We start from the raw sequence: 230,686 nt of genomic DNA, 5'->3' as shown, positions 1-230,686 counted from the left end.
ACCATATGTCCATTATCAAATGGATGCTGTAACATATATGACGGAGGTAATTTTATACGATTTACATCATATATTTTTTTGTACGCATCTGGAGCTTGACGTGGATCATGTGGTGCATGAAATGCTAAATACATCAAAAAAGGCTGTTCTTTATCGTATTGTGAAATAAATTGTGATGCGCTTTTAGCAAAAATTTCCGAAGTATGGGGCCCTATATCCTCTGTACCAAAAGGTCCTTTTTTATCTTGATCATTCAATGATCTTCTAATTACTTTTCCTTCTTTATCATATACTAAAAGGTAAGCATCATCTTTACTAAACTTTCCTTCCTTATCCCAATCCCACAAAGGCATTCTAAAATGATCTGTTAGGTATAAACCACGTCCCATAATCTTATCACCAGAATCAAATGAACGTACTAAAGAATTATTATCTTGATGCCACTTGCCTACTATATGAGTATAATAGCCCGCTTTTTTAAAAGTTTCCCCAATAGTAGTATGAGATTTTGGAATAACATGCCCTTGTCCTTCTAGCTGAAAAAGGTTTCTTCCTGATAATAACATCGCTCTACTAGGTACACAGGTAGCACCAGAAAAAGCTCCCATCAAATAAGTGTTAGAAAAAGAGATACCATCTTTTACCAAGCTATCCATATTAGGAGTTTCGACTTCTTGATTTCCCAAAGCATGCACCCCTGTGTATCGATGATCATCAGTATATATAATCAAAACGTTAGGTTTTTCTTCAGAAGCTGTAGAAGTATTTTGTGCAATAGTTGCATAGAACGAAAGAAAAAACAATAGTTTGGTTATCGATTGTAAGTACCTTAAGTTTTTCTTCTTCATTTTATTTTATTTTCAAAGTATCATTAGTGCTGGTTACTACATCTTGTAAAACAATAGATTTTCTTTCGTCTTTTGTTTTTATATCAAATTGTACTCCCGACATATTAAGATCTTCTATATGTCGACCATAAATCCCATAGGCAGGTAGTACTTCAAAAAAACTATATTCAGGATATTTGTCAATTTGTTCACTAACTTCTTTTAAATCTGAAATAAGTCCTTTACCTGGGAGTGTAATTGCTATATTTTCAAGTGTTACTTTTCCTATTTTATGATCAGGAGTTCCTGTCATAAAAATACCAGTAGGCGGTGAAATTCTTGATTCTTTTATATTTCTGGTGGTAGCAATCACATTTTTAATAGAAATTTTACTTATTGAACCTACGGTTTGTTTATCTGCATTTCTATAGGTACGCAGACGTTCTCCTAATCTAATAAAAATGGGCATATCCACATTGTTCATGTTTATATTTTCGATTTGGATATCATGAATATTAGCTCCATCTACACTTAGAATTTTAATTCCTCCTCCTCTAGTATCATTAATTTGACAATCATTTATCTCGATATTATAAAAATCTCCCATAGATTCTGTACCAAATTTTAAAGCTCCCCATTCACTTTTTAGATTACAATTTTGAACTTTTATATGATGCGTAGGCAATGGGCTGGTTGTCTTAAAACAAACAGCATCATCTCCTGTATCAATTGTACAGTTTTTTATTTCAACATTAAAACTCGAATCCAGATCAATCCCATCGTTATTTTGATTTGCATGGCTATAGATAGATACATTATCAACTATTATATCATGAGACTGATAAAAATGACATGTCCAAGCTGCCGGTTGTCGCAATCTTATATCCTTTATCTTTACATTAGAGGAATTCACGAACCGCAGTAAAAAAGGGCGATTTATTCCAAATTTCTTATCGTTAGGATTGATTTTTAATTCTTTCTTTTTAGCCACGATATTTTCATAAGTAAATGCCGCCCCGTTTCCGTCTATTATGCCATCACCAATAATACTAACATCGGATAGTCTTATACCACCAATAAGGCAATTTCCTCGTTCCTGTCCGGTAGCATCGACAAAAGTATCTATACTTTGGTAATCTAAAGGATTTGAACTTCCTAACAATGTTGCATTCTGTTCAATTTGTAGAGTTACTTTATCTTTTAGTAAAATGGTTCCCGAAATATATATACCATCTTTAATTACTACAGTTCCTCCTCCATTTTTATGACATGCATCAATTGCTTTTTGTATAAATACGGTATTTATCTTCAAGCTATCTCCAACGGCTCCATAATCTCGAACATCAAAATCACCTGATTTTGATGAACAAGAAAGCATCATCAAAATAATCGCCAATACTAAAACTCTTGTATACATTTTCATTAGTTTTTTATTATTTCTTTTTCTGAAACACGTTTTCTATTTGTAAAAATATTGTGCACTTCAGCATCAATAACATCATTAAAAATAATAGGAGATCGCTTATCATTAGATACCGTTTTTAAGTGAATATTTTCAAGATATAATCCTTTTACATGTCGTGCATAGACTCCATAAGATGGCAATGTTCCTACTAAATGAAATTCGGGCCACCAGCCATCTAGCACATCTAATGTATATTCTTTGATATCATTCTTCTGGGCATCTTTTTCTGTACCGCCACCGCTAACAGTCATCTGTATATCTTTAAGTATAATATTTTCGATGTAATGCCCTGTTATACCTGTTATGAATAATGCTGAATTTTTATCTATTTGACTATTATCTATCACCATATTTTTAAAAATAAAATTATGCATAGCTTTCATAGGGTACATTTCTTCAGGAGCGTCTACACACGCTTTTTGCTGCGCAAAAGTCATAAAAATAGGTCTGGGAACATTTTTCATAATTAAGTTTGAGAATACCATATTTTTCATTTCTCCACCTTCGTTCATTTGTATTTTTAAACCTGAATCATCGATATTACTAAACGTACAATTACTTACTGTTACCGATTCAAAGTTTCCTCTAGAAAGAAGACCAATCCTCATACCTGCCCATTTACTTTCAAAAGTGCAATTTGTGACTACTATATTTTTGCAAGGAATATTAGGTTGTGATGCTTGTAAACAGATAGAATCATCACTAGTATTAAATGAACTATTTGAAACTCTTACGTTTGAGCAACCGTCAAAATCTAATCCATCACCATTATGATTTACTCGGCTATGAATCTTAATTCCATCTACATTGATCTCATTGCAATATAAAAACGCTGAAGTCCAAGCTGCAGGGTTTATAATTGTTACATCTCTTAAATGAATATCTTTACTATTCATTAATCGAATTAACATTGGTCTCCCTGTTTTATTATTAAAATTATTTGGATGCCCGTTGCCATCTATAGTTCCGTACCCCTCTATAGCGATAGATTTTACTTCATTTGCATAAATTAAGCATCGATCCATATGTGGTTCGTTTTTATACATGTTTTTATGTGTCTTATCAGAATAATCTTCAATATTAGGGCTCCCTAATAAAACAGCACCATTTTCAATATGAAGCGTTATAAAATCTTTTAAAAATATGGTTCCGATCACAACTTTTTTGCCAGCAGGAATTATCACTTTACCTCCTCCATTTTTTGCAGCAGTATCTATTGCTAATTGAACTGCCTTAGTGTCTTTTGTAACCCCATCCCCTTTTGCACCATAGTCTAATACATTATAATCTTTTGCTATTAGGGATACATGTAAACTTACTAGCAGTGCTGTTAATATGATTATTCTCATCTCGTTGTTTTCTTTGTTTCAATAACTTAGAACATTATCATTAATTAGTTCTTCTAATTTGAATCTCTTTATTTAATTAAACCATTTGGTCATCACTTCTTTAATTATTTTTGATCGATTTTTGTAGAATACTTTGCAATCTTTCTTCTTCAAGTAATACATTCTCTGCATGTGGATCTAACCAACCAGGAGCAATGTTTTTGGCATCCCATTTCTTATATTCTAACTCTAAATTTGCTATTATCTCTGGATTCTCATCAGAAATATCATGTCGTTCATAACTATCTTTTTCTAAGTCAAATAACAAAGTCTTCTTTTTGTATGCACTTTTATATAACTTAAAATTCCCTTTTCTAACTGCATATTCAAAACCACCTACAGATCGCCAAAACAATATCTCATGCGGATTAGTTTTCTTTTTTTCTAAAATATAGGGTAGTAAGCTCGTACCGTCTAATTGTTTTTCGTTTGAGACATCCAGTTGCGCCGCTTCTAAGAACGTAGGAAACAAATCAAGAGAACTAATTGGTTTTTTATATTTTTGATTAGGTTCTAGTTTCTCTGGCCATGTTATAAAAAATGGCACTTTGATCCCTCCTTCAAATAGCATTCCCTTATGCCCGCGATTTGGTCTGTTATCGGCATTTAAACGTCCTCCATTATCACTTAAAAAAACAACGATAGTATTCTCTTTAATTCCGTTTGCCACTAAGGTAGAATCAATTCTTCCTACACCTACATCTACAGCATTTACCATAGCTGCATATACATTTCTATTTCCGTATTCTATATGCTTAGTATTTTTTAAATATTTTGCTGTTGCGTGGTCGGGAGTATGAGGTGCATTGTACGCAAGATAAATAAAGAAAGGGTTTTTGTCTTTTTTAGTAATAAAATCAATAGCTTCATCTGTAAAATCATCGGTTAGATATGATAATTCTTCTTCTGGAACTTTTTTACCATTACGATAAATTGTGTTTAAAGCACCTTTTGAAATTCCCCAATAGTTCATCCCTCCTCCTGGGAAACCAAACCAATGATCAAATCCTTGCGATGTAGGATGTAAATCAGGATGATCTCCTACGTGCCATTTTCCGATAGCACTTGTTCTGTATCCATTTTCTTTTAAAGCTTCTGAAATCATTTTTTCTGAAAGAGGTGTACCAACTGAAGCATCATTATTTCCTTCATATGGCATATTACAATCATGCCCAAAACGAGCTTGATAACGTCCAGTTAGTAAACCAGCTCTTGAAGGACTACAATACGGATGAGATACATATCCGTTAGAAAAAACAACTCCTTCTGCAGCAAGTCTGTCCAAGTTTGATGTTGGAATATCAGTTCCTCCATTAAAGCCAACATCAGCCCAGCCTTGATCATCTGTAAGAATTAAAATAATATTAGGCTTATTGTTGTTTGTTTGTTCAAGTTTCTCTACCGAAACTTCTTTTTTACAACCATATAGTATTAATATAAGAAGTATAAACAGGTATTTTTTATTCTTCATTTTCTTGTTGTATTTAATGTTGAAATTATTTTTCCTTCCTAAAATAATGACATAAGTAGGGTCTTGAACTTTGATTTAAATTTTACCTATTTTTCTATAGGTTTTAAAATCACAAACAGAATCTGATAAAAAAATATAATATTGTACATAGTCTACTTCGCCTATAATTTCCTTATCATCTAAAAACCTACAATCCAAATAGCTAATACATTTCTCATTACTATTTTTTTATGTTTTTATATTTTATTTCGGATTGACTATCATGAGTATATCTGACCACTTTATGAGATCCTGATCCACGAGCATTTTTTATCTCTGCTTTCCAGGCTTCTTTTAATTTTTTCAAAACAATTTTGTGTTCTTCTTCATCAATTAAATTATGAAGCTCTTGGGGGTCATTTTTTAAATGATATAATTCTTCAAAAACAGGTTGCTCTCCTTTTAAGGGGGATTCTATAAAGTTGCGATAAATAGGAATATCTCTATCATTCACTTTATACAACATTTTATTAATATCAATCCCTAGTTCTTTAGCTATTTCAATTTTTTTATTGGCAGGAAAAGTATTGTTATCATAGTATCTTATATATTTCCACTCTTTATTTTGTACTGCTTCACATCTGGGGTTACCAAATTGAGTAGACCATAAATTTTCTGTAAATACATATTCTCTAACCTCTTTTTTATCTCCCCGAATCAAATTAGAAATATCTTTTCCTTGAAAAGACTCTGGAATTTCTATTCCTGCCATAGCCAACATGGTTGGAGCAATATCTATAGTTTGCACAAGGGCATTAGTTCTTCTTCCTTTATTCTTATTTTTTAATGATGGTTGAACCACAAGCAAAGGTACATGTGTTGTTTTTTCGTAACATAAAGCTTTACCTCCTATACCTTGTTCTCCCATAAACAATCCATGATCTGAAGTAAAAACAAGTACTGTATTATCATCTAATTTTAAGTCTTTAAGCTTTTTTACTAGATGACCAATCAGGCGATCAATACCTGTCATGGCCTGAAGTTGTCGAATATATCTCTCTTTTAAATCTTCAGGGTTATCTACATAATCATATCCTGTTTGCCTGTTTTCTACTTTATATAGATCTGATGGTAGTTTTGGTGTTTTAATATCTTTTTTTGCAATATAATTTTGGGGTAAAGGAATCTCTACATCTCTATAAAGGGTTTTATATATATCGTCATCGGTATCTTTTAACTTCATCGTACTGGTGCTTGCACCATGGGGCAAATTAAAGTTAATAGATAGTAAAAATGGTTTATTTTCTGGTCTACTATCTAAGAAATGAACGGCTCCTTCTAACTTTCTTTTATTTATGTCTAAAAAATCTATAACTCCTTCTGCAATAATTTCATTTTGGGTATCTGATTGTGCTTTATGAAAAATCTTGTGTCTATCTTTCGGATAAAACGACAAATGTCCATGACCGGCATACCAATAGTCAAAACTCTTCTCCATCACTCCACTTTGATATCCTCCATTACCAACAGGTGCATGATTTTTGCCTATCCAACCGGTATAATAACCTGCATTTTTCATGATTACAGGGTATGAATTTTCCCATGCTTCTTCAGAAACACTAGTCCCAGAATTAAAATTCACAGCATGTTTTCTTTCATATTGACTTAATAAAATAGAGATTCTACTAGGTGTACAAATGGCACTAGTAACATGCGCATTATCAAACAAGACGCCCTCATTTGCCAAAAGATCTAAATTAGGAGTTTCTACAATAGGATTTCCAGTACACCCCATGTAACCATAGGGTTGATCATCGGTTAAAATAAAAATGAAATTTGGGGATTTTTGTTGACCTAATACACTAAAAATTGTACTATTAACAAGTATTAGATAAATTAGCAAATCGATTTTTGTCTTTACGTATGTCATGTTGTAATATTAAGAACATCTTATTTAGTTTTGACAATAATAGTATTTGATTCTAAACCATCAGAAGTAGCTTCAATTTTAATTTCTCCGGCTTTTTTTGTTGATTTTACAACTACTAAACATAGACCACTAAAAGTATCTCTATAATTTGCTTGAAAAGAAGTTATGGCTGTTTGATCACCATTTCCCACTGCAACAAGAGTGCCTTCTCCTGTAACTTTAAAATTTACTTTATTTGTAGCCGTAGGGCAAAGGGCATCAAATTTATCTTGTATTTTAACCGTAATAAAAGATAAATCTTTTCCATCGGCATTAATTTCATTTCTATCGGCTAACAATTCCACTTTTGCAGGAGATTGCGCTGTTTTAATTTCTTTTTCGGCAACAGCCTTACCATTTTTATATCCTATTACTTTTATACTGCCAGGATGATAAGGTACGTTCCATGATAAACGATATTTAGAGGTATACATTCCCTTTTTAAAATCATGAAATTCTGCAGGAATATCTGTTGTATCTACTCCCTTTACTTTTCTTCCTAATGATTTACCATTTACGATTAACTCTACCTCATCACAATTGGTGTATGCATATACAGGTATAGTTTTTCCTTCTTTACCTTCCCAATTCCAGTGTGGTAAAACGTGTACCATAGGTTCTGCTGTCCATTGACTTTGATACAAATAATATCTGTCTTTAGGAAAACCAGCTAAATCTACAGGAGCAAAATAAGATGATCGAGATGGCCAGTCCAAAGTCCATCGCCCGTGCGTACTATTATCTTTTCCTGCATATGGTGTTGGCTCTCCTAAGTAATCAAAACCTGTCCACATAAATTCACCTAAAGAAAATGGGTTTTGTTCTTGTGCATCGAATTCTGCATCTGGGGGATAAGCCCATGGTGGACCAACAATTGCATCATAACTAGAAACATGATGTGTTTCTTTTTGAAATTCTGCTTCGATAGGGTGATGATATACTCCTCGACTACTAGTCAAAGATGATGTTTCTGAACCATAAAGAATGATATCAGGGTTTTGTTCTTTTATTTCCTTATAACTTAATGGCCAATAGTTCATTCCAACCACATCTACTTGATATGCAAGTTTATTTACAAAAGGAGCTGGATAATAATTAAACCCAATAGTAGTAGGTCTTGTCGGGTCTTGGTCATGACAAATATCATTAAGGTGTTTTGTCAATTTCCAACCATCCTTTTCACTTTGCTCTAGTATTTCATTTCCTATACTCCACATAATTACAGATGGGTGATTATGATCTCTTCGGATCATATCTCTTAAATCTTTTTCATGCCACTTATCAAAATGTTTATTATATCCATTTGGAACTTTTCCTTTTTTCCATTCGTCAAAAGCCTCAACAATTACAACAATCCCCAGTCGATCACAAACTTGTAATAGTTCTGGAGAAGGAGGATTATGACTCGTTCTTAAGGCATTCACTCCCATACTTTGCATAATTTGCATCTGACGTTCTTTTGCTCTGTAATTAATGGCCGTTCCTAAAGGTCCTTGATCATGATGCATACAAACACCATTAAGTTCAACTTTATTTCCATTTAGAATAAACCCATCATTGGCATCAAAACTTATAGTTCTAATACCAAATTCACTAGTAAATACATCTACTTCTTGACCATTAACTAAAACTTTGCTTATCGCAGTGTATAGTGTTGGTGATTTAATATCCCATCTCTCAGGATTTATAACTTTGATAGATTGTTCTACATTCTTTTCTGAAGATTCATTTATGGTTAAAGGCACAGAAACAGCACCGACAATTTTTCCATTTTTATCTTTTAGCGTAGTCTCAAGAACTACTTCTGCTGTAGAGGAATTTGCATTTTTAATTGTTGTTTCTACGTTAACCGTAGCTTGTTGATCCGTTACTTTAGGAGTGGTTATATATGTCCCCCACTGAGGGATATGAATTGCATTATTTAGTTTTAAGCGTACATTTCTATAAATACCTGCACCGGGATACCATCTTGAAGATAAATCTTCTGGAGATAATTGCACAGCAATAACATTATCTCCTCCGAAATTAATATAAGGCGTTAAATCAAATTCGAATCCTATATACCCAAATGGCCTTTCACCAATATACGTGCCATTAAGCCAAACTTTGCTGTTATTCATTGCACCATCAAACTCTATTGAAATCTGTTTATTCTGATGAGATTTATCTATATTAAAATGTTTCCGATACCAACCCACGCCATGAACTGGCAGTCCACCTGTTCTTAAATCACTTCCTTTTTTAAAAGGTCCTTCGATTGCCCAATCATGTGGTAGTGTTAGTTTTCGCCAATTAGAATCATCTAATGTTACATTTTCTCCACTATCAACACTCCCTTTAAAAAAGAGCCAATCTTCATTAAAATCCTGATCAGGTATGGGCGGTGTTTTTGTTTCTTCTGTATTAGAACAAGACATAACTACAAGAGAAACAAGTAGTATTATTGAAATTTTGATTGATCGTTTGACTGTATTCATAGACGTTTTAATTTATAAACAATGAACTAAGGCTTAGTAATACGCTCTTAAAGTTTGAACAGAAGAATTAGTTTGTCTTATTTTTTATTTTTTCTAATACTGTTTTTAATTCGGTTACCTTTTCCGCATACTCACTTGCTAAATTATTTTTTTCTGAAGGATCGTTTTCTAAATCATATAATTGAGGTTCATAAGTATGCCCTCCTTCTATATTTTTGGCTTTTTCAATAAAGTCTGGTATTGCCTTATTTAAAGGAAACGGTGCTATATACTTCCAGTTTTCTTTCCTTAGTGATAAAGTATAAGATTCTTCTAATAAATAGTCTCTACCTTTTTGTTCTTTTGCGGATAACATGATTGGTAGCATGTTTTCACTATCAATAGCCGTATTTTTTGCGATTGGTTGTTTGATTAAATTTGCTAATGAAGCATAAATATCGACTTGACTCCAAATTGCATTACTAACTCCCGGAGCAATTTTACCTTTCCAAAAAGTTATAGTGGGCATTCTTGTTCCTGCTTCATAAGCACTGTATTTACCACCTCTATAAATCCCAGAAGGCTTATGATTCCCTAATTTTTCTTCAGCCAGATCTTCATACCCATCATTTAAAACAGGACCATTATCACTTGTAAAAATTACCAATGTATTCTCTAATAAATTTTGTTTTTCTAGTGCTTTCATTACTTTCCCAGTCATCCAATCCATCTGAACAATGGCATCTCCTCTTGGTCCCATGCTACTTTTACCTTGAAATCTTTCATGCGGTAATCTAGGTACATGAATATCATGAAATGAAAAGAACAAAAAGAATGGATCATCCTTAGACTGATCTATAAAATCAATAGCCTTATCTGTTAAAATATCCGGAAAGTCTTCATCTTTCCAAAGTGCAGAAGTACCTCCATCCATAAAACCAATTCTACTAATACCGTTTACAATGGTTCCGCTATGTTGATTATCCGCATTTTGACGTAATAACTCAGGATGATCAATCCCATTAGGCATTTTTCCAAATTTGGACACATAACTAACTTCTATGGGATCATTTTTATCTAAATGATTAATAACATGATGATTTTCTACATATACAGAAGGAACTCTATCTCCTGTAGACGGTATTAAAAAGCTATAGTCGAAACCTATTTCTAAAGGACCAGGCTTTATTTCTTTATTCCAATCCACATCACCATTTCCTAAACCTAGGTGCCATTTTCCAACTACTCCTGTTCTATAACCTCCCTTTTTAAGCATATCAGGCAAAGTCTCTATACTTGGATCAATAATTAATGGTGCGTCGCCTTTTAAAACCGCCGCATTGTTCCTAAATGCATAATTACCAGTTAGCAATGAATATCTTGAAGGGGTGCATGTTGCAGAACTACTGTGGGCATCTGTAAATTTAATACCTTCGTTTGCCAACCTATCTACATTAGGTGTTTGCACTCCTGTGGCTCCATACGAGCTCAAATCTCCATACCCTAAATCATCTACATAAAAAACAACAATATTTGGTTTAGGTGTGACCGCCTGTACTGTCTTATCTTCCTTTTTTTTTGAATCACATGAAACGAATAAAATAAGTAACCCCAACAGTAACGTATTAACTAGTTTTTTTGTCATAATTAAGCTTGGATTTATGTTACACAAAGATTCAAAATATAGCCGATATCTTTAAATTTTACTATACACCTTTTGGTTCAAAAACGAGAATAAATGGTTTTAAAACCATGCAATAAACACCACTATAAACTGAACGCATCAAAAAAGCTGCAAATCATAAAAATTCTTTATACTCTACTGATCAGTAATCAATTCAAAGCTTTTTATTACAATACCCTCTAAAAATATCACTCAAATAATAAACACATATGTTATACTAAAAAATACAATTGAATCTTTCTAAACTCTATAATTAGGTAGTTTTAACTTTATAAATCATTGAAACATAAAAATGAGAAAAAAAATACGCAATTCGCTATTCATATCGCTTATAACCTTTAGTATAGCTGTAGCACAGGATTTAACCATTCCGCCAAAAAACTATGTCGATTCTATAAAAATAGAAAATGCAATAACCCGTATCAATGACTTATACCCCCTTTCTGATCAAAATAATACAACAAAATGGGAATTACTTAAACAATACTCTGATGAATTTGCAAGTGATCAATTAAACGAGAAAAAATGGTATCCAAACAATCCGAAATGGAAAGGTCGTCCACCGACATATTTTCATGGATCTAATGTTTCTCTCGAAAACGATGAACTTGTAATTCGAGTTAATAAACATAAAAAAGAAAAATTACCAGAAGGTTTTACTCATACTACAGGTTTTATTAAAAGTAAAAATAAATTCTTGTATGGTTATTTTGAAGCAGAATGTAAACTTATGGATGCACCTTGGGTATCTGGTTTTTGGATGACAAATGTTAGTAAAGATTGGTGGACAGAAATTGATATTTGTGAAAATGCTCCTGGTTTAGCATACAATAGACATGATCTTAATTCTAACATACATGTATTTAGAGCCCCTAAAGACAAAGGAGATGTTAAAAAACATTTTTCAAGAACAAAAAAGTTTTATTTCCCTAAAGAACTACAGCAAGATTATCACGTATGGGGATTAGAATGGACAGAAGAATACATTAGATTTTATATTGATGGGATACTTTTCCGCGAAGCGAGAAACACACACTGGCACCAGCCCTTAGAAGTTAACTTTAATTGTGAATCTAATAAATGGTTTGGGGCACTACCCGATGATAATCGTTTAGATGGTGAGTTTCATATAAAGTATTTCAGAGCATGGAAAAAAGCCCAATAACACTTATGATAAAGCATATCGTTTTCCTCTTTGCCATTACGGTTTCTGTTTCTGCTCAACAAAAAAAGTTACCGCAAGGGTACCCCAATACAGATAGAACCAAAACGAACTTAAATAACGGCTGGAAATTTCATCTAGGCAATATAAAGGGTGATCCTGAAACTATTGGTTTTAAAGATTCTAATTGGACTAAAGTATCCATACCACACACCTTAAAATTAGTATCTTATGAATTAGATAGTATTAGTGAGGGTTGGGAACAGAAAAAGTATCTTCGAGAATATGGTTGGTATAGAAAAACAGTAACCATAGCAGAGAACTCCAACAAAAAAGTTTTTCTTGAGTTTGAAGGTGTTCACAATGCTACTGAGTTGTGGGTAAACGGTAAAAAAGTTGGTAATCACAACATAAATGGATACATCCCTTTTCATTTTGATATTACTGATCATGTAAAATTTGGGCAAGACAATCTCATTGTTATAAAAGCCGACAATCGATTTGATAAAACTATTGCTCCAGATCCACATAGAACCGATTACGTGAAATTTGGAGGATTATATAGAGATTTATATTTAGTCACCACCAACAAAGTACATGTAACTTATAATTGGGACAAATTTGATGCAGGAGTCCATATTACGACACCTACTGTAAACAAAAAAAATGGTACAGTATCTATTAAAACTTCTGTTACTAATCAAAATAACACCTCTAAAAACTGTAAGATCATAACAAAAATTATAAATGCAGAAGGTTATGTATTAAAAAAAATAATCCAACAAATAACAATAGCTGCAAATGCTAATCATACGTTTAGACAAACTACTAGTATTACTGATGATGATTTTCATACCTGGTCGCCAGATACACCTTATTTGTATAGAGTTAACTCTGTAATCTACGAAAACAACAAACCTGTTGATTTTGTTGAAAATAATTTTGGTTTTAGGACTTTTAAATTGGTTGAAGGTAAAGGGTTTGTTTTAAATGGTGAACCTATTTTTCTTATAGGTGTAAATAGACATCAAAACTATCCTAATATTGGTGATGCTGTACCAAATTCATTTCACTATAACGAAGCTTTACAATACAAAAAAGCAGGAATGAACATCATTAGACTATCGCATTACACTCAAGATGATGAATTTCTCAAAGCATGTGATGAATTAGGGTTATTAGTATATGAAGAGCCCCCCACTTGGATAGAGTGGGGAGATAAACTATGGTTTTCTAAACTAGAGTCTGCAACCAGAACTATGATTAGAAACCATAGAAATCACCCATCAATTGTATTTTGGGGTGCTGGTATAAATCATAGAGGTCCAGTACCCCAAATGCAACATGTTACCAAAGAAGAAGACCCTTTTAGATTAACAGCATCTGCCTCAAGCCCATGGAATGGCATCATAAATTCAGGTATAACAGATGTTTATGCTACTATGGACTATAATAGAACACAATTTGCCGAAAGTGATTTTGAAATGGTTATGGAGCATGGTAGTTCTCCAAACGCAGAATCCAATCAATTTCATATTTCTAGATATAAAGGAAGTAAAAAAAATATTGCTGCTATTGCTTGGCTAGGAGCAGATTATAATCATTTACAAAAAAATGATAATCAGTTTACTAGAGATTTCATGACAAACTATGCGGTATTAAGTGCTTATCGCGTACCCAAACCAGTATATTATTGGTACCAATCAGAGTTAGTACCAACCCCAATAGTGCATATTGCTGATGAAACAGCTTCTAAAAATGGTAAAATAAGAGTATATAGTAACACTCAAGAAGTTGCTCTGTATCACAATGAAAAACTAATAGGTAAACAAACACCAGATAATGACATTACAAAAGTTAACCTTAATCACCCCTCATTTACCTTTCTTTTTGATTGGAAGGAAGGAGAGCTTAGAGCAGAAGGAATAAATCACGGTATAAAAACTGTAGAACACACTAGACATAAAGAAGACACGCCTCATCATATTTCTTTACATTTTAATATTGAAGATAAACCCTTTTATGCCGGTGGTTCTGATTTAAGACTTGTACATGCATCTATACTTGATAAAAACGGAGAAATTGTTACTTCTGCTACTAATGCTGTTCAATTTAGTATCACTGGTGAAGGAGTCATAGTCGATAATGGGACAGCCAATATAAATCCTGCAACTTTGTTTAATGGAGTTGCCTCAATATACATTCGAACAACAGAAACTCCTGGTAATATTACCGTAACAGCAAAATCAAAAGGATTAAAAAGTGAAAATATAGCTATAGTAAGCAGTAAATTCAATACCGATGAAATACAAAAAAATGCCAGACCGATTTTTGATTACCCTATAATCAAAGTAGACATCGGTGGAAACGAACAATTAGTAGAGCATGAATGGAGTGCTTGGACAGGAACAAACTCTGAAAATCATACTTTAAAAAACAATGCTTACAAAAATCTAACATTCAAAATTAGTTCTAACGACGCTATACAATGGCATAAAAATAGTGCAGTAACTGGTGAATTAGGTTTTGTATCTGCCGATGGTTTATATACTGAAAAAGGAGAACTCAAATTAGAAATAGTACATCTAGAAAAAGGAGAGTATTATTTAGAAACATATCATCATTTGGCAAAAAGAAATCATAAGCCTAATAACACTATAGAAGTCGTGATAAATGATGCCCTTGGACAGTTGGCTAAACCAGCCGATGATCATGTTGTAAATTTTCAACATACAACTACTACAGGAGAACGAAAACCGCTGCATGTAAAATCACTTTTAACCTCTGATGGAACCAATCCAATAACCATAGTTTTCAAAAAAAAGAAAGAAAACCAAGAATTATGGCTTAATGGATTTGTTTTAAAAAGAAAATAATATTTAGAATGAAACATTTTTTCACATCTATAACACTACTTTTCTTATTAAGCTGCAAAGCTTCTAATACGAACAATAAGGTTATTATAATTGCTCATGATGATAAGAATATTACTTATGAGGGACGTATCGGTAAAAGTGAAACCAAACAGGCTTCAGAACTGTATTGGTCGGGAACTTCTCTGAAAGTAAATTTTAATGGAATCTCTGCAAAAGCCATTCTAGAAGATCAAAATGGTACTAATTACTATAATATTATAATCGACAACCAAAAAATTGATGTTCTGAAATTAAAAAAAGGGAAGCACACTTATATATTGGCTGATAACCTTTCTTCAGGACAACACTCTATAGAATTAACTAAAAGAAATGAATGGACCTACGGCACTACTTTATTTTATGGTTTTGAAATTTTTGGATCAAAAGTAGTACCTCCTAATGAAAAAAAACCTCTTTCTATAGAATTTTATGGTGACTCTATAACCACAGGACATGGTAATGAAGATTACTCTGGAGAGGATAAACCAGATGGTAATGTAACTAACAATTACATGACGTATGCGGCGATGACTGCAAGAACGATAAATGCAGAATATACTTGCATTGCAAGAGGAGGAATAGGGATTATGGTTAGTTGGTTTAATATGATTATGCCCGAAATGTATGATCGCTTAAATCCTAATGACGCAACTAGCAAGTGGGACTTTAAAAAACACCCAGATATTGTAGTTGTCAATTTATTTCAAAACGACTCTTGGATCGTAAATCACCCAGAGCACGAAGAGTTTAAGAGACGATTTGGGAAACAAAAACCATCAGAAAAAACGATTATAAATGACTATCAATCGTTTATTAAAAAAATTAGAACACACTATCCTAAAGCCAGTATCGTATGCCTACTTGGTAATATGGATGTAACAAAAGAAAAATCAAAATGGCCAAGCTATGTTACCTCTGCTATCGATCAGTTAAAGGACAACAATATTTTTACTTGTTTTGTTCCTTTTAAGAATACCAAAGGACATCCTAAAGTAGAAGAACATCAAATCATTGCTAAAAAACTTACTACAATAATAAAATCAGATATAATTAAGAAATGAAACCATTATTATTTACGTTCGCATTCTTTTTATCAATAATTGCCTTAGCACAAAATGATAAGGTAGTTTTTATTAAAGAAGTACCTATAAAAATGCCAAGTACTACCTCATATAATTTTTATATAGGATATGAAGTTAGTCAAGATAGTGATATTGCAATAGATTTTTCAGGAGGACCATCAAAGTTTTGGGCTGGTAAAACCACTCCTGTATCTAAAGGAAAAGGACTTGTACCAATAGATTTACCAACAAAAGACAATCCTCCAAATGGAACAGGTTATAAACTTGTCGTCTCTGTAAGAGAAAGAAATGGCGGGTGGCAAACTACTAAATTTGCCTCGATCATTGATAATATCGAAATCGTTAAAAAAACAACCCCTGTTCTTGATGACGCATCTTTTTCCCCTTTAACTCCGACTAAATTCTCTGATATTGGGGTATATAATTTTGATATCCAATATAAAGCTAGTCAACAAAGAAACATTGTTGTAGCTATATATGACCAAGGAAAATGGGTTGCCGCTAGCAAGGCAATTTCTGTAGAAAAAGGAAGTGGTACAGAAAGAATTCAAATTAAAACCAATCCTTTGCCAGAAGGAAATAAATATAGGTTCATTCTTTATTATGGGTCAGATGAAGATTTCCCAAATACATATTTAGTAAGTAAAGAAATGAGTGGTATTCTTATTTCAAAACCAGAGAAAGTTATTACACTTTCTTCTTTAAGAAAACGCAGTATCAGGCTTTCTATTAATAAAGATTCAGATATTCTAACCATTCCAGGTGATCTTACATATAAATTCATTAAAATTATTGCGATGAATGGTGCTATTGTAAAAGAAAGCCAAGACTCAAACTCAGTTCAGATATCCGATCTTCCAAAAGGAGGATACTTTGCAATCACTAATAAAGACGAATCTTATCAGTTTATAAAATTTTAATATAATGTATAGTAAAATAACAGTTATTCTATTTTTTTCATTTGTATCACTAGCATCTTTTTCTCAAGAGGCTAAAGTGACTATTGACTTAAGCATGCAAAAATTTATTGGTGCAGAAAGTGAACTTAAGAGAGAGAAATATTTTAATATTCATAGTTCCTTCTCTAGTTGGGATTTAGCATCACATGCTGATGTCCTTTTTGATCAATTAGATATAAATTTTGGTAGAACCTTTGGTGGCCCTTCTCCTTTTCAGAAATCTAAAACACAAGTTCCAAAACCATCAGAAGCCAAAGCTAGAGGAATTAACACTGCTAAGCATTGGAAAAACGCGCCATTATTCAAAAAATATAAAACAAATGATCTCATTATTACTGATCATCCCGCTAATGCTTTTCAACTTAATATGGACTACGAGAAAATAGCTGCATATAATGTTGAATATTTAAAAAATGCTTTCCCTATAATGCCTAAGTATTATGAAGTTATGAATGAGCCATTTGTTCATTCAAAAGATTATGTAAAAACGTGGGCAGAAACAGATGCAGTTATTTTAGAAATGACAAAATTGCATAAAGTAATTGCAGATAAAATACATGCTGAAATCCCAGATATAATGGTTGGGGGTTATTCTTCTGCTTGGCCTGAAGTAGATAGAAAAAACTTTGATCACTGGAACACTAGAATGAAATCATTTATGGATACCGCCGGAGAAAGTATGAAGTTCTTTGCTACACATTTATATGATGGTAGAAATGTAACCGGTAACTACAATTATAGATCCGGAAGTAATTCTGAAGCTATCTTAGATTTAATCGAAACCTATAGTTATAAAAAATGGGGTATAGTTAAACCTCATTTAATTTCTGAATATGGATATACTTCTAAAGGGCTACTAGGAAAACCTCATTCTCCAGAATTAAATGGTGTTTGTTTAAAATCATATAATAATATTTTAATGTCATTATTGGATAAACCTGACAGATTATTAAAATCGATTCCGTTTATTGTAGGTGAAGGTAACTGGTTCTATAAAGACAAGAAAAAAAATCCAGATGGACATCCTTATCCATGGGTGATTGTAAAGAAAAATAAAGATGGAGTTAAAGAATTTACTGACCTTAAAAAATTCTATGAATTATGGAAAGGAGTTTCTGGCAAAAGAGTAGATGTTATTTCTAGCAATCCGGATATACAAGTAAACGCTTTTATACAAGAAAAAAAAGCGTATATAGCCTTAAACAATTTACATGACAAAGCATTAAACACAACGTTAGCTTTTTTAAGAAAAAGTAAAGAATATATTCAAAGCAGTACCCTTAGAAGATTATACACTACCGATGCTGGAATACCAAAATTGGTTTATTTTACAGATTATGATTTCACGAAAGACATCGTTCTAAAATCAGGAGAAACTGTCATTCTTGAATGCAACCTTACAGAAACACCCTTAAAATCAAAAATCACAGAAAATAATTACTACTCCAAAACGTATTTACAAAAAGTAGAAGCCAAAAAGACTATACAATTTACTATTGATAATGTCACAACAGGAAAAAAAGGAAGAGCCGCAATAAAAATGGGTATTGGACGAGCACATGATCTAAGCAAAAAACCACAGATAGTTATTAATGGTAAGCCAGTTGAAGTACCCGAGAATTGGGCAGGTTATGATCAAAAGAGTAGAGAACAGTTTTTTGGTGTAATCAATATTCCTTTTGATATACGTCATACCATTAAGGGAGAAAATAAAATTGATATCACATTTCCAGATACAGGTGGACATGTAAGTTCAGTTATTCTTAACATAGAAAAGATCGAATAAAATTTATATAGAGTCAAAAATTAATAAGATACTTATGATAAGTATCTTATTAATTTTTGACTCCCTTGTAAATACCGTCTGGAGCTTCTTTAAGTTTTATTTTAAACGCAAATGCGTATTTTGAAGAAGGTTTCGTTTTAGGAAGTGTTATCATCAAGCCTGTTTCATCCCTTTTCCATAAGATATCTTCTGTAGATCCTAAGAGACTAACTTTTTCTATTTGATCTGCAATACTTGTAAGTGTTGTAGAAAATGATTTGATTAAGATATCCGAAGTAGGCCAATCCATTACAAAAGCATAAATAGCATTTTCTTTGGTTGTAAATCGTATATCTTTCTCGGTCATTGCCTTAGTATTATATTCTGTATGATCACCGGTCTTAGATCGGTTTGTACCTTCTCCATACAGTATCCATGGTCTTGATGCATAAATTGCCTCTCCGTTCACATTTAACCATTGTCCTATCTCTAACAATACTTGCTTCTGATCTTCTGGAATTGTACCATCCGACTTTGGGCCTACATTAAGTAATAGGTTTCCATTCTTGCTAACAATATCCACAAATTCGTCGATAAGTTCTCCAGCTGGTTTTGTTTGCCAATCCTTAACATAAGACCATGAATTTCTACCAATAGAAGTATCCGTTTGCCACGGTAAGTCTCGAATCCTATCAAGCTTACCTCTCTCCAAATCCAATACCGCTGCCCCATCAGGGATAGGTTCCCATCCTATTTTTTTATAGTTCAAAACCACTCCTTTATTCCATTGATCTGCAAGATTATAATACTCGGATAAAATTTTAAGTCTATTTTCTTCGTATTCAGGAGCACAAAAGCCAAAATCAAACCACATCAAGTCTAGTTTATATTTTTCTATCATATCCATACTTCTACGATAAAAAAGATCTAAAAACTCTTTGGTTGGTGCGGCTAAATAATTATGGGGTTTAATATAAAGATCCTGATATTCTGGATCGGTGGTGTCGTAATCTTTTTCATATTTCCACCATTTATATCCAAATGCCAAATGAGAGGAGCTACCGACTTTTAATCCTTTTTTACGAGCTGCAATTGCCAACTCACCAAGCACATCTCTTTTGGGTCCCATTTGTAAAGAATTCCATCTGGTGTGTGACGCATTATACATTGCAAACCCATCACAGTGTTCTCCTACAGGAACGATATACTTTGCGCCCGCTTGTTTAAAAAGTGAAATCCAATCATCAGGATTAAACTTTTTTGCTTTGAACATAGGGATAAAATCTTTGTAACCAAATGTTTTAGGATCCCCATATGTCTTTTTGTGGTGTACATAGGTTGGATTTGTTTCTTTAGATTCATTTCCTGTTATATGATTTGTCTTTTTTTTACGGTACATATGATAACCATACCATTCATTACCATATTCAGGTACACTATATACTCCCCAATGAATAAATATACCCAGTTTGGCATCCTTAAACCATTCTGGACACTCATATTGACCTAACGATTCCCAATTAGGCTCATATTTTTTATGCGTTTGCGCATATATATCATCAAAAAAGGAAAACAATATAAAAAATGCGAAACAGTAACAATATAGTTTCATTAGTATATTAAATTATAATGTAAAAAACTATCGGAAAAAGATACTTTAATACGAGGCTAATCAATATCACTTCTTACAATTTCCCGATAGTCTATTGGCTAAATCAACACATGGTACACTACCATTTTATTGTGTTTTAAACTCAAAAACAGATGATTTTGTTGAATTACCATGTTTATCTGTCGTCTCTACTTGCCAATAATATATAGTATTAGCTTCTAAGGCAACGTTACTTACATCTGATCTGTTTTGAGTCGAAATCAACTTAACTGGTGGATTAATAACATCCATATACACTTTAAACTCTTCAATATCATTATCAGCATCACTCCCTCGCCATTTTAAATCAGTATTTGTAGTATTAAGAGTAAGTCCCATTTTAGGGCTTATCAACTCGGCTGGAAATGGTGCATAATTTTCTACACCAGGTCCTGCATTATAAAGTTTCCATACTTCGCTAGTACCTGTTTGCATAGTACTATTTGATTTTGAAATTACTTTCCAAGAATAAGGTTTACCTCGTAACAATGTTATATCTAATAAAGTCTTATCTGTATCAAAAGTTTCTGTTGTATTAGTTTCCAAATTCGTTAAAGAGACTGTATACTTATTAGCAAACTCAGCTGCATTCCACTCAAAAGGGACTTTACTTTCTGTATCCGAAAGGATTTCTCCTTGATTACACTCTGCATCTTTTAAAGGAAAAACCAACGAAGCTGCCTTGGGTGCTTCTCCATTTCCATCTCCTCCTCCATCATCACTATTACTGCATCCTAATACCAATAATAGAGTTGAAATTATTAAAACTGACTTTATAGTATTTTTCATTTTCTTTTTTTTCTTTTTTTCGGGGAATATCATCTTCTAGTTCTTTATCAATTGTTCGTATTTAATTTCATTTGAAGTACTTATTTTGATAAAATAACTACCCATCGTGAGATTGGATACATCAATAGTTATATTTGAACTATCGTCTTTTTGTTTTCCTTGTAAAATACGTTTTCCTCTATAAGAAAAAAGTTCCCATTTAAGGTTTTTTGAACTTTCCCTAGGTACAGTTATGTTTAACACATCATGCATAGGGTTTGGAAACATTTTAATAAACTCTTCTATATTGATACTCTCTTTATGAACCCCTTGACAATCTTTATCTGTGGTCACAATCAATTCATTTTTACCACTCTGAAGCTTTAGAGTCACTTCATTTCTATCGGTCATTATAATCTCATCATTAAGAACAATTCTATATAGTTCTCCCCCTTTAAGATCTAAAGAAATTTCTCTTTTAGAACTGTCTACTCTTGAAAATACTGCTAAGTCTTCCGGTTCATTTATAACTATAGAAAAGCATTGTTTATACTCTGGTTGTGTACCTATTGTAACACAGACCGTGTACTCACCTTGCGAGAGATTATCAAAAGTGATATTGTCTGTAAAATCACTTGTCATATTGTTTTCTTGAATAGTTGCTGTATATGTATAATTTGCCGTAGCTTCAATCGATATACTACCATTATCACTATTCTTACAACTTTCACCTGTACTTAAAACTTTAAAATTATCTGTTGGCAATGTAAAAATGGTACACCCGTTAACATCTACAGTATCACCAATGGGTGTATCTGGGCATAAATCATTAGCATCACTAACTCCATCTTTATCACTATCATCTACAGGTGTAACTTCACACGTTTCACCGGGTAGTCCATAACATCCTTGTCCTGTAGGACCTTTTTTAGGATCCCAATCTATACCAGCTGTCCAATCAGTACCGCCAAATTCATAGGCACCTATATCTGGATTTGCACCTGCAAAGCCATCTGTAATACCCGTAATTTCTCTACCTTGATCAATAGGAGCAGAACCAGAGTTCAATCTAAAATCCCCATCTGAACTATTAGCATAGGTGCCTGAAGCAACTACCAGATTATTTTGTTTATCTGATTGAGGTTCCCAAGTACCATTGTCTCCAAGGTTATTCCAGACTTTAACATTAGAAAAAGCGGTACCCGCTTTATGCCAGGCTCCCATTTCACCAGATTTATTATTATAAAACGTATTGTTAAATATATCTATATCAACAGCATCCCAATTCATTTGTACTCCAGTCCATTCTGTATTCCAAATAACATTATGATGCACAGAAAATCCTTTTGGATCATTATCAAGATATACACCAGCCGCCTTTTTAAGTTTACCTCTTCCTTCGGCATCATGAAACCAGTTATGATGTATTTCATTACCTGATTGATTACCTACAGTGTAAAACAAACCACAATCATCTGCAAGCAGGTTACTACGAGAAACATCATTAAAGGCGATTTCGCATCGTTGACCATTATAATTAATAGCATCTCTACCACCATTAAAAATAGTGTTATTTAATATTTTATAATCACTACCACCACGTGCAATTAATGGAGCATCATATGAAGCTAAATAACCAAAATCATGAATGTAATTATTTTTCAACTCATTAAAAGTTCCACCAAGACGCATCCCTGTAGCCGCACCAAAAGCAATCTCACATTGTTCTATAACATTTCTAGTTCCATTAACCTCTACACTTGCCTTACCGGTACTAAATCCACTAAAAATACCTTGAGTATGATAACCATAAAAAGAAGAAACTCTATACAGTTTATTATTATTAGAATTGGTTCTTAATTCTATTGCTCCACCTAATACCGCTAAATCTCTTACTTCTATATAACTTCTGCCATTTAAGTCAATCGCTAATCTTCTTCTTCTCATTTTTACCGATCCGTCTGCAGGTGCTACTCCACCTGGTAATTGCACAAACAATTCTTTGGTTGTACTATCATACCACCATTCGTTTTGGTAATCCAATGCACCTTTTACACCTTCTAGATAAAAATCTCCTTCATCTGCTGGAGGGTGAAATGTGTATATCCACTTAAGGCCATTATTTTTAGTAATATTAAAATTAACACGACCACCAGAACTACTTGTAATAAATTCTTTCCAAGCTAACCAACCAGATCCTGGTCTATCTCCATAAAAGAAAAGTGAACCTCCGGTCCAATCTATATTGGGGATTTCTGTTGAAGTCAAAAAACCATTTCCGCCATTAAAAGTAGCATCAGAACCGTCACTTCCACCATCATTACGTTTTGAATCAAGTGTAAAAGGTAAACCATCAATATTATTTGGCCATCTCGCCAAATCTAATGCCGTGTCATCATGAAGAACAAAATTTTCTTGACCTAACGAATTAAATCCAATTGTCGTTTTATAAACAGCTCCTGAATCATTTACCCAACCACTTAATGCCTCCATTGCAGTTATAATAACTTTTTCTCCAGGATAAGATCTAAAAACAATAGGGTTTCCGGCTGTACCAGAATTAGCTGGTCGCAATGTTTCTTCATAGGTACCTTGTCTAATAAAGATAACATCACCGGCAACAGCTACACTAGCAGCTTTACCAATTGTTTCAAAAGGGTTTTCTTTCGTTCCAGCATTTGAGTCATCACCCGTCTTTGAAACATAAATTTCTTTAGCAACAGATGTAAATGACAACAATACAGCACTTAAAAGTAGGAGCGTTTTTTGGGGTAATTTCATAGTAATTATTTTTAATAAATTTAACATATTTTTAATAAACATGTTACAACTTATGTTTTTAATGGCGCAACATATGTTCAATTCTAACGAAGCAATTATCAATTAATTTTACTTAGGTTGATAAATTATAACGGTCATATTTAAAATTAATTTGTTGTTTTTATTTTCCCATTGTAAAAAAAACAAAACATCCTATTTACATGTGTATCAAAGGGCAATTCTTTATTGTATTTTTAAAATAACCATTTGTTGCACCATTTAAAACATTAGTCATTTTAGATCCTTTGTAAAAGCATCAAATTTGCTCATATAAATGTTACCCCGTTTATGTTTCATATTATAACTAATAACATATGACTTGCAAAAAACAGCTCTTTCTTCTAGTATGTATAATGGTAATACTAGCAGCATGTGGACCAGAAAAAAATAAAGATAAAGCTCAAGAATCTCGTATTAAAACTTCTGTTGATACTATACCAACAAAATATGAACCCAATTGGGAATCCATAAAATCAAAATATAAAGATCCCGAATGGTTTAATGATCAAAAATTCGGAATTTTTATTCATTGGGGGGCCTACAGTGTACCTGCTTATGGTTCTGAATGGTATCCAAGACAAATGTATATGGACAGTGCTAATTTTAGTGCTAGTTTAGAACATTACAGTAAAGGAGCAACTAAAGAATTTAAGCATCATAAAGAAAAATGGGGTGATCACAAAAAATTTGGTTACAAAGATTTTATTCCTATGTTTAAAGGTGAAAAATTTGATGCAAAAGAATGGATCTCTTTGTTTAAAAAAGCGGGAGCCAAATATGTTATTCCTGTTGCCGATCATCATGATGGATTTGCTATGTACAAATCCAACACTACTCGTTGGAACGCTGCTGATATGGGGCCTAAAAGAGACGTTTTAGGAGAACTATTTAAAGAAGGTCGTGATAACGGGATGATTATGGGAACTTCTTCTCATTTTGCGTTTAACTGGTCTTTCTTTAATAAAAAAGATCATTTTGATACTGTAGATCCAGAATATGCAGATTTATATAGTTCTAAAGGTAAAGATTTAAATGAGCCTGTTTCTGAAAAATTTAAAGAAAGATGGTGGCTAAGAATTAAAGATATTATAGATAATTATCAACCAGAAATCTTGTGGTTAGATTTTTATGTTGATATTCCAGATTTTAAAGAATATAGACCAAAGCTTGCCGCTTACTATTATAATAAAGGACTTGAGTGGAACAAAGAAGTTGTTTTACAAGACAAAAACTTTAGCCATGAGGCATTTCCTGAAGGAACCGTTATATATGATCTTGAAAGAGGAAAACTACCCGGTATTAGAAAACTACCTTGGCAAACAGATACTTCTATAGGTAAAAACTCTTGGAGTCATGTTACCAATTGGGAATCAAAGACAGCAAATCAACTTATCGATGACTTAGTGGATATTGTTAGTAAAAATGGAAACTTATTACTTAATGTGGGTCCTAAATCTGATGGTACAATTCCTCAAGATCAAAAAGATATTTTATTAGAAATAGGAACTTGGTTAGAAACTAATGGTGATGCTATATATAATACTAAATATTGGAAAACATTTGGTGAAGGACCTACAGGAGTCGAAAAAGGACATCATTCTGAAAAGAACAATAAAGAATTTACAGGTCAAGATATTAGATTTACACATAAAGACAATAAATTATACGCTATCCTTATGGCTTGGCCAGAAAACAATGTTGTTAATATTAAATCTTTATCCAAAAATGCAGAGCATGCTAAAAGTATAACAATAAAAGACATTAAACTTTTAGGAAGCGAAGACGCAAAACTTGTATGGTCACAGGACGATACTGCTTTAAAAGTAAATTTACCTGGCAAAAAAGTGGGAAATCATGCTCACGTGTTAGAAATCAACTTATAAAAAGAAAAGATACGCACAACTTATGAAATATATTGTTTGCGAACAACCTGGAGAGTTTATCTTAAAAGAAAAACCTAGTCCTACACGTAAAAGCAATGAAGCTTTATTAAAAGTAAAAAAAGTAGGAATATGTGGTACAGATCTACATGCATATTCTGGTAATCAAGCTTTTTTTAAATACCCTAGAATTTTAGGCCATGAACTAGCAACAGAAGTACTAGAAATTGGTGAAAATCCAAGAGGCATTAAAGCGGGAGATAAAGTGGTAATTATGCCTTATGTAAGTTGTGGTACATGCATTGCTTGTCGCAATGGTAAAACTAATTGCTGCACAAATATCGAAGTATTAGGTGTTCATACTGATGGAGGTATGCAAGAAGAAATAACAGTAAGAACAGATTTATTACTACCTGCAAATCAACTATCTCATGATGAAATGGCTATCGTAGAACCTTTAGCAATTGGAGCACATGCTATACGCAGAGCGAATTTACAACCTGACGAAGTTGTTGTTGTAGTAGGGTGTGGCCCAATCGGTATTGGAATTATCAAATTAGCGCAAATAGCAGGAGCTAAAGTGATTGCTCTGGATATGAATGATGGGCGCTTAGAATATGCTAAAAATGAAATCGGAGCTGATTATACGGTGAATGTTACAAACAATCCTGAACAAAAGATTTCCGAAATCACAAATGGTGATATGGCTACTGTTGTATTTGATGCAACAGGTCATAAAAAAGCATTAGAAACGGGTCCTGATTATATGGCGCATGGTGGCCGATACGTATTAGTAGGACTTTCTAAAGGCGAACTCGTATTTACCCATCCCAAAATTCATGCTAAAGAAACAACATTAATGTGTAGTCGTAATGCTACATTAGAGGATTTTGAACATGTTATACATGTATTGCAGAAATTCCCAACTACTTCGTTTATTACTCATAATGTTCCTTTTACCGAAATGATCACAAATTTTGATAGCTGGACAAAACCCGAAACAGGAGTCATTAAAGCAACTGTTGATTTCTAAACTATCAGTATGCATAAAGTAGTAACATTTGGTGAAATATTAATGCGGATGTCTCCTCCTAACAACCTTATGTTCGATCAAACGAGCGGCTTTGATGCATCATTTGGTGGTGGAGAATTTAACGTAGCAGCATCGCTTTCAAATTTTGGAATGGATACTGAATTCGTTACGGCTTTACCTAATAATTCGATTGCAGATTGCGCTATTAATACTATCAAGCGTTTTGGTGTCGGATATAAAAATATAATACGTCAAGGAGATCGAATAGGAATTTATTTTTTAGAAAACGGTATTGCAAATCGAAATAGCAAAGTAGTTTATGATCGTAAATATTCATCAATTTCTGAAATTAACAAAGAAGATATTGATTGGAAAAACGTCTTAAAAGATGCTACATGGTTTCATTGGAGTGGCATCACCCCTGCTCTATCAGAAACTGCAGCACAATCATGTCTAAAAGCTATTGAAATTGCCGACGAACTTGGAATCCCTATCTCTACGGATTTAAACTATAGAAGCAAACTTTGGAAATATGGGAAACACCCAAAAGAAGTTATGCCAAAATTGCTATCTTATAGTACTATAATCTTAGCTGACATTGATACCACTATGTTCATGTTAGGTAAGGAAAAAGTCAATCCAGATTACTCAAAAGATTTTCAAATAAAAGAATATTTTAATGAGATTCAGACACTACTTCCTAAAGCTCATACCATAGCTATGACCATTAGAAATATTGAAAATGCATCTCATCATAACATAGGAGGACTCCTTTATAAAAACAAACAATTATACAGAGCTAAGACACAAAAGGTTACTCCAATATTAGATCGTGTAGGTTCGGGAGATGCATTCATGGGTGGGTTGTTATATGGAGTACTAAACTTTTCTGATAACTATCAAAAAACTATATCCTTTGCTACTGCGGCGTGTGTTCTTAAACATAGCATTTTTGGAGATATTAATCGTGTCACTGTAGAAGAAGTAATGGCATTTATTGAAAATAATGGATCTGCAAAAGTAGATCGATAATCGTTAAATAATTTTTTAAAATACTAATGGCTCAATATACAAGAATCGAGGTAGCTAATACGATGAAAGAATCAGGGATAGTTCCTTTATTTTATCATGAAGATATAGAACTAGGAAAAAATATTCTAAAAGCATGTTACGATGGTGGTGCCCGTTTATTAGAGTTTACTGCAAGAGGAGACTTTGCCCATGAAGTTTTTGCTGCACTTACAAAATACGCTATATCAGATTTGCCAGGAATGATTATGGGAGTAGGGTCATTAACAGATGCCGCTTCGGCATCACTATATATTTCTTTAGGAGCTAATTTTATTGTAACCCCTGTTTTTAGAGAAGATATCGCAATCGTCTGTAATAGAAGAAAGATTCTTTGGTCTCCTGGATGTGGTACATTATCAGAAATAGCAAAAGCAGAAGAACTAGGATGCGAAATTGTAAAACTTTTTCCTGGGAATATCTATGGACCTAAGTTTGTTAAAGGAATCAAAGGGCCGCAACCTTGGACTAACATTATGCCTACAGGAGGAGTTACTACCGAAGAAAGTAACTTAAAAGAATGGTTCGATGCTGGAGTAACTTGTGTAGGATTGGGCTCTCAATTAATAAGTAAAGAAATACTCACTAATAAAGATTATAAAGGTTTAGAATCAATAGTAAAAAAAACTATAGAAACCGTAAAAAAGGTAAGAACATAGTTATATGACACAAAAATATAACCAAATAGACCCAAAAGATAATATCATTGTCGCAATAGATACGTTGCCCAAAAACACTTTTATTGATGTTGCTGGTAAAACGTTTACACTTATACAAGATATTAAACAAAAACATAAATTTGCTTTGCATGATTTTGCTATTGGCGATGAAGTTATCATGTATGGTGTTTTGGTTGGCAAAGCAGTCTTATCCATCAAACAAGGAGAGGCTATTACCATAGAAAATGTAAAGCACGCTTCTGCTTCTTTTAATGCAAATCAAGAAAAATTTAGTTGGACCGCTCCTGATATCTCTAAATTTCAAAATAGAACTTTTAACGGGTTTCACAGAGTCGATGGAAGTGTTGGAACACGTAATTATTGGTTAGTAATACCACTTACTTTCTGTGAAAATAGAAATTTAGATGTTTTAGAAGGAGCTCTTTTAGATGTACTTGGATATCAAACAAAAAAAGATTTTTCTGTTAATACTCAAGCTCTTATTGAAAAATACAATTCAGGTGCTACAGAAGAAGAACTTTTTGCCACCAATATCATAAACTCTCAAGAAGAAATTTATAAAAATCGATTATTTCCAAATGTTGATGGTATTAAATTTTTAAAACACGATGGGGGATGTGGAGGAATTCGTCAAGATTCTGAAACACTATGTCATTTATTAGCTGGGTATATCACTAATTCAAATGTAGCCGGAGCAACTATTTTTAGTTTGGGATGCCAAAATGCTCAGATAGAAATGTTACAAGAAGCCATAGAAGCCCGTGATGCTAATTTTTCTAAACCAATTCACTATCTGGAACAGCAACAAAGTCAAAGTGAACGTCACTTAATTGAAGAAGCCGTAAAGCATACTTTTATTGGACTAACTCAAGCAAATAAAATAGAACGAAAACCAGCCCCTATTAGCAAACTAATTTTAGGTTTGGAATGTGGCGGATCTGATGGTTTTTCGGGTATATCTGCAAATCCGGCATTAGGATACGCTTCAGATTTATTAACTGCTTCCGGAGGAACACCAGTATTATCTGAATTTCCGGAGCTTAATGGAGTAGAACAAGAATTAATTAATAGATGTGAGCAAAAAGAAGATGCCGAAAAATTTGCTGATATTATGAAAACATATGCTGAAAAAGCAATTGCTGTAGGTTCTGGATTTGAAAATAACCCTTCACCAGGAAATATCAAAGACGGATTGATAACAGATGCTATGAAGTCTGCAGGAGCCGCTAAAAAGGGTGGTACTTCTCCTGTAACATCTGTGTTAGATTATACCGAGAAAGTTGTAAAACCAGGTCTTAATTTATTATGCACCCCAGGAAACGATGTCGAAAGTACAACGGGACTTGCTGGTAGTGGTTGTAACATCATTGTTTTTACAACTGGTTTAGGAACCCCAACTGGAAACCCTATCGCACCGGTGTTAAAAATGTCGAGCAATACGTCGCTTTCAGAAAAGATGAATGATCTTATAGATATTAATGCCGGTACTATAATAAGTGGAGAAGATACTGTAGAATCTATGGGAGAAAAAGTATTAGAACATATCATTCAGGTTGCAAACGGTGATATAAATGCAAAAGCAGATCTAAAAGGGCAAAATGATTTCATTCCTTGGAAAAGAGGAATATCCTTATAGATAAAAGAAATAAAAATGATGCAATTAAACAGAACTACATCAAATACAGCTAAAAAATCACCAGAACGTATTATGCAATTTGGTGGCGGAAACTTTCTTCGGGCATTCGTAGATTGGATGTTTGACATCCTTAATAAACAAACAGATTTTGATGGAAGCATTGTAGTCATTAAACCAACACAACGCGGAGATTATATAGAACTAAAAGAGCAAGAAGGCCTATTTCATGTCGCTTTAGATGGTGTACGCAAAGGTAGTTTAGTTTCTGAAGTAACTCTGGTAGAATCCATTAGTCGTGTTATACAACCCTATACGCAATGGGAAGAATATTTAGAGCTGGCTCAAAATCCAGATATGCGTTTTATTATTTCTAATACTACTGAAGCTGGAATTAAATTTTCTGTTTCAGATACTATAGAAAAAAAACCACCTCATGAGTTTCCAGCTAAATTAACTATTTGGCTACATCACAGATTTCAACATTTTAATGGTCAAAAAGATAAAGGCTGCATTATACTCCCTTGTGAACTTATTGAACAGAATGGTGACGTCCTCAAATCTACCATTCTTCAATATGCTTCACATTGGGAGTTAGGAACAGAATTTATTCATTGGATAGAAGAAGCCAACTATTTCTGTAATACTCTCGTAGACCGAATTGTTTCTGGATATCCCGACGAGCGATCAAAAGAAATTTTAAAAGAAATAGGATATTACGATTCTTTGTTAGTTGCTGGTGAAGATTATCATAGCTGGATAATCCAAGGAGAAGATATCGTGCAAACCGAATTGCCATTTTCTAAAACAAATCTCAATGTACAATTTGTTGAAGATAGTACGGATTATAGAGAAATGAAGGTTCGTATTCTTAATGGGGCACATACAGCAATGGTGCCTATTGGATATCTATCTGGGTTAAGAACCGTTAAAGAAGTAATGGATGATACGTTAGTAAGCACTTTTATTAATGATCTCCTTTCTCAAGAAATTGGTCCTACTCTTAAAAACTTTCCTAAAGATGTAGTTGATGAGTTTATTCATGAAACACTCGATAGGTTTAGAAACCCAACTCTAAAACATTTCTTAATAAGTATCTCTCTTAATAGTACTTCTAAATTTGTAGCTCGATTGTTACCTACTTTAAAAGACTGTATTAAAAATAACAGACAATTACCTAAACGTATTGTATTTGCTTTGTCTTCTTTATTTAGGTTTTACCAAGGAACATATAATAATGAAAATATTGCTTTAAATGATAATCCTGAGGCCCTAGAATCTTTTAGTAAACATTGGAAATCACATCAAAATGAAAGCATTACATACCTGCAAATGGTATCTTATTTGTTAAGAGACACAACTATTTGGGGTGAAAATCTTGACACTATTAATGGCCTATCAGAAGCTATTACAGAAAATTTAAGAGCAATTGAAAAACACGGTATAGCAACAGTTATAAAACAAATTACTGATCACAAATCTTTAGTATGAAAATAGATTCGCATCAACATTTTTGGCAATATCATCCAGTAAAACATAGCTGGATTAACGATGATATGAAGGTACTACAACAAGACTATTTACCTTCGGATTTGAAAAAAGTTTATCAGGAAAACGCGATAGATGGATGTGTTGCCGTGCAAGCCGATCAATCAGAGATAGAAACAGATTTCTTGATAGATTTAGCTAACGAAAACAAATTTATCAAAGGTATTGTGGGTTGGATAGATTTACGAGCAGAAAATCTTGAAGAACGTTTACAACACTATTCTAAATTTGACATCATAAAAGGATTTAGACATGTTGTTCAGGATGAACCCGATCCAAATTTCATTATAGGAGATTCTTTTAAAAAAGGTATAGCGCTCTTACCTCAATATAATTTCACATATGATATTTTAATATTTCCTCATCAACTTAGGGCTTCTTTGAAACTCATAGAAGAATTTCCTGAACATAAGTTTGTTATTGATCATATTGCAAAACCATCGATAAAAAATGGTGACATTAAAGAGTGGGAAACACTAATTCGTGAAATAGCCAAACACAGGAATGTGTATTGTAAAGTATCAGGGATGGTTACAGAAGCCGATTGGGCTCATTGGAAATACGATAATTTTGTTCCTTATCTAGATGTTGTGTTTGATGCATTTAGTACAAAAAGAATCATGTATGGTTCAGATTGGCCTGTATGTTTGCTTGGGGGGAATTATTCTTCTATTAAAAGTATTATCGAAGAGTATATTAAAAATTTAAGTGCAGAACAACAAGAAGAAATCATGGGTGGAAATGCGATAAAATTTTATCAACTTTCTTAATCCTAAAAAAAATATAATTATGGATTTAAAACTAAAAGATAAAGTAGTAGTCGTTACAGGTGCGGCAGGTATTCAAGGCAGTATTGGTGAAACCATTGTGCAATCTCTTGCTAACGAAGGAGCTATACCCGTTATTGTGTGCCGTAATGATCGTGGATACGGCTATGAGAAAGAATTACAGGATAGAGGAATTGATGGTATTTTTGTAAAGACAGATTTATCCGATGCCAGCCAAATAGAATCCGCTGCAAAAAGAATAGGAGAAAAATATGGTCGTATTGATGCATTAATTAACAATGTAGGAGTTAATGATGGAGCTGGTTTAGACGCAAGTATAGATGACTTTATGTACTCCCTAAAATTAAACATGGTAAGCTTTTTTGCCATGACCAAATTTTGCCTGCCCTATATTAAAAAAGTAAAAGGAAATATTCTTAATATAGGATCAAAAGTAGCCTTAACTGGTCAAGGAGGAACATCTGGATATGCAGCATCAAAAGGTGGTGTATTAGGATTAACTCGTGAATGGGCAGTAGATTTGATTAAAGATGATATTAGATCCAATGCTATAATCATTGCAGAAAGTTGGACTCCAGCCTATGACAATTGGATTAAAACACTAGAAAACGGAGAAGAAAAATTACAATCTATTGTGAAAAAAATTCCTCTTGGTAATCGCATGACTACACCAGAAGAAATTGCCGATGCTTGTTTATTTACGATATCAGAAAAATCATCTCACACTACAGGTCAATTTATTACTATCGATGGTGGATATGTACATTTAGATAGATCCCTGTTAACAGAATAAAATATATACATACGCAAACTCATATTCACATTATTAATTCTAACTCTAGATTATGGAAAATACAAAAAAAGCTCCTTTAGTAAGTAAAGAACTCTTACTTCCCTTTATAGTGATCACATCACTTTTTGCGTTATGGGGTTTTGCAAACGATGTTACCAATCCAATGGTTACCGCATTTAAAAAAGTAATGCCAGAGTTAAGTTGGTTTCAAGCTTATTTAGTTCAATTTGCCTTTTACTTTGGTTATGGTTGCATGGCTATACCCGCTGCTCTATTTATACGTTGGAAAAGCTATAAATCAGGAATCATATTAGGTCTTGTATTATATGCTTTTGGTGCTTTTATGTTTTATCCAGCATCTTCTTTAGAAAGTTATGAATTCTTTTTATTATCACTATATATAATTACTTGTGGCTTAGCTTTATTAGAAACTACTTCAAATCCATTAATTCTATCCCTGGGTGCCAAAGAAACGGCAACTCAACGATTAAATTTAGCACAATCTTTTAATCCTATTGGATCTATAGCAGGTATGATGGTTGCACAATTTGTTGTACTTGGTCAAATTAAATCAGCTGACTATAATGATGAAACGTATGCTGCTCTTGATGCTACTGCTAAAGCCGCTATAAAAACAGAAGATTTAGGCATTATCAGTTATCCTTATCTAGGAATCGGTATCGTAGTTTTGGTCATTTTGGTTATAATAATAGCTACAAAAATTCCAACGGTACAAGAAAATATAACATTGACATTTAAAGAGTCGCTTCGTAAAATATTTGCTAGAAAAGCTTTCTTTCCTGGTGTTATAGCACAAATGTTCTATGTAGGGGCGCAAATCATGTGTTGGACTGCTATTTATCAATATGTGCAATATATTAATGAAACAGGAAGCGCGGGAAGAGAGCTCAATGCTACCTACATGAATATGATTGCCATGGGAATATTCCTCGCTGGACGATTTTTAGGAACTATTTTACTTAGTAAAATTAAGGCTCCAAGATTACTTTCATTATTTGCAGCTCTTGCAATTGCGTGTTGTATTGGTGCGATTATAATGCCTGGAATGCCAGGACTAATTTCTTTAATTTGTATTTCATTATTTATGTCGATTATGTTTCCTACCATATACGGAATTGCATTAAAAGATATGGGAGATGAAGCCAAATTAGGTTCTGCTTTTCTAGTAATGGCTATTGTTGGGGGAGCAATTTTTCCTCCTATTCAGGGACTTATTATAGATATCGGTGGGGATAAATTAGCAGACACCACCATTTTAGGAGTTCCCGAAGTTAAATTCTCTTTTATTATGCCAATGATCTGTGTGGCAGTTGTAGGGTTATATGGGTTATATGTATCTAAACTAAATAAATCATCTAATCAATAATAAACGTTATGAAAACACAAAGATTTTGTTTGTCTTGTGATCTTAAAGACAATCCAAAACTTATTGAAGAATATAAAGAGTATCATGCTGCTGGTAATGCATGGCCAGAAATTACTAAAAGTATTAAAGACGCTGGCATTATAGATATGCAGATTTACTTAACCGGTAATCGTATGTTTATGATTATGGAAGTAGATGAGACATTTGATCCCGAGAAAAAAGCCAAAATGGATGCCGATAATCCTAAAGTACAAGAATGGGAACAACTTATGTGGAAATACCAACAAGGATTGCCTTGGGCAAAAGATGGTGAGAAATGGATCATGATGGAGAAAGTCTTTCAATTATAAGAAAAAGAGATTTCAATACTATATAATTAGAAAAGCCTGAGATTAATCTCAGGCTTTTTTATACCCTATTATTCTTATCAGTAATTAGCAATCAATTCTTTATAAAGATGATTTTACTTTTATTGATTATTAATCATTCCAATGTTGATCAATAACCTTTTGGATATGAGGGTAGTTAACATCTGTCTCATTTAAATCCTTACGCATATTTAACAATTGATTTTTCAAATCTGCAATTACCTCAGCATATTTATCGTCTTTATAAGCATTATTCATTTCTTTAGGATCTTTTTTTAGATCATAAAATTCCCAAGCTACAGGTGTATGCCTAGTAAAATCATTACCCCAACTCTTTTTATTCCACTCTGCATTGGGATTATCTGTATCTACCCAATATTTTCCATAATAAAAAATTAACTTATACGCTTTAGTGCGAATACCAAAATGTGCGGGATTACCATGTCGGTGTGCCAAGTGCATCCAATATCTATAATATGTTGCCTTTTGCCAATCTTTTGGTTCTTCACCAGTCTCTAATATAGTTTTAAAGCTTTTTCCTTGCATATATTTTGGTTGTTCTCCTCCAGCCATTGTAATAAGTGTAGGAGCAAAATCGGTGTTATTGATAATTGCATCAGTCCGACTATTAGCTTTGATTGATTTGGGGTATCGTACAAAAAAAGGCATTCTCATTGATTCATCGTACATCCACCTTTTATCTATATAATCATGCTCTCCTAGCATAAATCCTTGATCACCTGTATAAACGATTATTGTGTTATCTAATATCCCTTCTTCTTCTAAATAATCTAATAAGCGTTTTACATTATCATCTACGCCTTTTACACATCTTAAATATTTTTTCAGATAGTCCTGATACACTGTACTGGTATATTCTTTTTCTTCTTTTGTATTATTAAATCTTGTGTGTTTGGTAATGGGAATCTCTTGAGCTACTCCATACTTTTTATAGATTTCTTTTTCAGGGTAAATATTCATAGCCTGATTTCTTATGATATTTCTTCTAGAAACCGAAGATGCTATCACTCGAGTTAAAGAATCATTTTTACCTCTTGTAGCAATAGATCCGTGATTATCATTTTCATATAGACTTCTAGGTTCTGGTATAAATGTATCTTTTAAGTATTCATTATATCTGGGTGCATTTTCAAAATCATCATGCGGAGCTTTAAAGTGATGCATTAAAAAGAATGGTTTACTAGGGTCTCTTTTCTTTTTTAACCAATCTAAAGTACTATCTGTTATGATATCAGAGGAGTGTCCTTTAGTTTTTACTACATTCTGTGGCCATGGTTTATCCCCTTGTATTCTAAAGTCTGGATTGAAATATTTTCCTTGAACAGGTAATACTTTATAGTAGTCGAATGCGGCTGGTTCTTCATGTAAATGCCATTTCCCAACAATTGCAGTCTGATATCCCAGCTTTTTCATCTCTTTGGGTAGATATTGTTTCTCTTGAGGTAATACACCTTCTAGATCAATCACTCCACTTGTTTGTGCCCTTTGTCCTGTAATAATAGCAGCTCTACTAGGTACACAAATAGAATTATTAACGAAACAATTATCAAATATCATCCCTTCTTTTGCCATTTTATCTAGTGTAGGTGTTGGGTTTAAGTCCGCTAATCTACTACCATAAACCCCAAATGCTTGCGTGGTATGATCATCTGCCATAATATAAATAATATTTGGCTTTTGTTTTTTAATAACGGTTTTACTTTTAGGTTCTGTTTTACACGAAATAAACCCTATTCCTACAAATAAGGTTACGGCAAAAAAATTAATAAGTTTATACATAATTATTGATCTATAGAAGTCTCTATCAAATATCCTAAAATATAATACTACTCTTCCTAAAAAGATGATTTATAGTATAGCACAAATGGTTAAAAAATCATTCTTCTTCTAGTAATACTTTAGACATAGTTTCTGCAATTACCATATTTCCAAAAGAATTTGGGTGTATTGGGTCTTTGCCATATGCTTTATCAATATTTTGTATTAAAGGAGTATTTATATCAATTCTTGTTAATATTGCTGGATGTTCAATTTCTAAAACTATTTTTTTAAATTCTTTAATTACTTCATCATTATAGTTTTCATAGGGGTTTTTATAGCCATAATTTCCAGTTGAAATCATTTCTCTACCATGCTTAATAGCTGTCTTGAGAGCTAATGGTGGAGGAGTTATTAAAACAACATCTATTTCATGTCCTTTCATTATATCTAGAAATTGTGTTAATCCGTTTCTAAATCTCTGAAATAACTCTTCTGATGGTAATCCATAAATCCCACAATTCATACCGTAGCAAAATGTCACTACATCAGGTTTAGGAGTTTGTTTTAATAAACTATCTATTCTATCAAATAAAAACGGTCTTGGTCCTGGATGATCGTTTTCTGTAAGTCCAGTAATAGTTTCGCTATTCTTTCCCCAATTTAAGAAGGTAATCTTATTGCTTTTATTCTTATCTGCATACTTTTGAAGGTATTCAACATAGCCTTGTTTACTTCCGTAGGTTATACTATCTCCTATACACGCTACAATGGTATTATCTTCTAATACATATCCCGTTTGATTCTTGCAACTAATTATAATCAAAGTAATACAGAACAATGCTATTTTTACTACTATTTTCATGGGTATTTTGGCTTATTATTTTTAGAATTATAGAAAAAACATTTTTAGATCTTAAATTAATTATCGTTACAATTACCTTCTATTAAAAGGTGATATCAACCTCTGGTATCCCATCGGTACTTACAATAACTTTTCCAGGTTTATTAGAGTTATTTTTTTTCAAAATGATGATTGCTTTACCGTTATAAAGTTTTCTAAAAGAAGCTACGAAGGGTTCAAGACTTCGATTATTACCGTTTGCCACACCCAATAATTCGGCATTTTCAATCTTAAAATTTATCTTATGATTTGCTGTTGGTATAAAGTTCGCATCTTTATCCAAGGCTTTTACTTCTATATATGTAATTTCGGTATTATCAGTTACTTCAAGTTCTAACGAGCTAATATCACCAACTGTATTTAATGTTTCTTGAGTTATCATTTTTCCTGAATTGTATCCCACAACTTTTACATTACCAGGTTGATATACCACTTCCCAAGTTAACATTTTGGTACTATTTAAATCGTTTGTTTTTCTTCCTTGAGAAACTTCATTAACAAAAAGCTCTACTTCTTGCGTATTTGAGAACACATTTAGATGCATTTTTTCTCCTTCATGTCCTTGCCAATTCCAATGAGGAAATAAGTGAATCATTGGACTACTTGTCCATTGTGATTGATAATAATAATATCCATCCTTAGGAAACCCCGCTAAATCTACAACACCAAAACTAGACGATCTCGCAGGCCAAGAATAGGGAATAGTTTCTCCGAGATAATCCCATCCTGTCCAAATAAACTCTCCCATAACGAAAGGTCTATTTTTAACATCTATCCATGCTTTCATGCCCTGTTCATACGCTTTTCTATTCTTCAGAAATTTTTGAGTATCTGTATGCGATATAGGCAAATCTAATTGCAAAGAAGATTCCACGCTTTTAAAAGGGTAATATTCGCCTCTATTTGCAATCATTTGGGCCGAAGTATGTTCGGTTACAATCATTTTTCGATTAGGAAAATCACGATGTTCTTTATCATAATTTTCGCCTTTTGCATAATTATAGCCTGGAATATCTATTTGAGCCACCGCTGGTTCGTGTGGCCAATCACCCCAACCGTATCCATTTACCCCACATGTTGCAGGTCGGTTATCATATTGATGAACTATATCCATAAGCCTTTTAGCAATGGCAACTCCAGATTCATCTCGCATTTGATCAATCTCATTGCCAATACTCCACATAAAAATACTGGGATGATTTCGATCTCTAAGTATAAAATCTTTTAAGTCTTTATTAGCCCATTCTTTAAATAAATGCGCATAATATTTAACTGGAATTCTTACTTTATTTCCTTTTTCTCTAAATGTCTGGGGTTTCTTTACCACTTCCCACTCATCAAACGCCTCATTCATAACAAGCATTCCCATTTCATCACAGGTATCTAAAAACTCTGAATCAAAGGGATTATGTGCGGTTCGAACCGCATTTGCTCCCATTTCTTTCAAAATACGAATTTGTCTCTCATAACTTGTTTTTCTAGCAGCTGCTCCTAATGGTCCCGCATCATGATGTAAACAAACTCCTTTTATTTTTATCGGATCATCATTTAGTACAAAACCTTTATCAACAGTATATTCCATTTTACGAATACCAACCCTAACAGAATCCTTATCTACACTTTTTTCTTTTTCAAAAAGCTCTAATCTAATATTATAAAGATCAGGATCATTTATATGCCACAAAAGGGGCTTTTTAATTTCTAAATCTAAATCTAAGGCATACTTTTTACCTCCTTGTACAGCTATATATTTTTGATCTTGAATTATCTCTTTTCCCCTAGTATCCAAAACCGAAACTCTAAGTTCAAGTTTTCTAGTTTTATCATCTACGTTAACAACCTCTGACTTAACATTAAGAGTTGCACTTTGTTTTGATACTTTTGGCGTGGTAACGTACGTAGCCCATGTGGGAATATAAATAGAGTTTTTAACCTTTAAAAAAACATCACGATAAATTCCATTACCAGAATACCATCTAGATCCAGGTTGTTCTGAATTATCTAATTTTACAGTAAGAATGTTTTTTGATGTTCTATCTATAAATTTGGTGATCTCGTATTCAAACGCACTATAACCAGAAGGTCTTTTCCCTAAATAATGTGCATTAAACCATACTTCGGCATTTCGATATGCTCCTTCAAAATGAACAAATACTTTTTGATCTGTTCCAATATCTGATATATCTAAATGTTTTCTGTAATATGAAATCCCTGTAGGGAGCCAAGCACCTCTTGAGAAGGAAGGGTTTTGTTTAGAAAAAGGTTTTGAAATACTCCAATCATGTGGTAACTCTACTGTAGTCCAAGTACTATCATCAAAATTAATTTCCTTTGCATTGGGTACATCTTTTTGTATAAATTTCCATCCATCATTGATTTTCCATGTTTTAGCAGTATGAATTCTTGTGTCTTTACAACTGATAAAACAAGTAACTATCAGAAAACAACTTAGCATCTTTAAGTAGGAATTCATAAGTATAATTTTAGTAATCAAAGGATAATTTTGTATGCATAAATCACTATTGCATACAAGAAACATATTATCTCTTAAAAAATTAAACTATTTATTTAATTTTCTACTTAAACTTATGAATTTGTTTTCGTTAATCTTTCTTATACAAAATATTAGTACATTTTTAAAAACTAGAGTTATTTTATAACGTATTTAAATTTCTTTAACTATAAATTTACAGTAACTTCAGAATTATTTTGAGTTCGATAAGCTTGCACATCTTCTTTTGTGATATTCGTATTCCAAACGTACAATTTTTCTAATTTCGGAAATTTATTTAATAGTTCTAATGAGGATTTAGAAACCTTAGTTCCAAAAAGATTTAGTGCTGTTAGTTTTTTCAATTCTGGGCACAAGGATATTCCTTTATCCGTAATCGGGTTTTTTTCTAGTTTTAACAACTGTAAATTCTCAAAACCATCGAAAATACTTAAATCATTATCCGAGATATTATTATCACCTACAGAAAGCCAAATAATATTCTTTTTTAAAGGCTTAAGAAGTTCTAATTTTATTTTTACGTCAGTAATATTCTCTTGATTAATTGTACCCGCCGGTAAAATAACATCAAATAGATTTGAATCAGCAACTAATTCTCGTATTTTAAAACCTGCATCTATTAAGGTTTTTATATCTGTTTCTGAAGGCGAAGGAACATTTGCCAAAGCCATACTTTCTTTAGTACTTGCATCTAAACCTAACATCTCGGTAGCTGCAAGTTTTATTTCTTCACTTGATTCTATATTACCGAATTTAATTTCAAAATCGCCTTGACCTGTATTAACCCAATATTCAATAATTGCAATTTCTTCTTTGGTCAGTGGTGTTTTACCTTCTGGAGGCATAAATTCATCATGATGAGTATCTAACAACACCCGTCTAATCATTTCAGAAGCGCCAGCATCACCTGCAACGAACGCAGCACCTGATTTACCTCCTTTTAGTATGGCTTCTTTACTTGCAAAAGACAATTGCCCTTTCTTTTTAGACGCATTATGACAACTTGCACATTTATCCTGTAAAATTGGATTTACTAGATGATTAAAAACCTGAGCTTCTTCAATACTTGTTACGGCAACTAATTTTTCTTTCTGTTCCTTTCCAAAAGGTAAATAAGCAGTTAAATAATCAGATCCGTGGGTTAAATTCCCTCCGTAATGCCCTGTAATACTTAACAGCACAACTATCAATGCAAGTGTCGCTATATATGCTTTACCTTTTTCTAATACTTCTACTTTTAATTTTCGGCTACTAATTAGCCATGCCCCAAAAGCAATAACGGTTGTTGCAATTCCAAACCAAAAATGAGTATCTAAAGCACCTTGATCATAATCCCCACTAAGGGATAACATATATCCCAAAACACAAGCCACTAATGCACTAATTGCTCCTAAAAATAATGATAATGGTATAGCTAATTTGATTTTATCATCTTTTTGCCAGCGTCCATAAACTTCCAGAATAAAGGCAAAAAACAAAAAACCAATAGGTAAATGCACTACTAAAGGATGAAATCGTCCAAAAAACAATACAATATCTGATACTTCATTCATAAATTCTAATTCCTACGATTATACTCTTTCTAATTTAATTGGAGGTGTTCTATGGGCATTCCATTGACAGATATACAAACTTTTATCTTCATCAACGAATACATCATGGCCATGATTAAAAGTCGGCTTTTTAGCTTGATACATTTGTTGAAGTTTTCCATCTTTATAAACAGGCTCTTCACCTCCGGGATTTGACACTACCTTATTATTTTCATCCAAAATGGTTACAAACCCGGTATCACGTACCCAATTCTTACCTTCTCTAGTGGTAGACCAACATACACCTGCATAAATATTACCTTCATCTAATACTGGTCGACATACAAAAGCTCCTGGCATATGTACTGTTTTTATATATTTTCCATCTAAAGTGAACCATTTAAAAGAATGTTCATTTCTTGAAGTACAAACCACAACGGGATTATTTTTATCTCGGTAATCAATCGCAACACCATGTGTTTGGTTTAAATTATGAGCAGGATTTTCATTCTTCATCCCTCCGAACTTTCTTATAAACTCGCCTTTATGATTAAACTGAAGTACATAATTGGATCCATACCCATCGGCAATATATACATCGCCATTTGGAGCAACACATGTTTCTGTGGGCATATATTTCATATCATGAGTATACACGCCTATTGTTCTAGGATCCGGAAAAGTAAATATTAGTTTTCCGTCGGTTTTAGTTTTATGTACTACACCTCCTTGTTCAAACCAGACTCCCTCTTTATCCTGTCCCCATCCTGAATCACATATATACAACACATCTTCTCCTCCTTCATCATGCAAGGTTAATCCATGTCCGCCAGGATAACGAGTCCCCCAGGTGTCTAATAATTTACCCGATTTGTCAAAAACAAACATATTGTTAGCAGTATGATCCCCAATCATGAGTAAACGCCCTTTAGAGTCCATTTGCATCTCATGACAATTGAAAATAGGGTTTTGACTCACACTCATTTTTGCCCAATCTCTATGCACTTTATATTTAAAATCTCCATGACCAATTATTTGATTATCGTCTGGAGCAATTCCTTTTAAAATATTAAACCCGAAGGAAGATGTTGCAGATAATGCTGTACCTGCAAGCATAGTATTTTTAATAAAGTTTCTTCTAGAGCTCATTTGTTATTGATTTTTTTATACAATTTGTATTGATTGTTTCTTAAGGGCTTGATATAACTTGATATCGTTTTATAATACGGTTACTTTACTTATGATAAAATATCCTTTACAACATGACCATGAACATCTGTTAATCGAAAACGACGTCCTTGATGCTTATAAATTAATCGTTCATGATCTATCCCAAATAAGTGTAGCAGTGTTGCTTGAAAATCATGCGTATGCACTGGATCTTTAACCACATTATAACTAAAATCATCTGTTTCTCCATATGTGAAACCTGGCTTTACTCCTGCTCCAGCCATAAACATTGTAAACGCTTTTGGGTGATGATCTCGACCATAATCAGAAGCTGTTAATTTTCCTTGAGAATATACAGTTCTTCCAAATTCACCGCCCCAAATGATCAATGTATCTTCAAACATTCCTCGTTGTTTAAGATCTTTAATTAATGCTGCATTAGCTTGGTCTGTCTTTTTAGAATTCATTTTCACACCTCCTGGACACCCAAGATGTTGATCCCATCCTTGATGATAAAGCTGTACAAATTTCACATCTTTTTCTAATAGTTTTCGTCCCAACAGGCAATTTGCAGCATAAGTCCCTGGATCACGACTATCTTCACCATACATTTCAAAAATATAATCAGGTTCATCACTCATATCGGTTACTTCAGGAACAGACGTTTGCATTCTAAATGCCATTTCGTATTGTGACATACGTGCATTAATTTCTGGATCACCGTAAGAATCGTTTTGAATACTATTAAGCTTTCCTAAATAATCTAGCATATTACGACGATCATGCCCGTCATAATTCTCTGGATCAGAAAGGTATAAAACTGGGTCTTTACCACTACGAAATTGTACGCCTTGATGTTCTGTAGGCAAAAATCCATTACCCCATAATCGTGAATACAATGGTTGTCCTCCTCCATTTTTGGAAACCAGAGAAATAAAAGTTGGCAAATTATCATTATCAGAACCTAATCCATAACTTAACCATGAACCTATCGATGGTCTGCCTGGTTGTTGACTTCCTGTTTGAAAAAAAGTTATTGCCGGATCATGATTAATAGCATCTGTTTGCATTGATTTAATAAAACAGATATCATCTACAACTTCGGATAAATATGGCATTGCATCACTTACCCAAGCGCGAGATTCACCATACTGTTTAAATTCTATAGTAGATGCGGCAATAGGAAATGTAGTTTGATCTGCACTCATTCCTGTTAGTCGTTGTCCTTGACGAACCGATTCTGGGAGATCTTGCCCAAACAAATCCTTAAGTTTGGGTTTATAATCAAATAGTTCTAATTGTGAAGGTCCCCCACTTTGAAATAAATAGATAGCTCTTTTAGCTTTTGGCATATGATGCGGTAAACCAAGACCATTTCTACTAAACATTTCCAGATCAGGTTTCACATTATTCTTAACATTACTCCATGCCTTATCAGCATTTAATAATCCACCAAGTGCGATCGCACCTAAACCTAAAGATGTTTTAGTTAAAAACTCTCTACGGTCAAACATCTTTTCTACCTTTTGAAGATCTTTATTATTTGACCTTAATTTATCATGATGATCACACATACTTTATCTTTTTGTTATTGTAGCATCCGAATTCATAATGGTACTCGCTACTATTGCATTTGCGGCTATTAAAGCCTTATCGTCATTGTCTTCTAATCTAAATTCACCAGAGTTTAACCAACCTTTCATTTTTGTATCATCAGAAACAAATTTCTTGTATTCTGTATTCTTAAGATCCAATAAAACTTTTAATTCTTTTTGAGTTGGATTTCTTCCTGTTAAGCTTCTAAACACATATTGAATTCCTTTTTGGGCATCTGCAGTATCTGCCATTTTTTTACCCAAAACTCTTGCTGATTCGATATAAGTAGGATCATTAAGTAATACCAATGCCTGCAATGGTGTATTTGTTTCCTGTCTACGAATAGTACATACATCTCGAGCTGGTGCATCAAAGGTTGCCAGAGTAGGGTGCGGCACTGAACGTTTCCAGATAGTATACATACTACGTCTATACAATTTTTCTCCTGTATCTGCTTTATAGGTCATTCCGTTTACCTTCCATAATCCAGGTGGTTGATAAGGATGTACACTTTCCCCTCCTATTTCTTCACTTAATAAACCACTTGCTGCTAAAGCGTTATCTCGTAGCATTTCTCCGGTCATTCGTTTAGCTGGACCATGCGCTAATAATCTGTTTTCTGGGTCAAGATCTCTTAATTCTTGTGATGCTCTCGAATCTTGTCTATACGTAGCAGACATTACCAGCATTTTATTAAAAGCTTTCATGTCCCATCCATTTTCCATAAAATTAGCCGCCAAATAGTCTAATAATTGTGGGTGACTAGGCAGTTCACCTTGATTTCCAAAATCTTCAGAAGTCTTTACCAAACCTATTCCAAAAAAGTGTTGCCACATGCGGTTTACCGCTACACGTGATGTTAATGGGTGTTCTTTTTTGAATAACCATTTTGCAAAACCTAATCTATTTTTAGGTGTATCTTCTGACATTGGTGGTAAAAATTCTGGAGTACTAGGAAATACCTCCTCTGCTCTTGCATCATATACACCCCTCTCAAGAACATAAGCCTGTATTGGTTCTGATTCTTTCATAATCATTACTTCTTTAATTGGCTCTATACTATCTACATATGCTTTTCGTACTTCTGTAAGTTTTGCATATTTTTCTTTTACTGACGAAGCATTCAAGGTGTAATATTGTTGTAGTAATAGTTTTTCTGAAGATTCTAAAGCCTCTGGAGATTTTGCAAGTAGCGTATGTACTTCTTTGTTTTCTGCTAACTGCAACATTTCGATACCTGAAAGTTCTCTGTTATATACTCTAATATCATCCATGATACCGTCTGGAATCCCTTTACCTCGTAATCGAGCTCCAAATTGAAGTGCTGGTTCTTTTTTTCGGCCAAATAAGATGTTCTTATATAAATTATCAACAATAACTTCGGTTTCTAACTCTTTACCATTCATATACACCTTATATCCTGCAGCTTTACTAGATCCATCATATGTAACTGCAAAATGCGTCCAAATATCTTTAGGAATTTCAATTTTAGTATGCTCTTTAATTGCATTGTCCGGACCTGTATGCGCCATTAAAATTTCTAATTTATTATCGACAATTTTAAGGTGATATCCTCGCCACGCATGTAGAATAGCTCCATCACTTTTATGAAATATATTTCCATCGGTAACTTCTTCAGGTATTTTTGCCCATACCCCAACGGTAAAAGGTTCATGACGACCAAAAACTCCTACTTCTTTTAAGTCTAACCAAGTATCACCATTAAATTTTATACCTTTCCCTTTTCTTGCTGTTACTAAATCTATAGGTTGTCCCTCTGTATACTCACGCTTCATTGTACCCTTTTGTGATGTTCGTATACTGTTTACTAGTGAAGTGTTGTTTAAATCATATGAACCTACTAAGCCTTTGTTTGATAATTTTATACCTGCATAACTTTTACTAGCTATCCATTGATGGCTTTTTGGCATCAACTCTTGAGTCGTCTTGGCAACCTCAGTTTCGTTCTCTTTTACTAAGTTTGCCATATATTCTAACATCTTTTCTTCTTCTTCTGTTGTCCAAAGCATTGTTGGTGTTGGCAAGGCATCGTTCCAAGAAATTTGACCAGATTCATTGATGTTATTAAAGAATGTAGTCATTTCATAGTAATTTTTCTGCGAAACTGGATCATATTTATGATCATGACATTTTGCGCATGCTACCGTAAGTCCCATTAACGCCTGTCCTGTAGTTGTTGCTCTATCACCAGCATATTCTATAAGAAATTCTTCATTAACAATACCTCCCTCCATATTTTGTGGATGAATTCGATTAAAAGCGGTCGCTAGTTTCATTTCTTTTGTTGGATTATCTAAAAGGTCTCCCGCAAGTTGCCATGTAATAAACTGATCATAAGGTTGATTTTTATTAAAGGCATCTATAACCCAATCTCGCCATGGAGACATATCGCGGTACCGATCAACACTATATCCATGTGTATCCGCAAATCGTGCTACATCCATCCATTCCAGAGCCATTTGTTCTCCATAACGTTCTGAAGCTAATAATCGATCTACCTGTTTTTCGTAGGCATTTGCACTAGAGTCATTCAAAAAATCATCTATTTCTTTTACCGTCGGAGGCATACCGGTCAAATCAAAAGATAAACGTCGTAAGAGTATTTCTTTATCAGCCTCTTTTGTAAATGATAATTGATGTTTTTCTAATTTAGAAAGCACATAATTATCAATAGGATTACGAACCAATTCTTTTGCTTTTACTTTAGGTGGATCTGTTTTTTCTATAGGAATAAATGCCCAATGATCTTTATATTCTGCTCCATCTTCTATCCATTTTATTAAAATAGCTTTTTCTTTTGCTGTAAGAGTTAAATGTGACTCAGGTGTAGGCATTATTATTTTAGGATCTTCTGAAATAATCCTATAAAACATTTCTGATTTTTTTAGACTCCCAGGATCAATGGCATACTTACCAGGTGACTCAGGGAGTTCAGAAAAAGCGGTCTCTGCACTATGCAATTGTAATCCTGCAGATATTTTTGCTTTATCTGGACCATGACACAAATAACATTTATCTGATAAAATAGGTTTTACATCTTGATTGAAATCTAATTTATCAGGTAATTCTTTATATTCTAAAGCTATCGTTTCTGGTATATCCGGTCCCCCACAAGAAAAAACAATTGTTAAAATTGCTATTAATAAAATCCCTCTAAATACTAACATCTACATTAAAATTAATTGTATAACCAAATGTAGTAGGTAATTTAATGAAAACTCTTGTTCAAAAAAGACCATAAAATGTACATTTCCGACCTATTCAACCAAATAAACCTTTTTTTTTATTACAAAAACGACTTTTACTTAAAAATTCTTCTATTTTTATATGATTTAAAAGATCTTATTAATGCATAAAGTATTACAATCTTTACAACTTTCACTACTCAATATTGGGTATGCACATTTAGATTCTCACTGGAATTATGATAATGTTATTAGTCCATTTACCAGAATGTACTATATCACTAAAGGTTCTGCAAAAGTATATCATAACGGAAAAGAGTTTTCTTTAAAACCTGGATATATGTACTTAATCCCCAGTTATACATATAGTAGATATAAATGCGATGAATATCATGAACAATACTACATTAGTTTCTTTGAAGAAATAAAAAATGGATTGTCTATTTTTAATTTAAAATCTTTCATTTATGAAATTGAAAGTACTCCATCTGATCTCGAATATTTTAAACGTTTATTAGAAATTAACCCAAATCGAGCTCTAATAGATGATGACCCAGAGGTATATGACAACAGACCTACATTATTACACTTCAAAAGAAAAAATGAAAAATTATCTGCTGCATTTTTTCTTGAAACACGAGGTTTCCTTAATATACTTTTATCTAGGTTTATAGAAGATACATCTGATAGTACCGTAAGAACAAATTCTGGCTATAATTTAAGTCAGGTTTTGAATTATATTGGTGAAAATTTACATCGAGAACTTACTATTTCTGAACTTGCATCCTATTGCCACCTGAGTACAGATTATTTTTCGAGAATCTTTAAAGACAAATTTGGTATGCGGCCAAATATATATATGCAATCTAAGAGAGTAGAAAGAGCTCAATTACTCTTACTAACCACCAACTATTCGCTACAACAAATAGCAGAAAAGGTAGGGTTAGAAAATTTATCATATTTCTCAAGAGTCTTTAAAAAACATGCTGGTAAGACTCCAGGAAATTTTAGGCGAGAACAAATGAAAGTCTAAAAACAAATTTTTTCAATAGTATACTATAAATTAAAAAAAAATGTCGAATAAACACATCATTTTTATAGGTATTATAATATCTATAGTTGCATGTAATCAGAAAACAAAAAATAATATTCATACAGAGGAATGGATATCTTTATTTAATGGTACAGATCTTAATGATTGGGATATTAAAATCTCTGGTTATGAATTAAATCATAATTATAAAGAGACTTTTATTGTTCAAGATAGTATGATTAGAGTGCAGTATGATAATTATGAAACTTTTGACAACTCTTTTGGGCATTTATATTATAAAACACCTTTTTCCTATTATAAATTAAGTTTTGATTATCGATTTACTGGTGAACAATTACAAGGCGGAGTACATTGGAATATAAGAAACAGTGGCGTTATGTTACATTCGCAATCTGCTATGAGCAATGAACTCAACCAAGACTTCCCAGTCTCTATAGAATTACAAACATTAGGAGGTTTAAATAAAGGGAAACGAACAACAGCTAATGTTTGTACTCCTGGTACAGCGGTAGAAATAGATGGGATAGTTGATTATACCCATTGTATCAATTCTTCATCAAAAACCTATCATGGGGATCAATGGGTTCATATAGATGCTATCATAATGGGCGGTGAATATATGGAGTTTAAAGTAAATGGCGATATGGTCTTAAGATTTGAAAAGCCACAAATTACAGGAGGTAAATATAGTGCCGAGAGCAAAGAAACTAATTTAGGTAACTTTGGAATAGAAAGAGATTTAGATTATTGGTTATCAAAAGCAGGGACCATTTTAACCGATGGTTATATTGCACTTCAAGCAGAAAGTCATCCTATAGATTTTAAAAATATTAAACTTCTAAATTTATGTGGGTGTATGGATCCTAAAGCAACAAATTATAAAAGTTACTATATAAAAAACCTTCCTAAGACCTGTACGTATTAAGGTATTATTACGGTAGCTGATATACACTATCAATAGCTATAAGTTCTAGATTAAGATTTGTTCTTTCTTTACCCGTAACACGAAACAATGCTGTAAAAGTATCAGAATCTTTGAGGTATTCTTTAGTAAACAGTTTTGCTTTGTTTTGATTACAAAACAATTCGACCGTAGCAATAACCCCCATATCATGATCAGAAAAAAACAAAAATTGTTCGGTATCATCTGCTCCTTTTAATCGTGATACAATAGCATATTCTGATGCTGTTCCTTCTACATCGAGATTAAAAATTGTGTCCTTACTCTTTGCTATATTTTTATATCTTAATTTTCGATCTTGAATATAAAAAAAGGCATTTCTCTCATTAAAATACTGAATAAACTTATTGTTATTTTTTGTGGGCCCGATGTAAATAGAATTATGTTCCTTAATATCATTATAAGTTGACTTTGTAGAAAACCTTATCGAAAAGTCTTTATTTCTAGAATTAAATAGTCTCGTTAAACGATAGACTGCAATAGATCCCATTTCAGTAATGTATGAGTAATTCGCCGGAAAAACATTATTCTTAAAATCAGGATTTTCCTTTTGAAATCCATAGAAGTCATCTAATGAATTGATTTGATAATCTCTATTCCACCCTATTCGTCCAGTTTTAGTTTCTGCCATAAATCCAAAAAAATCTCCCACAATTAATGTCGTCTCTTTTTTATTGGTAAAAAAAGAGTTCCATAATATAGTAGGAGGTGTATACAACATTTTAGCAATCACAAAACCCAAAATAACAAGCAAAAAAATCGCTGCAAAGCTTGATACTCTATACAATTTTTTATAATCCTTTAAATTAGACTTACTAGTATTATTTTGAATAAAAGAAGTATAGTACTGGCCTTTATCGATTATAACTTTCCATTTTACATCTTTTCCTTCATTTTCATAATATTTTTCTAATTTTTTTCTAAGGTTATAGATATTTACTCTAATACTAGAAGAATTGTTTTGATCCAGAAACTGTTTTCCAAAAATTTCTAGTCCTATTGTAGTCTCTTTTAATTGTTTCTTAGCTATTGTAGACTTCACTAAAAAACTAAGCAAATTCTTACTAGTTGGAGATTTAGAAAATACTCTACTCTCAAGAATATCATCTAATAGTATTATTTTTTCTTCATCTGAAAGCACACTCATTTCTAACACAATTTAGTCTACAAAACATCTTTATTTAACCGTTACAACTACCGTTAACCAAAGGTTAAATATAATGATTATTGCATCTTTTAAGTACTTTTCTTGAATAGTTAGCAAGTTTATTCTAAAAGTCATAAAAATATAATGACAACTTTATTTACTTATTCTGATTAGGTTAAAAACAAATTTTTCAATGAAACTACAAATGACCAAGAAAATTAATAGCACTTTAATTGTTTTTATTTTGTTTACTTATTTCTTGAGTAACGCACAAAAAATCGACTCTAATCTTCAAAGAGATATTACTCCTATATCTATACAAAAACAAATGCAAAGGGTTGCCGATTGGCAAATTGATCATTTTAGAGAAACATATAGTGGCAGAGATAAACCTCACCATATTGCAGATTGGACTAATGGAGCTTTATATGTGGGAATGACAAAATTTGCTAAAATGGCAAAAGACGATCGCTACTGGCAATGGTTAAATACTATTGGTAAAAAGCAAAAATGGCAGCTACACCAAAGAAAATATATGGCTGATGACCATGTTGTAGGACAAACTTTTCTAGAATTATTTAGAAAATTTAAAGACACTACAATGATTACACCCACTAAAGAGCGTCTTGACTGGATCATGCAAAACCCAAGTCAACAACCAATTACTTTAGATAACTATAAACATTTAGAACGCTGGACTTGGTGTGACGCACTATTTATGGGACCTCCAGTATGGGCAAAACTATCTAAAATTACAGGGGATCAAAAATATACCGATTGGATGCTCAAAGAATATGAGGTTACAAAACAACATCTCTTTGATAAGGATGAACATTTATTTTTTAGAGATAATAGTTTTATAGATCAACTAGATCATGGCAACAAAATCTTTTGGTCTCGAGGAAACGGATGGGTATTTGGAGGACTAACATTACTAATGGATGAATACGAACCAGGTTCAGAACCTTACGAATATTTTAAAGACATCTATTTAAAAATGGCTAAGAAGCTTATTAAAATTCAAACTCCGCAAGGGCATTGGTCGATGAGTTTACTTAATCAAAAGTATTACCCAACACCTGAGACTAGCGGTACTTCATTTTTTACTTTTGGATTAGCTTGGGGAGTAAATCATGGATTATTAGACCGTAAAGTTTATGAACCGCATATTAAAAAAGCTTGGAATGCTCTTAACAATCATATCACAGCAGATGGTATGTTAGGTTATGTTCAACCCATAGGAGCAGGGCCAGATAAATCTTTTAAAGATCAAACAGAAGTGTATGGTACTGGAGCTTTTCTAGCAGCAGGTTCCGAAGTTTATACCATGTATGGAGGACAACGAATATATCAAATTTCAAAACCCGATTACAAAAAAAGCCCAAAAACAGGAATGACAAGAGAGCATTGGCTAGACATGGCACAATATATACTCGAAGGAGCCTTTTCATATGTTCATGATATTGATGACCCTTTAAAATTTCCAAAATTAGGGAAAGTCTCATATCCCAGGGGAGATTGGCAAATACCAGTAGAAAAGCTAGAAGGGTTATGCAGAACACTTTTTGTAGCCGCCCCTTTATTAAAAGAAAATCCTGATTTAACCATAAACAATATTAAAATTGCGGACTATTATCGTCATAATATTCTCAATTTAATTAACGAAAGTCACCCTTCATTTATAAAAGATAAAGATAAAGACTGGCCAGGACAAACCTTAGTAGAGTTTGGGGCATTAGCAATTTCTTTTTTTACAATACCAGAAGTAGTTTGGGATCCTCTTTCTCAAAAGCAAAAAGACATTTTAGCACGAAAAATGATCAGTTACGGAGACGGTGCTACGGTACCTTCTAACTGGAAGTTTTTCAACATTTTTGTTCTAAGTTTTTTTAAAAGTCAAGGGTATGATGTTAATGAAAAATTACTGGTCGATTATTTAAATAAAAGTTTAGATCACTATCGCGATGATGGTTGGTATAATGATAATCCAGCCTATGATTATTACAGCATGTGGGCATTCCAAATGTATGCCGCATATTGGTCTGAAGTATTCGGAAATGAACACTACCCAGAAATTGCTAAAAAATTTAAATCCAATTTTCTTGATATAAAGGACACCTACCCCTATATGTTTAGTAAAAATGGAGAAATGATTATGTGGGGCCGTAGTATCAGCTATCGAATTGCGTCTATAAGCCCATTTCCGTTTCTAGGTTTTTATCCCGAAGAAACAAAAGATATCAACTGGGGCTGGACGAGACGTATCTCATCTGGTGTTTTATCTCAATTCTTACAACATCCAGAATTTTTAAAAGACAATATTCCAACCTTAGGTTTTTATGGGCAATTTGATCCTGCTAATCAATACTATAGCTGCCGCGGAAGCGTGTTTTGGATGGGTAAAGCTTTTCTTAGCCTATTGCTAACAAAAGATAACGAGTTTTGGAATGCTACAGAAAATGATGGCGCTTGGGAAGATGAATTAGTAAAAGACAAAGTACACAACAAGTTTTTTGAAACTTCTAAAATTATGCTTACCAACTATGCCGATATCGGGGCTTCAGAAATCCGAGCTTGGTGTGATGTACCCATTACCGGAGTCAAAGAACCCTTCCGCGGAAGTGAAAATTACAATAAGCTATCTTACAATAGTGCTTTTCCATGGCAAGCCGATGATCCTAATGGTATCGTCTCAATGAATTATATGTTTAAAACCGGTGTCGATACCATACCTTATGAACCCGGTAGATTATACACCTTCAAAAAATTCAAAGATGGTATTTATTATCGAGATTTAAAATCAGAAATTATTAAAGATGTTACTATTAATCTTGCCGATATACCTCTAAAAAATGGAATTTTACGTGTTGATAGAATCAATGCTAAAAAACCCTTGGATTTAATCTTGGGGCATTACAGTCTCCCCCATATTAACGGATATATAAACACTTCTGTCCAAAAAATAAATAATAAAGAGGTTCACATTATTGATAATGGCATATATCAACTTGCATTAATACCAGTAAAAGGTTGGGAAAGTATTACTTCAAAAACTACTTCTGATTTACATCCAGAAGCCAAGAAAAGTACCGTACTCAATATTAGTACAAGCTACACACCTAACCAGAAAAACAATGAACTTATAACTGCAATGCTATGGAAAAAATCTGGAAAACCTTTTACAAAAAAGGAATTATCAATAGCAGACGACATCCAAATCAAAAAGAAGATAAGGACATTAAGTTTCGAATAACTAACGACACACAAACTCTAAATTGAATATCATGAAAAACAACAATTTATTGCTCCTATTTTGTTTATTATTAACATACGTAGGATTTGCTCAAGATTACGATTTTGTAGTCTCTCAAGATGGCGCATGGACTTGGTATAATGATGAACGAGCTGCCTTTAAAAATGATCGTTTATACACCTCATATGTTAAAAGAAATGGAAAAGTTGCACTTTCTGTAAATAATATTAAAACTGGTGCAACAATAGGAAGTGAAACAATTCTAAGTACATGGACACAAAAAGATGATCATAATAATGCTGCTATACTGCTTCGACAAGATGAAAAAATAATGGCATTTTATAGCCCGCATATTCGTGAAAAGGAAAATTACTATAGAACCTCTCTTGTAAATCATCCTTCTAAACAAAGTGATTGGAGTAATCAAATCTCGCAAATAACCACAAATGATTCAGACAATAAAGGAGCAACTTATAATAATGCTTTTCAGTTAAGTGCAGAAAATGGTAAAATATACAATTTTATGCGTACGAATAACTTTAATCCAAATTGGAAAGAGTATACGGCCAATGGAACCCCGCTTCGAAATGGAAAAGATATTATTTTATTTAAAAATGGAAATGGAAGCGTTCGCCCTTATGTAAAATATACATCTAATGCTATAAATCGAATTGATTTTTTCTTTACCGATGGTCATCCTAGAAATGCTAATAATAGTTTATATCATTGCTACTATCAAACTAATTCGAATGGAAATCAAGGTAGTATTTATCAAACTGATGGTACATTCATAGCTACCTTACAAAGTGTAATTAATGGAACACCTATCGATGTATCAAAAGTAAACAAACTATATACTTTTGGATCTGATGGCACTAATGCCAGAGCATGGACCCATAGCATTAATTACGATACTAACGGAAGACCTGTTGTAACCTACTCAAAACAAATCAATATTAATTCTATTACCTATCATTATGCACGGTGGACAGGTAGTCAATGGAATAATTATTTTGTTTCTGACGCAGGAAAAGGTTTGTACAATGGCGAGGACGATTATACAGGTATTATTACCTCCAACCCCTATAATACGAACGAAATATTTATGTCGTCTAATCGCAATCCTATTACAGGAATTGAAAATAATCGATATGAAATCTATTCTGCTACTACAGTTAATGGAGGTAATAGTTGGAACTGGACAGCCATAACAACAAACTCTACGAAAGATAATTTACGCCCTTTTATTCCCAAAGGAATAACCAATACAAATGATAGAGTTGCTCTATGGTTTTATGGTGATTATATTACATATGAAAACTATAATACAAAGATTGTAGGAGAATTTATTAATAGAAATAATACCAATCCTCCTTCAACGACTATTACTTATGGTGTAGACATTAATACTGCATCTAGCGCTACACAAAATGGTTATAAAAAATTAATGGCCACTATTGGTTCAACGGCTATCGATGATGGGGTAAACTTTACACTGTTTGGTAATACTACAGATTCGAGAAATAGATCGGGAGCTCCTAATAATCTTTTAAGTGATTTTGCTTTTAATAACCCTGAAATAAATGATGGCATGATAGGAGTTAGTGTTTCAGGTTTACCAGAAGGTAGTTACAAAATCAATAGTTATCATTTTGATCAAAACTACCCAGTTACTGTTAGCGTAACCATAAAAGAACAAGGAGGAGCGCCTATTAAAACAGTTACAGTAAGTAGTGCATCTCCATCTGAATTCGAAATCACCGCACAAGCAGGAAAAGTATACGAAATTATTGCCAAAGAGGATAATATTAGTAACCGTACACGATTTAATGGTCTTTCTTTAACAAAAATTAATCCCGTACCTCCATCAAATAGTCCAATCGCCAAAATCGATATTGACACCGATTTAAAAAACACTAAACCCGGATATACTAGTTTAATAGGAACACCAAATAACTCTACGATTATCAATGGTGCTTCTTATCAATTATTTGGTTTTTCGAATCAACCTAGTACGACTACTGGAGGTGGACAAATTCTAAATGATTTTGCTGCAAATACAGGAAGTGTTGCAGCTACTCCTGCCATAGGGGTTAGAATAAAAAACTTAGAAGCTGGCACATATACTGTAAAAAGCTGGCATTATGATGCTGCTGTTTCAAGTAGTAATGTAAAAATTCAAATTAGAGATGCTGGATTTGGTAATCCATTAACCACTTTAAAAACTGGGATAAGTCTTGGAAGTACTAGTGCAACTACATATCAGATTACTATTGAAGCTGGTAAAGATTATGATTTAATCATTCGTAGTGATCAAGGTACAGAATCAAGATTAAATGGACTGGAACTTACATCAAGTACTACATCAAAAGTTACCCCAATAAAAACAACGTTTTTCGATGATATAAGGATACATCCCAACCCATTCACAGACAAAGTAATCATACAGTTAAATCCTAAAGTCATATATCAAAAAGCTATTTTATTTGATGTTATGGGACGAAAAGTGATCGAAAAATCAATAGATAATAAAAGTAATAGACTTGAACTAAATACACGTACAGCACCCGGAACATATCTTTTGGCAGTTTACGAAAAATCAGGAACTACTATTACCAAAACCATAATCAAACAATAAAACAGATGAATACATTATATAAAACGCGATATGCTACAGGACCTGAAGCTTTCAAACGATATGACACAAAAGCATTACGCGACGAGTTTTTGATTGATAATCTTATGCAACATGACAAAATTGTTTGGGTGTATACACATTATGATCGTTATATGGCTGGTTCTGCAGTACCCATAAAAAATGAATTAACACTAGAAGCTATTGACCCTTTAAAAGCCAAAAGCTTCCTTGATCGTCGAGAATTAGGCGCTATAAATGTTGGAGGTTCAGGATCTATTATCGTTGATGGTACTACTTATAAAACCGATTATAAAGATGCCTTATACATTGGAAAAGGAAGCAAAAAGGTAGTTTTTAAAAGTGATGATGCTAAAAATCCTGCAAAATTCTATTTAAACTCTGCACCAGCTCACCATGCATTTCCCACTAAAGCTGTAACCAAAAAACAAGCTAATAAATTAGAACTTGGAAGTACTGAAACCGCAAATGCAAGAACTGTTTATCAAATGATTCTTAGTGGTGTTGTTGAAACATGTCAATTACAAATGGGAATGACAGAGTTGAAATCAGGAAGCGTATGGAATACCATGCCTGCTCATGTTCATGACCGAAGAATGGAAGTTTACTTTTATTTTGAAGTTCCTAAAGAACAATCTGTTTGTCATTTTATGGGGCCAGTTAATGAAACTAGGCATATTTGGTTACAAAATCATCAAGCTGTTATTTCACCGCCATGGTCTATACATTCTGGATCAGGAACTAGTAATTACACATTTATTTGGGGTATGGCAGGTGAAAATCTAGATTATAATGATATGGATACTGCAAAAATTACCGACTTAAGATAACCTTTATATTATGACAAATTCATTATTTAACGTCTCCGGAAAAATAGCATTGGTTACAGGAAGTACCCATGGGCTGGGAATGGCTATGGCAAAAGGTCTCGGCTTGGCTGGAGCCACTATTATTGTAAACGGAAACTCATCTCAAGAAAAAATAGATCTTGCTGTAACCGAGTATAAAAATGAAGGCATACATGCTATCGGATATAAATTTGATGTTTCTAACGAGCAAGAAGTGATCTCGGCAATTAAAAAAATAGAGTCAGAAGTTGGCTCTATTGATATTTTAATTAACAACGCAGGAATTATAAAACGTACTCCTCTAATTGATATGGAAGTTGACGATTTTAAACAGGTTATTAATATTGATTTAGTAAGTCCATTTATTGTTTCCAAACATGTTGTAAAAAGCATGATACAAAGAAAACAAGGTAAAATAATCAATATCTGTTCTATGATGACAGAATTAGGTAGAAATACCGTAGGCGCATATGCTGCCGCAAAAGGTGGATTAAAAATGCTTACCAAAAATATGGCTACAGAATGGGCTAAATTCAATATTCAAGTTAATGGTATAGGACCGGGTTATTTTGCAACTTCTCAAACCGAACCCATACGAGTAGATGGGCACCCTTTTAATGAATTCATTGTAGGTAGAACTCCAGCAGGAAAATGGGGAGATCCTAATGATCTGGCAGGAGCTGCGATTTTCTTATCATCCAGAGCTAGTGATTTTGTAAACGGCCATATCCTTTATGTTGACGGAGGCATTTTAGCAACTATTGGTAAACCTTCAAATGAAGACTAATCATATTATAACCAAATGATCAATAGTAATGAAAGTTTATAATCTTATTTTTTTAATACTCTTATTTCTGGTTCTAGGATGTGAACCTATATCTAAAAATGTAATTACAATTACCAATACACTAAATCTTGAACGTATCGATGAACTAGTTCGCATTCCTATACAAAAGATTAATACACATATTCTGGACGTTGGTAAAAAATCTATCCTAACTATTTACGACGAAAACAATACATCTATTCCATTTCAATTAGAAGACGAGAATGGTGATGGGCAATGGGATCAACTAATTTTTACTACTGATTTTGTACCAAATGAGGTTAAAAAAATAAGATATACTGTCTTAGAAAATTCAAAAGCTTCAATATTTCCAAATGCTACCGATATCCATTTTGGCGTTGGTGACAGCAATTCAACTATTTCTGAAGTCAATGAATACAAACGCATAAACGATCCAAGGACAGCATCTCAAAAAAAATTCTTTCAGATGGAAGGACCCACTTGGGAAAATGACAAGGTAGGTTTTCGTATGTATTTTGACCCCCGAAATGGGATTGACATTTTTGGCAAAACAACTCCTGACTTAGTTCTATCTCACATAGGTATTAATGGAGATTATCATAGTAAGGAAGATTGGGGAATGGATATCTTAAAAGTTGGAAACTCTCTTGGAGCAGGATCTATAGCCATAAAAACAAAAGATTCATTATACCGAATAACCGGTAAAAACGGGGCTACTTTTAAAATTTTGGAACAAGGACCGATTAAATCTTCTTTTGAAATGAAGTATATTAATGATACTATTCAGGGGGTTCCAATACAAGCAAAACATAAGATTTCGATCTATAAAGGGCAATGGTATTATAAAAGTGATATCTCTTTATCGGGAATAACACCTGATATGAATTTAGTAGCAGGTATTGTTAACCTAAAACCTAATACACTACATAGTACGACTGTTAACAATTATTTTAGTTTAAACTCTTATGGAAAGCAATCAGAGAATGGAGATCATCTGGGAATGGCGCTGCTACTAAATAAGAAACTTTATAACACTCATAAAACTATTACCACGCAAGAGACTGGAATTACTAACACGCATTATGTATCCTTTAATTCTGAAAACGATATTCCTATTTCCTTCTATTTTTTAGCAGCTTGGGAAGCTTCAAATTCAAAATTTGGAACAGCAAAAGGTTTTACTAAAGAAGTAGCACAGACGCTAGAAAAGTTTTCTCATCCCATAATAATCGAATAGATGAGCATATTTAAAAACAACATTAATAGATTTCTTTTTGCACTACTTTCTCTAGTATTGATTTCCTGTAATGATTCAGAAAATGTACGTGTATTGCGTTTAGCTCATATTCTAGACACGAAACACCCTGTACATAAATCTATGGAAATTTTAGGGGAGCGTCTTGCTCAAAAATCTAATGGCAAACTGCAATTACAAATATATCCTAGCAGTCAACTTGGAGGAGAACGAGAATGTTTAGAACTTCTACAAATAGGAAGTTTAGATATCACAAAAGTATCAGCTGCTGTCTTAGAAAATTTTATTCCTGAATATCAAGTATTCGGAATCCCTTATCTATTTAGAGACCGAGCGCATGCCTTTACAGCATTGGATAGTCACCTTGGTGAGAATTTATTAACTCAAGGACAGAAATTCAGGTTACGTGGACTTACTTTTTATGATGCCGGAAGCAGAAGTTTTTATACTAAGAAAAAACCAATAGCGGTTCCAAATGATTTAAAAGGAGAAAAAATTCGTGTAATGAAAAGTAACATGGCCATAAGTATGGTTAATCAACTCGGGGGAGCTCCAACTCTTGTTTCATGGGGGGAGTTATATACAGCCTTACAGCAAGGCGTAGTTGATGGGGCCGAAAATAACCCTCCTAGTTTTTACACTTCAAAACACTACGAAATTTGCAAATATTATAGTTTAGACGAACATACCTCGATTCCTGATGTACTTGTAATTGGTTTAGATACTTGGGAACGTTTGACTGCACAAGAAAAGACATGGTTAAAAGAAGCAAGTACCGAATCTAAAATAGAGCAGCGTAAACTTTGGGCTGCTTCAGAAAAGGAATCTTTAGATGCAGTAGTCAAAGCCGGAGTACAAATTACACGTCCTGATAAATCTCTTTTTGAACAAAAAACTCAAGAAATCATTGCCACTTTTAAAGATCAACCAGAAATTATCAACCTTATCACAGCGATTAAAGAAATTTATTAAATAAAAACAGATGAAAATTAAAATCGATTCTATTTTAGAAAAAATCCTGGTCTTTTTACTCTTTATCATGCTAATTAGTGTTGTTTGGCAAGTATTTTCGAGATACATTTTAAAATCACCAAGTACGATTACCGATGAACTTTCAAGTTTTTCTTTGATATGGTTAGGTGTACTAGGTGCTGCTTATACAACTGGACAAAAATTACATTTGGCCATTGATCTTATTCCCGAAGCTTTAATTAAACGTAAGAAAAAAGTATATGATGGAATTGTATATGCCGCAATATTTTTGTTTGGATTTGCAATTATGATTATTGGGGGCATACGTCTATGCATACTCTCATTTCAGTTTGAACAAACCTCAGCTGCATTACATATTCCTTTAGGTCTTATCTATTTGGTTATTCCTATCTCAGGAATATTAATCTGTTATTATAGCCTTTATATTTACTTTAAGAATAATGACACTAACACTTCCTTATTATGAATTATACCGAAGTATTGATATTAGTCATTAGCTTTTTGATATTCTTATCATTAAGAGTTCCTATTGCATATGCTATTGGTTTGGCTGCTTTTTTCACATTAATAACCACAATGCCTTTCTTACCTTCGGTAACAACTTTGGCGCAACGTATGGCAACCTCTCTAGATAGTTTTACACTTTTAGCAATTCCATTTTTTATATTAGCTGGTCAAATTATGAATCGTGGCGGTATTGCAGTACGACTTATTAATTTTGCCAAAGCTATTGTTGGTCCATTACCGGGTGGATTGGCTTTTGTAAATATCATTTCATGCATGCTGTTTGGCGCTATTTCCGGTTCTGCGGTAGCTGCTGCTTCTGCAATAGGTGGTTTTATGAATCCGATGATGAAAAAAGACGGATATGATCCCTCATTTAGTGCTGCTGTAAATATTACCAGTGCAACTACAGGACTAATGATCCCGCCAAGTAATGTCTTAATTGTATATTCATTAGCGAGTGGAGGTGTTTCTATCGCTGCTTTGTTTATTGCAGGGTATGTTCCTGGTATACTTCTTGGATTGGCATTAATGCTTGTTGCAGCTATTTATTCAATACTCAAAAAATATCCTACCGAAAAATTAGTAGGCATTTCAGAGTTTTTTAAACGTTTTCTAGCAGCATTACCAAGTTTATTATTACTTGTAGTCGTTATTGGTGGTATTGTTGCCGGTATCTTTACGGCCACAGAGGCTTCTGCAATAGCAGTAGTATATACATTGCTATTAGCCGCTCTTTATAAAGAAATCACTTTTAAAGATCTATTCCCCATTTTTTTAGAAACTATTAAAACCTCTTCTATTGTATTGTTATTAATAGCGACTTCTATGGCAATGTCATGGGTGATGTCTTATGAAAATATCCCACAAGAAATTAGCAATGCTTTATTAGCAATAAGTGATAACCCAATCGTTATTCTAATCATTATTAATTTGATTTTACTCTTTGTTGGTATATTTATGGATATGACCCCTGCAATTCTAATATTCACTCCTATCTTTCTACCTATTGCAACCAAAATAGGGTTAGATCCAATACATTTTGGAATTATAATGATTCTAAATCTTTGTATTGGACTTTGTACGCCGCCTGTTGGCTCTGTACTATTTGTGGGTTGCAGTGTTGCTGGACTTTCAATTCAGAAGGTAATTAGGCCATTATTGCCTTTATTTTTAATCATGATTGTGGTACTGTTATTAATCACATACATTCCAGAATTGAGTTTATGGTTACCTAAACAGTTTGATCTGTAGTAAACATGCTATTGTTTGGGCAAGAATCTATATATTTAAACCTACAAATACTAATTCACACCCTCAATGCATCAAACAAAAACCCCTTGGTATTTTCTTCTTCTAGTAATTTTAGCTGGGGAATCTGTTTTTATTTTGCCGTTTGTTCTTGCTCGCGTTTTTAGACCAACAGTTCTTGAGGCATTTAATTTAGACAATATCCAACTAGGCATATGTTTTTCTACATATGGCATTGTTGCCTTAATTTCTTATTTTTTTGGAGGAGCATTAGCAGATAAATTTCCGCCAAGAAAATTGATTGCAGTGGCATTATGGATGACCGCTGCCGGTGGATTAGTATATGCCACTTTTCCTGATTATACAACATTAAAAGTACTTTATGGATACTGGGGCTTTACTACCATATTTTTATTCTGGGCTCCCATGATTAAAGCTACTCGAGTATGGGGTGGTACTACCTCTCAAGGTAAAGCATTTGGTTTTTTAGATGGTGGTCGCGGATTAGTAGGTGCGCTATTCGGAGCTTTAGGAGTATTGATATTCTCATTATTTATTACCTCAGAAATTGCTGAAGCCACCGCCTTAGAAAGCAGAGCCGCATTTAGCTATGTAATTTTGATATCTTCTGGTATTGTAAGTATTGTAGGTATATTAGTTTGGTTTTTCATGAAAATAGATCATACCTTAGAAAAGGAAATCATCATAGAAAAAATTACAGTATCCCAAGTGCAAGAGGTATTACGCCTACCTTCAGTTTGGTTACTTATGATCATTATTTTATGTGCTTATGTGGGATATAAAATTACAGATGTATTCTCGTTATATGCCAAAGATATTATGTTGTATGATCAAGTACAAGCCGCCCAAGTAGGTACTTTTTTATTATTTATCCGCCCCGTTATTGGGGTTTTAATCGGCATATTAGCCGATCGATCACAAACCACTTTTTGGTTATTGATTAGTTTTATAATTTCATTTCTTGGAGCGTTATTGTTTGCTACAGGTCTAATTTCTGCCTCTTCTACAGCTTTATTTTTTATATCTATCTTGGTCGTAGCCACTGGGGTTTATTCAGCTCGTTCTTTATACTTTGCTGTCATGCAACGCGGAAAAATTCCATTAGTACTTACAGGAACCGCAGTTGGTATTATTTCTTTGATTGGGTATACTCCTGATATATTTGCAGGTCCGGCTATAGGCTATCTTCTAGAAAACTCCCCAGGTCAAGAAGGGCATCAACATGTATTTTGGATGTTAGCTTTATTCTCATCTATAGGGAGTCTAGCGGCATGGTATTATTACAAATTGTATAAAAAGGAAAAGCATTAGACTATAGCAGCACTCTAAAAAATGTATTAGAAAAAATATATTGAGAATAGATTTTAGCTATACTATTCTCAACATACATTTTCTCTTTATTACAAATAATAATACCAATTTTATATATAAAAGGTATTGACACTATTATTTTGTTCCTTTACTACTACCTTTATTTTGATGTGTACTATTGTTTTCTAACAAACTGAAAAACTTTTCGAGAATCGTGTGTTGAAACGCTACGGCAAAAATAAAGGACTTAAAAAGCATCTCTGCTTCTACAAAATTGTGATCTCTTATAAAAAAAAGTGCACAAGCATATAATATCCCAATAATAACAGGCCACCATTTTACCGACATATACTTAGGAACCCATTTCCATTTTCTGCTTTTTGGATTTATTTTATTACTGGCATAGGCCATAATCATAAAGGTAAAAATGTATCCCCAGTCCAGATGGTTTATATAGCTCCCAAATTGATTTAAGATTCTTGTAAATATATTTAGTTCTTCCATTTTGATACTTTTAAAGTTGTTTATATTATGATTTTTGTATGTATACTAAAGCATAGTCTTTAATCTATATAAGTTCAGTTTCTAATACTCAAAGACAAACACTGATAGGTAGCAATACATATTTAATGATTGACACATGAATAATACATTATAAAGAAGTACTCATCATCGGCACTCTATATACCCCCCCCGTACATCTTGTATCGACCATTATTGGCAAAGTACTGCAGGCAGAGACATTTCCCTAAATTACTTCTCTTACCGCTACTAGTCACAGACTAACGACACGAGCTGCAGCTCGCACTAGCAAGAGAAGTTTTGTTCGTTATCCAACAAGGTCTTAGCATTCAGGTTAAACATTTCCTGATTACTGCTACGGCTGAGAAGTTGCAAATTTCGCAGCGTAAGGAAGCCTATCGGCTTCCTCCTTTTCTTCGTCCAAAATTGCGTTCTCTTTGAGAACCTCTTCCGCCTCTTACCGGACGTCTATAAGGGGAATACCTAGGGACAATCCTTCTTCTCATGATTCGATCATCAATAAAGTCTCTTTCCCTTCTATTATCTTTTATTATTTTACTCCGCCTCTCCAAAGCTTCCAAAAAATTTTCTGCTAATTCTTGTAATGAATTCTGACTATCACTTGCAATTCTTTCAATATCTTCTTCTCTAACTCTTCCTCTTCCCAAACGTGTTTCCCATTTTTTATATAGAATTTCTTTAATCTCCGTCATTCGACCGATCAACTCATTATTTTTTCTATCTCTTTCTTGCTCTAATCTTTTGATAATATCTAATTGATCTTTGGATATACTTTTTTTATTTCTATCTAATAATACATTGATATCTTCATTAATCTTTTTTATCTGTTTTATCAAGATTTTAGGTTTCTCAGGATAATTTTGAGTTGCTGATATAGCCAATTCTCTTGTAATTTCTCTATCTGGCGGATACATTTCCCCTCGAGATCGATGGGTATGATAATCATCTAAATTGTGACTTTGATGGATTACATCTCCGTATTTTCTGTATTCATAAAGAAAAGTTTTTACATTGATACGTTTTACCTCATCTGGTATTTCTTCATTTAGCAACTGGTTTACTCTTGCCAACTCTTCTTTATTATTTTTGTCTCGAGGAAATGTTTTCCATACAGCCTCCCATTTTTTGGAACCCTGATCGTATGTAACATTAGCTCTCAATTGTTCTGCAGCATCCTTTAGGGAAAGAACATCTTTCCCTATATTATCAATGTCAGCATGTTCTTGTGTAATTCTTCCATTTTCGAAATACAAGGTAGGAGCCTGATCTGATCCCGCTCCTTGTGTATATCCTATAAAATTTTTTAACATTTTTTTATTTTTTGAATTCTAATTTGTTTTTTATTGGCATTCTTACAGAAGTATGTATGTTAATCTGTTTTACCCAACCAAGACCTGGCAGGTTTCTGTCACGTGAGTTAAAAATCTTATCGCAATCATTTAGCGCTTAACATCTAGACTAAACATTTCCAGATCACTGCTACGGCTACGAAGTTACAAACCATGCAGAGCAAGTGATTTTATATAGTTAGCAAATTGATTTAAAATTCTTGTAAATATATTTAGTTCTTCCATTTTCTATTATTATTTCAATTTTACTATTAACCCATATAAGTACCAGATGACCGATCAGACTTTTAGACTATTTATATGGATAGGGTTATGAGGGACATGATCTGCCCGGAAATAAAAAATCATTAGAGTACCCTGTAGTTATCCATTCTCTTTTGTTACCATAGTCGTTTCCCAATTAGCAGGGTTTGTTGTTCTGAAATTTTCTGGATTGTACCGTTCTGACCCTGATAAAATAAACCTACAATTCTCACAGCAGGCTTTACTTTGTTCCTGTTTTCGTTCTAAAGCTTGTTTGAGTCCTTCCGGATCAGCTGATGCCTTTAGCTCCCCTTCAGATACACTTCTCGGTTGCATTACTGCTAATTTTAGATCTCCGATCTCTTGTTCGAGTAAGTGTGATGGCACCGATAATAATGCCTGATTGGCAGCTCCTATTTCGGCATGCATCCCTGGAGTACCATTTTGTATAATTTCACGAAGTCTTCTTCCCTGATCGGAGTCCTCCTTTAAAATAGTGTCAATGACTATTCTATTATCTGATTCTATAGGTTTGTCCTCACGTCTTTTCTGATTTTTATAAGTTCTTAAAATGACATCAACCTCACCTATTGATAATTTCAGCTTCTCTTTTATTCTATCCTCAAGTAACGGATGGACTCTTCCTTGATGTGCTGTTTTAATTTCTTCAAAAATGCCCTCAGTCTTTCTAAGATACCACCTTACAGGATTTTTGAAATTCGTGTACGCCTTAGAAAATGTATATCCTGAATGCACCACCGCCAATGCCCCAATAGAATCTTTATCACTTAAATGATTCTTTAATCTGTTTTGGATTTTAAGTGGAAGTGTCCTCTTAAATTCTTCTATTAATCTTCCAAATTTTTCTGTTTGATCAATGGTATCTTCAATAGTTAAAGAGGGAATATATTCCTGGATTTCATCAAATTGATTTAAGAACCTAATCGCTTCGGGCCAGGTCTGATGCTTTTCCTGTATTTTTTTGATATCGTCAATCCCGGGAATATTTTTTCTATTAAATATATCTGGTAACACATCATCCGGAACCGGATCAGCTTCTGGGGAATATATATGCTCTAAAATTTCTCTTAAATTTTCAAGATCATCAACGTTATCAAAATTAATTTTTTGCAATTCCTTATGTAATCCTAATACAGGAACATTTGCTATAGTAACCAGTCTAAGCACCGACTGAATAAGATCATTCTTAAAGTCATCATCCCCATCCTTTTTGTTAATGTTTTTAATCGTAATTACCCATGACTCCCTAAGCTTTCTTGCCAGAGAAACATTCTCCTCACTCACGGCTAAAATCACATTTAGATGCTCATCGGTTAAACCCAGCCCCTCGAAATCTTCATTAATATTCTCTAAAAATTCCTTGTATACATTGTCTTCTTTTATTAAACTGGGATCTAGAGTTGATCTAAGTTCATTTACTCTTAATGCTAATTTTTCATAAGCAGCAGAACCACCATTACTAATAAGCCTGTCAACTTCTTTAATATCGTCAAAATCGATAGCATTAGGAGACGTCCATTTAGATATTATTCTTTTGATATTATCTCTTCCGTTTTTATTACCAATTTTATTTTTTCCCGGTATTAATGCCTGAATACCTTCTAATTGTTTTTCTATATACACCTTATTGCTATCTTCTAGTATTCTTTTCTGTGATTCATCGTTAGTTGTTAACGCTTCCTTACCTTTTTTCTTAGTGTTCCTTTTATTATTTCTTTTATCTTTTGGCATGATTTTAAATTTTATAAGTTATTATGTAATCTCCTCTCTTCCTGCATGGTAAAACCCTCAAACATTAAGTCTTCTTCTCTATTTATTTTTTTGTACTCTAACAGATGCTTCTAATGATGTTCTGTGAGTTTTCTATTATAGTCGAAGCAGTAAATCGACCACAAAGTCGTAAACCTTGTAGAGCAGGAAATATCCTAATACGATCTCAATACACAATCCGGGTTATACAAACAAAGCCGTATCAATACCTCGTTCATTTAATTTATCCTTAAAACCTTGTGGTAGGTCTTGGATTAAATAGTTATAAACATCTTGAGAATAATTAGTAACATCTTCTACCGTTTTACCAGCAAATTGCTCTATAAACCCTTTATAAGTTGCTACAAAAGTATCTATCTGTTGAGGTTGCCAGTTTTCACCCGCTTCAGAAAAATCGATATAAACCAAATTGCCATTAGCTCTAAACATTACATTATCCGGTCTAAAATCAGGAACTGGTTCTTGAGCTGTCTGACCAGATTGCAATGCATTGAACACTTCTATTACATTGCGATCCAACACCTCCTTTACTTGCTGAAATCTTAGATCATATTTGGGCTCACCAATTCTTGTTATTAGAGCCGAGCTATATGCAAGAGGTATTTTTTCTACCAGATAATAATTTTGTTCTACTGCCTCTCTTTTATTATAAATAATAGGTAATTTTATTTCACCTCTTAAAGCATTATAATTACGTATCCCACTAGTCACAGAAGTAGCATCTTCAATGGGTTTGGGGGTTCGTATCAGTAGGTTTGCATTGTCAACTCCTCCTACCAAATTATCTTGGGCGTTGTCAATACTATAGATATTATGAAAACCCCCTTCACTGCTAAACAAAGAGGTATGTATACTCCTATTTCCAAACCTAAACATCTTAATAGATGGTGTTAGTCTTTCGGCTTCTGCTTGTTCTCGTTCTCGTTCCTGTCTTTCTCTCTCTTGTTCAGAAGCTATCTCGGTTTCTACCGCAGTGATATCGATTCCACTTTCTTCGAGACTGATTTGTTTATCTACCTCATCCTTATGCGCAGCATTCCAATACTTAAACAGCTCATAGGCATCTTGTTTTATATTAAAATAAAGCGAGGTAATTATTTGTTTAGCAACGATTTTTGTTCCAGCTATCAAATACCCGTATCCTTTACTTTCTAACCATGCCCTAGCATCTTCTATAGTAATTGCCGCTATTTCTGCCTGCACTCGTTGGTTAATTTCAGGTACCTCTGTATCCGGGGTATCTGCTACGAATCGGTTTAGAACCGAATCAAATCTAAACGTCGTTCCAAAAACCTGATTATTCACAGGATTATCAATATACTGGTATTGTTCCCCTGTTTTTCGAACGTAATATTTGTTGATACCATCATAAAAAAGTGTATCATCATTTCTGGATTGCCACAACCCTCCTATCCCAAGTATCCAATTCGCCCCTGTAGTATCTGTTGGTTGTTGTGGTGCTTCTTCTGCAACTGGGCTTTGCGTATCTACATTTTCTGTCTGCGCCTCGGTCTCAACTACTGGTATCTCATTAGCGGGTTGATCAGTATTTAACCCCTCATTTTCAGGTGTATCCAATTTTCGTATTTTGTTTCTACCCAATCTTTCTGTTCTATTTATAAGCTTCTTTCTTTTCATCATTATTGTGTTTTATTTTTTTTCAGTTGAAATTGCTTGTATTGATTCCTTAAGAATATGCTCTACTCTTGTGTGTATTTCCCTAATCTTACCGTAATTCTACCACGTACATATTACCCGAACTTGTTTCGATAGCGGGTAGGTGTGTTCCTTTTCTTACTCCCCGACCAGCATATCAAAAAGATTATCGTTATCAGATTAATTCAAAAAATTCATGGTTTTTCGGGTCTGGATAGGTTTTATGTGCTACTCCCTCTTACCGCTACTATTTTATTGACTAACGGTAGCTGGGTAGTTGCCATCTGGATAAGTTTACGAACTACTCACTCTTGACTCCACTAATCACAGACTAGCGGTAGCTAGGGACTACAATTAAGTTGTTTCCTCGATTTTTTTTCTTCTCTTATTTTTGCCTCCTATTTGTACTGTATTATCTCTTTTTTCAGACCTTTTTCTTTTTATTCCTTTTTGTTCTGGTTCACTTTCTTCTAAGCTATCTTCTTCTAAATTTTCTTCTGAACCCATATCTTCAAAATCACTATCTTCCATATTGTCGTCTTCAGATTTGTTTTCAAAAACTCCCCCAATAGCTAAGTATTTTTCAAAATCTCCTAGAGTAAACACTATATTTTGATTTTCATCTTCAGGTTCTAGTTCAGCTATTTCACTATCGGTAACTTTTCCTAGATCTTTATTTTTTTCTAACCATTTTTGATATTCATCTTTTAATTCTTTGAACTCCCTTGGAATGTCCTCATCATTTTCTTCTTCGCCCAGATTTAATGGTCTAACTCTATTAAAAACGAATTTTAATATATTTTCTTTGTTTTCTTGTTTTTCTACTTCTTTTTTTATATTCTCATCTCTCAGAAACTCTTCAAGGTTTTTATTAGTAGGGTCTTTTGTATCTAATTTAATTTCTTGATTTTTGAGTTCTTCAATAATAATCTTTCTCCAATCATTTTGCAGCTTCCTTAAATAATTCATAATTACCAGCCTTTTTTTTACAAATGGATCATTCTCATTTTCTAAGGCATCACTAGGATTTATTTCTATCATCACTGGGAGGTGATCGCTTATAGTTAGCCAATACTTAGATATATCCTGTTCTTCACTTTCTAACTCATATATCTGGTTAGATTCAGGATGCAACAAACCTACTCTAGCCTTATCTTTCATATGATCCTGCACCACAAAATAGTCTGCTACCTGTAACCCAGTCGAATTTTGATTGGTGCCAGTAATAGGACGTTTATCTGATAGCCCAATTTTGGCAATTCGCTTGGTAAAATTGAGAGGTTGCCTCTCCCCATCTTCACTAAATTCTAAATTCCTAATCTCATTCACATTTGTCCCTTCTTTTCCTTTTCTTTCTATCTTATTATCATCTTTATCAAAAACCTCATTCCTGCCTATTTGTTTATCTGATACAACTCTAGCCTCCTCTGCTATATAATAATCTCCTCCTATTACCAGTACTGCACCTGCTTTTTCAGCCTTTTTCTTCAATTTTTTAAGAGGTTCTACCAGTTGTGTGTAAATATTGACACGTTCAAACTCAGTCCCTTCTGGAGTGGTATGCACTCCTGCCAGCCATATTTCTGGTTCTTCCTTATCTTTTACTTTAAGTTTATGCACAATTACAGGACGATGATCCAAGAAATTATCTTTATCTTTCTGATTTTCGATTTTTTTCCAATTTATTGTTTCTGCATGATCGATCTCAACTTTTCCCTTACGAAGACCAACATAAAAAGAACTTTCGTGCTCTAGCTTTTCAGCATTGTAAACAAGAGGATAATATTCAATCTGGCCTATGCCTCCATTTGCTTTCATCATGGGACCTTTGGCTACTTTATATTTATTTTCTGTACTGATCTCTACCTCAGTTTTGAAAGCATCCATACCTGTATTCATCTCGTTAAGCAGCATAAAGTCAATTGGATTTGTCTCTTGCTTTAAAATCGCAGTCAACCTCTCTACAATCGCGAGTTTATTCAGTTCCTTATCCAAGTCTTCTACTTCTTTTATTGAATCCTTCAGACTAATCAATTCTTTTTTGAAGTCTCCTTCATTTACTATTTCAATAGTTCTACCTAATGTTTTCCATAAGCTACGAAGCTCTTTTGCCTTTACTAAAAAAATGTTAAATCCTTCATAGTCATATGACTCTGGTATTCCTTTTACTTGACCTTGATCAAAAAAATAGTTCAAAATCCCAGATATATCACCATTTTTAATTCTCGCACTTAGTACTGATAATGATAGCTTTTTGTTAATTGAATTAATATTTTCGATAATTGATTTAATATCTTCAATGTTCCAATCTTCATTATTACTTGATAAATAAGGTTCAGCATCTTTAATGCTTCTTTTTTCATTTTCATCTAATTCTATATTCTCCTTTTTTAGGGAATCAGAAATTTCATCTACTTTATCTAGATACTCTTTAAGTCGTTTATCAAATAATTGTTTTAAAATACCTTTTACAAGTGATCTCCTGTCGTTGTAGGACTTTGCTCTCTTGGTTTTCTTATTTTCAGTTTTTTCTTGAGATACATAGTGCTTTTTTGACAGGGCATCTTTTTTAGAGTGGTTAGATGTAGAAAACCCATGTAGGTTAAAAGTCATTCCCCTTAGTAAACCATTGAATTCAGGAGGGTTTGAATTATCATTTTCTTTCATCTTTTCTTTTTCTTTCGGGGATGATGTTCTTTTATCTTTCATAATCTTAAAAATTTCAAGTATTATTACTTTAATTACTACCGTAGTAACTCACTATTTTTTCTATAGCTCTTTACTACTATTGTTTACTCCAACCTAGCAACTCTTGTTGCCAGTGCGGTTTTTCACTCTTGTATCTATCGGTTATTAGTTGTTTATTGTTAGTTACAAATCTTTACTAACGAAGTATGTTGTATGTCATGCTGCACTCTGTCAAAGCAACTATAGTTAGAAAGCTCTTCGACAGGCTCAAAGTGACAATTATCATATTGAGATAAAAATCTGTAACCCCAGCTAGGGTTTGTTGCTTCTTAATATTTTCTTACTTCTTACTCGGTATGACACAGATTAAAAATCGGTGTTAGCAGGGCTCTGTTCATTGTATACATCACTCACTTTTGTTTCCACTAAGCACAGACTAGTTGTAGCGAGGTTAGCAGAATTACTTAGATCGTATTATTTTTCCCATTCTGGTTAAATTTGCTTTGTCCTCGTTAATTTCTTTTTTTTCTTTTTAAGCTTATGCTACCCATTGCTGCTGCAAAGCTTCTTCATTACTTAGTAGTTCTTTCAGTTCTTTACTACTTGCTAGTTTTAGCGGTACTTCTGCAAAAATCTTTTCTAAATCAGTGACGGCAATGGCTTTTATGGTACCAGTATCTACTTCATATATGTGTTCTCCAAGATTTTGCTGGATGACATCTTTCAGAGGTTGTTCTGTAGTAAATTGGGCATAATTGCCATTTGCAATTTCTTCTAGCGTAGCATCTTCTGCCAAAGGCAGATATTGCTGAGTACCATCCGTATTAGTTATTGGATATAGCATACGCCCATGCTCTGGGTCAAAATTGGGTTTTAGGCTTCTTAATACTATTAATTGCTGTGCCTCTGTAGGAGCTGGTAAACTTTTGCCATCCCACAAAGCCGTACCGTCTGTTGCTTCTGCAAATGGTTTTCTACTCAAATCTTGCCTAGCTGTGGTAGGGTTTGCTTGGTCATCTGGTATAAATTGTGCATTAGCGATTTCATCTGCTGTGGCTTCACTAGCTTTGGGCAAGTATCGTACCTCATCATTTGGATCAGTTTTGGCATATAACTGCCTATCTCGATCAGTTGCATCATTAGCTCTGATTGAACCTATAGGATGTAGTCGCTGTGCACGTAACGCCCGATCTATGATTCGACCAGAGGTTTCTATATTTTCAAAGGGCAGGTATAACCCATTATCTAGCTCCCTCTGAGTTGCTTCTGATGCTATGGGTAAGTATACCAGATTTCCTGCTGCTTCTGTAACTGGATACAGATAGCGATCAGCCTCATACTTAGGTTTTCCATTGGTGAAGGGCATCCATTGATCGGCAGGGTTTTCTGTGCTTTTGTTATTTACAAATTGTCCTTTGGCTATTTCGTCTTTACTGGCTTCATTTTCTTTGGGTAGATAGGTGATTTCTCCTTCCTGATTTTCATAGGGATACTCAAACCGGTTCGTGCCTTTGTTATACTTCGGCTCTTCTTTTTGACTTGCTTTTTTTTCTGTTTGATCCTTAACACTTTCATCGGTTACAAACTGTCCTCTTTTGATTTCATTGGGTGTGGCTTCGCTTTCTCGCGGATAAAACACTATTTCGCCATCTGCGGATTCGGTTGGATATGCCATTCTGTTTTTACCCAAATCCCGAATGGGTTTACCATTGGTCATTCGTTTCCCCTGGGTCTGTGCTGCTGCACTCTCATTGGTTACAAAAAGCCCTTTCCTTTTTTCGTAAGGAGTGGCATCTTGTTCTCTGGGCAAAAAAACCAAATCTCCATTTTCTCTGGTGGTGGGATATACTTTTCTGTCCTTGCCAAGGTCACGAATTGGTAGTCCTCCTTCGCTGGCTTGTTTAGCTTTCACTGGTAAGTTCAAAGAACTTTCTTCTACATAGCGTCCTTGATTTTTCTCCTCTTGAGTAGCATCACTTTCCTTGGGTAAGTACTGTGTTGTATCGTCTTCTCCTTTTACGGGATAGGTATTTCTACCAGTACTATCTAGTTTAGGTTGCGCATCTTTACTCAATGCATTTTTGCCTTTTTTAATAATCGTACTGTCTTTAATAAAAAGTCCTTTTGCTTTCTCTTTGGCAGTGGCTTCACTCTCTTTGGGTACAAATCGTTGTTTACCATTGTTATCGGTGGTCAGATATACATTTCGTCCTTTTAGTACATCATAAACTGAGTTTTTAGGGCTCTGCGGTCGTAATTCACTTATGGCATTCGCTTTCTTTTTTGCACGTTCTTTTCTACGATTATTATGATCTGAACTATTGGTTTTTCCTCCTTTTGGATTTCGTTTTATACCGAGTGATCTTTTTGATCTGGGCTGTTGTTTTCTTCTTTTTAAGCTGGGTTTCATTTCTGTATCAATTTTAGCTATTACTGGGTAACTCTTAGGGTTTCGCTTAAGGGTATTGCTTCCTGTTTCACCTACAGATTTCAGGGATCGGTTTTGGGCAGACCTGCCCAAAACACGATCTTGAAGTGTTCCTGAAATCGAGTTGTAAGAGTTTACAATCTATTAGGGAAGCGTTAAATTATACTGTTCTTTTTAAAACCTTAAACTTTAGCTTTGTAAATGACCACCATTTCTACATTAGTGATCTGTAATTTATCCCCTTTAACTGTAAATTTCCAGTTGGATCCATTTCTGGCAATGTTTAGATTGGAAGCTTCGAGGTATTGGTTATTGGTCAGTTTTAACTCATCGTTGAGTTCTAAGGTTGCCGAACCACCATCCTCATATTGATAACGAACCATAATTCCCATGACTTTGCTTCCTGTCATACCAGGAAACATATCTCTGGTAAAAGTGAGTTCCATAGTATTACTATCTCCTATCATCAGCTCGTTCCATTGCTCAGGGAAGGTATATGCAAGATCAAAGAAACTAGTAGCTCTGTATGGTTTTAAGGCTCCTTTTACGGAATTGGCAAAGGCTGTTCCTCCTTGCTCTGCAGTATATCGCAGCTTAATGGTTACATCTAACAAATCATTGATATCATAACTCCCCGATTTACCATGTAGTTCTAATCGCCATAAGGATACGGCTCCTGTACCTTCAAAGGGTAAATAGCGTGCATCATCGTACCTCAACTCGAACATGCCATTGTTTTCGGTATATTGATCTACATAGGATAGTGCAATTTGTTGATTTACTTTCCAATCGGTGCGTATCGTTAAGGGTTGATCTCCTTTAGGATTTAGTAAATATTTTACTGCCTTAGGATCTGGTTCCATCACCAATTTATTATTCAATTGCGTCAAGGTTGCATTGATGGTTTTTCCCTCGCCAATATCAAAGGCTAAGGAAATGGTTTTCATCTGGCGATTATAATGCCCTGGAAAATCCTGATCAAATAGTTCTTCTGTTAATCGGAACTCACAGACTCCTTTCATTTTTAATTGGATAAAAGCGAGTGGGTCGAGTTCTAACATAGAAATATTTTTGGTAATCTCCATCCCACGGCTATCCTGTTCGATATAGGCTTTTTCCATCTTGGTAAGATCTACACCAAGAGTTTCTCCACTTAGTAATCCTTTTTTCTGGCTATCCCAATAGGTTCCTCCAATAAACTGTATTTCGGCTTCTTTGGTTCCGGTTTCGAAAACAAAGGCTTTTTCTGCTTTCTTAGCGATATCGTGTGCCATTTTATAGGTTTGATAAAATAAGCCTGATAATTTGCTACTCATCCAATTGTACAGCTCGAGATTCGAAAACTTTTGTTTCATAAAGTTTTCTATCGCTTTGTTATTCTTGATTTCCTGATCATGGATCTGTAACTCTCGTTGTGCTATTGCTTTTTGGATCTGAGCCCCCATAATCTGGTACTCTAATTGCTTGATCTCACTCTCGGCCATAACTTTTTGTAGTTCCCAATCTTCTTCTGAACGCTTATGTTGTGCATAGATTCCTGCAATTTCGCCAGCTGTCATCAAGGTTTCTCCTGTTATTTCCAGAGCTTCTCCTCCTTTATCCAAAGCATCTCCTAGTTGGCGTCCTCCTGCTTGAGTACCTGCTATAAAAGGACCTATCAATACCTGAGGTAATAAATACGATATGGTTGATGCTATCTTTAGCGCTGCCGCGGTTCCCATTAATACAGTACCTGTAATCATCAGTGCAATCTGAACTTCTTCTTCGCTTAGCATCCCATTATCTAATAGTCGTTGATAATGATCTCTCTGGTTTTTGGCTCCATCAAGACTTTCTTCTAAACTTTTGATCTGATAATTGGCTTCTCTGATTTGATCTTCTTTGATCTGCGTGCTTAATGCGAGAATCAAACCTTCTTGCTTGTTTCGAAGTAGTTCCATCTCTTCGGCATCTTTTTTCTCGATAGTACTAAGCAATTCTCCTCCAAACTGTGCTACTCTTTCGGTATATTCTTTTGCTTTTTCGATCATGTAAGTAAAGCGATAATGTGGCACCATCGTATACAACATGCTTAATGCACTACTTAGACTCGCTCCTCCTGCAATTGCACTAACCAATGCCATAGGATCGATCGGTGGCTGAAAGAGTGGTAAGGGTTGTTTCTGTCCCATTATGTTTAGGGTGTGCCTGATCTTAAACAAACGATCTTCTACCCGACCCCAATACTTCATAAACACCTGATTTTCGGGAAGATGGAAATATGGATTAATGACCGAATCATTAAGCGTTGCCAGCATATCGTGTTGCTGACCAGCAAAAGTTAGGCTATCATACATGGCTTCTCCGTCATTTTCTAAATCTAATAAGAATAGAAAATCATATGTATCTTCCCCAATATTATGAGCCAAATACTCATAGTTTTGATCTTCAGAAAGTGTTTTTTCTCCTAAATTTTCTGGTTTTGTACCAAGTAAATCATAAGCTAATACATAAAGCATTCGTGCTTCATTAATACTCTCTCGCGTATATTGTCTAAAGAGCATATCTCCCCAATCCAGCACATTATCGATATAATTCATCACAATGGCTTTGCGATATGCAATATGACGTAAACCAGCTATTGCATGCGGATCAAAGGGATCATTAAGGTAACTTGTGATCTGTACTTCGGTATTTTGCATTAACGCATAATTCTCTGGTAGGCGTTGGATGAGTTGCAAAATTTCTAATAGTTGTTGTTCTGGACTTTCAGAATTAGTGTTATCATTAATTAATCCATTTACAATTTCTAACGCCTTTAATAAATCGTTTGAGGTATTTAAAAAGGCTTGAAGATTCCTAATATCATTTGTAGTACTCGTTCCCAAAAATTCATCATCATAAATTTTTAACTTTGTAGTTAACTCATCTATATTACTTTGTAATGTTCCTTTATTAATTAATAAAGCTAACTGCTTTGCAGGTTCAATCAATGCATCGATATCCACTGCCTGAAAAGGAAGAAACTTCCAAAAGTATTTTGCTGCTGTTGGATCATAAATGTGTTCATACCACTTTTTGGCTTCTTCAAATTTTTGATCTGTATTGAGTGACATTGCTATTAGGAAAGGGGCATGAAAAAAGACTTCCCAATAATACATCCCATTAGCACTATTATAATCGATATGTGAACTTACAGGTAATGATTGTACATAATCATCATTTACCTTAATAGTTGTGGCGTTTTGATCCTCAAAACTAAAAGCAGGTTCTTCATCGATCTGTTGTGTACTGAGTTGTAATAATGCATCTACACTTCCTGTAAAAAGTAGCCTATTAAAATCCTTGGCTGTACTAGAGGTTAAACGAATAATTTCATAATTCACCTCTTCTATTTCGAATGGTTTTGCATAGATTTCATCATTATCAACGTCACCATTACTTAGCTCATATTTGATATAGTCATTCTCTTTAAATACAAACAAATACTTATCTCTATTTAATGCAGCATCCATGTTTTTTCTAAAAGCTAATGGAATATTTCCCCAATTACCTTTAACAGGCTTTGGATTTGTCAAAACATTAGGTTCCTCATTACCAGAAAGAGTATAGTATTGATCTTCCTTAAATAGATACACCTTATCTTCTAAAGTGAATGTTGCATTTATATAGCTAATCCCCTGAGGTAATTGTTTTGGGTAACCTGGATCTATTTCATCACTAATCGTATCTGACGAAATCGTATGCCTCACATAGTGATCCCTATACAATAGGAAGAGTTTATCATTTCTTACATAAGCAGCATTGATGCCTTTGTCTCCATTAAAAATATTCTTACTTCCTTTTTTCCAATCCTCTTTGATTAGTGATAATGATACCATATTTGACCAATTCGAGAGAATATCAGTAATAATCGCCTGATCACTATTTTGTGAAATTTTAATATATTCATCCTTACTAAAAATATAAATATGATCATCGCCATCAATACCTGAGAATACTGCAGAGATTTCTTTGTAAATTATAGGGTTGTCTGTAAGTTCGTTTCCTTGAGTATAACTTAGTCTTACCCCATTTTTATATACATGCACTCTTTGCGCATCTTCCTCAAATAAAAACCCCATGATATAATGATCCCCATTATAAGTAAAAGCTAAAGCAGAATTCCATTCTTTTGCAGGTGTAGTATGATCTACAAAAGATGTTTCTGTAAGATTTCCGTGCGTATCTAATTTATAATCTAGAAAAGCATCATCTTTTTGAACATTAAAATATATTTCTTCATCAATAGTATACGCAGCAATTATTGTATAGTCTTCTATATCTCTCTCGTTATAGTTTTTTGCTTCTAATTCTTCAAGTACTACACTTAACTTATTTTCTTTAGGAAAACCTTCTGCTACAATTGAGTACTCATTATCTGTATATTTTATAAATTGATTATCATCAAATACATATGCACAATTGTTATGTGTAAAAGCTGCAGTTACCTCGGTAAAACTATTGAGTTTCCCAAATTTATTTTTAATAGGTTTGCCTGTTAGTGAATCATTGAGAAAATAATTTTTTTCTGAAAAATAATATGTAGTGTTATCAATACTAAAAGCTGCATTAATTTTCTCTAAGTTAGTAACCTCATCTTGACCATTTTTCCGGTTCTTAGGCCAGTTACTAAGATCCAATGCTTTTACATCAGGTTTACATAAAAAACTCCCTCCTTTATGATCGTAGGCAAACCAAGACGCATCAATAGATTCTTCTGCAGTGTGCAATACAACTATATTTTCGTCTTCGATAGTTCCTTCATCAAACAAACGCTCAAAAGTTTCCTTACCTCTATTATCGAAATCAACAGCACTCTTATTTTTCTGGCTATACAATTCTGGCGTAAGATTGAATGCCTTAGTAACTGATTCTACAACAGGTATATAAATTGGGAAGTTAAAAAAGCCTAAATCTACAATCTCTTTGCTATTTACTACATGGTTATATTTGCAACTAATGACAATATTATCATGGGTATCATTGTCTAATTTATTTGAATGTTCTACGAATAATTGCACATTAGTAATTTGGCCATTAGATAATAAATGATCGATAGTGATCAGGTTTCCATCTATATTTTCCTCAAATGAAGTCTTTAAGACCTGTGGTTGAATCCACTCTTTGTTTAGATTATAATAAGAATAGTAAATACGTGTTGTGTATTTGTTTTCTCCTTCTTCTGATGATATTTCATGTGTCGTACCATCATCATTATCGGTTATGGTAGTAGAACTACTATCCTCATTAGGTACGGGTTCTACCCTGGTCCAGAATATGAATACTTTATTAAAGGCATATACTGGATAGACACGATCTGCTTCTATGGTAATATTAACAGGTTCCCAGGGCTCCCAACTATCATTATGTGTCTCTCCATTGATGAAGTTTCCAAAACGATAGTAGTAACGGTATGGGTCTGTTTTTGTTCTCCCCAAGACGACCAGTCTTTTATTTACCTCGGTAGTATCACCTTCATCAATACTTACATCATCATATAAGTACCCTCCAACAATTTTTAATCGTGATACTTCGGTAAACTCATCCAGGTACTTTTTATAGATACGTTCTACGCTGTCTTCTGTGATCTCTTCTTGCATCAAATCCTGTTCTAAGGTTTCGAAAGCTGGTGTTTTTTGATCTTCGTCGCGCAGTTCTGGTCTAATATAATTTTCTGGATATAGGAATACTTTTCGGTTGGCTTCCCAAACTCTATAATTACGCATCCATTCCCACTGTTGTCTAAGAACTTCTCGTTCGTGTTCTTTTAGATTTCCTTTGAGCTCAGTTTCTTCTAAATTCAGGAAATATCTATGAAAAAACAATTGAATCGCCATTGTTGCTTCTTTGATTCTAGAGGTAGTAGCATCGCCTTCCATCTGTGTATCGATCAACAGATTTTCATAGAGATCTCGTGTGTTTTCGACCTTATCATCATTAGCTACTGCATAGGGTACAAGCGCATCACGTTTGATTACATTGAGTTCTCTTTCTATTTGATCAAATAACGTGGCATAATTATCATTATAATCTACTTCGGCAAGCATTGCATAAATATGAGCTGCCGTATTTTTGGCATCTCTATTTGTATCATACAATAATTGCCAGACATTTTGATAGAGGGCTTTTACGTCTACTTTAATTCGCTCTGTTGTTGACAGGATATCAAATAACTTAATAATTGTTTCGATAGTAAAATCCTTCTCCAGAGCATTAGTTGGCGATATAAAAGCATTTTGCTGTTTTACCCAACGGATTTCTTCTTTATCAAATCCAAAAATCTCGGCTAACCTATAGTAAGGTTCTTTGGTGTACCCATCTCTATCTGATAATAAACTAATCAAAGTTTCTTCACTACTGCTATAACGACTATTAAGGTTCATTAATCTTGCTAACAGATAGATATCCATTACCAGATAATCTGACCAATCTCCCCATCGTTTATCGAATGATTGTGGATAGAAGTTTTGGTGGCCATACATCTTTCCTTTTTTAGATACTGCATACAAGTTTCCTTTGGTGGTATATAGCTTGTCTTCTAAAATAAACGCTCCATTAATTCCTGAACTAAATTCATGAGGAAGATATAGCTTATGATCTTTTATATACTTAGGGTATGATGGATCTACAAATTTTGATGCCTCATCTTCGCAACTAAATAATTGATCGGTATCACTATAGCGAATAAATTGATTGCCTTTAAACACATATAACTTCCCTTTATCATCGGTATAGGCCGCATCAATGGTAGTATCACCTTCAAAATTGTTGTCTACTCCTACATAAGCTGAAATATCCTCTATAGTGATTGTATTCCCCAAACTATAGCGGTTTTCATCCCGGAAAACGATTATTGAATCATTTGCAACATATGCTGCATCGATACCATATCTAAAATTCTTTGGTAGTTCTGCTACTCCTAATGTTTCGGCAAGGCTTTCTTCTATAAATTTAGGATAGCCCGGATCTATGGTGTGGTATTTATTTCCGGTATATACGATATACTGATCTTCGCAAAACAAATAAGTTTTATTATCTTTTACAAAAGCTGCATCTACTCTTCCTTTGTCTCTAAAAGCATTGTAACGATCTTGTAATTGAGATACTCTAAACGTATCATATTCTTTCGTGCTACCGACATGCAATTGATCATTTATAAATACATAAGTATTACGATCATTGGTAATTACTGCGGTGATTCCTGATGTAGTGCCTTCATAAATTTTATCCAACTCATATTGAAACCCGTCTGTCATGTGCTTAAAAGGAAGTTCTTCTCGCAGGTACTTATCGATTCGTTTTGGATAGTCCTCATCTACTGAGGTATATGTAGCTCCGGAATACCGAACATATTGGTTTCCTGAGAATAAATAAGTTACACCATTATGTACTAAAGAGGCATCTACATGATCATGAATAGTATTCTCAAATAATCCCCAGTAATAGGCCACCTCATCTTCTGGGGAATAGGTATAGGTACCATCATTGTTATTGACTCCCACCATAAAACAAGCTTCGTCAAAGAAATACATTTTACCATCTGCTCCCTTAAAAGCAGTCTGAATATTCTTAAACGTTGTTTTATTAAAACGAATTCCTGGATATAACAATTGTATTTCCTGAGGGTACGACCAGTTTTGTTCAAGAAGGTGATATCGTATAAAATGTTGATCCTTAATAAAAATTAAATTATCTCCGTGTTGAAGTATAGTATCAAAAGTATTGAACCCTGCTTGTTGTTGCGCTTGCGGAATTCCCCAAAAAGAAAAGTCTCCATAATATACTTCTGGTTGTTCTAATATATAATCATCTGTATGATAGATCGCATATCTAAAGTTACCGTCTATGTCTTCTTTTTCGAATAAATAGGTTTTATTATCCATTACATAGGCAAAGGCTACTTCGGTAAGTCCTCCCCAGTGCTTATAAATTCTTCTCGGAGCTTCTTCCATTGTAACTCCTATATAACTATCCCCTGTATAGGTATAATATTGTGATCCACTAAATAGATAGGTATTACCATCACGCCCTACAAAACCGGTATCGATATGTTCTGTTTCATAAATGGCATTTTCTGGTTTACCCCATTGGTTTTTGATATAATATTCTGTTTCTAACAGGGTGTTATAGCATTTTTGACCTTTGAAATAATAAGTATTTCCATCGGCTCCTTGTAAAACGGTGTCTAAATCAGTTTCAAAATCTGCTGGGACTTCTTTTAGAAGTTTTGGAAACCTGTTTTCTTTATGAATAGTTTCTCCTTCTAGAGCAGAAATGTGTTCCCATTGTGTTCCCTTCAATGTATATACAGCTCCTTCCTCAATTAGTGCTGTTTTTATATTTTGAAATTCGTCTTTGGTATACACTTCTCCTTTCTCTTTTTCCTCTTCTGAGATTACATGACATGTTGTTCCATCAAATAGGTACACCGTTCGCTTATCTACTAGTACTGCATCAATTTGATTGGGTATATGATCCTTTAGTGCTTTAAAACGAGGCTCTTCTTTGAGCATTTTTATAGATTTTGGATACCCTAGTTCTACCTGACTATAATCCCCTTCTTTATATCTGAAGAACTGATCTCCAGAAAACAAATAGGTATGGATCGTCTCTATCTTTTCTGCTGCATATCCTTCTAAATCATCATTATCTTCTCTAGAGAGTAATGTAACTGCTGCATCAATCTTACAATTTTCGATCAGGTTATTTTTTACATATCCCCAATACTTATCGATTGTTCTTGGATATCCAGGATCAATATGACAAGCAGATTTATCCGAAAACCGTATATATTGATTGTTAAAGAACAAGTATGTTTTACCATCTTTTCCTGCCAAGGCTGCATCAATTTTGTTAATTCCTGATGGAAGTTCTGGCCATTGCTTATAGATGTTTTTAGGTTCTGACCACCAGCGATTGATATGATCAAATTCAATCACTTGTTTTTTTGAAAACAAGTAGGTTTTTCCATCATGAGCATTAAGTATAGCATGTGGGTTTCGAAATCCTTTGTCTAATAAATGTTGTGGAAGACTCCAAAAATTATCTACTGTATCTGCTGGAAATGTTTCTATCTCATCTACATCTAATATATTACCAATAGGCGTGATGTAAGAGTCTTTATTTTCTTCTTTTTCATCTACTTCTTTATAGTCTTTGGTAGCATATCTAACATACACTTGTTTGCGACCTTTTCTACCAAAAACATAGGTTTTACCATCTAGTACAAAAGCGGCTTGAATTTTATTTAATCCTTCCCAATCTTCTGAAATTAATCTTGGATACCCTTCGTCGACTTGCTTATAATTACCGGTTGTATACCTAATATAAGTTGTACCACTAAATAGGTATGTATATCCATCAAGACCAACCATGGCTGCATCTATTTTTTCTACTGATTGTATCGTAGAAACCCCTTCAAAAGACAATGAGTCTTCGACATCCACTGCTATAGTTCCGTTTGCGTCCATAGTGAAGGCTACGGTGTGGTCATCTTTAAAAAAGTGTATTTTATTGTTATCATCATAAACACCGTCATTTTGTTCTTTTTCTACAAAAGCAGCATCAATTCCATTAATAAAATCAACCGGAATTCCTTCAAAACAATCCTGTATACGTTTTGGGAAGTCTTCCAATTCATCAACTTCATTATTTTCGAGGCAATCCATATAGGCCGTTACCTGATCATCTATAAAAACATAGGTTATCCCATTATGGGTAAAGGCTGCATCTATCGCATCGATATCTTTGAAATCATACTTAGATTTCCCCCAATGCTCTGCAATGTCCTTAACAACCTCATCTCTAGAGCTTATAAATTTGTTTCCTCTAAAGAAATACGTTTCCCCATCTAGACCTTCAAAAGCTGCGTCTAATTCATCTGGGAATATTTCTGGTAGATGAATCCCTAGTCCTTCATGTTTCCAATGTGCTTTCGTTTTTTTAGGGTATCCGCTATCGATTACGGTTGCATTGACATCTGAATATCGTACATACATTCCTTCTGCAAAAAGAAATAAACGTCCTAACGGATCTACGTAAGATGCATCTATTTTGCCAATTTCTGTAAAAGCATTGTCTACTTTACCAAATTCATTTTCTCGTTTTGCCCAGCTATCACCATCTTTCATCCATAGATGATAGTAATTATTGCTTATGATGTAAGTGCTTCCATTTTTATCCATAAAAGCAGCATCTATAGCTATCTTTCCTTCCTTTTCGAAAAATTTACGTATATAATCTTCTTCTATTAGGTCTTTTAATTTTTCATCATCTTCTAAGAGGTCGATGATTTCTTTTTCTTCTTCAGTTTGCAGATTTTCTTCTTTGTCCAAATCGATTCCGTATCGATCTATCATTACATAGTCTGCTGCTCTATATGTCCAATATTCTGAATTGGAAAACAGATAGATAAATTCTTCGGTTTCTAATAGTGCATCGATAGACGTAACTCCTTTTGGTAATTCTAAATTTTCCGAAAACTTAGCTACCAAATCCTGATCCTTAAAGGCAATTGCGGTTTCTTTTGCTCCTAATTGTAACTTGTTAGCTAATACGGAATATTGACGAACCCGCTGAAAAGAACTGGTAAACCCTTTGTTTGTTGGTATTTTTGTTATTTCTCCTAAAGAATTAGCAGTTTCTAATATCGGAGTGATCCAAGCACTCTTGATGTCTTTTACACCTTTAAAAACATGTTTGGAAACGATTTTTAGGATTTCTTGATCTAACCCAAAAACACTTTGTAATTGCTCCCATACTACTTTTTCTTGTTGGGTTTCCAGTCCTAAAATAGCTTCGGTAATCTGCTGATGAGCTGATTTAATTTCTTTGCATATTGCTTGTAGCATGAAGAATATCTCCTTATTATAATCTTCAAAACCTTTTATGCTAAAAACATTAGCGTTATTGGAGTCTATGAAATATTCTATTTTATCTGGAGCAATATGGCGCGTATTTGATAAAACCCCTATGTATTGTAGCATACTAATCAATTCTTTACGTTCCTCTGTAGAAAAGCTTAAGTTTTCGAGAGGTGTCTCTATAAACTGATAGGTTTCTGCAATTTTGATGATACTCTGCATTCTCTGAAAAATTGCCGTTCCTGTAGCCTCTTCAAAATAATACCCCAAAATGAGTTTATTTTGATTTTCGGTGTCTGCAAAGAAGCTTTTGGTTTCTGATACGATCCTTTTTCCATCCAAGTAATCTCCCTGTAAATCCTGATATGCCCAACCTGAGATAATCATATCTGCAATTTTGGTTAACTGATTAATATCTGCTGTCAGATACTTTTTCTGTACCTCTCTTACTTTGTTCTGGATGTTATTTAGGATTTCTTTTCGTTTGGGGTAAAATTGTAACTCTAAACGGAAGCTCTCGATATCTTCTGTTAATAATTTTGCTTTATCAATTACTCGACCTTGTTCTGTAGTGTATCCATTAAACATTAGGTTATGCAAAAGGTCTTCTAAGGCTACTTCTGACAATTCGAGTTCATCAAATGCTCCTGCAGTTAGTTTTAATTGAGCATCTTTAAACTGTTGTGTTTGTTTTTTTAATATCTCATAAACCTCTTCTGAGTGATCTGTAATATGGGTATTAACATCAAAATAGCTAAAGTTCTCCGGGTCGCTGAAAAAATTACTGTATTTGACAACGCCTTCTTCATCGATATAATGATTAAAAATCAAGTTATCATATAATTCTTCTAACTCCTCTTCAAAAAGTGGTAAGGAACGTAGATCCGAAAGATATATCGAAAAGGACACCTCATCTTCTTCTAGAGTATTGGCTTCTTCATTCTTGTATAACTTATGAATAATTTCAAATACGCTCTCGAGATAATAACTAAAATCTGTTTCTAGCTTAAAGTCTTCTACCGTTTCTGGTAGGTTTGCCATGGTAATCATTCCATCAATGGCAATATATCCTTTATAGGTAAGGTTCTTTTTAATTTTTTCTACCAAAGGTTCTTCTAGTCCTAATCCTTGAAAATCTGTTGGATGCACTTCTGCCAGCGCTGTAATAGCCATTTCAGCAATTTTCTGAGCTTTATCGGTATGACTATTATAGGGCATTTTATGTGTTTGTTTACATCGCTTAGATTCGTGTTCTTCCAGAATTTTAAAAATTACTGAAGCACTACGGGTATCAAAAATTCCTTTTTGAAAAATAGTAGGGGTAGCCTTTACTTCTTTATACACCTTTAATATCCCATCTAATTGAGAAATGGTTAGCGTTCTGGCTGCCATTTCTGCTTTTTCAGTCCTAAACTTACCTGTAGTAATGTACCATAATACATCTGCTGTAAAATCATACTCTATCATCCACTCGGTAATTGCCATTAGTGTCTGAATCAACCAAAGACGGTCTTCTATATTGTCTCCTAAAATAATGCTATACCCATCCTGCGTACTTGGTTTTTCGTGGATAAATGTTTGATGTTGTGTAAAACTTAGGATACTAAAATCTTGCTCCAACACATCAAAAAGCGTGAATACCTCTTCATGAGAAATATCTAGTATTTCTGTAAGTTGTGTAAAACCATACAAAAAATTTAATAAGGCTTTCTTAGAAGTGGACTTCATCCAGAGATCACTATCAATATCGTGATCATCTAATCTTTGGATGATTTTTTCCAGGTCCATTTTAGAGATTCCCAAGGCATGAATAATTCGTTTTCTAAAGGTGTCATTATCCTCAGAAAATAAATCATCATGGTAATCTAATGCTGTATATTGTTCGTTTATGTAGTGTTTAGGAACGATATAATCTGTATCACTTGGGATATATTTATCATCTTGCACTACGTATTTATTATTAAATACGCTATTGAACAAATCCTGAGGTTGGTCTTCATCGGTATGTCCTATCTCATTGATAGTACTCATAATTCCCATTATGGTATCGATTGTAAGTTCTGTTTTCTTATGAATCTTTTTAACAATTGCAATAAGGTGTAGGCTTTCAAGGTTTATTTCTGTTTTTCCTGAAACTCTTAGGATGGTGTCTACCTCTGTAAAAGTCATCCCTATTTTTTTAGCCAAACGAATAAAAACATTGGTGCGTTTAAACCATTCATAATCCACCGTATCTTGGCTTATGTGATCTATAATATTTTCTTCGTTTTCGTCTAAGGTGGCATAGGTTACACCAGTTGCATTGATCCAAAAACCAGAAGATACTCCTGCTTCAATTTCCGGATTGTCTAATTTTTGGAATAAGAGTTCTCTTACTTCTACCCCTGTTAATCCAGTTGCCTCCATAAAAGAGGTAGTATTGGACATCTCTGCAGTAAAGGAGGTTCCTGTATAGTTAAAATACTCTTCTATATCGTTGTCACTATGACTGTTATACCCTGTAATGGTTTCCCATTCTTCTGGCGACATTCCTAAATACTCACGTACGAGAGTTTCTGCATCTAAATCTGTATTAGTTGCAAACATCTTGTATAACTGTTCTGATGATATCCCTAAATATTTCAGATATAGTTTTATTTCTTCTTCATTGAGATTAAAAGGGGTATTGAATGGATATTTAGCATTGGGTAGTATATTTTGATATACTTCTTCCTGATTTTCAGCTATTGTATCTTTACCTCCTATTTTCTTTTCTAAAATTTCATTAGCTATATTAAGAAATGGAATTTCTGTATAGGTGTTTTCTTCGTCCAGGAGGAGTTGTCTGATATCTGATCTTCGTTCATGGATATCGGTATCTTCAAACTCATCTTCCATCAATTGCAACAAATCTGCCAGGTAAGCAGCAGGAGAGTAGACCGATCTGGCTTCTTCTCCTTTTTTAAAATCAAGATGACCAAAAAGTTCTTGATAATCTGGTAAGTTGTTATTCGTACTCATTTTATGTATTTTTTTGTGATTAAATTGGACAAAAGGGATTCTGTCCCTTCCTAAAAAGGGGAATGCTATTGACCTAAATATTTTTTGGAATTATTGTATTAGTCAACCATCAAAATATGAGTTGTCTATTTTATTTGTGGATACTACAACGTTTTTACCTGCGTCGTATGTGGTTCTCTGTTTTGGGTATATTCTACATAACGCAGTAACAGTTTACTTCTGATAGCTGTAGCTTTTTTATGTAACTCGATGATATACTCATCATCATTTTTAAAAATCTTGGTGCTCTTTTCTATAAAGCCTTTTTGAGTCATTGCTGCAATTTGGACCGCAGAATGAATATTATTTTTTAATAAAGCTTTTATGATTTTGGGATTATCCTCCCCCAATAATCTCACCATTCGTTGATATCCTTTTACTTTTTTTAATACATCTTCTTGATTATCTTCTAAACCCTTCCAATTAAGGGTGTCGTTTACTTTTTTATCAACTAGGTTTATTGTTTGCCAATCGACCTTTTTATTTTGCCTAAGAAACTTATTAAGTCCTTCAAAACTAACATCTTTTTTTATCTCTTTCTGTGCCATACTATTTTGATTTTTTGAATACATTATTCTGAAATTGCTTTCTAACAATGGTTCAAATTTGTTCAATTATCACCCTAAAAAGAAAAGTAATGAGTGAATGGGCTACTATCTTGAGTGTATATCACTAATAAATGAGTAAAGGGTTTTTCATTTTTACTTTAAATGTATGATATATAAAAACCTAAGAATGAAAAACGTAACCAGTATGTACGGTGTGTAGTAAAAATCTATATTAGTAAGGGATTTAAGACCGATTATGTATTAGAATGTTCTCATTAAGATTTACAGCATCATACAGGTTAAACAAATCTTAAAGAAATTATGAAAACTTTATAACTCTATACTAATAAATATTAATACATTATACTTTGGCTAATCGACCAAACCAAATTTTCATAAAATAGTACTACGTCTTTTCAACCTCTTAAAATCTATACATATCATGGAAAATATAATGACAAAAAAACCAGACCCTATTAACCTTACTAACCCCCAACAATTAATATTTGTTCTTCGTTCTGAAACATTAAAAAAAGTTGTTACTGATTTTAAGACCACTAAAGGAACAATGGATGAACCTCTGCCTACAGATGGATTGTTAATCCCGAACATAATAGGCATCCCAAAATTCACCCCTAATCACGAGATTACGTTCGTTTTGGAACCGAAAGAAGAATCGATTCAACTCTGTTATGTATGTTTTCAAAATGTAACTAAATCTGGAAGAGATAATTCCATTCAATGGTCCTCCGTTTTTAAAAACGTATCATCTGACGAATCAATTACTATACCTCCTGATAATTCACTTTATGCTGCTCCTCATACATCACACAAAAATACCGTTTCGTTAACTGTTCAGGATAATATTGGGGACGAAGAATATAATTTATATTACACTATTTTGTTTTCATATACTCTCCAAAACAATGCTAAATTCTTTTTCAGTATTGATCCCTTGATGAAAATTAGTTCTAGTACTTGATCTTAGAATAAATAAAATTAAACAAGTTTTATTTCTATCTCTATTTCTAATTTTTAATATATCTTTTTCTTGAACCATAAAATTTTTCAAAAGTCTTATTATCGTTTTAAAACCGAAGAGATTACTACAACAAAACAGTCAAAAACCCTAAACATCTATACAATAGATAATTAACTATAAACACTACTATATTTAAAGAAATTAAGAAAACTTTATATGGATATATGATAAATGTTAATATCTTACATTTACTCTAACAAGTCTAACTCCTTTATTATAACAATAGGAGTTTTAAACTCTTAAACCTCATACATCATGGAAAATCTAATGACCATAACACCCGACACTATTAATCCCACAAGTCCTACAGACATAATATTTGCTCTTTACACGCAATCAATGAATAGGGCTTTGAATCATTTTAATACTAAAATAGGCACAATGTCTTCTCCTATAGCTATAGATAGTATTGTAGATCGAAATATTACTGGTATACCTCAGTTTTGTCCTGGTGATATATTTAATATAACATTACAACTTTACAGTAGCAATGGTGAAACAATTAACCTCTATTACATAAAAATTCAAAATGGTAGCAAATCAAGTAATCCTAATATACCTTGGAGTTCAGTTTTCGAGAATACTTCAGGGTCCCAATATACTCAAGCTCCTGATAATTCTCTTTTTGTAACCCCTGGAAGTTCTACTTCATCTAGTAATCCTATTGTTTGTACTATCCCATTAACTGTTAATGATAGTATTACTGAAGAGTATGATTTACTGTATACAATTTTGTTTTCTTATACCAAAAATGATAAGGAATTCTTTTTCAGTATCGATCCTTTAATGAAAATTAGTTCTAGTACGTGATTTTAGAATGAGCGAAAATCATATTAAAATTGACCAAATTTTATTTCTAGCTTTATTTCTGGTTTTCAATACATCTTTTTCTCAAACTACAAAAGTTGTTGATAGTCTTATTGCTATTTTAAAGACAAATACCTTATCAAAAAAAGAACGATCAAAAAGCTTAAGCTTACTCGCTTTTAATCATCAAGATTTAGATACAGCATTATTTTTAGCTCAACAATCTTTAAAAATTGCCACAGAAATAAAAGACCCTTTACTACAAGGAAATGCTCTGGAAGAGATTAGTCATGTCGAAAGGAGGTTAGGAAATAACAGCAAATCATTTGAAGCCTCTTTAGAGGCATTAAAAATCTATGAATCCTTAAAATTAATAGAACATCAATCCGCCAGTTATGCACAATTGGCCAGTAATTATATTAGTGATAAAGAGTATAAATTGGCTATTCTATATTTGAAGAAATCTTTGAGTATCTATAACAATTCTGACAATTTAAGCAATTATACTATTGCAACCCTTAATCTTGGAGAAGCATACCGATTGGCGGGGCACTTAGATAGCGCTACTACTTGTTTTCAAAAAGCAATAAAACTTAATGATCAGGTAAAAAATGAATTGATTTCTGGGTATTCTCTTGGCAACTTAGGTATGGTATATGCAGCCCAAAATAAATTTGGTATTGCAAAAAAAAGCTTAGATACAGCTATTCTTACTCTTGAGAAATTAGGTGACTTATACTCTACATCAATATATTTGGCCGAGTTAGGAGAAATCTATAGCAAACAGAAGAAGCCTATACTTGCGGAAAAAAAATATCTGGAAGCTATAACAATGGCCGAAGAAGCGGGATTAAAAGAACAAATTAGAGATTTCAGTGCGATACTTCGTTCTTTTTATGAAGAAAAACAAGTATATGAAAAAGCACTACTGTATCAGAAAATGTTTCAAACCTATCAGGATAGTCTTGTTAACAAGGAGAACATTCAAAAAATAGAACAATTAAAGTCGAGTTATGAAATTGACAAGCGAGAATCTAAAATAGCACTGCTTAATACTATCAATACGAATCAGAAATTCGCTGTTGTCTCATTAATTGTAGGAATAATAGCATTATTTCTTTTTGTATACCTGCTCTATCGCATTAATAAAAAGATCAAAAAAACTAATATTATTTTATCTGATCAAAAGGAAATTATTACCAAACGAGAACAAGAAAAAGCATTGTTGTTAAGAGAATTGAATCATCGTGTAAAAAACAATTTACAGATGATTTCGAGCTTACTTAATCTTCAAAGTCATGAACTTACAGGGCACCCAGCAAAAGATGCTATTGTTTCTGGAAAGTATAGAGTAGAAGCGCTATCACTTGTACATAGGAAATTATATCAGGAAGGTGTAGATACTAAAATCATGATGAAAGAATATTTAGAAGAATTGGTATTAGGGCTTTTTCATGGATATGATGCCAAGTTTAACCCTTATTTTGATATTACTAACATTGGAATTCATATAGATGTAGCTATCCCATTAGCCTTAATTATTAATGAACTGGTTACGAATTCACTCAAATACGCCTATAAAAAAATAAAACATCCGACACTTAAGGTAATAGTATTAAAAGACTTTGAAGATTATTTACATATCCAAATAATAGATAATGGAATAGGTTTTGATATTCAAAAAAGTAGAGAAAACAATTCTTTTGGGATTAAACTTATCACTTCTTTAGTTGAGCAATTAGAAGGGGAAATAAAACTAAAAGATAGTAAGGGAACGCATTGGGATATCAACCTTAAAATAACGTAATTTTATTATATACCCTAGAATATTATGATTACCCCAATTCCAAAAGTTAAAATATTAATCGTGGAAGATGAGATTTTATTAGCTCAGGATATTTCTAATAGACTAACGGCCATTGAATATGAAGTAATAGGTACCGCCCCTACTGCAATCAAGGCCTTAAAACTAATTGCTGAGAATCCAGATGTAGACATTATATTAATCGATATTATATTAAAAGGAAATCTTGATGGTATTGAATTAGCTGGGCTAATTAATGCTAAATATAATATACCCTTTATTTTTCTTACTTCGCATTCAGACAATCAATTAATTGAGCGAGCAAAGGGTGTTTACCCTTATGCATACATCCTTAAACCATTTAATGACAAACAAGTAAGTACTGCAATAGAATTAGCATTATTAAATTTTTCCAAAAAAACACCAGAAAAAGAACTCCTTAAAAGTAGAAATTTTAATGCTCCTGATAATCAAGTATTGCAAATCAAAGACAGCATATTTTTAAAAAAAGATCATCATTTTGAACGGGTACCTTTTAAGGATATATATTTTTTAAAAGCAGATAGTAATTATTGTACTGTACATGCTAAATCTGGCCGATTTATGTACTCAATGGTATTAAAAAAAATTGAAGCAGAATTACCTTCTAATCAATTTTTACGTACCCATAGAAGTTATGTTGTAAATATTGATCTAGTTAATGGTTTTGAAGGAAATATGCTTTTTCTTGGAGAGAAAAAAATTCCTGTAAGCAAAGCCCATAGAAAAGATGTTTTTAAATTATTTCATACTATTTAACACATATTACAAAAGATACTCTATCACATTATTATTGTACTTTTTGATAGAATTCATTTAAATCTAATGGGTCATTTTTTTGCTTCTGTATTGCTATAAGCTCTTTAAACAATTCATCTATTTTTGTTTTAAACTCAGGATTTGATGCTAAATCACTCATCTCCTCAGGATCTTCATTCATATCATACAAAAGTATTTTATCAATTTTAGGATAAACGATTAGTTTATATCCATCTTTTCTGATCATGCGTTGTAAGTCAATGTATCCCCCATAAATAGCTTCATAAGGGCTTTTTTCCTTTTTATGTATCATGTCAAGTATACTATTAAACTCTACATAATCTGGTTTTTCTGCTCCAGCCAAAGTAATACTTGTTGCCATTGCGTCTTGTAAATAAATATCTTCTGCTATTTTTTTACCTTTAGGTATATCTGGACCGGTAATCATAAAAGGAGCTCGGATACTATGATCTAAAAGACTTTGCTTTCCTATCAGTCCATGTCTACCCATAGCCAAACCATGATCCGCAGTAAATATAATATAGGTGTTGTCCATTTTTCCAGTTCCTTCAAGAGCATTTAGAATTTCACCTATCTGATCATCCATATGCGTTATTAAGGCATAATATTCTTGTATATGTTTTTTGGTAGCATAAGGTGTTCTTGGAAACGGAGCTAAAGCCTCATCTCTAAGATCTTGTCCATTACCTGTCCCATCTTTAAATGGATATTCTGATAACCAGCTCTCTGGAAGACTAATACTCTCTAAAGGGTATTTATCGATATATTTTTGTGGAGCCTGTCTTGGATCATGAGGAGCATTAAATGCTAAATACATAAAGAATGGATCTTCACTTTTCTTTGCTTTTTGTACAAATGCAAGAGCATCGTCTTTTAATACTTCACTCCAATGTTTTCCACCTTCCCAGTATCCACCAAATTTTGGATCAGTTGGAGACCAAGTCGTATCATTTTTGCTAATAGGGCGATTATATCCTATTGGCATAATATCTTTTGGTAATGTGTCTGTTCCTTTTATATTTTCAAAACGTTCTACCATTTTGAAATGATCCCAAGCATCACCGGGCATTCCTGGTCGTATATGTGTTACATTTTGAAAAACACTATTTGCTTTAGCATCAACATGCCATTTACCTGTCATATAAGTTGTATATCCTTGAGCTTCCATTAATTTTCCCCAAGTTTTATCGATATCGCGTCCCTGCTTCCAGTTTTCACGAAACTGATTCACATTCCATACACTTCTTCCAGAAATAATCATAGCTCTGGAGGCTGCACAAACAGCCCCATTCCAAGCTCCCATATTATAGGCATGCGTAAAGGTTGTACCATCTTCTACTAACCTATTAAGATTTGGTGTATGGATTTCATTATTTCCTAATGCATTTATCGCTGAATACGTAAGATCATCGGCAAAAATAAATACTATATTTGGTTTAACTGAAGTAGTTTTAGTAGGCGTAGAACATCCTATCATAAAAACTAATAGCAACAACATAACTAACTTATTCATGATGGTATTTTATAATTTCTGGATTGAGGTATAATAGGCAGAAAATCTCTCGCCTTTGCTATTTAAAAAATTACAACTTAACTTATACTCTCCTTTTTCTAAATACCCATTTAGTGATGCAAAGGCGGCATCAGAATTAACATCTGCAGTAAGATCTAGATCACCAATGGTTACGATTGCCTTTAACACTTCAAGCCCTTTACCTACTGGTTGTCCATCTTGAAATGAAGTTGATGCAATAGATTCAATTTCTTGAGAAATTGCTAGTCCAGATTCTTCTGGATATCTTCTTAAACTAAACTGATAATTACCACTTTCTACTACTTTAATAGTATAATATCCTTCTGGGTGAAATTTGCCATCTCTAATTTGTCCTTCATGCCACGGTAAATTTTCTTCAGTATGTAAATCATGTATTGTTAACCGAACTGATGTTTTTGCTTCTCCGCCGATAGGGATTTGGGCATACCTTATATCTGACTGTATATTCTTCCACCAAGTATCATAGAAGGTTTGCATTTTTTTCACTTGTTCAGGATATTGATCTGCTAAATTTTCTTTTTGTCCTGGGTCTTTTGTGAAATCGTACAATTCACTTCCATTTACTAAACGCCATTTTGTTGACATTACACAAGGGTTTCTTCCTTTTTCTGGCCATTGCTTACGTTGTGTATCTACAACAAGCATTCTATCCAAAGCTTTTTCTTCTCCTTCTAATAATGACACTACACTTACACCATCTAACTCTTTTTTAGAAGTATATGATATTCCTGATAATTCTGTTAATGTTGGTAATAAATCCACATGGGCTACTAATTCATTAATCTCTGCTTTTTTAAGTAAATTTCCTTTAGGCCAACGTATAAAAAATGGTACTCTATGTCCTCCATCATAATGACTACCTTTGGTACCTCTTAAGCCTGCGTTATACCCTCTAGTTTCTTTTGTTTTCTTATTATAATTAATACCATTTGCTGTTCCGTTATCAGTAGTATAAATTAATATTGTATTCTCTGCAAGACCCTCTTTTTCTAAGTAATTTGTGAGTTTTGCAAAATTATCATCTATGTTTGTGATCATTCCATAGAAACGTTTTTGCATATCGTTTAATTCTGCGTCTTTGTATGCATCTGCATATTCTTTTGGAACATTAAATGGTCCGTGAGCAGCATTAGTTGCTAAATACATAAAAAATGGTTTATCCTTACTTTTTTCAACGTATTTAATAGCTTCATCAAACCAAATATCTGTACAGTACCCCTCAAATTTTTCTGGAGTTCCATTTCTAAAATAGGTATCATCAAAATAATCATTCCCCCAATAATCAGGAGTTTGACCAACTCCTCCTCCACCATTATATAAAACTTCTTGAAATCCTCGATCTTGAGGTCTAAAGGGTTTATTATCTCCCAAATGCCATTTACCAAACATAGCGGTTTGATATCCGTTTCGAGCAAATACCTCAGCAATAGTCTCTTCATCTTCCAATAGAATAGAACAACCTGCTATAGTGTGCCAAGCATTATTTCGGTTTGCATTTCTACCAGTCATAATACCTGCTCTTGTAGGAGTACATGTTGTTCCTACATGAAAATTTGTAAGTTCTAAAGATTCTTTAGCAAATTTATCAAGATTAGGAGTTTTGATAATTGAATTACCATGAACCCCTATATCGCCATATCCTTGATCATCTGTGACGATCAAAATAATGTTAGGTTTGCTGTCTGGTACTGCTGGTTGCTCTTTACTTTTTGATTTTTCTTGACAAGAAATTAATATCGCTATCGTTACTAGTACTATTATTTTTTTAATCAATTTCATTGGTTTTAAATGATTCGTATGCCTAAATGATGATATGCTATAAAAATAAAGTTTAAAAATGCATATTTTGATTTTACTATCATTTCTTTAATGTCCAATTATTTACCATAAATGATTAATCATTACATAAAAACAGCACTATTACTAGTGCTGTTTAAAAATTAAAAAAGAATAGTATTCATCTTAAAAAGTTGTTATTCTTATTTTGTTAGTAGGTGTATTTGTATTCCTATCCACATTTATATTTCTATTTCCTCTATCTGATCTAAAGAAATTAACATGATCTCCTACCGGAAGAGGGAAATTAAAATTGTTGTCAAAAATATCCACAAATTGTGCTTCTTCTCCTATGATACCGCTTCCACAATTACCACTAAATGTATTGTTATTGATAAAAATACGACGACAACCATTTTCAAATAAAGGGGCATTGCCATAATCTCTAAAAGTAATTACTGAAATATAATTATGATCGCCTTGCGCAAAATTGCTGATATTATTTCCGTTAATGCTAATACCATTAGATTCATGTTCTATATTTATAGCTTCAGTAAATCTAACTGCTCCTGTGGTACCTTCAAAGGTATTTCCAAAAACCTGTATGTTTTTTACTTTAGCAAATGCTAAATTAAAGTTTTGAGCCTTTTGAAAAAAACACCCAGAGATTTCCATACCATTCATATCGGTTACAATTCCCATTGCTTCAGCCGCTCGTGGTAAAATCCTCAAATCTTCTCTTCCATCCGCTCCATCGTTTCCACAATCAATACTAATACCTGCCAATTGATCTCCTAAAAATTGACAATTCCTAATAATTACTTTGCCAATGCTACTTACTGGAGTGCTGCTAAAATTTCTGTTAAATAGGATACCTCTCGCACAGTTTCTAAATTCACAGTTAGAGGCAACCAAAAAATCAATTGGCAATCCTGTTCTATTGTCTGGTGTTCCAAAGCCTTGTCCTGCATTTGCAAAACGCATATTATAAGCTTGTACTCCTGATTTACCTTGTGAACTTACAGCTACCGAATTATTATCTAATCCTGCCCAATCTACGGTCATATTTCTATATATAGTTCCGTTAGCTCCTGTAACAACAAGGCCTGGTGTATTAAAAGTACGTGTGGCTACGATTCGAACATTATCTCTATTAGTTGCACCTGTTATGGTAACATTAGGAATATCGGTAGGCAAGAATACAGACCTATCGGTTCTATATGTTCTATTTGGTAATGTAACCGTACCTCCTGCACCAGCATTTCTTACCGCTTGAGTTAATGCATTTGCAAATGTTGCTGGGTTACCGTCCCATTGAAGGGTTACTGATGCTTTGGATGATATTTCTATAGCATTTGTAGGTTCATTTATTTCTTCATTCTCACACGAAGAAAATGTAGTTATTAGCAATACTGAAATAGCCAATGTTTTAATAGCAAATTTTAATTTCATGTTTGTGTTATAATTAAGGTTTATATTACCTTAAATATAAAATCACGGATCACGCAATTGACAATTGTACATTCAAAAACATAACACATATGTATTTACACATCCAAAAAACTCATTAATGATAATAATTTAACATTTTTTATGTTAAATTCATTTTTCTGACCCTTCAATTTGCCTTACGTACTCACTTGGAACCACCCCAAATTGTTTCTTGAAACATTTAGAAAAATATGATGCTGTGTTAAAACCTGTCATATACATTATCTCCTTTACCGACATATCACTTTGATCTAGTAATTGTACTGCTCTTTTTAATCGTATATTTCTTATAAATTCACTAGAGGATAGTCCTGTTAATTCTTTGAATTTTAGATATAAATTACTTCTACTATGACTCATTTCTTTAACAAGCATCTCAACATTAAAATCTGTATTCATCATATGTTTTTCTACAATCTCGATTGCTCTTTGTAAGAATTTTTCATCGGCAGATGTTACTGTAACCTCATTGGGTTGTAGTGTAATTTTTCGGTTAAAAACTTTTCTTAACTGATCACGCTGGTGAATAATATTAGATAGCTTTAATTGTAACAATTCCATATCAAAAGGTTTTCTGATATAGTCATCTGCTCCAATTTTTAGACCTTGAACTTCACTTTCTTGAGAAGACTTTGCTGTTAACATCAAGACAGGGATATGACTTGTTTCTTTTGTTGTTTTCAGATTTTTACAAAACTTTATTCCATCCATGACGGGCATGAGTACATCTGTAAGGATTATATTAGGTATTATTTTAATTGCCATTTCTAAGCCTTGTTTTCCATTTTCTGCTTCATGAATAGCGTAATTTTCACCTAATGCCTGTTTAATAAAAGTTCTTATATCTGCATTATCATCTACAATCAATAATACTGGTAATTTTGATCTTGATTTTGACAAATCCTGATCTACTAATTCATCATTAATACCTATGGCAAATGATTCCTTTTCTGAAGAACGCATTAGAAAATCATTTTCAGAAATTTCTTTACAACTTATTCCTTGAATGTTTTCATAAGATTCTTTATCTATTGGTAGTCTTACAATAAAATTAGTTCCATTCTTTCGTTCACTGATTACCGATATACTACCTTGGTGAAGTTCTACTAGATTTTTAACAAACGAAAGTCCTATACCTACTCCTTCTGGATTTACCTTGTCTTTATCTTTTGCTACATAAAATCTATCAAAAATATTTTCTAACTTATTTTTAGATATTCCTGGTCCTGAATCTTCTACTTGTATGACAACATATCTTTTTCGATCAGGTTTTGCTTTTAAAACACCTATTGTTTGTAATTCGTTGTCTTCTGAAATGTTAATTGAAATGGATCCATTTTCTGGTGTAAACTTAAATGCATTGGATAACAAATTATTCATGATTTTCTCCATAGCATCATGATCAAACCAACTTTCTAAAGATGGGTTAGCTGTATTTATTGCAAAGCCAATTTTTTGTTTATGCGCCAAAAACTGAAAAGGTTCTCCGACTTCTTTTATAAAATCAGTTACATTACCTGGTCGAACGACTAAGCGCATTTTTCCTTGGTTCATCTTTCTAAAATCCAATAACTGATTTACTAGTCGCAGTAAATAATCTGTATTCTTATGCATTAAGCCATATTGCTCTTGTAATACCGATTCTTCAATATTACTACCGCTTTTTTGCAAATACTCAAGAGGTCCTTTGATTAATGTTAATGGTGTTCTAAACTCATGTGAGATATTTGTAAAGAATTCTAGTTTCATCTGTTGTACCTCTTCGTGTTTATCTTTTTCCAGATCATCGAGGGTAGATTGATGTTTTCTATTCGTTCGATTTATGGTATTTCTCCAAAAACCAATTAATAATCCTAATCCAAATAAACAATACACGACATAAGCTCCTTTAGTGCGCCAAAAAGGCGGAACAACATCAATTTTTAGCTCTGAGGGGGTTTCATCCCACAATCCATCGTTATTAGATGTTTTTACTTTAAGTGTATATTTTCCTGGTTCTAAATTAGTATATGTTGCAAATCGTTTATCAGCAGTAGTCTGTATCCAATGATTATCGAACCCTTCTAACATATAGGCAAACTGATTTTTTCTTGGAGCCGCATAATGCAGTCCTGCAAATTCAAAAGAAAAGCTATTTTCCCAATACTTTAACTGAATCTCTTTTGTATTATTTATAGTGTTTTCTAAGATAACTCGCCCATTTACCTCTTCTCCTATTTGAACAGAATTATTAGAAATCATAAAATCTGTAATAACGGTTTCTGATTTAAATGTGTTCTCTCTAATATTTTTTGGATAAAATGCATTGAAACCATTTACTCCTCCAAAAAGCATTTCACCATCATTACGTTTCAAACATGCCAATTCTTGAAATTCATTATTCTGTAAACCATCATTTACATCATAATTTTTAAACGTTTCTTTTATGGGATCGAATTTAGATAGTCCTTGGTTGGTTGATAACCATAAATGACCTTCTTCATCTTCTAAAATTCCTTTGATCACATTATTTTTTAAACCATCTGCTTCTGTATATGAAACGAATCCTTCTTTTTGAACACCTGAAGGTCTAATGTATTTATTAAGTCCACCACCAAAGGTTCCAACCCATATATCGCCTACACTACTTTCATAAATCGTTAAAATATAATTATGACTGATTGTAGTAGAATCACCATCAACATTCTTAAAAATATCAAACTTGGGGTATTTCTTTGTAGTTTCATCTTTTGTTAATCGATTAAGTCCATTTCCTGTAGCAAACCAGATATTTTTTTGACTATCCTCATAAATATCTCTGATAATATTGTTAGAAACCGCAATTGCTTTTGAAGAATTTTCTATAAGCATATCTTTTTCATAATCGTCATCTTCTTTCTTAATCCATCGGTGTATCCCTCGACCATATGTTCCTATCCATATATTTTTTTGATGATCCTCTAATAATGCAAAAACACTATGATTAATATCGGTAACGGGAACCACATCATCCTCTTTAATATTGTTAGGATCAGTAATATCAAGTAGTAATAGGCCTGGATCATTTTCTACTCCAATAAAAAGTGTTTTTTTATTTTTAGTTTGTACTTCTGTGATAGCAAAAGAATTCCCTATAGTTTCAAAATTCACAAAGCCCGTATATTGGTCATTATTATTTTCTTTAGGAAGCATATTAAGACCTCCTCCTTCTGTACCTATCCACAATGTACCATTACTATCTTCGTACATTGATCTTATTTTGTCATAACTAAGACTTGTTGGATCTAAGGTCTTTCGGATATGTCTAAATTGTTTTCTTTCTGGATCAAACTTATTTATTCCTCCTCCGTTTGTTCCTACCCATATAATTCCTGTTTTATCCAGAAATAATGATTTAACGATATTTTTAGTTATACTATTGGGGATTCTTAAATCATATGTAAACTTTTGAACAAACTTGGGAAATTCATTTTTAGGAGAATTATCAAAATATATTAATCCATCATTTGTTCCACACCAAATATTGTTATTGTTATCTACTAACAATTCATTAATAAAAGCCCAATTAAGTTGAAATACTTTTCCTGATTCTTGATTTCCGGATTGACAATATAAACCGACATCTGTACCAATAAGTAATCGCCCGGTTTTATCTTCTCCCATACATTTTACAGGTATATTGGGTAGACCTATAGTTTCATTCATTAATTTGAAATAAAAATCACCTTTTTTATCTCTTGACAACTTATAAACTCCTGCGTGCCCACCTGCCCATAATTGTCCACTGCGATCTTCATAAATTGTATTAAACCAATTCTCTTGCCAGTTTGGAATTACTTGATCTTGCTCTGGATTAAAATATTGAAAACTGAGTGAATCAACAGGTTTAGTGAGATCTGCCATATTCAATCCATTAGTAGTACCCACCCATAATCGGTTTTTCTTATCGATATATATAGAGGCAACATGATCACTGCTAAGGGATTTTTTATCACTCTCATCATGTTTAAAATGAGTAAATTTTCCAGTTGATCGGTTAAAAAAGTTTAATCCGCTTCCTGTCGTACCTATCCATAGGTTATCGTCTTTATCTCCATTAATTGCATAAATTAAGTTACTACTAATACTACCTTCTTGATTTACATCTGGTTTATACACAGAGAACTTGTAACCATCATACATATTTAATCCGTCATGAGTACCAAACCACATAAATCCTTTATGATCCTGATATATTGCATTGATATCACTTTGGGACAATCCATCGTCTGTTGTAATATGCTCAAAATATACAGGGTCTTGCCCATAACATACATTTTCAAATCCTACAATGAGAAAACAAAATATGATCGATAGTAAAGAAAATTTATAGGTACTGATATTCATACGCCAATTATTAAATTACTTAAATGTATTAAATTAAAAACAAACAATTCTAATCTTAGTTACCCTAACCACTGTATTAAAATCCTATTGGTTTTAATCTTACAGAGTATTCATATGTTTTAGACGGAATACTATGTTTCTTTAATGGAGCAGCTTTAAGACTCCAAGAATTATATCCTGCAACCCCTTGTTGTCTATGATCAATAGTAATAGTAATTCCGTTAGTCTTTTTCAAGTCACAAACTAATTCTGCATTTTCAAGGTTTTCTATAGTATATGGATAGGCACTGAATTCAAAAAGCCCTCCTTCTATTTGCAATCCTTTACCTGTATTATCAACAAATTGTGCCCACCTAGTATCTGTACGATTTGCATATTCTTGCGGATATACATAAGATTCGCCAAAGTTTTCTAGCGTAGCATCATACCGTCCTACAAAAGAAGAACTGTTTCTATCGATATAATTCTCATGAGGTCCTTTACCGTACCATTTTACTTGTTGTAACTGATTCGGTACTTCCATTTGTAATCCTACTCTAGGTATATTTGCTAAATTAATTGGGGCCTGTAATGTGTTATCAATACTAATTAAACCATTTGGTCTTATCGAGTAGGTTGTACTATATAATGCAGTGCCTGCTAATTGATGTTTTGTATTTACTTGTACTGTTCCATCTTTAAGAGTATCATAATCAAAATCAATCAGTTTTTGATTAGTACTAGCTTCTTTCCAGATTTTTATTCCTTCTATTCTTTGAATTACAGCACGATCATTATCGGTAGTAGCTCTCCAAAAATTAGGTTGAATAGGTTTTTGCACAAGTTTATTATTTTCATACGCATACGAACTTAGCACTCCCATATCAGTATCAAAAACAATAGAAATTTTTTCATTACTTACTATCAATTCTTTACCAGATTCTTTTATTGTAATTTTTCCTGAATCACTTTTAAAAGATTCTATATCAATTTTATTTTTTTGAACCACTGCAAATTGTTCTGAGGCTATTGTGTACCCTGCATTTGCCCAAGGAGTAGCTTTTTTAAAATTAGCATAAAAATTAAAAAAATACTCTTTATTTTCTTTCCTAACATAATCACTTTGAATCGTTACCGTTTCGCTAGTAAATGATGTCAATTCTTTAAGATTAAGATTTCCTTTATCCACCACTATTCCGTCTTCTAAGAGTTCAAAGACAAAGTTATAAATAGATGTATTTAAGAATGAATGTCGATTTGTAATTTTAATTGTTTTTTTAAGATCATCTAATTCTGAAAAAACAATGGGCTGAAAAACATATTTACACTCATACATTACAGGTTTTACCGTTTGATCTGCATTAATAACACCATTAATACAAAAATTTTCATCATTTATTTTACTACCGAAATATCCACCATATACAAATTGTTCACAACCATTATCTTCTTTAACCAATATCCCTTGATCCATCCAGTCCCAAATAAATCCTCCTGCTAAACGGGGATTGTTATGAATAATATCCCATATTTCTTTAAGTCCGCCATTAGAGTTGCCCATGGCATGTGAATATTCACATGATATTACAGGTTTTTTAGAAGTTTGTGATACATCCATTTCTCTAAACTCATCTGGAGTGGGATACATCCTACTAATAATATCAACGAAGTCATAATTATCCGGAGGTGTATTTTTAGTTTGAGGAGAAAGTTCTCCTCCGCTACCATTCGCAGCTTCATAATGTAAAATCCTATCGTTATCGTACCATTTAATCCATCCTGCCATGGCTGCATGATTAGGTCCAACACCAGATTCATTACCTAATGACCATGAAAATATAGAGGGATGATTTTTATCTCGCTCAACCATTCTAATGGCGCGTTCTAAAAATGCTTGACTCCATTTTGGGTTGTTAGTAAGTTCCCCTCGAACTCCATGACTCTCAACATTAGCCTCGTCCATCACATAAATTCCATATTGATCACATAAATCATAAAATTCAGGATTATTCGGATAATGACTACACCTTACAGCATTAAAATTATATAGCTTTAATAATTCCATGTCTCTCTTCATATCCTCATAACTAACCACCTTTCCTGTTTTGGCATTATGATCATGACGATTCACCCCATATAGTTTTATAGGTTGTCCATTTACCGTTAAGATTCCATTTTTAGTTTCAAATTTTCTAAAACCTACTCTTGTTGACTTAACTTCAATCACCTTTTTATTTTTGTCGATTAATGAAAGAACGAGTGTATATAGATTTGGTGTCTCTGCACTCCACTTATTAGGGTTTGTAATTTCCATATGTATAAAATCAAACTTAGGAGTCCAACGTTGATCCCACCAATAACCTGTTATTTCATCAACAGTAACAGATTGGCTTTTAATACTCTTTTGACCATAATATACATTAGCAATAAGCGTATATCCTTTTGCATCTGCATCTTTAGGCAACATTATTTTAGGTCGAACTTTTAGTATTGCATTTTCATAGTTCTTATCTAGTTCGGTTCTAACGAAAAAATCGGCAATAGATGCTTTAGGCTCTGCAAATAACATTACATCACGATGCATCCCCGCTAAACGCCAATGGTCTTGTGATTCTAAATAAGATCCATCTGACCATTTATACACTTTGGTAACGACCGTATTTTTTCCTTTCTTAAGAAAAGGAGTGATATCGAACTCTGCTGGCAGTCTACTACCTTGACTATATCCAACTTTCTGACCATTAATCCATACATAAAAAGCTGAAGACACTCCTCCAAAATGAATCCTAACATTCATATTTGTCCAGTCTGAAGGTACTGTAAAGGTTCTTTTATAAATTCCCGTTGGATTATTGTCTACTGGTATATTTGGATAATCATTAGTACCCCATGGGTGTTTAGAGTTTGTATATACTCTAGTTCCAAAGCCTTTCATTTCCCAATTTGAAGGAACAGAAATTCGTGTCCAATCCTTGAAGTTGTCTTGCAGAAAATTTTTGGGTGATACTGACGGATTTTTTGAGAAATTAAATTGCCAATCTCCATTAAGTGATATTACTCTACCAGATTTCGATTTATCACAATCTAATGCTTTTGATTCTGACGAGAAAGAGTACATTGTAGCTCTTGCAGGAAGTTTATTAATTGCTATAACATTTGGGTTTTCCCAATCGTTTTGTTGTGCGAATACTTGTAAGGTTAAAAAAAACACACTTATGAGAAAGGAGTTCTTAATCATTGAATAAATTGTTTTTTGATATTTTTAGATATCGAAATATATCAAACAATTATTTGGTTTTCATCCTTTCATGTATAGAGATTCATTGATTTAAACATATGAGGTATAAAATCAATCATATGATTTATAGTTAAAGATATTTGTGCGCCAAAAAGCAATTTTCTTTAAGTATATTCAACACTAGAAACATGTTAAAATCTTTTCTTTACCCACTCTATAATTGGGTTATACCTACATATTTTTCTGGAATAGTAGCTATAGATTTAATTTCTATATCCTTATAATACACCTCTGCAGCTTCTGACTGTATTTGTATCTTACCCTTATTCATTGCTCTCCATTCTCCTTTAAGGTTAACCATGGGATCCACAACAACCATAACCACTACATCATTTAAAATATGTATCGATTTGTTTCCAACACAAATTAACTCCATAGTGTTCCATTCTCCTTGTTTTTTTTCTGGATCATTTTGCTTAAAACACCTTCCAGTTTCGAAACCTTTATTCCATGAAAAACCAACTAGATCAGCTCCTTTAGTATAATAATATTTTTTATCTCTTTTTATTGCGGGACTTTTAGCTTTTACATTTCCTAAAGTTACTAAATCGCCACAGTCTGTTTGTTGTACTTCACATTCTATGCTAGTCATCCAAACATTCCAAAAATCAGTATAATCACCTACACTATGATACAACACACCACTATTTCTTTTCTTATTTAATCGGGGTTTCCATTTTTTTTCTCCCCACTTAAATTTCCAAGTTAAGTGATAGTTATCGTATTCTTTTTTTGTTACTAGGCCTGCAAAAATTTCGTCTGTAATTTTTATAACTTCTTCCTCTTTAATTTGAACTACAGAAAACACCTTTTTGGGATCTTTGTTTAGTCCAATTGGCTTACCCTTAGTAACATCGTCAAACTTCTCATATCCTTCGATTTGGGTCGAAGAATGTGGCGCTCCCATAAAGATGTCCCATTTAGACAGTTTTTTATCTATTAAACTACCCCATTTGGTAATTTTTGTATTAGACTGATACACTGGTTTAACCGTTTGTTCTTTTGGTTGATATTTACTTCCACTTGCCCACCTAATTCCACGAGTTAATAATTTCCATGCACTGGGGGTATCAAAGTCTTTAGGATCATGACCAATAGATAAATAAAATACACGTCCTTTTGCAAAATATTTTTTCCAAGATACAGGCATTACTGCTCCCTTAATCCAACTATTATGTTGATCATTAAAAGTTGTTGTTGCCAATACTTTTGAATTAGGGTCCACATGCATGTAGTATTGTTCGGTATTTTTAATATTAAAATCCGTGAGCCCTTTTGTAATAGGATCTTCCTTATGTATAATATCTACTTTATAATCAATTTTCCCTCCAGGATGTGAAACCCATTGACCACCAATCATATATTGATAATCCGTGTTTTTTCTAAAAGAATCACCTAATCCACCATGACAACCTGCTATACCTGTTCCATTTTTTACAGCTGTCAACAATCCTTTTTCTTGTTCTTTAGAAATTTGTCCCATAGTCCAATATTGGATAATTAAATCCGTATCAGACATTTTCTTTTCGTCGGTGTATATATCTAAGGAATTAGAAACCGTTACCACAGCACCTTCTTCTTTAAGCCATTCATGAACTCTATCTGTAAATACTTTAGGTTGATGACCATCCCATCCCCCATAAACCATGATAACTTTCTTTCCTTTTAATTTTGGTAATCCATCTTTTTCTAACTCTTGAGCGTTTATTTCTCCAGACAAGAGTAAGCAAGGCATTAAGGTTATAAGAAAAGTGAGTTTAATTAATTGTAACATAACCATATCTATTTAGAAATTAATACATCATTTATAAGTTCTTATAACCTTGCCTGCTTTTTATACTTTTTTGGAAATTTACTAATAGACCTAATTTGAATATCTTTATAATATGCTTCTGCTCCTTCTGATTGTAATTGAATTTTGCCTTTTGTAAGTGTTAATTCTTCTCCATTGATCACTTTTCGCGAATTTTTTACCACCATAACTACCTTATCATTTACCACATGAATACTTTGATTACCAACACATATAACCTCAACGGTATTCCATTCTCCATTTGGTTTTTCATTTGGTGTATTTATATGGCAATATCCTGGATTTCCATTTCCCGCACCATAAGTAATAGTCTTATCATTTTCTCCAGTAACTTTATACAAGTCTTTTTTTAGTTTGGTCGAGATTACATCTGCCCTTGCATTAACTAGAGTAACAAAATCGCCTGTATCACCTTCCTGAATTTGACATTCTAAACCAGACATCCAAACATTCCAAAATGCACCATGATCGCCATGACAATGATACAAGATACCATTATCACGTTTTACATTTAATCTTGGCTCCCATTTCTTTTCACCCCATTTAAATTTAACTTTAAGGTGATAGTTTTCAAACTCTTGTATTGTAGTTAGACCTCCATAAATTTCGCCCGTTACTTTAAGTATTATATCTTCATTTTCTTCAACAATCGAAAACACATTTTTGGGATCATTATTTAGACCCAGAGGAGTACCGTGATGCACATTTTCACTCTTTTCATGACCTTCTAGTGCTACTGATGTATGAGGAACTCCCATAAACACCTCCCAATTAGAAAGTTTTTTATCTAATAGATTTTGCCATTTCTCGGTAACCTTAAAGTTTTGTTGAGTTTTTTGCCCAAAAGAGAGAGCAAACGTCCCCATAAATAATACATAAATAAGTTTTTTCATTGTAAAAGTTTAATTCATAGTATAATACTACGTTTATCTAAAAACGCTTTAAGGTTTTAATAGTATTTATATCTAAAATACTGCCCCATGCATGATCAATTGTCATGCATGGGGGATAGTATTCTTATTTAATTTTTATCGTTTTGAGAATCTCAATACGCGTTTATTTTGGTTTTGTTGCTGCACTGTTACAAAGTACATTCCTGACTGAAGTCCAGAGACATCTAAAACTCTTTCATTTTCACTAGATTTCATTTCAAAAAGAACTTGTTTACCTGCTATATCAGATACAGTTATTTTTGCTATTTCAGAAACCCCATTAAGTCTTAACACATCAGTAGTTGGGTTCGGATACATAATAATCGCATTTTCATTTGCTATTATATTATCATCACCAGTTTTACTTGATTGATATGTTACTATTAATTGCGGAACGGTAGCTGCAGTGTTTTCTTTTGATGCAATTGCGAAATCATTACCTCCTGTAGCATTAAGCACTAACGACACAGCATTCCCTGAAATTGAATTTGCTTGTAAAGCAACTGTCTCAGTATTGCCAATTGTATATGTCTTATTGATAGAACCTAACAGTACTCCGCTAGCAGGCTTATTACCATTTGATAAATTCGTTTCGTTCCAATTATTAGAATTTCCTAAATTAACATTTAGATTACCATTACCAGCGTCTCCAGCAACAGTAAATTTCAATTTAGCATCTGTAATTGTACCACTTATACCAGAAAGGTCAAACATCAAGTATCCAACTCTATTTCCGTTTTCTATTCTAATAATATTACTATTAAAATTAGTACTTCCTTGCAAATAACTATCGTTAACAGGTGTTAATGTAGTTGTTGAAGTGGTTGGAGTTGATCCACCACCAGTTGTACTTCCAACAATAGTAGGTGCAAGCGGACTTGCTCCAGGAGTACCACCACTACATAATGCTCTTAACACAAAGTCATAAGAGGTTCCAGACTGTAAGCCATTCATAGTTATTGAAGTACTACCTGCTGCTCCAGACGCAAAGCCAACACCACCAGTATTAATATTTCCTGTAAATCCTCCTTTTGGAAATGCTCTTAATTCAAAAGTACGTGTATCGTTAGCTGTGTTAGCATAAGATATCGTTACTGAAGTAGCGTTTGAACCTGAAACAGCTAAATTGGCAGGAGCTGCATTACAATTAGCCGAGTTTGCCGGAGTATTTAAAGTGAATACTGCACGATCAAAGTTAAATAGGAAACCTGCAGCACCAGTGTATGTAAATCGAATTTTTTGAACCCCAGCAGCTAAATTTACATTTCCTGAAACCGGAGTACTATAATTATGCCAATCGTTATTTACAGGAACAGCAATTGTGGCTAGATTATTTCCTGCAACCGAAGCTACAATATTTCCTCCTACACCATTTGATGATGTAAACGCTTCTAATTTATACGATCCAGCATTAGCAACATTAATATTATACTCTGTATAATTGTTATTTTTAATAAAACCTAGGTTTCGTCCTCCACCAGGCGTATTTTCTGCTTTTACATCTCCATTTTTAGCTACAAAATTCTCTACTTGTATTGTTCCTGGAACAGCTATTGAAGTTGGATTAGGATTTGGGTTATCACAATTTGCAGCAATTGGGGCTGCACCAGTACCTGTTGGTTTTGTATATGCTTTTGATAAAATAAATTTATCCATTTCAAAACCATCTTCTCTCATAGAAAAAGAGATTGTATGTATTCCTGCTGTAGGAACATTGATAAAAATTTGTTGTGCTACTCCACAGTGATTTGCTGCAGTACGTTGCTTACTTTCCCAAGTCCATGCATTTTTACCTGTACACCATTGCATTCTAGCTCCAGATGCAGGCCAATTACCATCTATTCCTACATGAACTCCATTATCTTCAGATCCTGTAGAGTGTGCTCTTACCCAAACAAAATATTTACCTGGTGAATTAAATTTAATCTTATAATCTACAATTGCTGCTACTCCTGGAGTATCTGAAAAACTTACTCCTGTTACCAATGGGTCACCATGCGTTACACGTGTATCAGGTAATAATTCTATATATTTACCTCCACTAGCACCATTTGAATGAATTGGATCAGGATCAGGTGTTGGAGTTCCTGTGGTACCTGCACCAATAACGAACCACTCTCTGTCTTTTGTTTTTGATTGCTTTACAAAGTTTTCAGCTTCAACAGCTACTATTCCATTTTTTTCTTCATATGTTTTATCACAGTTTGAAGGATCCGGATCTGGATCTGGGTTTGATCCTGTGGTATTGATTACATATCTATTCCAAAATTTAGTAACACTATCTGCATTACTTCCTATATTGAAAATCCACCAGTTTTCTACACAGTCAGAATAATCAATACCTCCATTTTTCATAAAAGACCAATCGTAAGGCACTCCTCCTGGATATCTTTTAAGGACTACTCTTGTAGCTTCATTCCAAAGTTGTTTTGCTTTTGCATTGGGAGAGTTTCTTGCTTGATTTAACCATTTTTTATCTCTACTTCTGTATTCAGGAGTTTCCCATGGTCCGTGATCACCAAAACCTCCAAAAGGTGCATTTCCATCATCTATATAAAAATATCTAGAGTTATTTTTTATAAAGTTTATGATTACAGGATTTGCTGCGGGTTTATTAGTCGTATTATCCGCATGGTTTTGATTCCATTCACTGTGTTGAACAACAATAACATTGTTTTTTACAACATCATTGTTTACTCTTTTTTTCACCTCTACAATCCAATCACGAGTAATGTTTGATTGGCCCGCTTCTTGGACCCAAACTTTACCGCCATTATTAAGAATAGGGACTACTCTATTAGCGATTCTTGTTACCGAACCATTTCTATCTGCATCGGCATCGGTCCAATTAGCACTACCGAATACCATATCAAATAGTTCATCTGAATCAATAAATTGTCCTCCTTGTCTTCCATAAGCTCCTGCAACCCCATAATATTTTACACCATTAAAGTCACTATGTGCTAACATAGATCCTAATGCAGCCTGTGCATGGATATCATCTGGATCAGGTTTACTATCAAATTGAGCAATTAAAAGATCTTTGCTTTTATTAAAAAACGGACGTTGGGCATTAGCCACATTAAATATGGCCAGACAGACCACAATTAAAATAATTTGAGTTTTGAGTTTCATGATTTGTTAGTGTTTGTGTTAAAACGTTAGTTGAAATTATTTTCTTCACATTAACAGAAGAAAAAAGGGTTTAGTATTCATTTAAAAAAATAAATGAACATTTGATTTTTAATTACCATTTAATGAATTCTTTAAATTACATAAAGATTAGAGTGCTTCTTTAAATGGCTTTTAGTTAGGTTTTCATGTTTTGAGTACAACATGAGCAATTGGGTTTTCTTAGATGGTGACCACCCAGATTTTTGATTTTTGTTCATTGGTTTTAATGTTTGTGTTTATATTCGAGTTAGTGAAAATAAAGTTAAATATTAGTCCCAAAAAAAAGTATATCTTATGATTAAAATATAGCAACAAATGTTCTATACAAATTAAAAAACCAGAATCATTTACACTAATAGTACACTATCCATTCGCCATATCCTGAACCTAAGTTTTGCTACACATTTAATAAAAAAGTTATTTTTTTAACAACTTATTCGGTTATTTTAACAAATAATGAAAAAATATATGAATTCTTTTAACTAAGTTTGTTTAACTATTCTAAGAAAAAGGTGAACAGTATTAAACAAACTTTCAGTATTAAGGATTTAGAAAATCTATGTGGCGTTAAAGCGCATACCATTCGAATATGGGAAAAAAGATACAATTTACTTTCTCCTAATCGTACAGACACTAACATAAGAACATACAATTTAAAGAGTTTACAAAAACTTCTAAACGTAACTTATTTAGTTAACAGTGGTTATAAGATATCAAGAATTTCTAAATTGAATGAACAAGAAATCAATGAATATGTAAGAAGCATTGTTTCTGACAACAGCTCAAAAAACCAAGCTATAAACTCCTTTAAAATTTCAATGCTCAATTATGATTTAGAGTTGTTTTTAGGTACATATGAGCAACTATCTCAGAAAAGAAATTTTCGACAGATTTTTATTGATGTATTTATTCCTTTATTAAAAGAGATTGGTTTACTATGGCAAACAGATACGATCAATCCATCGCATGAGCATTTTGTTACAAACTTAATCAAGCAAAAACTTTTACTTAATATTGAAAAATTACAATACAACAAGCCTACTAAGACCGATAAAGCGTTTGTATTATTTCTTCCAGAAAATGAAATTCATGAATTAGGCTTACTATACATAAATTATGAAATATTACTTCATGGATATAGGGCTGTTTATTTAGGCCCAAGTATTCCTTTAGATAGTCTTCCAAGTATGCTTTCTTTTCATACCAATAGTGTATTCGTTTCTTATTTTACTATAAAACCTGAAAAAGACAATATCGATAAATACGTTAAAGACTTCAATTCGATAATTTGTACTGAACGTATTAGTGAGTTTTGGATGCTTGGTAAGCAGATTATACATCTTTCAAAAAATAGCGCTACTAATCATCGTTATTTTGATTCTATTAATGATCTTATCGCAGAATTATAACATCCCAATCATCTAAAATATGTCTAAGAAAATTGCAATTATTGGCTCTGGCTTTTCATCATTATCAGCATCTTGTTATCTCGCGCAATTAGGATATGATGTTACCATTTTTGAAAAAAACTCTACTATAGGAGGTAGAGCCAGGCAATTAAAAAAGAAAGGATTTACATTTGATATAGGTCCTTCATGGTATTGGATGCCGGACGTATTTGAGAGTTTCTTTAATGATTTTAATACTTCTGCTTCTGATTTTTACACTTTAGAAAAGCTTAATCCTGCATACAAAGTATTTTTTAAAGACAACGAAAACATAAAAATAGAAGATACCCTAGAAAAAATATATCAAGCCTTTGAAAATGAAGAAAAAGGAAGCTCTCTAAAACTTCAAAAATTTATTAAAACGGCTCAGAGCAATTACGAAATAGCTATAAAAAACCTAGTTTATAGGCCTGGAGTTTCTCCTCTTGAATTAGTTACAAAAGAAACCATACAACGCGTTGGTCAATTTTTTAGCACTATTTCTAAAGAAGTCCGCAAAGAATTTAAAAATGATAAACTTATCAAAATACTAGAATTCCCCGTATTATTTTTAGGAGCGAAACCTAGTGATACTCCATCCTTTTATAGTTTTATGAACTATGCCGATTTTGGTTTAGGCACATGGCATCCCAAAGGTGGTATGTATCAAGTCATATTAGGAATGGAAAAATTAGCGAAATCTTTAGGTGTAGTCATATTAACGAATTCTAATGTTGAAAAAATAGAAGTGACTCAAGGTCGTGCTACTGGCATTATTGTTAATTCTGAATTGATTGAAGCTGATATTGTCCTATGTGGAGCGGATTATCATCATGGAGAGACTCTGTTAGAACCTAAATACAGGCAATATTCTGAAAAATATTGGGAAACTAAAACATTTGCACCTTCATCATTGTTGTTTTATGTTGGTTTTGATAAAAAACTAAAAAATGTAAATCATCACAATCTATTTTTTGACACTGATTTTGATGCACATGCAAAAGATATTTATGATGATCCTAAATGGCCAAATGACCCTCTTTTTTATGCAAATTTTACATCTTTAACAGATTCTGGAACTGCTCCAGAAGGTAATGAAAATGGGTTTTTCTTGATTCCTTTAGCTCCTGGAATAGAAGATACCGAAGAACTAAGAGCATCCTATTTTGATAAAATAATCACTCGTTTTGAAAAACTCACAAATCAAAGTGTTAAAAATAATATTATCTTTAAAGAGTCCTTTTGTGTAAAAGACTTTATAAAAGAGTATAATTCATATAAAGGAAATGCCTACGGAATGGCCAATACCCTTCTGCAGACAGCATTTCTTAGACCTAAGTTAAAAAGTAAAAAAGTTGAGCATTTATTTTTTACTGGACAGCTTACTGTTCCTGGGCCTGGGGTACCCCCATCATTAATTTCAGGAAAACTTGTGGCGGGCTTAGTTGAAGCAAAATATAAACCAGCAAAAGAACTAAAACTTATTACCACATAAACCTAATACCATAAATCTAAACTCTATCCCTCTATGAAAGCCATTTTTGATACAGTATCTTATAGTTGTAGTAAAATTGTTACTAATTCTTATAGTACATCATTTTCATTAGCATCAAAAATGCTTTCTGATTCTATAAGACAAGATATATACAATATATATGGGTTTGTAAGATTTGCTGATGAAATTGTAGATACTTTTCATGACTATAATAAAGAAACTCTTTTTAATGATTTTGAAAAAGAGATGTACAAAGCAATAGAGAATAAAATTAGTTTAAATCCAATACTAAACTCTTTTCAGAAAACAGTGCACCAATACAATATACCTGCAGAATTATATGAAGCATTTATGAAAAGTATGCGCTTAGATTTACACAAAAGCGATTATTTAACCGAAAAAGAATACAAAGATTACATATATGGATCAGCTGATGTAGTGGGCCTAATGTGTCTTAAAGTCTTTGTTAAAGGTGATGATCAAAGATACAATGACTTAAAACAAAGCGCTATGCATTTAGGCTCTGCTTTTCAAAAGGTAAATTTCTTAAGAGATTTAAAAGCAGACTATGAAGATTTAAATCGTACATATTTTCCTAATGCAAATCTTAATCAATTAGATGAAAGTTCTAAACAAAAAATTATTAAAGAAATAGAAGAAGATTTTGAAAGAGGTCTTTCAGGCATATTAAAGCTTCCTGTTGAAGCTAAATTTGGTGTCTACACTGCTTTTATATATTATAAGAAATTATTGAATAAACTTAAAAAAACACCATCTTTAGAGATAAAGAACACAAGAATAAGAGTACCCAATTATCAAAAATTTGGATTACTTGCAAAATCTTACTTTGATTACAGATTAAACCTAATTTAGACTTATTTTTGTATAAAATTTTTTACACGTGAAAATTCTCATCCAAATATTAGTTTTTCTTTCGGCTTTTGCAATTATGGAGTTTATGGCATGGTTTACCCATAAATACGTAATGCATGGTTTTTTATGGTCGTTACATAAAGATCATCATCACAAGGATCATGGTAGCTGGTGGGAGCGTAATGATTTTTTCTTTATATTTTATGCTATTATAAGTATGTCCTGCATATTATTTCACAATTCTGAAAGTTTTTGGGTAGGTATTCCTATTGGTCTTGGTATCCTTGCCTATGGCATCGCTTATTTTGTGGTGCATGACATTTTTATTCACCAAAGATTTAAGTTATTAAGAAATGCAAATAATTGGTACGCCAAAGGCGTTAGGAGAGCCCATAAAATGCATCATAAAAATATAGGTAAAGATAAAGGTGAATGTTTTGGAATGTTAGTTGTTCCTTTTAAATATTTTAAAAAATAACCATTTTTTATTCAGCAAGTAACTCATCTAAAGTTGATCTTACTTTATCACTATTCCAATTAGCAGCATTTGTTTTATCAATAATAATATTCCCTTTTTTATCAATAAGATATGTTTGGGGGATTGGATTATTTACCATTGGCTCTGGTCGTGCAGATAATGACCTATATACAGGGTAATTAAATTTTTTCGCATCCATAAACTTTGAAATATCTTCATCTACTTCGTTAGTTACAAATAAAAACACAACTTTTTCTCCATAATCATTGTACAATTCTTGTAATGAAGGCATTTCAGCGATACAAGGTGGGCACCAAGTTGCCCAGTAATTAATTAGAACGACTTTATCTTTTGCTGTATTAAAATCAATGGACTCAGTATTTACTCCGTGTAGTTTCCAATCATAAGACGCCACCTGCTTTCTTTCTTCAACGCTTACCACCCCAGGACTAAAAGAAAATATTCTAGTAAGAAATATTTGCATCATCCCCCTAGTATTAGGTATAAAAAATAAGATCAAAATGATCACAAAAATAGCATTCGATATGTTTTTTTTATTGAATTTCATTAGTTCAAATTTAAGGTATAGCTATTTTGTCTAAAAATAGTAAACAACTTACAAAGTTAAATAAATAGAACTTTTTCGACTTACTATACTTATACTTAAAATTTAAATGTAGTTTTTATTTACATGCTTTTACAAATTAATAAAGCGCAATCCAGGATTGCGCTTTAAAACTAACAAAAAAACAAATGAACTAAATTTTAATACTCCTTTTTTTAAGAAGTTATAGGCTATTTAGTTCGATATGTAATCGTTATTATTCTATTATTGACGGTCTACTTCAATAGAATTAGACAAATCGAATGTTCCTGTAATTTCTGCAACAGTTGCTGCTGTAGTAATATTTGAATCATTTTCGTAACGTGCATACCATATAAAACATTTTCCTACTCCTGCAGCATTAAAATCTACGCCTTCTACCATAGCAAGAGATCCTGGTCGTCCTAGTATCGCACCTGCCTCATCAGTAATTACCCAAGTACTATTAGTACCAAAAGCATTTGTAGCATCTAATGTTATACCAGAAACAAAATCAGCAGTTGCATCTACTGTAAAAGTAAAAGGTCCCCCAGAAATTTTCCCTGCATTAACCACTTGATTACGAACAACAGTTATAGGGTTTGAAAGATCAAACATACCTCCAACATTATTAGCATTCATTCCCATTTCTAATCCGGTTACCGTTCCGTTATAACGTGCATACCAAATTAAACATGTACCTACTCCTGCGTCATCAAAATTAACGCCTTCTACAGCTTGTAATGTAGGTGGTAATCCTAAAATCAAACCTTGATCATCAGTAACAATCCAAGTACTATTATCACCAAAGGCATTAGTAGCATCTTGAGTAATTCCGCTAACCATATCAGCTTCACCATCAACATCAAATGCAAATGGTCCACCAGTAATTTTACCAGCATTAACCACCTGATTACGTACTACTGTAATTGCATTTGAAAGGTCAAACATACCTGTAACATCATTTGCATTCATCCCCATTTCTAACCCAGTTACGGTTCCATTATAACGTGCATACCAGATTAGACATGTACCTGCCCCTGCATCATCAAAATTAACACCTTCTAAAGCTTCTAATGTAGGCGGTAATCCTAGAATTAAGCCTTGAGCATCAGTAACAATCCACGTACTGTTATCTCCAAAGGCATTTGCATTATTCAGTGTAATTCCAGTTACCATATCGGCTTCACCATCCACATCAAATTCGAATGGTCCACCAACAATAGTACCTGCATTAACTACTTGATTACGCACCACTGTTATTGAGTTTGAAAGATCAAACATGCCTTCAACATTATTGGCATTCATCCCCATTTCTAACCCTGTTACAGTTCCATTATAACGTGCATACCAGATTAAACATGTACCAGCTCCGGCTTCATCAAAATTAACACCCTCTAAGGCTTGTAAAGTAGGTGGTAATCCTAGAATTAAACCTTGATCATCGGTAACAATCCAAGTACTATTATCACCAACAGCATTACTACCATCTAAAGTAATACCTGTTACCATATCAGCTTCACCATCCACGTCAAACGTAAACGGTCCGCCAACAATTGTACCCGCATTAACTGCGATTGGATTATCATCATCGTCACTACAAGAGACGGCAACAAAACCTATTGCCAGTGCCCCAATAATTAATTTTTTAAACATTGCTTTTGTTTTATGATTATTAGATCATAAAAATATCAACATTTGGTTTTTTAAAATGTTAGCTATCTAACACTAGGCAACAATTTTTAATCGAATCTCTTTACGATTAAAATCTAGGATTTTGGATTCTTTTAACTCATTAAGAATTATGTTTAATGTAGGTCTTGAAGTACCTATCAAATTGGCTATATCTTTCTGCGTATAAGGATGTTCTATAACCATATCCCCTGTATCTGGACAGCAATGCCCGTAATCTTCTTTAAGTTCGTTCAAAAATTCTAATAACCTTGTTTTTGTATCCTTAAAAAGGAGTAATTGTAGCCTTCTTTCTAAGCGTTTAAAACGCATACCTATAAATTTATAGATTCTAAGACTAAAGGATTGATTGTCTCTCATCAAACCATGCATCGTTTCTACCCCAATAGGACAAATAGAAGTCGTATTATCAACAGATTGGGCAAATTCTGTTCTTTTATTTACACCAAGTATGGCTTTTTCCCCAAAAATCTCTCCTTTGGTCAATATTGCTTTAACAACTTCATGACCATCTTCTGCGCAATACCCTATTTTCACTTTCCCCTTTTCTATAAGGTAAACTTTGTTGGCAGAATCCTCTTCAAAATAGATATAATCGTTTTTACGATACGCATCAAAATCGTGATCTTTTTTATACCTTTTAAATTTATGAGGGCATAAAACCTTAAAGAGATTTGCATCCTCAAAAAACCAGATTGCACTCATGATGTTTGTGTTTTAAACTGTTAGCTTAGACTAAGGAGTCGTAAATTCATATAATTACTTACTAAAAAAAAGTAAATAGTTTATAATTCTTAAGTGAACTTTAACGAAATACCTTCTTTTATAATACAACAACCTAAACTCTATATACCCTAGTTATTTTTTTAAAACACAAAAAACTCTCTGAAATTATAATTTCAGAGAGTTTTTTATTTTAATATTAAAAACTTGTGTTCTAAATATTTTTAGACATTCTGTTTTTTGATCAAGTTTAATGCTGACCCTTCATTATACCATTCAATCTGCGAAGCATTATATGTATGATTTAATAAGACTGTATCTTTTGTCCCATCAGCATGTACAACTTCTAAGGTAAGTTGTTTCCCGGGCGCAAACTGATTCAGATCTATAAAATTAAACGTATCATCCTCTTGTATTAGATCATAATCACTCTCATTTGCAAACGTTAAACCGAGCATTCCTTGCTTTTTAAGATTCGTTTCATGAATACGTGCAAATGATTTTACAATAACAGCTGCTACACCTAAATGCCTTGGCTCCATTGCTGCATGTTCTCTAGAAGAACCTTCTCCATAATTATGATCACCTACAACAATAGTTTTAATACCTTCTGCCTTATAAATTCTAGCTGTATCGGGCACACCACCATACTCCCCTGTTAATTGATTTTTAACAAAGTTTGTTTTCTTACCAAAAGCATTAACAGCTCCTATCAAACAGTTATTAGAAATATTATCTAAATGACCTCTATAACGTAACCAAGGACCCGCCATTGAAATATGATCGGTAGTGCATTTACCAAAAGCTTTAATTAATAATTTAGCTCCTGTTATTTCGTTACCAATTGGATCAAAAGGGGTTAATAACTGTAACCTTTCAGAAGTAGGACTTACTTTTACCTCTACCGCGCTTCCATCCTCTACAGGTTCTAAATAGCCATTGTCTTTCACTTCAAAACCTTTTGGAGGCAATTCCCATCCAGTAGGCTCATCAAACATAACCTCTTCTCCGTTTTCGTTTATCAACTTATCTGTTAATGGATTAAAATCCAATCGCCCAGCTACAGCAATAGCCGCTGTTAATTCTGGAGAAGCCACAAATGCATGTGTGTTAGGATTACCATCTGCACGTTTAGCAAAGTTTCTATTAAAAGAATGAACAATACTATTTTTTGGTGCGTTTTTCGGATCACTATATCTTGCCCATTGTCCAATACAAGGACCACAAGCATTGGTAAATATTTTTGCATCTAGTTTTTCGAATATCCCAAGAATACCATCTCTATCTGCTGTATATCTTACTTGTTCAGAACCTGGATTAATTCCTAATTCTGCCTTCATTTTTAAACCTTTATCTAGAGCTTGTTGCGCTATCGAAGAAGCCCTTGATAGGTCTTCATATGAAGAGTTGGTACAAGAACCTATTAATCCCCATTCTACTTGAATTGGCCAATCATTAGCTTTTGCTTTTTCTGTCATAGCACTACCAACTTCTGTTGATAAATCTGGAGTAAAAGGCCCATTTAATAATGGTCCTAATTCTGATAAATTAATTTCAATTACCTGATCAAAATATTGTTCTGGGTTTGCATATACCTCTGGATCTGCAGTTAAATATTCTTTAACTTGGTTTGCTGCATCTGCTACATCTGCTCTTTCTGTTGCTCGTAGGTAGCGTTCCATAGACTCATCATATCCAAATGTAGATGTAGTAGCACCAATTTCTGCTCCCATATTACAAATTGTACCTTTACCTGTGCATGACATTGCTGTTGCTCCTGGTCCAAAATACTCTACAATTGCACCTGTTCCTCCTTTTACCGTTAGAATCTCTGCTACTTTTAAAATTACATCTTTTGGTGCTGTCCAGCCCGATAATTTACCTGTTAATTTTACGCCTATTAATTTAGGGAATTTTAATTCCCAAGCCATTCCTGCCATAACATCAACGGCATCAGCTCCACCAACACCAATAGCTACCATTCCTAAACCACCTGCATTTACAGTGTGTGAGTCTGTACCAATCATCATTCCTCCAGGAAACGCGTAGTTTTCTAATACTACCTGGTGAATTATACCCGCTCCAGGTTTCCAGAATCCAATACCATACTTATCAGATACTGACTCTAAAAAATTGAATACCTCACTACTAGTATCATTAGCTCTTTTTAAATCTGTAGAAGCTCCTTCTTTTGCCTGAATTAAATGATCACAATGTACAGTTGTAGGTACGGCAACTTTATTTTTTCCTGCCTGCATGAATTGTAATAATGCCATTTGTGCTGTCGCATCTTGACAAGCAATACGATCAGGGGCAAAATCAACATAATCTTTTCCTCTAGTAAATGCAGTATTTGCCTTTCCATCCCAAAGGTGCGAATACAAAATTTTCTCTGCTAGTGTTAAAGGTTTACCTGTAATTTCACGCGCTGTATTAACACGATCAGCTACTTGACTGTAGACCTTTTTTATCATATCGATATCGAATGCCATATGCTATTAATTTTAAGTATTCCAAGATACGAAATATACAATGACTATGAAAAAGATAAAACGAATATAGAATGATTATAAAAAAAGAGTTTATCTCTCTAAAAATCAAGATATATTAAATCAAAATGATTAAGAAAACTAAAAATAACACTTATCAAAACCATAGAAAAAGCCTTAGTACAATACTAAGGCTTCTACACTATACTAGTCAACCAAATTTAGGACGACTTAAATATTTAATTATATAACTAATTCTTTTTGAGAAGGTTTGAATTTAGTTAAGACAATACCATCGACAGCAGCTTCATATTCTTCCATAGTAGGAGTTCTACCTAATATTGTAGATAGCACTACTACAGGAGTAGATGACAATAAAGATTCGCCTTTTTTCTCTCCTGAATCCTTTACCACTCGCCCCTGAAATAAACGAGTTGAAGTAGCCATTACCGTATCTCCTGGTTCTGCTTTTTCTTGATTCCCCATACATAAGTTACAACCAGGACGCTCTAAGTATAACATATTTTCATACTTTGTACGCGCTAAGCCTTTAGGCGCACTATCATCAAATTCAAAACCAGAATATTTCACTAAAACATCCCAATCTCCTTCTGCTTTTAGCTCATCAACAATATTATATGTTGGAGGAGCTACAACTAAAGGAGCATTAAACTTAACTTCACCTTGTTGTGCTTCAATGTTCTTTAACATTTGAGCCAAAATTTTCATATCTCCTTTATGAATCATACAAGATCCTACAAATCCTAAATCAACTTTCTTAGTTCCACCATAAAAAGATAATGGTTGGATATTGTCGTGTGTATAACGCTTAGATACATCTTCATTATTTACATCTGGATCGGCAATCATAGGCTCGACAATCTTGTCTAAATCAATAACAACTTCAGCATAGTACTTAGCATCTGCATCTGGTTTTAATGCCGATTTAGTTCCTGTTTTAATTTCATTGATTCGATTATTCGCTTTATCAACAAGTCCTTTAAGATCTTGCTTAGGGTTATCCATACCCTTATCAATCATAATTTGAATACGATCTCTAGAAATTTCTAATGATTCGATTAGGGTATCATCTTCAGAAATACAGATAGATGCTTTTGCTTTCATTTCAGCAGTCCAGTCTGTAAATGTAAATGCTTGATCAGAAGTTAATGTTCCAATATGCACTTCTATAATTTTTCCTTGGAAAACATTTTCACCTTCAAACTGATTTAACATCTGCTCTTGAGTAGCGTGAACGACATCACGGAAATCCATATAAGGTTTCATTTCCCCTTTAAAAGTAACTTTTACTGATTCTGGAATTGGCATAGTTGCTTCACCAGTAGCTAATGCTAAGGCAACTGTTCCCGAATCGGCACCGAAAGCAACTCCTTTTGCCATACGTGTATGTGAATCTCCACCAATAATTACATCCCAATCATCAACAGCAATATCATTTAATACCTTGTGTATTACATCGGTCATTGCGTGGTACTTATTTTTAGGGTCACGTGCTGTAACTAATCCGAAATCATTCATAAACTTCATTAATCTAGGAATGTTAGCCTTAGACTTGTCATCCCAAACAGAAGCTGTATGACATCCCGATTGATATCCAGTATCGACAATTGGAGAAATGACTGTAGCAGCCATCATTTCTAATTCTTGAGAAGTCATTAACCCTGTAGTATCTTGAGAACCTACAATATTTACTTCAACACGAACATTAGAACCTGCATGTAATGTTTTACCAGGTGTAGTTCCTACTGCATTTTTATTAAATATTTTTTCAACAGCTGTTAATCCTTGTCCTTCAATAGAAATTTCTTTTGAAGTAGCATATACTTGAGGAATAGCTATTCCTAATATTTTACAAGCTATGGTTTGTAGTTTTTTACCAAAAACAACCGCATAAGAACCTCCAGCTTTTATAAACTCCATTTTTTGTGGAGTTAGTGCTGTAGAAATATCTTTTAATTCTTTATCGCCGTTATATAATTTTTTGGTCTTTGTATTAATGGTTAAAACAGTACCAGTAGCTACAGAATATACTTCTTTTAAAATCGGCTCACCGTCTTCATCTACAATCGTGTTTCCATTAGCATCTTTTTGTTTCACCCAGTTTTTTAAATCAATACCAATACCACCAGTTACTCCAACTGTAGTTAAGAAAATTGGAGCAATACCATTAGTACCTGCGATTACTGGAGCAATATTAATAAATGGCACATATGGACTAGAGGAAATCCCTGTCCATAAAGCTACATTATTTACACCAGACATTCTTGAAGAACCAACTCCCATAGTTCCTTTCTCTGCTACTAACATTACACGTTTATCTGGGTGTTGTTCTTTTAAAGCAAATAGCTCTTGTTGCATTTCTTTATTATGCTCAAACATACATTGACCATGTAATTCACGATCTGATCTAGAATGTGCATCTGCTCCAGGGGATAATAAATCTGTAGAGATATCACCTACACCAGCTACATATGTTACAATTTCTATTTCTTCATCAATTTCTGGTAAAGCAGTAAAAAACTCGGCCTTAGCATAACTTTCTAATAATTCTTTAGCAATGGCATTACCCGCTTTGTATGCTTTTTCTAAACGCTCAGTATCTGCTTCATATAAGAAAACTTGTGTTTTTAAAACTTTAGCAGCTTCTTGAGATACAGTAGTATCATTTCCTAATGCTAAGTCTAGTAATACATCTACTGAAGGACCACCTTTCATATGAGACAATTGCTCAAGTGCAAAAGTTGGTGTTATTTCTTCAACAATAAACTCACCAAGAATAATTTCTTTTAAAAATTTAGCTTTAACACCAGCAGCACTTGTAGTACCAGGTAAAACATTATAAATAAAAAAGTTAAGAGAATCTTCTCGGTGTTGGTTATCATTATCTTTAATTTGCGAAATAATTTCGCTCAATAACTCAGCACCATCAATTGGTTTAGGGTGTAACCCTTGAGATTTTCTTTCTTCGATCTCCTTGATATAATCGTTGTAAGTGTTCATATAGTAAATAATAGAATTCTTTAAATATTGAAGTACTACGTATATTAGCACTCAAATTTCTTTTTTTGTCTGCATAAACTACAACAACTCTTTTTGCATCGTTGTATCATGAAAAACTATACGATATGTAGCTTAATAAGCATAGTCCTTACACCTTATGCGCATTTTAATTTGTTTTCACTTTTCAAAAGTGTCAAAACAATTTTCAGTTTATAAACATAGCATATTACCACTGCTATTTTGCATATAACATTTACTGTTTTGCATTTAGCATAAGTCTTTTTATCATATTGATAACGAATGCCAAATACTTTGAATTTTAAAATTGAAAAGTTGCACAAAAATACGAATTTTAAGGGGTTTTATTAAATGAATACCTGTAATACTATCTTTTTGCATTTTTCAAAAGAATAGGGTATCCATTTCTATAAATTCATAAAATCAAGTTATTAATTCTACAAAATCATTAAAAATAAACACAAGAAAATAACAACTAGAAATTTTGATTTACGAAAACGTTATAGTAAAGTTTAAAAAAACGAATAAAAACCTTTTAATTATGCATAAAAAAAGTGAAATCAAATGATTTCACTTTTACTTGTTGGATATCCAATATCAGATTCTAGTTTTCTCGCTTATGCTCTTTCTTTTTTTTATGCTTCTTTCTATGCAAGCCTTCATATTTTGTAAGCTGCTCTTCAGTAAGCGTTTTTTTAAACTTTTCCTTTTCTTCTTTAAGAATTGCCTTATGACTTTTCCTCATTTCCTTTTGCTCATTACTAAACGTTTCTGAAAGAGATTTTTTCTTATCACGTTTTGAAAGGTTTTCATCATTAGCAATATCCAATTGAGCTTTAGTAAAAGATGCTTTCATTTTCTTTTTATGCTCTTTTTTAAGCTGTTTCTGAAAATCTAATTGTTTTTTCTGATCTGCAGAGAGACTTTGTATAAATTCTTTCTTTAAATCTTTACGTTTTACGTGCGCTTTATCTGATTGTGCTGATATTGAAGTTATCCCTATACACAAGATCAATAAGGAAGTCAAAATATTTTTCATATTACTATATGTTTATAATCATTATTAGTAATAATAAGACTACAAAAAAGGAAAAAGGTTTAATTGGGATGTTTAAAAAATGGACACTACGAAAAGCGGGAATCAAAAAAGATCATTAATCACATCTTCTACACTAACTCCTTCGGCTTCTGCCTTGTAATTCTTTATAATACGATGACGTAATATACCTGTAGCTACCGCTTGTACATCTTCGATATCTGGTGAAAATTTCCCTTTAATCGCTGCATTAGCCTTGGCTGCCAAAATAAGATTTTGAGAAGCCCTAGGACCAGCTCCCCAATCGATATAGTTTTTAACCAAATGTGTGGCAGTATCTCCAAAAGGTCTTGTTTTACCAACAATGCCTACAGCATACTCTATCACATTATCAGCAACAGGAATACGGCGAATTAAATGTTGAAAATCGATAATTTCTTTGGGAGTGAATAATGGGTTTATTGTTTTAGTTGTATCTCCTGTAGTGCTTTTAACAACTTCTACTTCTTCTTCAAAACTTGGATACTTTAGTTCTATCGCGAACATAAACCTGTCCAGTTGTGCTTCAGGAAGTGGATATGTACCTTCTTGCTCTATCGGGTTCTGTGTAGCCAGAACAAAGTATGGCAAATCTAGTTTATAGTGATGTCCTGCAACTGTAACAGCACGTTCTTGCATAGCCTCAAGTAAGGCTGCTTGAGTTTTTGGTGGCGTTCTATTAATTTCATCGGCCAGAATAATATTAGAAAAAATAGGACCTTTTATAAATTTAAAATGTCTTGTCTCATCTAATATCTCACTCCCCAGAATATCACTAGGCATAAGATCTGGTGTAAACTGAATACGTTTAAAGTCCAATCCTAATGCTTGAGAAATAGTATTCACCATTAAGGTTTTAGCTAAACCAGGAACACCTATTAATAAAGCATGACCCCCTGAAAAAACAGAAATCAGGATTTGATCGATAACTTCTTCTTGCCCAATAATTACTTTGGAAATTTCTTTTTTAAGTTCGGAATGTTTTTTTACTAGTCTTTGTACAGCTGCTACGTCGTCTGACATACTATTTTTCTTTTTTTAACCAGTTACCACTATAAGTACAGTCTCTATAATCACCATTAACTTTTACATAAGTATCCATTATCTTTTCACCCTGCCATTTTCTAATCGCTTCAATTTGTTTCTTTCTAAGCGCTAATTCTTGTATTTTAAGATAATCCTGAGAATAGTCTGCTATATGCTCATCATACCTCTTAAGCACTGTAATTAGCTTAAACTTTTTTCGGCCTTGGCGATCTTGATCTGGTATTACTAATGAAACGTCATTAGTTTTTAGTTTAGACACTTGATCATACAATATAGGGTCAATTTTGGTAAGTTCAAAATGAGTATCTCCCGTAGTTGGATTAAGTAGCTGTCCTCCATCCTCTCGGGTTTCTTTTTCGTCACTAAATTGTCTTGCTGCTTCTTTAAAATCTATACTTCCAGAAGTAATACTTGTTCTTAGTGAATCAATTAATTTTTTTGCTTTTTCTACACTTGTTCTTGTAACTTCAGGAACTAAAAGTATATGTCTAACATCTATTTCTTCTCCTCGAATTTTATCAACTTTAACGATATGCCAACCAAAATCTGTTTTAAATGGTTCGCTTACTTCTTCTTCTTGTAAACTAAATGCAACATCTTTAAATTCTTTTGCAAAGTTAGTTTGGCGATCTAATGTATATTTTCCTCCTGTTGATTTTGATCCAGGATCTTGTGAATACAACACGGCTTTCGTAGCAAAACTACTTCCGTTTTCTACAATATCCTCTCTAAATTGATTTAGTCTATCAACTACTTCTTGTTCTTCTTTATCAGAAATTTGAGGCTCTATAACAATCTGTGCAAGCTCAACTTCAGTTCCAAAAAGTGGTCGTTCTGCTTCTGGAATTTCATCAAAAAACTCTCGAATTTCTTCAGGAGTGATTTCAATATCTTCTATGATTTTAGTCCTCATACGTTCTGACAATCTATTGGTTTTATTGATTTCAAAAAGCTCACTCTTAAAATCCTCAAGATTATCTTTCTTGTAAAGTCTTAATACCTTATCTATTGTACCCAGTTCATTAAGCATATAACTTAATTGTTGGTCTACCATAGAATTAACTTCTGCATCCCGAATAATAATACTATCCTGAATTGCATGATGTGCATACAATTTATTTTCAAACAAACTTCCTGCAAGTTCACAACGACTTACATCATTAGCAGAAACACCTTCACTTACTAATTGTTTATATGCAATATCAATATCGCTATCTAATATTACGTTTTCTCCAATTACTGCTGCTACTCCATCAATTTTAGTTCTTTGAAATTGCTTTACAGGTTCTTTGGTTGTAATTGAATCTGAATTAGCAGAAATTGTATCAGTAACAGCTTCTTCAATTATTTCTTGAGCATATAGTTTAGTATTGATGCTCGCAGTGAATACTACTGCACAAAGGGTAATTTTAATTGTATACTTCAAATTGTTTGTTCTCAACTGCATCTCTAGTAATATCTTTTTCTATTTTTTTTATCAACTCCAGCTTTCTCTTATTTAATATAATTTGTCTTATTGTGGGTTTGATATATTGTAAAGGCGCTTTTTCTTTCCTATTTAAAACATCTTTTATCTTTACCATATATACCCCAGTAGAGTCTCTAAGCTGCACATATTTCCCTGATCTTAACAATTTAGATTTCTCTTGTTTTTTAAGAATAGGAATTTTATTTAAAACCTGATCTAGCTGTATCCAGATAGAATCATTTAACGAATATGCTATAAACTCACTTTCTTTTAACTTCAGTTCGTCTATATCTTCTTCTTTAAAACGATTTAATTGTCGTTGCGTTGCAACAATATTTTTATAATCAGATGGCAAATGTAAGTAACGTAACTTTACCAACTCCTCATTAAGATTAAAATTTTCTAAATTTTGCTTATAATACGACTCTAAATCCTGTTCTGTAACCTCCATATTGATAGATTTATCAATCACAGCATTTTTATATGCATTAATATAAAGAGTACTTTGATAATTTTGAACTAGCTCATCAAACTCTTTCAATTCGTTTTGAGTTAAGTTCCTCTTGGCTTGGTCTATAAAAAGCTGACGGGTTGCCCAAGTATTTATGTAATTCTTAACGATGTGAACACTATCTTCTTTGGACGAGTTTTGAGGCAATATTTTTTCAACATCTTCCTTGTACAGGTATGTATCATTTACTCTAGCCACAGCTTCTTTTTTAATTTGTTCTCCAAATTTTTTACAAGAAACTATCGCTATACAAAACATTATAAATATTACAAACCTCATTTATTTAAGCAATTCTTTTTTAATTTTCTTTAAAGCTTTTTGATTTACCTTTACTGCATACTTATCTTTAAGTTCATCTAACCATTTACGCTCTATATCTTCCTGAAAATTATTAATTAATTCTCCTTTTGTTTCTTCAAACGTTTTAACTCTTGAAGGTAGTACTTCTTTAACCAAAATCAAAGTTGCAAAATTATCCTCTTGTAATAAGGTTATATTATCTTCTTGGGCTTTAAAATTCTTTGGCAATTTATCTTCTCCTTTTATCAACTCTTCTTCAGAAAAAAGCACTAAAACAATATCTCCTTTATTAACTTCTTTCTTTATTTCTTCAACAGCAACTTTCTTTTCTAATAGTTTTTTTACTTTTTCTAGTGCTTCACGTTTTGACGACGATGCTCTTAAAACTTTGTAGGTTTCATTTTGAACATATTCATCTTTATGCTCCTCATAATACTTTTTAAGACCAATTGTATCGGTTTTTGAAGCATTCCATATTTTGGATTCCATAAGATCAAAAAGTAATAATCCGTCACGATACTCATTAATTACGTTAGCATAGTCTTGATTATCATTTTCTAAATGTTCTTCATAATATTTGAGTAAGGTAGTTGATTCATATTTAGCATACATCTTTTCTATAAAAATAGATTTATCACTGTAACTTTGACTTACTCTAGCATTCTCTTTTAGGAATTCTCCAAAATCACCATAGGTATACGGCTGATCCTTTATACGAAATAATTCTTTTTTAAAGCCTTCATTTTTAGACACATCCCAACCTTCAAAATTCATAGAATCAGGAATTGCCTCTTTAAAAAAACTAACCGCCTTAGTATTAAACGTAACTTGATATTTTTCTTTTAACGAATTGATAAAAGATTCTGTTACCAATTTTGATCTGCTATCTTTTTTTACTCTGTTTGTTAGTTCATTTTTTTGTTCTTCGAATGATTTAGGAGCATGTTTTTCAATTAATTTAATAATATGCCAACCATATTTTGTTTCTAATGGTTCTGATAATTCTCCTTTTTTCTGAAGAGCAAAAGCCGTTTTCTCAAACTTCTCTGAATTTAAGATCCCTTGTCCAAAACGTCTAATTTTACCTCCTTGAACCGCTGTACTTGGATCATCACTATATTGTTTTGCTAGTGACTCAAAAGAAACTCCTTGATCGAGCTGTTGATTAATTTCTTTAATTCTTTGCTCTGCTTCTTGCGATGTTCTTTTATCGTTTATCGCAATCATAATATGTGCTACAGACACCTCTCCTAATTTCTTTTCTCGTTTGTTTACTTTAACAATATGATAGCCAAACTGAGTTCTAAAAGGATTAGAAACCTCTCCAACTTTTGTTTTATAAGCTGCATCTTCAAATGGGTAAACCATTCTAAATGTTGAAAACCATCCTAAAAGTCCATTGTTTTTGGCTACAGAAGGATCCTCACTATATGCATTTGCTACTGCAGCAAATTCTTCACCATTTTTAATTTTTTCTTTTGCCTCTAAAATTTTCTGATACGCTTGTAATGTATCTTTTGCAGATGCATTAGGCTTTACCATCACCAGAATATGACTTGCATTTATTCTTTCCTGAGAACGATCATATGCTTCTTTTATCAATGCTTCAGAGGTTCTTGTATCGGTGAGATAACTAGATGATAGTTGTTTCTTATATCCCTCTAATTCCTTTAAATAAGAATCTTTTTTGTCTAGACCAAGGGTTTGAGCTTCTCTAAGTTTTAATTTATAATTAATAAACAAATCAAGATATTCATCTACATCCTTTTGAGAATCATCTGTTACTAAATCTATATTTTTAAGATAGATTCTTTTAAACTCTGATATAGGAATTTGCGAATTATCAATTGATAATAATACTTCTTCTTTTTGTTGTGCATTTGCCAACCCAAGAAAAATAAATCCGAATAGAAATACTAATGATTTTGTGCGCATAATTGTTTTCTAATGAAGCCCTAATCGGACAAAAATAATAATATTAAGATGTTTTACAAGCTAGTTTTTTAACGAAGGGAAATCTTCAATAGTATTCATCCCTAAAATTTTTATGACCAATGCATATTATATATGTAATTCTACATTACAAACGATGGCTTAAATTATGAAATACGCTTTAGACATTGAAACAAAATCACCTAAAAATGAAACAGTTAAAACCCCGGTAAACTAAAACAACTTAAAACACTAATATAAAACCTTAGTTAGCATTAAACTCTTAAATAACGAAAAAGACAAACCTAATGCAATTTCAAAATAAATTTATGAGATGTGGAAAAAGAAATCGAAATGATCGAAACAATTACATTTTTGATACTCTGACTTGATTGCAACGTATTTTTAACACTAGCAACATTAACATAAAGAAAACTCTTCTGGAAAAACCCTATGGCAATATAGAATAAACAAGTATAAAGAAATTTAAATTTAATAGTTTTATCATAAGCATAGTTTTCTTATTACTCAATCCTATTAAATAACACCTAATATTACGATTGACTTTAAAACATTTATTGAAAAAAGAAACGATGTTTAAAATGTTATAAACTAATACAAATATGATTCAAATTCTCACAAGCAAACTTCTTACTCCTAAATACGAACGGGACATTCATGATTTATTCAAACAATTAAGTCCGGACAAAAAACAAAACTCGATAAAGGCATTATTATCAGATCCTAATAATTCGCTTATTTTTGCATGCTACTTTACTGAAAACAAAATAACAGGTATTGCTTCAATGTGCACATATAAGGTAATTTCTGGATATAAAGGCTGGATTGAAGATGTCGTAGTAGATACTAATAACAGAGGCTTGGGAATAGGCAAAAAAATAATTACAGCACTTATAAATTATGGCAAAGAATTAGAACTTTCAGAAATTTATTTATTTACCGAAGAGGAAAAAAAAGCGGCCATACATTTATACGAGCAACTGGATTTCAAACAAAAGCACAGTAGACTCTATAATCTAAAACTGAAATAAGATTTAATAGCAATGGAAAGAAAACTAAAATTAATATGGGATTTTAAAGGTCCTACTGCAAGTAAAACCGCACAACATCACGAGAAACATCTTAAAGAATATATTTTGTTAGAAAAATTATCTCTTCATATAACAGGATATTTAGATATAAATGAAATGCATAGTATTGCCTATATGATTGTAACAGATTCTGAAATGAAACCAACTCGAGATGCCCTTAAACCTCATCGAGGACAACTATATGAAGAATAAATTTTCAAAAATATCAGTATTGGTATGGATATTGAGCTAGACCTTATATATTTGCAAAAGTTTAAAAACCAGTAACCAAAAAATTGTAATGAAAAAAATAATTTTATCAATATTAGTACTTGTCGTTAGTTTACAATTAAACGCACAATCTAAAACAGGAACAATAGACACCGAATTCATCCTGTCTAAAATGCCAGAGCTTACAAAAGTTCAGGAGGATCTTAAAGGGTACAACAAAAAATTAGAAGATCAATTAAAAGTAAAAGTTGAAGAGTATCAGGCTAAGGTGAAAGAATACCAGGAAAACGTAGCGACATTCACTGAGCCTATGAAAAAAACAAAGCAAGAAGGAATCATTAAGTTAGAGGACGACATTGCAAAGTTTCGCCAAAATGCTTCTCAATTAGTACAATTAGAACAAAATAAACTACTTCAACCCCTTTATCAAAAAATAGGTAAAGCGTTAGAAGAGATCGCTAAAGCTGAAAAATACACTCAGGTTTTCACTATTTCTAGTAGTGGTTTAGCTTATGTTGATCCAAATTTTGATCTTACAAAAAAAGTAACTACTAAGTTAGGTATAAAAATAGAAGAAGGTAAATAAACACCTTATCATTCTAGATAATTAAAAAAGCAATCATACAAAATATGATTGCTTTTTTAATTATATCATTTTATTATTCATCTATTCTATCGTCTACTATAATTTGGCGCTTCTTTTGTAATCGTTACATCATGAGGGTGACTTTCGTTTATACCACTAGCTGTAATTTTTACAAATTTACCATTATCTTGTAGAGCTTTAATATCTTTAGCTCCGCAGTATCCCATTCCTGCTCTTATACCACCTATAAATTGATGGATACTTTCTATTAAGTCACCTTTATAAGCTACTCTACCTACAATTCCTTCTGGAACAAGTTTTTTAATATCGTCTTCAACATCTTGAAAATAGCGATCTTTTGAACCTTTTTTCATAGCTTCGACAGATCCCATTCCTCTATAGGTTTTGTATTTTCTCCCTTCATAGATAACCGTTTCGCCAGGGGATTCTTTTGTACCTGCCAAAAGAGACCCTAACATTACTGTATCCGCTCCAGCAGCAATTGCTTTTGGTATATCTCCAGTATATCTAATTCCTCCGTCAGCGATAACCGGAACTCCTGATCCTTTAATCGCATTAGCAACTTCTAAAACAGCAGAGAATTGTGGAAATCCAACACCTGCCACTACTCTTGTTGTACATATAGATCCTGGTCCTATTCCTACTTTTACAGCATCTGCTCCTGCTTCAACTAAGTATTTAGCTGCATCGGCAGTTGCTATATTACCCACTACAACTTCTAATTCTGGAAATTTTGCCTTTACCTCTTTTAATACAGTAACAACTCCTTTAGTATGACCATGTGCAGTATCAATCACAACAGCATCGACTCCCGCTTGCACTAGTGCCTCTGCTCTATCAACGGCATCACCAGTCACTCCTAATGCAGCAGCTACTCTTAAACGTCCTAGACTATCTTTATTAGCCATAGGCTTTAAGGTTAATTTAGTAATATCCCTGAAAGTAATTAAACCAACCAAAGTATTATCCTTATCAACTACGGGTAATTTTTCTATTTTATTATCTTGAAGAATTACTTCTGCTTGTTGTAATGATGTTCCCTCTCCTACAGTAACAAGGTTTTCGCTTGTCATAACTTCAGATATTGGGCGATCATCATTTTTCTCAAAACGCAGATCTCTATTGGTTACTATACCGATTAATTTATGATGATCATCAACTATCGGAATTCCTCCAATGCTATGTTCTCTCATATTATTTTTAGCATCTATAACTTTTGCATCTCTAGGTAATGTTACAGGATCTATGATCATACCACTTTCTGCACGTTTTACCTTACGTACTTTAATTGCTTGTTCTTCGATCGTCATATTTTTATGCAAAACTCCAATACCGCCTTCTTGCGCCATTGCAATTGCCATTCGACTTTCTGTAACGGTATCCATTGCAGCCGAAACGATAGGTACGTTAAGGGTTATATTTCTTGTAAATTTTGCCTGTATACTTACTTCTCTAGGAAGTACTTCAGAAAATGCGGGAACTAAAAGTACGTCGTCATAAGTAAGACCTTCTCCGACTATTTTGGAATCATGTGCTGTCATTGCAATTAAAATTTAATTGCGTGTAAATGTACGTCTTTTTTAAAGAATATAATGATGTAAACCTTTTATTTTAATCATCAAAATGTACTTATACTATTATTCATTACATCGTACCAAATTTTCATACTACCATGTTATGGTTTTAACATAAAATTAATCGATTAAAAACATATAAAATCGTTAAAAAACACAATTATTGATCAAAATCATATTTTTTAACATATTTTTAGTATAATTATTTTATCTTTCAATTCATTAGAGTTAAAAACTTCTCAAACCCCCAAAAATATATTATCTATGAGAACGATCCTATGCCTGTTATTATTATGCTTTTATGTTAATGCTACTCATTCTCAATTTACTGACTCTTATCCTATTGATAAAGAGTTTAGCTTCAAAAAAACTGAAAAGAGAGAATTTACCTATAAAAAAAACCTATTTACCAAAAGAATAATTCCCGTTGCTCTTATTAGCGCAGGTTTTTTACTTTCTACAAGTGATTTCGAAAAATCACTACAACAAGACTTAAGAGATGTAGTTGGAAATGATTTTAATACCAAACTAGACGATTATACACGATATGCTCCTGTAGTGCAATTATATGCGGCAGACATACTTGGCGCACAATCAAAAAGTCATTGGTTTGATCAAACAAAATACCTAGTTCTATCATCGCTAATAAGTAATGGAACCTCTACCCTACTAAAGAAACGAATTCATAAAGAAAGACCTGGCAGTTATGAGTCTACACATGCTAATTCTTTTCCTTCTGGCCATACCACTACCGCATTTACTACAGCTACTGTATTATATGAAGAATATATTGACACCAATCCTATATTAGCCTATAGTGGTTATGCTTTTGCTATCGCCACAGGTAGTTTAAGAATGGCAAATAACGCTCATTATCTCTCTGATGTATTAGTAGGTGCTGGTATTGGTATATTATCTACTAGGCTTGTGTACCACTTTAATTATCTTATTGATTGGAATCCATTTAAAAAGACCAGTGGAATTGCATTTACTCCACAATATACAGGAGATGGAATAGGTTTTTATTTCACTAAAGTGTTTTAAAAATATATCTGAGCATATCGTATAAATCATTAACTAAATAGTCATATTTCCTGCCTAGGGGGAAATCTACCCTATACGAATCCGTGTTTTACCTCTACCACAAAACTTGTATGAATAGTACCTTTGAAAAAGGGAAAAAAATTAAACTCACACTCAAAAACATCAAGTAATGGTTATTTCAAACAAGATAGAAAGTTATAGTATACAAATAGTCAGTAATTATTCTGGTGGTGGTGGATATCAAATGGGATTCGTTTACCTATATGGAGAAGACCTAAACTACCTTGGATATTTAGGTATTATTAAAGATGGGCAATCATTGCCTCAAAATAAATTACATTCTAATGGTGTCATGAATATTTATTTTCATGAAAATGAGTTACAAACAATTCTTGATACTTTACGCAATGAATTAGAAGTTACACTAGAATTTAATTCAAGCTCTAAGTGGGCTTCTCTTAGTACCAATAAACAACTTGCAGGCAAAGGGGAATTGGCCGCATAAAATCAAAAAAACTGAAAAGACATTTGTTATTGTCTCTCAAATTATTACATGGGCCAGCTGGAAACGAGAGGTATAAAAAATTAATTGTGAAAAATGTAATTGGGTTCACAATCCGGCAATAGTGGAAGTGTATTAAATCAGTAATAACAAAGGTCTTTTCAGGTATTTGATAAATTCACCATTAAATACGATCGTTTTTATCAGAACACAATTTATTCAAAACAAGATCAATACGTTCTTCAACGGTTGTGTCGCCTTCGATTTTTAAAATTTGGCATTCTAACTTTTCCAGCCATCGCATATGAACATTAAGGCTTCTTCCTTCAAAAATTGGATTATCGTACTGTTGCGCCCATTTCAAAAATGCTTTAGAGTTCTTACGAATATCTTCGTTATCTTCTAATAACTCACCATATCTTTCTAATTCACGATGTTGTAGTCTACCCATCCTGATCTTTGGCGGTACATACAGAAATATAACTACATCAAATGCCTTTTCCCATTCTTTACCCCAACTAACCATAGAACCACTTACAATAACTGAATCATAAGCCTTGAAATCGTTTAACAACTTAATATTTCTTTCTTGTAAAGGTATTTTTTCTTTAAAAGGTGGATTTGTTTTTTTCCAATAATAATCATCAGCATCCAAATGTTTCCAACCAAATCGCTGCTCTAGTTGGTTGGCTAATGTGGTGGTACCTGAACCCGAAGCTCCAAATATGTGAATTTTCATTGGTATATCAATTTTAAAGCTGTTTCTAAGATATCATTTTTTTTAAATTAATAATATTTGCTTTTGCATATTACTAATTATGATAAAGAATAATTTTCTTTATGTTAGATCAAGTGAAAAAATTTCATACTTATTTAATTTTCAATATATTACAATAGAAATGCAATTATAAACCTATGCTCAGGAGTATACTATTTTTCATGCTATTATATTTAGGCAATGTGCTATATGCGCAGACGAATTCTAAATTTTATGGAGTAAAATCACACTACGGATTTATTATTCCTCATACTCCAGATTTAAAACCTATATCTAAAACCAACCCTTATGGACTTCAATTAGAAATGAGTACATTGCGAACAAGTGATCAAGCTTGGAAGACCTGTTTTTGCTATGGAAGAACTGGTTTTGCATTTACCTATTTTAATTATGCAAATCCAGATGTACTTGGCAGCTCTTACAATTTTATTTACTTCGTTGAACCTTATTTTACTTATCAGAGCTCATTAAAATTTTCGCTAAGAGGATCAATCGGAGGTACGTATTTGGATACAATTTTTGATGAAGAAACAAATCCTGACAATGTACTTTTTAGTACACATTTTAGTTTTTACCTGGCTTTATCACTTAACCTTAATTATCATATTAATAACAACTATGCCCTTAATTTATCTGCTAACTATAACCATATTTCAAACGGAGGGCAGAAACAGCCGAACAAGGGTATGAATTTCCCTACTTTATCCATTGGTGTAGACCGAATCATAAACTATACCCCGTTAAAACCGAAGCCCAGTGAATTAAAACAATACAGTCGCGCATGGAGTTATTACCTTGGGTCGTTTGCAAGTCTTAGATCCTCTGATCGCGAGGCCGAATCTACTAATCACCCATTAATTGGTGGTTTAGGAGGTGCTTTAAAACCTCTTTCTAGAATAAACGGGATTAATTTGGGGATAGAGTTTTGGTATGATTGGTCTGACCTTAAACAGGTAGAGCAACAAAACCTTGATGATTCTTCTTTTTCATCGGCACTTACACTTGGGCATCATTTTCATGTAGGAAATTTTTATTTTTTACAACAATTTGGGATATATGCCACACGTCCTAAAAACATACAAAGTAATTGGTTGTATCAACGATATTCATTTTGGTACCGTATTGCAAACCGATGGGCAATTGGAGCTTCTTTAATTGCATATGGCCGTACAGCTGATCACATGGATGGAAGACTACTTTATATTATCCAGTAGATTAATTTGTTTGCACTATTTTCTACTTCTATTATCTAAGCAACTAATATGATTCAAAATTCTAGGAAATAAAAAAACGGAGTCAGTATATCTCCAACTCCGTTTTTAAAATGGTTTACGTCTCGTTATTAAAAAACAATTATAACGAAGTCGCTAATATACCTTTTTATGGAATACCATAACAAAAATCTTTTAAAATCTATTTTTCAGTTCTTACAAAAACAGCTGTTTAGCCCAGTAATAACAACAAGTTTCGACTTTGGCACGACAATTGAATTAAGTAAGAGAAATAATTTAAAACTTATGGCTTATGAAAACTTTATATACTAAATTTGGAATACATCTTAGACCATTTATTAATTTTTTAAAAGAACTTCCTACTGCATCTAGCTATGCTATTCATAGATAATTCAGTGGCAAGTAATGAACACAAAGCAGTTGTAAAATATAATTTCACAACTGCTTTGCGTTGGTTACATGTATTATAAAATACATGTACGTGTTTAATCTAACTTACCCTCTTCAAGTGTCTTACCGTATAAACAATCTGTAGATAGACCTTTAGAATAACTTGTCTTTGTATCCATATTCATTACTAACTGTACTTTGTTCCTTACTAATATTGCTGCACACTTTTCTTTCCAATGAATACGTATATCTTTTCTTTTCAGATTTTTAATATAACTATATGAATTTGCAAACTGTGCAGGCAATGGATTGCGATGTTTACTAATTTTCTTAAGATCATTCTTTTGTTTAGACGGTGTTACAACAGTACATAAAAAACCATCAAAATCGATTTCTTCTTTATCGGGACTTAACATATATCCCCAGATGCTATAGTCATCTTCTTCGATCATTAATATTCTTCCTGAAATGGGATCTGTAGCTGCAAAAAACAAGTTATTCGAAATCCTATTCGAATCTTTTCTTATTTCTGCAGAAAATAATCCATCAAAGATGGATGATAAAATTGTTTTCATTCTGGGGTATTTTATATATTCTTTTAAACAAATGCAAAGCATAGCTCCAATACGTATTATAGTACTGAATAACAATACCATATATTTACTTAATTTCTACAATAAAGACTTGTGTGAGGTGCTAACATAAGTAATTATTTTAAAAGTAGATTACGGTTTTCCGTTATGGTTTTAGGGTTGTTTTCCCCCTGTCATACACTCTTAGCCCTTATTAAACCACAAAAATAATTCTATAAATAAAGTCTAAAAAAAAATGAAAAAAGTTGAAATTTTAGCATTTTCCAGCAATTTTATCTTTCAAAAACTGCTGTTCTTGTTTAGATTGTGTTAGTTTTATTGCTCTTTCATAATGCTTTATAGAAAGGTTTGTATTTAATAATCGTTTATAGATTTCACCGAGAGTAGCATGATAAACATAATATTTATCTAGCATAGAAGTATTTTTCATTGTTTTTAAAACGATTAATGCCTCTTTAGGTCCTTTATACTCTAAAATCACCAAGCATCTATTTAAAAAAACAATAGGATCATCGGCTATTTCGAGTAACAAATCATAGTACATCAAAATTTCTTTCCAGTTTGTATCTTCATATTGTTGTGCTGCACAATGTTGAAATGCTATAGCCGCTTCTAAATGATATGTTGTAAGATTATTACCAAATGCAGCGTGATTGAGGTATTTTTCACCAGTTTGTATCAATACTTTATCCCATGAAGTTCTATCTTGTTTTGACAGTAAAATTAACTCCCCTTCTCTTGTAATTCTACTATCCAAACGTGCACTATGAAAACACATTAATGCCATTAAAGCATAGACTTCTGGTAATTTTGTTCGCTTGTTAGACAATAATGATTTACAGAGTAACATTGCTTGTCCTATAAGATCTTTACGAATCAATTGATCTGCATGAGTAGAATTATACCCTTCATTAAACAATAAATATATTGCGCTTAATACTGTATGGGTTCTTTCTTCAATTTGCTTGTTAGTCGGGATTTGCAAAGAAATTCTATTTTTTCTAAAATATTCTTTTGTTCGATATAAACGTTTTGAAATTGTGTCTGGACTTGTTAAAAAAGATTTTGCTACTTCTTTGGTACTAAAACCGCAAAGTGATTTTAGAATAAAAGTTATTTGATTTTCTTGGGAAATTTCTGGATGACAACAACCATACATCATACCTAAAAAATCATCTTTGATACCATCTTCATTCCAATAATTATCCATTGTCGTTTCTAAAGTATACCCTGAGGTTAACAATTGCTTTTGTGGATCTGAAAAATCTATAAGTTTGCTGTGTTTATTTCTTCTTATAACATCTATAGCTTTATTTTTTGCAGTACGATATAACCAAGCTCTAGGGTTATCAGGCATCCCGTTATATTTCCAGGTTTCTAGTGCTTTTACTAGAGCATCCTGAACTACATCTTCTGCCATTTCAATATTCTCAGTTCCAAAAATCTTAATCAAAACAGAAACCATCTTTCCAGATTCTTCTCTAAAAAGATGGTTTAGCGTTTGGTCTATGTTATTATTGTTTTCCAATAGTACTACATAGGACTAATTTCACGAACTTCTATACTACAATGATATTCATTACTAGGGCATTCTTTAGCTACCCCTGCAGCGTGTTCTAGTGAATTTGCTTTGATTAATAAATAACCTCCGATTAGCTCTTTTCCTTCAGCTAATGGCCGATCAATGATTTTTTGACCACCATCAATAAGTGTTTTAGCTTCATTCATTAATGGTTGACCACCAACAAGCATATCTTTTTGAGCCAAAGTATCCATCCATTGTTGCCAATCTTGCATGTGTTGTTGCATTTCTTCGGGTGAGTTTTGGTTGTATCTATCTTGTCCACCTCGAATAATAAATAAAAAATCTCTCATTGATTTAATTTTTAAAGATGATTACTCAGGCCAAACTTCACGAACCTCTACAGCTCCGCCTTCCCATTCAAAACCTGGACATCCTTTTGCCATTTCTGTTGCTTCTGATAGTGATTCTGCTTTTACCCTAAGATAACCTCCAACTAATTCTTTACCCTCAGTCATGGGACGATCCATTATCTTACCATTATCTAATACAGTGTTTCCTTTCGATAATAATCGTTCCCCGCTTACAAATTTACCTTGTTCAGCCATTTCCCCGATCCATTTTTCCCAATGCTGCATATGCTCTTGTTGTTCTTCTGGTGATTTTGAATCCCAAACGTCGTTGTCTCCTCTAAAAAGGAACATAAATTCTTTCATGTGATTGTTTTTTAATGGTTTATTTATTTTTTACAATACTATGACGAATCAATTTAAAATATTTGGACATCTATTCAAAAAATAAATAATTCTACAGATAACAACTTACGTAAATTGAGATAAATATCGATCTCTTATTATTTGTATATGGTGTAATTCATGCCCTACTATATGATAGCCCAATGCTCTTACACTTGTATTATTTTCGTTAGCTCTGCCAATTCTTAATAACGCTCGTTCAGAAAACCCTTTAAACAAAGTAATTGTTGCTTTTCTTACTGCTACGTATTCTTCAATTATACTATTTAATGATCTTAAGTGAGCGTCAGAATGCTTGGCATACTCTGTTTCTTCAAATCCAGGAAAACAAGTTTTATCGTTTCTTGCAAAACACAATGCTCTGTACGCATAAATGCGTTCATCATCGATAATATGCACTAACACCTCCTTTAATGTCCATTTATCAGGCCTATACTTAACATCTAAAGACTCCTTGCGCAATTCAGAAATAAACTTCTTTGTAGACTCTAAATTATCTTCAAATTGTCGTATTAGTGTTCCATCTCTTTTTACATAATTCATATACATTTCTGCATATGATGGGTATTCAGTGCTATCAGGAAATGTAATAAGATTATTCATTAGGCATTCATTTATCGATATTGTTCTAAGATTTTGGCATCTACCCAATAAATATCTTTTTTGCTAGTATAGAAAAAATATTTTCCATCTTTAGTCACAAATGGGCATAATTCATGACCTGAAGTATTAATTGGTTCTCCCATATTCTTAGATTTTGTCCAACTTCCATCATCGTTTTTAAAACTGATATATAAATCTCCTCTTCCCAGGCCTTCCTTTCGTGTAGCGCAAAAAATAACATAAGATTCGTCTGATGCAACAAATACATCTGCTTCATATGCTTTTGTATTTATTGCTTCTGGTAATCTTGATGGTTTTTGAAATAAACCATCTTCATTTTTAGAGGCATAAATGTCAAAATCACCATTATTATCTTTTACTGCCTCTTTATTAGAACTAAAATACATTGTTCCTTGTTGCGTAAATGATATATAATACTCATTAGAATTTGTATTTATATTTTTTCCTGCATTTTTAGGTTTTGACCAACCTTCAGGATTTTTTGTTGAATACCAAATATCATAGTCTTTACCATCTCCTACACCGCTTAAGGGCATATTAGATATATAGTATAACCTGTTTTCATCAGGAGACAGAAATGGATCATTAAATCCATAATTCTCATGAACAATTATCGTTTTTGGGGTTATCCAAGAATTCCCATCTAATTTGGTATATCGAATTTCTGATTTACCATTAATATCGACTCCATAAAAAAATTCAGTACCATCTTTTGAAAATACTGAACCAAATTCGTATTCCTTTTGCTTAGATATAATATCAGGTGCAAAAATTTCTGGAGTCGTTGAAGGTGCTTTTTGATTTAAATACACAAGAGATTCTTGAGCGTTGTTTTTTATAGTAAAGGCCATAAATAACAAGAAAACAAATACTAATTTCATTTTGATTTTTTTTATTGATGAATGATAACAACCTAAAGTAGCAAAACATTTTGATCATATTCATAAAAAAAACTTAATCCTTAGGTCATCAGAATAGCACAAACTATTTTTTTTTCTAAAAAGAGGTAGGGTATTTTTTACCTAAAGCGTTATATAAGAAAATTGCCCATAACTTATCTATTAACGTAAATGGTAAAGGGGGAATATCTTTATAAGATTTCTCCCTTTTTTTGATCTGCCAATAAAATTGACACAATACACGGTGGGAGTCTTGGTTAATTCTGGTGTATTTGCGCAGCTTCCCACCCTATCATTGCTGTTTTCCGAACACTACCCCAATGATATTGCCCAAGGTTTCCTGTAGCCTGTATTACGCGATGACATGGAATCAAAAAAGCAATTGGGTTGTTACCTATGGCCGTTCCTACTGCTCTAGATGCTTTTGGTTTATCAATATATTTCGCAATACCGCCATATGTAATTAATCCACCTTGTGGTATTTTAAGTAGTGCATTCCATACTTTTAGCTGAAAATCTGTTCCTTTAAGATGTAGTTTGATTTGCTCTAATTTACTCCAATCATTTGTAAAAAGTGATAGTGCATTTTGTTGAAAGTGATCAATAACTGATTTAAAACTAGCATTAGGAAAATTTAATTTAAGTTCTTCAAATGCTTGTTCTTGATTATCCACAAAGGACATATAACAAACTCCTTTTGATGTTGATGCTACTAAGATTTTGCCAAATAAACTATGAGCATAACTATATTTAATCTCTAGGTTTTGGGCTCCTTTTTTATATTCTCCTGGAGTCATTCCTTCGATTTTTATAAAAAGATCATGAAGTCTACCTGTACCAGATAATCCTGTTTTATAAGCTACATCAAACAACGTAGCTTCTTGATCTTTAAGTATTTCTTTTGCATATTCTACACTAGTAAATTGTAGAAATTTTTTTGGGCTTAATCCTACCCAATCCTTAAAAAGTCTTTGGAAATAAAACGGGCTAACGTGTACTTTTTCTGCTATATCTTCAAGACTGGGTTGATCTTTAAAGTTCTCTTTGATATACATTATTGCCTCTGCAATACGATCATATTGTACATTATGTTGCTTAACCATCTTTATATACTTTTAAAACAACATAAAAGTATTATTTACAAAATAGTTATAAAACCCAAAACTTGCTGAATATTGCTTTTTTTGGTTGGACATGTGTAATTTCAGAAAGGCTATATCAAATACTTATACTCTTATTACATTTTAGATTAGTTAATCTAACTAATCCATAATAAAACTAACTCCTCCTGAAAACAAACTCGCTTTAAGCCCTGTATTACGCTCATATTGTCTAAATCGAAAATCTATATTTTTCAATCCAAATTTCCAAATATGAAACTTTGCAAAAATATCTGTATAACTTATTCCAAAACCATATTGATTAGCATTAAAATCGGATAAATCATAATCGGATGTATACAACTGTTGTGTCGATAAATGCTGATTAAAAGGTGCAAAATAATCTGCGGCTGTTTGCGTATAAAAACGATAACTCGGGTACAATGTAAACTTATCTGTAATTTTTATAGGTACTTCTATATTTGCGGTATGAGAATTAATACCCCAATCATCTGTATAATACCTATAAAATGTACGTATAGCAACAATCTCATTTAGATAATAATGTAATCGCCCTCCTGCTGCAATCTTAAATCGAGTATCTGGTAACCTTTCCACATCATCACCTAATGTAAACTGTTGAACTACTCTATCTGCAACATCTGCAAATTGTACACGCTGAAATGGTGTTGATAATAATCCATCTTGTCGAATCACATCAACAGATAAAGAACCTTGTAATTTTTTTGACAATATTTGTGAAAAACCAAGTCCTAAGGAGTATGAATTTCGAGACTCATCATCAAATGGAATAAAGTTATTATCATCTCGTAATTCTGTTGGATAAATAGCATTCCATGTATCTAAAAATACATTTGCTTTTACACTAAATTCGGTGTTTTTTTCATTAAACAACATAGTATAACTACCTCCAAAACCAATAGAAAAATAATCATATTCATTTGCAACGGCTGCATTTGCAGACCATATCTTATTGCGATCATCACTACTATGGCTATAATTGACACTTACAGTAGTTAGCACATCATTTCTAGAAGCTCCAGAAGAGGCTATAAAAGGGCTAGCATCTACATTTGGGTCTCCATCAAAAGGATCCACATTACTCGAAGATGCAGACGTATAAGCAGATACACTTGCATCAATAGTTAATACATCATCATCATTTAAAGGAATCGATACCACTACTGTTGGAGTAAAATCTGTAAGCTCTTCTGTACCTCTTCCTCCGGTTACTGCAGCATTATCACCATCTTGAGTGTAATAACTTGTTAGAAAATCTATTTCTGTTGACTCTAACACTCTTTTTTTATACGCCTCTGAGGTGTTTTTATCTTTTTCTTGTGCTACTGTAAAAATAGATATTAACAGTAAGACTAATGTGAATCGTTTTTTCAAAAGTGCTTTTCTTATTTAAGTTTAGCTATACCTTGTTATTTTCAAAGAGTTATTTTAGTTACACCCGCAACCACCACCAGTTTTACCACCATTAGCTCCTGCTGCTGCCTCTCTATACGCTTGAAAATTAGTTTCGAAACGATCGATTTTCTTCAAGGATAGTTCCATATCAGGATCGTTAAGTGCAACTTTCTCATATTCCTTTACGGCCACGCACGAGGTCGAAGAAAGTAACAGAATAAAAATTATAATCAGCTTATTCATGTATTTTGTTTTATTTATAATGTCGAATGACATAAAACAGTCCATCATTAGTTCTAAAAAAACGCCATTCCTTACACGATATGAAAAGGGATTTACTGTTATTATGTAGTATTTTAATAAATCTATACTTTAAAAACTATATAAACAAATGTCTAGTACAATGATTACTATATAGATTTATATAGAAAACTATAATTCTATTACTAAAGATTAATTGAAGTAGTTAAGAATGTGATTACCAAGAGAGAAATTATAGTAATCATTCTTTGAATACTGAAAAAGATATTGTGTGGTTTAAAGTTTAGGACATCTTTTACAGTTGGACTTACCTTTCTTTTTATACTTTTTACAGCATTTCTTTTTCTTACCACCACAAGCAATTTCACAATTTAAAACTGCACATGGAGAATATAATGATGGGGTTTCTAAACTTTGCACTATTTATTAATTTTTATTAAATCTAAATAAAGCACAAAAATAACAAAAAAAGATTCCTATAAAAGGAATCTCTATTTTTTCTTTATCAACTTATTAACAACTACTTAGCTGAGTCTTCTATTTGAAAAGTATTAATATCTCTATCGAATAAGTAATGACCCGATTTATCGTCTCCTATGATCTTTAATTTATCTAATAATGTGCGTGCAGTTGCCTCTTCTTCTAACTGTTCAGCAACATACCATTGCATAAAATTATGAACATTATAATCTTTATGTTGAAGACATTCATAAATTATATTGTTAATGCGGGCCGTAACAAATTCCTCGCTATCTAAAAAGGTTTCAAAAAGCTCCATTAACGTTTTAAAATCATCTCTTGGCTTATCTATTGCAGGTATAACCGCTATTCCGCTTCGTTCGTTAATAAACTTTACTAACTTGGTCATATGCACACGTTCTTCTTCAGATTGCGTGTAAAAGAAATCTGCTACACCATTGTATCCATTTACATCTGCCCAACAGGCCATAGAAAGATATTGTGCAGAAGCTTTTGCTTCATATGTTATTTGTTCATTTAATAATTTTTCAATTTCTGGTATCATATATAATTAACTTCAATTATTTGTGTATAACTAAAGTAAGCATTTTCTAGCGTTTTAAATATTGAGTATGTAGGTTTTGCGTAATTTAAAATCAGACTATATAACCGTAATTTGTTTAATTACTACTCACGCCAAATTAGTTTTAACCTGAATGAAAAGTGATTAAGAAAAAGTAAGGTATTTATTTCTGAATATATTTTTATGCAGCTTTCTCAAAAGCGATATAATTAACAAGTTTTCCTTTCTTATCTCGAACAGGATACCCTTTAATCAAACACTTGTATGTAGTATTATCTTTTCTATAGTTAAGAATTGAAACTTCAAAAGGTTTTTCATTATTAATAGCATCTCTTACTTTTGCAGATGTTACAGAACATGTATTGGTACCTTGAAACATTTTCGGAGAATTTCCTATTACCTCTTTAGGATCATAGCCATTCATCTTTTTCATGTTTTTAGAAGCATAAACTATCTCAAGACTAGGACTTGTGACCACGATCACAGATTGCTTATCAATAAGTTCGTTTTGATAATCGGCCTCAAACATCCAATTTTTAGTAAGTTTAGTAAGAGCACTTAGATCATCTTTAAAATTCTCTAGACTTGCATGATGCTCACCATAAAACTCCCATGATAATAATGGCAACATATGATTAGACATTTTTTCATAATATCCCGACATCATCTCGTCATACCCTCTTAACTCTTTCATAAGTGTGATTTTGCTCAAAAGTATATAATTAAAACGCGATTCATGATTGAACAAAAGTTAATTCTTTGATTAAACAAAGGTTAAATTTTGCCTTTTACCATTTAAATTGTAGGGTAGTATACCATGATATCGGTGCCGAAGGTATAATCCCTGGGCCAGGATAACCAGTTGCTCTTTGGGTAAAATAACTTTCATCTAAAAGGTTATTAACTCCTGTTTCTAGTTTAAATCTTTTATAGGTGTACGACAATGAAACATCTACTATTGAATATGCAGGAATTTTACCCAAAGTACCTTCTTCTCTACTACCCACAGGTGCTCTATCGGCATTAGTAACTTCAGTGAATTGTTCTGACAAACGTGTGAATTGAACATTTCCTAGGAAATTTTTATAACCAAATCCGATTCCTGTTTTTAAATTAATTAATGGGATAAACTCAACTTTATTACCTACTATTTGTTCTTCTGATCTTGTATATTCAGAATCTGTTACTGCTAGGTTAACAAAAGTATTCAATACGTAATTGGTGTTCTCGGGAAAAAATGTATTCCCGATATTCCAATTTACATAACTTTCTAAACCATAAATTACAGCATCTCCTATATTTCCTCGAACTCTTTCTGCTCTATCATTAAAAACCTCACCTATCCTATCGTCATACCACAATCCAAAAAGGCTTGTATCATACGTTAATACATTATTAATTTTTCCTCTTATTCCAAAATCTGCAGTAAACCCTTCTTCATCGGATATATCAGGACGAATCACAAAAGTTGGATTTACAATTCTTATATCATTGAATGTAACTGATCTATAATTTTGAGATACATTAATATAAGATTCGATGGTATTGTTTATTTTATAACTAGAACCTATACCTAGTAACACAAAAGATCTTTCAAAAGTCTCATCATCTCTTTCATTTGTATTACTTATTGGGTTTCCTGCATTATCAAATACTACATTATTAAAAACACCATCGGTTTCTGTCTTTATATATTCAAATCTAATCCCTGGGGTTATTGAAAGTTTATCTGTTATATTAAAGATATTCTCTCCAAACACTGCTACATTAAGATTAGGAAAATCAAAAGTAGATTGATTTGGATAATCAGGAAAGCTTTCTGTTTGTAGGTTAAAATCTGCATCAGTCCCAGTACTACCCGGCCCTTGTATTGCTCCGTTGTTGGCCTTATAAAATTTAGAGCCAATTAAAAAGACTGATTCTTTACCTATTAAATTATAACGACTTAGCAATCTTGCTTCTGCTCCCCAGTTTTTAAAATTTCCAATAATAAGATCTCGGGGATTCACAAAATTACCATTAACATCAACTTCATCAACAGCTGTAATTGCATTTGAATTTAGGTTAGTGGCTACTCCTCTAAATCCAAGAGCTCTTCTTGAGGCATCCAATCCAAAAAGATTTAAACTAAAATCAGTTTTTTCAGAAAATTCATGCTCTAATTTTAATGAAAATAATTTCCAATCTACCTCAAACCAGTTTCTAGTTCGGTTACTAAAATCCGGATCTGTATCAAATTGTGTATCAGTAAGCCCTCCCGGTTGTTTGGCTAAATAGTCTAAATATGTAAATTCTCCTGTTAGTTTGGTTCTGTCAGAAATCTGATATCCCAAATGCACATAGTAATTTTTAGAGTCAAAATCTGAATTTGGTCTAAAACCATCTCCTGATTTATAATTAAAATAAGTGTAATAACTAAACTTACCAATTGTTCCACCTAAACTATTAAAACTAGTAAACAAATTAAATGACCCTAGGGTTTGTCGTGATACTAATTCGATCTTTTTATTTGGATTGGGTTGTTTCATCTTAAAGTTAATTAACCCCCCAAATTGAGTACCATATTGTAAAGATGCCGCCCCTCTGACTACTTGTATCTCACTTAAGGCTTCTGCTGGCGGAGTATAATAGCTTTCTGGATATCCTAAAACATCTGCACTAATATCATATCCATTTTGACGTGTATTAAAGTTTGCAGTACGATTTGGGTCTAAACCTCTACCGCCTATGTTTAATTGCAATCCACCAACACTATTTTCATAGATATTCAATCCTGCAACTTGAGCATAAATCTGTCTTGCATTATTTGAGGCTAAATTACCTAAGGTATTCTCTAACAGGACGACTTCACTTTTTTTACCGGCATAAATAGCAGTTCCCTCTACTGGTTTTAACTGCTTTAAGCCATAGATACGATTTCTTCGCTGCTTAATCACTACTTCAGAAAGTGCTTCTCCAAGAGGAGCTAAGACAAAATTCTTTGATGTATTACCCTCTATTTTTATCTGTTGTTCTAAAATCTCAAAATCAAAGCTAAAAATTGTTATTAAATAATCTCCTGATTCTAAATCATTAAACTCAAACTGTCCTTTGGTATTGGTAATCGTTTGCTCCCCTGTATTACGATTATATACCTCTGCGTTAGTAATCGGCTTATCATTTTGATCTACTACTATTCCTGTAAACTGATATTGCCCAAAAGCAGAAGTAGCAAGTAACACTACTACTACAAAAATCTTATAATCCCTTAATCTCATCTTTAAATGGAATAATCCATGTTTTATGTTTAAATGTCTCTTTTTGTTTTCCTAAATCCGTTTCTGGATCAATATATTGACTGCTCAACCTACCATTAAGTGCCACGTAACTCTCTACAAACACTTGTACATTTTGATGTCCCCTATTTTCAAAATGTTTTTTAAGGTAATGTGCATATTGTAAAATAAAATCAGGTTGTGTTGCCATTTGTTTTTCTTGAAAAGCGGTAAGAAAATCATTATTATCTACATAAAATCTTTTCCCCGTTTTACTATCAACAATCTTAAAATTAGCATACCCTGCTTTTTCCATTAGCATTACTCTCCAGGAAAATCTGTATCCTTCTTCTGTCCAAAATAACTCTCCCGGATATAATAAATATCTAAACGGCAAAAGTAATTGAATTGTAAAAAGTACAGTAATAATACCAATGAGAATTTTATCTTTTTTAGGCTTAAACGTTAGTATTCGATTTGTATCAAATTGCGTTTGATTTATCTTAAATACCTTGGAAATTATTGCTAAAATTTTATAATGAACTTTTGAATCAAAAAATATTAATGTACTAATGATCATGATATAAGGAAACATACCTATCGGAAACAAAATTCTTGTTAACACATGAAAAACTACTACCATAATGAATGCAAAATTTCTAGTTTTTCTGAACAATAATAAAAATGGTATGGTAAGATCATATATCGCCCCTGTATAACTAAATACATAATGAACCCATTCTTGTTGCATCAAGTCACCTAAAACAGGTAAATCATAATTTGAAGGAAGCCAAATTTTAAGAGGCATAGCTTTGACCAACCAATCCGAATTAAGTTTTGCTAAACCTGCATAGAAATATACAATTCCTAGTAGTAATTTAACACTATCAATTGTCCAGACAGGGATATACTTAAAGGATTTTCTTTTTCTTGCATCTAAGGCATAATAGGCATTAGCAGGCAAAAAGATCATCAAAAAACTTAGTACACTTATAAAATAATAATGATTAAGATAAGTTGTCTTATCCATCAACTCGATATACGTAAAACTAAGAAAGAAAATAATTATACTTATTCTGTACTTAAAACCTAGAGCAACCATAAGTGCCGAAATAGCACATATTATGAAGATTAAATATGTATAAATACCCAAAGGCCGTATCCATTCAAATCCATAATACGAAAAGAAAAACTTTGGCTTTATATACAACGTTTCTATCCACCCATAGCTCCAAAAACGCACAATACTTAATAACATCATTATTCCAAAAAAAATACGAAAGACTGCAAGTGGTGCAGTCTCTGTATTCTTTTTAAAATATTGCGAAAGGTTAAAATTCATCTATACTTTTATAACCATTTAATCTCCGTCGGCGTCGATAAAGGTGATTCTTACAGACATAGCCTGAACCATATCTACCTTTAAAAGCACTACATTTTTTTGGAGCTCATCATACGTTTGAGTCATTAAACTATTATTTGTTCGAACTTGAGCAGAAAAATCATCACTCAAACCTGTTCCTGTACTTCTTGCCGATTCAAACTGATTATTAATAAGTGTGCTTAAATCTTCTCCTTCTTTTATTGTATTCAGAAAATCGAGATATGTTTTAAAACTTTCTCCCGAAGTATTTTTACCAAAATGCTTACCATTAAAAAGGTCTTGCATCGCTGTAAGATTGGCATTAAATAAAGTTTTGGAAACATCACCTTTATAAAAAGCTTCAACCCTATCTTCTAATACTGACCCCGAAAATACTCCTGCTGGGATTCCTATTTTACCAGCTCTTAAATGTTTCTCATAGTGAAAAACATAGTCATTTACCAACTTATCTAATGAGCTAGTAGCAGAAGAGCCATTGCTACTTACAAATGTATCTCTATAACCACTAGTCCAATCTGTTAAAACTTGTGTCGTAAGATCATTCATTCGGTCTACTACATCTGTCAAGTATTTCTTGTAAGCATCTGCATTCGTATTACTAACATAAAATGCTATAATTTCGGTGTTAGAATCAGACAATCCATTAAGTAAATAATCTAGTGCCCCAAATCCTTGCTCATTATCCTTAGAAACAGCATTAAGGTCGTAAGTACCGGATGTTATATTTGCTTCTATTTCACTTGCACTAACAGGAAAGACATTCATAAAATTTCTAAAAGAAAGCTCTTCTGCTTTTCCTATTTCAAATACACTTACAGATTGCCAAGAAACATAAGAATTTAACCAAGCTGTCCTTATACTCTGTAAATTTGATTCGTTAGGGGTTGCAACAAAAGTTGAAGCAGCTGTTTTTAATACTTCTATATCATTTGCTAAATTTTGATATGCTGGTATTGCTATATTGTCAGCAATATTTTCTAACAATGCCTGTCTATTAAAAGTATCTGTACTTGCGCCTGTTTCGTTATCATCTCCAGATGAACAACTTACTGCAAAAAATATGACAGTAGTGATTAAAAACAATATCTTCTTCATCTTATTTTTATTTATTCTTAATAAATTTTTGCAAATGTAAAAAAGAGAAAAGAATCATTTACGATTTCTTTCTCTTTTTTTTAAAAATTTTATATAATAAAATCTTAATTTGTACTTCCTGCTTCGGCTACAGTAAAACTGAATTTAGCAGCAATAGTTTCTGAAATAGATTGTAATGTCGCTGGAGTTACATCCCATAACCCATTGGTTCCGCTCATTAATTGATCTATAAAGCCTTGTACTTCTGTTCTTGTAAAGTAAGGAGCCGCACTATCTGATCTTCTTGTAAACTGAAGACTATAGATAAACCCGTATCCTTCAGAAAGATCATGAAAAGCACTTGCATAATCAATAGTCGATGCTTCTAGAGCGTTCTTCCCTTGTTGTAAGTAGTATACCGCTCTAATTGCAATTACTTTAGATAATTCTTCTCGAATTATAGCAGCTTGTTCATCTCTAACATCATATTTTTTAGCTACAATTGCCGCTCTACCTAATTTAAATGCTTTGTATATTTTTTCTGCGATACCTTTAAAATCAGCATCTCCTTCTACTCTACCGATATACTTATTTAAAAAGCTATCATCATCTCCAATTGTCGGATTTGGATTAGCCGTATCTACAGATGCTCCATATAAATAACCATAGGCTTCATCCCATTTATGCTCCATAGTTGTATAGTTCTTACCATCTGCTACAACTTCATTATCATTATTTGCTCTATTTTCTGCTTCATCTAAAACAAGCTTCCCTAAGTAGTTATTTAATGCTTGATCAGCCATCAGGGCTCCTATTAAACCTTTAGCAAAAGCTTGATTTAACTCTAAACCTTTTGCGTTAACGTATCTTTTAGATCCTCCTCCTGCTTCTTGAAGTTCACCAGCAACACCGGCTGATGCAGGGGCAGACCAATTAGGGAATACATCATCTACCTGGCTTTTTATCCAACCATCAAAATCCATTTTAACTGCAGCTGATTCAGTTGCATTAGTGAAGAAAAAATCTCTTGAAGCGGCGGTTTTACTTCTAACACTTTTATCTGATGCATTTAAATCAGTATCTTCAAAGTCAGCAACACCTTCTTTATGATCAAACATTGCATCTAAAACTGCTTCTGCATTTATTTGCGTATTATCTTTTAGCTTACTAATAATTACTTCGGCCATTGCGATACGGGTAGTTTGCCCGCTAAAACTAACTGTGCTTTCGCCATTACGATCAAAAACATATGTAGCCGGCTCGCTAATCTGATCAACAGGCGGATTACTATCATCGTCTGATGAACATGAAATTATGGCAAAGGTTCCTAGTAAGTATGTTGCTTTTAAAAGACTATTAATTTTCATTACTTTTTATTTAGACTTATTATTGATAATATGCGTGCAAATATATTCATCAAATTATAATTGACAAACTTTATTTGTAATAAATCTAAATAAACTTAACTAAATTAACATTAAGATAATCTTGACTACCTTAATTTGCAGTATATTTTGTTCTTAATTCTTTTACCCAACTTAATAATAATTCTTTTTGTTGCGCATCTAAGTTACCATGAAGCCAAGTGTACGAAGCCAATGGCATTTCTCCTTCATCAACTTCTTCTATTAACTCTTCTAGCTTATGGTCTCTTTTCTTTATAGAATAACTCTCCCAATCAGATACGTTAAAATGCTCTGTTCCTTCTTCAATATGATCATCCAACCAATAAGACACAGGAGCAATCTCTGCATACCAAGGATATTTAGTTTGGTTACTATGACAATCATAACAATTATTCCTTAATATAGTTTTAAGCTCCTCGCTAGGCTTAGTATCTGCTTCAAAAAAGGCAACAGATTCATATCCTGATTCATTTTTGTCTGGTCTAATAAATTGCATGATAACCAACACAATTAATGCGGATATTGCTATAATTTTAGTAATTTTTTTCATGTTGAAGAATAATTTGTTTAGTGATATTGAGAAAATATTTTAGTTGCCTCGTTATATGAAGATTCAAAACTTAACGGTCTTACATTGCTGTCTGCTTTAACAGTTGTAAAATAAGAGACCATACGCTCTGTTGGCATATTACCGGTTAATTCATCTTTTGCCATTGGGCATCCTCCAAATCCTTGAATAGCTCCATCAAACCTTCTACAACCTGCTTTATACGCCGCATCTACTTTTTCAAACCAAGAAGTAGGCGTAGTATGCAGATGTGCTCCAAATTCAATTTCGGGATATTTTGAAATGAGATTAGCAAACAAATAATCTATTATCTCTGGTGTTGATGATCCAACCGTATCAGATAAAGAAAGAATTTTTACTCCCATTTCACTTAACCTTTCTGTCCACTCTCCTACAATCTCTACATCCCAAGGATCACCATAAGGATTACCAAATCCCATAGAAAGATAAGCTACAACTTTTTTATTTGCCTTATCAGCGATATTAAGAATCTCTTGCAATGTTTCTACAGATTGCGCTATCGTTTTATGAGTATTACGCATTTGAAAATTTTCCGAAATTGAAAAAGGGTATCCTAAATAATCTATTTCAGGATGCTGTGCAGCATCATTAGCACCTCTAACATTAGCAATAATCGCTAATAATTTACTAACTGTATCAGACAGGTCTAATTGTCCCAATACTGCCGCAGTATCAACCATCTGTGGGATAGCTTTGGGTGAAACAAAACTTCCAAAATCTATGGTATCAAAACCACAACGCAGTAAAGATTGAATATACTGCACCTTTTTTTCTGTAGGAATAAATTCTTTTATGCCCTGCATAGCATCTCTTGGACATTCAATTATTTTTATTTTTTCGGTCATTTTAGCACTACAAACTAGAAGAAATTCAATTTTGACTATAAAAGTATGATTATTTTTTAAAATTTCAGAAAATAGCTATACTTCTTGATTAAATAAGAAGATAATGCGTTAATAAGCCCTCATTAAAAGTGTTTTTAAAATTATTCCAAAATATATGGTAGATAAACATCAACTCTAGACCCTATATTATCGGTATCCTCAAGAACCTCAAACCTTGCATTAACTTTAAAAGACCTTGAATATATTTTAAATCTATCTTTTAAGATGGAACCTGATAGTGATTCATATCCAGAGTTTTTATCCTTAATTTCTTGGCCTTTAGTATAACCAATCCCATTATCTATGATACTACTTTTTATTAGTTTTTTATTATCATCCATAATGAATTTTAATATTATTTTACCATTTGTGATAGCAGCAATACCATGTTCAATAGCATTTTCTACAAATGGTTGTATAAACATTGGAGGCACCAAAATATTCTGAACATTCAACTCTGGGTCAATTTCTACTACATGATTAAATTTTTGAGAAAAATTAGATTGCAGCTCTAAATAATCCTTCACCGTCTGTATTTCTTCTTCTAAAGAAACAAACTCTTCTCTAGAGTTTTCTAATATGGATCGTAATAGATTACTCAATTTTAAAGTATACGGTATTACATTTTTAGATTCGTTTGAGGTTAAGGAAATAATTGTACCCAATGAATTGAACAAAAAGTGTGGATTAAGCTGTGAACGAAGTAAACGTTGTTCTAAAATTGTAGTTTTATATTTACTTTTTAATTTATTTTGCCTGAACAATACAACGCCTAATATTAGAAATGAAAGAAACAATCCGATAATGACCCAATTGATGATATTCCTTTGTTTAATAATAGTTTTTTGTTGTGTGGTTATTTTTTCTAGCTTAGAGATAGAAGCATCTTTTTCTTTTAATTCAAATTCAGAAGCATATAGTTGCAGTTGCTTAGCTATACTTTTTTCATGATATGTTATTAGATATTCATTCAGTTCGCTTAGGATAGATGTGCTTTTTTCGTGTGCTCCTTGTTTAAAATACACCTTATTCAAAAAATCACAAACTCTTATATACAAATTCCTTTCATCTCTAGTATAATTATATTTTTTTCTCAGAGAATCTCGAACCTTGTTCAATACAGTTTCAGACTCATTAAGGTTATCTTGATAAAAAAGCATATAACCATAACTAGTTAGTGGGCTTAATTTAGACTTACTAGACAATAAATCAGAATTGATCAATTCTTTATCTAAAAAAATTTTATTTGCTTTTGAAAAATTATTATATGCCGAATCTTTTTGATTTTGGTACAAAGCAATATCGCCCAGAGCATCCAGTGCTCTAACTTGATTTATAAAAAAAACGTCTTTATCATAATTATCATTATCAAGTAATATGGTATCCTTATACATTCTTAAAGCTTCGTTAAAATGCGCTTTTGCAGAATCATACTTCTTTTTGTGTTTATACAAATAACCAATATCTAACCTATTATTAATTACCTCAAATCTATAATTAGCCCATATTGAATCTCTAAAAGCTTCTTTTCTTGCTCTCAATGCCAGGTCTATATCTCCTAAATCTATATGGATATAAGATATTCTTTCTAAAATATAAAATCGCCATGATTTTTTGTCGGGTGATTCTGGATACTGAGATGTGAGTTCTAACCCTCTATAAAGCGTCTGTAAAGCGGTAAGTGGTCTTGTTGCAAAATACTCTCGTAAACCTTTAATGTAATATGCTTTATGCGCTATACCATCTGCTCCCGGATGCCCCTGTTCTAATGATTCATACGCTTTAATAGCTTTATGAGCATTTGACAATGCAGAATCATTTTCAAGCTTAAATAAATGTACATAGCTTTTAAAGGTATAATACTTTGTCCATCCCTTAAGAGATTTATCCTTGTTCAGACTATATTTAATCTTACTAATGTATGGTCGATTAGTTTTGGCAAAAGAAATAGTATCAATAGTATGTTGAGAAAGTATTTCCTGGGAATAAGAATCAAAACTTGTAAGTATCAAAACTAAAATAAAAAAAAGTTGTTTCAATGTTGTATTATTTGTGTGGTAGATATAAATTTAGTGCTCGAATTTACATTTATTTTTATGATTAATGTTGTTATTATTGAAAATGATAAAGATGCATCAAATTACCTCTCTAAACTTCTGAAAAAAAATGTCTTAGAATTAAATATTGTAGGTTCGGCAACAACTGTTAAAGAAGGTATTTCTCTTATTTCTTCTTCTTCTCCAGAATTGGTTTTTCTAGATATACATTTAGATGATGGCATAGGCTTTGAAATTCTTGATGCTGTACATTCTAAAGGCTTTGAGGTTATCTTTATTACCGCATATGATAGTTATTATGAAAAAGCTATGGAGCATTTTGCTTTTAACTATTTGTTAAAACCAATTGACCCTATACTTCTTGAAAAAGTAATCAGCAGATATATACAAGTTAAGTCTAGACATAGTAATCAAAGTAAATACGTTCACTTTCAAGAATTTATACGAGAGCAGAACTCAAAAATTCTTATACAAAGTGGTCAATACCATAAATCCGTATATCTAGAAGAAATAATTTTATGTAAGGCTGAAGGTAACTATACAACCATCGTCTTAAAAGACAAAAAAGAAATCTTAGCAAACAATATCTTGAAGCATTATGACAAATTACTGTCTAGTCGTGGTTTTTTTAGAGTAAATCGCTCTTGTCTCATAAACACCTCTCATATTGATTCTATTTTTAGGAAAGAAACGATTATTTTGACCAATAGAGATAAAATTCAAGTTGCTTTTAGAAATAGGGAGCAATTGTCTTATCTCTTAGAAACACTTAAATAATATCTCTATACGCTTATCTTAAAATTCTTTCCACCTATTTATTCTTTAATTTATTTCCCAGAATTCACTCTAATTTTGAATAGCATCTTACCATTGATAGTAAGGTCATGATAGACATAATTGTGAATGTCTTTAAAGGATCACAAACAATCTAATTTTCAATATATATATTATGTTAAAAGGCATTTTAAACTTAGAAGGAGCAAAAGAATTAAACAGAAAAGAATTGACTACTCTTAAAGGAGGTTTTCATAGTCAAACTGGAGGTGGTGCAGATAATAACGCGTATTGTTGGGAAAATGGAATACTGCACCCTTGCAAAGAGGATGAAAGCGAAGACGATAAAGCTTAAAAGAAATCTTTCTTATTAGAAAAAAAAATAGACTATCTTAAAATTAAGACAGTCTATTTTTTATTTTTCAGAAAGAAGAATAAAAATTGCAATTCCAATAAATACTATAATCTGAAGCCATTTTAAAACAACCCCAATCTTCGTACTTTTTTTTAAGTATTCTGATATAGCTCCTGACATGACTGCAATACTTCCAAAAATTAAAAATGAAACCAGTATAAAAAGGAAACCTAGTATATAAAATTGTAAAACATTACTTAAAGATTCACTAAACAGAAAACCAGGAAAAAATGCTAAAAAGAAAATAGAGACTTTAGGATTTAATACATTCATAACAAATCCTTGTCGAAACAGTTGCCCTAAAGTTTTTTTTGGTATACCTGTTTCTAATAAATTTACCGAAGCATCACTCCTAAATACTTTATAAGCTAAAAAGAATAAATACAATGCTCCAAACAACTTAATTATAAAAAATAAGGTGTCACTCTGTTTAATCAGTATTGAAACCCCAAAAGCAACTAATGTTGTATGAATCAAGCATCCTGACATTAATCCAGCAACAGTAGCCAGTCCGTATTTCTTTCCGTTAATAACACTTTGCATTAATACAAATATATTATCCGGTCCGGGTGATATGGATAAGATAGCTGTTGTAATCATAAAGGTATACAAAACATCATAATCCATACGGTTACTTTGATCTTAACAACGCTTTATTAATATCTTTAATCAATTTGGGCCCTTCATAAATAAAACCGGTATACAATTGAATTAAGCTAGCACCAGCTTCTAATTTTTCAAGAGCATCTTTTGCACTATGTATTCCGCCGACACCTATAATCGGAAAAGCGTTATTACTTTTTTGTGATAAGAAACGAATTACTTCTGTTGATCTAGATGTTAATGGCTTACCACTTAAACCTCCTTTTTCGTTTACTAAATCACGATTTGACCTTAATCCCTCTCTAGAAATCGTAGTATTCGTGGCAATGATTCCTGCTATCTTAGTATCCTTAACAATAGCTATAATATCTAATAACTGCTCATCTGTTAAGTCTGGAGCTATTTTTAACAAAATTGGTTTTTGTGATACTTTTTCTTGATTTTTAGATTGCAACGTATTCAAGAGCATCGTAAGCGGTTCTTTGTCCTGCAGTTCCCTTAAATTAGGAGTGTTTGGCGAACTGACGTTCACTACAAAATAATCAACATAATCAAAAAGAGCATCAAAGCAAATTTTATAATCTTCTACGGCATTCTCATTTGGGGTAATTTTGTTCTTTCCTATATTACCTCCGATCAAGACTCCTTTATTATTCTTTAATCGCACTACTGCATCCTCTACCCCACCGTTATTAAAACCCATTCGATTAATAATACCACTATCATCTTTTAATCTAAATAGTCTTTTTTTTGGATTACCATCTTGAGGTTTAGGTGTCAAAGTACCTATTTCAATAAAACCAAAACCAAAATTATACAACTCATTAAACAGCTTCGCATCTTTATCAAAACCTGCTGCTAATCCTACAGGGTTCTTAAACTTTAACCCAAACACTTCTCTTTCAAGCTTTGGATCATTAATAACATACATCCCTCTAAATATCGAAGACATTAAAGGTATTTTGGACAAAAATCTTACCATTTTAAATGTAAAATGATGAATTTTCTCTGGATCATATCTAAATAAAATAGGGCGTAAAAAATACGTATACATTAAGCTTGATTTTGTTTGCGCAAAAATAAGTGATAAGAGGTTCTAATAAAAATGTATTTTTGAATGCTGAAGATATATCAAATACCTGTCTATTATGATTTCAAAACAACACATCATTAATCGCTTTATAAGTTATGTTACCATCGATACAGAAAGTGATCCTGAAAGTAACACTACTCCCAGTTCAGAAAAACAATGGGATCTGGCCAATAAATTAGCAAAAGAATTAAAGGATATAGGTCTTGAGGAGGTTACCATTGATGAAAATGCTTATATAATGGCTACACTCCCATCTAACATAGAGGAAGACGTACCCACTATTGGTTTTATATCGCATTTTGATACGAGCCCAGATTTTACTGGAGCAAACGTAAAACCACAAATCATAGAAAATTATGATGGTAAAGATATCATCCTAAACGCTGCTGAAAATATTGTTCTTTCTCCGGATTATTTTGAAGACTTAAAGCTATATAAAGGGCAGACGCTAATTACTACAGACGGCACAACACTTTTAGGTGCCGATGATAAAGCAGGAATTACTGAAATAGTTAGTGCTATGGAGTACCTTGTACAACATCCTGAAATTAAGCATGGTAAAATTCGTGTTGGTTTTACGCCCGATGAAGAAATAGGTCGTGGAGCTCATAAATTTGATGTTTCAAAATTTGGAGCTGATTGGGCGTACACTATGGATGGTAGTGAAATTGGCGAGCTTGAATACGAAAATTTTAATGCCGCTGGAGCAGTAGTTACGATAAAAGGAAAAATTGTACATCCGGGATATGCCAAAGGGAGAATGATCAATAGTATGTATATTGCTCAGGAATTCATCAATTCTTTACCAAGATTAGAGACACCAGAACACACTTCTGGTCGAGAAGGTTTTTTCCATTTACATACTATTAAAGGAGATGTCGAAGAGACTCAGTTACACTATATTATTAGGGATCACGACAAAGAACATTTTGAAGCTAGAAAAGAAGTAATGAAAAAATTGGCTTCAGAAATCAATGCTCAACGTCAACAAGAAGTTATAGAGGTAACCATAAAAGATCAATATTATAATATGCGCGAAAAGGTAGAACCTGTAATGCATATTGTTGATATTGCTGAAGAAGCAATGAAAGCCCTTAATATCAAACCGATTATTAAACCTATTCGAGGTGGAACAGACGGTTCACAATTAAGCTTTATGGGCTTACCATGTCCAAATATTTTTGCTGGAGGCCATAATTTTCATGGGCGTTATGAGTATGTCCCCGTAGAAAGCATGATCAGTGCTGCTAAAGTTATTATTAAGATTGCACAACTTATTCCAACTAAAAAGTTCTAGACTAGTTTTAAAACATGAATTGATCTTGTTAAAAAACAAACTATATCATTCCCTATCTAATTATTTATATTTTGATCATAATTTAGATAATTAGGTAGGGTCTTTTCATTTTGATTTGTTTTAGAAATATGACTCGCAAAAAAAGCGTTTTTTAAAAGCACCTAAAACAATTTTATAATGAAAAAAATTTTTACAGTAATTGCAACTCTTATCTTTTCTTTATCATATGCGCAGGAAGAAAACCTAGTAAGAAACGAGAATAAACATGAATTTAGATTAGATGCCCTAGAAATATTAGCAATACCTAACCTAGAAATTAATTACGAATATATATTAAACAAGTACTCTGGTGCTGGTATAGCTGCTAGTGTTAGTCTAGATAATGATTATAAAGAATACCAAGCGTATAGCATTTCCCCTTATTACAGACAGTATTTCTTAAATAAAAAAGACTTTGGTGCTCGAGGGATGTTTGTAGAAGGGCTTTTACGTTTTGCAGGTGGAGAAGTAGAAACGAACGATTTCAATTCTCCAACACCAGTGAACAATACTACCAATGAAGGAAATTGGTTTGATATTGGAGTAGGATTAGTCGTCGGTCAAAAATGGGTAAGTGACAATGGTTTTGTATTTGAAGTAAGTCTTGGAGGAGGTCGTTATCTTCTTGATGAAAGCAACAATGAAGGTTTTTTTAGAGGTGGCGTATTAATTGGATATCGCTTTTTCTAAAAAAGAATTTAATATAAAATAAAAGCGCGATATTAAAATTAATATCGCGCTTTTTTATGATGTGCAAATTATTACTTCTTTTCTGCAGGTGGTGCATTTAATTTCTGACTCATTTCTAAAGAAATGGCAGATTTATCAAATGTTAACTTACCTGAACCTGTTTCAATAACAACTGCATTATTTTTTTCGCTAAAGTCAAAAACTTTTCCGTGCAGACCACTTTTAGTAACAACGCGATCTCCTTTTTTAAGCTCTTCAGCAAATTTCTTTTCCTTTTTGGCCTTTTGCATTTGTGGTCGTATCATAAAAAAATACATCACTACAAATATTAAAAGTATAAAAGGTAACTGTCCTCCGAATCCTTCCATAAAATTATTCACTTACTGGAGTTCCACTCACAGGTTTTGCTTTTGGAGTAACTAAAGCTTTAATTTTAATAACTTCTTTTCCAGCTTCAGTATTCGTAGTAATAGTTACTTGCTTAGTTTGCTGATTAGGTTTTCCATTAGAGTTAAATTTAACTAACATCTCTCCTGTAGCTCCTGGTGCAACTGGCTCTTTTGTCCATTGAGGAACAGTACAACCACAACTTCCTTTTGCATTAACGATTACTAATGGCGCTTTACCTGTATTAGTGAATGTAAATTTATGTTCTACTACATCTCCTTCATTTATTGTACCGAAATCGTGCTCAGTTTCAGCAAAAGTCATTACAGGAAAATCTGTATTTTTTGCATCACGTTCTGCAGCTATTTCAACGTTTTCTTCGTTAACTTTCTTTGTAGCATCATCTTTACAAGACACAAATGTCATAGCAAAAATTCCGGCCAAAATTAAGATTCCTTTTTTCATTACTTGGGTTTTTAATTATATAAGGGTTAAAAATACTATTTTTTTTGGACTACAAAAGTCCTCGTCCTACTTTATTTAGTTTACCACTTTCTTGATATTCTTTTGAAATCTTGTCTAGAATACCATTTATAAAAATACTACTTTTTGGAGTACTATATTCTTTAGCGATTTCTAAATATTCGTTAATTGTTACTTTTATGGGTATCGACGGAAACTTAACAAACTCACAAATTGCCATTTTAATAATTGCTTTGTCCAACTCTGCAATTCGATCTTGATCCCAATTTGGGGTCTTACCATCGATTTCTTTTGCAAAGGTAGTTGCATTAAGTACCGTTTTTCTAAAAATATCTATTGCGAATTTTTTATCATCAACATCTTTATACAGCTTTGGTAAAGATTTATGCTCGTCATGAGATGATTTACTTTTTCTTAGCATTTTTATAATTGCCGTATTAATAAGTGGTAAATCATCTACCCAAGTGAGTTTTTTATCCTCTATATATTCATAAAGTTTCTCATTTGGTGCAATGATTTCTTTAAATATCTCAATCACAAAATCTTTATCTTCTCTAAAAGAGCTTAGTTTAGTACTCATATATTCGGTATACAAAGTACTTTCTTTAATCTCTTTCCATAATATTTTAACGTACTCATCATCTAGCTGCCAGCAGTTTAACTTTCTGTTTTCAATTTCTGCCTTGAGCTGTACATTATTTTCTAATAATAGTAAAACCTCGTTTTTTATAAATTTTGTATTGGGATCTTTTTCTTCTGAAGTAGCTAAATATTTTTTTTGACTAATCTCTAGAAATTCTGCTGCATGCTCCTTAATCTCTACTAAAAGTTGAAGATTGATTAGAAACAGATCATACATCTGATCGATACTAAATAGAAGAAATTTTTCTTCTTTATCAAGATTGTCACTTTGCGTCTGCTCCATCGAATAGAGGGACTGCATTACTTTTACTCTAATATGCCTTCGGGTTAACATAGCCTATTTACAAAGAACTTTATATTAAAAACAACTGAAAGTATGGTATTCTTTCGTTTGGCAAAAATACTATTATTTTTAATCTGACTACCCTAAAAGTTCTTTTTTTATATCCCCATTTCTTATTTAAAAAATATCCTATCTACCTCTTCTATAATGAACCTAAAATTGAGATAGATAGGAATAGTTTTTTAAGATGCGGCATTCTCTTTCTTACGTGCTGCTATTCTATCTTCGGCAATACTAATCGCTGCTTCATTTGTAGTTGTACTAGTTGCTTTAGCCTTATTTAGAATATCTAGTGTAGTATCAAATATATTTTCTGTTTTAGAAGTAATCTGATCTCTACCATATCCTTCTATTTCAGCATATACATTGATTATCCCTCCTGCATTAATTAAAAAATCAGGAGCATAAACAATTCCTTTCTTTTGTAATAATGCTCCATGAATATCTTCATTTGCAAGCTGATTATTTGCAGCTCCCGCAATTACTTTTACGTTTAACTTATTGATTGTTTCATCATTTACGGTAGCACCTAGAGCACAAGGAGCGTAAATATCTGCAGTTTCTGCATATAAATCATTTCCTCTATAAATATCAACTCCATATTTTGTACTTACAGCGTTTAATCTTTCTTCATTAATATCACTAATTATCACATTTGCTCCTTCTTCAGAAGCTAATCGCACTAGTTCTTCTCCCACATGTCCTATACCTTGTACCAAAATCTTTTTTCCGGCAAGAGCATCACTACCATAAGTGAATTTTGTAGCGGCTTTCATTCCCATATATACTCCATATGCCGTTACAGGAGAAGGGTTTCCTGCTCCTCCTTTAGATTCTGAAATACCAGTAACGTAAGGAGTAACTTCTCTTACTGTATCCATATCAGAAGTTTCCATTCCTACATCTTCTGCAGTATAATACTTACCTCCAAGAGTATGTACAAATTTCCCAAAGCGTTTCATTAACTCAGGAGTTTTAAGTTTCTTAGGATCTCCTATAATCACTGCTTTACCTCCACCAAGATTTAATCCTGTGATTGCCGCTTTATACGTCATCCCGCGTGATAACCTTAAAACATCATTAAGTGCATCCCACTCTGTTTTATAATCATACATTCTAGTACCTCCTAAGGCAGGTCCTAAAATTGTGTTATGCACACCAATTATTGCCTTCAATCCTGTATCTTTGTCTTGACAAAAAACAACTTGTTCATGGTTATCAAAAGATAGTTGACCAAATACGGGAGCTTCTTTTTTTAATTGATTTGCAGTAAACACTTCAGTTATCATATATTGGAAAAATTAAATGTTATAAATTATATTATATTCAAAATCAGGATGCTAAAATAGCACATTTTTATGGATTTCAAATTAATAGCTGTTAAACTTTACGAATTTACTAACAAAAAAGCCTTTAAACTCTAATATTTTATGCGTGCATTACGCCATTTAAACAAATATTTCTTAAAATATAAATACCGACTTTTAATTGGACTAGTAATTACTATTATTGCTAGGGTTTTTGCTACTTTGGTCCCCTCATTTGTCGGCAAATCTGTGGATGTAGTCCAACAATATCTAAACAATGAAGTTTCGAGCTTAGATGAAGTAAAAAGTGGACTTATTTTCAATATACTCCTCATTTTTGGATCTGTTTTAATATCAGCATTTTTCACTTTTTTAATGCGACAAACTTTTATAGTAGTTTCAAGATTCATAGAATTTGATTTAAAAAATGAGGTATTTCAACATTACGAAAAACTATCTCTAAATTTTTACAAAAAAAATCGTACTGGGGATCTTATGAATAGAATAAGTGAAGATGTTTCTAGAGTACGTATGTATGTTGGTCCCGCAATTATGTATAGTGTAAATACATTAACGCTATTTGTAGTGGTTATTGGTTATATGATTAGTATAGCTCCAGAACTCACATTATACACCGTAGCTCCACTACCCATATTATCTGTTTCTATTTACAAATTAAGTGTAGCGATACATAAACGCAGTACAGTTGTACAAGAATTCTTATCCAAATTAACCACATTTACTCAAGAATCCTTTAGTGGCATTACTGTTATTAAGGCGTATGGAATTGAAACGCAAACTCATGACAACTTTACCGAATTATCAAATACAAGTAGAGATAAGAATCTTGATCTAGCCAAAGTACAGGCACTTTTTTTTCCATTAATGGTATTACTTATTGGTTTCAGTAATATTTTAGTAATATACATCGGTGGCCAGCAATACCTAGATGGTACCATAAAAGATGTTGGTATTATTGTGCAATTTATTCTTTATGTTAATATGTTAACTTGGCCCGTGGCTACAGTTGGTTGGGTAAGCTCTATTATACAGCAAGCCGAAGCCTCTCAATCCCGTATTAATGAATTCCTAAGTCAAGAACCCGAAATAACAAATACAGTTACTAAAAACACTCCTATTCAAGGAAATATTAGCTTTGACAATGTTTCTTTTATTTATGATGACACAAATATAACTGCTTTAGACAATGTTAGTTTTGAAATAAAAAACGGAGAAACTATAGGTGTAGTTGGTAAAACAGGATCCGGAAAATCTACAATTTTAGATTTAATTGGTCGATTATACGATGTTTCTTCTGGTGAGATTAGAATCGATGGAATTCCTATTAGAGATCTAAATCTTACTGATATTAGAGAGCGTATAGGATATGTACCACAAGATGCTTTTTTATTTAGTGATAGTATTAGAAATAATATAAAGTTTGGGAAAGAAAACGCAACTGATGACGAGGTTTACCAAGCAGCAAAAGATGCTGTAGTCCATAAAAATATAATTGGTTTTAAAGCCAAATATGAAACTGTTTTGGGGGAGCGTGGTATTACACTTTCTGGAGGTCAAAAACAAAGAGTATCTATTGCAAGAGCAATCATTAAAAACCCTTCTATTTTACTTTTCGACGACTGCTTATCTGCTGTTGATACCGAAACTGAAGAAGAAATATTACAGAATATTAACAAAATTTCTAAGGATAAAACCACTTTTATCGTAAGTCACAGGGTATCGACAACCAAAAATGCTGATAAAATAATTGTTTTAGAAAATGGGAAAATAACCCAGCAAGGCACTCATAATCAGCTATTAAAGATCGATGGTTATTATAAAGAACTCTATTTAAAACAGCTAAGCGAAAAAGAAATATGAGTTTTTTTTGTGCGATTAACAATTTTTTTAGATTTTTGAGAACATCATAGCAAATTAATTAATTTAAGAAATACGTATTATGAGTGATAATGAAATGATGGAGAAAGAAGAAATTTTCTCAAAAGTTTTAAGAGCAGGAAGAAGAACATATTTCTTTGATGTAAGGGCTACTAAAGCAGGTGATTATTATTTAACCATAACAGAGAGTAAAAAATTTACTAACGACGATGGGTCTTTTCACTATAAAAAGCACAAAATTTATCTTTATAAAGAAGATTTTGCTGGATTTACTGAAATCTTAAATGAGATGACGGATTATATAGTTGACGAAAAAGGTGAAGAAGTAATAAGCGAAAGACATCAAAAAGATTATCAAAAGTCTTACGACAATGATTCGTCCTCACAAAAAAGTGATGAAGTACCTGCCTCTGCAGAAAGTTTTACAGATGTAAGTTTTGATGACATATAAAGAATTATAACTTAAGTTAAAGTTATGCAAACCGTTTCATTCTCTGAAACGGTTTTTTTTATATTCACAGCTATTTACAAAACAATTCGTCTGAAATGAAATACATCTTTACGATTTTATTAGCTCTTACTGGGCTTATTTCTCAAGCACAAAACGATCTTTCTCTAGCATATTACCTCCCAAAAAATATTACATACAACCCTTCAATCCCTACTCCTCAAAGTGTTTTAGGATATGTACCCGGAAAATGGCATGTAACTCATGATAAGCTAGTTGCATACATGACTGCATTAGCAGATGCCTCTCCTAGAATAACTATCGAAAATAGAGGTAAAACTTTTGAAGATCGACCTATTTTATTACTTACCATAACTTCAGAGAAAAATCATCAAAACCTTGAACAAATAAAAACAAAACACGTACAACTTACAGAAGCAAATTCTAATACTATAGACTTAGAAAATCTACCTGCTATTGTATATCAAGGGTTTTCTATACATGGCAATGAAGCTAGCGGATCAAATTCTGCATTGCTATCCGCATATTATTTAGCTGCAGCGCAAGGGCAAGAAATCGATAGCTTACTTAATGATGTAGTTATTTTATTTGATCCTTCTTTTAATCCTGATGGTCTACAAAGGTTTTCATATTGGGCTAACATTCATAAAAACAAAAATATAAGCACAGATCCTCAAGACCGAGAATATAGAGAGGTATGGCCAGGAGGTAGAACGAATCATTATTGGTTTGATATGAATCGTGATTGGTTACCAGTACAATTACCAGAATCAAGGGCTCGCATTGCTACCTATCACAAATGGTATCCAAATATCTTAACTGATCATCATGAAATGGGATCTAATAGCACCTTCTTTTTTCAGCCTGGAATACAATCTCGTACCCATCCATTAACCCCTAAACTTAATCAAAAACTTACTAAAAAAATTGCAAATTACCATGCTAAAGCTTTAGATAAGATTGGTTCATTGTATTACACTGAAGAAAATTTTGATGACTTTTATTATGGTAAAGGCTCTACTTTTCCTGATATAAACGGAGGGATCGGTATTTTATTTGAGCAAGCCAGCTCACGTGGTCATGCGCAACAAACAGATAATGGGGTTCTTACTTTTCCTTTTACGATTAGAAATCAATTTACTGCTACACTTTCAACATTAGAAGCAGCAAAATCAATGCGCAAAGAACTGCTTACTTACAAAAGAAATTTTTATGTAGAAGCAAGAAAAGAATCAAATAATAACGCATACGTTTTTGGAAATGAAAAAGATGCTGCCTCTTCATTTCATTTAGCTGAAATTTTAAAAAGACACAAAATCAAGATACATGAGTTAAAACAAGATATCGCTGTTCAAAATAAAAAATTCAAAAAAGGATATAGCTTTGCAGTACCTAAAAATCAAAGACATAGTCGACTTATAAAAGCAATTTTTGAAAAACGAACTACCTTTACCGATAGCCTTTTTTATGATATTTCTTCATGGACTTTTCCCTTAGCATTTAATCTTGACTATGCAGATAATATTGCAATTTCAAATTTAGGAAATGAGATTTTAGAACTAAAACACAAACAAGCAAAACAATTAGATCAAAGTAATTACGGCTACTTGATGGAGTGGCATGAATATTATGGCCCTAAAGCTTTATATCAAATATTAGAAAAAGGATTACGCGCAAAAGTAGGAATGACTCCGTTTACTTTAAATAATGCTAATTATGACTATGGTACTATTTTGATTCCTGTTCAAAATCAAAAGTTAAACAACAAAGAACTACATGAATTTTTGCAAAAAGTATCATTAAAAAATCACATAGATATCACAGCTGTATCAACAGGTCTTACTAAAGGAATCGACTTAGGAAGTAATAAATTTAGGCCACTTTCACTACCTAGGATTGGACTATTTACAGGTTCAGGGATTACACCCTACGATGCAGGTGAAATATGGCATTTAATGGATCAACGTTTTGATATTCCTATTACAAAGTTAGATACAGATCACTTTAACAGAACTAATTTAGCACGATACACGCATATTGTACTACCTAATCAAAGAGGCTTAAGCTTTAACAAACCTCAAATTGAAAAACTGAAAAACTGGATCCGTAGTGGAGGAACTTTAATTGGTTATAGAAATATTGCTCAATTCTTTGCTATTAATGAATTTATGGAAATTGAATTTTCTAAACCTGAAAACAATGCAACGAATATATCTTTTGAACAAAGGCAAGATTTCTTTGGAGCTCAAGTAATTGGTGGAGCCATTTTTGAAGCAAAGACAGACAGGTCACACCCTATTAATTTTGGGTATAAAAATGATAAAATTCCACTATTCAGAAACACGACTATTTTTATAAAACCCAATAAACAAAGCTATAACAATCCTATACGATACACTAAATCTCCACTACTAAGTGGTTATATAAGTAAAAAGAACCTTGATTCTTTATCTGGAACAGTTCCGTTTAGGCATAAAAATTTTGGAAGAGGAAATGTAATATTGTTTACAGACAACACTAATTTCAGAGCTTTCTGGTATGGAACCAATAAATTGTTAATGAATGCAATTTTCTTTAGCGATGAAATGTAACTGTAATTATCACCCAAAGATCATCAACTTTTAAGACAGGCATACTCATACTACTTAAACAATCAACTGTATACGCCTTAAAGCTGATTTCTAAACTCATAATAATGAGATAACACAGTTTCTGGTGCTTCAGTTTGTGGGTAGTGCCCAATCTCATCTAAGATGATAACATCTGCATTGGGTACAATTTCTTTGTAGAACTCTGCCATATGCTTACCCGATATCGGGTCCACGCCTCCATCAATTAGACGTTTAGGCATATCTGTATATTGTATAGCTTCTCTCCACCTGATTTTATGAGTATCTCTTTCTTTAAGATATTTAATTAGCTTAGGAATAACATCTTTACCAGAATTATGCGCTATTCCTTGCCAAAACTGATCAATTTCTTGTTCACTGGCTTGGGTGTTTTTTCCAAAAATCTTTTTAAAATTCTTTGCTAAGGTATCTCTACCCATAAAGTGCTTTAATATTTCACCAAAAGGTGTCAACAACATTTTCTGAGTAAGCGTTGGAAAATTAGTTTCAGGAAACATTCCGCCATTCAAAAAACAAACCGATTTAATACCAAACTCATATTCAGAATTTTCTTTATGTCTTGCTAACATCTCTTGCACTACAGTATCTCCATAATCATGTGCAATAATATGAAAAGAAAATACCCCTCTCTTTCTTAAATAAGTCTCCCATAAATCTACTTGAGCAGAAATCGTATATTTAAAATCTTTTGGTTTCGAAGAAAACCCATACCCCATCATATCTATGGCATAGAGTTGATATTTTGCAGAAAGAGAACTCCATATTTTAGACCAATCCCAAGAAGAAGTTGGGAAACCATGTATCAGAATTAAAGGTTCTCCACTACCCGATTCTTTATAAAATACAGAATACTTATTTTGATATTCAAAATAAGTTCCTGAATTTTTCCAATCTTGTAATGTCATATTATTTTTTTCCAAACATCTTCTGAATAACCCAAGCTGGGCCAATTAACAAAAATTGTAAATCTTGAGCAGCAGATGGTTTTTTACCTTCTAAATGGTGTCCATAAAATTGTCCAATCCAGGCAACAACAAAAATAATTAGAGACACTAACCATAAAGGTGCTGCTTGCCCGATATAATAATTAGTAATTATACAAAAAGCTACAAAAATCAATATTTGTAATGCCATTTTCACAGATAACCTAATATAAAACAACAATATAAGTAAAGAACTTACAAAAGCCCAGTTTTCTATAAATGGATTATTTCCTGGAATAACAGAAGCTAAAAAACCGCTGGGAATACTCATAATTAAACCAACTATAGAGAAAAATATCGCTGGTACGCATACAAAGTGAATAGCAATATTTGTCTTATTTTGATGGCTTACAGCATACTCTTTAAACCAAGTGTCTAAGGTTTTCATAAAATTAATTTTTAATGTAACTAAGATACTATTTTTTAGACTTATTAAATAAGACGGTATGAGAATATCTTATATAAATTGTAATTTTGAATTTATAAAAACTTTAAAATGGCGAGAACTCTTTCAAATATGTTACCTCTTGGCACCCTGGCACCAAATTTCTCTCTTAAGGATAGTATTACTAATAATATCTTTTCTTTAGAAGAACTTAAAGGTGATAAGGGAACTGTTATCATGTTTATATGCAACCATTGTCCATTTGTAATTCACGTTAACGAAGAGCTTGTAAGAATTGCAAATGACTATAGAACTCAAGGATTTGGATTTGTTGCCATAAGCAGCAATGATATTGAGAAATATCCTCAAGATTCTCCAGATAAAATGTGGAAAACAGCTCAAAAAAATAATTACACTTTCCCTTACTTATTTGATGATACACAAGAAGTCGCAAGAGCATATGACGCCGCTTGTACTCCTGATTTCTATCTATTTGATGCTGAATTAAAACTTATTTATAGAGGCCAACTGGATGATTCTAGACCCGGCAATGGTATCCCTGTAAACGGCAGAGACTTAAGACAAGCACTAGATGCAGTGCTGCGCAACACCAAAGTATCTGAAGATCAAAAACCCAGTATTGGTTGCAACATAAAATGGAAAGAATAACATGAGTTTAAGCATGAATTCAAAAGTGACCTTCAAAAAATGCTCAAGACATGATATTGATAGTTTAGTAAAAATCAGCACACAATTTTATCCTGAACATTATATTCATATTTGGAAAAATGAAGATCCTAGTTATTACATAAATCTAAGTTTCACAAAAGAAGCTTTTGAAAAGGATTTTATAATAGATAATATTATTTATTTTTTAATAACAAATGAGAACAAGAATTTAGGATTATTAAAAATACGACAAGATCAAGCGGTAGAAGGGTATTCAAAAACAGAAGCATTACAACTAGAAAAAATATATTTATTAAAAGAATCTATTGGATTAGGAATAGGCGAGCAAGGAATCAAATTCACGAAAGAATTGGCTTATAAACTAGACAAAAAAGTTATATGGCTTGATGTTATGAGTACTAGTCCAGCACTTACTTTTTATCAAAAACATAATTTCAATACAATATCACGGTACGACCTAGATTATCCAGGCTTAAAAGATAATTATCGAGAAATGCAGCGAATGATTCTTAATATCTAGGATTTAGCAGCTATAATTTTTAAATGTGCAAGATGGTGGTTCCCATGCCATGCATATATACCAATGTCTTCTGCCAAAGAAATTGCTATATCACCTTCAGGATGAATAAATTCTTTTTCGAGTTCTTCTAATGATAATCCTTTTAAAAAGAACACCCATTTAGCATGTAATGCTTTAATTACATCAAGTGATAAGTGTATAGGTGCTGATTTTGTATCAAATAATTCGGCCCATAAAGCTTCATTATATGCTTTTATAACAGGTTTATCCTCTGTCAACGCCCATTTAAAACGAATATACCCATTATGATGGCTATCATGAACGTGATGTATTACTTGTCTAGCAGTCCATCCATTGGGTCGATAAGGCGTCTCTAACTGTTCCTCTGTAAAGCTTGAGACTAGATTAACCATTTTTGTTGGTAATTCTTCAATATCAGATATCCACTGTTTGATATGATGAGTAGTTATTTTTTCTGGGCATTCGAATACTCCTATCGGGTACTTAAGGTGATCTGTAGTCATCATAGTTTATCTTAATCTACTTTAGCATACATAAATTGTTCTTTTGAAAAAAGGTCAATTAATGTGAGTACATTTTCGTCTAAGTTATCGATTTTATAACGATAGATACGATCATCCATCGGAAAAAAGCATTCTAAAACACCTTCGTCTATTCTTGTTTTTAAACGATTTGCAAATTTGCCTGCATAAAAATTAAACCGTATTGTACCTTCAAAAATAATATAATCATCTGTGTTTTCCATATAAAGCCACCTTCCTTGCAAAGCCTCATAGGTATCTTTATTGTAGAATTTATTATCTAACAACGATTTCATTTTATTCGCATAAGCAAGAAAGTCTTCTTCAGGAGATACATCTGGCATAGAATATCCTATCTCTTTTTTTTCAATAATATCTCCATTATTAAAAAAATGATTTGACTCATATTTAGTGTATGTCTTAGCATAATTCGGCACTTTCTGACCGTAGTCATTAGTTTCCATTATATATGGCTTTTGCTTATAATCGACATAGATAAGTTGGTCATTCCAGAAATAGAAAGTAGTCAAAATATCCGCTTTACGCGTACCTACTTTTCTTGTAATTTTCTTAAGTCTTTCATGTTCATAAAATCCATTAAGTTCTGCTCCATGATCTGCCATTTTATCTAGAAACTCTTCTGGATCTAAATAAAAAGTATCAAACTCTGTATAGCTATCAATGATTTCCATTTGATCTTTGATATTTTCGAGCTTTACCTGTTTATCTTGTCCAAAAGACAAATACGCAGTACAAAGTATAATGATGGTTAGTACAAATTGTTTCATATTTAGGGGTATACTAATTTTTTGTATAAAAACTATCAAATTTAAAATATCATATTATTCTAAAATGATCATTTTTAGCAAAATAAAAAAAACTAATGTTAAAATAAGTTTAAAACCATAAAAATAACAGATGGCTTTTTAATTTCATTACTCTATATATTGGTTAATCACTAAAATATTCCTAGCAAACTTATGAATAAATAAGAATACACTAATCAAAATGCCTTTTTTAGAATAAATTCCAAAAAAAAGGCCCCTAAAATTACTTAGGGACCTTTGCTATATTTTATTCAAATTTGTTAAATTATTTAACATTTACTAGTTCTACATCAAAAATCAACGTGGCGTTTGGAGGAATTACCCCTCCTGCTCCAGATTCTCCATATCCAAGATATGGTGGAATCACTAGTCTTGCTTTATCACCTACTTTTAACAATGCTATTCCTTCATCCCATCCGGAAATAACTTGTCCCACTCCTAATGGAAAATCTATAGGCTGATTACGCTTATAAGAAGAATCAAACACCGTGCCATCTGTAAGACTTCCTTTGTAATGCACCGATACTGTCTTTCCTTTTTCTGCTTGAACACCTTCTCCTTGTTGTATAATTTTATAACGCAATCCGCTATCAGTTTTATCAAAACCAGCTGCTAATTCTTCTAATAGTTCTTCAGACTTTTTCTTTGCTGCTGCTTCTCTTTCTGCTTTAGCTCCATTAAAACTTCTAAATACCTCAACAGCATTAAAATTTTCAGCATCGGCTCCTACTCTAATGATCTCTACTTCTTCTATAACATCTCCCTGTGCAACAGTATTAACAACTTCTAGGCCTTCTACTACTTTTCCGAAAACGGTATGTTTTCCATCTAACCAAGACGTTTCTACATGAGTAATAAAAAACTGACTACCATTTGTACCAGGCCCTGCATTAGCCATAGAAAGAACTCCTGGTCCATCATGTTTAAGATCAGGATGTATTTCATCATCAAATTGATAACCTGGTCCACCAGAACCAGTGCCTTGAGGATCTCCTCCTTGTATCATAAAATCAGCAATAACTCTATGAAACTTCAATCCATTGTAATATGGTTTCCCTTGTGGAATTGCTTGATTTTCTATATTACCTTCAGCCAAACCTACAAAGTTTCCAACTGTTCCAGGTGTTTTTTTATATTCTAAGTTAATAAGGATACTACCTTTTGTGGTATTAAATTTTGCGTATAATCCGTCTTGCATAACAATATATGTTTTAGCGTTTAATTTTTGAGCTGCAAAGATAATTAATTGTTAATGGTTTACTTAAACAAAAGATTATTATTATCTCTCTATTTTCAATACTATAAAACTAACTTTACACACAATATTTAATGAGCAATGATGTTATAAAAGATTGTTACCACCGGGAAAGGTCACAACAAAAGGTATTTTTTTTTAATATTTACAGTATCTAAAAACAATGTCATCTCACAACTAACCAATTGAAATTTTTATGTAATGAAACTATTACCAACTAAACTACTATTTTTTTTATTTTTTGTTTCTACCATCTCTGCCCAAAATCTATATGAATCGGGGTATTTCATTGATAATAATAATAATCGAAAAGAATGTCTTATTAAAAGGGTTCCGTGGAAAAACAATCCAACTGAATTTGAATGGAAAAGAACAATTTCTTCTAATTCTAAAACCGAAAACATTGAAAACATTAAAGAATTTGGAGTAGGACAAGATTATATCTTTAAACGATATATCATGGAATTTGACCTAAGAGGAGATGATGTTGCTAATTCTACAAAAAGTGAGAATCCAAGATTAAGAATAAGAAAGGTTTTTCTAAGAGTAATCCTTCAAAGTGAAGCTTCTTTATTTTTATATTCTGAAAATGGTGTAAATAGATTTTTTTATACAGCTAGAAATGTTGCCTATCCTGAATTATTAGTTTACAAGACGTATTATGTTCCTGATTTAAAGAAAAAAGTAGGAAAAAAAGTTATTCCTAAATCAAACACACAATTTAAAGAGCAATTGCAACAGCACATCAATTGCGGCAATCAAGATGTTGAAGATGTAACACATACTATAAGGGATCTAAAAAAATATTTTATTGATTACAATCATTGTAAAGGTGCAAAGATCAAGTATACGGTTAAGAAAAAAATCAATCAGACTAAAATTGGTCTTATAGGATCCTTAGATTTTGTTAGTTTTTCACACCCTTCAGAATTTAATGTATCCCAAACCATATTGTATGATGATGTAATGGCTCCAAAATTCGGTTTTTATTTAGAAACTTTCATACCGTTTTATAAAGTTGATTTAAGCTTTTTTCTAGAATCAACATACAGATCGTTTTCTACAACTCAGAGTAATGCATTTGGTCCCACAGAACCTGCTAAGATAGACTTCAAAAGTATAAATGTAGCACTGGCACCTAGGTTTCACATCTACTTAAGTTCTAATTTTGAAGTTTTCTTTGAAGGAGGTCTTTCTATAGATAACGATTTGGGTACCAAATCAGTTTTTAATGATAATATTGAAAAAGTAACAGTTGATTATTTTTATGGAGGAGGATTTGGAGTCGGTCGTTTTAAATTGGGATATAGAATATATACGGATAAAAATATTGCTAAGAGTGACAAGTTAAGTGTTACATTATCCAACTCTGAACTTACAACATCGAGCCTTTATTTATCTGTTAATTTATCAAAACATAACAGAAAATAAAATATCAAAAAGCGAATTATTGCTTTTTACCTGTCAAAAAAAGGGGTTTAGATCTTACGATCCAAACCCCTTTTTTAATTTTAATTCGTTTATAAGTGAGTCTAGTTTGCTACTTCACTGATAAATTTTATACGGTACAAACGAAGTTCCTCATCATCATAATCTCCGTCAAATTCTTCTATAGCAGTATCTATCTTATCATTTTCTGCTTCAAGGAAATACTCATGTATTTCTTCTTGTTGATCTTCATCAAGTATCTCATCAATCCAATATGCTATATTGAGCTTAGTGCCACTATAAACAATAGCTTCCATCTCTTTTATAAAAGCAGTCATATCCATTCCTTTGGCAGCCGCTATATCGTCTAATCTTAATTTACGATCCACATTTTGTATAATATACAGCTTTAACCCACTATTGGCTCCTGTAGTCTTAACTACAAAATCATCAGGGCGCATTATATCATTTTCTTGAACGTATCTTGCTATAAGAGCTACAAATTCTTTTCCATATTTCTTAGCTTTACCTTCTCCTACTCCATGAACATTAGCCATTTCCTCTATTGAAATAGGATATTTTAAAGCCATATCATCTATAGAAGGATCTTGAAAGACCACAAAAGGTGGAACTCCAAGTTTTTTAGCTACTTTTTTTCTTAAATCCCGTAACATCCCAGCCAACTTATCATCACTACCTCCTTTTGCACCAGATTTTGCTGCTGTAATAATGGCATCATCATTTGCTTGATTATAAACGTGATCTTCGGTCATCATGAAACTAACTGGATTACCTAAGTACTCTTTTCCTTCTGAAGTTACTCTAATCACACCATACGTCTCTATATCTTTTCTTAAATAACCTGCAACAAGCACTTGACGTATTAAAGCCATCCAATACTTACCATCTTTTGTTTTACCACTACCAAAAAAAGATTGTTGATGCGTTTTATGAGAAATAATAAGTGCATTACTTTTACCTATTAGTGTACTTACTAAATCTTTGGATTTGTATATTTCGCCTGTTTTACTAACTACTTCAATAAGTAATTGTACCTCATCTTTGGCTTCATGTTTTTTCTTAGGCGTTCGAACATTATCGTCCATATCGGCTCCTTCACCGTTTACCTCATCAAATTCTTCTCCAAAATAATGCAATATAAATTTACGTCTTGAAATAGAGGTTTCTGCAAAAGCAACAATTTCTTGTAATAGTGCATGTCCTATTTCCTGCTCAGCAACAGGTTTACCACTCATGAATTTCTCGAGCTTCTCTATATCCTTATAGGCATAATAAGCCAGACAATGCCCTTCTCCTCCATCTCTACCAGCACGACCTGTTTCTTGATAATAACTTTCAATACTTTTTGGCATGTCATGATGAATCACAAAACGTACATCGGGTTTATCAATTCCCATTCCAAAGGCAATTGTAGCCACCACTACATCCGTATCTTCCATCAAAAACATATCTTGATGTTTAGCTCTGGTTTTAGCATCTAAACCTGCGTGATAAGGAACTGCTTTAACACCATTAACCTCTAATGTTTGTGCAAGTTCTTCAACTCTTTTCCTGCTTAAACAATATACAATACCACTTTTACCGCTGTTTTGTTTTACAAAACGAATTATATCCGCATCAACATTTTTAGTTTTAGGTCTTATTTCATAATACAAATTAGGTCGATTAAATGATGCCTTAAATGTATTAGCATCACTCATCGCTAAATTTTTCAAAATATCTTCTTGTACTTTTGGAGTTGCGGTAGCCGTAAGACCAATGATTGGGATATTTTCACCAATTCGCTTAATAATATTGCGAAGATTTCGATACTCTGGTCTAAAATCATGTCCCCATTCACTAATACAATGTGCTTCATCTACAGCTAAGAATGAAATTTTCTGAGATTTCAAAAAATCTACATATTCTTCTTTAGTAAGTGATTCTGGAGCTACATATAATAATTTTGTAACACCATTAATAATATCATCTTTAACCTTTTTTACTTCAGATTTATTCAAAGATGAATTTAACACATGCGCTATTCCTTCTTCAGAAGAAATACTGCGAATTGCATCAACTTGATTTTTCATCAAAGCGATCAAAGGAGAAACTACAATAGCAGTTCCTTCGCACATTAAAGCAGGCAGTTGATAACATAGGGATTTTCCTCCGCCTGTAGGCATTATAACAAATGTATTTTTCTTTTCGAGAATACTTTGTATTACCTTTTCCTGTAGTCCTCTAAATTGACTAAATCCAAAATGCCTCTTTAGTGCACTTTGCAAGTCAGTTCCATTCAAACTCATTAAATTTTTTAACTTTTATATACCAATTGATAAAGTTCGTTATCACTAAAATCTGGTTCCCCAAAATACAGATTTAGTGGATGTTTCATTTTAAATTTTTGAAAGCCAAAGATAAACAAAGCACAAAATAATTCGCTTTTTTTTTACAGTATTTAAAATTAATAAGGTATTGTATACCTTTGCCTAAATTAAAGATAATAAAATCTTTAATTATAACATACAAATTTTTGAAATTTTGAACACTCAAGATACTATAATCGCATATGCAAAAAAAACAATCGCTGAAGAAGCCCAAGCGATTGCCTATTTAGAAGAACTTGTTGATGAAGAGTTTTCTAAAGCAGTGGAAACCATACATAAATCAAAAGGTAGAGTCATTATAACTGGTATTGGTAAAAGTGCAATTATCGCTACTAAGATTGTTGCTACAATGAACTCTACTGGAACCCCTGCTGTATTTATGCATGCTGCAGATGCTATTCATGGAGATTTAGGTAATATTTTGGAAGACGATACTGTGATTTGTATTTCTAAAAGTGGCAATACTCCAGAAATAAAAGTATTAGTTCCTTTAATAAAAGGATTTAAAAACAAATTAATTGGTATTACTGCCAACAAAGAATCTTTTCTAGGACAAGAAGCAGATTATGTACTACATGCTTTTGTTGAAAAAGAAGCTTGCCCAAACAATCTTGCTCCAACAACCAGTACAACCGCTCAATTAGTGGTAGGTGATGCCTTGGCTGTTTGTTTATTACACCTTCAAGGTTTTTCTAGTCGAGATTTTGCTAAATATCACCCTGGAGGCGCTCTGGGGAAAAAATTATACTTGCGTGTAAGTGATATCACTTCACAAAACGAAAAGCCTCAGGTATCTCCAGAGTCTAATATTAATAGTGTTATTGTAGAAATGACAGAAAAAAGACTTGGAGCAACAGCTGTTACAGATAATGGTCATATACTAGGCATCATTACTGATGGCGATTTACGTAGAATGTTAACTACAAATACTTCTTTTGATGGTTTAACTGCAAAAGACATTATGTCTCCAAATCCAAAACGAATAAATAACGATGCTATGGCTGTAGATGCACTTGAAAAGTTGGAAGAGTATGCTATCACGCAATTATTAGCAGAAGAAGATGGCAAATATGCCGGTTTTTTACATATTCATGATTTAATGAGAGAAGGTATTTTATAATGACACAAAACACCCAAAAAGACCCCCAATCAATGTCTTTTCTAGACCACCTAGAAGAGTTACGTTGGCACCTTATAAGAGCAACAGTTGCAATATTAATTGCAGGAACAATAGCATTTATAGCTAAAGAGTTTATTTTTGATGTACTTATTTTTGGTCCTAAAAAGCCAGATTTCCCCACCTATAAAGGGCTATGCAATTTATCAAGATTATTACATTTAGATGAAAGTTTATGTTTTAAAGAATTACCTTTTAGTGTTCAAAGTCGAAAAGTAGCGGGACAATTCTCTGTACATATATGGACATCAATCACTGCTGGTTTTATTTTTGCATTTCCATATGTGATATATGAGTTTTGGAGATTTATAGCCCCTGCAATGCATGCTAATGAAAAAAAATATTCTAAAGGGTTTATCATTATTTGTTCTTTTTTATTTTTTCTAGGAGTCCTTTTTGGATACTATATAATTACTCCACTTTCAATAAATTTTTTAGGAGGATACCAAGTAAGTAAAGAAGTCCTTAATGAGTTCGACATTGACAGTTATATTGCTTTAGTGCGAGCATCTGTACTAGCTTGCGGGCTAATATTTGAATTACCCGTTATCATGTATTTCTTAACCAAAGTAGGACTTGTTACTCCCGAATTTTTAAGAAAATACAGAAAATTTGCCTTAGTAATTGTATTAATATTATCCGCAGTAATAACTCCACCTGATATTGCGAGTCAAGTTATTGTTGCTATCCCCGTTTTAATATTATATGAGATAAGCATATATATTTCTAAAGCTGTTATTAAAAAAGAAAATAAAAAACTCAAAAAACAATCCTGATGAGTACTATAGTGAATGAATTTAACGAGTATAGAGAAAAAATGAATTCTAGAATTCTAGAAGATAATAATAAAGTCCTTAAAAGAATTTTCAATCTTGATACCAATGCATATATGGCCGGTGCCTTGGATGTAAAGACAAAAGAACTATTAGGTCTAGTTGCTTCTGCGGTATTGCGATGTGATGACTGTGTTCGTTATCACTTAGAAACTTGCTATAAAGAAGGCCTTACTAAAGAAGAAGTAGTAGAATCTTTGAGTATTGCTACATTGGTAGGGGGAACTATTGTTATTCCTCATTTGCGTCGTGCTTATGAATTTTGGGATGCTCTAGAATCTAATGATTCTTAATTTTTTAAATTTCACAGTTAAAAAGAATACCATAAATTTACATCAGTATTTTTAGCAACACCAAACATATTATTAAGTCATTGTATTGCGAAAAGAACCATTATCAAAATCTTAATAACAAATTCTAGGCGACCCTAAAAAAAACATCAATACATGAAACTAAAAGCAGATAATCTTATAAAATCTTATAAAGGCAGAAAAGTTGTAAAAGGGATTTCTTTAGAAGTAAATCAGGGAGAAATTGTTGGACTTCTTGGACCAAACGGAGCTGGTAAAACAACATCGTTTTATATGATTGTAGGATTAGTGAAACCAAATGGTGGTAAAATCACATTAGAAAATACAGATATCACGAAGTACCCTATGTACAAACGTGCTCAAAATGGTATTGGTTATCTGGCTCAAGAAGCATCTGTTTTTAGAAAACTAAGTATAGAGGACAATATATTAAGTGTATTACAACTTACCAAACTCTCCAAAAAAGAGCAATTACATAAAATGGAGGCATTAATAGAAGAATTTGGTCTAGGACATATTCGTAAAAATAGAGGAGATCTATTAAGTGGAGGGGAGCGTCGTCGTACAGAAATTGCTCGTGCCTTGGCAACCGATCCAAACTTTATACTTTTAGATGAGCCTTTTGCCGGTGTAGATCCTGTAGCTGTAGAAGACATTCAACGTATTGTAGCGCAATTAAAAAACAAAAATATCGGCATTTTAATTACCGATCATAATGTACAAGAAACATTAGCCATTACAGATAGAACATATCTTATGTTTGAAGGAAGTATTTTAAAAGCTGGTATTCCAGAAGAATTGGCTGAAGATGAAATGGTGCGTAAAGTATACCTTGGTCAAAACTTTGAATTACGAAAAAAGAAATTAGACTTTAACTAATCTTTGATTTTTAAAAGATTGGCTCCTCTTTATTAATTTGATGATTCCTTTTTGAACACTAATGACATTAATACATAAAGCAATAGAATTAAAGGAATAGCAGCAAATTTAAATAGTAATATCATTACTATTGTACATAATAAGAAAATATACCGAACCTTGTTTCCTTTTAGTCCCCAGGTTTTAAATTTTAATGCAAATAAAGGGATTTCAGCATTTAACAAATAACAACTTACTACCGTAAGTGCTATCAAAAACCATTTGTTAAGTATTAATTCTACAACCCAAATTTCTTGTTGGTATTTAAGAATTAATGGCAAACTAACAATTAATAACGTATTTGCCGGAGTTGGTAAACCAATAAAAGAACTTGTTTGTCTGGTGTCTATATTAAAATTAGCCAATCGATATGCAGAAGCTAGTGTCACTAATAACCCCAACAGGGATAGATAAGACCAATCTAGACTCATTACTATCTCATTAGTATCCCATCCTTGAGGTACTGCATAAAATGGTTTTCCAAATACCTGTGATAATAGCTGATACATTACTATACCAGGTGCTACCCCACTAGTAACCATATCTGCAAGAGAATCCAACTGTAATCCTAATTCACTTTGCGCATTTAAAATTCGTGCAGCAAAGCCATCAAAAAAATCAAAGCCTATTCCCAGCATTACAAAAAATGCAGTTAATTCCAAATTTCCATGAACTCCAAAAATTACAGCAATGCAACCACAAAGAAGGTTTAATAGTGTGATGAGATTCGGAATTTGTTTTTTAATCCACATAAAAAATGATTTTGTGTAAAAATAGCAAACTATTATTATCAAACTTAACAAAAAAGAAGTATTCAATTTTATTAATTGTAACTAAATAAGTTTAATTTCGTTATTAGATCGTAGTGTATCATTTCCAATATGAAAAACGTTGTATTAGCTATCCTCTCTGGATTATTACTTGCCGTAAGTTGGCCAACATATGGTTTCCCATTATTTCTCTTCTTTGCGTTTATACCTATTCTAATTGCAGAAAAGAATATTCGGGCAGATAAATTCAGTAAAACTAAAGTCTTTGGCTTAGCTTATCTAACATTTTTTATTTGGAATATCATTGCAACTTGGTGGATATATAACTCTTCAGCATTTGGTATGTGGTTTGCCGAGATTGTCAACACACTACTCATGACATTAGTGTTTTTGTTCTATCATATTGTGGCAAAAAGAGCAAATTTTACAATTGCTAGTATCTTTTTGATGTGTTTTTGGATGAGTTTTGAGTATTTTCATTTACAATGGCAACTCTCATGGCCATGGCTTAATTTAGGTAATGGTTTTTCTAATTTTACTTCTTGGATACAATGGTATGAATATACAGGAACTTTTGGAGGCTCTCTTTGGATATGGATTGTAAATATTAGCGTTCTAAAAGCTATTTTACTTTTTAAAGAACATAAAGACAAAACTATTCTTTATAGAGCAGCTATTCGTAATGGTCTAATTATAATAATTCCTATTTTAATTTCTGTTATTATTTTAAAAACATACAAGGAAGAAGGAAAGGATATAGAAGTTGTTATTTTACAACCTAACATTAATCCATATACCGAAAAATACAATACTAGTGATCAACGAATAGGTTTGCTTTTGGATTCGTTATCACATACTGTTTTAACAAAGGAAACCAATTTTATAATTGCTCCGGAAACAGTATTTGCCGATAATAACAAGTTAAAGAGTTTTCCTAATTCTATCGCAAAAAATGTAGCTCAAAAAATTTTAAAAGATCACCCAAAAACTCATTTCCTTTCTGGAATATCATTGTATGATCGCTTTAGTGACCCAGCAAGGTTTCATTCTCAAAGTAATGTGATTAGAGAAAATGATTTTTATGATGATTATAATTCGGCCTTTTTTATACGCCCTGATCAAACATCAGAACTTTACCATAAAAGTAAACTTGTTGTTGGCGTTGAAAATTTCCCTTATCAAAGTGTTTTAAAACCAATACTTGGTGATGCTATGATTGATTTAGGAGGTACAGTTGCAAAAAAAACCACTCAAGAAGATCGAGAAGTATTTTTCACTAAGGACAGTATAGGTGTAGGTACCATGATCTGTTATGAAAGTATCTATGGAGAATTTATAACAGGGTACATTCGCAATAAGGCCAATTTTCTTGCTGTTATTACTAATGATGCATGGTGGGGTAATACTCAAGGGCATCAACAACATTTATCCTATGCAAAATTAAGAGCTATAGAGACTCGTAGGAGTATTGCAAGAAGCGCTAATACAGGGATTTCTGCTATCATAGATCAAACCGGAAATATAACACATACTCTTGGTTACGAAAAAAGAGGCGCTATAAAAGGAACTTTAAAAACAAATACTAAAGTCACTTTTTATGCAAAAGCCGGTAATTACATAGCCCGAGTATCTATTTTTCTATCGATATTTATATTTTTATTTTCGGTTTCCCGCAGAAAGCAGAAAATATAGTTACCGACATTCATAATAGCTTTCATAGAACTAAGAAACCTTGTACCTTTAACCCCTTATACAAAGTTGTGAATTACGTATCAGTAGAAAATATCGCCAAAGCATTTGGAGAACGTGTTCTCTTCAAAAACATTTCTTTTGGAATTAACGAAGGGCAAAAAATAGGTTTTGTTGCAAAAAACGGAACAGGAAAAACATCATTATTAGACATTGTTGCTGGGGATGAAGAACCGGATGACGGTCAGGTAGTATATCGAAAAAATCTAAAAGTCGCCTTTTTACCACAAGAACCCAATCTTGATCTCAACCTTACAATTGAGCAAACTATTTTTGCTTCAGACAATGAGATTCTTAAGGTTATAAATGATTATGAAAAAGCACTTCAAAATCCTGATGACTCAGAAGCCTATCAGCATGCTTTTGAGCAAATGGATGCTATGAATGCATGGGACTTTGAGACACAATACAAACAGATTTTATTTAAACTTAAGTTAGACGATTTAAGCAAAAAGGTAAGTGCATTATCTGGGGGACAAAAAAAACGTCTAGCATTAGCCAATATACTCTTAAGCAAACCTAACCTATTATATCTTGATGAGCCTACGAATCATCTTGATCTAGAAATGATAGAATGGCTAGAAGAATATTTTGCCAAAGAAAACTTTACATTATTTATGGTAACTCATGATCGTTACTTCTTAGAAAATGTATGTAATGAAATTATAGAGTTAGAAAACGGAAAATTATATTCATATAAAGGTAACTATGCTTATTATTTAGCAAATAAAGAAGCACGAATAGCCAATGAACAAACCGAAACAGATAAAGCTAAACAGTTATTCAAAAAAGAATTGGATTGGATGCGACGCCAACCTAAGGCACGAACAACAAAGTCTAAATCAAGAATAGATGATTTTTACGAAATCAAAGAGCGTGCCCATAAACGTCGTAATGATCACCAAATACAACTTGAAATTAATATGGAGCGCATCGGGAGTAAAATCTTAGAACTTCATAAAATCTCAAAAAGTTTTGACAACAAACTGCTACTTGACAAATTCGAATATGTTTTCAAAAAAGGTGAACGTATTGGGATTATTGGTAAAAATGGAACTGGGAAATCAACTTTCCTAAATATGATTACAGGTAGTATTCTTCCTGATCATGGTAAAGTTGTTATAGGAGATACCATAAAGTTTGGATATTATACCCAAAGTGGTATTCAAATCAAAGAAGGTCAAAAGGTAATTGATGTTATTCGTGAGTTTGGTGACTATATTCCACTAAAAAAAGGAAGGCAAATATCTGCTCAACAATTATTAGAACGTTTTTTATTCGATCGAAAAAAACAATACGATTTTGTAGAAAAATTGAGTGGAGGAGAAAGAAAGCGTCTTTATCTATGTACTGTACTTATTCAAAATCCTAATTTTTTAATTCTTGATGAGCCTACAAATGATTTAGATATTGTTACTCTTAATGTACTAGAAAATTTCCTGTTAGATTTTCCGGGTTGTTTACTAGTAGTATCCCATGATCGTTATTTTATGGATAAAATTGTAGATCATCTATTTGTATTTAGAGGAGAAGGAATTATTCAAGATTTCCCTGGTAATTATACAGACTATAGAGTTTATGAACATAGTAGTACTCCTAAAGTTTCTAAATTAGAAAACACAGAACCTAAAAAAGGTTGGAAAAAAGATAATAAAGCTGGACTTTCTTATAATGAACAAAAAGAATTTAATCGAATAGAACGCGATTTAAAAAAGTTAGAAATTCAAAAAAAAGAAATTGAAAGTTTGTTTGCAGAAGGAAAACTAGAAGGAGATCAGATTAATGAAGAATCTCAAAAGCTTCAAAAAATTATAGAACAAATTGAAAGTAATGAGATGCGTTGGTTTGAATTATCAGAGCTTATGGAAGAATAGTCTTAGTTTTTATAAGTATACCTATGCTAACTAGAATCAAACGGTACTTTAAATTTCTTTTAAAATCTACTAATCAACATGGGGTTCATTCGCCTTTTGTCTATAATTTAGTTACTAAATGTTTTTATGATAAAAAAAGTAACATATCAAATAACATTACTATATCCGCATATAAAAAACATGATCTAAGTTTAAAAAATCTTAAACTTATCAATAGAGTAATTTTATATTTAGAATGTCAACACATTGTGATCTTAGATGATTCACCCTATCCTATAGACCAAATCATACAAATTGGTGATTTGGCATCCGTTACAAAAAATACTGAATCGGATCATTACGATTTAGCCTATACGAACGACTATAGTATGAAAACTCTAGACATCTTATTTTCAAATAGTCATAATGATTCGTTAGTATTGATCAATAACATATATAAATCTAAAGATAATCTCTCTACCTGGGAAAAAATAAAAGATCATCCCAAAGTAACTGTAACCATTGATACTTTTGATCTAGGTTTTGTTTTCTTTAGAACAGAACAGGCAAAAGAACACTTTACTATACGATTATAAGCACCTCGAAATAAAATTTCGAAGTGCTTAAAACATTTATTTTCCTGATAAGTAATTCTATATCATCTAAACATTCTTACAAATAACCCCTTACGCTTATAATACTGAAGTTCTTTCATATCAACAGGTTTTTGAGTTTCAGAGAGGCATATATCCTCTATAAATTCATCATATGTCATTCCTTTTTCTTCTAGAAACCCTACAAAATATTTTTCAGCTATCTCAACTCCACGAGCTTGTTCTATAGATAAGATTTTCTTGTAAAGTGCACTAATTTTCTCTATTGTAGATCTTGGAGGTGCTTTCCTCCTTGCAGAAAAAGATTTGATTTCTCCATTATCGTCAAGCTTAACTTCAAAATCTGTAATTACCCAATAAAACCTTCCATCTTTAGCTAAGTTTTTTACCAGGGCATTTATGTTTTTTTTCTCTTTCAATCTCTCCCATAGCCATTTAAATATCACTTTGGGCATATCTGGGTGACGTATCACATTATGAGGTTGTCCTATTAATTCAAACTCTTCATAACCCGATATTTCCATAAAGTAATCATTTGCATACTCAATGATTCCTTTTGGATTTGTTTTACTCATGATGGTTTGTTTCGTATCCAAAATGATTTCTGCATTAATAGGTTCGGGGCGTTTAAGTGCTTTCATATATCTTATTGTTAGTTAATTTCAGGCAAAATTAATTACAACATCTTGTGCGAAAAATGATTAAAATCATAGTAATAAATACATTGATGAATTCTAACTTACACCTTCTTTTGGTTAAACTAAATCTTCTGGTATTTTTTAATAATAGATTGTAACAACTTTACTGTGACTGCGTCATATAGTCTAAAATTGTATCTTAACAATCGGTAAAGATCACTCTATGGGAAACGTTATTGAAATCAGAAAGATTATAAGAAATTTTCAATTAGGACAAGAAACAGTTTATGTTTTAAAGGGAATTGACTTAGATATTGCTAGAGGCGAATACTTAGCCATTATGGGGCCTTCAGGATCTGGGAAATCTACATTAATGAATCTATTGGGGTGTCTAGACACTCCAACCTCTGGTTCCTATAACCTTAATGGAAATGATGTAAGTCAAATGACTGATAATGAATTAGCCGATATCAGGAATAAAGAGATCGGATTCGTTTTCCAGACTTTTAATCTACTACCACGAACTACGGCATTAGATAATGTAGCATTGCCCATGGTTTATGCAGGTATTTCAAAAAAAGATAGAGTAACGCGAGCAGAAGAAGTTCTTAACGATGTTGGACTTGCTGATCGTATGGATCATAAACCAAATCAACTATCTGGTGGTCAACGACAACGTGTTGCCGTTGGTAGAGCACTGGTCAACAAACCTTCGATTATTTTAGCCGATGAGCCTACAGGAAATTTGGACTCCAAAACCTCTTTAGAGATCATGCAACTTTTTGATGATATCCATGCTGCGGGGAATACTGTTATTCTGGTAACTCATGAAGAAGAGGTTGCCGCGCATGCTCATAGAGTAATTCGTTTACGTGATGGTATTATAGAAAGCGATATAAGAAATAAATAGTTTATGGTTTAGGATTTCTAGTTAATTTGTATTTTGGGGATTCATTTTAACCAAAATTTATGCAACCTTTACATATTCTGCTTCTCATTGCAGCTTATTTTGGAATTCTTTTATTAATCTCATATTTCACAGGAAAACAAGCCGGAAACGATGCTTTTTTCAAAGCAAATAGACAATCACCTTGGTACATTGTAGCCTTTGGTATGATTGGCGCTTCCTTAAGTGGTGTAACATTTATATCTGTACCTGGCGCTGTCGAGAAAATTGGTTTCGGATACTTTCAGGTGGTTCTGGGATATATTATAGGATATTTTGTTATCGGTTCTGTATTATTACCTCTGTATTATAAATTAAACCTTACTTCAATATACACCTATCTTGATGAGCGTTTTGGAAATCATGCCTATAAAACAGGGGCGTCATTCTTTTTAATATCCAGGATAACAGGAGCTAGCTTTAGATTATTTCTGGTAGCCAATGTACTACAAACAATTATGTTTGATGCCATGGGTGTTCCTTTTTGGGTTACTGTAATTATTACTATTTTACTTATTTGGTTGTACACTTTCAAATCAGGTATTAAAACGATTGTTTGGACCGACACACTGCAAACCCTATTTATGCTTATTGCATTAGGAGTAGCTATTCATTATATCTCTGATGGCCTTGCAATTGAAGAAGGTAATCTTTTTGGTTATGTTATGGATAGTAATCTATCACAGATATTCTTTTTTGATGATTATAAAAGTGCCAATTATTTCTGGAAACAGTTTTTATCAGGAATCTTTATTGCTATAGTTATGACTGGATTGGATCAGGACATGATGCAAAAAAACTTAACCTGTAAAAGTCTAAAAGACGCACAAAAAAATGTGTTTTGGTTTACAATTGTTTTAACTATAGTCAACTTTATATTTCTAGGATTAGGTTTATTATTAACACAATATGCAAGTATAAATGGTATAGATGCTCATAAAGATCAACTGTTTCCTGTTATCGCCACGCAAAGTGATTTGGGAATCGGAATTGCTGTATTTTTTATATTAGGACTCATTGCTGCTGCCTATAGTAGTGCGGATAGTGCACTAACTTCGCTTACTACATCATTTAGTATTGATATTATAGATATCGAAAAAAAGTATTCGGCTATCGATCAGGTTAAGGTTAGGAAAAAGATCCACATCTTATTTTCGTTTGTATTGGTTTTAGTAATTATCATTTTTAAATATGTGATCAAAGATGCAAGTGTAATTACCAAACTATTTGTGTTTGCAGGGTACACCTACGGGCCTTTATTAGGGTTATACGCTTTTGGCCTATTTACAACTCTAAAAGTGAAGGACAAATTAGTACCTATTGTTGCTATCTTAGCCCCAGTACTATCTTACTTTATAAGTGATAATAGTGCTATTTGGTTTGGATTTGAATTTGGTTTTTTTATATTAATCCTAAATGGCTTCCTTACATTCTTTGGTTTAATATTGATCCGTAGAAAGTAATACTAAAGTACAAGCAACCTCAACTTCAATATTATTCTCTTCAAGGAGTTGATAGAACTCTGGATTTTCGGTACCTGGATTAAAAATTACTCTTTTAGGATTAAGGGCTATAATAGTATTGTAATACTGCCTCTGTCTTGAAGGATTTAAATAAAGAGTAACCGTATCAATTTCTTCTAAATTATTAAGTTCTGTTTTTACTTCTACTCCTGCGACTTCTCCTTTTTTTAATCCAACAGCTACAACATCATGATCATTTTCTACTAATTTATGTATTGCAAAATTAGAATATCTATTGGTTTTTAAAGATGCACCAAGCACCATGGTCCTTTTACTCATAAGGTCATTATCAATTTTTAAATTCAAATCTAATGTTTTACGTGGGAAATTAGATGATAAACGTTAAAAAACCCAGTAAAAATGTTAAAAACAAAGGAACCCTGTAACACAAATCAAAGCACTACGTCTTACTTATAAAGATATGATTTTTCATAAATTTAGTTAGTTAGTTACTTAATAATAATCAAATTTTATTCATAGTTGATGGTTAGTGTTACTATTTGGTTATTATAGAAAACCGCCCTTTTAAAAAGGGCGGTTTTTATTTTTAATATAATGTTAAAGTAATACTATAGTGTAACAGACATATTAGATACTCGTCTTACTCATACACACGCTTAATCACCGTGTTCATTAAAAATTATATGCACTAACAAATAGTATTATTTAGTGCGTTTACTCATCAATCAAAAATCAATCAAATGAAAACAAGTATTAAAAAAACTGGTGTTTTACTTTTTCTATTCTATTCTCTTTTAAGCACTGCACAACCCAAAGACGGAGTCATTCTGGGTACCATAAAAGGTAAAATCGTTGATAAAAACTTAAACCAACCAATCCCCTACGCTACAGTAGTTCTTACTGATGTTTCTGAAAAAATTATTAGTGGAGGCATTAGTACAGAAAATGGAGATTTTTTGATTGCTGATATTCCAAAAGGATCTTATACCTTAAAAATTCAGTTTATGGGGTATACTTCTTATTCACGAACCATAGATATTTCTAAAACGAATAAAGACATTGATATTGGCATAGTCACACTAGATGAAGAGGCCGAATCATTAGATGATGTAACCATAGTAGCAGAACGAACAACAATCGAACAAAAAATTGATCGCAAAGTGATTAATGTTGGAAAAGATCTTACAACTACAGGAGGTACAGCAGCAGAAATCATGAATAATATTCCTTCTGTAAATGTAGACCAGGATGGTAATATAGCTTTAAGAGGAAATCAAAATGTACGTATCCTTATCGATGGAAAACCTACGAATATAAGCGCTGCTCAATTATTAAAACAAATCCCTTCTACCTCGATAAAAAAAGTTGAACTTATTACCAATCCATCAGCAAAATACAACCCGGAAGGGATGAGCGGAATTATTAATATCGTACTTCATAAGAATAGTAATATGGGGTTTAATGGTAATTTAAACCTCGGCGTAAATTTTGATAAAAACGCACGTTTTAACAATTCTATAGATTTAAATTACAGAACAGGTAAAGTAAATATCTATGGTAATTACGGCACAAATATCACCAAAAATTTAAATGGAGGTTTTGTGTTTAGAGAAGATGATAATAGTAGACAGAACTTTAGATTTTTGGACAACAATAAATCTCATTTAATTAAAATTGGGATCGATTATTATATTAATGAACGTAATACATTTTCGGTATATACCAATCAAAATTTATTTGATGGAGTAACCAGAGGCTTTACAGATGTACTTTTCTTAAACAACGATCAAGATGATTTAATTCAAAACTTGATAAGCGATAGTGATAATCTTGGCGGTACTTACAATCTGGATTATAAACATAATTTTATCAAAGAAGGTCATAATATAGAATTAGAAGTTGATTTCAATGATTTTGAAAGTGATAGTGATGATGATTTTAGTTTTACTGGCGGAAATGGTACAGCGACAGCTTATAATGATTTAATTGGTAATAATAGAACAAATACTACAATCAACCTTGATTATGTTAATCCGCTATCCGAAAAAGCCAAATTAGAACTTGGTTATGAACTTAGATTACGCAGAACCGATAATGATTATGCGTCAACACTTTTTCCTAACTCTAACTTCACCTATGATCGTGATATTCATTCGATTTATGCTACGTACGGCAAAAACTTAGAAAAATGGTCTTACCAAATTGGCACAAGAGTAGAAAACTACCAAGTGGATGCTACTTTTATAGAAAAAAGATCATCTCAAGATGATATTATTAGAAAATTCGAAGATGATATTTTTACAATCTACCCATCTGCATATATCTCTTATACCCCAGGTGAAAAAAACAGTTATCAATTAAGTTATAGCAGAAGAGTCGATAGACCTGGTTTAAATCAAGTTAATCCTATACGTGAATGGAGTGTTCCTAGAATTACTTCTAGAGGTAACCAAAACTTAGAACCACAGTTTACCAATTCTATCGAAGCTAATTATACTAGAAAATTACAAAACGGATCAATTACAAGTGGAGTGTTTTATAGAATTATAAATAATGAGATTAACCAGACACTTATCACAGACCCTATTGTACCAGATGGGCAAATATTAACTTTTGATAATTTTGATAACAATTCTGCTTATGGAATCGAGATATCAGGAAATTACAAAGCCACTAAATGGTGGAGTTTAAATGCTAGTTTTGACCTATATGGACAGACTCAAAAAGGTATAGTCAATAACATATCAAGAGAAGTCGATGCCGTAATCTATAATTTTAGGATAAATAATAGTCTTAAAGCTACAAAGAACTTAACCTTTCAAGTATTTGGATTCTATCGTGGGCCACAGGACGGGGTTCAATTCGAATCTAAGCCGTTTTATTTTGTGAACACAGGAGCACGTTACAATTTCTTAGATGGTAAAGGAACTTTTAGTATCAATTACAATGACCTATTCAATACCATGCGTTTTAGGTTTGAAAGTGATGTTCCTTTTCGTCAAAATGGAAGGTTTCAAGGAGAAACACAAACAGTCTATTTAGGTTTATCTTATCGTTTTGGAAGTGGAAAAAATAAAAAACTATCTAGAAAAAGACGAGATAATAATGAAAAATCAGGCGGAGGTATCCTATAGATTAGTTATTTACAGTTAAAATGTTAATACATTAATAAATATTTACTAATTTAGTTAAATTTAAAGATTTTTAATTAAAAATGTATTAAAGTTAAATAATTGCAAAAATTTCACAAATTCTGTAACACATCGCAATTTATTACGTTTAATATAGTAGAATCATGGTTATGGTTTATTTGAATTAGCCTTTAAAAAATTAATAACCGAGTAATTAAACACAAAAACGCGAAGCTAATATGCTTCGCGTTTTTATTTTATAATATCTTTTTACCATCTAATAATAGCGCTACCCCAGGTAAAACCACTACCAAATGCAGCAAGAACTAATAAATCTCCATCTTTAATTTTTCCTTCTTCCCAAGCTTCGGTAAGTGCTATGGGTATAGATGCAGCTGTAGTATTTCCATACTTCTGAATATTATTATACACTTGATCATCAGATAATTTAAATTGTTTTTGAACAAACTGAGAAATTCTCAAATTTGCTTGATGCGGTATCAGCATATCAATATCCTGAGATGTAAGATTATTTGCCTGTAAGCCTTCATTTATTACTTCAGAAAAACGTACCACAGCATTTTTAAATACAAATTGTCCATTCATATATGGATAATACGGTATATTCTCTTTTGGATTATCTGCTATAATTTCTGGCACCCAATGTGCAGTACTAGGGCCTTCAAGAGATAATTCTTTTGCATGTGCTCCTTCGCTATGCAGATGTGTTGATAAAACACCTTTACCTTCTTTTTCGCTTCTGGTCAACACTGCAGCTCCAGCTCCATCTCCAAAAATTACTGAAACACCTCTACCTCGAGTGGTCATATCTAATCCTCCACTATGATTTTCACTACCAATCACCAGTACGTTTTTATACATTCCCGTTTTGATAAATTGATCAGCTACAGAGATCGCATATACAAAACCACTACATTGATTGCGGACATCCAAAGCAGGAATTGTTCTCATGTTCATCATTTCTTGCACACGAACTCCTCCCCCGGGAAAATACATATCGGGACTTAGCGTTGCAAAAATGATCAAATCTATATCGTCTGTAGTTAAATTAGCTCTTTCTAATGCTATTTCTGCTGCTTTAACTCCCATAGTAGATGTACTATTACCATCTCCTTTTTTTATATGGCGTCTTTCTTTTATTCCTGTTCTTTCTTGGATCCAAGCATCATTTGTATCCATTATTTTAGAAAGATCATCATTTGTCACAACATTCTCAGGAACATACGATCCTAATCCAGATATTTTCGAAGTATACATATAGTTAATTATTGTGTATTGTGCGTTATTTTATGGTAATTAAAAACTGGCGAACAATATATGTATTCTTAGCATCTTGATAAAAGAAACACTAATCATATTGTATGCATGCATAGTAAAATAACTCTAATGTTAATACAAATTCTATTTTGGTAAGTATAAATAATGAATAAATCAAAGTGTATACAACAAACTCTAGACACCTTAAAACGAAAAAACTACTAACAAAAATGTTAGTAGTTTTTTTCCCCCCAATCTTCCTAAAACTTATAGTCTCAGAAGTTTTTTAGTCATTACCTTATTTTTATTTTTTACTCGTACAGTATATATACCAGTAGGTAATGCTTTTAATGAAATTGTATTTCTTTGGATTAGTTTCTTGCTTTCTTTAACAACCTTTCCTTTTTTATCAAAAATTTTATAAGACGCTTTAGAAATTTGATTTTTAAAATCTATATACACCTCTCCCATCATAGGATTAGGGTAAATACAGAATGTTTCTATTTTACTGCTTTCAATCATCTTCTCACAAAAAAACTGTTCGTCTTTGATTGATACAAATATATATTCTGAATTTATATAAAAACATACGTAGCCTTACGTAATTAAGAGTGCCTCACTATAAACAAATGGTATTAGTCTAGATAAAATTTTGGTTTTCTAATATGCTATAATAACGCTTCTTTATTTTTTTGAGACCAAATAAGAAGTGAATTTGGTTTCTGATCTAAGTTTAATTTTTTAATAATGTTTGCGCGATGTTTTTCTACAGTTCTAACCGATATGCTAAGAAAATCAGCTACCTCACTGCTAGTCATTTCATCTGCAATAAGCTTTAATATTTTAATTTCGGATCGAGTTAAACTCTCTATATTAGTATTTTCATCAGAAGAATGAGAAAATCGTTTGAATATTTTTTCACTAAAGTAAGGTTTACCTTCACATACACTGGCGATACATGATTCAATTTCAGTTAAAGCAAACTCTTTCAACAAATATCCATGTATATTAAATTTTACGGCATTTTCGAACATTTTTTTCTCTTTATGCAGAGTATTTAGGATAATCTTTGTTTTAATATCATATCGTTTGCAATTTTTGGCTATATCTATACCTGTCATATTAGGCATTTCTATGTCCAATATAGCGATATCTGGCTTTTCTTTAATAATAGTATTGTAGGCCGATAACCCATCCAGACAAGTTGCTATAATATTATATTTTTTTTCTTTTAAAAACCCTTCTAACCCCTTTAAAAGTAAAGGATGGTCGTCTGCAATAAGTATATTTGGCTTAACCATACTTTGGGATATTAAATACTAATGTTGTTCCTTGATTAATTTCTGAAAATATTTTGAAATTAGCTTTCAGGTATTTTGATCGTTCGCTTAAAGTTTTTAAACCAATTTTGGACATAGAAGTCTTTTCTTGGATAACATCAAATCCTTTACCGTTATCAGTTATAATGATTTCTACATTATTATCCTTATTAATTACTTTTATCTCTGCTGACCGGGCATTAGAATGCTTTAGAATATTATTAAAACTCTCCTGAACCAATCTATAAATATTTATTTCTTTATCCTGATCAAAAACTTTATCAATATTATCAATTTCTGCCGAAATAAAAATATCATAACTATCATCAATCATTTCTACACTACTTTGCAATGTTACCGTAAGTCCCAACTCATCTAATTTAAAAGGATGTAAACTTCTAGAGATAGATCGTACCTCATTAATTACTCCATCTACGATTTCAGCAGTTTGTTTATCATCATTTTGTAAAGTTCTATTTTTAATCAATAGTAGGCTTTGTCCAACGCTATCATGTAAATCTTTTGAAATCCTTTTGCTTATTCTTTCTTGTGTTTGTAATAGTTCTTGCAAAAAAGATTGTTGTAAAAGTTTATTACGCATCAAAAGTGTTCTGTTTCTAAACAGATACACACATAAAAACACCAAACTCAACCCAATACCCCCAAAGATTAAAAGATTACGTTTTGCTTTATCTTTTTCCTCTAATATATTAATACTCGCTTCTTGAATTGCTATTTTATTATCTCTCTTTTCTGTCTCATATAGTGTCTTATAATAAATTACACTATTAGAACGTGTCAAACTATATATAGAGTCTTTTAAGACAGTATATCTATCTAAATGAGCTAGAGCTGCTGTCTTATTATTAATTTTTTTATAACACTCATAAAGTTCTTTTTCTAAAGCAACCTGACCTCTTATATCTCCTGATTTTTTGAAGATATTTATTTCTTCTTCAAAAGCTGCAATTGCTTCTTTATATTTTTTATCTGCTTTTTTAAATCTGCTTAATGCTTTAAGGTAAAATATTCTGTCAAAAGAATTAGTAACCAAGTTAGGACTTTGTTCTAAAGTGTCTAAATACTTTTTAGCCTTTACTAATTGATTTTGATTAGCATAATACTCAGAAAGATACGATCTTATTCTAAACAGGTCTCTTGCTTCTTTGGTTTTAGTTTTTAATAACTCTAACGCTTTAAGATAAGCTTGTTCTTCTTTTATATATTCTTTTTTCTTTACAAAATCTCGTGCATCATTTATGTATAACTCTGATAGGGCTATATAATCTTTATGCTTTTGACTATTTAATAATTTTCTGATTTTTTGTCTCTCTTCAAAAGATTTTTCTAAAAGATATAATTGGCTAAAAATACCAGATACCGCTAACCCACTAAATGCAACATATGCAGTATCCTTAAGTTTAGCATATAGTTTATTAGCATCTTGATATTTAAGCACCGCTTGCCCAAGTTTTCCTAATCGTTCGGTTGCTTGCCCATTAAAGTAGATTGCATCTGCTTCATATATAGAATCTCCTGTTTGATGATATATTTTTTCTGCTCTGGAATAATCTTTTATGGCATTTTCTAAATGATCAGTTTGATAACTTGCCCCTGCTCTTTTCACATAAAGATGTGCCAAGTTTACTCTCTTTTTTATACTATTACTATCTCTTATAATATTGTTTATAATAATATGAGCAGAGTCTGGTTTTCCTATGATATTAAGATAATGATATGTAAATTTTGATGTCTCAAATGCTGCCAAGTCAATACTATCCAGTGTTTTTGCTAATGCGATATATTGATTTGTATACTTTGCATAATTTTTCTTGTAAAAATCAAAATCATTAGACTGCATTTTACTAATTTCATTAGATAATGAATCTAACAAAAGTAACTTTTTCGTTTTTTCGGTTGTATTTTTTACTGTTGTAATTAAAGTAAGTATATCTTTTTTATGTTGTGAAAATATTTGTGAATTACAAGCTATAATAAAAACGAATATGTACACTTTACTTTTAAGCATTCTAATAGGGTATTTCTAAGGTGGTAATATAAGAATAAAAGCGTTTTTAGCTCATATCATTCTTTTTTTTATGTATAACAAAGATGAAATACATATTATACCGTTTTAATACTTCGATTTTTACAAAAAATAACATGCAATCTTTTCATAGTAAAGACGAAGGAATAACAACTTTCAAAATTATTAAAAGATAATGAGCAACAAAAATTAAAAAATCTTTAATAGATTAGATAAATAATTTAAACCAATAAAATGACACAAAAAGAAAACAGTATTCTGAAATTTAAAAAAGAGGAAATTCTAGATCCCAAAAATATTATTGCAGGAAATGCATTAGCTTCTAATATCAAAACTCCTACTGGGGTAAGTACACGTGATTACTATCCTTATTGGCATCCAACTCCAACATCAAAATAGTTAAAGTCAAAAACCAAAGTAGTAACTAAATTAAATAAAACAAACCATGAATCTTATAAAAGCGAAAGATGCGCCAACCACAGCGCATCTTTCTAACAACCTAACCAATAAATAAACAAACCAAGCCAGTCGGATGACTGACTAAAGGTAATTTTCAAAATTTTTGACAGTTACAGTAGATTTTAAATCGTGTAAAAGATTATATAATCCAAAAAAAGTGCGATTGATATAAAGAAAGTGCTTACTACCTCTATTACCATTCATCTTTTTTAACTCGCTGTCGTTAGCATATTTTTCACTTAATTCTGTAATATTTTTCCAAAATTCTTCATCCGCAAAGTCAAATGTTTTTTCTTGAAATGGCTTTGTAAATAAACTTAGCATTTCATGGAACAACTCCGAGAAGAATTTTAGTTCTTTGTGAGAATCATCGTCTCGGAGTATTTCCAATTCAAACATCTTTCGGGAAAAAAAATGTGGATCGTCTATATTTTTTTTATCTGCAAGCTCAAAATAAGGGGTATAAAACTCCAAAGGAACCTTTTTAACACATCCAAAATCTATTGCTATAAGATTATCGTCTTTATCTACTAGGAAATTTCCTGGGTGTGGATCTGCATGTACTGCTTTTAGTATATGCATTTGATACATATAAAAATCCCATAATGCCTGCCCTATTTTATCTGCTTTTGCTTGATCTTTATTTTGCTTGGCAAATTCACTAAGGTGTTTACCATCCATCCAATCCATAGTAATAATACGCTCACTAGACAATTTTTCATAATAATTAGGAAATCGTAACCCCGGTATTTTACTACAAGCTTCTGTAATTTCTTTACTTTGTTGAACTTCTAATATATAATCTGTTTCCTCAAGTAATTTACCTTCTAATTCTTTAAAATACTTTTCAGAATCTTTTCCTTTTAAGTTAAACATTCTGACGGCGATGGGCTTAACCATCGCCAGATCAGAACTTATACTGTCTGCAACTCCGGGATATTGAATTTTCACAGCAAGTTTTTTCCCATCTTTATTAGCCTTGTGTACCTGACCGATACTCGCCGCATTGACAGATTGAGTTGCAAACGTGTCATATAATTCTTCTGGGTATTTACCCTGATATTTTTTAAATGTTTTACGAACCAAAGGTGCCGATAATGGTGGCACACTAAATTGTGACAATGAAAACTTTTCTACATATGCATTGGGCAAAATATTTTTTTCCATAGATAGCATTTGTGCTACTTTAAGAGCGCTTCCTTTAAGGTTTTTTAAACCATCATAAATATCTGCCGCATTATCTTCGTTTAGTTGATCCTTGGTTGCTTTTGGATTAACTGCTTTTTTACTATAGTATTTAAGATAATTGCCTCCCACCTTAACGCCAGTTTTCACAAGCTCTGATGTTCTTCCTAGTTTTGTAGTTGGTATTTTATCTATTGTCTTCATTTATGTACTTCTTTTTAATGAGTCTGAAAATTTTCTAATTCCTTAAATTAATTTGACATTATTTTTTCTTTCCAAAGAAATTTTCCGAAATCAAGTACATTATTAAGTGGTGTATTATCAAATAGATCAAATATTGTATTCACCGATTTTTCTATAGCTACATCTGTTTTTTCAAAACTTGGTGATTCGTCTGACATCCAAAAATTAAGTAAAAACAAGAATTGTAACCAGGCGCCTTCAGAAAATACTGCTACAGGGTTTTTTACCAATCTTGATGTTTTTTCATCATTATCCGTCTCTATTAACTCTCCTGCAAATTCTTTGATATGAGACCTCAACCCTTTTAGTTGAGTCATATTTTTTAGAGGCATATCATATCGTTTTAAAGCAAACAACACATAGCTTCGGTTTAGGGTTAACATTTCAAATAGTGTATAAAAAAGTGTGAGCATTTTATCTCTGCTCGAAAAATGTTCGAATTGTTCGTTTTTATGCATCGCATTGGCAGTAGTAGTAAAAAAAGTACTCCAAATATTTTTATCAAGACCGTCTAAGCTACCAAAGAACTTATAAAAATCTTCTTCTGATACTTTAATGTCTTTACAAAATTTATAAACAGTTTTGGGATACCCATCATGTTCAAGAACATAATTCATATACGCTGCAATTATAAACTCTCTATCTATTTTTTTCTTTTTCCCTGTCGATGCCATATCTATAAGTTTCTTGTAAAGATATAAATTGTTTAACTTTATAGTAAAAAAGTTAAACAAAAAATATGTTAAAGTTGTTTCAACAAAATTGAAACTTACATTTTGTCTTTTAAACAGACGTAATTGGGTATAATCCCTTACGGAATTAGGCGAAAAAATTATACTTCAATGTCAGTTTGTCATAATGTTTCTATTGGTACTTTTTTTGACTACAGTCTTATTAAGAATAAAAAATAAATAAAACATTATAAAAATGGCAACAGGAAGTATTAATGTATCGGTAGAGAACATTTTTCCTTTAATTAAAAAGTTCTTGTATTCTGATCATGAGATTTTTCTAAGAGAATTAATTTCAAACGCTACAGATGCAACTTTAAAATTAAAGCATTTAACCAGTATTGGTGAAACTAAAATAGAGTATGGCAATCCACTGATCGAGGTTAAAATAGATAAAGATAAGAAGCAGCTTCATATTATAGATCAAGGGATCGGTATGACTGCAGAAGAAGTTGAAAAATACATCAATCAAGTAGCTTTTTCTGGTGCAGAAGAATTTTTAGAAAAATACAAAGACAGCGCCAAAGATTCTGGAATTATTGGTCATTTTGGTCTTGGTTTTTACTCTGCTTTTATGGTTGCTGATAAAGTAGAAATTATAACTAAATCATATAAAGACGAACCTGCTGCACATTGGGTTTGTGATGGATCTCCTACATATACAATTGAAGAACATGATAAATCTGAAAGAGGTACAGAAATTATACTTCATATCGGAGAAGAAGATACCGAATTTCTTGAAGAAGCAAGAATCAATGAATTATTAGTTAAGTATAACAAATTCATGCCAGTATCTATCAAATTTGGGACTAAAACAGAAACGTTACCAAAACCCGAAGATGCAAAAGAAGAAGATCCTGCTCCAACACAAGAAGTAGATAACATCATAAATAACCCTAATCCGGCTTGGACTAAACAACCAACAGATTTAAAAGATGAAGATTACAAAGGTTTTTATAGAGAATTGTATCCTATGCAATTCGAGGAACCTTTATTTAATATTCACTTAAATGTTGATTATCCTTTTAATCTTACTGGTATCTTATACTTTCCTAAGTTAGGTCAGGATATGAGTATTCAAAAGGATAAAATACAGTTATACCAAAACCAAGTATTTGTAACCGATAATGTTGAAGGTATTGTTCCGGAATTTTTAACAATGTTACGTGGAGTTATAGATTCTCCAGATATTCCTTTAAATGTTTCTAGATCATATTTACAAGCCGACGGTAATGTAAAGAAAATTTCAAGTTACATTACTCGTAAGGTTGGTGATAAGCTTAGTACAATGTTCAAAAATAGTAGAGAAGATTTTGAACAAAAATGGAATGATATTAAGATAGTTATTGAATACGGAATGCTATCTGAAGATAAATTCTTTGAAAAAGCAGATAAATTTGCATTATATCCAACTGTAGATGACACATTCTTGACTTTTGAAGAACTTCAAGAAAAAATTAAAGACAATCAGACTGATAAAGATAACAAGTTAGTTGTTTTGTATGCTTCAGATAAAGACGAGCAACATTCGTATATTACTGCTGCAAAAGACAAAGGGTATGAAGTGTTATTATTAGACTCGCCTATCGTTTCGCATTTGATCCAAAAATTGGAAACGAGTAAAGAAAATATCACTTTTGTTCGTGTAGATGCTGATCACGTTAATAATTTGATCAAAAAAGATGAGGAAACTATCTCTAAACTATCTGATGAAGAGAAAGAAAATCTTAAGACAGATCTTGGTAAAGTAATCCCTGCAGAAAAGTATACTGTTCAGTTAGAAGCTATGGATAGTGACGCTTCTCCATTTATGATCACGCAACCCGAGTTTATGCGTCGTATGAAAGAAATGCAACAAACCGGCGGTGGCGGTGGAATGTTTGGTATGGGTAATATGCCAGAAATGTATAATTTGGTTGTAAATACAAATCATGAATTGATCGGCCAAATTGCAGCAACAAAAACTGAAAAGAAAAAAGAACGTTTAATTAAACAATCTTTAGACTTGGCAAGGCTTTCTCAAAATTTATTAAAAGGAGAAGAACTAACAGATTTTATCAAACGTAGTTTTGAGATGATCAAATAGTTATTAAGTCTTACTTATATATTTAAACCGCTTCACTGTTCTAGTTGAAGCGGTTTTTTATTGTAATACTTTTGATTTAAGTACTAAAACTTTTACATTCGTAATTCTGCTGTATATCCAATAAAGATGAAAAAACTTTATACCTTTTTTTTATTCTTACTTGTCCTAAATACAAATCTATTTAGCCAACATACAATATCAGGTTATGTATCCTTGGACAATTCAGAACAATGGGAAAAACGAGTATATTTAAGTAAAGTTAGCTTTGAAAAAAACAAAGGAACCTATACATCCAATACAATTGCTTTTTCTGAATTAACCAAAGATGGTTTTTTTGCTTTTGACAACCATTTATTTACCACAAAAGATGATATCTACAAAGTTCATATAAATCCTATTTCTTTAGAAGAAAAAAAGAAGCTTTCTGATAAGGTAAAGAATTTCAAATTATTAATTGCTTCAAAAAAAGACACCATACATTTTAAAAAATCTAAAATAGTATTTAATGATTACACTTCAAATAATACGGCGGATAGAGAATGGCAGAAATTAAAAAAATTCCAAGCTAGGTATGAAAACCTAACCTCTGATTTTGATCCAAAACAGTACTTACTAGAAACCAAAGGATATGTAAAAGATTCTTTGCAAATACTCTTGGTAAAACTAATCGGTATAAAAAGATTAGATGATCAGGATCTGTTAGATAAAGATATCCAAACCAATCCCGACTACTATATTGAGTTTTTAGAAGAATTAAAATCTAGTGAACTTGATCCAATTACATATACACATCTAGAGCATAAGCTGGCTTTTATCATACAACAACAAACAAGTCAAAAGTATCGTATAAGTTTATGGATTAATGGTATTGCTATTTTAGTTATTATTCTGTTAGTCACAATTCTTCTTTCATCAAAACACAAATTAAAAAATAAGACTCAAATCCCCCTTAGTAAACAAGAAACAATTGTAAAAGATCTTATTGTTTCAGGAAAAAGTAACAAAGAAATTGCAAATGAACTATTTGTAAGCCTTAGCACTGTAAAAACACATATTTCAAACATTTACAGTAAGCTCAACATCTCTAATCGCAAGGAGTTACTACTAAAAAAGTAAAAATCATACCCGTACTAGTACCTTATTCGGCTTCAAAAAAATGATAGTACTCCTTTTTCGATTGTTATTTGCTTTAAAAATTAAAGCAAAAAATGAGACCAATAATTTGTTTCTTAATTCTATTTATCTATTGTAATGTTTACAGTCAACACCAATATTCTATTTCGGGTATTATTTCTAATCAGGATAACACCCCATTAAATTCGGGAGATATTCTTCTTATTGATAAAAAAGACAATAGTACTGTAGGATACACCATTGTTAATCAAGGAAAATTTAGCTTTACCAATCTTGAAATTGGCGCGTATATACTTTCAATCTCATGTATTGGATATGAAAAAAAAATAGAAGAAATTTTGCTTAATAAAAATAAATCGATAACAATTACATTACAAAAAAGCAGGGTTGCTTTAGATGAAGTTACGATAAAAGGAATCAAAAATAACATCAAGTTTGCAAATGGCAATATAAAAGTCGAAATAGAAAATTCGGTTTTTAAATCTCTACCAACAACGACTGCTGTATTATCAAAATTACCAGGAATACAAATAAGCCCAAATCAGGAATCAATTAGTATTATCGGACGAGGCACACCACTACTTTATTTAGATAACCAAAAAATAAATTTTGATCAATTAAAGGCATTAGCTGTTGATGATATTAAGGATATTGAAATTATAGATAACCCTTCTGCTAAATACGAAGCAGAAGGTAGAAGTTTAATACTTATTACACGAAAACGAGATGTTTTAGACGGTTATAAAATTCAACTTTCTGAGACGGCTTCTTTTAAAAGAAGGTTGGATAATTATGCTGGTCTAAACAGTACTTTTAAGAAAAAACAATTAGAATTGAGAGCTAACTTTAACTACAATCAAATTGGTTTTTGGGAGGCTGTAGATTCAAAACTTGACATCCCAGATGAAAATATTAAATCAGAAATCAGTGTAAATTCGATTGGTCCTAGACCCCAATTTGTTATGGGTAGTGGAGTATTCTATTCTTTAAATAAAAATGATTACTTATCTGGGCAGGTAAATTTTAGAACTCAAACTGATCGGTTTCCCATTTTAGCGAGTACATTTTTACAACAAGATCTACAAGAGGATTTTATCTTAACCGAAACTAAAAATGATGAAGAAAGAAGCTTTTTTAGTAGTAATATCAACTTAAACAAAAAAATCACCAATACGAGTAATTTGTTTTTTGGAATTCAATATTCAAGTTATGTAAGGCACCTAAAGAGTAACATTTTTAATAACTTAAATCAAATGGGATTTGTAGCATCTCAAAATCGAGATCAAAAATATCAAATAGAAGCCTTAGCCACCAGAATAGATCTTGAAAAAGAATTTGATAAAAATGTCAAATTAGAAATCGGCGGAAGTATATCCCATGCAAATGCATTGGCAACATCTGATTTTAATTTTTTACGTCCCATAAGCAAAAGGACATCAAAATATGACTATCAAGAAGATATTTATGCATCTTACGCTGAGTTATCTGCTAAAAAAAATAAATATAATTTTTCTTTAGGAATAAGATCCGAAACTAATGTTGTTAAAGGAAGTTTCAGAAAAGAGTCTAATCCATTGATTGATCGCAAAAAAACACGTTTATTTCCAAAAGTCAAATTTACCATCCCCATAGACAGTACTAAAAGTTTACATCTAAATTATAATACGACAATCAGTCGGCCAAGTTTTCTTAATGCAAGTTCTATAAGTACTTTTATTAGTCCTTTTTCTGAATTTTCACGAAATGTAAATTTAAAACCCACTATAACCACAGAAATATCTGCAAATATCCAACTAAAAAAACATTCGCTTTACTTAAACTATTATACCGAAAAAGATCCCATATTTTATGCTGTGCGCTATACTCCTTCAGAAAACAGAACCATATCCTCTCCTCAAAACTTTAGTGAAGAATCTGGTTATCAGATCAGGTATACAAATACCACAACCTATAAACTGTGGAGCACAACAAATTCTCTTTCTGTACTTAATAGTAAAATTAAAGATGATCTTGCTATACTTAACAAAGTAAAACCATATCTATATTATTACTCGAACAACGAATTTAAACTGCCTCATGAAACAACTTTAGGTTTAAATTTTTGGGGATTTACAAAACGATATCAAGGTGTTTTTAAGAGAAACGCTATGTTTGTCTTGGGAGCTTCGTTTACCAAAATATTTTTTAAAGACCTTACTGTAGCCATAAACGTAAATGATGTTTTTAGAAACATGAATTTTATTGATGTATCCACCATCAATAGTATTAATACTGAAAATATATATTATGTAAATGCTCAAGAATTATCAATTTCGATCAAGTACTTCTTTGGAAAAGTAAAAAAACCATCTTTTAAAAATAAGGATATCGACGAAAACATCAATAGATTGCGGTAGCCTTAATATACCAGTATTAAACTAACCCACTTGCTCTTAAAGAAAAATAAGCGCACATCTACTTTTTTAAAATTTAAATCTTTTCTGTAACTAGAAATACGAACAGACCGTCATACAGAGATATCAATCAAAAAACAGATACCATGACGTTTAAAAATCAACTACTCCCCTTCAATTATATTTTGTTGGTGTTATTTTTTGTAGTGCCACTTTTTTCTTTTGCACAAAATTTAGAAGGAAAATTTGACACTCTTTTACGAGAAAAATACAAGTCTGATGGATCAGGCGCCACAATATTAGTTGCCAAAAGAGGAGATATTATATATCATAAAGCATTTGGGCTAGCCAATATTGAACTCGATGTACCAATGAGACCCAACCATGTTTTTGAAATAGGTTCTATTACAAAACAATTCACTTCGATAGCAATATTAATGTTAATGGAACAAGGAAAATTATCTATTGAGGATGAAATAACCAAATTTATACCTGATTATCCTACTCATGGAAAAAAGATAACCATACATCATCTTTTAAATCATACTTCAGGAATAAAAAGTTATACTTCGATGAATTTATCAAAAATTGCCCGAAATGATATGACTCCTACAGAAATGATTGATTATTTTAAAAATGAGCCTTTGGATTTTGATCCTGGAGATAAATGGAGTTATAGCAATTCTGGTTATTTTATTTTAGGATATATTATTGAAAAAATTTCTAAGCAAACCTATGAAGATTTTGTAGAACAACATATTTTTAAAAAGTTACAAATGAACAGCTCTAGATATGGTCATAAAAGTGAAATTATCAAAAATAGAGCTTCAGGGTATCAAACCAAAAATGGTTATATAAATTCTAATTATTTAAGCATGACATTGCCCTATGCTGCAGGTTCTTTAATGAGTACCGTAGAGGATCTATTTAAATGGCAAACAGCGCTTAATAAAAACAGCTTAGTAAAAAAAGAAACACTACAAAAAGCCTATACTAATTACTCATTAAATAATGGAGACCCTACCAATTATGGATATGGTTGGTTGACGTATGATGTTAATGATGTACCAGCTATTCAGCATGGTGGTGGAATTTTTGGGTATACCTCTTATGAAATCTATGTTCCTAAAGAAGATGTATATGTTGTCATACTTACTAATTGTAATTGTAATAGTCCAGCTAACCTAGCTAAAAAAATTGCAGCCATGGCAATAGGTAAACCTTACCATACTGCCAAAACTGCAATTAATATACCTAATCAAGAATTAAAGAAATTCATCGGAGTATATGAATTTGAAGATAAAGCAATTCGAATCATTACTTTAAAAGAAAATCAATTATATAGTAAAAGAGAAGGAAGTACAGAATTTAAAATTTTTCCTAAAAACCAGTCTTCGTTTTTCTTTGAAGATAACTTCTCTGAATATAAATTTGAAGTTTCGCAAGACCCTATCAAAGTAATATTTACCGATCGTAATTCAAACAACATTTCAAAAGGGATAAAAACCAACAAGCCAATCCCTTTGGAAAAAAAGATTATCAAAGTTCCTATAAATATTTTAAAACAATATGTTGGTATTTATGAAATCAAACCCGGTTTTGATATTACTATCAAGTTAGAAAATGACAAGTTAATATCTCAAGCTACAGGACAGGAATCTTTTGAGATACACGCTGAAACTAAGACCAAATTCTTTATCAAAGAGTTTCCTGCAACTATAGAATTTATAATGAAAAATAATAAAACTATTAATGCCATCTTACATCAGGCAAACAATAAAATTTCTGCAAAAAGAAAAAAATAATTGTATCATTTCAATAGTATAACTCAAAGTTAAATTTTATAATTTAAGCATTATCTTATTAGCACCAGTCATCTGTTACAGTTTTCATAAATACTATGTTTCAAGTATTGGTTTTAGTAATTTTAACACTTATAACATAAACTCTATACACAATGAAATATTTCTTGATTTTATTCCTAGCTATGACAACGATTAGTTGCAATCAGGATAAAAAAGAAAAAACTGAAGATAAAAAAAATGAAATGATACCGGTAGAACCTGATGGAGGTATTGGCGATGGCGCACTTTCTATTATTGACAATTATATTGCAAGTATCGAAAAGGCACATAAGAAGGAAGCTTTTTTAAAACATAAAGCAGTAAGTTTTAATATTAATATTCTTTTTGGAGGTAAACCCCACTTAGATGGTAAGGTTACGATGCTTACTAATTCTACAAAAATAAGAATTGATAAAAAAGACGAAAGTAAACTAATATATGATGGACAAAAAGTGTTTTTATGTCCAGAGGACGCTAACGAAAAAGGTGCCCGTTTTGATATGTTTACTTGGACTTATTTTTTTGCAATGCCATATAAATTAAATGACCCTGGTACAAAATGGGAACTTGGCAACAACAGAGCTCTTGATAATGTTAATCACCAAACTGCAAAACTAACTTTTGAAAAAGGAACCGGTGATGCTCCTGATGATTGGTATGTAATTTATACGGATGTTAATGAAAACACTTTAAAATCTGCTGCCTATATAGTATCTTTTGGAAGCGGCGGAGATACTTCTAAAGCAGAAGAAGACCCACATGCAGTTCATTATAAAGATTTCCAAATGATAGATGGTATTCCATTTGCTACTAAATGGGATTTCTATGGTTGGAATGAAGAAAAAGGAATTTATGGTGATACAATTGGTGAGGTAACGATCTCTGACATTACTTTTTTAGATTCAGAAAGCAACTTATTTGAAACTCCCGAAAACGCTAAGGAAATAAAACTTTAATTCTTTACTAAACCAGAACTCCCCTTTAAAATCAATTTTAAAGGGGAGTTCTTTTTTAATATATCTAAATACTGTACTATTTTGCTATATCATTAAGATCCGATATTTCTGCAGATTTAGATGATCTAGAAGTTCCACATCTTCCTAATCTATTCCATCTTGTTCTTTCTCTTTCATATAAATACCCTCTATAAGTTACACGATCTCCTACTCTGTAGCTTTGCGAACTAGAATAAGGTGCTACACCATCACAGATGTCAGTACCACCACCTCCGGTACCTGGATACATGACATTTATACCTGCAATATCTCCTGCAGACAGACCATTTCTTTGCGCATTATAAGTAGATCCATTTTTTCTAACAATAGTAGGCTGACCATTAGCCGAAAAAGCAAAAGAACCATAAAGCATTATAGAACCAAAATCAAGAGCATTAGTATATTCTGCTCCATCTGTACCTTGTTGGCTATATGTCTGAAAGTTAAATGTTGCGTTAGACTGTATGTTCTGAAAATTGATAGTGATGTATTGATCTCTATCTCTTCTACTTTGCTCATGCCATAATCCGACAGCATGTCCTATTTCATGTATTGTATTACCCGTAGAACAACCATTGGCAAGGTTAATATTTTGTCTTCCTCCAGTACGACCTACAGAAGAAGAACAACCACTACCTGTTCTAAAATAAATGTAAGCAGACTGATTAGTTCGTCTTACAAACTTAAGGCTTGTATTTGCCTCCCAATGTGCAATTGCATCTGTAACTCTTCTTTGATTAGCCAAACTACTTTGTATATCGTAGTATACGGTATTATTTGGCCATCTTCTACCAGTACGTCCAGTACTTTTGGCATCATCGCTATCAGGAAAAACAATCATATCTCCACCAAAAATATACTGACCGTCTATTTTTTCTACTTTAACAGATTGACCATTAAGCTTGATAGTTTCAATACTTCCATTTTGTTCAGGAAAAGCCATTTCTTGAGTGAAGCCTTTGTCTAATTGTTCTAGATTTTCATTTAAAGAAGTTTCTGATTGATCATTCTCACAAGAAACGAATACACCACACATAGCGAGTGCCAAAGCACCTAGCGCGATGCTTTTAAAAGAATTTTTCATAATTAATAAGTTTGAGTTTGTATTGTGCAAACTACAAAATAACTGTCTTATTGCATCCGACTTGCTATATTTTTACGTTTTAATGTTAAATATTAAATTTTTCACATCAGATTTTAATTATACGCTATAAAATTGCGAATTCTACTGTATTTTATTAAACATATTGTTTTATGAATTCTAGCTATTATAGTAAATATCATCTACATTTTTTGTATCTTTAGAAAGCACATTTTCTAAAAATTCACAATCATGACTCCGCTTTTTAAAAAATTACAGCTTCCTCCTGAGTTAGACGAGGTTTTGATACTTAATGAGCCCAAGGGCTTTTGTAAAGAATTAGATTGCCTTAAAGATGTAGATGTAAAAGAATCTTTGATACAGGTATCTGAGGTAGATTTTGCCATAGTTTTTGTTACTGAGAAAAAACAAATCGAAAATCGTATTGAGACATTGTATCCTAAATTTGTAGGAGATGGCATTTTATGGTTTGCCTACCCTAAGAAAAGTTCTAAGAATTACACATCAGAAATTACAAGAGATTATGGATGGGGGGTTCTTGGTGATTATAATTTAGAACCTGTAAGACAAGTTTCTATTGATGATGATTGGACTGCACTACGCTTTAGAAAAGTGAGCTTTATTAGAAAAATGACTCGTAGTAAAGATTTTGCACTTAGTGAATCTGGTAAACAAAAAACTACTGGCGTTTAATGAGTTGGCATTTATATATTTTATCTTCTATTTTTATCATTGCAGGAATTTTTCATTTTGTTCGTCCAAAGGCGTTTATGAGGGTTATGCCATTGTACATACCTTATCATAAATTAATTGTCTATTTAAGTGGTCTTGCAGAACTTAGTGCCGGTATAGGATTATTGTTTACAACTTCGAGAGTATTTTCCCTTTGGGCAATTGTAATTATGCTAATTCTATTTTTTCCAGTACACATTCATATGCTGGTTCATAAAAAAGCAAGCCTTAATCTTCCCAAATCAATACTGGTTTTTAGATTGTTTTTACAGTTTGGTATCATATATTGGGCATATCAGTATATATAGATTAGATTTTTATCATGAGTTTACCATTATTTGATTTGCAGGGTGATTATATACAACTAGATATGATCGATGCAGATGTACGTTACTATCCCCATTTTTTTAGTAAAAACATGGCCGAAAAGCTATTTAAAATTTTAAAAAATACTATTAAATGGCAACAAGATGACATTACCGTTTTTGGAAAAACATATCCGCAACCCCGACTTACTGCTTTATATGCAAATAATGACAATGCCTACACATATTCTAATATAACTATGAAACCTAACCCTTTTACAAAAGAGCTTTTATTGATTAAAAAAGAGTTAGAAAAAGTCTGTACAATATCTTTTACAAGTTGCTTACTAAATTTATATAGAGATGGCCAGGATAGTAATGGATGGCATTCGGATAATGAAAAAGAATTAGGACATAATCCAATTATTGCTTCATGCAGTTTTGGTCAAGCACGTTGGTTTCATTTTAAACATAAAAACAACAAAAACTTAAAACAAAAGATATTATTACAGCCTGGCAGTCTACTACTTATGCAAGGAAGAACACAAGAATGCTGGTTACATCAAATCCCAAAAACACAAAAAAAAGTGGAACCAAGAATCAATCTCACCTTTAGATTAATTACATAAGAATACCCTTACACTATATGCAAGGGTATCTACAATCAAACAAAAAATCAATTCACAAAATCCTTTTAAAGGGAAAAATCAAAACTATTGTATCATACGAAATGAATCTGCAGAATTTCTGTCTGCATACAAATCATATTTATCTTTCTTTAATAATATTATCGCCGTTACACAAAATATTGCATATATAAATGCACAACTAATTTGATTTACATCAAGCAAGAAAAGTGTAAAAAAACCGAATAATGGAATCGAGGCAATTAAAACCTTCCTCTTAAAAATATTGAGTACTAAAAAAATTCCTATTACAAATTCTTCAAAAGGTACTAATGGAGCCAAAGCTTCAATAAAACCAATATCAAATATTGAAGCCTGATCAAAGTAATGATCAAGTCTATCTAAAAACCTACGATATTTAATGACATTATATACACTATATAAAACCAACGACATCCCCATTATTATTCTTATAACTGGATATATATAAATTCTAAATTTCATAAAAACTCTATTAAAAACAACTGTGCTACTCTATGCTACAAATATACGTCGTAAAAAAACCTCAAAACTTGTATAATTATACCTTAAACTTGTAAAAAAAAGACACAACTAACTACATATCAACAACATCAAACGATTTCGTTGATTATTACATGTAAAAAACAATTCCTGTTTATTGATTTTATTTTTGTAACTTTAAGAATGTTAAAAAATGTTTATGAATCGTTACACTTTGCATGAGACCTTTGTTGTGCATCAATATGCTATTGATGAATGGGAAGCGGAGCCTCATAACCACAATTATTTTGAAATTATCTTCGTTGAGAAAGGAAGCGGTTATCATACTATTAACGGTGTTAGATTTGCGTACTCAGAGAATAATATCTTTTTACTAGCACCTGAAGACACACACCATTTCGAAATAGAAAAACATTCTAAATTTACTTATTTTAAATTCACTGAACTTTTATTTTCCAGTAAGGTGAACTTACCCGATAGGAAATACTGGTTACAAAGAATTGAACAACTATTGCATCATCCTAACATCATTCCTGGTGATGTTATTTGTCACGAAGAAGATCGAAATATTATTTGGGATATTCACAACGTAGTTTTAGATGAGTTTAAAAATGAAAAGAACTATTATCAAGAAATTATTTCGAATGCTATAAGTACTATTTTGAGTATTATAATGAGAAATATTTCTGAAAAATATACTTCTAATCAAAGAGAAATACTTGTTGGTAATACAAAGATCGATCAAATCTTAGGACATATTAGGCAAAATGTATATGATAATGATCTTACTAAAATTAATTTTTTAGCAAATAAGTTTAACATGTCTCAAAGCTCTATTAGCACCTACTTTAAAAGAAAAACAGGTGAATCGATACATCAGTATGTTACTAAATATAAAATGAAACTTGTAGAATATAGATTACAACATACAGAATTTACTATTGCTGAGATTGCATATCAATTAGGGTACACCGATGAAAGTCATCTTACTAAAACCTTTAAAAAACACTTTGCAATGTCTCCAAAACAATATAGAAAAGAAATGACTATTGAGGCCGGTTAATCCTTATCCAAATATCTCATTTAATATTTTAGCTAACCGCACACCTCCCTTTTGTAATTGTGATCGTACAATAGGAAAATAATCATACATATATTTATATCCTAGTTTCTCTCCAACATTGGCAGAATCATAAACTTTCTTTGCCAGTTGTTGTGATTCATGAACCCAATCTACAATAGTACCTGTTTCTATATTTTCAATCTCGGATCTTGATAATTCTGCTGTATTTATAGATAATTCTGAATAGCTCATACCGTAGTAATCAATCATATCACTATCCCATACTCTGTGTAGATTCGATCCATCTCTAAACCACTGTACTTGTATATCATTACCACCTTTATCTTCTCCTCTTCCGGTGTGTAAAGGCTGATGAAGGTCTCCCAAAAAATGCACTAACATTTTAAGATGAAATGTTTTATCGAGGTCAGAGGATTTTTCATCTTTAAGTACCGAAATACATTTTTCGATACCCTGAATCAAATCTCCATATTCACTAGGTGCTTCTTCACCATATTTCTTATCAAAAGAAAAATTCACATAATGCCATGGACTAAATCCTTTGTATTTTTTATCGCTTTTAATTTCATCAGCATAGGTCGATACCAATGCTAAACTTTCTCCATTCAAAATACTTGATACTGCTCTTTTAGCTTTTTTTGTTAAATAGGTTTCTGCAATTTCTCCAGTTGCTCTATGACCAGTCTTACCCCAATCATAATTTGTTGAAAATGCTGTAAATGAGATTAGAAATACAACCAGTACGGTTGTTGTGCGAATATTCATTATCTTTTATTTTGAAGCAAAGATAAAAAAGGCTATGTTAGTGATTAGTTAAAAATTATAAGAAATAATTAATTCTTATTTTGGAAATCAAAATATGGCTAGGTTTTCATCGTTTTGTATAGTACTATTTATTGTATTTACCCTTAATTGTTTTTATGATAAGAGTTCAATACTAATTAACTTTATAAATTAATCTAATCCCCAAATATGAGATTTATATATTCTTTATTTTTTCTTATTATTTCAACCTTATGTTTTGCCCAAGAAAAAGAATATAATTCTGCAATAGTAAAAATCAACCGGTATGTAGAAGGTTCGCTAGTAACTCCTTACACTGACGAAGAAGAGGTACCTCTTATAATATTAATAATGGATGCCGGAGCAATCAACAGAGATGGTAATGATCGAATGTCTAAGAATGATACTTTTAAAAAACTGTCATATGACCTAGCTAAACAAGGAATAGCAACGTACAGATATGATAAAAGGCTTTTTAAAATGGAAGGACTAGGCATACGCGAAGATGAAATTTCTTTTGATCATTACATTACAGATGTAAAATCTATTATTGCGTATTTCAAACGAAACAAAACATATACTAAGATTATTGTAGCGGGTCATGGTCAAGGATCATTAATTGGTATGTTAGCAGCAAAAGATTCTACAGTAAATGGTTTTATTTCAATAGCAGGAAACGCCCAATCAATTGATGAAGTAATTATAGAACAAATTTCGAAACAAGCTCCTGGATTAGATAAAAGTGCGATTGTAGCATTTAGAGAATTAAGAGATAACGGGCGCGCTACAAATTATGAACCTGCTTTGGCTTCAATATTTAGATCAGAATTACAACCTTTTATGCGATCATGGGTAAAATATACCCCTACCGATGAAATATCTCAACTAGAAACACCTGTATTAATTATTCATGGTGAAAAAGACATCCAAGTAGCGCTATCTCAAGCAGAAAAATTAAAAGAATCTGCTCCCCAATCCGAATACGTAATTGTACCTAACATGAACCATATTCTTAAAGAAATCAAAGGAGATCGATTAGAAAATCATAAATCGTATAATGAATCCTGGCGAAAAATTATGCCAGAAGTTATTACTAGTATTGTTAACTTTGTAAATAAGTAGTAAATTTTAATAGATATACTAACCTAAATCTAAAATTGTATAATGCAGCATCGCATTGTTTTCTCTGATATTGATGGTACTTTATTAAATTCTGAAAGAGAACTTTCAGAATTTACTATATCAGAAATTAACAGAATTAAAGATACTATTCCTGTCGTTTTAATATCATCTAGAATGCCTAGTGCTATGAGACATTTACAAGAAGAGTTACAGATTAAAGATCAACCTCTTATTTGTTATAATGGTGGTTTAGTCTTAATCAATCAAAAAATAGTGCATTCAACCTTTATCCCTACAAAAATTATTGAAGAGCTTCGAGACTTTAATAAGGATAAAAAAGTACATCTAAGTCTATATCATAACGATGATTGGTTTGTTCCTGAAATGGACTTTTGGGCTAATCGAGAAGCTCAAAACACAAAAGTAAATCCTGTCGTTAAACCAATAGAAGATGTAATAAAGGAATGGAAAACAGCACATATCGGAGCCCATAAGATCATGTGTATGGGTGAAGAATCTGCTATTGACAAAATGTATAATTTTTTAGATTATAATTTTAAACAGAAATTACACTTATATCGTTCAAAACCTACGTATATTGAGGTAGCTCATAAAAGTATCTCAAAATTAACAGCAATAGAGATGTTATTAAATACCCATTTTAATATCCCGCTTAAAGATGCAGTAGCATTTGGTGATAATTTTAATGATATCGAAATGATTGATGCCGTAGGAATGGGAGTCGCTGTAGCAAATGCAAAACCAGAAACACTAAATGTTGCCAATGTAGTAACACGTTCTGGAAAAGAAGATGGCGTTGCCATTTATATTAAAAATAATATCAAATAAAAATTGTCTTGAAAATAATTAAAATCTTAATTAACCTAGTACTTGCAATATCCATATCTAATGCAGTAGCTTCCTGCAAACCTTCAATTTCGACAGTAATACCAAAAAAACCAACGGTTATGGCTACATTAGATTTGTTTAATGTAATTGAAGATAAGGTTAAAGTAGAAATTAAGGTTACCAATTTAGACTCTGATACTATAAGTTATTATTTACCAAAAATTGTTCCGGGCACCTATCAAAATAATAATTATGGAAAGTATGTTGAAGATTTTCAAGCGTTAGACAAAGAAGGCAATGTATTATATACTCAAAAATTTGGTGATAACCGATGGAAAATAAATAACGTACAAAAATTAGACAGAATCACTTATTTAGTTAATGACACCTTTGATACCGAAAATAGTCATAGCATTTTTTCTCCAACAGGTTCGAACATTTTAAAAAACAAAAGTTTTGTATTAAATCTCTATGCCTTTGTTGGCTACTTTAGTGGACTTAAGGAAAGTAAATATAAATTATTTGTAAAGCATCCAACATCATTAGAAGCTTCAACTTCTGCAATAGAAATTATTCCAGAAAAGTCCTTAGAGAATATAAATTACGACATGGATTTTTTTGTTTTTAAAAGGTATGCTGAAGTAGCTGATTCTCCTATAATGTATTCTGAACCTGATCAAGTTACTTTTACAGTAAATGGTATTGAAATACTTCTTAGTGTCTACTCCCCAAATAAAATCCATAGAGCCGCGAGATTAATGCCTCAAATGGAACGTATGATACGTGCTCAACGTAATTTTCTAGGAGAAATAAACGCTACTAAAAAGTACAGCATATTACTATATCTATCTTCTACCAAAAAAGAAGATGCGCATGGTTTTGGAGCTTTAGAACACAATGCCTCTACAGTTGTAGTTTTACCAGAGTCCCTTTCTCATAAAAAGCTAAACGAAGCACTTACCGACATAGTATCACATGAGTTTTTTCACATTGTAACGCCGCTTACTATTCACTCTGAAGAAATTCACGATTTTGATTATAACAATCCAAAAATGTCAGAACATATTTGGTTGTATGAAGGCACTACCGAATATTTCTCTCTACTATTTCAAATCTCGCAAGGACTAATTACCAAAGAAGATTTTTTTGAAAGGTTACATGATAAAATCAAAGTATCTAAAACTTTTGACGATACTGTTTCATTTACTGAAATGAGTAAAAACATACTTGTAAACCCCTATTTAAAGGATTACCGAAATGTTTATGAAAAAGGCGCCTTAATATCCATGTGCCTAGATATTATAATGCGTGAAAAAAGTGATGGTGCCTATGGGATATTAGATCTTATCAAAAACTTATCTGCCGAGTTTGGTATAGACACCCCGTTTAAAGACAACGAGTTATTCAAAACCATACAAGAACTTTCTTACAAAGAGATAAATGATTTCTTAGAAAATCATGTGATCCAAGGGCAACCTATTAATTATGAGTTTTATTTTGATAAAGTAGGTGTAAAATATGGTGTTCTAAACGAAAAGTCATCTTATTTTTTACATGAACAAGAACCTTTTGTAAAAGGTTCTGAAAATACCAAAGAAATTCAATTTGAATCCAATGGTAATTTTAATAGTTTTCTAAATAACATCGGAATAAAAGCCGGTGACATTTTATTAAACATAAATAACAAAGCATACAACATTAAAAATATCTATGACCTTTTTGGAGATTCAAATGAATGGAAAATAGGAGATGATATTACATTTCGCATCAAACGTGATGGTCAAGAAATGACACTTAAGTCTAATGTTGTAGAGCCAACCGTTGAAAAAAGTATCTTAGAACAAAACACTAGTGCAACTTTACAACAAAAAAAGTTATTCAAGAGCTGGATTAATGACTAGCCCACAATAAATTTATATAGTAATATTCTCTTGCCTTTTTAAAATAATGTATTTTGCAATACTATTTTCTTAGAGTACACCCTTAACTCTACTCTATAATTAAAAACTCAACGATGCAGAATATCCCTTATTTTACTGACGATACGATCGTTTTTGGTATTTTAATACTTTGCTTAGGATTAGTTTTTTATACTGAATCCAGTTCTAAAAAATTTTGGAAAACGTTTTATAAAATTGTTCCAGGGGTCTTGTTATGTTATCTCTTACCCTCTATATTTAATTCGTTAGGAATCATTTCTCCAGAATGGCAAGAAATGAACGCCGACGGAATCTTAGAAAAACAATCTTCAAAAGTATATTTTATTGCCAGCAGATATCTTTTACCTGCTTCATTAGTTTTAATGACATTAAGTATTGACCTAAAAGGTATTTTTAATTTAGGTCCCAAAGCTTTGATCATTTTTCTTACCGGGACTATCGGTATTATTATTGGTGGACCTTTGGCCATTTTGTTAATCTCTGCGTTCTCTCCAGAAACTGTAGGTGGAGCGGGATTTGATGCTGTATGGAGAGGGTTATCTACTCTTGCTGGCAGTTGGATTGGAGGAGGTGCAAATCAAGCTGCAATGTTAGAAATTTATGAATATAATCCTGACAAATATGGCGGAATGGTACTTGTTGACATTGTAGTTGCAAACTTATGGATGGCTATATTACTCATAGGTATTGGCAAAAGCAAAAAAATTGATAAATGGCTAAATGCAGATACTAGTGCTATAGAATCTCTAAAAGAAAAAGTCTCTACTTATGCCAATAGTATAACTAGAAATCCAACGTTATCAGATTATATAATCATGCTATCTATTGCATTCTTAACCGTCGGTATAGCGCATTGGGGAGCTGGAGGTATTTCTAATCTGTTATCAGAGAATTTTGAAATATTTAATGATAAAAGTTCAGCACTATCATCATTTACTTCTAAATTTTTCTGGATGATCACGATTGCCACTGCAATAGGCATACTGTTATCTTATACTAAAGCAAAACAATATGAAGGTGCAGGTGCTAGTAAAATAGGAAGTATTTTTATCTATATATTAATTGCCACTATTGGTATGAAAATGGATATCGCTCGTATTTTTGAAAACCCTGGTTTAATAGCAATTGGTATAGTATGGATGTCTATTCATGCTTTATTACTTATAGCTGTAGCAAAGCTAATAAAAGCACCTTATTTTTTCTTGGCTGTCGGTAGTCAGGCTAATGTTGGTGGTGCAGCATCAGCACCCGTAGTTGCAGCTGCTTTTCACCCATCACTAACTACAGTAGGAGTACTTTTAGCAGTGTTTGGTTACGTTGTTGGAACTTATGGTGCAATTTTATGTACAATATTAATGCAAATCGCCTCTGGGAGTTAGTATTTAAAGCTAAATTATAGCATATTTGTAACCACATTTATGAAAACAAAATACCATCAATGAAACAATTATCAATCGTACTAATATTACTTATTTTTTTCACAAATTGTAGCACCCCTCCAAAAGCTGGTAATGTTACTGTATCTGGTAACATTAAAGGTCTAAAAAAAGGAATGTTATATCTTCAAAAGATTCAAGATACTGTACTTGTAAATGTTGATTCTGTCTATATAGAAGGGCAGTCAGATTTTTTAATGAAATCACAAGTTTCTGAGCCAGAGATTCATTATTTGTATTTAGATAAAAATGATGGAGCACGTTATAATGACCGTATAGACTTTTTTGCAGAACCTGGAACTATTACCATCAATACTACACTAGGAGATTTTGAAAAAGATGCTAAAGTTGTAGGAGGAAAAAATGAAGCTAAGTTTCAGGAATATAAAAAAATGCTTGAACGCTTTAATGCTAGAAACTTAAGGTTAATTAAAGAAAATTTTGAAGCCAGTAAACAAAAAGATGATGAGAAATTAATCGAAAATGACGAGGCGTATAAAAAACTACTAAAGCAAAAATATTTGTATACAATAAACTTTGCTATGTATAATAAAAAACTTGAAGTTGCTCCTTATATAACGCTAAGTGAAGTGTTTGATGCTAATATCAAGTACCTAGACACGGTAGCTAACTCTTTAAGCCCTAAAGTAAAAAAATCTTTATATGGCAAACAACTTATAACGTATATTAAAGAACGTAAAGCTAAGGAAGCTGCCGTTAAAAAAAATGATTCTATCATTCCATAGTTTGTTTTGCCATTATTTATTTTGAAACTATACTAATTTGAAGCAATTTCCGACTGATATAAAATTCAAGTACCCTTGGAGAAGTTATCAGCAACGTGTACTTCAAGAATTAGAATCTCACCTTAATGACAACCATCTTCATATAATAGCTCCTCCTGGATCGGGAAAAACTATTCTAGGGATTGAGGTTGCTTTACGCCTTAATAAACCTACTCTTATATTAGCTCCTACTATTGCTATTAGAAATCAATGGATTCAAAGGTTTTGTGAGTTATTTCTTCGAACTAAATCAACCCCAAATTGGATTTCTATAAACATTAAAGAACCTAAGTTTCTAACAGTATCTACCTATCAAGGCTTGCATGCAGCATGTTCTGGAAAAACAATAGAAAATAAAGATTATAAAATTGCAGAAGAATCTAGTGATGATGACTTACAATTTTCAAATACGACAGCAAAAACAATAATAGAAGGACTTAAAAAAGAAAAAATTTCAACTATTGTAGTTGATGAAGCACACCATCTTAAAAATGCATGGTGGAAATCTTTAACCGAAGTTAAGAAAAACTTAGAACCTACGATAGTTGGCTTAACAGCTACTCCACCCTATGATGTTAGCTATAATGAATGGCAACGGTATATTGAGCTCAATGGTCCTGTAGATGCAGAAATATCTGTTCCTGAATTAGTTTTAGAAAATGATTTATGCCCTCATCAAGATTACATCATGTTTTCTTACCCTACTCCTGAAGAAGGTTCGAAGATCAAAGAATATAATAACAACACACAACAACTTTTTACCCAAATAAAAGCTGACACAATATTAAAATCCAAACTATTAGCCCTAAGATGTTACATCCAACCTCTACAAGAACTAGAATGGATTTATTCTAATATAGAAAATTACGCTGCAATACTTATCTATCTTAATGCAGTTGGTGTTGAAATAAGTCCATTACACCTTGATGTGATCGGAGATAAAAATTTTAAAATTCCCGAATTAAATTATGAATGGATAGAAACACTACTAACCTTTTATATTTACCATACAGATGAAGATAAGGAGTATCGAGAATTATTATTAAATAAACTCAAGAGAAACGGTGTTGTAAATCGGAAAAAAATAAGCTTTGCACAACACCAAAAACGAAATAAACTTCTTAGTTCGAGCATAAGTAAACTAGAGAGTATAAAAGAAATAGTCGACTTTGAATCGTTATCCCTAGGTAATGATCTTAGAATGGTTATTCTTACCGATTATATCAGAAAAGAACTACTTGTAAGTACACCAAAAAACACTTTACCTCTTACTTCTATTGGTGTCATTCCTATTTTTGAAAAACTTAGGAGAACTAAAAATTTATCCTCTAAAATTGGTGTCCTTACGGGAAGTATTATTATCATACCCTTTACTGCTTTAAATCAACTAGATTATTATTGTAAGTTATATAAAATAGATACTATTGCTACTACTCCTTTATCCTATGATCCAAATTTTCTAGTCATAAAAACATCAGAAAGGCTTAAACAAAATATAGTTCATATTATCACACAATTATTTCAAGAAGGTCATATTGAAATTTTAATAGGAACTAAATCTTTACTTGGCGAAGGTTGGGATGCTCCAGCTATAAACGCACTAATACTAGCAAGTTTTGTAGGCTCTTATGTCTTATCAAATCAAATGAGAGGAAGAGCAATTAGGACTCAGAAATCAAACCCTTTAAAAACAGGAAATATATGGCATTTGGTTTGCGTGGATGTATTAGATAATGATGGTGGAGTAGATTATTCCTTATTAAAAAGACGTTTTAAAGCATTTGTAGGAGTATCTCTTGATAGTAATCCCAGAATAGAGAATGGTATAGATAGATTACATCTTCCCACAAATTTTACTACTGCAAAACAAATCTTTGATGTTAATCAAAAAATGTTTGCATGTGCTAATAACAGGAATCAATTAGAGTTAAGCTGGAAAAAAGCTCTAGAAGAAGGAATCACTCTTATTGAAGAAATAAAAGTACCTTTTCCATCACAACAAAACTATAAACAAGTTACATCTTTATACTTCAATAAGACCATAGCTAATTTAAGCGCTTTTCTAGTATCGGGAATTGCCACTTTTGGGGAGACTATTCTTGAAATTGCATTACGAAATATAAATCGTATTAAGACTCTTGAACATCTTTTATCATTTGTAACTGTAGCAGGAATTGCAGGAATTGCTATATTTGGAAGATTACTGTACAGAACTAGTAGTTTATATCTAAAACATAGAGATATTTCTAAAGATATCAAAAGTATTGGTGAAGCATTACTTGCATCACTTATTAATAACCATGTTATAAAAACTCCTAGAGAAAAATTAGTTGTTCTAACTAGTCAAGATGAATATGGTGCTGTATTTTGTCATCTTGAAGGGGCAAGTACTTTTGAAAAATCAGTTTTTATCACTTCCTTATCAGAAATAATTGATACTATAGATAATCCTAGATATGTTATTATTAGAAAAGCTACTCTTTTTAACCTTATTGATCAAAAAGATTTTCATGCTGTACCAGAACTTTTGGGTAAACAAAAGTCGCTAGCTACTAATTTTGAATCCAATTGGAAATCTTATGTTGGAAAATGTAAATTGGTTTTTACCAGAAATATTGAAGGACGTAAGATCTTATTAAAGTCCAGAATACACTCTCTAGCTGCTTCATTTCAAGACAAATCAGAAAGGGTAAATACTTGGAAATAAAAAAAGCCCTGAATTTAAAATTCAAGACCTTTATAAAGAGCCGATGGAGGGACTCGAACCCACGACCTGCTGATTACAAATCAGCTGCTCTAGCCAGCTGAGCTACATCGGCAAAACGGTTGCAAATATAATTTCTTGAATTAAATCTGCAAACATTTTTTTAAAAAAATTATAAGGAATTTACTTTCTCTACTAAAGCTGTTGCCGTTTTTTCTAAATCCTCACGAATAGCTTTAAAATGCTTTGACGGATTTTCTAACTTGCGCTGGTTAGCTCTGGCCATAAAACTATCGAAAGACGATATTGCTTCATCAATAATTGCCTCTCCTGACTTATTATCCTTTCCTGGATTGTTTAACTCCCATACATAAACTTCTTCTATGATATCTCCTAATACATAGTTGATATCTTTCTTAAGGTCTCTCTTGTTTGCCATTTTAAATATATTTTATGCAAAATTAGTGTTTTCAGAAATATTAACTAGCTATTATTTTATTAATTCCTTTATCTTAATTAATGCTTTACTCATATGTTTGGCAGCATTAATACTATTAAATTTTAATTGTATAATTCCTTCTTGATCTATCACATAAGTTTCTCTTCCTGGTAACAAACCCAATAAACCTGCCTTAACCCCAAAAAGCTTTCTAATTTTACCTTGCGCATCAGACAAAAATATAAAGGGTAATTTATATCTATTTTTAAATTTTGTATGAGATTTAACACTGTCTGAACTTATCCCAATAACCTCTGCTCCCAATTCTTTAAAATCTGTATAGCTATCTCTAAAATCACAAGCCTCTTTGGTACAACCCGGTGTAAAATTTTTAGGATAAAAATAAATCACTGCTGGTTTCTTACCAATTACTTCGATACTATTAAAATCTTGGCCTTCATCATTTGTAGCCTTAAACTCTGGGACTTTATCTCCTATTTCTAATGCCATTACTCTCCTGTATACGTTACAAAATTACGAGGTGTTTCATACAAAGTTACTTCAATATCAAATTTAGATTCGATTTTGTTTCTTAATCGATTCCAAATTACTACTGCGATATTTTCTGCTGTTGGATTAAGGTCTGCAAACTCTGCAACTTCTTCATTCAGGTTTTTATGATCCATATAATCTTCAACTTCAGATTTGATATAATCTTTTAAGATTTTAAGGTCTATTAAAAACCCTGTTTCTGGATCAATTTCTCCAATAACACTTACGATAAGCTCATAATTATGTCCATGATATTTCGGGTTACTACATTTCCCAAATACTTGAGCGTTTTTTTCATCACTCCAATCTTTTCGATATAATCGATGTGCAGCATTAAAATGGGCTTTTCTACAGGCTTTAATCCTCATAAGGTAATATGTGAGTAAAATTTATTAAAAATGATTTTAAACCACTCTGTATAGGTTTCTGGGTGTGTTTCAATGTCTTTTTTCACATCTTCAATATCCATCCATTTCCAATCAGCCGCCTCTTCAGGGTTTATAATTGGATCTTTTTCATATGTTCCAATTAACACATGATCATATTCATGTTCTGTTAATCCATTATCAAAAGGGGCTTTATAAATAAATGACACAGAATCTTTCAACGATGTTGTGAATCCCATTTCTTCCTGTAATCTTCGAGTTCCTGCTTCTATATTACTTTCACCATCTCTTTGATGGCTACAGCAGGTATTGGTCCATAAACCAGGTGAGTGATACTTATGATGCGCTCTTTGTTGAAGCATTAATTGGTTTTTATCATTAATAATAAATACCGAAAAGGCACGATGTAAAACTGCCTTTTCATGTGCTTCTAATTTGGGCATAAGCCCTATTTGCTCATCATTTTCGTTAACTAAAATGACTTTTTCTTCTTCCATTCTTTTTTATTATGTCAAAATTACAAAATCATACTTGTACTACCAATTCATAATTTAGAACCAAATTTAGGCTAGTATAGTATGCAAAAGCTGTGAAAATAAAAAACACCTTAATGATTAAGGTGTTTTTTATACGTTTTTAGTTTATATAGAACTGTTATAAATTATTTGACAATTATAAATTCACTACGCCTATTTAATTGATACTCATCTTTTGTACAGTTGGTATCATTACCACAATCATTAACTGGCTGAGTTTCTCCGTATCCTTTGCCTGTTAAACGTTCTACAGAAATTCCATTCTTAATCATATACGCTACAGTCGCTTTGGCTCTTTGTTCTGATAACCTCAAGTTATAGTTATCGTCTCCATGACTATCTGTATGTGATCCAACTTCTATTTTCATTTCTGGATATTGTTTCATCACTTCAATTACTTTAGCTAATTCTACACTAGCATCGGTACGGATATAGAATGCATCAAAATCAAAATATATTTTGTTCAATGATAACAGCTTCGCTAGATCATCTCCTATTTCTGCAGATTTAATTTTCTTTTCTAGGAGAAGTGGTACTTGTAAAGTCTCTGTTTCATTTGGAGTATCCTTTAATTCTTCTACAGTAACATATTCATCTTTTTCTGCTCTAACAAAGTATTTAGTGTTACATTCTATCTTTTTAGTAGAAGTATATGCTCCATCATCTCCAACTACAATTGTTTCTATTATAGTGTTATTGCTATCTAATATTGTGACTTTTGCTCCCGAGATAAATTCATTAGTATCTTTATCTTTAACTGTACCTGCTATCGTAATTTCGCAGAAGTTTCGAAGTTCTTCTAATTCTACAAAACCATAAATATCATCTCCTCCTTTTCCTCCTTCTCTATTAGAAGAGAAAAAACCTTTTTTAGTTTTATAATCAATAATAAATGCAAAATCATCTTTGGTTCCGTTTACCGGTTTACCAACATTTATAATATCCCCTTCTTGTTTAGTTTTAGGTTCTAAATGTGTAACATATACATCTAATCCACCTAATCCTATCTGACCGTTAGATGAAAAATAAAGTTCATTGTTATCACTTATAAAGGGAAATGTTTCTTTTCCTTCTGTATTAATTCTTTCTCCTAAGTTTTCGGGTTCACCAAAAGTCCCATCAGTATTTATTGCCACTTTGTAGATATCTGACAATCCTCTACCTCCTGGCATATCTGAAGCAAAGTACAATGTCTGTTGATCTACACTTAAAGTAGGGTGCGCAGTAGAGTATTCATCACTATTAAATGGTAACCCTTCTGGAGAAGACCAAGTGCCATCGTCGGCTTTAACTGATCGATAAATTTTAAGTTTATTCGTACCTCGTTTATCTTTTCCTAATTTCTTATCGATATAATTATTTCTTGTAAAATAAATCGTCTTTCCATCTTTAGTAAATGTAGGGGTTGACTCATGAAATTTTGAATTTATGCGTTTACCAAATTTTTCGATCTCTGACAATTCTCCATTTACAGAATCATATTCGGCTTTAAATAATTGCAAAAATGCTTCATTATTCCATTGATGTATACTCTTTGTAAAAATTAGTGTATCCCTAGAAGAACTAAATACTATATTATCTCCATAAAATGCCGTTCCAAAATCTGTAAAAGATGAATTTATTTCTAAATTTTCAATTTCGTATCTACCTGACTGAAAATCTATTCGTTGCAAATAGTTAGGGTCTCTTTTATACATCTTTGCCCTTTGATCATCTGCATTTACGTCGGCAAATTTATTTAAATAGATATCTGCTTCTTTATAATTATCATTTGCTTTTAAGGTTTGTGCATAGCGAAAGTAGTATTCTGGAGCAATATCCTCAGGATATGAATTGATGAGTTCTTTATACCATTTTGACGCTTCATTTAATTGCCCGTTAAAATAATAACTATCTCCTAGATTTCTAAAAAGATCTGCACTTCTATATCCTTTTTCGGCGACCTTAAGATAAGTTTCTTGAGCATTAATATACTCATACCTATCATACTGTGTTTTAGCTTTTTCTAATCTCTTTTCTTGAGAAAACACTGTTCCTAGAGATAAAAAGACAATAACAAACAACAATGATTTAAGTAAACGTTTCCCCATATCTGTATATCTGTGTATTAATTTTCTATAAATTGTAATTAAAAGAATCTTGGTGTAAGCATTCTATTGTATTTCTTAAATAATTCAAAGCGTAATAGAACTTCATAACTACCATCATTAAATTGTGATCTTCCTAACTCGGTTGTTTCTCTATCATAAGCAAAACCTATCATCATAGAGTCAGATATTTGAAACCCTACTACTCCACTTACTGCAGCACTCCAACGATATGCAGCACCTAAGGTTAATCGGTCATACAACAAAAAGTTAGCTGACACGTCTACTTGTAATGGTGCTCCAAATACTACTTTACTTAATACTGCTGGTTTAAACTTTACATCCGGGCTTATATCAAATACATGCCCTGCTATCAAATAATAATTAATTCGCTCTTCTGCAAGAAAACTTACTGCATCACTATCACTGCTTGTAGTACTCTCGTCAAAATGATCTGTTTCTAATAAATTAGGCGCACTTAATCCAAAATAAAACTTATTGGTGTGATAATATACTCCAACTCCTACATTAGGACTAAATTTATTATCAATATTAGTTTCGAATAGATTATCATTTTGATTAAACTGGGTTAATTGCTGAAAATCGATATTTAACAAATGTGCTCCTGCTTTTAAACCAAAACTTAACTTACCTTCTTCTGAAACAGGTATTGTATATGAAAAATCAATATCAATATATGTTTCATCTGTTGGACCGATTTCATCATTAACAATAGACAAACCTAAGCCTAAACGTTCATTATCTCCAATCGGAGTATTAAGTGTTAACGTTTGCGTACGTGGCGCTCCTTCTAGGCCTACCCATTGACTGCGATGCAATCCCATTACACTTAATACCCCTCGGCTTCCTGCATACGCTGGATTAACACTAATTGTATTATACATATATTGTGTATACTGGGCATCTTGCTGGGCGTTAATAGATGTTGTAGTAAGGCCAAAAACTACTAGCATAAATAGAAATAATAGTTTATTCATAAGTATTTTAATTCGATTAGGGAATAACAAATATATATTATTCTTAAACATTTTATTTATTTATATATAAGTAACCTGCTCTTGATTTACGTACACCAGCTGTATTTTCATAGTCTAACACATAATAATACGTACCTACTGGTAGTTCTTCTTTCTTACTTATAGTCACTCTACCTGAACTAATTCCTGCAAAAGATTTCGCTCCAGGTTGTTCATATCCATCTTCTTCAAATACTAGAACTCCCCAACGGTTATAGATTCGTAAAACATTATTTGGGAAATTGTTTAGTCCTACTATTCTAAACTCGTCATTAATACCATCACCATTAGGACTAATACCCGTATAGATAACAATATCATCGTCTAAATCAAATATATCTCCAATTTCTGTAATAGTTTCATCTTCAAAGTCTCCATCACCATCTGTATCAACATCAGTATCATTTAGGGGATCATCTGATACATCTATAACATCTATTCCATTTGGATCCTGACCTGTCACAGTTGCCTGATTAGTTACACTTCCAGAAAGTAAATCTTCTTCTGTTAAAACATAAACAGCTGTAAAACTTGAATCATCCGTTTCACCTGCGACAAGATCAATTGGACCTCCCTCAATTACAATTCCGGGTAAAGGATCAGTTAATACAATATTAGTAATATCGACATTACCCGTGTTTTGTACTCTAAATGTATATCGTATTTCATCTCCCGCATTAGGAACTCTATCATTATTTGTATCTGTATATACTCCTATTTTACTTAATGCAAGGTTTGGCAATTGTTGTATCACGGTTATCGTTGGGTCATTAGTTGGGTCATTATCTCCATCATCATCAACAGTTTCGTCTCCATTATCAGAAACATCCATTATATCATTCCCCATAGCATCTTGACCAATAACTGTTGCACTATTCATAACTTCACCAAGATTAATATCAGTCTGTGTAATAGCATATGTTGCTGTAGCAGAACCTTCTTCTCCTGGTGCTAATGTAGAAGGTGTTATTGATAAATCTACGCTACCTGTAAGTGGATCATCAACCATTATATTATTAATAGTCACATTTCCTGTATTACGCACCGTAAATGTATATGTGATAATATCATCAACTTGTGCACCACTTGCGACTGCTGTTTTAGTAAGTGTTAACTGCGATGTATCATCATCATCAATAATCGTACCCGTAGCTGTATCGGTTGTAGTTCCTACTGTACCTGAATCAACACTACTAATCCCAACAGTAAAGGTTTCGTCTCCTTCATCAATTGTATCTGCTGTAGTAGGTACTACAACTGTACCTGTAGTATCTCCTGCTAAAATAGTAATCTGAACATCGGTAGTTGTATAATCACCATCCTCTGCCGTACCGTTCGTAAAACTAAAGGTTAATGTAATATCCTCACTACTTGGATTACTTAAAGTTATTGGGAAGCTTACATCTCCTCCCTCTATAGCACTAGCATCTCCTATACTAATATCTGGAGCATTATCATCATCGATGATTGTTCCTATAGCTGTATCGGTTGTAGTTCCTACTGTACCTGTATCAACACTACTAATTCCAACAGTAAAGGTTTCATCTCCTTCATCAATTGTATCTGCTGTAGTAGGTACTACAACTGTACCTGTAGTATCTCCTGCCAAAATAGTAATCTGAACATCGGTAGTTGTATAATCACC

At 32.4% G+C, this 230,686-nt stretch carries 171 protein-coding genes and 1 tRNA gene (1 of these 172 cut by a window edge); 76 read left to right on the top strand and 96 right to left on the bottom strand.

The annotated features are described in order from the left end of the window. From AWE51_RS24205 to AWE51_RS24175, 7 genes are all read right to left on the bottom strand, one after another. A protein-coding gene (locus tag AWE51_RS24205) for a sulfatase-like hydrolase/transferase (RefSeq protein WP_066319439.1) crosses the window boundary here: on the bottom strand, positions 1 to 848 show its 5' portion. Its footprint begins 724 nt before the window's first position; 848 of the gene's 1,572 nt are visible here — the first part of the coding sequence; its start codon is at positions 846 to 848; the stop codon falls past the left edge of the window. Position 849: 1 nt separating this feature from the next. After that, entirely contained in the window at positions 850 to 2,244 is a 1,395-nt protein-coding gene (locus AWE51_RS24200; protein WP_066319699.1) for a glycoside hydrolase family 28 protein, read from the bottom strand. A gap of 5 nt (positions 2,245 to 2,249) precedes the next feature. Continuing rightward, entirely contained in the window at positions 2,250 to 3,641 is a 1,392-nt protein-coding gene (locus AWE51_RS24195) for a glycoside hydrolase family 28 protein (protein WP_066319436.1), read from the bottom strand. 100 nt (positions 3,642 to 3,741) lie between these two features. Next, positions 3,742 to 5,151: a sulfatase-like hydrolase/transferase gene (locus AWE51_RS24190; RefSeq protein WP_066319433.1), complete on the bottom strand. Its 1,410-nt coding sequence runs from the start codon at positions 5,149 to 5,151 to the stop codon at positions 3,742 to 3,744. 220 nt (positions 5,152 to 5,371) lie between these two features. Continuing rightward, positions 5,372 to 7,060: a sulfatase-like hydrolase/transferase gene (locus AWE51_RS24185; protein ID WP_066319431.1), complete on the bottom strand. Its 1,689-nt coding sequence runs from the start codon at positions 7,058 to 7,060 to the stop codon at positions 5,372 to 5,374. A 20-nt stretch (positions 7,061 to 7,080) separates the two neighbouring features. Further along, positions 7,081 to 9,576: a beta-galactosidase GalB gene (gene galB / locus AWE51_RS24180; RefSeq protein ID WP_066319429.1), complete on the bottom strand. Its 2,496-nt coding sequence runs from the start codon at positions 9,574 to 9,576 to the stop codon at positions 7,081 to 7,083. A gap of 67 nt (positions 9,577 to 9,643) precedes the next feature. Continuing rightward, entirely contained in the window at positions 9,644 to 11,200 is a 1,557-nt protein-coding gene (locus AWE51_RS24175; RefSeq protein WP_066319428.1) for a sulfatase-like hydrolase/transferase, read from the bottom strand. A gap of 331 nt (positions 11,201 to 11,531) precedes the next feature. Here AWE51_RS24175 and AWE51_RS24170 point away from each other — a divergent pair, with 331 nt between their 5' ends. Genes AWE51_RS24170 through AWE51_RS24150 form a run of 5 tightly spaced genes read left to right on the top strand, consistent with a single transcriptional unit; the run spans position 11,532 to position 19,143 of the window. Further along, on the top strand, positions 11,532 to 12,404 hold the full coding sequence (locus tag AWE51_RS24170) for a family 16 glycosylhydrolase (protein WP_066319426.1): 873 nt from the start codon (positions 11,532 to 11,534) through the stop codon (positions 12,402 to 12,404). Further along, on the top strand, positions 12,386 to 15,277 hold the full coding sequence (locus tag AWE51_RS24165; protein ID WP_232517449.1) for a glycoside hydrolase family 2 protein: 2,892 nt from the start codon (positions 12,386 to 12,388) through the stop codon (positions 15,275 to 15,277). Before AWE51_RS24170 ends, AWE51_RS24165 begins: the two co-directional genes overlap by 19 nt. An 8-nt stretch (positions 15,278 to 15,285) precedes the next feature. Further along, positions 15,286 to 16,377 carry an SGNH/GDSL hydrolase family protein gene (locus tag AWE51_RS24160; protein ID WP_066319424.1) on the top strand — a complete coding sequence of 364 codons (1,092 nt, stop codon included), beginning with the start codon at positions 15,286 to 15,288 and terminating at the stop codon, positions 16,375 to 16,377. After that, the gene (locus AWE51_RS24155; RefSeq protein WP_066319420.1) at positions 16,374 to 17,318 is read left to right on the top strand and encodes a hypothetical protein; all 945 of its coding nucleotides are present in this window, start codon (positions 16,374 to 16,376) and stop codon (positions 17,316 to 17,318) included. Before AWE51_RS24160 ends, AWE51_RS24155 begins: the two co-directional genes overlap by 4 nt. Before the next feature lie 4 nt (positions 17,319 to 17,322). Further along, entirely contained in the window at positions 17,323 to 19,143 is a 1,821-nt protein-coding gene (locus tag AWE51_RS24150; RefSeq protein ID WP_066319418.1) for a beta-agarase, read from the top strand. A gap of 49 nt (positions 19,144 to 19,192) precedes the next feature. On the opposite strand, the gene AWE51_RS24145 is transcribed toward AWE51_RS24150, so the two are convergent. From AWE51_RS24145 to AWE51_RS24135, 3 genes are all read right to left on the bottom strand, one after another. Then, on the bottom strand, positions 19,193 to 20,734 hold the full coding sequence (locus AWE51_RS24145) for an alpha-L-fucosidase (RefSeq protein WP_082832598.1): 1,542 nt from the start codon (positions 20,732 to 20,734) through the stop codon (positions 19,193 to 19,195). Positions 20,735 to 20,860: 126 nt separating this feature from the next. Then, positions 20,861 to 21,562 carry a hypothetical protein gene (locus tag AWE51_RS24140; protein ID WP_066319693.1) on the bottom strand — a complete coding sequence of 234 codons (702 nt, stop codon included), beginning with the start codon at positions 21,560 to 21,562 and terminating at the stop codon, positions 20,861 to 20,863. Between the two features lie 36 nt (positions 21,563 to 21,598). Then, positions 21,599 to 24,322, bottom strand: a complete 2,724-nt coding sequence (locus tag AWE51_RS24135) for a T9SS type A sorting domain-containing protein (RefSeq protein WP_198403865.1) — start codon at positions 24,320 to 24,322, stop codon at positions 21,599 to 21,601. Positions 24,323 to 24,675: 353 nt separating this feature from the next. On the opposite strand from AWE51_RS24135, the gene AWE51_RS24130 reads away from it, so the two are divergent. The 10 genes from AWE51_RS24130 to AWE51_RS24085 are packed head-to-tail and all read left to right on the top strand — an operon-like array spanning position 24,676 to position 35,521. After that, positions 24,676 to 26,244 carry an alpha-L-fucosidase gene (locus tag AWE51_RS24130; protein WP_066319414.1) on the top strand — a complete coding sequence of 523 codons (1,569 nt, stop codon included), beginning with the start codon at positions 24,676 to 24,678 and terminating at the stop codon, positions 26,242 to 26,244. Between the two features lie 22 nt (positions 26,245 to 26,266). Then, positions 26,267 to 27,274, top strand: coding sequence for a zinc-binding alcohol dehydrogenase family protein (locus AWE51_RS24125; protein ID WP_066319412.1), 1,008 nt, complete (start codon positions 26,267 to 26,269; stop codon positions 27,272 to 27,274). Positions 27,275 to 27,283: 9 nt separating this feature from the next. Then, positions 27,284 to 28,306 carry a sugar kinase gene (locus tag AWE51_RS24120; protein ID WP_066319409.1) on the top strand — a complete coding sequence of 341 codons (1,023 nt, stop codon included), beginning with the start codon at positions 27,284 to 27,286 and terminating at the stop codon, positions 28,304 to 28,306. A gap of 26 nt (positions 28,307 to 28,332) precedes the next feature. Beyond that, complete coding sequence (locus tag AWE51_RS24115; protein ID WP_066319403.1) at positions 28,333 to 29,001, top strand: bifunctional 4-hydroxy-2-oxoglutarate aldolase/2-dehydro-3-deoxy-phosphogluconate aldolase; 669 nt, start codon at positions 28,333 to 28,335, stop codon at positions 28,999 to 29,001. A 4-nt stretch (positions 29,002 to 29,005) separates the two neighbouring features. Next, on the top strand, positions 29,006 to 30,658 hold the full coding sequence (locus tag AWE51_RS24110; RefSeq protein WP_066319398.1) for a UxaA family hydrolase: 1,653 nt from the start codon (positions 29,006 to 29,008) through the stop codon (positions 30,656 to 30,658). Positions 30,659 to 30,673: 15 nt separating this feature from the next. After that, positions 30,674 to 32,146 (top strand): tagaturonate reductase, encoded by a 1,473-nt coding sequence (locus AWE51_RS24105; RefSeq protein WP_082832596.1) that lies wholly within the window; start codon positions 30,674 to 30,676, stop codon positions 32,144 to 32,146. Next, positions 32,143 to 32,973, top strand: coding sequence for an amidohydrolase family protein (locus AWE51_RS24100; protein ID WP_066319389.1), 831 nt, complete (start codon positions 32,143 to 32,145; stop codon positions 32,971 to 32,973). Before AWE51_RS24105 ends, AWE51_RS24100 begins: the two co-directional genes overlap by 4 nt. Positions 32,974 to 32,992: 19 nt before the next feature. Continuing rightward, positions 32,993 to 33,784, top strand: coding sequence for an SDR family oxidoreductase (locus tag AWE51_RS24095; RefSeq protein WP_066319388.1), 792 nt, complete (start codon positions 32,993 to 32,995; stop codon positions 33,782 to 33,784). Between the two features lie 52 nt (positions 33,785 to 33,836). Beyond that, positions 33,837 to 35,171 carry an L-fucose:H+ symporter permease gene (gene fucP / locus AWE51_RS24090; protein ID WP_066319387.1) on the top strand — a complete coding sequence of 445 codons (1,335 nt, stop codon included), beginning with the start codon at positions 33,837 to 33,839 and terminating at the stop codon, positions 35,169 to 35,171. Between the two features lie 8 nt (positions 35,172 to 35,179). Continuing rightward, the gene (locus AWE51_RS24085) at positions 35,180 to 35,521 is read left to right on the top strand and encodes an L-rhamnose mutarotase (RefSeq protein ID WP_066319380.1); all 342 of its coding nucleotides are present in this window, start codon (positions 35,180 to 35,182) and stop codon (positions 35,519 to 35,521) included. Between the two features lie 129 nt (positions 35,522 to 35,650). Here the strand turns inward: AWE51_RS24085 and AWE51_RS24080 are convergent, their stop codons facing one another. The 7 genes from AWE51_RS24080 to AWE51_RS24050 all read right to left on the bottom strand — a co-directional run bounded on the left by AWE51_RS24080 (position 35,651) and on the right by AWE51_RS24050 (position 48,220). Continuing rightward, the gene (locus AWE51_RS24080; protein WP_066319378.1) at positions 35,651 to 37,339 is read right to left on the bottom strand and encodes a sulfatase family protein; all 1,689 of its coding nucleotides are present in this window, start codon (positions 37,337 to 37,339) and stop codon (positions 35,651 to 35,653) included. Positions 37,340 to 37,436: 97 nt separating this feature from the next. Next, complete coding sequence (locus AWE51_RS24075) at positions 37,437 to 38,183, bottom strand: SGNH/GDSL hydrolase family protein (protein ID WP_066319376.1); 747 nt, start codon at positions 38,181 to 38,183, stop codon at positions 37,437 to 37,439. An 82-nt stretch (positions 38,184 to 38,265) separates the two neighbouring features. Further along, entirely contained in the window at positions 38,266 to 40,695 is a 2,430-nt protein-coding gene (locus AWE51_RS24070) for a glycoside hydrolase family 2 TIM barrel-domain containing protein (protein WP_232517448.1), read from the bottom strand. Between the two features lie 206 nt (positions 40,696 to 40,901). Then, positions 40,902 to 42,287: a c-type cytochrome domain-containing protein gene (locus AWE51_RS24065; RefSeq protein WP_066319372.1), complete on the bottom strand. Its 1,386-nt coding sequence runs from the start codon at positions 42,285 to 42,287 to the stop codon at positions 40,902 to 40,904. A gap of 18 nt (positions 42,288 to 42,305) precedes the next feature. Then, the gene (locus AWE51_RS24060) at positions 42,306 to 43,415 is read right to left on the bottom strand and encodes an NHL repeat-containing protein (protein WP_066319365.1); all 1,110 of its coding nucleotides are present in this window, start codon (positions 43,413 to 43,415) and stop codon (positions 42,306 to 42,308) included. 89 nt (positions 43,416 to 43,504) lie between these two features. Then, on the bottom strand, positions 43,505 to 45,010 hold the full coding sequence (locus AWE51_RS24055; protein WP_066319360.1) for a DUF1501 domain-containing protein: 1,506 nt from the start codon (positions 45,008 to 45,010) through the stop codon (positions 43,505 to 43,507). 3 nt (positions 45,011 to 45,013) lie between these two features. Continuing rightward, positions 45,014 to 48,220, bottom strand: coding sequence for a DUF1553 domain-containing protein (locus AWE51_RS24050; RefSeq protein ID WP_066319357.1), 3,207 nt, complete (start codon positions 48,218 to 48,220; stop codon positions 45,014 to 45,016). Positions 48,221 to 48,401: 181 nt separating this feature from the next. On the opposite strand from AWE51_RS24050, the gene AWE51_RS24045 reads away from it, so the two are divergent. Then, positions 48,402 to 49,271, top strand: a complete 870-nt coding sequence (locus AWE51_RS24045; RefSeq protein ID WP_066319354.1) for an AraC family transcriptional regulator — start codon at positions 48,402 to 48,404, stop codon at positions 49,269 to 49,271. A gap of 40 nt (positions 49,272 to 49,311) precedes the next feature. Continuing rightward, entirely contained in the window at positions 49,312 to 50,217 is a 906-nt protein-coding gene (locus AWE51_RS24040) for a 3-keto-disaccharide hydrolase (protein WP_066319351.1), read from the top strand. A gap of 7 nt (positions 50,218 to 50,224) precedes the next feature. On the opposite strand, the gene AWE51_RS24035 is transcribed toward AWE51_RS24040, so the two are convergent. Beyond that, positions 50,225 to 51,400: a hypothetical protein gene (locus tag AWE51_RS24035; RefSeq protein ID WP_066319348.1), complete on the bottom strand. Its 1,176-nt coding sequence runs from the start codon at positions 51,398 to 51,400 to the stop codon at positions 50,225 to 50,227. Between the two features lie 193 nt (positions 51,401 to 51,593). Here AWE51_RS24035 and AWE51_RS26260 point away from each other — a divergent pair, with 193 nt between their 5' ends. The 9 genes from AWE51_RS26260 to AWE51_RS23990 all read left to right on the top strand — a co-directional run bounded on the left by AWE51_RS26260 (position 51,594) and on the right by AWE51_RS23990 (position 64,300). Beyond that, positions 51,594 to 54,653, top strand: a complete 3,060-nt coding sequence (locus AWE51_RS26260) for a DUF2264 domain-containing protein (protein ID WP_099098816.1) — start codon at positions 51,594 to 51,596, stop codon at positions 54,651 to 54,653. A 31-nt stretch (positions 54,654 to 54,684) separates the two neighbouring features. Then, positions 54,685 to 57,291, top strand: a complete 2,607-nt coding sequence (locus tag AWE51_RS24025; protein ID WP_066319346.1) for a BNR-4 repeat-containing protein — start codon at positions 54,685 to 54,687, stop codon at positions 57,289 to 57,291. A 5-nt stretch (positions 57,292 to 57,296) separates the two neighbouring features. Further along, on the top strand, positions 57,297 to 58,139 hold the full coding sequence (gene kduI / locus AWE51_RS24020) for a 5-dehydro-4-deoxy-D-glucuronate isomerase (protein WP_066319344.1): 843 nt from the start codon (positions 57,297 to 57,299) through the stop codon (positions 58,137 to 58,139). 10 nt (positions 58,140 to 58,149) lie between these two features. After that, on the top strand, positions 58,150 to 58,944 hold the full coding sequence (locus AWE51_RS24015) for a gluconate 5-dehydrogenase (protein ID WP_066319341.1): 795 nt from the start codon (positions 58,150 to 58,152) through the stop codon (positions 58,942 to 58,944). A gap of 28 nt (positions 58,945 to 58,972) precedes the next feature. Then, entirely contained in the window at positions 58,973 to 60,202 is a 1,230-nt protein-coding gene (locus AWE51_RS24010) for a DUF4861 domain-containing protein (protein ID WP_066319339.1), read from the top strand. Further along, positions 60,203 to 61,192: a TRAP transporter substrate-binding protein gene (locus AWE51_RS24005; protein ID WP_066319337.1), complete on the top strand. Its 990-nt coding sequence runs from the start codon at positions 60,203 to 60,205 to the stop codon at positions 61,190 to 61,192. A gap of 10 nt (positions 61,193 to 61,202) precedes the next feature. Next, entirely contained in the window at positions 61,203 to 61,679 is a 477-nt protein-coding gene (locus tag AWE51_RS24000; protein ID WP_066319335.1) for a TRAP transporter small permease, read from the top strand. Next, the gene (locus AWE51_RS23995; protein ID WP_066319332.1) at positions 61,676 to 62,971 is read left to right on the top strand and encodes a TRAP transporter large permease; all 1,296 of its coding nucleotides are present in this window, start codon (positions 61,676 to 61,678) and stop codon (positions 62,969 to 62,971) included. Before AWE51_RS24000 ends, AWE51_RS23995 begins: the two co-directional genes overlap by 4 nt. A 66-nt stretch (positions 62,972 to 63,037) precedes the next feature. After that, on the top strand, positions 63,038 to 64,300 hold the full coding sequence (locus AWE51_RS23990) for an MFS transporter (protein ID WP_066319330.1): 1,263 nt from the start codon (positions 63,038 to 63,040) through the stop codon (positions 64,298 to 64,300). A 135-nt stretch (positions 64,301 to 64,435) separates the two neighbouring features. On the opposite strand, the gene AWE51_RS23985 is transcribed toward AWE51_RS23990, so the two are convergent. The 8 genes from AWE51_RS23985 to AWE51_RS23950 all read right to left on the bottom strand — a co-directional run bounded on the left by AWE51_RS23985 (position 64,436) and on the right by AWE51_RS23950 (position 89,468). Then, positions 64,436 to 64,804, bottom strand: a complete 369-nt coding sequence (locus tag AWE51_RS23985) for a hypothetical protein (protein WP_066319328.1) — start codon at positions 64,802 to 64,804, stop codon at positions 64,436 to 64,438. A 413-nt stretch (positions 64,805 to 65,217) separates the two neighbouring features. Continuing rightward, positions 65,218 to 66,153 carry a hypothetical protein gene (locus AWE51_RS23980; protein ID WP_066319326.1) on the bottom strand — a complete coding sequence of 312 codons (936 nt, stop codon included), beginning with the start codon at positions 66,151 to 66,153 and terminating at the stop codon, positions 65,218 to 65,220. Positions 66,154 to 66,555: 402 nt separating this feature from the next. Further along, the gene (locus tag AWE51_RS23975; protein ID WP_066319324.1) at positions 66,556 to 68,187 is read right to left on the bottom strand and encodes a hypothetical protein; all 1,632 of its coding nucleotides are present in this window, start codon (positions 68,185 to 68,187) and stop codon (positions 66,556 to 66,558) included. Positions 68,188 to 68,409: 222 nt separating this feature from the next. Next, the gene (locus AWE51_RS23970) at positions 68,410 to 69,864 is read right to left on the bottom strand and encodes a hypothetical protein (RefSeq protein WP_066319321.1); all 1,455 of its coding nucleotides are present in this window, start codon (positions 69,862 to 69,864) and stop codon (positions 68,410 to 68,412) included. Positions 69,865 to 70,236: 372 nt separating this feature from the next. Then, positions 70,237 to 72,591 (bottom strand): hypothetical protein, encoded by a 2,355-nt coding sequence (locus AWE51_RS23965; protein WP_066319319.1) that lies wholly within the window; start codon positions 72,589 to 72,591, stop codon positions 70,237 to 70,239. Positions 72,592 to 73,108: 517 nt separating this feature from the next. Continuing rightward, complete coding sequence (locus tag AWE51_RS23960) at positions 73,109 to 75,091, bottom strand: hypothetical protein (RefSeq protein WP_066319318.1); 1,983 nt, start codon at positions 75,089 to 75,091, stop codon at positions 73,109 to 73,111. Between the two features lie 89 nt (positions 75,092 to 75,180). Then, positions 75,181 to 88,881 carry a Tc toxin subunit A-related protein gene (locus AWE51_RS23955; protein WP_066319317.1) on the bottom strand — a complete coding sequence of 4,567 codons (13,701 nt, stop codon included), beginning with the start codon at positions 88,879 to 88,881 and terminating at the stop codon, positions 75,181 to 75,183. Positions 88,882 to 89,024: 143 nt separating this feature from the next. Beyond that, positions 89,025 to 89,468 (bottom strand): hypothetical protein, encoded by a 444-nt coding sequence (locus AWE51_RS23950; protein ID WP_066319315.1) that lies wholly within the window; start codon positions 89,466 to 89,468, stop codon positions 89,025 to 89,027. Between the two features lie 442 nt (positions 89,469 to 89,910). Here AWE51_RS23950 and AWE51_RS23945 point away from each other — a divergent pair, with 442 nt between their 5' ends. The 4 genes from AWE51_RS23945 (at position 89,911) to AWE51_RS23930 (ending at position 93,919) form a co-directional block, all read left to right on the top strand. Next, entirely contained in the window at positions 89,911 to 90,450 is a 540-nt protein-coding gene (locus tag AWE51_RS23945; protein WP_066319313.1) for a hypothetical protein, read from the top strand. 315 nt (positions 90,451 to 90,765) lie between these two features. After that, positions 90,766 to 91,320, top strand: coding sequence for a hypothetical protein (locus AWE51_RS23940; protein ID WP_066319312.1), 555 nt, complete (start codon positions 90,766 to 90,768; stop codon positions 91,318 to 91,320). 7 nt (positions 91,321 to 91,327) lie between these two features. After that, positions 91,328 to 93,124 carry a tetratricopeptide repeat-containing sensor histidine kinase gene (locus AWE51_RS23935; protein WP_066319311.1) on the top strand — a complete coding sequence of 599 codons (1,797 nt, stop codon included), beginning with the start codon at positions 91,328 to 91,330 and terminating at the stop codon, positions 93,122 to 93,124. A 24-nt stretch (positions 93,125 to 93,148) separates the two neighbouring features. After that, complete coding sequence (locus AWE51_RS23930) at positions 93,149 to 93,919, top strand: LytR/AlgR family response regulator transcription factor (RefSeq protein ID WP_066319308.1); 771 nt, start codon at positions 93,149 to 93,151, stop codon at positions 93,917 to 93,919. Between the two features lie 31 nt (positions 93,920 to 93,950). Here the strand turns inward: AWE51_RS23930 and AWE51_RS23925 are convergent, their stop codons facing one another. The 8 genes from AWE51_RS23925 to AWE51_RS23890 all read right to left on the bottom strand — a co-directional run bounded on the left by AWE51_RS23925 (position 93,951) and on the right by AWE51_RS23890 (position 112,284). After that, positions 93,951 to 95,453 (bottom strand): sulfatase-like hydrolase/transferase, encoded by a 1,503-nt coding sequence (locus AWE51_RS23925; protein WP_066319306.1) that lies wholly within the window; start codon positions 95,451 to 95,453, stop codon positions 93,951 to 93,953. Between the two features lie 9 nt (positions 95,454 to 95,462). Then, positions 95,463 to 97,274, bottom strand: a complete 1,812-nt coding sequence (locus AWE51_RS23920) for an arylsulfatase (protein ID WP_066319303.1) — start codon at positions 97,272 to 97,274, stop codon at positions 95,463 to 95,465. Between the two features lie 183 nt (positions 97,275 to 97,457). Further along, positions 97,458 to 98,723: a hypothetical protein gene (locus AWE51_RS23915; RefSeq protein ID WP_066319298.1), complete on the bottom strand. Its 1,266-nt coding sequence runs from the start codon at positions 98,721 to 98,723 to the stop codon at positions 97,458 to 97,460. A 150-nt stretch (positions 98,724 to 98,873) separates the two neighbouring features. Continuing rightward, on the bottom strand, positions 98,874 to 103,127 hold the full coding sequence (locus AWE51_RS23910; protein WP_066319294.1) for a hybrid sensor histidine kinase/response regulator transcription factor: 4,254 nt from the start codon (positions 103,125 to 103,127) through the stop codon (positions 98,874 to 98,876). 76 nt (positions 103,128 to 103,203) lie between these two features. After that, complete coding sequence (locus AWE51_RS23905) at positions 103,204 to 106,344, bottom strand: glycoside hydrolase family 2 TIM barrel-domain containing protein (RefSeq protein WP_066319291.1); 3,141 nt, start codon at positions 106,342 to 106,344, stop codon at positions 103,204 to 103,206. A 214-nt stretch (positions 106,345 to 106,558) separates the two neighbouring features. Further along, positions 106,559 to 108,178 carry a ThuA domain-containing protein gene (locus tag AWE51_RS23900; RefSeq protein WP_082832595.1) on the bottom strand — a complete coding sequence of 540 codons (1,620 nt, stop codon included), beginning with the start codon at positions 108,176 to 108,178 and terminating at the stop codon, positions 106,559 to 106,561. A 41-nt stretch (positions 108,179 to 108,219) separates the two neighbouring features. Beyond that, complete coding sequence (locus AWE51_RS23895; RefSeq protein WP_066319284.1) at positions 108,220 to 109,110, bottom strand: 3-keto-disaccharide hydrolase; 891 nt, start codon at positions 109,108 to 109,110, stop codon at positions 108,220 to 108,222. A gap of 135 nt (positions 109,111 to 109,245) precedes the next feature. After that, entirely contained in the window at positions 109,246 to 112,284 is a 3,039-nt protein-coding gene (locus AWE51_RS23890; RefSeq protein ID WP_066319281.1) for a carbohydrate-binding protein, read from the bottom strand. 551 nt (positions 112,285 to 112,835) lie between these two features. On the opposite strand from AWE51_RS23890, the gene AWE51_RS23885 reads away from it, so the two are divergent. From AWE51_RS23885 to AWE51_RS23870, 4 genes are read left to right on the top strand one after another with little or no spacing between them, the layout of a single operon-like run. Beyond that, complete coding sequence (locus AWE51_RS23885; RefSeq protein WP_066319683.1) at positions 112,836 to 113,732, top strand: MerR family transcriptional regulator; 897 nt, start codon at positions 112,836 to 112,838, stop codon at positions 113,730 to 113,732. 19 nt (positions 113,733 to 113,751) lie between these two features. Further along, positions 113,752 to 115,245: a phytoene desaturase family protein gene (locus AWE51_RS23880; RefSeq protein WP_066319278.1), complete on the top strand. Its 1,494-nt coding sequence runs from the start codon at positions 113,752 to 113,754 to the stop codon at positions 115,243 to 115,245. A gap of 33 nt (positions 115,246 to 115,278) precedes the next feature. Continuing rightward, positions 115,279 to 116,118, top strand: a complete 840-nt coding sequence (locus tag AWE51_RS23875) for a phytoene/squalene synthase family protein (RefSeq protein ID WP_066319277.1) — start codon at positions 115,279 to 115,281, stop codon at positions 116,116 to 116,118. Between the two features lie 28 nt (positions 116,119 to 116,146). Next, positions 116,147 to 116,596 (top strand): sterol desaturase family protein, encoded by a 450-nt coding sequence (locus AWE51_RS23870; protein ID WP_066319272.1) that lies wholly within the window; start codon positions 116,147 to 116,149, stop codon positions 116,594 to 116,596. 7 nt (positions 116,597 to 116,603) lie between these two features. Here the strand turns inward: AWE51_RS23870 and AWE51_RS23865 are convergent, their stop codons facing one another. From AWE51_RS23865 to AWE51_RS23820, 10 genes are all read right to left on the bottom strand, one after another. Further along, the gene (locus AWE51_RS23865; RefSeq protein WP_066319271.1) at positions 116,604 to 117,164 is read right to left on the bottom strand and encodes a TlpA family protein disulfide reductase; all 561 of its coding nucleotides are present in this window, start codon (positions 117,162 to 117,164) and stop codon (positions 116,604 to 116,606) included. Positions 117,165 to 117,425: 261 nt separating this feature from the next. Continuing rightward, on the bottom strand, positions 117,426 to 118,835 hold the full coding sequence (locus tag AWE51_RS23860) for a hypothetical protein (protein ID WP_066319269.1): 1,410 nt from the start codon (positions 118,833 to 118,835) through the stop codon (positions 117,426 to 117,428). 72 nt (positions 118,836 to 118,907) lie between these two features. Beyond that, positions 118,908 to 119,576: a Crp/Fnr family transcriptional regulator gene (locus AWE51_RS23855; protein ID WP_066319266.1), complete on the bottom strand. Its 669-nt coding sequence runs from the start codon at positions 119,574 to 119,576 to the stop codon at positions 118,908 to 118,910. Between the two features lie 242 nt (positions 119,577 to 119,818). After that, a complete protein-coding gene (locus tag AWE51_RS23850; protein WP_066319264.1) occupies positions 119,819 to 122,086 on the bottom strand; it encodes an aconitate hydratase in 2,268 nt (755 codons plus the stop codon). A gap of 240 nt (positions 122,087 to 122,326) precedes the next feature. Next, complete coding sequence (locus AWE51_RS23845; protein WP_066319262.1) at positions 122,327 to 125,104, bottom strand: bifunctional aconitate hydratase 2/2-methylisocitrate dehydratase; 2,778 nt, start codon at positions 125,102 to 125,104, stop codon at positions 122,327 to 122,329. A gap of 622 nt (positions 125,105 to 125,726) precedes the next feature. Further along, positions 125,727 to 126,161: a hypothetical protein gene (locus AWE51_RS23840; RefSeq protein ID WP_066319261.1), complete on the bottom strand. Its 435-nt coding sequence runs from the start codon at positions 126,159 to 126,161 to the stop codon at positions 125,727 to 125,729. A 102-nt stretch (positions 126,162 to 126,263) separates the two neighbouring features. Continuing rightward, on the bottom strand, positions 126,264 to 127,220 hold the full coding sequence (locus tag AWE51_RS23835; RefSeq protein WP_066319259.1) for an AAA family ATPase: 957 nt from the start codon (positions 127,218 to 127,220) through the stop codon (positions 126,264 to 126,266). A gap of 1 nt (position 127,221) precedes the next feature. Further along, positions 127,222 to 128,670 carry a peptidylprolyl isomerase gene (locus AWE51_RS23830; RefSeq protein WP_394332245.1) on the bottom strand — a complete coding sequence of 483 codons (1,449 nt, stop codon included), beginning with the start codon at positions 128,668 to 128,670 and terminating at the stop codon, positions 127,222 to 127,224. After that, the gene (locus AWE51_RS23825; RefSeq protein WP_066319254.1) at positions 128,654 to 129,502 is read right to left on the bottom strand and encodes a hypothetical protein; all 849 of its coding nucleotides are present in this window, start codon (positions 129,500 to 129,502) and stop codon (positions 128,654 to 128,656) included. Before AWE51_RS23825 ends, AWE51_RS23830 begins: the two co-directional genes overlap by 17 nt. Continuing rightward, a complete protein-coding gene (locus AWE51_RS23820) occupies positions 129,503 to 131,458 on the bottom strand; it encodes a peptidylprolyl isomerase (RefSeq protein WP_066319251.1) in 1,956 nt (651 codons plus the stop codon). A gap of 620 nt (positions 131,459 to 132,078) precedes the next feature. On the opposite strand from AWE51_RS23820, the gene AWE51_RS23815 reads away from it, so the two are divergent. The 3 genes from AWE51_RS23815 (at position 132,079) to AWE51_RS23805 (ending at position 133,363) form a co-directional block, all read left to right on the top strand. Beyond that, positions 132,079 to 132,507: a GNAT family N-acetyltransferase gene (locus AWE51_RS23815; protein ID WP_066319249.1), complete on the top strand. Its 429-nt coding sequence runs from the start codon at positions 132,079 to 132,081 to the stop codon at positions 132,505 to 132,507. Between the two features lie 12 nt (positions 132,508 to 132,519). Next, positions 132,520 to 132,759 (top strand): hypothetical protein, encoded by a 240-nt coding sequence (locus tag AWE51_RS23810; RefSeq protein ID WP_066319246.1) that lies wholly within the window; start codon positions 132,520 to 132,522, stop codon positions 132,757 to 132,759. 88 nt (positions 132,760 to 132,847) lie between these two features. After that, positions 132,848 to 133,363: an OmpH family outer membrane protein gene (locus AWE51_RS23805; RefSeq protein ID WP_066319245.1), complete on the top strand. Its 516-nt coding sequence runs from the start codon at positions 132,848 to 132,850 to the stop codon at positions 133,361 to 133,363. Positions 133,364 to 133,449: 86 nt separating this feature from the next. Here AWE51_RS23805 and guaB read toward each other — a convergent pair whose 3' ends face one another. Then, positions 133,450 to 134,925 (bottom strand): IMP dehydrogenase, encoded by a 1,476-nt coding sequence (gene guaB, locus AWE51_RS23800; protein WP_066319244.1) that lies wholly within the window; start codon positions 134,923 to 134,925, stop codon positions 133,450 to 133,452. Positions 134,926 to 135,222: 297 nt separating this feature from the next. Here guaB and AWE51_RS23795 point away from each other — a divergent pair, with 297 nt between their 5' ends. Together AWE51_RS23795 and AWE51_RS23790 are read left to right on the top strand one after the other, a co-directional pair. Then, positions 135,223 to 136,002 (top strand): phosphatase PAP2 family protein, encoded by a 780-nt coding sequence (locus AWE51_RS23795; protein WP_082832594.1) that lies wholly within the window; start codon positions 135,223 to 135,225, stop codon positions 136,000 to 136,002. Between the two features lie 169 nt (positions 136,003 to 136,171). Then, on the top strand, positions 136,172 to 136,507 hold the full coding sequence (locus tag AWE51_RS23790) for a hypothetical protein (RefSeq protein WP_066319241.1): 336 nt from the start codon (positions 136,172 to 136,174) through the stop codon (positions 136,505 to 136,507). 181 nt (positions 136,508 to 136,688) lie between these two features. On the opposite strand, the gene AWE51_RS23785 is transcribed toward AWE51_RS23790, so the two are convergent. Then, positions 136,689 to 137,243, bottom strand: a complete 555-nt coding sequence (locus AWE51_RS23785; RefSeq protein ID WP_066319238.1) for an AAA family ATPase — start codon at positions 137,241 to 137,243, stop codon at positions 136,689 to 136,691. 200 nt (positions 137,244 to 137,443) lie between these two features. Between AWE51_RS23785 and AWE51_RS23780 the strand changes: the two genes are divergently transcribed. Beyond that, complete coding sequence (locus AWE51_RS23780; protein WP_066319236.1) at positions 137,444 to 138,496, top strand: acyloxyacyl hydrolase; 1,053 nt, start codon at positions 137,444 to 137,446, stop codon at positions 138,494 to 138,496. A gap of 503 nt (positions 138,497 to 138,999) precedes the next feature. On the opposite strand, the gene AWE51_RS23775 is transcribed toward AWE51_RS23780, so the two are convergent. From AWE51_RS23775 to AWE51_RS23690, 18 genes are all read right to left on the bottom strand, one after another. Then, positions 139,000 to 139,479, bottom strand: a complete 480-nt coding sequence (locus AWE51_RS23775) for a hypothetical protein (RefSeq protein WP_066319235.1) — start codon at positions 139,477 to 139,479, stop codon at positions 139,000 to 139,002. A 271-nt stretch (positions 139,480 to 139,750) separates the two neighbouring features. Beyond that, positions 139,751 to 141,025: an RNA polymerase sigma factor gene (locus tag AWE51_RS23770; protein ID WP_066319233.1), complete on the bottom strand. Its 1,275-nt coding sequence runs from the start codon at positions 141,023 to 141,025 to the stop codon at positions 139,751 to 139,753. 5 nt (positions 141,026 to 141,030) lie between these two features. Then, entirely contained in the window at positions 141,031 to 141,372 is a 342-nt protein-coding gene (locus AWE51_RS23765) for a YciI family protein (RefSeq protein WP_066319231.1), read from the bottom strand. Between the two features lie 21 nt (positions 141,373 to 141,393). Continuing rightward, positions 141,394 to 141,735, bottom strand: coding sequence for a YciI family protein (locus AWE51_RS23760; protein WP_066319228.1), 342 nt, complete (start codon positions 141,733 to 141,735; stop codon positions 141,394 to 141,396). A 105-nt stretch (positions 141,736 to 141,840) separates the two neighbouring features. Next, a complete protein-coding gene (locus tag AWE51_RS23755) occupies positions 141,841 to 142,377 on the bottom strand; it encodes a DinB family protein (RefSeq protein WP_066319225.1) in 537 nt (178 codons plus the stop codon). Between the two features lie 11 nt (positions 142,378 to 142,388). After that, complete coding sequence (locus AWE51_RS23750; protein ID WP_232517447.1) at positions 142,389 to 143,279, bottom strand: hypothetical protein; 891 nt, start codon at positions 143,277 to 143,279, stop codon at positions 142,389 to 142,391. Positions 143,280 to 143,554: 275 nt separating this feature from the next. Beyond that, positions 143,555 to 144,400, bottom strand: a complete 846-nt coding sequence (locus tag AWE51_RS23745; RefSeq protein ID WP_066319219.1) for a bifunctional helix-turn-helix domain-containing protein/methylated-DNA--[protein]-cysteine S-methyltransferase — start codon at positions 144,398 to 144,400, stop codon at positions 143,555 to 143,557. Positions 144,401 to 144,559: 159 nt separating this feature from the next. Beyond that, positions 144,560 to 145,813 (bottom strand): DUF3570 domain-containing protein, encoded by a 1,254-nt coding sequence (locus tag AWE51_RS23740; protein ID WP_066319213.1) that lies wholly within the window; start codon positions 145,811 to 145,813, stop codon positions 144,560 to 144,562. A gap of 54 nt (positions 145,814 to 145,867) precedes the next feature. Further along, positions 145,868 to 146,077, bottom strand: coding sequence for a DUF4266 domain-containing protein (locus tag AWE51_RS23735; protein ID WP_066319211.1), 210 nt, complete (start codon positions 146,075 to 146,077; stop codon positions 145,868 to 145,870). 538 nt (positions 146,078 to 146,615) lie between these two features. After that, positions 146,616 to 147,119 (bottom strand): ferritin, encoded by a 504-nt coding sequence (locus AWE51_RS23730; RefSeq protein ID WP_066319209.1) that lies wholly within the window; start codon positions 147,117 to 147,119, stop codon positions 146,616 to 146,618. A 199-nt stretch (positions 147,120 to 147,318) separates the two neighbouring features. Further along, positions 147,319 to 147,831, bottom strand: a complete 513-nt coding sequence (locus tag AWE51_RS23725; protein WP_066319207.1) for a PAS domain-containing protein — start codon at positions 147,829 to 147,831, stop codon at positions 147,319 to 147,321. Between the two features lie 94 nt (positions 147,832 to 147,925). After that, positions 147,926 to 150,394, bottom strand: coding sequence for a TonB-dependent receptor domain-containing protein (locus tag AWE51_RS23720; protein WP_066319205.1), 2,469 nt, complete (start codon positions 150,392 to 150,394; stop codon positions 147,926 to 147,928). Further along, positions 150,375 to 151,733: an HTTM domain-containing protein gene (locus tag AWE51_RS23715; RefSeq protein WP_066319199.1), complete on the bottom strand. Its 1,359-nt coding sequence runs from the start codon at positions 151,731 to 151,733 to the stop codon at positions 150,375 to 150,377. The genes AWE51_RS23720 and AWE51_RS23715 overlap by 20 nt, the downstream gene beginning before the upstream one ends. 18 nt (positions 151,734 to 151,751) lie before the next feature. After that, the gene (locus AWE51_RS23710) at positions 151,752 to 152,870 is read right to left on the bottom strand and encodes an imelysin family protein (protein WP_066319192.1); all 1,119 of its coding nucleotides are present in this window, start codon (positions 152,868 to 152,870) and stop codon (positions 151,752 to 151,754) included. A 104-nt stretch (positions 152,871 to 152,974) separates the two neighbouring features. Beyond that, a complete protein-coding gene (locus AWE51_RS23705; RefSeq protein WP_066319190.1) occupies positions 152,975 to 154,216 on the bottom strand; it encodes a DUF4856 domain-containing protein in 1,242 nt (413 codons plus the stop codon). Positions 154,217 to 154,346: 130 nt separating this feature from the next. After that, complete coding sequence (locus AWE51_RS23700) at positions 154,347 to 154,805, bottom strand: heme-binding domain-containing protein (RefSeq protein ID WP_066319189.1); 459 nt, start codon at positions 154,803 to 154,805, stop codon at positions 154,347 to 154,349. Between the two features lie 17 nt (positions 154,806 to 154,822). Then, complete coding sequence (locus AWE51_RS23695; protein ID WP_066319187.1) at positions 154,823 to 155,689, bottom strand: hydroxymethylglutaryl-CoA lyase; 867 nt, start codon at positions 155,687 to 155,689, stop codon at positions 154,823 to 154,825. A gap of 140 nt (positions 155,690 to 155,829) precedes the next feature. Then, complete coding sequence (locus AWE51_RS23690) at positions 155,830 to 157,767, bottom strand: histidine kinase (RefSeq protein ID WP_066319184.1); 1,938 nt, start codon at positions 157,765 to 157,767, stop codon at positions 155,830 to 155,832. Positions 157,768 to 157,824: 57 nt separating this feature from the next. Between AWE51_RS23690 and AWE51_RS23685 the strand changes: the two genes are divergently transcribed. Then, on the top strand, positions 157,825 to 158,562 hold the full coding sequence (locus AWE51_RS23685) for a LytR/AlgR family response regulator transcription factor (RefSeq protein WP_157766214.1): 738 nt from the start codon (positions 157,825 to 157,827) through the stop codon (positions 158,560 to 158,562). Between the two features lie 172 nt (positions 158,563 to 158,734). Continuing rightward, entirely contained in the window at positions 158,735 to 158,914 is a 180-nt protein-coding gene (locus AWE51_RS23680) for a hypothetical protein (RefSeq protein ID WP_066319180.1), read from the top strand. Between the two features lie 60 nt (positions 158,915 to 158,974). Here AWE51_RS23680 and AWE51_RS23675 read toward each other — a convergent pair whose 3' ends face one another. Both AWE51_RS23675 and AWE51_RS23670 read right to left on the bottom strand, forming a co-directional pair. Continuing rightward, positions 158,975 to 159,601 (bottom strand): LysE family translocator, encoded by a 627-nt coding sequence (locus AWE51_RS23675; RefSeq protein ID WP_066319178.1) that lies wholly within the window; start codon positions 159,599 to 159,601, stop codon positions 158,975 to 158,977. 4 nt (positions 159,602 to 159,605) lie between these two features. Beyond that, a complete protein-coding gene (locus tag AWE51_RS23670) occupies positions 159,606 to 160,631 on the bottom strand; it encodes a quinone-dependent dihydroorotate dehydrogenase (RefSeq protein ID WP_066319176.1) in 1,026 nt (341 codons plus the stop codon). A gap of 94 nt (positions 160,632 to 160,725) precedes the next feature. On the opposite strand from AWE51_RS23670, the gene pepT reads away from it, so the two are divergent. After that, positions 160,726 to 161,967: a peptidase T gene (gene pepT, locus AWE51_RS23665; RefSeq protein WP_066319174.1), complete on the top strand. Its 1,242-nt coding sequence runs from the start codon at positions 160,726 to 160,728 to the stop codon at positions 161,965 to 161,967. 177 nt (positions 161,968 to 162,144) lie between these two features. Next, the gene (locus AWE51_RS23660) at positions 162,145 to 162,696 is read left to right on the top strand and encodes a hypothetical protein (protein ID WP_066319172.1); all 552 of its coding nucleotides are present in this window, start codon (positions 162,145 to 162,147) and stop codon (positions 162,694 to 162,696) included. Between the two features lie 71 nt (positions 162,697 to 162,767). On the opposite strand, the gene yajC is transcribed toward AWE51_RS23660, so the two are convergent. From yajC to AWE51_RS23640, 4 genes are all read right to left on the bottom strand, one after another. Beyond that, complete coding sequence (gene yajC / locus AWE51_RS23655) at positions 162,768 to 163,064, bottom strand: preprotein translocase subunit YajC (RefSeq protein ID WP_066319169.1); 297 nt, start codon at positions 163,062 to 163,064, stop codon at positions 162,768 to 162,770. 4 nt (positions 163,065 to 163,068) lie between these two features. After that, on the bottom strand, positions 163,069 to 163,548 hold the full coding sequence (locus AWE51_RS23650) for a DUF1573 domain-containing protein (RefSeq protein WP_066319167.1): 480 nt from the start codon (positions 163,546 to 163,548) through the stop codon (positions 163,069 to 163,071). Between the two features lie 49 nt (positions 163,549 to 163,597). Further along, the gene (gene nusB / locus AWE51_RS23645) at positions 163,598 to 164,491 is read right to left on the bottom strand and encodes a transcription antitermination factor NusB (protein ID WP_317041851.1); all 894 of its coding nucleotides are present in this window, start codon (positions 164,489 to 164,491) and stop codon (positions 163,598 to 163,600) included. A gap of 242 nt (positions 164,492 to 164,733) precedes the next feature. Then, on the bottom strand, positions 164,734 to 165,840 hold the full coding sequence (locus AWE51_RS23640; protein WP_066319162.1) for a Glu/Leu/Phe/Val family dehydrogenase: 1,107 nt from the start codon (positions 165,838 to 165,840) through the stop codon (positions 164,734 to 164,736). Between the two features lie 141 nt (positions 165,841 to 165,981). Here AWE51_RS23640 and AWE51_RS23635 point away from each other — a divergent pair, with 141 nt between their 5' ends. The 3 genes from AWE51_RS23635 (at position 165,982) to AWE51_RS23625 (ending at position 170,817) form a co-directional block, all read left to right on the top strand. Beyond that, positions 165,982 to 167,739, top strand: coding sequence for an ABC transporter ATP-binding protein (locus AWE51_RS23635; RefSeq protein ID WP_066319160.1), 1,758 nt, complete (start codon positions 165,982 to 165,984; stop codon positions 167,737 to 167,739). Between the two features lie 79 nt (positions 167,740 to 167,818). Beyond that, complete coding sequence (locus AWE51_RS23630; RefSeq protein WP_066319157.1) at positions 167,819 to 168,208, top strand: PUR family DNA/RNA-binding protein; 390 nt, start codon at positions 167,819 to 167,821, stop codon at positions 168,206 to 168,208. A gap of 95 nt (positions 168,209 to 168,303) precedes the next feature. Then, on the top strand, positions 168,304 to 170,817 hold the full coding sequence (locus AWE51_RS23625; protein WP_066319154.1) for a M14 metallopeptidase family protein: 2,514 nt from the start codon (positions 168,304 to 168,306) through the stop codon (positions 170,815 to 170,817). Positions 170,818 to 170,894: 77 nt separating this feature from the next. Here the strand turns inward: AWE51_RS23625 and AWE51_RS23620 are convergent, their stop codons facing one another. Beyond that, positions 170,895 to 171,761, bottom strand: coding sequence for an alpha/beta fold hydrolase (locus AWE51_RS23620; RefSeq protein WP_066319151.1), 867 nt, complete (start codon positions 171,759 to 171,761; stop codon positions 170,895 to 170,897). A gap of 1 nt (position 171,762) precedes the next feature. Continuing rightward, the gene (locus AWE51_RS23615; RefSeq protein ID WP_066319145.1) at positions 171,763 to 172,227 is read right to left on the bottom strand and encodes an Mpo1 family 2-hydroxy fatty acid dioxygenase; all 465 of its coding nucleotides are present in this window, start codon (positions 172,225 to 172,227) and stop codon (positions 171,763 to 171,765) included. A gap of 108 nt (positions 172,228 to 172,335) precedes the next feature. On the opposite strand from AWE51_RS23615, the gene AWE51_RS23610 reads away from it, so the two are divergent. Together AWE51_RS23610 and AWE51_RS23605 are read left to right on the top strand one after the other, a co-directional pair. Further along, positions 172,336 to 172,893 (top strand): thioredoxin family protein, encoded by a 558-nt coding sequence (locus tag AWE51_RS23610; RefSeq protein ID WP_066319142.1) that lies wholly within the window; start codon positions 172,336 to 172,338, stop codon positions 172,891 to 172,893. Between the two features lie 13 nt (positions 172,894 to 172,906). Next, positions 172,907 to 173,434, top strand: coding sequence for a GNAT family N-acetyltransferase (locus AWE51_RS23605; protein WP_157766213.1), 528 nt, complete (start codon positions 172,907 to 172,909; stop codon positions 173,432 to 173,434). Here the strand turns inward: AWE51_RS23605 and AWE51_RS23600 are convergent. The 3 genes from AWE51_RS23600 to AWE51_RS23590 all read right to left on the bottom strand — a co-directional run bounded on the left by AWE51_RS23600 (position 173,431) and on the right by AWE51_RS23590 (position 176,001). After that, complete coding sequence (locus tag AWE51_RS23600) at positions 173,431 to 173,961, bottom strand: YfiT family bacillithiol transferase (protein WP_317041850.1); 531 nt, start codon at positions 173,959 to 173,961, stop codon at positions 173,431 to 173,433. The genes AWE51_RS23605 and AWE51_RS23600 overlap by 4 nt on opposite strands. 8 nt (positions 173,962 to 173,969) lie before the next feature. Next, on the bottom strand, positions 173,970 to 174,764 hold the full coding sequence (locus AWE51_RS23595) for a hypothetical protein (RefSeq protein WP_066319133.1): 795 nt from the start codon (positions 174,762 to 174,764) through the stop codon (positions 173,970 to 173,972). 304 nt (positions 174,765 to 175,068) lie between these two features. After that, positions 175,069 to 176,001, bottom strand: coding sequence for a peptidylprolyl isomerase (locus AWE51_RS23590; protein WP_066319129.1), 933 nt, complete (start codon positions 175,999 to 176,001; stop codon positions 175,069 to 175,071). Between the two features lie 258 nt (positions 176,002 to 176,259). On the opposite strand from AWE51_RS23590, the gene AWE51_RS23585 reads away from it, so the two are divergent. Next, the gene (locus AWE51_RS23585; RefSeq protein ID WP_066319126.1) at positions 176,260 to 177,489 is read left to right on the top strand and encodes a hypothetical protein; all 1,230 of its coding nucleotides are present in this window, start codon (positions 176,260 to 176,262) and stop codon (positions 177,487 to 177,489) included. A 101-nt stretch (positions 177,490 to 177,590) separates the two neighbouring features. Here the strand turns inward: AWE51_RS23585 and recQ are convergent, their stop codons facing one another. Further along, positions 177,591 to 179,795, bottom strand: a complete 2,205-nt coding sequence (gene recQ / locus AWE51_RS23580) for a DNA helicase RecQ (protein WP_066319125.1) — start codon at positions 179,793 to 179,795, stop codon at positions 177,591 to 177,593. A gap of 235 nt (positions 179,796 to 180,030) precedes the next feature. Between recQ and AWE51_RS23575 the strand changes: the two genes are divergently transcribed. From AWE51_RS23575 to lptB, 4 genes are all read left to right on the top strand, one after another. Further along, positions 180,031 to 180,996: a KpsF/GutQ family sugar-phosphate isomerase gene (locus tag AWE51_RS23575; RefSeq protein WP_066319124.1), complete on the top strand. Its 966-nt coding sequence runs from the start codon at positions 180,031 to 180,033 to the stop codon at positions 180,994 to 180,996. Next, positions 180,996 to 181,829 carry a twin-arginine translocase subunit TatC gene (tatC, locus tag AWE51_RS23570; RefSeq protein WP_066319123.1) on the top strand — a complete coding sequence of 278 codons (834 nt, stop codon included), beginning with the start codon at positions 180,996 to 180,998 and terminating at the stop codon, positions 181,827 to 181,829. Before AWE51_RS23575 ends, tatC begins: the two co-directional genes overlap by 1 nt. Next, on the top strand, positions 181,829 to 182,179 hold the full coding sequence (locus AWE51_RS23565; RefSeq protein ID WP_066319118.1) for a carboxymuconolactone decarboxylase family protein: 351 nt from the start codon (positions 181,829 to 181,831) through the stop codon (positions 182,177 to 182,179). The genes tatC and AWE51_RS23565 overlap by 1 nt, the downstream gene beginning before the upstream one ends. 153 nt (positions 182,180 to 182,332) lie before the next feature. Continuing rightward, entirely contained in the window at positions 182,333 to 183,076 is a 744-nt protein-coding gene (gene lptB, locus AWE51_RS23560; RefSeq protein WP_066319115.1) for an LPS export ABC transporter ATP-binding protein, read from the top strand. Between the two features lie 32 nt (positions 183,077 to 183,108). Here lptB and AWE51_RS23555 read toward each other — a convergent pair whose 3' ends face one another. Beyond that, positions 183,109 to 183,861, bottom strand: coding sequence for a CDP-alcohol phosphatidyltransferase family protein (locus AWE51_RS23555; RefSeq protein ID WP_369887309.1), 753 nt, complete (start codon positions 183,859 to 183,861; stop codon positions 183,109 to 183,111). Positions 183,862 to 183,996: 135 nt separating this feature from the next. Here AWE51_RS23555 and lnt point away from each other — a divergent pair, with 135 nt between their 5' ends. From lnt to AWE51_RS27105, 3 genes are all read left to right on the top strand, one after another. Continuing rightward, complete coding sequence (gene lnt / locus AWE51_RS23550) at positions 183,997 to 185,577, top strand: apolipoprotein N-acyltransferase (RefSeq protein ID WP_066319106.1); 1,581 nt, start codon at positions 183,997 to 183,999, stop codon at positions 185,575 to 185,577. 68 nt (positions 185,578 to 185,645) lie between these two features. Beyond that, positions 185,646 to 187,508, top strand: a complete 1,863-nt coding sequence (locus AWE51_RS23545; RefSeq protein WP_066319105.1) for an ABC-F family ATP-binding cassette domain-containing protein — start codon at positions 185,646 to 185,648, stop codon at positions 187,506 to 187,508. A 23-nt stretch (positions 187,509 to 187,531) separates the two neighbouring features. Continuing rightward, positions 187,532 to 188,083: a hypothetical protein gene (locus tag AWE51_RS27105; RefSeq protein WP_066319104.1), complete on the top strand. Its 552-nt coding sequence runs from the start codon at positions 187,532 to 187,534 to the stop codon at positions 188,081 to 188,083. A gap of 62 nt (positions 188,084 to 188,145) precedes the next feature. Here the strand turns inward: AWE51_RS27105 and AWE51_RS23535 are convergent, their stop codons facing one another. Further along, positions 188,146 to 188,742: a PAS domain-containing protein gene (locus tag AWE51_RS23535; RefSeq protein ID WP_066319101.1), complete on the bottom strand. Its 597-nt coding sequence runs from the start codon at positions 188,740 to 188,742 to the stop codon at positions 188,146 to 188,148. 220 nt (positions 188,743 to 188,962) lie between these two features. Here AWE51_RS23535 and AWE51_RS23530 point away from each other — a divergent pair, with 220 nt between their 5' ends. Next, the gene (locus AWE51_RS23530; protein WP_066319099.1) at positions 188,963 to 189,649 is read left to right on the top strand and encodes an ABC transporter ATP-binding protein; all 687 of its coding nucleotides are present in this window, start codon (positions 188,963 to 188,965) and stop codon (positions 189,647 to 189,649) included. 59 nt (positions 189,650 to 189,708) lie between these two features. Continuing rightward, the gene (locus AWE51_RS23525; protein ID WP_066319097.1) at positions 189,709 to 191,148 is read left to right on the top strand and encodes a sodium:solute symporter; all 1,440 of its coding nucleotides are present in this window, start codon (positions 189,709 to 189,711) and stop codon (positions 191,146 to 191,148) included. Here the strand turns inward: AWE51_RS23525 and AWE51_RS23520 are convergent. Beyond that, complete coding sequence (locus tag AWE51_RS23520) at positions 191,125 to 191,487, bottom strand: CoA-binding protein (RefSeq protein WP_066319091.1); 363 nt, start codon at positions 191,485 to 191,487, stop codon at positions 191,125 to 191,127. The genes AWE51_RS23525 and AWE51_RS23520 overlap by 24 nt on opposite strands. Before the next feature lie 422 nt (positions 191,488 to 191,909). Here AWE51_RS23520 and AWE51_RS23515 point away from each other — a divergent pair, with 422 nt between their 5' ends. After that, the gene (locus AWE51_RS23515; protein ID WP_066319087.1) at positions 191,910 to 194,303 is read left to right on the top strand and encodes a TonB-dependent receptor domain-containing protein; all 2,394 of its coding nucleotides are present in this window, start codon (positions 191,910 to 191,912) and stop codon (positions 194,301 to 194,303) included. 267 nt (positions 194,304 to 194,570) lie between these two features. On the opposite strand, the gene AWE51_RS23510 is transcribed toward AWE51_RS23515, so the two are convergent. The 4 genes from AWE51_RS23510 to AWE51_RS23495 all read right to left on the bottom strand — a co-directional run bounded on the left by AWE51_RS23510 (position 194,571) and on the right by AWE51_RS23495 (position 198,926). Continuing rightward, positions 194,571 to 195,578, bottom strand: a complete 1,008-nt coding sequence (locus tag AWE51_RS23510) for a 3-oxoacyl-ACP synthase III family protein (RefSeq protein WP_066319085.1) — start codon at positions 195,576 to 195,578, stop codon at positions 194,571 to 194,573. Positions 195,579 to 195,845: 267 nt separating this feature from the next. After that, positions 195,846 to 196,100 carry a T9SS type A sorting domain-containing protein gene (locus AWE51_RS23505; protein ID WP_066319082.1) on the bottom strand — a complete coding sequence of 85 codons (255 nt, stop codon included), beginning with the start codon at positions 196,098 to 196,100 and terminating at the stop codon, positions 195,846 to 195,848. Between the two features lie 146 nt (positions 196,101 to 196,246). Beyond that, a complete protein-coding gene (locus AWE51_RS23500; RefSeq protein ID WP_066319080.1) occupies positions 196,247 to 196,879 on the bottom strand; it encodes a response regulator in 633 nt (210 codons plus the stop codon). Further along, positions 196,872 to 198,926, bottom strand: a complete 2,055-nt coding sequence (locus AWE51_RS23495; RefSeq protein WP_066319078.1) for a tetratricopeptide repeat-containing sensor histidine kinase — start codon at positions 198,924 to 198,926, stop codon at positions 196,872 to 196,874. Before AWE51_RS23495 ends, AWE51_RS23500 begins: the two co-directional genes overlap by 8 nt. 252 nt (positions 198,927 to 199,178) lie before the next feature. Between AWE51_RS23495 and AWE51_RS26740 the strand changes: the two genes are divergently transcribed. Continuing rightward, entirely contained in the window at positions 199,179 to 199,343 is a 165-nt protein-coding gene (locus AWE51_RS26740; protein WP_157766212.1) for a hypothetical protein, read from the top strand. Between the two features lie 141 nt (positions 199,344 to 199,484). Here AWE51_RS26740 and AWE51_RS23490 read toward each other — a convergent pair whose 3' ends face one another. Together AWE51_RS23490 and AWE51_RS23485 are read right to left on the bottom strand one after the other, a co-directional pair. Beyond that, a complete protein-coding gene (locus AWE51_RS23490; protein ID WP_066319076.1) occupies positions 199,485 to 200,792 on the bottom strand; it encodes an ABC1 kinase family protein in 1,308 nt (435 codons plus the stop codon). Positions 200,793 to 200,839: 47 nt separating this feature from the next. Continuing rightward, positions 200,840 to 201,505 carry a TetR family transcriptional regulator C-terminal domain-containing protein gene (locus AWE51_RS23485; RefSeq protein WP_066319075.1) on the bottom strand — a complete coding sequence of 222 codons (666 nt, stop codon included), beginning with the start codon at positions 201,503 to 201,505 and terminating at the stop codon, positions 200,840 to 200,842. Between the two features lie 253 nt (positions 201,506 to 201,758). On the opposite strand from AWE51_RS23485, the gene htpG reads away from it, so the two are divergent. The 5 genes from htpG (at position 201,759) to AWE51_RS23460 (ending at position 209,975) form a co-directional block, all read left to right on the top strand. After that, entirely contained in the window at positions 201,759 to 203,648 is a 1,890-nt protein-coding gene (gene htpG, locus AWE51_RS23480) for a molecular chaperone HtpG (protein ID WP_066319074.1), read from the top strand. 126 nt (positions 203,649 to 203,774) lie between these two features. Continuing rightward, a complete protein-coding gene (locus tag AWE51_RS23475; RefSeq protein WP_066319072.1) occupies positions 203,775 to 204,764 on the top strand; it encodes a response regulator transcription factor in 990 nt (329 codons plus the stop codon). A gap of 92 nt (positions 204,765 to 204,856) precedes the next feature. Beyond that, entirely contained in the window at positions 204,857 to 207,178 is a 2,322-nt protein-coding gene (locus AWE51_RS23470; protein ID WP_082832591.1) for an outer membrane beta-barrel family protein, read from the top strand. Positions 207,179 to 207,321: 143 nt separating this feature from the next. Beyond that, entirely contained in the window at positions 207,322 to 208,980 is a 1,659-nt protein-coding gene (locus AWE51_RS23465; RefSeq protein WP_066319070.1) for a serine hydrolase, read from the top strand. Between the two features lie 152 nt (positions 208,981 to 209,132). Further along, on the top strand, positions 209,133 to 209,975 hold the full coding sequence (locus AWE51_RS23460) for a DUF6503 family protein (protein WP_066319068.1): 843 nt from the start codon (positions 209,133 to 209,135) through the stop codon (positions 209,973 to 209,975). A gap of 76 nt (positions 209,976 to 210,051) precedes the next feature. Here the strand turns inward: AWE51_RS23460 and AWE51_RS23455 are convergent, their stop codons facing one another. Continuing rightward, on the bottom strand, positions 210,052 to 211,098 hold the full coding sequence (locus AWE51_RS23455; RefSeq protein ID WP_066319061.1) for a M12 family metallopeptidase: 1,047 nt from the start codon (positions 211,096 to 211,098) through the stop codon (positions 210,052 to 210,054). Positions 211,099 to 211,347: 249 nt separating this feature from the next. On the opposite strand from AWE51_RS23455, the gene AWE51_RS23450 reads away from it, so the two are divergent. From AWE51_RS23450 to AWE51_RS23440, 3 genes are read left to right on the top strand one after another with little or no spacing between them, the layout of a single operon-like run. Next, positions 211,348 to 211,809, top strand: a complete 462-nt coding sequence (locus tag AWE51_RS23450) for a hypothetical protein (RefSeq protein ID WP_066319059.1) — start codon at positions 211,348 to 211,350, stop codon at positions 211,807 to 211,809. Next, the gene (locus AWE51_RS23445; RefSeq protein ID WP_066319056.1) at positions 211,809 to 212,156 is read left to right on the top strand and encodes a DoxX family protein; all 348 of its coding nucleotides are present in this window, start codon (positions 211,809 to 211,811) and stop codon (positions 212,154 to 212,156) included. Before AWE51_RS23450 ends, AWE51_RS23445 begins: the two co-directional genes overlap by 1 nt. Positions 212,157 to 212,170: 14 nt before the next feature. Next, entirely contained in the window at positions 212,171 to 212,782 is a 612-nt protein-coding gene (locus AWE51_RS23440) for an alpha-ketoglutarate-dependent dioxygenase AlkB family protein (RefSeq protein ID WP_082832590.1), read from the top strand. 84 nt (positions 212,783 to 212,866) lie between these two features. On the opposite strand, the gene AWE51_RS23435 is transcribed toward AWE51_RS23440, so the two are convergent. Continuing rightward, a complete protein-coding gene (locus AWE51_RS23435; RefSeq protein WP_066319053.1) occupies positions 212,867 to 213,283 on the bottom strand; it encodes a MauE/DoxX family redox-associated membrane protein in 417 nt (138 codons plus the stop codon). A 217-nt stretch (positions 213,284 to 213,500) separates the two neighbouring features. Here AWE51_RS23435 and AWE51_RS23430 point away from each other — a divergent pair, with 217 nt between their 5' ends. Continuing rightward, positions 213,501 to 214,364, top strand: coding sequence for an AraC family transcriptional regulator (locus tag AWE51_RS23430; protein WP_066319051.1), 864 nt, complete (start codon positions 213,501 to 213,503; stop codon positions 214,362 to 214,364). Positions 214,365 to 214,367: 3 nt separating this feature from the next. Here AWE51_RS23430 and AWE51_RS23425 read toward each other — a convergent pair whose 3' ends face one another. Continuing rightward, positions 214,368 to 215,150 (bottom strand): S1/P1 nuclease, encoded by a 783-nt coding sequence (locus tag AWE51_RS23425; RefSeq protein ID WP_099098815.1) that lies wholly within the window; start codon positions 215,148 to 215,150, stop codon positions 214,368 to 214,370. Between the two features lie 207 nt (positions 215,151 to 215,357). Here AWE51_RS23425 and AWE51_RS23420 point away from each other — a divergent pair, with 207 nt between their 5' ends. The 6 genes from AWE51_RS23420 (at position 215,358) to AWE51_RS23395 (ending at position 224,007) form a co-directional block, all read left to right on the top strand. Next, entirely contained in the window at positions 215,358 to 216,290 is a 933-nt protein-coding gene (locus AWE51_RS23420) for an alpha/beta hydrolase (RefSeq protein ID WP_066319049.1), read from the top strand. A gap of 42 nt (positions 216,291 to 216,332) precedes the next feature. After that, positions 216,333 to 217,139, top strand: coding sequence for a Cof-type HAD-IIB family hydrolase (locus AWE51_RS23415; protein WP_066319045.1), 807 nt, complete (start codon positions 216,333 to 216,335; stop codon positions 217,137 to 217,139). An 8-nt stretch (positions 217,140 to 217,147) separates the two neighbouring features. Next, positions 217,148 to 219,040: a M61 family metallopeptidase gene (locus AWE51_RS23410; protein ID WP_157766211.1), complete on the top strand. Its 1,893-nt coding sequence runs from the start codon at positions 217,148 to 217,150 to the stop codon at positions 219,038 to 219,040. A gap of 113 nt (positions 219,041 to 219,153) precedes the next feature. Next, the gene (locus tag AWE51_RS23405; RefSeq protein ID WP_066319043.1) at positions 219,154 to 220,458 is read left to right on the top strand and encodes a DUF819 family protein; all 1,305 of its coding nucleotides are present in this window, start codon (positions 219,154 to 219,156) and stop codon (positions 220,456 to 220,458) included. A 59-nt stretch (positions 220,459 to 220,517) separates the two neighbouring features. Beyond that, positions 220,518 to 221,261, top strand: a complete 744-nt coding sequence (locus AWE51_RS23400) for a DUF4369 domain-containing protein (protein ID WP_066319042.1) — start codon at positions 220,518 to 220,520, stop codon at positions 221,259 to 221,261. Between the two features lie 37 nt (positions 221,262 to 221,298). Beyond that, on the top strand, positions 221,299 to 224,007 hold the full coding sequence (locus AWE51_RS23395) for a DEAD/DEAH box helicase family protein (protein ID WP_066319041.1): 2,709 nt from the start codon (positions 221,299 to 221,301) through the stop codon (positions 224,005 to 224,007). Between the two features lie 38 nt (positions 224,008 to 224,045). Here the strand turns inward: AWE51_RS23395 and AWE51_RS23390 are convergent. The 8 genes from AWE51_RS23390 to AWE51_RS23355 all read right to left on the bottom strand — a co-directional run. Then, positions 224,046 to 224,119: transfer RNA gene (locus tag AWE51_RS23390), tRNA-Thr, on the bottom strand. 57 nt (positions 224,120 to 224,176) lie between these two features. Then, complete coding sequence (locus tag AWE51_RS23385; protein WP_066319040.1) at positions 224,177 to 224,443, bottom strand: hypothetical protein; 267 nt, start codon at positions 224,441 to 224,443, stop codon at positions 224,177 to 224,179. 51 nt (positions 224,444 to 224,494) lie between these two features. Further along, positions 224,495 to 224,953: a peroxiredoxin gene (locus tag AWE51_RS23380; protein WP_066319037.1), complete on the bottom strand. Its 459-nt coding sequence runs from the start codon at positions 224,951 to 224,953 to the stop codon at positions 224,495 to 224,497. Beyond that, positions 224,953 to 225,363, bottom strand: a complete 411-nt coding sequence (locus AWE51_RS23375) for a 6-pyruvoyl trahydropterin synthase family protein (RefSeq protein WP_066319035.1) — start codon at positions 225,361 to 225,363, stop codon at positions 224,953 to 224,955. The genes AWE51_RS23380 and AWE51_RS23375 overlap by 1 nt, the downstream gene beginning before the upstream one ends. Then, entirely contained in the window at positions 225,360 to 225,878 is a 519-nt protein-coding gene (gene idi, locus AWE51_RS23370) for an isopentenyl-diphosphate Delta-isomerase (RefSeq protein ID WP_066319032.1), read from the bottom strand. The genes AWE51_RS23375 and idi overlap by 4 nt, the downstream gene beginning before the upstream one ends. A 164-nt stretch (positions 225,879 to 226,042) precedes the next feature. Then, positions 226,043 to 228,007 (bottom strand): OmpA family protein, encoded by a 1,965-nt coding sequence (locus AWE51_RS23365; protein ID WP_066319030.1) that lies wholly within the window; start codon positions 228,005 to 228,007, stop codon positions 226,043 to 226,045. 38 nt (positions 228,008 to 228,045) lie between these two features. Continuing rightward, positions 228,046 to 229,002 (bottom strand): PorP/SprF family type IX secretion system membrane protein, encoded by a 957-nt coding sequence (locus tag AWE51_RS23360; RefSeq protein WP_082832587.1) that lies wholly within the window; start codon positions 229,000 to 229,002, stop codon positions 228,046 to 228,048. 52 nt (positions 229,003 to 229,054) lie between these two features. Further along, on the bottom strand, positions 229,055 to 230,686 hold a 1,632-nt coding region (locus AWE51_RS23355), incomplete at its 5' end, for a DUF7507 domain-containing protein (RefSeq protein WP_157766210.1).

It is taken from the genome of Aquimarina aggregata (assembly GCF_001632745.1).
Classification (GTDB): domain Bacteria; phylum Bacteroidota; class Bacteroidia; order Flavobacteriales; family Flavobacteriaceae; genus Aquimarina; species Aquimarina aggregata.
This window is presented reverse-complemented; position numbering and strand designations above follow the sequence as displayed.

Bases quoted from the DNA above. Each gene is read 5' to 3' on its own strand.
- AWE51_RS24200 (WP_066319699.1), bottom strand. From the start codon at position 2,244: ATGTATACAAGAGTTTTAGTATTGGCGATTATTTTGATGATGCTTTCT.
- AWE51_RS24195 (WP_066319436.1), bottom strand. From the start codon at position 3,641: ATGAGAATAATCATATTAACAGCACTGCTAGTAAGTTTACATGTATCC.
- AWE51_RS24190 (WP_066319433.1), bottom strand. From the start codon at position 5,151: ATGAAGAATAAAAAATACCTGTTTATACTTCTTATATTAATACTATAT.
- AWE51_RS24185 (WP_066319431.1), bottom strand. From the start codon at position 7,060: ATGACATACGTAAAGACAAAAATCGATTTGCTAATTTATCTAATACTT.
- galB (WP_066319429.1), bottom strand. From the start codon at position 9,576: ATGAATACAGTCAAACGATCAATCAAAATTTCAATAATACTACTTGTT.
- AWE51_RS24175 (WP_066319428.1), bottom strand. From the start codon at position 11,200: ATGACAAAAAAACTAGTTAATACGTTACTGTTGGGGTTACTTATTTTA.
- AWE51_RS24170 (WP_066319426.1), top strand. From the start codon at position 11,532: ATGAGAAAAAAAATACGCAATTCGCTATTCATATCGCTTATAACCTTT.
- AWE51_RS24165 (WP_232517449.1), top strand. From the start codon at position 12,386: ATGGAAAAAAGCCCAATAACACTTATGATAAAGCATATCGTTTTCCTC.
- AWE51_RS24160 (WP_066319424.1), top strand. From the start codon at position 15,286: ATGAAACATTTTTTCACATCTATAACACTACTTTTCTTATTAAGCTGC.
- AWE51_RS24155 (WP_066319420.1), top strand. From the start codon at position 16,374: ATGAAACCATTATTATTTACGTTCGCATTCTTTTTATCAATAATTGCC.
- AWE51_RS24150 (WP_066319418.1), top strand. From the start codon at position 17,323: ATGTATAGTAAAATAACAGTTATTCTATTTTTTTCATTTGTATCACTA.
- AWE51_RS24145 (WP_082832598.1), bottom strand. From the start codon at position 20,734: ATGAAACTATATTGTTACTGTTTCGCATTTTTTATATTGTTTTCCTTT.
- AWE51_RS24140 (WP_066319693.1), bottom strand. From the start codon at position 21,562: ATGAAAAATACTATAAAGTCAGTTTTAATAATTTCAACTCTATTATTG.
- AWE51_RS24135 (WP_198403865.1), bottom strand. From the start codon at position 24,322: ATGAAATTACCCCAAAAAACGCTCCTACTTTTAAGTGCTGTATTGTTG.
- AWE51_RS24130 (WP_066319414.1), top strand. From the start codon at position 24,676: ATGACTTGCAAAAAACAGCTCTTTCTTCTAGTATGTATAATGGTAATA.
- AWE51_RS24125 (WP_066319412.1), top strand. From the start codon at position 26,267: ATGAAATATATTGTTTGCGAACAACCTGGAGAGTTTATCTTAAAAGAA.
- AWE51_RS24120 (WP_066319409.1), top strand. From the start codon at position 27,284: ATGCATAAAGTAGTAACATTTGGTGAAATATTAATGCGGATGTCTCCT.
- AWE51_RS24115 (WP_066319403.1), top strand. From the start codon at position 28,333: ATGGCTCAATATACAAGAATCGAGGTAGCTAATACGATGAAAGAATCA.
- AWE51_RS24110 (WP_066319398.1), top strand. From the start codon at position 29,006: ATGACACAAAAATATAACCAAATAGACCCAAAAGATAATATCATTGTC.
- AWE51_RS24105 (WP_082832596.1), top strand. From the start codon at position 30,674: ATGATGCAATTAAACAGAACTACATCAAATACAGCTAAAAAATCACCA.
- AWE51_RS24100 (WP_066319389.1), top strand. From the start codon at position 32,143: ATGAAAATAGATTCGCATCAACATTTTTGGCAATATCATCCAGTAAAA.
- AWE51_RS24095 (WP_066319388.1), top strand. From the start codon at position 32,993: ATGGATTTAAAACTAAAAGATAAAGTAGTAGTCGTTACAGGTGCGGCA.
- fucP (WP_066319387.1), top strand. From the start codon at position 33,837: ATGGAAAATACAAAAAAAGCTCCTTTAGTAAGTAAAGAACTCTTACTT.
- AWE51_RS24085 (WP_066319380.1), top strand. From the start codon at position 35,180: ATGAAAACACAAAGATTTTGTTTGTCTTGTGATCTTAAAGACAATCCA.
- AWE51_RS24080 (WP_066319378.1), bottom strand. From the start codon at position 37,339: ATGTATAAACTTATTAATTTTTTTGCCGTAACCTTATTTGTAGGAATA.
- AWE51_RS24075 (WP_066319376.1), bottom strand. From the start codon at position 38,183: ATGAAAATAGTAGTAAAAATAGCATTGTTCTGTATTACTTTGATTATA.
- AWE51_RS24070 (WP_232517448.1), bottom strand. From the start codon at position 40,695: ATGAATTCCTACTTAAAGATGCTAAGTTGTTTTCTGATAGTTACTTGT.
- AWE51_RS24065 (WP_066319372.1), bottom strand. From the start codon at position 42,287: ATGAATGAAGTATCAGATATTGTATTGTTTTTTGGACGATTTCATCCT.
- AWE51_RS24060 (WP_066319365.1), bottom strand. From the start codon at position 43,415: ATGAGCTCTAGAAGAAACTTTATTAAAAATACTATGCTTGCAGGTACA.
- AWE51_RS24055 (WP_066319360.1), bottom strand. From the start codon at position 45,010: ATGTGTGATCATCATGATAAATTAAGGTCAAATAATAAAGATCTTCAA.
- AWE51_RS24050 (WP_066319357.1), bottom strand. From the start codon at position 48,220: ATGTTAGTATTTAGAGGGATTTTATTAATAGCAATTTTAACAATTGTT.
- AWE51_RS24045 (WP_066319354.1), top strand. From the start codon at position 48,402: ATGCATAAAGTATTACAATCTTTACAACTTTCACTACTCAATATTGGG.
- AWE51_RS24040 (WP_066319351.1), top strand. From the start codon at position 49,312: ATGTCGAATAAACACATCATTTTTATAGGTATTATAATATCTATAGTT.
- AWE51_RS24035 (WP_066319348.1), bottom strand. From the start codon at position 51,400: ATGAGTGTGCTTTCAGATGAAGAAAAAATAATACTATTAGATGATATT.
- AWE51_RS26260 (WP_099098816.1), top strand. From the start codon at position 51,594: ATGAAACTACAAATGACCAAGAAAATTAATAGCACTTTAATTGTTTTT.
- AWE51_RS24025 (WP_066319346.1), top strand. From the start codon at position 54,685: ATGAAAAACAACAATTTATTGCTCCTATTTTGTTTATTATTAACATAC.
- kduI (WP_066319344.1), top strand. From the start codon at position 57,297: ATGAATACATTATATAAAACGCGATATGCTACAGGACCTGAAGCTTTC.
- AWE51_RS24015 (WP_066319341.1), top strand. From the start codon at position 58,150: ATGACAAATTCATTATTTAACGTCTCCGGAAAAATAGCATTGGTTACA.
- AWE51_RS24010 (WP_066319339.1), top strand. From the start codon at position 58,973: ATGAAAGTTTATAATCTTATTTTTTTAATACTCTTATTTCTGGTTCTA.
- AWE51_RS24005 (WP_066319337.1), top strand. From the start codon at position 60,203: ATGAGCATATTTAAAAACAACATTAATAGATTTCTTTTTGCACTACTT.
- AWE51_RS24000 (WP_066319335.1), top strand. From the start codon at position 61,203: ATGAAAATTAAAATCGATTCTATTTTAGAAAAAATCCTGGTCTTTTTA.
- AWE51_RS23995 (WP_066319332.1), top strand. From the start codon at position 61,676: ATGAATTATACCGAAGTATTGATATTAGTCATTAGCTTTTTGATATTC.
- AWE51_RS23990 (WP_066319330.1), top strand. From the start codon at position 63,038: ATGCATCAAACAAAAACCCCTTGGTATTTTCTTCTTCTAGTAATTTTA.
- AWE51_RS23985 (WP_066319328.1), bottom strand. From the start codon at position 64,804: ATGGAAGAACTAAATATATTTACAAGAATCTTAAATCAATTTGGGAGC.
- AWE51_RS23980 (WP_066319326.1), bottom strand. From the start codon at position 66,153: ATGTTAAAAAATTTTATAGGATATACACAAGGAGCGGGATCAGATCAG.
- AWE51_RS23975 (WP_066319324.1), bottom strand. From the start codon at position 68,187: ATGCCAAAAGATAAAAGAAATAATAAAAGGAACACTAAGAAAAAAGGT.
- AWE51_RS23970 (WP_066319321.1), bottom strand. From the start codon at position 69,864: ATGAAAAGAAAGAAGCTTATAAATAGAACAGAAAGATTGGGTAGAAAC.
- AWE51_RS23965 (WP_066319319.1), bottom strand. From the start codon at position 72,591: ATGAAAGATAAAAGAACATCATCCCCGAAAGAAAAAGAAAAGATGAAA.
- AWE51_RS23955 (WP_066319317.1), bottom strand. From the start codon at position 88,881: ATGAGTACGAATAACAACTTACCAGATTATCAAGAACTTTTTGGTCAT.
- AWE51_RS23950 (WP_066319315.1), bottom strand. From the start codon at position 89,468: ATGGCACAGAAAGAGATAAAAAAAGATGTTAGTTTTGAAGGACTTAAT.
- AWE51_RS23945 (WP_066319313.1), top strand. From the start codon at position 89,911: ATGGAAAATATAATGACAAAAAAACCAGACCCTATTAACCTTACTAAC.
- AWE51_RS23940 (WP_066319312.1), top strand. From the start codon at position 90,766: ATGGAAAATCTAATGACCATAACACCCGACACTATTAATCCCACAAGT.
- AWE51_RS23935 (WP_066319311.1), top strand. From the start codon at position 91,328: ATGAGCGAAAATCATATTAAAATTGACCAAATTTTATTTCTAGCTTTA.
- AWE51_RS23930 (WP_066319308.1), top strand. From the start codon at position 93,149: ATGATTACCCCAATTCCAAAAGTTAAAATATTAATCGTGGAAGATGAG.
- AWE51_RS23925 (WP_066319306.1), bottom strand. From the start codon at position 95,453: ATGAATAAGTTAGTTATGTTGTTGCTATTAGTTTTTATGATAGGATGT.
- AWE51_RS23920 (WP_066319303.1), bottom strand. From the start codon at position 97,274: ATGAAATTGATTAAAAAAATAATAGTACTAGTAACGATAGCGATATTA.
- AWE51_RS23915 (WP_066319298.1), bottom strand. From the start codon at position 98,723: ATGAAATTAAAATTTGCTATTAAAACATTGGCTATTTCAGTATTGCTA.
- AWE51_RS23910 (WP_066319294.1), bottom strand. From the start codon at position 103,127: ATGAATATCAGTACCTATAAATTTTCTTTACTATCGATCATATTTTGT.
- AWE51_RS23905 (WP_066319291.1), bottom strand. From the start codon at position 106,344: ATGATTAAGAACTCCTTTCTCATAAGTGTGTTTTTTTTAACCTTACAA.
- AWE51_RS23900 (WP_082832595.1), bottom strand. From the start codon at position 108,178: ATGTTACAATTAATTAAACTCACTTTTCTTATAACCTTAATGCCTTGC.
- AWE51_RS23895 (WP_066319284.1), bottom strand. From the start codon at position 109,110: ATGAAAAAACTTATTTATGTATTATTTATGGGGACGTTTGCTCTCTCT.
- AWE51_RS23890 (WP_066319281.1), bottom strand. From the start codon at position 112,284: ATGAAACTCAAAACTCAAATTATTTTAATTGTGGTCTGTCTGGCCATA.
- AWE51_RS23880 (WP_066319278.1), top strand. From the start codon at position 113,752: ATGTCTAAGAAAATTGCAATTATTGGCTCTGGCTTTTCATCATTATCA.
- AWE51_RS23875 (WP_066319277.1), top strand. From the start codon at position 115,279: ATGAAAGCCATTTTTGATACAGTATCTTATAGTTGTAGTAAAATTGTT.
- AWE51_RS23865 (WP_066319271.1), bottom strand. From the start codon at position 117,164: ATGAAATTCAATAAAAAAAACATATCGAATGCTATTTTTGTGATCATT.
- AWE51_RS23860 (WP_066319269.1), bottom strand. From the start codon at position 118,835: ATGTTTAAAAAATTAATTATTGGGGCACTGGCAATAGGTTTTGTTGCC.
- AWE51_RS23855 (WP_066319266.1), bottom strand. From the start codon at position 119,576: ATGAGTGCAATCTGGTTTTTTGAGGATGCAAATCTCTTTAAGGTTTTA.
- AWE51_RS23850 (WP_066319264.1), bottom strand. From the start codon at position 122,086: ATGGCATTCGATATCGATATGATAAAAAAGGTCTACAGTCAAGTAGCT.
- AWE51_RS23845 (WP_066319262.1), bottom strand. From the start codon at position 125,104: ATGAACACTTACAACGATTATATCAAGGAGATCGAAGAAAGAAAATCT.
- AWE51_RS23840 (WP_066319261.1), bottom strand. From the start codon at position 126,161: ATGAAAAATATTTTGACTTCCTTATTGATCTTGTGTATAGGGATAACT.
- AWE51_RS23835 (WP_066319259.1), bottom strand. From the start codon at position 127,220: ATGTCAGACGACGTAGCAGCTGTACAAAGACTAGTAAAAAAACATTCC.
- AWE51_RS23825 (WP_066319254.1), bottom strand. From the start codon at position 129,502: ATGAGGTTTGTAATATTTATAATGTTTTGTATAGCGATAGTTTCTTGT.
- AWE51_RS23820 (WP_066319251.1), bottom strand. From the start codon at position 131,458: ATGCGCACAAAATCATTAGTATTTCTATTCGGATTTATTTTTCTTGGG.
- AWE51_RS23815 (WP_066319249.1), top strand. From the start codon at position 132,079: ATGATTCAAATTCTCACAAGCAAACTTCTTACTCCTAAATACGAACGG.
- AWE51_RS23810 (WP_066319246.1), top strand. From the start codon at position 132,520: ATGGAAAGAAAACTAAAATTAATATGGGATTTTAAAGGTCCTACTGCA.
- AWE51_RS23805 (WP_066319245.1), top strand. From the start codon at position 132,848: ATGAAAAAAATAATTTTATCAATATTAGTACTTGTCGTTAGTTTACAA.
- guaB (WP_066319244.1), bottom strand. From the start codon at position 134,925: ATGACAGCACATGATTCCAAAATAGTCGGAGAAGGTCTTACTTATGAC.
- AWE51_RS23795 (WP_082832594.1), top strand. From the start codon at position 135,223: ATGAGAACGATCCTATGCCTGTTATTATTATGCTTTTATGTTAATGCT.
- AWE51_RS23790 (WP_066319241.1), top strand. From the start codon at position 136,172: ATGGTTATTTCAAACAAGATAGAAAGTTATAGTATACAAATAGTCAGT.
- AWE51_RS23785 (WP_066319238.1), bottom strand. From the start codon at position 137,243: ATGAAAATTCACATATTTGGAGCTTCGGGTTCAGGTACCACCACATTA.
- AWE51_RS23780 (WP_066319236.1), top strand. From the start codon at position 137,444: ATGCTATTATATTTAGGCAATGTGCTATATGCGCAGACGAATTCTAAA.
- AWE51_RS23775 (WP_066319235.1), bottom strand. From the start codon at position 139,479: ATGAAAACAATTTTATCATCCATCTTTGATGGATTATTTTCTGCAGAA.
- AWE51_RS23765 (WP_066319231.1), bottom strand. From the start codon at position 141,372: ATGAGAGATTTTTTATTTATTATTCGAGGTGGACAAGATAGATACAAC.
- AWE51_RS23760 (WP_066319228.1), bottom strand. From the start codon at position 141,735: ATGAAAGAATTTATGTTCCTTTTTAGAGGAGACAACGACGTTTGGGAT.
- AWE51_RS23755 (WP_066319225.1), bottom strand. From the start codon at position 142,377: ATGAATAATCTTATTACATTTCCTGATAGCACTGAATACCCATCATAT.
- AWE51_RS23750 (WP_232517447.1), bottom strand. From the start codon at position 143,279: ATGAAATTAGTATTTGTTTTCTTGTTATTTATGGCCTTTACTATAAAA.
- AWE51_RS23745 (WP_066319219.1), bottom strand. From the start codon at position 144,400: ATGGTTAAGCAACATAATGTACAATATGATCGTATTGCAGAGGCAATA.
- AWE51_RS23735 (WP_066319211.1), bottom strand. From the start codon at position 146,077: ATGAATAAGCTGATTATAATTTTTATTCTGTTACTTTCTTCGACCTCG.
- AWE51_RS23730 (WP_066319209.1), bottom strand. From the start codon at position 147,119: ATGATACCAGAAATTGAAAAATTATTAAATGAACAAATAACATATGAA.
- AWE51_RS23725 (WP_066319207.1), bottom strand. From the start codon at position 147,831: ATGAAAGAGTTAAGAGGGTATGACGAGATGATGTCGGGATATTATGAA.
- AWE51_RS23720 (WP_066319205.1), bottom strand. From the start codon at position 150,394: ATGAGATTAAGGGATTATAAGATTTTTGTAGTAGTAGTGTTACTTGCT.
- AWE51_RS23715 (WP_066319199.1), bottom strand. From the start codon at position 151,733: ATGAATTTTAACCTTTCGCAATATTTTAAAAAGAATACAGAGACTGCA.
- AWE51_RS23710 (WP_066319192.1), bottom strand. From the start codon at position 152,870: ATGAAGAAGATATTGTTTTTAATCACTACTGTCATATTTTTTGCAGTA.
- AWE51_RS23705 (WP_066319190.1), bottom strand. From the start codon at position 154,216: ATGAAAATTAATAGTCTTTTAAAAGCAACATACTTACTAGGAACCTTT.
- AWE51_RS23700 (WP_066319189.1), bottom strand. From the start codon at position 154,805: ATGAAAAAAATTACTAAAATTATAGCAATATCCGCATTAATTGTGTTG.
- AWE51_RS23695 (WP_066319187.1), bottom strand. From the start codon at position 155,689: ATGACCGAAAAAATAAAAATAATTGAATGTCCAAGAGATGCTATGCAG.
- AWE51_RS23685 (WP_157766214.1), top strand. From the start codon at position 157,825: ATGATTAATGTTGTTATTATTGAAAATGATAAAGATGCATCAAATTAC.
- AWE51_RS23680 (WP_066319180.1), top strand. From the start codon at position 158,735: ATGTTAAAAGGCATTTTAAACTTAGAAGGAGCAAAAGAATTAAACAGA.
- AWE51_RS23675 (WP_066319178.1), bottom strand. From the start codon at position 159,601: ATGGATTATGATGTTTTGTATACCTTTATGATTACAACAGCTATCTTA.
- AWE51_RS23670 (WP_066319176.1), bottom strand. From the start codon at position 160,631: ATGTATACGTATTTTTTACGCCCTATTTTATTTAGATATGATCCAGAG.
- pepT (WP_066319174.1), top strand. From the start codon at position 160,726: ATGATTTCAAAACAACACATCATTAATCGCTTTATAAGTTATGTTACC.
- AWE51_RS23660 (WP_066319172.1), top strand. From the start codon at position 162,145: ATGAAAAAAATTTTTACAGTAATTGCAACTCTTATCTTTTCTTTATCA.
- yajC (WP_066319169.1), bottom strand. From the start codon at position 163,064: ATGGAAGGATTCGGAGGACAGTTACCTTTTATACTTTTAATATTTGTA.
- AWE51_RS23650 (WP_066319167.1), bottom strand. From the start codon at position 163,548: ATGAAAAAAGGAATCTTAATTTTGGCCGGAATTTTTGCTATGACATTT.
- nusB (WP_317041851.1), bottom strand. From the start codon at position 164,491: ATGGAGCAGACGCAAAGTGACAATCTTGATAAAGAAGAAAAATTTCTT.
- AWE51_RS23640 (WP_066319162.1), bottom strand. From the start codon at position 165,840: ATGATAACTGAAGTGTTTACTGCAAATCAATTAAAAAAAGAAGCTCCC.
- AWE51_RS23635 (WP_066319160.1), top strand. From the start codon at position 165,982: ATGCGTGCATTACGCCATTTAAACAAATATTTCTTAAAATATAAATAC.
- AWE51_RS23630 (WP_066319157.1), top strand. From the start codon at position 167,819: ATGAGTGATAATGAAATGATGGAGAAAGAAGAAATTTTCTCAAAAGTT.
- AWE51_RS23625 (WP_066319154.1), top strand. From the start codon at position 168,304: ATGAAATACATCTTTACGATTTTATTAGCTCTTACTGGGCTTATTTCT.
- AWE51_RS23620 (WP_066319151.1), bottom strand. From the start codon at position 171,761: ATGACATTACAAGATTGGAAAAATTCAGGAACTTATTTTGAATATCAA.
- AWE51_RS23615 (WP_066319145.1), bottom strand. From the start codon at position 172,227: ATGAAAACCTTAGACACTTGGTTTAAAGAGTATGCTGTAAGCCATCAA.
- AWE51_RS23610 (WP_066319142.1), top strand. From the start codon at position 172,336: ATGGCGAGAACTCTTTCAAATATGTTACCTCTTGGCACCCTGGCACCA.
- AWE51_RS23605 (WP_157766213.1), top strand. From the start codon at position 172,907: ATGAATTCAAAAGTGACCTTCAAAAAATGCTCAAGACATGATATTGAT.
- AWE51_RS23600 (WP_317041850.1), bottom strand. From the start codon at position 173,961: ATGATGACTACAGATCACCTTAAGTACCCGATAGGAGTATTCGAATGC.
- AWE51_RS23595 (WP_066319133.1), bottom strand. From the start codon at position 174,764: ATGAAACAATTTGTACTAACCATCATTATACTTTGTACTGCGTATTTG.
- AWE51_RS23590 (WP_066319129.1), bottom strand. From the start codon at position 176,001: ATGCAAGACGGATTATACGCAAAATTTAATACCACAAAAGGTAGTATC.
- AWE51_RS23585 (WP_066319126.1), top strand. From the start codon at position 176,260: ATGAAACTATTACCAACTAAACTACTATTTTTTTTATTTTTTGTTTCT.
- recQ (WP_066319125.1), bottom strand. From the start codon at position 179,795: ATGAGTTTGAATGGAACTGACTTGCAAAGTGCACTAAAGAGGCATTTT.
- tatC (WP_066319123.1), top strand. From the start codon at position 180,996: ATGACACAAAACACCCAAAAAGACCCCCAATCAATGTCTTTTCTAGAC.
- AWE51_RS23565 (WP_066319118.1), top strand. From the start codon at position 181,829: ATGAGTACTATAGTGAATGAATTTAACGAGTATAGAGAAAAAATGAAT.
- lptB (WP_066319115.1), top strand. From the start codon at position 182,333: ATGAAACTAAAAGCAGATAATCTTATAAAATCTTATAAAGGCAGAAAA.
- lnt (WP_066319106.1), top strand. From the start codon at position 183,997: ATGAAAAACGTTGTATTAGCTATCCTCTCTGGATTATTACTTGCCGTA.
- AWE51_RS27105 (WP_066319104.1), top strand. From the start codon at position 187,532: ATGCTAACTAGAATCAAACGGTACTTTAAATTTCTTTTAAAATCTACT.
- AWE51_RS23535 (WP_066319101.1), bottom strand. From the start codon at position 188,742: ATGAAAGCACTTAAACGCCCCGAACCTATTAATGCAGAAATCATTTTG.
- AWE51_RS23530 (WP_066319099.1), top strand. From the start codon at position 188,963: ATGGGAAACGTTATTGAAATCAGAAAGATTATAAGAAATTTTCAATTA.
- AWE51_RS23525 (WP_066319097.1), top strand. From the start codon at position 189,709: ATGCAACCTTTACATATTCTGCTTCTCATTGCAGCTTATTTTGGAATT.
- AWE51_RS23520 (WP_066319091.1), bottom strand. From the start codon at position 191,487: ATGAGTAAAAGGACCATGGTGCTTGGTGCATCTTTAAAAACCAATAGA.
- AWE51_RS23515 (WP_066319087.1), top strand. From the start codon at position 191,910: ATGAAAACAAGTATTAAAAAAACTGGTGTTTTACTTTTTCTATTCTAT.
- AWE51_RS23510 (WP_066319085.1), bottom strand. From the start codon at position 195,578: ATGTATACTTCGAAAATATCTGGATTAGGATCGTATGTTCCTGAGAAT.
- AWE51_RS23505 (WP_066319082.1), bottom strand. From the start codon at position 196,100: ATGATTGAAAGCAGTAAAATAGAAACATTCTGTATTTACCCTAATCCT.
- AWE51_RS23500 (WP_066319080.1), bottom strand. From the start codon at position 196,879: ATGGTTAAGCCAAATATACTTATTGCAGACGACCATCCTTTACTTTTA.
- AWE51_RS23495 (WP_066319078.1), bottom strand. From the start codon at position 198,926: ATGCTTAAAAGTAAAGTGTACATATTCGTTTTTATTATAGCTTGTAAT.
- AWE51_RS26740 (WP_157766212.1), top strand. From the start codon at position 199,179: ATGACACAAAAAGAAAACAGTATTCTGAAATTTAAAAAAGAGGAAATT.
- AWE51_RS23490 (WP_066319076.1), bottom strand. From the start codon at position 200,792: ATGAAGACAATAGATAAAATACCAACTACAAAACTAGGAAGAACATCA.
- AWE51_RS23485 (WP_066319075.1), bottom strand. From the start codon at position 201,505: ATGGCATCGACAGGGAAAAAGAAAAAAATAGATAGAGAGTTTATAATT.
- htpG (WP_066319074.1), top strand. From the start codon at position 201,759: ATGGCAACAGGAAGTATTAATGTATCGGTAGAGAACATTTTTCCTTTA.
- AWE51_RS23475 (WP_066319072.1), top strand. From the start codon at position 203,775: ATGAAAAAACTTTATACCTTTTTTTTATTCTTACTTGTCCTAAATACA.
- AWE51_RS23470 (WP_082832591.1), top strand. From the start codon at position 204,857: ATGAGACCAATAATTTGTTTCTTAATTCTATTTATCTATTGTAATGTT.
- AWE51_RS23465 (WP_066319070.1), top strand. From the start codon at position 207,322: ATGACGTTTAAAAATCAACTACTCCCCTTCAATTATATTTTGTTGGTG.
- AWE51_RS23460 (WP_066319068.1), top strand. From the start codon at position 209,133: ATGAAATATTTCTTGATTTTATTCCTAGCTATGACAACGATTAGTTGC.
- AWE51_RS23455 (WP_066319061.1), bottom strand. From the start codon at position 211,098: ATGAAAAATTCTTTTAAAAGCATCGCGCTAGGTGCTTTGGCACTCGCT.
- AWE51_RS23450 (WP_066319059.1), top strand. From the start codon at position 211,348: ATGACTCCGCTTTTTAAAAAATTACAGCTTCCTCCTGAGTTAGACGAG.
- AWE51_RS23445 (WP_066319056.1), top strand. From the start codon at position 211,809: ATGAGTTGGCATTTATATATTTTATCTTCTATTTTTATCATTGCAGGA.
- AWE51_RS23440 (WP_082832590.1), top strand. From the start codon at position 212,171: ATGAGTTTACCATTATTTGATTTGCAGGGTGATTATATACAACTAGAT.
- AWE51_RS23435 (WP_066319053.1), bottom strand. From the start codon at position 213,283: ATGAAATTTAGAATTTATATATATCCAGTTATAAGAATAATAATGGGG.
- AWE51_RS23430 (WP_066319051.1), top strand. From the start codon at position 213,501: ATGAATCGTTACACTTTGCATGAGACCTTTGTTGTGCATCAATATGCT.
- AWE51_RS23425 (WP_099098815.1), bottom strand. From the start codon at position 215,150: ATGAATATTCGCACAACAACCGTACTGGTTGTATTTCTAATCTCATTT.
- AWE51_RS23420 (WP_066319049.1), top strand. From the start codon at position 215,358: ATGAGATTTATATATTCTTTATTTTTTCTTATTATTTCAACCTTATGT.
- AWE51_RS23415 (WP_066319045.1), top strand. From the start codon at position 216,333: ATGCAGCATCGCATTGTTTTCTCTGATATTGATGGTACTTTATTAAAT.
- AWE51_RS23405 (WP_066319043.1), top strand. From the start codon at position 219,154: ATGCAGAATATCCCTTATTTTACTGACGATACGATCGTTTTTGGTATT.
- AWE51_RS23400 (WP_066319042.1), top strand. From the start codon at position 220,518: ATGAAACAATTATCAATCGTACTAATATTACTTATTTTTTTCACAAAT.
- AWE51_RS23385 (WP_066319040.1), bottom strand. From the start codon at position 224,443: ATGGCAAACAAGAGAGACCTTAAGAAAGATATCAACTATGTATTAGGA.
- AWE51_RS23380 (WP_066319037.1), bottom strand. From the start codon at position 224,953: ATGGCATTAGAAATAGGAGATAAAGTCCCAGAGTTTAAGGCTACAAAT.
- AWE51_RS23375 (WP_066319035.1), bottom strand. From the start codon at position 225,363: ATGAGGATTAAAGCCTGTAGAAAAGCCCATTTTAATGCTGCACATCGA.
- idi (WP_066319032.1), bottom strand. From the start codon at position 225,878: ATGGAAGAAGAAAAAGTCATTTTAGTTAACGAAAATGATGAGCAAATA.
- AWE51_RS23365 (WP_066319030.1), bottom strand. From the start codon at position 228,007: ATGGGGAAACGTTTACTTAAATCATTGTTGTTTGTTATTGTCTTTTTA.
- AWE51_RS23360 (WP_082832587.1), bottom strand. From the start codon at position 229,002: ATGAATAAACTATTATTTCTATTTATGCTAGTAGTTTTTGGCCTTACT.